Annotated in this window: 218 protein-coding genes, 1 other RNA gene, 1 pseudogene, 2 CRISPR repeat arrays and 2 riboswitches (1 of these 224 cut by a window edge); of the genes and pseudogenes, 116 read left to right on the forward strand and 104 right to left on the reverse strand. The window is 49.3% G+C overall.

Going from position 1 to position 230,686, the window contains the following annotated elements:
- Window positions 1-241 precede the first annotated feature (241 nt).
- From JUF10_RS04700 to JUF10_RS04870, 35 genes are all read left to right on the forward strand, one after another.
- Window positions 242-3,853 (forward strand): hypothetical protein, encoded by a 3,612-nt coding sequence (locus tag JUF10_RS04700; RefSeq protein WP_203641096.1) that lies wholly within the window; start codon window positions 242-244, stop codon window positions 3,851-3,853.
- The gene (locus JUF10_RS04705) at window positions 3,843-5,954 is read left to right on the forward strand and encodes a hypothetical protein (RefSeq protein ID WP_203641097.1); all 2,112 of its coding nucleotides are present in this window, start codon (window positions 3,843-3,845) and stop codon (window positions 5,952-5,954) included. The genes JUF10_RS04700 and JUF10_RS04705 overlap by 11 nt, the downstream gene beginning before the upstream one ends.
- A gap of 315 nt (window positions 5,955-6,269) precedes the next feature.
- Window positions 6,270-7,199, forward strand: coding sequence for a glycine--tRNA ligase subunit alpha (gene glyQ / locus JUF10_RS04710; RefSeq protein ID WP_203641098.1), 930 nt, complete (start codon window positions 6,270-6,272; stop codon window positions 7,197-7,199).
- Window positions 7,199-9,274, forward strand: a complete 2,076-nt coding sequence (gene glyS, locus JUF10_RS04715; RefSeq protein WP_203641099.1) for a glycine--tRNA ligase subunit beta — start codon at window positions 7,199-7,201, stop codon at window positions 9,272-9,274. Before glyQ ends, glyS begins: the two co-directional genes overlap by 1 nt.
- A gap of 632 nt (window positions 9,275-9,906) precedes the next feature.
- Complete coding sequence (locus JUF10_RS04720) at window positions 9,907-10,407, forward strand: hypothetical protein (protein ID WP_203641100.1); 501 nt, start codon at window positions 9,907-9,909, stop codon at window positions 10,405-10,407.
- Window positions 10,408-10,554: 147 nt separating this feature from the next.
- A complete protein-coding gene (gene dnaG / locus JUF10_RS04725) occupies window positions 10,555-12,405 on the forward strand; it encodes a DNA primase (protein WP_203641101.1) in 1,851 nt (616 codons plus the stop codon).
- An 8-nt stretch (window positions 12,406-12,413) separates the two neighbouring features.
- Window positions 12,414-13,547, forward strand: a complete 1,134-nt coding sequence (rpoD, locus tag JUF10_RS04730; protein ID WP_373301290.1) for an RNA polymerase sigma factor RpoD — start codon at window positions 12,414-12,416, stop codon at window positions 13,545-13,547.
- Window positions 13,548-13,804: 257 nt separating this feature from the next.
- Window positions 13,805-14,044 (forward strand): hypothetical protein, encoded by a 240-nt coding sequence (locus JUF10_RS04735; protein WP_203641103.1) that lies wholly within the window; start codon window positions 13,805-13,807, stop codon window positions 14,042-14,044.
- A gap of 5 nt (window positions 14,045-14,049) precedes the next feature.
- On the forward strand, window positions 14,050-15,969 hold the full coding sequence (locus JUF10_RS04740) for a hypothetical protein (protein ID WP_203641104.1): 1,920 nt from the start codon (window positions 14,050-14,052) through the stop codon (window positions 15,967-15,969).
- Window positions 15,953-16,825 carry a hypothetical protein gene (locus tag JUF10_RS04745; protein ID WP_203641105.1) on the forward strand — a complete coding sequence of 291 codons (873 nt, stop codon included), beginning with the start codon at window positions 15,953-15,955 and terminating at the stop codon, window positions 16,823-16,825. Before JUF10_RS04740 ends, JUF10_RS04745 begins: the two co-directional genes overlap by 17 nt.
- Window positions 16,809-17,588 carry a DUF6339 family protein gene (locus JUF10_RS04750; RefSeq protein ID WP_203641106.1) on the forward strand — a complete coding sequence of 260 codons (780 nt, stop codon included), beginning with the start codon at window positions 16,809-16,811 and terminating at the stop codon, window positions 17,586-17,588. Before JUF10_RS04745 ends, JUF10_RS04750 begins: the two co-directional genes overlap by 17 nt.
- A gap of 332 nt (window positions 17,589-17,920) precedes the next feature.
- A complete protein-coding gene (locus tag JUF10_RS04755) occupies window positions 17,921-18,439 on the forward strand; it encodes an RrF2 family transcriptional regulator (protein ID WP_203641107.1) in 519 nt (172 codons plus the stop codon).
- A 48-nt stretch (window positions 18,440-18,487) separates the two neighbouring features.
- On the forward strand, window positions 18,488-21,763 hold the full coding sequence (locus JUF10_RS04760) for an MMPL family transporter (RefSeq protein WP_236008168.1): 3,276 nt from the start codon (window positions 18,488-18,490) through the stop codon (window positions 21,761-21,763).
- A gap of 836 nt (window positions 21,764-22,599) precedes the next feature.
- The gene (locus tag JUF10_RS04765) at window positions 22,600-23,307 is read left to right on the forward strand and encodes a tRNA (adenine(22)-N(1))-methyltransferase (protein ID WP_203641109.1); all 708 of its coding nucleotides are present in this window, start codon (window positions 22,600-22,602) and stop codon (window positions 23,305-23,307) included.
- Window positions 23,294-24,100 carry a Nif3-like dinuclear metal center hexameric protein gene (locus tag JUF10_RS04770; RefSeq protein WP_203641110.1) on the forward strand — a complete coding sequence of 269 codons (807 nt, stop codon included), beginning with the start codon at window positions 23,294-23,296 and terminating at the stop codon, window positions 24,098-24,100. Before JUF10_RS04765 ends, JUF10_RS04770 begins: the two co-directional genes overlap by 14 nt.
- A gap of 56 nt (window positions 24,101-24,156) precedes the next feature.
- On the forward strand, window positions 24,157-25,398 hold the full coding sequence (pepT, locus tag JUF10_RS04775; RefSeq protein ID WP_203641111.1) for a peptidase T: 1,242 nt from the start codon (window positions 24,157-24,159) through the stop codon (window positions 25,396-25,398).
- 262 nt (window positions 25,399-25,660) lie between these two features.
- Window positions 25,661-28,267 carry an ATP-dependent chaperone ClpB gene (gene clpB, locus JUF10_RS04780; RefSeq protein WP_203641112.1) on the forward strand — a complete coding sequence of 869 codons (2,607 nt, stop codon included), beginning with the start codon at window positions 25,661-25,663 and terminating at the stop codon, window positions 28,265-28,267.
- Between the two features lie 594 nt (window positions 28,268-28,861).
- The gene (gene dnaE / locus JUF10_RS04785) at window positions 28,862-32,212 is read left to right on the forward strand and encodes a DNA polymerase III subunit alpha (protein WP_203641113.1); all 3,351 of its coding nucleotides are present in this window, start codon (window positions 28,862-28,864) and stop codon (window positions 32,210-32,212) included.
- A 94-nt stretch (window positions 32,213-32,306) separates the two neighbouring features.
- Window positions 32,307-33,035 carry a transaldolase gene (locus JUF10_RS04790; protein WP_203641114.1) on the forward strand — a complete coding sequence of 243 codons (729 nt, stop codon included), beginning with the start codon at window positions 32,307-32,309 and terminating at the stop codon, window positions 33,033-33,035.
- A gap of 261 nt (window positions 33,036-33,296) precedes the next feature.
- The gene (gene pyk, locus JUF10_RS04795) at window positions 33,297-35,054 is read left to right on the forward strand and encodes a pyruvate kinase (RefSeq protein WP_203641115.1); all 1,758 of its coding nucleotides are present in this window, start codon (window positions 33,297-33,299) and stop codon (window positions 35,052-35,054) included.
- Window positions 35,055-36,093: 1,039 nt separating this feature from the next.
- Entirely contained in the window at window positions 36,094-36,996 is a 903-nt protein-coding gene (locus tag JUF10_RS04800; protein ID WP_203641116.1) for a CvfB family protein, read from the forward strand.
- A gap of 11 nt (window positions 36,997-37,007) precedes the next feature.
- The gene (gene xerD / locus JUF10_RS04805) at window positions 37,008-37,904 is read left to right on the forward strand and encodes a site-specific tyrosine recombinase XerD (protein WP_203641117.1); all 897 of its coding nucleotides are present in this window, start codon (window positions 37,008-37,010) and stop codon (window positions 37,902-37,904) included.
- A 33-nt stretch (window positions 37,905-37,937) separates the two neighbouring features.
- On the forward strand, window positions 37,938-38,312 hold the full coding sequence (locus tag JUF10_RS04810) for an N-acetyltransferase (protein WP_203641118.1): 375 nt from the start codon (window positions 37,938-37,940) through the stop codon (window positions 38,310-38,312).
- Window positions 38,287-39,081, forward strand: a complete 795-nt coding sequence (locus JUF10_RS04815; protein ID WP_203641119.1) for a segregation and condensation protein A — start codon at window positions 38,287-38,289, stop codon at window positions 39,079-39,081. The genes JUF10_RS04810 and JUF10_RS04815 overlap by 26 nt, the downstream gene beginning before the upstream one ends.
- Window positions 39,059-39,661 (forward strand): SMC-Scp complex subunit ScpB, encoded by a 603-nt coding sequence (scpB, locus tag JUF10_RS04820; protein WP_203641120.1) that lies wholly within the window; start codon window positions 39,059-39,061, stop codon window positions 39,659-39,661. The genes JUF10_RS04815 and scpB overlap by 23 nt, the downstream gene beginning before the upstream one ends.
- 1 nt (window position 39,662) lies before the next feature.
- The gene (locus JUF10_RS04825) at window positions 39,663-40,388 is read left to right on the forward strand and encodes a pseudouridine synthase (protein WP_203641121.1); all 726 of its coding nucleotides are present in this window, start codon (window positions 39,663-39,665) and stop codon (window positions 40,386-40,388) included.
- Window positions 40,389-40,441: 53 nt separating this feature from the next.
- Window positions 40,442-40,559: riboswitch (FMN riboswitch) on the forward strand.
- Between the two features lie 121 nt (window positions 40,560-40,680).
- Complete coding sequence (locus tag JUF10_RS04830; RefSeq protein ID WP_203641122.1) at window positions 40,681-41,265, forward strand: ECF transporter S component; 585 nt, start codon at window positions 40,681-40,683, stop codon at window positions 41,263-41,265.
- Between the two features lie 98 nt (window positions 41,266-41,363).
- A complete protein-coding gene (locus tag JUF10_RS04835) occupies window positions 41,364-42,416 on the forward strand; it encodes a helix-turn-helix domain-containing protein (protein ID WP_203641123.1) in 1,053 nt (350 codons plus the stop codon).
- On the forward strand, window positions 42,394-43,818 hold the full coding sequence (locus JUF10_RS04840) for a RecQ family ATP-dependent DNA helicase (RefSeq protein ID WP_203641124.1): 1,425 nt from the start codon (window positions 42,394-42,396) through the stop codon (window positions 43,816-43,818). Before JUF10_RS04835 ends, JUF10_RS04840 begins: the two co-directional genes overlap by 23 nt.
- A 142-nt stretch (window positions 43,819-43,960) precedes the next feature.
- The gene (locus JUF10_RS04845; RefSeq protein ID WP_203641125.1) at window positions 43,961-44,575 is read left to right on the forward strand and encodes a LysM peptidoglycan-binding domain-containing protein; all 615 of its coding nucleotides are present in this window, start codon (window positions 43,961-43,963) and stop codon (window positions 44,573-44,575) included.
- A 26-nt stretch (window positions 44,576-44,601) separates the two neighbouring features.
- Window positions 44,602-45,282: a (d)CMP kinase gene (gene cmk / locus JUF10_RS04850; protein WP_203641126.1), complete on the forward strand. Its 681-nt coding sequence runs from the start codon at window positions 44,602-44,604 to the stop codon at window positions 45,280-45,282.
- Between the two features lie 79 nt (window positions 45,283-45,361).
- Window positions 45,362-46,675, forward strand: coding sequence for a 30S ribosomal protein S1 (rpsA, locus tag JUF10_RS04855; protein ID WP_203641127.1), 1,314 nt, complete (start codon window positions 45,362-45,364; stop codon window positions 46,673-46,675).
- 103 nt (window positions 46,676-46,778) lie between these two features.
- On the forward strand, window positions 46,779-48,086 hold the full coding sequence (gene der, locus JUF10_RS04860) for a ribosome biogenesis GTPase Der (RefSeq protein ID WP_203641128.1): 1,308 nt from the start codon (window positions 46,779-46,781) through the stop codon (window positions 48,084-48,086).
- Window positions 48,087-48,312: 226 nt separating this feature from the next.
- Entirely contained in the window at window positions 48,313-48,600 is a 288-nt protein-coding gene (gene hbs / locus JUF10_RS04865; protein ID WP_225421803.1) for a non-specific DNA-binding protein Hbs, read from the forward strand.
- 725 nt (window positions 48,601-49,325) lie between these two features.
- Entirely contained in the window at window positions 49,326-50,585 is a 1,260-nt protein-coding gene (locus tag JUF10_RS04870; protein ID WP_203641129.1) for a tetratricopeptide repeat protein, read from the forward strand.
- A 120-nt stretch (window positions 50,586-50,705) separates the two neighbouring features.
- On the opposite strand, the gene JUF10_RS04875 is transcribed toward JUF10_RS04870, so the two are convergent.
- A complete protein-coding gene (locus tag JUF10_RS04875) occupies window positions 50,706-51,596 on the reverse strand; it encodes a YitT family protein (protein ID WP_203641130.1) in 891 nt (296 codons plus the stop codon).
- 203 nt (window positions 51,597-51,799) lie between these two features.
- On the opposite strand from JUF10_RS04875, the gene JUF10_RS04880 reads away from it, so the two are divergent.
- Genes JUF10_RS04880 through JUF10_RS04895 form a run of 4 tightly spaced genes read left to right on the forward strand, consistent with a single transcriptional unit; the run spans window position 51,800 to window position 56,388 of the window.
- Window positions 51,800-53,008, forward strand: coding sequence for a CCA tRNA nucleotidyltransferase (locus JUF10_RS04880; RefSeq protein WP_203641131.1), 1,209 nt, complete (start codon window positions 51,800-51,802; stop codon window positions 53,006-53,008).
- A gap of 14 nt (window positions 53,009-53,022) precedes the next feature.
- Window positions 53,023-54,915: an ABC-F family ATP-binding cassette domain-containing protein gene (locus JUF10_RS04885; RefSeq protein ID WP_203641132.1), complete on the forward strand. Its 1,893-nt coding sequence runs from the start codon at window positions 53,023-53,025 to the stop codon at window positions 54,913-54,915.
- A 12-nt stretch (window positions 54,916-54,927) separates the two neighbouring features.
- The gene (locus tag JUF10_RS04890; protein ID WP_203641133.1) at window positions 54,928-55,878 is read left to right on the forward strand and encodes a thymidylate synthase; all 951 of its coding nucleotides are present in this window, start codon (window positions 54,928-54,930) and stop codon (window positions 55,876-55,878) included.
- A 12-nt stretch (window positions 55,879-55,890) separates the two neighbouring features.
- Window positions 55,891-56,388: a dihydrofolate reductase gene (locus JUF10_RS04895; protein WP_203641134.1), complete on the forward strand. Its 498-nt coding sequence runs from the start codon at window positions 55,891-55,893 to the stop codon at window positions 56,386-56,388.
- A gap of 156 nt (window positions 56,389-56,544) precedes the next feature.
- Here JUF10_RS04895 and trhA read toward each other — a convergent pair whose 3' ends face one another.
- Window positions 56,545-57,186, reverse strand: a complete 642-nt coding sequence (trhA, locus tag JUF10_RS04900; protein ID WP_236008162.1) for a PAQR family membrane homeostasis protein TrhA — start codon at window positions 57,184-57,186, stop codon at window positions 56,545-56,547.
- 165 nt (window positions 57,187-57,351) lie between these two features.
- On the opposite strand from trhA, the gene fakB (JUF10_RS04905) reads away from it, so the two are divergent.
- The 4 genes from fakB (JUF10_RS04905) to JUF10_RS04920 all read left to right on the forward strand — a co-directional run bounded on the left by fakB (JUF10_RS04905) (window position 57,352) and on the right by JUF10_RS04920 (window position 60,046).
- Window positions 57,352-58,203 carry a DegV family protein gene (gene fakB, locus JUF10_RS04905; RefSeq protein ID WP_203641136.1) on the forward strand — a complete coding sequence of 284 codons (852 nt, stop codon included), beginning with the start codon at window positions 57,352-57,354 and terminating at the stop codon, window positions 58,201-58,203.
- Window positions 58,204-58,264: 61 nt separating this feature from the next.
- Complete coding sequence (locus JUF10_RS04910) at window positions 58,265-59,188, forward strand: GDSL-type esterase/lipase family protein (RefSeq protein WP_203641137.1); 924 nt, start codon at window positions 58,265-58,267, stop codon at window positions 59,186-59,188.
- A 22-nt stretch (window positions 59,189-59,210) separates the two neighbouring features.
- On the forward strand, window positions 59,211-59,813 hold the full coding sequence (locus tag JUF10_RS04915; protein ID WP_203641138.1) for a YpmS family protein: 603 nt from the start codon (window positions 59,211-59,213) through the stop codon (window positions 59,811-59,813).
- 11 nt (window positions 59,814-59,824) lie between these two features.
- On the forward strand, window positions 59,825-60,046 hold the full coding sequence (locus JUF10_RS04920; protein ID WP_203641139.1) for a YozE family protein: 222 nt from the start codon (window positions 59,825-59,827) through the stop codon (window positions 60,044-60,046).
- Window positions 60,047-60,318: 272 nt separating this feature from the next.
- Here JUF10_RS04920 and JUF10_RS04925 read toward each other — a convergent pair whose 3' ends face one another.
- On the reverse strand, window positions 60,319-60,648 hold the full coding sequence (locus JUF10_RS04925) for a helix-turn-helix domain-containing protein (protein ID WP_236008163.1): 330 nt from the start codon (window positions 60,646-60,648) through the stop codon (window positions 60,319-60,321).
- A 187-nt stretch (window positions 60,649-60,835) separates the two neighbouring features.
- Between JUF10_RS04925 and JUF10_RS04930 the strand changes: the two genes are divergently transcribed.
- The 25 genes from JUF10_RS04930 to JUF10_RS05050 all read left to right on the forward strand — a co-directional run bounded on the left by JUF10_RS04930 (window position 60,836) and on the right by JUF10_RS05050 (window position 81,315).
- Window positions 60,836-61,084, forward strand: a complete 249-nt coding sequence (locus JUF10_RS04930) for a hypothetical protein (RefSeq protein ID WP_203641140.1) — start codon at window positions 60,836-60,838, stop codon at window positions 61,082-61,084.
- A gap of 191 nt (window positions 61,085-61,275) precedes the next feature.
- On the forward strand, window positions 61,276-61,776 hold the full coding sequence (locus JUF10_RS04935) for a hypothetical protein (RefSeq protein WP_203641141.1): 501 nt from the start codon (window positions 61,276-61,278) through the stop codon (window positions 61,774-61,776).
- Between the two features lie 239 nt (window positions 61,777-62,015).
- The gene (locus tag JUF10_RS04940; RefSeq protein ID WP_203641142.1) at window positions 62,016-62,552 is read left to right on the forward strand and encodes a hypothetical protein; all 537 of its coding nucleotides are present in this window, start codon (window positions 62,016-62,018) and stop codon (window positions 62,550-62,552) included.
- A gap of 548 nt (window positions 62,553-63,100) precedes the next feature.
- A complete protein-coding gene (locus JUF10_RS04945; RefSeq protein WP_203641143.1) occupies window positions 63,101-63,325 on the forward strand; it encodes a hypothetical protein in 225 nt (74 codons plus the stop codon).
- A gap of 48 nt (window positions 63,326-63,373) precedes the next feature.
- Window positions 63,374-63,940: a hypothetical protein gene (locus JUF10_RS04950; protein ID WP_203641144.1), complete on the forward strand. Its 567-nt coding sequence runs from the start codon at window positions 63,374-63,376 to the stop codon at window positions 63,938-63,940.
- Between the two features lie 294 nt (window positions 63,941-64,234).
- Entirely contained in the window at window positions 64,235-64,654 is a 420-nt protein-coding gene (locus JUF10_RS04955) for a hypothetical protein (protein WP_203641145.1), read from the forward strand.
- A gap of 111 nt (window positions 64,655-64,765) precedes the next feature.
- Entirely contained in the window at window positions 64,766-64,933 is a 168-nt protein-coding gene (locus tag JUF10_RS04960) for a hypothetical protein (protein ID WP_203641146.1), read from the forward strand.
- A gap of 564 nt (window positions 64,934-65,497) precedes the next feature.
- Window positions 65,498-65,947: an RNA polymerase sigma factor gene (locus JUF10_RS04965; RefSeq protein ID WP_203641147.1), complete on the forward strand. Its 450-nt coding sequence runs from the start codon at window positions 65,498-65,500 to the stop codon at window positions 65,945-65,947.
- Between the two features lie 186 nt (window positions 65,948-66,133).
- The gene (locus JUF10_RS04970) at window positions 66,134-66,448 is read left to right on the forward strand and encodes a hypothetical protein (RefSeq protein ID WP_203641148.1); all 315 of its coding nucleotides are present in this window, start codon (window positions 66,134-66,136) and stop codon (window positions 66,446-66,448) included.
- A complete protein-coding gene (locus tag JUF10_RS04975) occupies window positions 66,448-67,524 on the forward strand; it encodes a cell division protein FtsK (protein WP_203641149.1) in 1,077 nt (358 codons plus the stop codon). Before JUF10_RS04970 ends, JUF10_RS04975 begins: the two co-directional genes overlap by 1 nt.
- On the forward strand, window positions 67,521-68,126 hold the full coding sequence (locus JUF10_RS04980; RefSeq protein WP_203641150.1) for a hypothetical protein: 606 nt from the start codon (window positions 67,521-67,523) through the stop codon (window positions 68,124-68,126). Before JUF10_RS04975 ends, JUF10_RS04980 begins: the two co-directional genes overlap by 4 nt.
- Window positions 68,127-68,263: 137 nt before the next feature.
- Complete coding sequence (locus JUF10_RS04985; RefSeq protein WP_203641151.1) at window positions 68,264-68,881, forward strand: replication protein; 618 nt, start codon at window positions 68,264-68,266, stop codon at window positions 68,879-68,881.
- 69 nt (window positions 68,882-68,950) lie between these two features.
- Window positions 68,951-69,235 (forward strand): hypothetical protein, encoded by a 285-nt coding sequence (locus JUF10_RS04990; RefSeq protein ID WP_203641152.1) that lies wholly within the window; start codon window positions 68,951-68,953, stop codon window positions 69,233-69,235.
- Window positions 69,236-69,345: 110 nt separating this feature from the next.
- Window positions 69,346-69,690, forward strand: coding sequence for a hypothetical protein (locus tag JUF10_RS04995; protein WP_203641153.1), 345 nt, complete (start codon window positions 69,346-69,348; stop codon window positions 69,688-69,690).
- A 10-nt stretch (window positions 69,691-69,700) separates the two neighbouring features.
- Window positions 69,701-69,961: a hypothetical protein gene (locus JUF10_RS05000; RefSeq protein ID WP_203641154.1), complete on the forward strand. Its 261-nt coding sequence runs from the start codon at window positions 69,701-69,703 to the stop codon at window positions 69,959-69,961.
- Entirely contained in the window at window positions 69,958-70,194 is a 237-nt protein-coding gene (locus tag JUF10_RS05005; RefSeq protein ID WP_203641155.1) for a DNA-binding protein, read from the forward strand. Before JUF10_RS05000 ends, JUF10_RS05005 begins: the two co-directional genes overlap by 4 nt.
- An 83-nt stretch (window positions 70,195-70,277) precedes the next feature.
- Window positions 70,278-71,525: a tyrosine-type recombinase/integrase gene (locus JUF10_RS05010; RefSeq protein ID WP_203641156.1), complete on the forward strand. Its 1,248-nt coding sequence runs from the start codon at window positions 70,278-70,280 to the stop codon at window positions 71,523-71,525.
- 108 nt (window positions 71,526-71,633) lie between these two features.
- The gene (gene ylqF / locus JUF10_RS05015) at window positions 71,634-72,494 is read left to right on the forward strand and encodes a ribosome biogenesis GTPase YlqF (protein ID WP_203641157.1); all 861 of its coding nucleotides are present in this window, start codon (window positions 71,634-71,636) and stop codon (window positions 72,492-72,494) included.
- Entirely contained in the window at window positions 72,487-73,275 is a 789-nt protein-coding gene (gene rnhB, locus JUF10_RS05020) for a ribonuclease HII (protein WP_203641158.1), read from the forward strand. Before ylqF ends, rnhB begins: the two co-directional genes overlap by 8 nt.
- Window positions 73,276-73,301: 26 nt before the next feature.
- A complete protein-coding gene (dprA, locus tag JUF10_RS05025; RefSeq protein ID WP_203641159.1) occupies window positions 73,302-74,195 on the forward strand; it encodes a DNA-processing protein DprA in 894 nt (297 codons plus the stop codon).
- 134 nt (window positions 74,196-74,329) lie between these two features.
- Window positions 74,330-76,441: a type I DNA topoisomerase gene (gene topA / locus JUF10_RS05030; RefSeq protein ID WP_203641160.1), complete on the forward strand. Its 2,112-nt coding sequence runs from the start codon at window positions 74,330-74,332 to the stop codon at window positions 76,439-76,441.
- 625 nt (window positions 76,442-77,066) lie between these two features.
- Entirely contained in the window at window positions 77,067-77,978 is a 912-nt protein-coding gene (gene xerC, locus JUF10_RS05035; RefSeq protein WP_236008169.1) for a tyrosine recombinase XerC, read from the forward strand.
- Between the two features lie 16 nt (window positions 77,979-77,994).
- Entirely contained in the window at window positions 77,995-78,537 is a 543-nt protein-coding gene (gene hslV, locus JUF10_RS05040; protein WP_048736015.1) for an HslVU peptidase proteolytic subunit, read from the forward strand.
- 20 nt (window positions 78,538-78,557) lie between these two features.
- Window positions 78,558-79,970 carry an ATP-dependent protease ATPase subunit HslU gene (hslU, locus tag JUF10_RS05045; protein WP_203641162.1) on the forward strand — a complete coding sequence of 471 codons (1,413 nt, stop codon included), beginning with the start codon at window positions 78,558-78,560 and terminating at the stop codon, window positions 79,968-79,970.
- A 469-nt stretch (window positions 79,971-80,439) separates the two neighbouring features.
- Window positions 80,440-81,315, forward strand: a complete 876-nt coding sequence (locus JUF10_RS05050; protein ID WP_203641163.1) for an aldose 1-epimerase family protein — start codon at window positions 80,440-80,442, stop codon at window positions 81,313-81,315.
- 212 nt (window positions 81,316-81,527) lie between these two features.
- Here JUF10_RS05050 and plsY read toward each other — a convergent pair whose 3' ends face one another.
- A complete protein-coding gene (plsY, locus tag JUF10_RS05055) occupies window positions 81,528-82,160 on the reverse strand; it encodes a glycerol-3-phosphate 1-O-acyltransferase PlsY (RefSeq protein WP_203641164.1) in 633 nt (210 codons plus the stop codon).
- A 271-nt stretch (window positions 82,161-82,431) separates the two neighbouring features.
- Between plsY and parE the strand changes: the two genes are divergently transcribed.
- The 9 genes from parE to xerS all read left to right on the forward strand — a co-directional run bounded on the left by parE (window position 82,432) and on the right by xerS (window position 93,555).
- On the forward strand, window positions 82,432-84,402 hold the full coding sequence (gene parE, locus JUF10_RS05060) for a DNA topoisomerase IV subunit B (protein WP_203641165.1): 1,971 nt from the start codon (window positions 82,432-82,434) through the stop codon (window positions 84,400-84,402).
- A gap of 72 nt (window positions 84,403-84,474) precedes the next feature.
- On the forward strand, window positions 84,475-86,877 hold the full coding sequence (gene parC / locus JUF10_RS05065) for a DNA topoisomerase IV subunit A (RefSeq protein ID WP_236008170.1): 2,403 nt from the start codon (window positions 84,475-84,477) through the stop codon (window positions 86,875-86,877).
- Window positions 86,878-87,003: 126 nt separating this feature from the next.
- Window positions 87,004-87,963 (forward strand): LysR family transcriptional regulator, encoded by a 960-nt coding sequence (locus tag JUF10_RS05070; RefSeq protein ID WP_143463541.1) that lies wholly within the window; start codon window positions 87,004-87,006, stop codon window positions 87,961-87,963.
- 33 nt (window positions 87,964-87,996) lie between these two features.
- Window positions 87,997-88,926, forward strand: coding sequence for a manganese-dependent inorganic pyrophosphatase (locus JUF10_RS05075; RefSeq protein WP_203641167.1), 930 nt, complete (start codon window positions 87,997-87,999; stop codon window positions 88,924-88,926).
- Window positions 88,927-89,073: 147 nt separating this feature from the next.
- On the forward strand, window positions 89,074-89,655 hold the full coding sequence (locus tag JUF10_RS05080; protein WP_203641168.1) for a matrixin family metalloprotease: 582 nt from the start codon (window positions 89,074-89,076) through the stop codon (window positions 89,653-89,655).
- 363 nt (window positions 89,656-90,018) lie between these two features.
- Window positions 90,019-90,459: a peptide-methionine (R)-S-oxide reductase MsrB gene (msrB, locus tag JUF10_RS05085; protein WP_203641169.1), complete on the forward strand. Its 441-nt coding sequence runs from the start codon at window positions 90,019-90,021 to the stop codon at window positions 90,457-90,459.
- Window positions 90,460-90,474: 15 nt separating this feature from the next.
- Window positions 90,475-90,996 carry a peptide-methionine (S)-S-oxide reductase MsrA gene (gene msrA / locus JUF10_RS05090; protein ID WP_203641170.1) on the forward strand — a complete coding sequence of 174 codons (522 nt, stop codon included), beginning with the start codon at window positions 90,475-90,477 and terminating at the stop codon, window positions 90,994-90,996.
- Between the two features lie 49 nt (window positions 90,997-91,045).
- Window positions 91,046-91,486 carry an NUDIX hydrolase gene (locus JUF10_RS05095; RefSeq protein ID WP_203641171.1) on the forward strand — a complete coding sequence of 147 codons (441 nt, stop codon included), beginning with the start codon at window positions 91,046-91,048 and terminating at the stop codon, window positions 91,484-91,486.
- 1,004 nt (window positions 91,487-92,490) lie between these two features.
- Window positions 92,491-93,555 carry a tyrosine recombinase XerS gene (xerS, locus tag JUF10_RS05100; protein ID WP_203641172.1) on the forward strand — a complete coding sequence of 355 codons (1,065 nt, stop codon included), beginning with the start codon at window positions 92,491-92,493 and terminating at the stop codon, window positions 93,553-93,555.
- A gap of 317 nt (window positions 93,556-93,872) precedes the next feature.
- Here the strand turns inward: xerS and JUF10_RS05105 are convergent, their stop codons facing one another.
- Window positions 93,873-94,190, reverse strand: a complete 318-nt coding sequence (locus tag JUF10_RS05105; RefSeq protein WP_203641173.1) for a hypothetical protein — start codon at window positions 94,188-94,190, stop codon at window positions 93,873-93,875.
- Between the two features lie 244 nt (window positions 94,191-94,434).
- Between JUF10_RS05105 and JUF10_RS05110 the strand changes: the two genes are divergently transcribed.
- Window positions 94,435-95,037, forward strand: coding sequence for a TetR/AcrR family transcriptional regulator (locus JUF10_RS05110; RefSeq protein WP_203641174.1), 603 nt, complete (start codon window positions 94,435-94,437; stop codon window positions 95,035-95,037).
- 58 nt (window positions 95,038-95,095) lie between these two features.
- Here the strand turns inward: JUF10_RS05110 and JUF10_RS05115 are convergent, their stop codons facing one another.
- Window positions 95,096-96,799, reverse strand: a complete 1,704-nt coding sequence (locus JUF10_RS05115) for an MFS transporter (protein ID WP_203641175.1) — start codon at window positions 96,797-96,799, stop codon at window positions 95,096-95,098.
- A gap of 92 nt (window positions 96,800-96,891) precedes the next feature.
- Between JUF10_RS05115 and JUF10_RS05120 the strand changes: the two genes are divergently transcribed.
- On the forward strand, window positions 96,892-97,425 hold the full coding sequence (locus JUF10_RS05120) for a TetR/AcrR family transcriptional regulator (RefSeq protein ID WP_203641176.1): 534 nt from the start codon (window positions 96,892-96,894) through the stop codon (window positions 97,423-97,425).
- A gap of 220 nt (window positions 97,426-97,645) precedes the next feature.
- On the opposite strand, the gene JUF10_RS05125 is transcribed toward JUF10_RS05120, so the two are convergent.
- From JUF10_RS05125 to JUF10_RS05135, 3 genes are all read right to left on the reverse strand, one after another.
- The gene (locus JUF10_RS05125; RefSeq protein ID WP_203641177.1) at window positions 97,646-98,485 is read right to left on the reverse strand and encodes an alpha/beta hydrolase; all 840 of its coding nucleotides are present in this window, start codon (window positions 98,483-98,485) and stop codon (window positions 97,646-97,648) included.
- A 194-nt stretch (window positions 98,486-98,679) separates the two neighbouring features.
- A complete protein-coding gene (locus tag JUF10_RS05130; RefSeq protein WP_203641178.1) occupies window positions 98,680-98,958 on the reverse strand; it encodes an AbrB/MazE/SpoVT family DNA-binding domain-containing protein in 279 nt (92 codons plus the stop codon).
- A 2-nt stretch (window positions 98,959-98,960) separates the two neighbouring features.
- Entirely contained in the window at window positions 98,961-99,572 is a 612-nt protein-coding gene (locus JUF10_RS05135) for a TetR/AcrR family transcriptional regulator (protein WP_203641179.1), read from the reverse strand.
- 107 nt (window positions 99,573-99,679) lie between these two features.
- On the opposite strand from JUF10_RS05135, the gene JUF10_RS05140 reads away from it, so the two are divergent.
- Window positions 99,680-99,931: a fatty acid kinase subunit FakA-related protein gene (locus JUF10_RS05140; protein WP_203641180.1), complete on the forward strand. Its 252-nt coding sequence runs from the start codon at window positions 99,680-99,682 to the stop codon at window positions 99,929-99,931.
- Window positions 99,932-100,011: 80 nt separating this feature from the next.
- On the opposite strand, the gene JUF10_RS05145 is transcribed toward JUF10_RS05140, so the two are convergent.
- The 9 genes from JUF10_RS05145 to JUF10_RS05185 form a co-directional block, all read right to left on the reverse strand.
- Window positions 100,012-101,304, reverse strand: a complete 1,293-nt coding sequence (locus JUF10_RS05145) for a YhgE/Pip domain-containing protein (protein WP_203641181.1) — start codon at window positions 101,302-101,304, stop codon at window positions 100,012-100,014.
- Window positions 101,305-101,436: 132 nt separating this feature from the next.
- On the reverse strand, window positions 101,437-102,078 hold the full coding sequence (locus tag JUF10_RS05150) for a TetR/AcrR family transcriptional regulator (RefSeq protein ID WP_203641182.1): 642 nt from the start codon (window positions 102,076-102,078) through the stop codon (window positions 101,437-101,439).
- Window positions 102,079-102,422: 344 nt separating this feature from the next.
- Complete coding sequence (locus JUF10_RS05155) at window positions 102,423-103,445, reverse strand: Abi family protein (RefSeq protein WP_203641183.1); 1,023 nt, start codon at window positions 103,443-103,445, stop codon at window positions 102,423-102,425.
- A 242-nt stretch (window positions 103,446-103,687) separates the two neighbouring features.
- Window positions 103,688-105,052 (reverse strand): MFS transporter, encoded by a 1,365-nt coding sequence (locus JUF10_RS05160; RefSeq protein WP_203641184.1) that lies wholly within the window; start codon window positions 105,050-105,052, stop codon window positions 103,688-103,690.
- 138 nt (window positions 105,053-105,190) lie between these two features.
- Window positions 105,191-105,478: an ArsR/SmtB family transcription factor gene (locus JUF10_RS05165; RefSeq protein WP_203641185.1), complete on the reverse strand. Its 288-nt coding sequence runs from the start codon at window positions 105,476-105,478 to the stop codon at window positions 105,191-105,193.
- Between the two features lie 26 nt (window positions 105,479-105,504).
- Window positions 105,505-105,900, reverse strand: coding sequence for a DUF3021 domain-containing protein (locus JUF10_RS05170; RefSeq protein WP_203641186.1), 396 nt, complete (start codon window positions 105,898-105,900; stop codon window positions 105,505-105,507).
- Between the two features lie 12 nt (window positions 105,901-105,912).
- Window positions 105,913-106,368: a response regulator transcription factor gene (locus JUF10_RS05175; protein WP_203641187.1), complete on the reverse strand. Its 456-nt coding sequence runs from the start codon at window positions 106,366-106,368 to the stop codon at window positions 105,913-105,915.
- 22 nt (window positions 106,369-106,390) lie between these two features.
- Window positions 106,391-107,266 carry an ABC transporter permease gene (locus JUF10_RS05180; protein ID WP_203641353.1) on the reverse strand — a complete coding sequence of 292 codons (876 nt, stop codon included), beginning with the start codon at window positions 107,264-107,266 and terminating at the stop codon, window positions 106,391-106,393.
- A 2-nt stretch (window positions 107,267-107,268) separates the two neighbouring features.
- The gene (locus tag JUF10_RS05185) at window positions 107,269-108,129 is read right to left on the reverse strand and encodes an ABC transporter ATP-binding protein (protein ID WP_203641188.1); all 861 of its coding nucleotides are present in this window, start codon (window positions 108,127-108,129) and stop codon (window positions 107,269-107,271) included.
- A 524-nt stretch (window positions 108,130-108,653) separates the two neighbouring features.
- Here JUF10_RS05185 and JUF10_RS05190 point away from each other — a divergent pair.
- Together JUF10_RS05190 and JUF10_RS05195 are read left to right on the forward strand one after the other, a co-directional pair.
- On the forward strand, window positions 108,654-108,872 hold the full coding sequence (locus tag JUF10_RS05190) for an AbrB/MazE/SpoVT family DNA-binding domain-containing protein (protein WP_203641189.1): 219 nt from the start codon (window positions 108,654-108,656) through the stop codon (window positions 108,870-108,872).
- Window positions 108,872-109,198 (forward strand): type II toxin-antitoxin system PemK/MazF family toxin, encoded by a 327-nt coding sequence (locus tag JUF10_RS05195; RefSeq protein ID WP_203641190.1) that lies wholly within the window; start codon window positions 108,872-108,874, stop codon window positions 109,196-109,198. Before JUF10_RS05190 ends, JUF10_RS05195 begins: the two co-directional genes overlap by 1 nt.
- A 155-nt stretch (window positions 109,199-109,353) precedes the next feature.
- Here JUF10_RS05195 and JUF10_RS05200 read toward each other — a convergent pair whose 3' ends face one another.
- Complete coding sequence (locus JUF10_RS05200) at window positions 109,354-110,052, reverse strand: hypothetical protein (protein ID WP_203641191.1); 699 nt, start codon at window positions 110,050-110,052, stop codon at window positions 109,354-109,356.
- A gap of 376 nt (window positions 110,053-110,428) precedes the next feature.
- Between JUF10_RS05200 and JUF10_RS05205 the strand changes: the two genes are divergently transcribed.
- The 4 genes from JUF10_RS05205 (at window position 110,429) to JUF10_RS05220 (ending at window position 112,822) form a co-directional block, all read left to right on the forward strand.
- Entirely contained in the window at window positions 110,429-111,247 is an 819-nt protein-coding gene (locus tag JUF10_RS05205; protein ID WP_203641192.1) for a helix-turn-helix transcriptional regulator, read from the forward strand.
- A 77-nt stretch (window positions 111,248-111,324) separates the two neighbouring features.
- Window positions 111,325-111,744 carry an SRPBCC family protein gene (locus JUF10_RS05210; protein WP_203641193.1) on the forward strand — a complete coding sequence of 140 codons (420 nt, stop codon included), beginning with the start codon at window positions 111,325-111,327 and terminating at the stop codon, window positions 111,742-111,744.
- On the forward strand, window positions 111,744-112,679 hold the full coding sequence (locus JUF10_RS05215; RefSeq protein ID WP_203641194.1) for a zinc-binding dehydrogenase: 936 nt from the start codon (window positions 111,744-111,746) through the stop codon (window positions 112,677-112,679). Before JUF10_RS05210 ends, JUF10_RS05215 begins: the two co-directional genes overlap by 1 nt.
- A 2-nt stretch (window positions 112,680-112,681) precedes the next feature.
- The gene (locus JUF10_RS05220) at window positions 112,682-112,822 is read left to right on the forward strand and encodes a hypothetical protein (protein WP_203641195.1); all 141 of its coding nucleotides are present in this window, start codon (window positions 112,682-112,684) and stop codon (window positions 112,820-112,822) included.
- A 54-nt stretch (window positions 112,823-112,876) separates the two neighbouring features.
- Here JUF10_RS05220 and JUF10_RS05225 read toward each other — a convergent pair whose 3' ends face one another.
- The 8 genes from JUF10_RS05225 to JUF10_RS05260 all read right to left on the reverse strand — a co-directional run bounded on the left by JUF10_RS05225 (window position 112,877) and on the right by JUF10_RS05260 (window position 117,472).
- Window positions 112,877-113,374 carry a cysteine hydrolase family protein gene (locus JUF10_RS05225; RefSeq protein WP_203641196.1) on the reverse strand — a complete coding sequence of 166 codons (498 nt, stop codon included), beginning with the start codon at window positions 113,372-113,374 and terminating at the stop codon, window positions 112,877-112,879.
- 82 nt (window positions 113,375-113,456) lie between these two features.
- The gene (locus JUF10_RS05230) at window positions 113,457-114,107 is read right to left on the reverse strand and encodes an endonuclease III domain-containing protein (protein WP_203641197.1); all 651 of its coding nucleotides are present in this window, start codon (window positions 114,105-114,107) and stop codon (window positions 113,457-113,459) included.
- A gap of 168 nt (window positions 114,108-114,275) precedes the next feature.
- A complete protein-coding gene (locus JUF10_RS05235; RefSeq protein ID WP_203641198.1) occupies window positions 114,276-114,629 on the reverse strand; it encodes a YrdB family protein in 354 nt (117 codons plus the stop codon).
- A gap of 96 nt (window positions 114,630-114,725) precedes the next feature.
- Entirely contained in the window at window positions 114,726-115,088 is a 363-nt protein-coding gene (locus tag JUF10_RS05240) for a hypothetical protein (RefSeq protein WP_203641199.1), read from the reverse strand.
- A gap of 133 nt (window positions 115,089-115,221) precedes the next feature.
- Entirely contained in the window at window positions 115,222-115,410 is a 189-nt protein-coding gene (locus tag JUF10_RS05245; RefSeq protein WP_203641200.1) for a hypothetical protein, read from the reverse strand.
- Entirely contained in the window at window positions 115,403-115,777 is a 375-nt protein-coding gene (locus tag JUF10_RS05250; RefSeq protein WP_203641201.1) for a hypothetical protein, read from the reverse strand. Before JUF10_RS05250 ends, JUF10_RS05245 begins: the two co-directional genes overlap by 8 nt.
- Window positions 115,778-115,791: 14 nt before the next feature.
- On the reverse strand, window positions 115,792-116,556 hold the full coding sequence (locus JUF10_RS05255) for an ABC transporter permease (protein ID WP_203641202.1): 765 nt from the start codon (window positions 116,554-116,556) through the stop codon (window positions 115,792-115,794).
- Window positions 116,540-117,472 (reverse strand): ABC transporter ATP-binding protein, encoded by a 933-nt coding sequence (locus tag JUF10_RS05260; RefSeq protein WP_203641354.1) that lies wholly within the window; start codon window positions 117,470-117,472, stop codon window positions 116,540-116,542. Before JUF10_RS05260 ends, JUF10_RS05255 begins: the two co-directional genes overlap by 17 nt.
- A 151-nt stretch (window positions 117,473-117,623) precedes the next feature.
- Here JUF10_RS05260 and JUF10_RS05265 point away from each other — a divergent pair, with 151 nt between their 5' ends.
- Window positions 117,624-118,298, forward strand: a complete 675-nt coding sequence (locus tag JUF10_RS05265; protein ID WP_203641203.1) for a response regulator transcription factor — start codon at window positions 117,624-117,626, stop codon at window positions 118,296-118,298.
- A gap of 13 nt (window positions 118,299-118,311) precedes the next feature.
- The gene (locus JUF10_RS05270; RefSeq protein WP_203641204.1) at window positions 118,312-119,214 is read left to right on the forward strand and encodes a sensor histidine kinase; all 903 of its coding nucleotides are present in this window, start codon (window positions 118,312-118,314) and stop codon (window positions 119,212-119,214) included.
- Between the two features lie 202 nt (window positions 119,215-119,416).
- On the opposite strand, the gene JUF10_RS05275 is transcribed toward JUF10_RS05270, so the two are convergent.
- From JUF10_RS05275 to JUF10_RS05285, 3 genes are all read right to left on the reverse strand, one after another.
- Window positions 119,417-120,940, reverse strand: coding sequence for an endonuclease MutS2 (locus tag JUF10_RS05275; RefSeq protein WP_203641205.1), 1,524 nt, complete (start codon window positions 120,938-120,940; stop codon window positions 119,417-119,419).
- A 334-nt stretch (window positions 120,941-121,274) separates the two neighbouring features.
- Window positions 121,275-121,607, reverse strand: a complete 333-nt coding sequence (locus JUF10_RS05280; protein WP_203641206.1) for a MazG nucleotide pyrophosphohydrolase domain-containing protein — start codon at window positions 121,605-121,607, stop codon at window positions 121,275-121,277.
- A 125-nt stretch (window positions 121,608-121,732) separates the two neighbouring features.
- Window positions 121,733-122,299, reverse strand: coding sequence for a TetR/AcrR family transcriptional regulator (locus JUF10_RS05285; RefSeq protein WP_203641207.1), 567 nt, complete (start codon window positions 122,297-122,299; stop codon window positions 121,733-121,735).
- Window positions 122,300-122,450: 151 nt separating this feature from the next.
- Here JUF10_RS05285 and JUF10_RS05290 point away from each other — a divergent pair, with 151 nt between their 5' ends.
- Window positions 122,451-124,196 carry an MFS transporter gene (locus JUF10_RS05290; RefSeq protein WP_203641208.1) on the forward strand — a complete coding sequence of 582 codons (1,746 nt, stop codon included), beginning with the start codon at window positions 122,451-122,453 and terminating at the stop codon, window positions 124,194-124,196.
- Window positions 124,197-124,461: 265 nt separating this feature from the next.
- The gene (locus JUF10_RS05295; RefSeq protein ID WP_203641209.1) at window positions 124,462-124,977 is read left to right on the forward strand and encodes a VanZ family protein; all 516 of its coding nucleotides are present in this window, start codon (window positions 124,462-124,464) and stop codon (window positions 124,975-124,977) included.
- A 79-nt stretch (window positions 124,978-125,056) separates the two neighbouring features.
- Here JUF10_RS05295 and JUF10_RS05300 read toward each other — a convergent pair whose 3' ends face one another.
- The 7 genes from JUF10_RS05300 to JUF10_RS05330 all read right to left on the reverse strand — a co-directional run bounded on the left by JUF10_RS05300 (window position 125,057) and on the right by JUF10_RS05330 (window position 131,024).
- Window positions 125,057-125,317, reverse strand: coding sequence for an AbrB/MazE/SpoVT family DNA-binding domain-containing protein (locus JUF10_RS05300; RefSeq protein WP_203641210.1), 261 nt, complete (start codon window positions 125,315-125,317; stop codon window positions 125,057-125,059).
- Between the two features lie 136 nt (window positions 125,318-125,453).
- On the reverse strand, window positions 125,454-125,888 hold the full coding sequence (locus JUF10_RS05305; protein ID WP_203641211.1) for a GtrA family protein: 435 nt from the start codon (window positions 125,886-125,888) through the stop codon (window positions 125,454-125,456).
- 284 nt (window positions 125,889-126,172) lie between these two features.
- Window positions 126,173-126,715, reverse strand: coding sequence for a folate family ECF transporter S component (locus JUF10_RS05310; RefSeq protein WP_082153296.1), 543 nt, complete (start codon window positions 126,713-126,715; stop codon window positions 126,173-126,175).
- A 24-nt stretch (window positions 126,716-126,739) separates the two neighbouring features.
- Window positions 126,740-126,835, reverse strand: a riboswitch (THF riboswitch).
- 51 nt (window positions 126,836-126,886) lie between these two features.
- On the reverse strand, window positions 126,887-127,753 hold the full coding sequence (fakB, locus tag JUF10_RS05315) for a DegV family protein (RefSeq protein WP_203641212.1): 867 nt from the start codon (window positions 127,751-127,753) through the stop codon (window positions 126,887-126,889).
- Window positions 127,754-128,030: 277 nt separating this feature from the next.
- The gene (locus JUF10_RS05320) at window positions 128,031-129,281 is read right to left on the reverse strand and encodes an MFS transporter (protein ID WP_203641213.1); all 1,251 of its coding nucleotides are present in this window, start codon (window positions 129,279-129,281) and stop codon (window positions 128,031-128,033) included.
- On the reverse strand, window positions 129,268-130,578 hold the full coding sequence (locus JUF10_RS05325; protein ID WP_203641355.1) for an alkaline phosphatase family protein: 1,311 nt from the start codon (window positions 130,576-130,578) through the stop codon (window positions 129,268-129,270). The genes JUF10_RS05320 and JUF10_RS05325 overlap by 14 nt, the downstream gene beginning before the upstream one ends.
- A 20-nt stretch (window positions 130,579-130,598) precedes the next feature.
- The gene (locus JUF10_RS05330; protein WP_203641214.1) at window positions 130,599-131,024 is read right to left on the reverse strand and encodes a MarR family winged helix-turn-helix transcriptional regulator; all 426 of its coding nucleotides are present in this window, start codon (window positions 131,022-131,024) and stop codon (window positions 130,599-130,601) included.
- Between the two features lie 259 nt (window positions 131,025-131,283).
- On the opposite strand from JUF10_RS05330, the gene JUF10_RS05335 reads away from it, so the two are divergent.
- Window positions 131,284-132,993, forward strand: a complete 1,710-nt coding sequence (locus JUF10_RS05335) for an NFACT RNA binding domain-containing protein (RefSeq protein ID WP_203641215.1) — start codon at window positions 131,284-131,286, stop codon at window positions 132,991-132,993.
- A 518-nt stretch (window positions 132,994-133,511) separates the two neighbouring features.
- Here the strand turns inward: JUF10_RS05335 and JUF10_RS05340 are convergent.
- The 6 genes from JUF10_RS05340 to JUF10_RS05365 form a co-directional block, all read right to left on the reverse strand.
- On the reverse strand, window positions 133,512-136,085 hold the full coding sequence (locus tag JUF10_RS05340; RefSeq protein WP_203641216.1) for a carbamoyl phosphate synthase preATP-grasp domain-containing protein: 2,574 nt from the start codon (window positions 136,083-136,085) through the stop codon (window positions 133,512-133,514).
- A gap of 2 nt (window positions 136,086-136,087) precedes the next feature.
- A complete protein-coding gene (locus JUF10_RS05345; RefSeq protein WP_203641217.1) occupies window positions 136,088-137,164 on the reverse strand; it encodes a carbamoyl phosphate synthase small subunit in 1,077 nt (358 codons plus the stop codon).
- 24 nt (window positions 137,165-137,188) lie between these two features.
- Entirely contained in the window at window positions 137,189-137,722 is a 534-nt protein-coding gene (gene pyrR / locus JUF10_RS05350) for a bifunctional pyr operon transcriptional regulator/uracil phosphoribosyltransferase PyrR (protein ID WP_125687087.1), read from the reverse strand.
- A 136-nt stretch (window positions 137,723-137,858) separates the two neighbouring features.
- Window positions 137,859-138,782 carry an RluA family pseudouridine synthase gene (locus JUF10_RS05355; RefSeq protein ID WP_373301282.1) on the reverse strand — a complete coding sequence of 308 codons (924 nt, stop codon included), beginning with the start codon at window positions 138,780-138,782 and terminating at the stop codon, window positions 137,859-137,861.
- The gene (gene lspA / locus JUF10_RS05360) at window positions 138,782-139,246 is read right to left on the reverse strand and encodes a signal peptidase II (RefSeq protein ID WP_203641219.1); all 465 of its coding nucleotides are present in this window, start codon (window positions 139,244-139,246) and stop codon (window positions 138,782-138,784) included. The genes JUF10_RS05355 and lspA overlap by 1 nt, the downstream gene beginning before the upstream one ends.
- Window positions 139,247-140,148: 902 nt before the next feature.
- The gene (locus JUF10_RS05365; protein WP_203641220.1) at window positions 140,149-141,723 is read right to left on the reverse strand and encodes an ATP-binding cassette domain-containing protein; all 1,575 of its coding nucleotides are present in this window, start codon (window positions 141,721-141,723) and stop codon (window positions 140,149-140,151) included.
- Between the two features lie 206 nt (window positions 141,724-141,929).
- Between JUF10_RS05365 and JUF10_RS05370 the strand changes: the two genes are divergently transcribed.
- Window positions 141,930-143,129, forward strand: coding sequence for an MFS transporter (locus tag JUF10_RS05370; protein ID WP_203641221.1), 1,200 nt, complete (start codon window positions 141,930-141,932; stop codon window positions 143,127-143,129).
- Window positions 143,130-143,548: 419 nt separating this feature from the next.
- Window positions 143,549-143,842 carry a type II toxin-antitoxin system RelB/DinJ family antitoxin gene (locus tag JUF10_RS05375; protein WP_203641222.1) on the forward strand — a complete coding sequence of 98 codons (294 nt, stop codon included), beginning with the start codon at window positions 143,549-143,551 and terminating at the stop codon, window positions 143,840-143,842.
- 206 nt (window positions 143,843-144,048) lie between these two features.
- Here JUF10_RS05375 and JUF10_RS05380 read toward each other — a convergent pair whose 3' ends face one another.
- Together JUF10_RS05380 and JUF10_RS05385 are read right to left on the reverse strand one after the other, a co-directional pair.
- Complete coding sequence (locus JUF10_RS05380; protein ID WP_203641223.1) at window positions 144,049-145,704, reverse strand: formate--tetrahydrofolate ligase; 1,656 nt, start codon at window positions 145,702-145,704, stop codon at window positions 144,049-144,051.
- 5 nt (window positions 145,705-145,709) lie between these two features.
- The gene (locus JUF10_RS05385) at window positions 145,710-146,096 is read right to left on the reverse strand and encodes an EbsA family protein (protein WP_308440211.1); all 387 of its coding nucleotides are present in this window, start codon (window positions 146,094-146,096) and stop codon (window positions 145,710-145,712) included.
- A gap of 62 nt (window positions 146,097-146,158) precedes the next feature.
- Here JUF10_RS05385 and JUF10_RS05390 point away from each other — a divergent pair, with 62 nt between their 5' ends.
- Complete coding sequence (locus JUF10_RS05390) at window positions 146,159-146,566, forward strand: ribonuclease HI family protein (RefSeq protein ID WP_203641225.1); 408 nt, start codon at window positions 146,159-146,161, stop codon at window positions 146,564-146,566.
- On the opposite strand, the gene JUF10_RS05395 is transcribed toward JUF10_RS05390, so the two are convergent.
- Window positions 146,542-147,666 (reverse strand): NAD(P)/FAD-dependent oxidoreductase, encoded by a 1,125-nt coding sequence (locus JUF10_RS05395; RefSeq protein ID WP_203641226.1) that lies wholly within the window; start codon window positions 147,664-147,666, stop codon window positions 146,542-146,544. The genes JUF10_RS05390 and JUF10_RS05395 overlap by 25 nt on opposite strands.
- A 570-nt stretch (window positions 147,667-148,236) precedes the next feature.
- Between JUF10_RS05395 and JUF10_RS14255 the strand changes: the two genes are divergently transcribed.
- From JUF10_RS14255 to JUF10_RS05410, 3 genes and pseudogenes are all read left to right on the forward strand, one after another.
- Window positions 148,237-148,338 (forward strand): hypothetical protein, encoded by a 102-nt coding sequence (locus tag JUF10_RS14255; protein ID WP_203641227.1) that lies wholly within the window; start codon window positions 148,237-148,239, stop codon window positions 148,336-148,338.
- Between the two features lie 246 nt (window positions 148,339-148,584).
- Window positions 148,585-149,331 (forward strand): HAD hydrolase family protein, encoded by a 747-nt coding sequence (locus tag JUF10_RS05405; RefSeq protein ID WP_203641228.1) that lies wholly within the window; start codon window positions 148,585-148,587, stop codon window positions 149,329-149,331.
- 132 nt (window positions 149,332-149,463) lie between these two features.
- Window positions 149,464-149,637: pseudogene (locus tag JUF10_RS05410) on the forward strand (type II toxin-antitoxin system PemK/MazF family toxin); the annotation flags it as partial.
- A gap of 20 nt (window positions 149,638-149,657) precedes the next feature.
- On the opposite strand, the gene JUF10_RS05415 reads toward JUF10_RS05410, so the two are convergent.
- From JUF10_RS05415 to JUF10_RS05445, 7 genes are all read right to left on the reverse strand, one after another.
- The gene (locus tag JUF10_RS05415; protein WP_203641230.1) at window positions 149,658-150,422 is read right to left on the reverse strand and encodes an ABC transporter permease; all 765 of its coding nucleotides are present in this window, start codon (window positions 150,420-150,422) and stop codon (window positions 149,658-149,660) included.
- On the reverse strand, window positions 150,419-151,324 hold the full coding sequence (locus JUF10_RS05420; RefSeq protein ID WP_203641231.1) for an ABC transporter ATP-binding protein: 906 nt from the start codon (window positions 151,322-151,324) through the stop codon (window positions 150,419-150,421). The genes JUF10_RS05415 and JUF10_RS05420 overlap by 4 nt, the downstream gene beginning before the upstream one ends.
- Complete coding sequence (locus tag JUF10_RS05425; protein ID WP_203641232.1) at window positions 151,325-151,534, reverse strand: PLD nuclease N-terminal domain-containing protein; 210 nt, start codon at window positions 151,532-151,534, stop codon at window positions 151,325-151,327.
- Window positions 151,527-152,657, reverse strand: coding sequence for a helix-turn-helix domain-containing protein (locus JUF10_RS05430; RefSeq protein WP_203641233.1), 1,131 nt, complete (start codon window positions 152,655-152,657; stop codon window positions 151,527-151,529). Before JUF10_RS05430 ends, JUF10_RS05425 begins: the two co-directional genes overlap by 8 nt.
- Before the next feature lie 264 nt (window positions 152,658-152,921).
- Window positions 152,922-153,524: a nitroreductase family protein gene (locus JUF10_RS05435; RefSeq protein WP_203641234.1), complete on the reverse strand. Its 603-nt coding sequence runs from the start codon at window positions 153,522-153,524 to the stop codon at window positions 152,922-152,924.
- Between the two features lie 136 nt (window positions 153,525-153,660).
- Entirely contained in the window at window positions 153,661-153,978 is a 318-nt protein-coding gene (locus JUF10_RS05440) for a hypothetical protein (protein WP_203641235.1), read from the reverse strand.
- 199 nt (window positions 153,979-154,177) lie between these two features.
- Window positions 154,178-154,702 (reverse strand): TetR/AcrR family transcriptional regulator, encoded by a 525-nt coding sequence (locus tag JUF10_RS05445; RefSeq protein WP_203641236.1) that lies wholly within the window; start codon window positions 154,700-154,702, stop codon window positions 154,178-154,180.
- Window positions 154,703-154,940: 238 nt separating this feature from the next.
- Here JUF10_RS05445 and JUF10_RS05450 point away from each other — a divergent pair, with 238 nt between their 5' ends.
- Window positions 154,941-155,606 carry a CPBP family intramembrane glutamic endopeptidase gene (locus JUF10_RS05450; RefSeq protein ID WP_203641237.1) on the forward strand — a complete coding sequence of 222 codons (666 nt, stop codon included), beginning with the start codon at window positions 154,941-154,943 and terminating at the stop codon, window positions 155,604-155,606.
- Between the two features lie 57 nt (window positions 155,607-155,663).
- Here the strand turns inward: JUF10_RS05450 and JUF10_RS05455 are convergent, their stop codons facing one another.
- The 11 genes from JUF10_RS05455 to JUF10_RS05505 all read right to left on the reverse strand — a co-directional run bounded on the left by JUF10_RS05455 (window position 155,664) and on the right by JUF10_RS05505 (window position 164,290).
- On the reverse strand, window positions 155,664-156,008 hold the full coding sequence (locus JUF10_RS05455) for a hypothetical protein (RefSeq protein ID WP_203641238.1): 345 nt from the start codon (window positions 156,006-156,008) through the stop codon (window positions 155,664-155,666).
- A gap of 114 nt (window positions 156,009-156,122) precedes the next feature.
- Window positions 156,123-156,581: an 8-oxo-dGTP diphosphatase gene (locus JUF10_RS05460; protein ID WP_203641239.1), complete on the reverse strand. Its 459-nt coding sequence runs from the start codon at window positions 156,579-156,581 to the stop codon at window positions 156,123-156,125.
- Window positions 156,554-157,681, reverse strand: coding sequence for an acyltransferase (locus JUF10_RS05465; protein WP_203641240.1), 1,128 nt, complete (start codon window positions 157,679-157,681; stop codon window positions 156,554-156,556). Before JUF10_RS05465 ends, JUF10_RS05460 begins: the two co-directional genes overlap by 28 nt.
- 502 nt (window positions 157,682-158,183) lie before the next feature.
- Window positions 158,184-158,375 (reverse strand): hypothetical protein, encoded by a 192-nt coding sequence (locus tag JUF10_RS05470; protein ID WP_203641241.1) that lies wholly within the window; start codon window positions 158,373-158,375, stop codon window positions 158,184-158,186.
- 115 nt (window positions 158,376-158,490) lie between these two features.
- The gene (locus JUF10_RS05475; RefSeq protein ID WP_203641242.1) at window positions 158,491-159,834 is read right to left on the reverse strand and encodes an ammonium transporter; all 1,344 of its coding nucleotides are present in this window, start codon (window positions 159,832-159,834) and stop codon (window positions 158,491-158,493) included.
- Between the two features lie 524 nt (window positions 159,835-160,358).
- A complete protein-coding gene (locus tag JUF10_RS05480; RefSeq protein ID WP_203641243.1) occupies window positions 160,359-160,673 on the reverse strand; it encodes a hypothetical protein in 315 nt (104 codons plus the stop codon).
- Between the two features lie 487 nt (window positions 160,674-161,160).
- On the reverse strand, window positions 161,161-161,535 hold the full coding sequence (locus JUF10_RS05485; protein WP_048736108.1) for an HIT family protein: 375 nt from the start codon (window positions 161,533-161,535) through the stop codon (window positions 161,161-161,163).
- A 5-nt stretch (window positions 161,536-161,540) separates the two neighbouring features.
- Complete coding sequence (locus JUF10_RS05490) at window positions 161,541-162,683, reverse strand: THUMP domain-containing class I SAM-dependent RNA methyltransferase (RefSeq protein ID WP_203641244.1); 1,143 nt, start codon at window positions 162,681-162,683, stop codon at window positions 161,541-161,543.
- Window positions 162,684-162,912: 229 nt separating this feature from the next.
- Window positions 162,913-163,292: RNase P RNA component class B (rnpB, locus tag JUF10_RS05495), an RNA gene on the reverse strand.
- Window positions 163,293-163,311: 19 nt separating this feature from the next.
- A complete protein-coding gene (gene gpsB / locus JUF10_RS05500; RefSeq protein WP_143461982.1) occupies window positions 163,312-163,665 on the reverse strand; it encodes a cell division regulator GpsB in 354 nt (117 codons plus the stop codon).
- A 55-nt stretch (window positions 163,666-163,720) separates the two neighbouring features.
- The gene (locus tag JUF10_RS05505) at window positions 163,721-164,290 is read right to left on the reverse strand and encodes an SLOG family protein (RefSeq protein ID WP_203641245.1); all 570 of its coding nucleotides are present in this window, start codon (window positions 164,288-164,290) and stop codon (window positions 163,721-163,723) included.
- Window positions 164,291-165,397: 1,107 nt separating this feature from the next.
- On the opposite strand from JUF10_RS05505, the gene recU reads away from it, so the two are divergent.
- The gene (gene recU, locus JUF10_RS05510) at window positions 165,398-166,000 is read left to right on the forward strand and encodes a Holliday junction resolvase RecU (protein ID WP_203641246.1); all 603 of its coding nucleotides are present in this window, start codon (window positions 165,398-165,400) and stop codon (window positions 165,998-166,000) included.
- A gap of 46 nt (window positions 166,001-166,046) precedes the next feature.
- Complete coding sequence (locus JUF10_RS05515; RefSeq protein ID WP_203641247.1) at window positions 166,047-168,356, forward strand: transglycosylase domain-containing protein; 2,310 nt, start codon at window positions 166,047-166,049, stop codon at window positions 168,354-168,356.
- 328 nt (window positions 168,357-168,684) lie between these two features.
- Here the strand turns inward: JUF10_RS05515 and JUF10_RS05520 are convergent, their stop codons facing one another.
- The 4 genes from JUF10_RS05520 to JUF10_RS05535 all read right to left on the reverse strand — a co-directional run bounded on the left by JUF10_RS05520 (window position 168,685) and on the right by JUF10_RS05535 (window position 174,628).
- Window positions 168,685-169,389, reverse strand: a complete 705-nt coding sequence (locus tag JUF10_RS05520; RefSeq protein WP_203641248.1) for a DnaD domain-containing protein — start codon at window positions 169,387-169,389, stop codon at window positions 168,685-168,687.
- Between the two features lie 646 nt (window positions 169,390-170,035).
- Window positions 170,036-171,211, reverse strand: a complete 1,176-nt coding sequence (locus JUF10_RS05525; protein ID WP_203641249.1) for a pyridoxal phosphate-dependent aminotransferase — start codon at window positions 171,209-171,211, stop codon at window positions 170,036-170,038.
- Window positions 171,212-171,235: 24 nt separating this feature from the next.
- Window positions 171,236-171,739, reverse strand: a complete 504-nt coding sequence (locus JUF10_RS05530) for a cell wall elongation regulator TseB-like domain-containing protein (RefSeq protein ID WP_048736116.1) — start codon at window positions 171,737-171,739, stop codon at window positions 171,236-171,238.
- Window positions 171,740-171,787: 48 nt separating this feature from the next.
- Entirely contained in the window at window positions 171,788-174,628 is a 2,841-nt protein-coding gene (locus JUF10_RS05535) for a helicase C-terminal domain-containing protein (protein WP_203641250.1), read from the reverse strand.
- Window positions 174,629-176,050: 1,422 nt separating this feature from the next.
- Here JUF10_RS05535 and mvk point away from each other — a divergent pair.
- The 4 genes from mvk to fni are packed head-to-tail and all read left to right on the forward strand — an operon-like array spanning window position 176,051 to window position 180,146.
- The gene (mvk, locus tag JUF10_RS05540) at window positions 176,051-176,998 is read left to right on the forward strand and encodes a mevalonate kinase (protein ID WP_203641251.1); all 948 of its coding nucleotides are present in this window, start codon (window positions 176,051-176,053) and stop codon (window positions 176,996-176,998) included.
- A complete protein-coding gene (mvaD, locus tag JUF10_RS05545) occupies window positions 176,995-177,969 on the forward strand; it encodes a diphosphomevalonate decarboxylase (protein ID WP_203641252.1) in 975 nt (324 codons plus the stop codon). The genes mvk and mvaD overlap by 4 nt, the downstream gene beginning before the upstream one ends.
- A gap of 49 nt (window positions 177,970-178,018) precedes the next feature.
- Window positions 178,019-179,092 carry a phosphomevalonate kinase gene (locus JUF10_RS05550; RefSeq protein ID WP_203641253.1) on the forward strand — a complete coding sequence of 358 codons (1,074 nt, stop codon included), beginning with the start codon at window positions 178,019-178,021 and terminating at the stop codon, window positions 179,090-179,092.
- 16 nt (window positions 179,093-179,108) lie between these two features.
- The gene (fni, locus tag JUF10_RS05555) at window positions 179,109-180,146 is read left to right on the forward strand and encodes a type 2 isopentenyl-diphosphate Delta-isomerase (protein ID WP_203641254.1); all 1,038 of its coding nucleotides are present in this window, start codon (window positions 179,109-179,111) and stop codon (window positions 180,144-180,146) included.
- A gap of 98 nt (window positions 180,147-180,244) precedes the next feature.
- Here the strand turns inward: fni and JUF10_RS05560 are convergent, their stop codons facing one another.
- The gene (locus JUF10_RS05560) at window positions 180,245-181,603 is read right to left on the reverse strand and encodes an RsmF rRNA methyltransferase first C-terminal domain-containing protein (protein ID WP_203641255.1); all 1,359 of its coding nucleotides are present in this window, start codon (window positions 181,601-181,603) and stop codon (window positions 180,245-180,247) included.
- A gap of 217 nt (window positions 181,604-181,820) precedes the next feature.
- Here JUF10_RS05560 and JUF10_RS05565 point away from each other — a divergent pair, with 217 nt between their 5' ends.
- Window positions 181,821-182,633, forward strand: a complete 813-nt coding sequence (locus JUF10_RS05565; protein WP_203641256.1) for a Cof-type HAD-IIB family hydrolase — start codon at window positions 181,821-181,823, stop codon at window positions 182,631-182,633.
- A 56-nt stretch (window positions 182,634-182,689) separates the two neighbouring features.
- Here the strand turns inward: JUF10_RS05565 and JUF10_RS05570 are convergent, their stop codons facing one another.
- Window positions 182,690-183,844: an ArgE/DapE family deacylase gene (locus JUF10_RS05570; RefSeq protein ID WP_203641257.1), complete on the reverse strand. Its 1,155-nt coding sequence runs from the start codon at window positions 183,842-183,844 to the stop codon at window positions 182,690-182,692.
- A 242-nt stretch (window positions 183,845-184,086) separates the two neighbouring features.
- Between JUF10_RS05570 and JUF10_RS05575 the strand changes: the two genes are divergently transcribed.
- On the forward strand, window positions 184,087-184,596 hold the full coding sequence (locus JUF10_RS05575; protein ID WP_203641258.1) for a hypothetical protein: 510 nt from the start codon (window positions 184,087-184,089) through the stop codon (window positions 184,594-184,596).
- Between the two features lie 64 nt (window positions 184,597-184,660).
- Window positions 184,661-185,533, forward strand: coding sequence for a hypothetical protein (locus JUF10_RS05580; protein ID WP_203641259.1), 873 nt, complete (start codon window positions 184,661-184,663; stop codon window positions 185,531-185,533).
- Between the two features lie 187 nt (window positions 185,534-185,720).
- Here JUF10_RS05580 and glpK read toward each other — a convergent pair whose 3' ends face one another.
- From glpK to JUF10_RS05595, 3 genes are all read right to left on the reverse strand, one after another.
- The gene (glpK, locus tag JUF10_RS05585) at window positions 185,721-187,223 is read right to left on the reverse strand and encodes a glycerol kinase GlpK (RefSeq protein ID WP_203641260.1); all 1,503 of its coding nucleotides are present in this window, start codon (window positions 187,221-187,223) and stop codon (window positions 185,721-185,723) included.
- A 173-nt stretch (window positions 187,224-187,396) separates the two neighbouring features.
- Complete coding sequence (gene thmT, locus JUF10_RS05590) at window positions 187,397-187,585, reverse strand: 2-hydroxymuconate tautomerase (protein WP_011667624.1); 189 nt, start codon at window positions 187,583-187,585, stop codon at window positions 187,397-187,399.
- Between the two features lie 72 nt (window positions 187,586-187,657).
- Entirely contained in the window at window positions 187,658-188,545 is an 888-nt protein-coding gene (locus JUF10_RS05595) for a YitT family protein (RefSeq protein WP_203641356.1), read from the reverse strand.
- 279 nt (window positions 188,546-188,824) lie between these two features.
- On the opposite strand from JUF10_RS05595, the gene JUF10_RS05600 reads away from it, so the two are divergent.
- The 4 genes from JUF10_RS05600 to JUF10_RS05615 all read left to right on the forward strand — a co-directional run bounded on the left by JUF10_RS05600 (window position 188,825) and on the right by JUF10_RS05615 (window position 193,264).
- Window positions 188,825-190,240: a C69 family dipeptidase gene (locus JUF10_RS05600; protein ID WP_203641261.1), complete on the forward strand. Its 1,416-nt coding sequence runs from the start codon at window positions 188,825-188,827 to the stop codon at window positions 190,238-190,240.
- Window positions 190,241-190,282: 42 nt separating this feature from the next.
- Window positions 190,283-191,791 (forward strand): glutamate/gamma-aminobutyrate family transporter YjeM, encoded by a 1,509-nt coding sequence (gene yjeM, locus JUF10_RS05605; protein ID WP_203641262.1) that lies wholly within the window; start codon window positions 190,283-190,285, stop codon window positions 191,789-191,791.
- 501 nt (window positions 191,792-192,292) lie between these two features.
- Window positions 192,293-192,475 (forward strand): hypothetical protein, encoded by a 183-nt coding sequence (locus JUF10_RS05610; protein WP_203641263.1) that lies wholly within the window; start codon window positions 192,293-192,295, stop codon window positions 192,473-192,475.
- A 162-nt stretch (window positions 192,476-192,637) separates the two neighbouring features.
- A complete protein-coding gene (locus tag JUF10_RS05615) occupies window positions 192,638-193,264 on the forward strand; it encodes a helix-turn-helix domain-containing protein (RefSeq protein ID WP_203641264.1) in 627 nt (208 codons plus the stop codon).
- An 88-nt stretch (window positions 193,265-193,352) separates the two neighbouring features.
- On the opposite strand, the gene JUF10_RS05620 is transcribed toward JUF10_RS05615, so the two are convergent.
- The 12 genes from JUF10_RS05620 to cas3 all read right to left on the reverse strand — a co-directional run bounded on the left by JUF10_RS05620 (window position 193,353) and on the right by cas3 (window position 207,335).
- Entirely contained in the window at window positions 193,353-195,347 is a 1,995-nt protein-coding gene (locus JUF10_RS05620) for a KUP/HAK/KT family potassium transporter (RefSeq protein ID WP_203641265.1), read from the reverse strand.
- A gap of 243 nt (window positions 195,348-195,590) precedes the next feature.
- Window positions 195,591-195,896, reverse strand: coding sequence for a capsid assembly scaffolding protein Gp46 family protein (locus JUF10_RS05625; protein ID WP_203641266.1), 306 nt, complete (start codon window positions 195,894-195,896; stop codon window positions 195,591-195,593).
- A gap of 51 nt (window positions 195,897-195,947) precedes the next feature.
- Window positions 195,948-196,145, reverse strand: a complete 198-nt coding sequence (locus tag JUF10_RS05630; protein WP_203641267.1) for a hypothetical protein — start codon at window positions 196,143-196,145, stop codon at window positions 195,948-195,950.
- Window positions 196,146-196,267: 122 nt separating this feature from the next.
- The gene (locus tag JUF10_RS05635; protein ID WP_203641268.1) at window positions 196,268-196,471 is read right to left on the reverse strand and encodes a hypothetical protein; all 204 of its coding nucleotides are present in this window, start codon (window positions 196,469-196,471) and stop codon (window positions 196,268-196,270) included.
- A 267-nt stretch (window positions 196,472-196,738) separates the two neighbouring features.
- Window positions 196,739-197,925: direct repeats of the CRISPR family, unit length 28 nt; unit sequence GGATCACCCCCGTATACACGGGGAATAC.
- Between the two features lie 35 nt (window positions 197,926-197,960).
- Entirely contained in the window at window positions 197,961-198,848 is an 888-nt protein-coding gene (gene cas2e / locus JUF10_RS05640) for a type I-E CRISPR-associated endoribonuclease Cas2e (RefSeq protein ID WP_203641269.1), read from the reverse strand.
- Window positions 198,845-199,801 carry a type I-E CRISPR-associated endonuclease Cas1e gene (cas1e, locus tag JUF10_RS05645; protein ID WP_203641270.1) on the reverse strand — a complete coding sequence of 319 codons (957 nt, stop codon included), beginning with the start codon at window positions 199,799-199,801 and terminating at the stop codon, window positions 198,845-198,847. The genes cas2e and cas1e overlap by 4 nt, the downstream gene beginning before the upstream one ends.
- A 2-nt stretch (window positions 199,802-199,803) precedes the next feature.
- Window positions 199,804-200,484 carry a type I-E CRISPR-associated protein Cas6/Cse3/CasE gene (gene cas6e, locus JUF10_RS05650; protein ID WP_203641271.1) on the reverse strand — a complete coding sequence of 227 codons (681 nt, stop codon included), beginning with the start codon at window positions 200,482-200,484 and terminating at the stop codon, window positions 199,804-199,806.
- A 2-nt stretch (window positions 200,485-200,486) separates the two neighbouring features.
- Window positions 200,487-201,197 (reverse strand): type I-E CRISPR-associated protein Cas5/CasD, encoded by a 711-nt coding sequence (gene cas5e / locus JUF10_RS05655; RefSeq protein ID WP_203641272.1) that lies wholly within the window; start codon window positions 201,195-201,197, stop codon window positions 200,487-200,489.
- Window positions 201,178-202,254, reverse strand: coding sequence for a type I-E CRISPR-associated protein Cas7/Cse4/CasC (gene cas7e, locus JUF10_RS05660; RefSeq protein WP_203641273.1), 1,077 nt, complete (start codon window positions 202,252-202,254; stop codon window positions 201,178-201,180). Before cas7e ends, cas5e begins: the two co-directional genes overlap by 20 nt.
- Window positions 202,247-202,858: a type I-E CRISPR-associated protein Cse2/CasB gene (casB, locus tag JUF10_RS05665; RefSeq protein WP_203641274.1), complete on the reverse strand. Its 612-nt coding sequence runs from the start codon at window positions 202,856-202,858 to the stop codon at window positions 202,247-202,249. The genes cas7e and casB overlap by 8 nt, the downstream gene beginning before the upstream one ends.
- 9 nt (window positions 202,859-202,867) lie before the next feature.
- The gene (locus tag JUF10_RS05670) at window positions 202,868-204,580 is read right to left on the reverse strand and encodes a type I-E CRISPR-associated protein Cse1/CasA (protein ID WP_203641275.1); all 1,713 of its coding nucleotides are present in this window, start codon (window positions 204,578-204,580) and stop codon (window positions 202,868-202,870) included.
- Entirely contained in the window at window positions 204,570-207,335 is a 2,766-nt protein-coding gene (gene cas3 / locus JUF10_RS05675; RefSeq protein WP_203641276.1) for a CRISPR-associated helicase Cas3', read from the reverse strand. Before cas3 ends, JUF10_RS05670 begins: the two co-directional genes overlap by 11 nt.
- A gap of 687 nt (window positions 207,336-208,022) precedes the next feature.
- Window positions 208,023-209,210: direct repeats of the CRISPR family, unit length 28 nt; unit sequence GGATCACCCCCGTATACACGGGGAATAC.
- A gap of 620 nt (window positions 209,211-209,830) precedes the next feature.
- Here cas3 and JUF10_RS14260 point away from each other — a divergent pair.
- On the forward strand, window positions 209,831-209,914 hold the full coding sequence (locus JUF10_RS14260) for a putative holin-like toxin (protein WP_373301291.1): 84 nt from the start codon (window positions 209,831-209,833) through the stop codon (window positions 209,912-209,914).
- Window positions 209,915-210,089: 175 nt separating this feature from the next.
- Here the strand turns inward: JUF10_RS14260 and JUF10_RS05680 are convergent, their stop codons facing one another.
- Together JUF10_RS05680 and JUF10_RS05685 are read right to left on the reverse strand one after the other, a co-directional pair.
- Window positions 210,090-210,893 carry an AAC(3) family N-acetyltransferase gene (locus tag JUF10_RS05680; RefSeq protein ID WP_203641277.1) on the reverse strand — a complete coding sequence of 268 codons (804 nt, stop codon included), beginning with the start codon at window positions 210,891-210,893 and terminating at the stop codon, window positions 210,090-210,092.
- Window positions 210,894-211,010: 117 nt separating this feature from the next.
- Entirely contained in the window at window positions 211,011-211,847 is an 837-nt protein-coding gene (locus JUF10_RS05685; protein ID WP_203641278.1) for a hypothetical protein, read from the reverse strand.
- Window positions 211,848-212,119: 272 nt separating this feature from the next.
- Here JUF10_RS05685 and JUF10_RS05690 point away from each other — a divergent pair, with 272 nt between their 5' ends.
- Together JUF10_RS05690 and JUF10_RS05695 are read left to right on the forward strand one after the other, a co-directional pair.
- Window positions 212,120-212,398: a hypothetical protein gene (locus tag JUF10_RS05690; protein ID WP_203641279.1), complete on the forward strand. Its 279-nt coding sequence runs from the start codon at window positions 212,120-212,122 to the stop codon at window positions 212,396-212,398.
- Window positions 212,399-212,542: 144 nt separating this feature from the next.
- Window positions 212,543-213,715: an MFS transporter gene (locus JUF10_RS05695; protein ID WP_203641280.1), complete on the forward strand. Its 1,173-nt coding sequence runs from the start codon at window positions 212,543-212,545 to the stop codon at window positions 213,713-213,715.
- A 71-nt stretch (window positions 213,716-213,786) separates the two neighbouring features.
- On the opposite strand, the gene JUF10_RS05700 is transcribed toward JUF10_RS05695, so the two are convergent.
- Window positions 213,787-214,761, reverse strand: a complete 975-nt coding sequence (locus JUF10_RS05700) for an NAD(P)H-dependent flavin oxidoreductase (protein ID WP_203641281.1) — start codon at window positions 214,759-214,761, stop codon at window positions 213,787-213,789.
- Between the two features lie 158 nt (window positions 214,762-214,919).
- Here JUF10_RS05700 and JUF10_RS05705 point away from each other — a divergent pair, with 158 nt between their 5' ends.
- Complete coding sequence (locus tag JUF10_RS05705; RefSeq protein WP_203641282.1) at window positions 214,920-215,837, forward strand: LysR substrate-binding domain-containing protein; 918 nt, start codon at window positions 214,920-214,922, stop codon at window positions 215,835-215,837.
- A gap of 4 nt (window positions 215,838-215,841) precedes the next feature.
- Here JUF10_RS05705 and JUF10_RS05710 read toward each other — a convergent pair whose 3' ends face one another.
- The 16 genes from JUF10_RS05710 to JUF10_RS05785 all read right to left on the reverse strand — a co-directional run bounded on the left by JUF10_RS05710 (window position 215,842) and on the right by JUF10_RS05785 (window position 230,227).
- Window positions 215,842-216,327, reverse strand: a complete 486-nt coding sequence (locus JUF10_RS05710; protein ID WP_203641283.1) for a hypothetical protein — start codon at window positions 216,325-216,327, stop codon at window positions 215,842-215,844.
- Window positions 216,328-216,487: 160 nt separating this feature from the next.
- Window positions 216,488-216,988 (reverse strand): hypothetical protein, encoded by a 501-nt coding sequence (locus JUF10_RS05715; protein WP_203641284.1) that lies wholly within the window; start codon window positions 216,986-216,988, stop codon window positions 216,488-216,490.
- Between the two features lie 229 nt (window positions 216,989-217,217).
- Complete coding sequence (locus JUF10_RS05720; protein ID WP_203641285.1) at window positions 217,218-217,820, reverse strand: DJ-1/PfpI family protein; 603 nt, start codon at window positions 217,818-217,820, stop codon at window positions 217,218-217,220.
- Between the two features lie 206 nt (window positions 217,821-218,026).
- The gene (rplS, locus tag JUF10_RS05725) at window positions 218,027-218,383 is read right to left on the reverse strand and encodes a 50S ribosomal protein L19 (protein ID WP_048736156.1); all 357 of its coding nucleotides are present in this window, start codon (window positions 218,381-218,383) and stop codon (window positions 218,027-218,029) included.
- A 112-nt stretch (window positions 218,384-218,495) separates the two neighbouring features.
- Window positions 218,496-219,275, reverse strand: coding sequence for a tRNA (guanosine(37)-N1)-methyltransferase TrmD (gene trmD / locus JUF10_RS05730; RefSeq protein ID WP_203641286.1), 780 nt, complete (start codon window positions 219,273-219,275; stop codon window positions 218,496-218,498).
- The gene (gene rimM, locus JUF10_RS05735; protein WP_203641287.1) at window positions 219,275-219,793 is read right to left on the reverse strand and encodes a ribosome maturation factor RimM; all 519 of its coding nucleotides are present in this window, start codon (window positions 219,791-219,793) and stop codon (window positions 219,275-219,277) included. The genes trmD and rimM overlap by 1 nt, the downstream gene beginning before the upstream one ends.
- 499 nt (window positions 219,794-220,292) lie before the next feature.
- Window positions 220,293-220,553, reverse strand: coding sequence for a KH domain-containing protein (locus JUF10_RS05740; RefSeq protein ID WP_125686938.1), 261 nt, complete (start codon window positions 220,551-220,553; stop codon window positions 220,293-220,295).
- Between the two features lie 9 nt (window positions 220,554-220,562).
- Window positions 220,563-220,838, reverse strand: coding sequence for a 30S ribosomal protein S16 (gene rpsP, locus JUF10_RS05745; protein WP_020088982.1), 276 nt, complete (start codon window positions 220,836-220,838; stop codon window positions 220,563-220,565).
- A gap of 87 nt (window positions 220,839-220,925) precedes the next feature.
- Window positions 220,926-221,216, reverse strand: a complete 291-nt coding sequence (locus JUF10_RS05750; RefSeq protein WP_203641288.1) for a hypothetical protein — start codon at window positions 221,214-221,216, stop codon at window positions 220,926-220,928.
- 2 nt (window positions 221,217-221,218) lie between these two features.
- Window positions 221,219-222,529, reverse strand: coding sequence for a vWA domain-containing protein (locus JUF10_RS05755; protein WP_203641289.1), 1,311 nt, complete (start codon window positions 222,527-222,529; stop codon window positions 221,219-221,221).
- A gap of 3 nt (window positions 222,530-222,532) precedes the next feature.
- Window positions 222,533-223,711: an ATP-binding protein gene (locus JUF10_RS05760; protein WP_203641290.1), complete on the reverse strand. Its 1,179-nt coding sequence runs from the start codon at window positions 223,709-223,711 to the stop codon at window positions 222,533-222,535.
- A 405-nt stretch (window positions 223,712-224,116) separates the two neighbouring features.
- The gene (locus JUF10_RS05765) at window positions 224,117-226,765 is read right to left on the reverse strand and encodes a cation-translocating P-type ATPase (RefSeq protein ID WP_203641291.1); all 2,649 of its coding nucleotides are present in this window, start codon (window positions 226,763-226,765) and stop codon (window positions 224,117-224,119) included.
- 601 nt (window positions 226,766-227,366) lie between these two features.
- Window positions 227,367-227,648, reverse strand: coding sequence for a hypothetical protein (locus tag JUF10_RS05770; RefSeq protein WP_203641292.1), 282 nt, complete (start codon window positions 227,646-227,648; stop codon window positions 227,367-227,369).
- A 58-nt stretch (window positions 227,649-227,706) separates the two neighbouring features.
- Window positions 227,707-228,042: a hypothetical protein gene (locus tag JUF10_RS05775; RefSeq protein ID WP_203641293.1), complete on the reverse strand. Its 336-nt coding sequence runs from the start codon at window positions 228,040-228,042 to the stop codon at window positions 227,707-227,709.
- 378 nt (window positions 228,043-228,420) lie between these two features.
- The gene (gene ffh / locus JUF10_RS05780) at window positions 228,421-229,866 is read right to left on the reverse strand and encodes a signal recognition particle protein (protein WP_203641294.1); all 1,446 of its coding nucleotides are present in this window, start codon (window positions 229,864-229,866) and stop codon (window positions 228,421-228,423) included.
- Window positions 229,867-229,885: 19 nt separating this feature from the next.
- Window positions 229,886-230,227 carry a putative DNA-binding protein gene (locus JUF10_RS05785; RefSeq protein ID WP_048736165.1) on the reverse strand — a complete coding sequence of 114 codons (342 nt, stop codon included), beginning with the start codon at window positions 230,225-230,227 and terminating at the stop codon, window positions 229,886-229,888.
- Window positions 230,228-230,534: 307 nt separating this feature from the next.
- Between JUF10_RS05785 and JUF10_RS05790 the strand changes: the two genes are divergently transcribed.
- Window positions 230,535-230,686: the start of a GNAT family N-acetyltransferase gene (locus JUF10_RS05790; RefSeq protein ID WP_203641295.1), read on the forward strand. The gene runs 310 nt beyond the window's last position; the window shows 152 of its 462 coding nt (coding positions 1-152); it begins with the start codon at window positions 230,535-230,537; the stop codon falls past the right edge of the window.

Consider the following 230,686-nt stretch of genomic DNA (forward strand, 5'->3'; position numbering starts at 1 on the left):
CAGAGGTGATATGCCTCTTTTTTTATGCAAAAATGGTGTCGATGGATTTCTCCATCAACACCAAATATCATAGAACCATTATTTTTGAGGCACATTCAACTGCTCAGATTGAGCTGGTGGATGTGCCTTTTAATATGTATGTAAAGTCTTAGAAAGGCTTTTGTATCAGGACTGTAAAGCATATTGACAGGCATTTTACGCACTGCTAACTTTAGAAATATATAAGTGGAGGAGTGAGTAAATGGCCGAATTAAATTTTTCAGCAATCCTTGGTAAAGCCCAGCGGATGATTACGGTAGCCGACCCTGGTTGTTTGGTGACCGTTCCAGCACCAACTGGTAGTGGGAAGACGTACGGAATTATTCACTATATTAGTCAAACGGTTGTCGACACTACTGATAGGCGTTTTTTTTTCGTCACCGTTAAAAAGAACAATTTGAATATTGAAAATTTTCGGGCAGCAATTGCACATGAATTTGAGCATAAAAATGGGGCGTTTAAGACTTCATCGGCTCGTGAAGCCTATCTCAACCGAACTGTCGCTGTATTACGTGCCTTAGGGGAAGCAACGGGCGAAGTTAGTACTAGTCAATTACCACCAGAACTATCAGTAAGTGAAGATGTTAAACAAGCTTTAGGTAACTTGCAAACCTATCATGAACGCTATAATCAGCAGCCAGAGAAACAGTCACTGGCAGGCCGCAATGATTTTCAAAATTTAAAATTGGCCTATGTAGCATTTAAAAGAGAAGTCATCAATGTATTGCGACAAACATTAATGTTCAATGACCCGATGACGAAAGAAGATAAAGTGACGCTTGAGGAGTATGTCAATGCAGACAAGACGGACTTAGCACACTATTTGAATCAATATTTTCCCGAAATCAATTTAAAAAAATATCGGTTGGTGTTGCTCACGTGGGCAAAGTTTGTACGGACCTTTCCGTCGTTCTACAGTCAACAGTCCATCCCGGTCACTGCCACTGGTTGTCTAGGCAATGCCACAGTTATTTTAGATGAAGTTGATGAGATGAAGTCACAACTGGTCGATAAAATTATTGATGACGCAACGAAGGTCCCATTGGACTTTCTGTCGTTGTTTCGGGAAATTCGAAGTGGCGTCAATAATCTACAAAAGAAGCGACCGGATGATGTGATGTCTGTGTTGCGCCAGCAGGGAAAATTTAGCCAATTAAAGAAAAAGGTCAACTATCTATCCGCGCAGTATGAATTAACGGAGGACTATAAAACGATTGATGCAATAACGGCGACTAATTTTATCTTTAATTTGGACAGCCTCACGATTAGCAGCAGTCACGGGTGGTGGAGCCACCGCGATCTTCCGGGGAGGCGGGTTGTTCTGTCGGGACAACATATTGTGACAAATGATTTAAAATTTTATCAAATGATTCAAAGTATGAGCTTTTTTTTCAGTAGCTTTGTTCATCTGCTGGCTGATTGGGCTGGGAAATATTGTCAACAAGTTAACGCACAAAGACTGGCGATTGAGAATCGGTTGGAGTTAGAAGATGCGATTGCCACAATTTGTGATTGTCTGTGGCTATCCGCTGACTCAAAGAAATTAGTACTTGGTATGTATCATCAGACGCCCTTGAAATACCGTAAAACGGTTAAGCCTACAACCGATGGTCAATGCGGCCATTACCTGCAACGAAATGGTCTGCAACTGGTTGCATTAACAGATAGTGATGCCCATTTGAATCGAACAAAAATTAGTGCGGCGTTAGTCCAAGAAACTCCAGAAAAGTTTCTCATTCAGCTGGCTCAACGTGGGATAGTGGTTGGCATGTCCGCAACGGTTAAGGTTGATACGGTGATTAACAATTTCGATTTTAACTTTATTCGTGAGCAGTTAGGCGACCGACTCATAGATGGCTTGGCGGATTTACCTGTAAGTGTCCAGAAGCAATTTGACACTAGTCGACGTTGTCGGGCGAATGGGGCTAAAGTGATTGTCAAGGAAACGGCTGAGACACAGGTTTCTGGTGAGAGTGGCGAATGCATGTTCCAATTGATTCATAAACTGTGCCCTGAGGTTGTCTTGGCCCCTGATCAGCTGGAACAATTAAGAACACTCGATATGCTGGTCAAACAGAAGATGCAAGGGATTCACAGCGCTTATCCGAACAATGCTGAACGGCAACTGGTTTCGTTTGTTCAGCAACGCTATTTGGATTTGTTCATGAGTTTTATCTGTTTTCTGGAATTTCCAGATAAGACGACCTTCCTGGGATTACAAAGCGTGTTGCCTAAGATAAAAGGGGAAAAAAATGAAATTCAGATGTCACTGGATTTTGTGACGCAGGTTTTTAAATTACTGTCACAGTTACTGTGTACCGGTGAACCGCATCAGCCACAATTACGACCAATTGCCAAAAAGTTCGCGACAGATAAGCAATTAGTTGACGACCAAATTACGGCCGCACTCGAGCTGCCAGCCCAAAAGGAGACACGGATGTACTTACTGAGCTCGTATGCCACTTTGGGGGTTGGTCAAAACCTCCAACACAACATCGGAATGCTTGAGACGGGTAAGACAGTTGATATAGCTCCGGTTGATGCCAATTCGAATGATCTACGGCGTCAGATGGTGGATTTATCCGGAATCTATTTGGGACGGGTCACAAATATTTTTACCATGGTTCCACAAGTGGCAACCGAAAAAAGTAAGGTACAGTGGATTCGTGCCTGCTATGAATTGCTGAGCTTGGCCGACAATAGTGAGGTCTCACTCCTGGATATCAGTAAGCATGCTAAGAAGCAAAGCTTAGGCGTTCCGGCCAAACAATTTCGGAACACGATTAGCTATGTTGGTGCTCATACGCAGGTTGTTTTGCAAGCACTCGGTCGGATGGACCGGTCATTTAATAAATTGCCAGAAACACTCGTGATTCTGGGAACAGATGTCCGGAACTACTTTAACGTGTCCATGCTGGCTGACTACCAGTTGGGGCCTGAAGCTCAGGCCATTCGCGACCTGCAACGAGAAGCTGCAGATTCGGTTCAGACAAACGAGAAGATTCAGTTTGAACGGTGGGCTAACCGAACTCTAGAAACACAGCAGGCAATTAATGAAATGGTAGGGCAACTTCAAACGGATACCAAGGTTGCTAAACGGTATCAAGATTTTAGGGAGCACCTATTATGTCATCCTACACCCACATTTGATCAGTATCACCAATGGGAGAAGAAACCAGAGGGCGCCTATTTAGACAACGATGTGATCCAGTATCAGGTTGGCCGATCCGGTGAGAACTTTACGTTTGGTGTGAATGGTCGTGGGGCGGAAGAAATTTCCGCCGATTCGGCGGGACTGCCTATCTTGCTGAAATATCCAGGAATGAAAGCATATTTCAATTCTCATGGATGGGCAACCATCTGGGAGAAGACTGGTTTTATTGTCAATCCAGTTCAGTTTGACAATTACTCGGGGATACTTGGCGAGGTTGCCGGTAAACTTATTCTTGAAGACCACTGGGCGGTTAAGCTCAGGACGCTTCCTGCAGGTAATCATGAGCTCTTTGATTTTCAAACGGCGGATCACGTCTATCTTGATTTTAAGAATTGGCGGCATCCTCACGGCCAATCGGCTATAGCGGAACGCAGGCATGTGCAAGACAAATTGGATCGTATGACTGATGTGCAAAAGCTACACAGTCGGCGGGTCCTCATCGTGAATTTGATTGAAACGGCCGGGACCCAAAAATTTGTGCCGAAAATAACGCGTAATGGACAAATTATGGAGGTACCGCAGTTGTTAGATGCACAGGGAAAGCTTGCTTTGACGTCTGAACAGGAAAAAATGATAGGGGATTTTTTAAATGGTAGATAACGTGCCAATAGCTTTGACAAATCTAGTGGACTATGAATTCAATGAGGTCGGTTTTAATCAGCGGCTACGGTTAATTTTGGTTGAAACGGACCATCCCGGCAAACTACCAAGTTGGTTCGATGCTTGTCCAGTTTTAGCGATTCATAAGTTGGCTAAACAGTACGATACTCAGGCTGGCAAGGCAGTTGGTCCCAGTCGGTATTTAGCGTTGATGGCACTAAAACAGCCAATCCCGCAACAGATGACTGACATTCGTCAAAAGATCTTGACCCTGCAGCAAGCTATCCAGCAGAGAATCACCCCGGATACAATCGTTATGCTCATGCTCAAAGCAGTCAAACAGTGTCAGTTTGATGACCAACTCGTACTCAGAAATCAGCGAGCCACTGATCGTTTGTTATTAGTGCATAGACAAACAGAAAAAACGTTGGTTGCAGTCGAGGTCGACTTAAAAAATCATATTTTACAATTACGCACGCGGACCTTTAAACCAGTGTCGGCACCACAAAAAATGGGATTTTTGGTCAGTGACGGGTGTTTGAGGTGGGCAGCCACGGCGTCCGAAAAGCTGTGGGACCAACATCATGTTCATGGCCGGAAAAACGCGATTGATTTCTTTACGCTGCGGGCACTGGCTGATTTCACACAAACCAAGGTGGGCCTTCAAAATGCCCTCCTGAAAGATCTCAAGCAGGTGTACGGGGATTGTTTCCGCCAGTTGCCGCATTTTCACGCCAGTGAGGTGATGGCTTATTCGCCCAAAGCCAAGGTACCAGCAATCAATCAGGTGATAGCGTTACTACAAGGTCAGAACCTACATTTGATGGGCGATGCTAGCGAACCAGACATTCGCGCGTTAGTCGCACATTTGGCGGATAGAGTCCGGACCAGCCCCCAACTTGTACAGGCAGGGGTGACAGTCTCAGTCGGTGAGCAGGCTGTGACGGGATTGAATCTGCAAGTCGTGATGGACGAGCAGGACCCACGTTATCAAGTTGGCTGTAATGATCAAGTTATTCAACATTTAACCTTTGAGAAATTTGGGGACTTTGATGCGGACAAACAGCAGTACCAGTGGCAGGGTGACCAGCAAGTCGATCTGATGGCGAACAATCAATTCTTGATGACGGTAGTCCAGCTGCTAGTTAAACGGGATATTTCGGTCTGTGAGCTACGGTTGCCTACAGTTGTGAAGGCTGACACCGCTGGACATTTTAAGTATTTGTTTTTCAATAGATTGAGCAAACGGACGGAACCGCTAAACCTTGTTGTGACGCGCTTAACCATTACACCTGATCAACGATTGATTTTTGAAGAGACGCATATTAAAGGCGAAATCAACGATTCTACCGCAACTGAGCTCCAGCAAACAGTTAAAAGAACTTTAGCTGTGACTGGAGAAAATCCCTATCTGTTACAGGGGGCTATTCAAAGCAAATCAGACCTCTTTGCCATCTATGGTACAAATTTGATCACGGTCCCAGATGCAGAAAAGATCGCTGCTCAGTTGCGCTCGGCCAGTGAAGAAAATTTAGTTAGCCGGCAGGATCTGTTGACGGTTGCCCGGGGGTTAGTTATCGACCAGAAACATGCGTCGCAGCAGCAACAACTGATTGCCGAACTCACACAGCTACAGAAGACCGAGTTGTCGATTAGAGAGCTGCGAATGGCTCTTAAGCTGACCTGGAGAAAGAACGCCATGAAAGCGTTCAATGCCGCATTTCATCAGGCTCAGGGTCAATGGTTAAAGTTGCCTATTCGGCAAAAGACGTACGCAGCATACTGGACAGGAACCTGTGGGATGGGCTTGCTTGAATTGGCTGGAAGTACCTATTACTTCATTGGACGCAATAACGCGCTAGAAGCCCAGCAGAAGCGGGCGATTCCCTTGAAAAAAATTGTGGCGATTGGAAGTGAACAGCCAAAGGAAGATGTGCACGAAATTTTCCATGATTTGGAATCACTCATGCAGGTTGGATTTGTCCGGTTGAATCAATACACCGTCATCCCATTTCCCTTTAAATATTTACGAGAATACAGTGATCTTCGGCGGCATCGGACAGACCAAATGAAAGCGGCAGCTGCTGCCAACAAGGATTGACACCGTTTCCCCTAAATCCATTGACAACCCCACCCCAGACGACTATCATAAAACTCAGTTAAATAAGTCGATTATGATGAATGAAAAACGCAGTGGTTGTTCTCAGCGAGTCCGGGGTAGTGTTAGCCGGATAGCAAGTGCTGTGGGTTGGCACATTCGGAGTCGTTTCCAAGTAAGCTGCTAGTCAGTCTGTGACTAGAAGTAGGGTGGAACCGCGAAATTAAAACTTCGTCCCTACGTGAATTTGCCTCGGTGAATTCTCGTGGGGATTTTTTTGCGCTTATTTGTTTGAAATTTAAGGAGGAAACAGCACCCATGACAGAAAAACTGTCCATGCAAGCAATCATTTTAAAGTTACAACAGTACTGGTCCGCACAGGGCTGCATGCTGATGCAAGCTTACGATACTGAAAAAGGGGCCGGGACGATGAGTCCTTACACCTTCTTACGGGCGATCGGACCAGAACCTTGGAACGCCGCTTACGTTGAACCTTCCCGGCGACCAGCCGATGGTCGTTACGGGGAAAACCCCAACCGGTTATACCAACATCACCAGTTCCAAGTGATCATGAAGCCTTCACCCGATAACATTCAGGAACTTTATCTGAACAGTTTGAAGGAACTCGGCATCAACCCGCTCGAACATGATATTCGGTTCGTTGAAGACAACTGGGAAAACCCATCCATGGGTTGTGCCGGTGTTGGTTGGGAAGTTTGGTTAGACGGGATGGAAATCACCCAGTTCACCTACTTCCAAGTCGTTGGGGGGATGGAAGTTGATCCCGTCACTTCCGAAGTGACCTATGGTTTGGAACGGTTGGCTTCCTACGTCCAAGACGTCAACTCCGTTTTTGACCTGGAATGGGCCGACGGTGTTAAGTACGGCGACATCTTCAAGGAACCCGAATACGAACACTCCAAGTACAGCTTCGAAGAAAGCAACCAAGACATGTTGCTCCGGCACTTCGACGAATACGAAGACGAAGCCAAGAAGCAGATTGCTAATGGTCTGGTTCACCCAGCCTACGACTACATCTTGAAGTGTAGCCACACCTTTAACCTGCTCGATGCGCGGGGTGCCGTTTCCGTGACTGAACGGGCCGGTTACCTCTCTCGCATCCGGAACATGGCGCGCGCCGTGGCACGGGCTTTCGTTGCTGAACGGAAGAAGCGTGGGTTCCCATTGATCAAGGATGACACCTTACGTGCAAAACTATTAGCAGACGATGAGGAGGCCAAAAAATAATGGCACACACATTTTTACTTGAAATTGGACTAGAAGAAATGCCGGCCCACGTGGTGACGCCAGCTATCAAGCAACTGGTCAAGCGTACGGCCGACTATTTAAAGGAACAACGCGTCGACTATGACGACATCAAGCCATTTTCAACGCCGCGGCGCTTAGCCATTCAAATCAGTGGCTTAGCCGACAAGCAAGAAGACATCAGCGAATCCGTCAAGGGCCCCGCTAAGAAAATCGCTCAAGACGCCGATGGCAACTGGTCAAAGGCCGCCATTGGGTTTACCCGTGGTCAGGGCTTGACACCAGATGACATTACCTTTAAGGAAATCAAGGGAACCGAATACGTCTACGTCGACAAGTTTATTGCCGGTGAACCCGTTGCCGCTGTCTTGGCTGGCTTGAAGGACGTTATTACGGCGATGACCTTCCCAACCATGATGAAATGGAGCACGCATCACTTCGAATACATCCGGCCAATTCGTTGGATCGTAGCATTGTTAGATGCCGACGTGATTCCATTTAGTATCCTGGACGTCACGACCGGTCGCAACACACGCGGTCATCGTTTCTTAGGTTCCGACATCGATATCGCCACGGCGGCCGACTACGAAGCCGACTTAACCGCTCAATTCGTGATTGCCGATGCCGATAAGCGCAAGTCGTTGATCAAGCAACAGATTGAAAAGATTGCTGCCGACCACAGCTGGACGGTCAACATTGACGCCGGCCTGCTGGAAGAGGTCAACAACCTGGTTGAATGGCCAACTGCCTTTGAAGGTAGCTTCGATGAAAAATACCTGACCATCCCCGAAGAAGTCCTGATCACCTCCATGCGTGACCACCAACGCTTCTTCTACGCACGGGATGCCAGCGGCAAGCTCTTACCTAACTTCATCTCCGTTCGTAATGGGAACGACCACGACCTCCAAAACGTGGTTGCCGGGAACGAAAAGGTCCTGACAGCGCGTTTGGAAGACGCCATGTTCTTCTACACGGAAGACCAAAAGAAGACCATCGCCGATTACGTGGAACGGCTCAAGTCCGTTAGCTTCCACGATAAGATTAGCACGATGGCCGAAAAAATGGATCGCGTTAAGGCTATCGTGAGCGTCTTGGCTAAGCATTTCGACTTAAACGATGCCCAAACCAAGGCCGCTTTACGGGCCAGCGAAATCTACAAGTTTGACCTGGTGACCGGGATGGTCGGTGAATTCGCCGAACTCCAAGGGGTCATGGGTGAAAAGTACGCCTTACTTCAAGGTGAAGACCCAGCCGTTGCCCAAGCCGTTCGCGAACACTACGAACCAATCTCAGCCGATGGTGCCTTACCAGAATCCATCCCTGGTGCTGTCTTGGCCTTAGCCGACAAATTTGATAGCATCTTGACCTTCTTCGCTGCTGGCATGATTCCTAGTGGTTCCAACGACCCTTACGCTTTGCGGCGTCAGGCAACCGGGATCGTGCGGATTGCGCGTGACCAGAAGTGGTCCTTGCCAGTTGCTGAATTGGCTGGTGACTTTATCACCGCTGAAGGGGCTGCTAACGTGGCACCAGACCTTGACCAAGCTAGTCAAATCGACGCGCTGGTGACCTTCATCAAGGACCGGATTCGGAAGATCTTGCGTTCTGCTAAGCAACGGCATGACATCATCGATGCCGTGACCGCCGGCTCCAGCAGTGACGTCTTACAGATCTTCACGGCCGCTGAAATTTTGGCTAACCACGCTGCCGACGACAACTTCAAGGCAGTCATCGAATCCTTGACCCGGGTGATCCGTTTAGCCCAAAAGGCCCCAACTGAATTGGCTGCCGGCACGGTGGATGCTAAGCTGTTTGAAAATGACAGCGAAGGCGAACTGGACAAGGGTGTTGCTACAGTCGCTGCCGCCGCTGGCAAGGGATTGGATGCCCTGTACGCTAGCCTGGCTGACATTCAACCAACGATTGCGGCTTACTTTGAAGCCACGATGGTCATGGACAAGAATGATGCCGTTCGGAACAACCGGTTAACTGAACTGAGCCACTTGGCAACCTTAGCGTTGACCTTGGGCGACTTGGACCAATTGATCGTTAAATAGGTCATCTGTAAGTCATATGATATGAAGGAATCGCTCTGCGGAGTGGTTCCTTTTTTGCTGGTTGGGGAAAATGATGGGGTTGGTTGCCTCATGATGGCTAGGGATGAAAGTATCTAAACACGATTTAAGCTTGGTATAATGCCGATATTGGTAGGTGAATTAGGCAACCTAGGATGACCTTCGCCTTACCGGCCGCCAGATATGGGCTGGAACGGTGCGGACACAACTTGAAGCCTCGAAAATCACGAGTCTTCAAGCGTGGTCTTCTGCTAAGCCGACGGAAAACCACCGTCAACTAAGCAGAACGACGCGCCTGAGCCCATATCTGGCGACCTCTCGGCTTACATAGTTGCTTTCTGTCGATTAGGAAGATGAACGTAAAATTGTCATCGACTCGGCCGAAGATGTCAAGTGCACCAGGCTTTCAGCAGTTGTTGTGAACAGAACACAACCTGGCAACTGGAGTTAGTTTAACGGTATAAATTCATGCTAACACCGGGATAAAGAAGATGATTCAGTCCACGCCATCCACCACGCCGTGTAGCTTAACTTATCAAGTACATTTGATTGCAGAATTGTGTAGGAGTTCTCATTATAGGAAGAAATTGTCAGAAAAAAGCTTGGTGAGTACCATGTTATTACTAAATTTTACGCCGCAAAGGCTCCGATTGCTTCAAGCATTAGGCTGGGTTTTACTCGTGTTAGCATGGGTCGCACAAATTCTGGGACTCTCATGGCGTGCCCTGCAACCGGTACGGTCATTGCGGCTGCTTGTTATTTTTACGGGACTTGCTTTATTCTTGGTCGTCATAACGGTATTATTAAAACAGATAAGTTGGCGGCAACGACAGGCATTTTTGCTGGACCTAAATCTCATGTTTGATCTGCTCACGAGCATCCTGCTGGCCTTTCCTCAGGCATTGGGCGCGACCGCGATGGCTAATCCGGTTGGTCGGGGCGGCTTAATCTGCTTTGCATTGACCTTGCCGGTTGCCTATTGGCCGCCGGACGGAGTGCATGTGCCGCCAGCCTTAAGGGGAAACTATCCGCTCATTCAGCGGGGGTTAGTCGCGGGCGGCAGAATTTTACTGGCTGCCAGTCTCGTGCTCCTGTTGCTAGGCGGAGCTTACTAGCGAGGTTTAAAAGTTGACAGCGGCCGTAATAGGAGTAATATGTATAGTGTATTTTTGCGCACGAATTCCAATTAAAGAGTCGCACTTTTCGGGTTTCCGGGGTGCGACTTTTCAAGGCTACGGGCGCGCAGGTGAGGGAGTGATGGCTTGGCAAAGATACCCGAAGAAGTGATTGAAACTGTTCGGACGGCGACTAACATTGCAGATGTAGTTGGTCAGTACGTGCAACTCAAAAAATCCGGGAAAAACCTATTTGGCCTATGTCCCTTCCACGAGGAAAAGACCCCGTCATTTTCCGTGACGGAGGACAAACAGATTTTCCATTGCTTCAGTTGTGGTCGCGGGGGCAACGTGTTCAAATTCCTCATGGAACTCGAGCACATCAGCTTTCCCGAGGCTGTGGTGAAGGTGGCTGATTTTAGTCACGTCGATTTGGCTAGCGAATACCGGCAGGATGCTTCGGCACCGGCCGTGGATTCCAAGACGGGCCAGTTGATTGCCTTACACGAACAAGCAGCGAAGCTTTATCATCACATTTTGGTCAACACCGAGGTGGGGCAACCCGCCTTGGATTACCTGCATGATCGGGGCCTCACTGATGACACGATTGAGACCTATCAGTTGGGTTTTGCGCCGAGTCAGCGGCTGTTGAAACCATTCTTCGACCAACGACAGAGCGATTACCAGCTATTACGCCAATCGGGATTGTTCATTGAAAATGCGGACGGGGAGTTACGCGATCGGTTTACCGAACGGGTCATGTTTCCCTTACGCAATGCCAGTGGGCACGTGGCGGCGTTCTCGGGACGGCTGTTAAAGAAGGCCGACGACCAACCGAAATACTTGAACAGTCCGGAAACGGCGCTGTTCACCAAGAGTCGGTTGTTGTTTAACTTTGATCTTGCCCGGCCCGCCATTCGGCAAGCCGGTGAGGTCACCCTGTTTGAAGGGTACATGGATGTCATTTCGGCGACCCAAGCTGGGGTGCTGAACGGCATCGCTTCTATGGGGACCAGCCTGACGACCGAGCAAATTTATGCGATCGAACGCACGACGGATAAGCTCAACGTGTGTTACGATGGAGATGAGCCTGGTCAACGGGCCATCGAACGGGCCTTGTCGTTATTGGGACAACACAGTCACCTGCAGCTCAGCGTCATTCAGTTGCCGGAGGGCCAAGATCCCGATGAGTATCGCAAGGCGCACGGCAACGATGCCTTCAAGCAGATGCTGACAACGGCGAAGGAAACCCCGATTCGATTCCACTTGCGGTATTTGCGGCGTAACCGGGCATTGGATACGGACAGTGAGCGGCTGGACTACTTAAACCAGGCCATGCCACTGCTAGCTCAGGTCCAAGAACCCGTGGAACTCGACATGTATCTCAATCAGTTGGCCACGGAGTTTCAGCTCGACAAGGACGCGCTGGTTGCCCAGTTAAAACAGGTACAGCGTGACACGGCGGCCCAACAGGAACGGCAGCGACCGCGGCAACAACAGCAGTCGGCGCCCGTTCCCGCCGCGAGCCCCGCGGTCACCGTGCATCAGCAACAGCGGCCCCTCACTCGCCTAGAACGGGCGGAACAGGGCCTACTGTATCGGCTGTTACACGACCGCAACGTCTGGGCACAAGTCACGGCCATGCCGGACTTTAGTTTTGTTCACGACGATTATCAAGTTATTTATACCTTGGCCCAGGGTTATTTCCAAACGCATCAGGCGTATGTGACGGCTCAGTTCACGGACTTTATTCAAGAAGACCGCCTACAACAGCTCGTTATTACGCTAGAGACCAAGTCTTACGCGGCGGTTACCCCGCGGGAGATCGATGACTATTTAGCAGTCATTATGGATGAAGCCCCAATCGAGGAGCAGCTCCGGTTAAAGAAAAATCAATTGACGGAAGCTTCCCGGTTGGGGGACGCCGAGCAACAACGGCAACTCGTCGTTGAGATCGTTCAACTCGAACGCCAGCGACAAGCGAACAAGCAAGTTTAATAGGGGGTATTTTAATGGCAAAAAAGACCACAGAAGATCAACCAATGTTTGACCAAAAAGCATACAACAAAACGGTGCGTGCCTTAATTAAGGATAACAAAAAGGCCGGCAGCATCACCTATGATGACCTGTCTGATAAGGTTGCGACCCCTTACACGTTGGATGCCAAGCAAATGGATAAGTTACTCGAAACGATCTCCGATGCCGGAATCAGCGTGGTTGATGCGAAGGGTGAGCCAGACCCACGGGCCGTTAAAGCCCAAAAGGCCGTTTCGAAGAAGGAATTAAAGGAAGCTTCGACCACAAGTGGTGTGAAGATCAACGACCCTGTCCGGATGTACTTGAAGGAAATTGGGCGGGTCAACCTGTTAACGGCCGATGAAGAAGTTGCCTTGGCCTTACGAATCGAAAAGGGCGAAGAAGCAGCTAAGCAAGAATTAGCGGAAGCCAACTTACGGTTGGTCGTTTCCATCGCTAAGCGTTACGTGGGTCGGGGGATGCAATTCCTGGACCTGATCCAAGAAGGGAACATGGGTCTGATGAAGGCCGTCGAAAAGTTCGACTACCGGAAAGGGTTTAAGTTCTCCACGTACGCCACTTGGTGGATTCGGCAAGCCATTACACGGGCCATTGCTGACCAAGCACGGACGATTCGGATTCCCGTGCACATGGTTGAAACCATTAACAAATTAATCCGGATTCAACGGCAACTCCTCCAAGACTTAGGGCGGGAACCAACGCCTGAAGAAATTGGGGCCGAAATGGACATGCCAACGGAAAAGGTTCGTGAGATCTTGAAGATCGCGCAAGAACCAGTTTCTTTGGAAACGCCAATTGGTGAAGAAGATGACTCTCACTTGGGTGACTTCATTGAAGACCAAGACGCGACGAGTCCTGCTGACCACGCCGCATACGAATTACTGAAGGAACAGTTGGAAAGTGTCTTGGACACCCTGACTGATCGTGAAGAAAACGTCTTGCGGTTACGGTTTGGCCTGGACGATGGCCGGACACGGACTTTGGAAGAAGTCGGCAAGGTCTTCGGTGTGACCCGTGAACGGATTCGTCAAATCGAAGCCAAGGCGCTGCGCAAGTTACGCCACCCATCACGGAGCAAGCAATTAAAAGACTTCTTGGAATAGAAAAATTAGAGAATCCCACTACGACTGAATGGTTGTGGTGGGATTTTTTTGCCAATAAAATTGTTTGATTAAATTCACTGTCAATTTATATTTTAATTTAAAATAGAATTTAGTCTAAATACGTTTAATGTATCTATCTGTTTTACAAACGTTTTAATAATCTTCTTTATAATATTTATATATTGACTACATTTCGACTATATAGTATGATTGCTGAGAACAAAAAAATAATATATAGTCATTGAAAGGTGAGAATAATGAGTGATGAGACTAAAGAAGATAAGTTCAGAAGGTTAGCAGAACGAAGAACTAATGATGCTATCAGTCGAATCCGGTTACTTGGGAATTTGGCCAACAGAAATAATTATGAGTATTCTGATCAGCAGGTCAATGAGATGTTCACTGCTATTGATAAGGAATTAAAACAAGCTAAAAAGAAGTATGATGATGAGTTGGGGAATGAGAATAAATCATTTAGTTTTTCAAAAGGAAGGTGAAAAGGATGAGCAAAGTTGAATGGGATGTTGTACATACTAGGGGGCTGAAGGTAAAGGGAAGCAATAATGCTGGTCAAGATAGATTTATGGATGATGTAATTTCGTCTTTAACTCGTGAGATTACTCAAAACTCTGTTGATGCGCATAATGATGACGTAAGCAATCGAACAAAAGTCGTATACAAGGTTTTTAACTTAAAGACAGTGATGATTCCAGGGGTGGACCAAATTAAAGCAGATATTTTGCCGAAGGCCATTGAATTTTGGAAGAAGAAACAAGATGACGAGACTGTTAAATTTTTAACTTCCTTTGGTAGTGTGCTTGAGAAGGATGAGATACAAGTATTAGGGGTCAGTGATTTTTATACTAAAGGACTTAACACCAACAACTACGAATCTTTAGTTCTAGGAGAATCCTATTCAGTTAAAGACTCCGACGACTCTGCAGGTAGTAAAGGGATTGGCAAGGCTGCGCCTTTTGCAGCCTCAGACCTGAGAATGGTTTTCTATAACTCACTAGCAGTTGATGGGCAAGAACGTTCTGCAGGTGTTATGAACTTTGTATCGTATTTGTTCAATCCAAGTGAGGCAGTTGATGACTATACGCAGGATAGTATTTCTTTCTATGATCCTGAGAAGCGAGTTATTGATAAGCAGATGACTTTTAGTCAGCCTAAGCGTAATCTAGCAGACAAAGAATTTGGAACGGATGTGTTTGTTCTAGGGTTAAGACCATTTGATAACTTGAAGGAGAAAATATTGTTTGCCACCCTCAATAATTTTATGGTATCGATTTATGGTGGCCATTTGGATGTGGATGTCTGTGGTGAGGAAATTTCTAAGGAGACATTGCCCGGTAAGATTGAAGCATTGCATAATTGGGTGAGAAAAAATGGTAATAGAGAAATAGTCAATGAATTTCAAACAATGCATAATTTTTATAGTGTGTTAGTGGATAAGAATACGGTTAAGGTAAATCTTGATGAACGGTTCTTAAAATATAGCTTTATCAATAAAACCACTGATGCTACATTGATGCTCTTAGAACATGAGCCAGCCAACAGAACTATTTTGCAGACACGAAAAGCCGGAATGAAAATTTATGAAAGAAATCGCATTAACGGAAATATTAACTTTTCTGGGGTTTTCCAAGCAACTGGGAAGGGCTTAAATGCCTATTTAAAGAAGTTAGAAAGTGCGGACCACGATAATTGGAGTGCTACTCGCTTACGTGGTTCTGAAGAGAGGGAGGCTGGCAAGTTCTTAATTGATTTGCTTCATTTTTATAAAGAATGTATAAAAAATACTTTTGATAGTGCAGATGGTGATGAAGTAGATGCATTTGGAATCGAGAATTTGTTACCTTTAAACAACGATGGTGAAAATGAAAAACCTGATAAGGGAATTCGAAATATCTTCACTGGCCAAATTATTAGGCACGATTTACCAAAGACAGTACCAGTTTCTGATAACGATTGGGAAGATAAAAAAATAGAAGCAATTTTAAAAGAGTCTGGTGATGAAGAAAAAGACAGTCATAACTCAAATAAAAACAGCAATTCTCGCCCTGTTTCTCGTAGTGGAAGGAAAAAAACAAGCAAAAGGAAAAAACGAACTAGTGTTAGTGACAAAGTGAGAATGAAAGTTATCGAATTGAATTATGTTGAGGGAAAATACAAACTGGTTTTAAAAGCTGATAAAAACATCAAATTGGCAGAGCTTGAGTTGAGATATATTGGAGCAGATGGGAAAAGCTATTCTGTTATGACTAAAGATGCCAAATCAGAGACAAATGAAGTGAATATTGATGACGGAAAAATTATATTGCAAAAGATGAAGAAGGGGCAGATAGTCAAAATTGATTGTCAGGTGGGAAGTAAATTAAGAATGAAGATGGAAGGTGTTGTTAATGAAATTACAGGCTGACTTGTTTCCATATCCAGTTCTGAGCTCGGTTACGGATGATTATATTGGAAGTAGTTTTTCTACTAAATGGCGAGAAAAGAAGGTATCTTCTGACCAGTTGAACTTAGAAGTCGCATTTACCTTGGATGATAGTGGACTGAGAAATCTGATTAAGAATAAGCGAGCTGTCTATGCAGTTCATGTAGAAGGCATAAGTTCAAGCTATCGAAAACTATTTCCGGTAGAAGGTAACAAAGACAAAATAATTATTTCAATCGACCCCAGTGAAGTTGGAGGAGATATTGAAATGAATATGGTGATTATGGCCTGTAAGGAAATCGGTAGCTATCAAAACAAGAATTTTAATCCTGAATTTTACGATTCTGATTATAAAGTGGCCTCATTAGATAAAGGTGATATTTTAGCATTTTGTCCATACGAAAAGCTTACCCTCGGCGTAAGCAATAAGGATAAGCCTAGTGTTGAGTCAATGATGAGAGTATCTGCTACTAAGGGAAAATTTATGGTCGTTGATACAGATGGTGATGTAATTTACATTCGTCTTCCTGAACAAACGCATAAATTATATAAGTTACTTTCAAAGAGTAGTAAAGGCCAAGAGCAATTGCTTATGGTGACTATTGTTCTACCAGCTCTAAGTCACGTGATTAGTGAGGTTCAACGTGGCGAGGACTTTGAGGATAAGGAATGGTATTCTGCGTTACAAGACAAGTTAAAGAAACTGAACTATGGCGAGGAAAGTTTCATGCAGGAGGATGCTATGAAGATAGCACAAGTCTTGCTGGGTTGCCCATTAGATAACGCGTTTGAGATGTTTTACAATGAAAGAGGTGAATTTGATGAAGGAAAGAATTAAATATGTATCAGATACATTTTTGGATCAGTTCAAAGTAGACTTTGAAGAAGAGTATTTAGAGCTTTATAAGCTTGGGAATAAAAAGGAAATCGAACGAATCTTTTCCAATCCACAAAATGTTATTGAAACTGACACATTTTTTGACTTTAAACCATTGATTTCAAACAATACAGCTGATAGTACAGTTACTATTGAAAATATCAAAAGCATTTGGTCGTCTTTAAGCTTCTTAGCACCCGTAGAGGCGGAAAGTGAAAAGCTATGGGTCGCAATGGAGAGCACATATTATTTGGATTATCATTTGAAGCAGCTTGCAGAACTAGGTCCTCAAAGAAAAGATACAAGTATTATGAGTAGGACAATTTTTAATAATGGGCAAAAGCGTTCATTATTCATTAACAACATTTCAATTCTGTGGTGGATTGCATATTATTTAATTGATGATGACAACTCGAATGATAAATTTCATTTGGTGGAATACTTTGTCAATAATTCTTACCGTGGAAATGCAGTGGCGTTTTTCTCAAGTAATTTCGTTGCCAATAAAAAATTAGCATTAGGCGTGGTTGAGGCCATTAAGGAACTGACAGAAGAACATAAAATGATTGAAAATAGATATTCGTACTCAAATGCCAATAAAATTTTAAATCAGGTGGGTGGAGTAAGGATGCTGGACCTACTGACACGTGATGAAGCAAAAGCAATCATTAAAAATAATTTACTTGATACAGAGCATATCCGAGTTTTAAAAAAGGCAATTTAACAGAGCACTACATGACTATGTAGTGGTTAAGACAGAATTGGAAGATTTCAAGTGTGATAGCTTGGGCTCTTCTATTTTTTTGAAGAAATGGAGTAATCTAACAATCAGAAGATTCTGGCACGGGTTAGTTGACACCAATTAAATAACGCAAAGTAATGGGTTATCCCAACGGTTACCGATTCTATATACGGCGTAACCGTTTACATAAGAAAATAGTCGAAGCAGCTTTGATTTATTGGGTTAAAAACCTTGAAATGCTAGGTAAAGGGGATATAATGTATCACGTTTAATAATTAAGCTTTTCAATGCTTTTGGCTTAAAGGAGATGTCGCATGAAAACAAAACCTAGCCTAGAACAGGCGCTGTGTATCGTTGCTTTACTTGGGATTCAAGATCGAAATGTTCCTCTCCATGGCCGCTTAGTTGCGGAACATTTAGGGATCTCCACGAGTTACCTGAAGAAAATCGTCCAGAAATTGGCCGGTGCTGAGATTGTTAAGACTGTTTCCGGTCGTGATGGGGGGATTGTCTTAACGAAGGACCCCAATCAAATTACGTTACTCGATGTCTTCGACGCCATCGAAGGGACCGTGCCGTTCGTCAAGAATACAGGGCTCGTCAAAAAGATCTTCGGCTTTGATCAAAAGCCAAAATTTATGAAGATGTATGATCTTCCTGACTTAAAGGACCAACAACCGATTGCCAACGCGCTGGCCGTCTTCGGCGATGCGGAACAACGCTATCGTCAGGAGTTAGCCACCCTCTCAATCGGTCAGATATCACCACTTTCAGCGGGCCAACCCCTCCAACTGGATTGGACCGCGTGGATCAAGCAACATTCAGCAGAATAGAAAATTAAGTAAACAAATGAACCAAAGGAGGACTTCACCGTGCGTTGGATGAATAAACATTATATTTGGAACGTTTTAGGATGGTTAGTGATTGTCATGCTAGCCGTCCTAACGATTCCTAACATGAGTAAATTGGTGGCTGATAAGGGGCAGATCACCGTGCCTAGCAGTTATCAAAGTACGCGAGCAACCAACATGCAAAAACAGTGGGGTCGTTCGCAACGGGGAACTACCGCGGTCGTCGTCGTTTTTAACAACGGCGATTCAGCGTTGACCGCGAGTCAAAATACACAAATCGATAAAACCATTAATCGAATCAAAAGTCATGAGGACCAATATGAGATTCGATCAATGACGGCGGCCAGCGATAGTTCAACGGCCGCTTCTCAGCTGGTTTCTAAGGACAAGAGCACCCAGCTGTTACAGTTGAACGTGCATAAGAGTTCTAGCCATTCCGTCTCGTCAATTCGCTCGCAAATTACGAAGCTAGCGAAGACCAGTGGCGTGAAGACCTACGTGACCGGGGCCGATGTCTTGAACCAAGACTTCTCGGACGCCACGCAGGCCGGGGTCCAGAAGACCGAAATCATTGCGGCCATCTTTATCTTCCTGGTTCTCTGGTTGGTCTTCCGGTCACCAGTGACGCCGTTATTCTCACTGTTGACCGTCGGGGTTTCTGTCATCACGTCGATTTCTGTGGTGGCCAACCTGGTTGATCGCTTCAACTTCCCATTCTCCAACTTTACCGAAGTCTTCATCGTCATTGTGTTATTTGGGATTGGGACCGACTACAACATTTTGCTCTATAACGAGTTCCGCGAGCGCCTTGCCAGGGGGAAAGACAGGTACACAGCGACTAAGGAAGCCATTAAAATTGGGGGTCGGACGGTCCTTTACTCCGGCTTATCCGTTTTAATCGGGATGAGTGTCCTGGGTTTTGCCAACTTCTCCTTGTACCGTTCCGCCGTTGGTATCGCCGTGGGGGTCGTGGTCTTGCTGGCCGTGCTCCTGACGTTGAACCCATTTTTCATGGCCATCTGTGGACCACACATGTTCTGGCCCATCAAGAAGTTCCAGGGTGAAGGTGACAGTCGCCTCTGGCACGGCATGGCCAAGCACGCCATGATTCGGCCAATCATCACGCTGATTGTGACCGGTATCGTGTTCATTCCGCTGGCGCTTTCGTCACATGGGACCTTGGACTACGATAACTTAGTTGAAATTGGCGATAGTGTGCCGGCTAAGCAAGGGTTCAAGATCGTTCAGAGTCACTTCTCCAAGGGGACTGCTGAACCAACGACCATTTACATTCAAAGCAATCATAAGTTAGACAACGAAAAATCACTGTTGCTGATTGACCGGCTGACCAAGCAGTTACAAGGGTCAACGGGCGTCAAGACGGTGGCGTCTGCGACCCAGCCTGGGGGCAAGGCCATTAAGGCGCTCTACGTCCGCAATCAAATGAGCACGGTAACGAGTGGTTTAGTGAAGGCCCAAAAGGGTGTCGACAAGGTCAATAAGGGCCTGAAGTCGGCCAATAGCCAATTGAGTAAGCAAAACGTTGCTAGTTCCGTGAAGTCCGCAAAGACGCTGGCTTCCGGGGCCCAACAAGTTAGCACGGGGACGAGTCAATTACAATCTGCGATTGCCCAGGTGTCGACCGGGGTCAACTCGTTAAACAGCCAGGTCTCTTCGGCTTCTGGTGGCAAACAGGCCGCTCAATTGGCCGAACTGGAATCCGCGTTGCCACAACTGAACGCCGCTATTCAACAGTTGAACCAGCAAGTTTCCTCTAGCTCCACGAGTACCAGTGGTGTCACAAGTTCATTGACGACCATTGGAACCCAGACCAAGGACATTGCCACGCAGCTACAGACCATCAAGAGCAGCGTTGGTAATTTGCCAAGTGTCAGTGCTAGCACCGTGGCGGCGGCCTTTAGTGCCAAAGGAGTACCGTTGTCTGCTGCGCAAAAGCAGGTTTTAGCGGGCGTGCTGGAACAACAGACAGCTGCCCAGAACCAGCTGAAAGCGTCATTGACCGGTTCACTGACTAAGATCGGTAGCGATGCCAGTGCCATTGGTGCCGCCGATCAAAGTGTGGCCAGTCAATTGCAATCGTTACAAAGTTCAACGGCAACGCTACAAGGTGCCGTTGCGACATTGGCACAGAAGTCAAACGTGGTCTTGCCGGGGGCTACAACGGCGCTACAATCGGCTAGTTCGCAGAGCAGCCAATTGGCCAGCGCCACGAGCCAGTTGTCGAGTGCCATGTTTACCATTAACGGCAAGATGCCAAGTCTGGTCTCTGGCGCGAGTCAAGTCGCTGCCGGTAACCAGACCATGGCTGAAAAATTAGCCGCGATGAGCAAACAACTCACGGCATTACGGAAGGGCCTGACGTCGGCATCGAGTGGCTTAACACAAGTCTCCAGTGGGGTCGGCACCGCCAACTCTTATCTGAAGGGCCTGCAAAAGTCTGCGGCCGTCGAGACCTTCTACATCCCTAGCAAGCAATTGCACGGGAGTACGTTTAAGGAATCCCTCAACACGTACATGTCACCAAGTCGTAAGATCACCAAGCTGACAGTTGTCTTGGATGACGATCCAAGTTCGGCCGCCGCGATGGCCCGGTTACCTAAACTGGAGAAGGTCGTCACGGGCTCACTGAAGGGCACGAGTCTCAGCGGGGCCAAGGTCGCCTTTGGTGGGAACACCTCGCAGACCAATGACATCAACGACATGGCTTCCAGTGACTTTACGCGGACCGTCATTATCATGTTGGCTGGACTCTTTGTCGCCTTAATGGTAGTGACCCGTTCGTTGGTTCAACCGATCGTGATCGAAGGGATCCTGATCGTCGCTTACTCAGGAGCGTTGACCATCGTCCATTGGTTGGTCAAGCCGGTCTTGGGAACGGGCATGCTGACGTGGAACACACCGTTCTTTACGTTTGTCATGCTGATTTCCCTAGGGGTCGACTACTCGATCTTCCTGATGCGCAAGTATCGTGAGTACTTACACGAACCGGGCGCGACGAGTGATAAGATGCTCCGTGCCGCGACCGTGATTGGGACCGTCGTCATCTCTGCCGGGATCATTTTGAGTGGGACATTTGCCGCACTGATTCCGTCCGGGGTCATGACGCTGATCCAGATTGCGTTGGCCGTCATTATCGGGATCATCCTGCTGGTCATCTTGTTACCAATCGTGATGCCAGCCGTCATGAAGATCACGTATCCGTACCCATATTCTAAAATGGGGGATGCACCGGTCAATGACGAGGATGCCGACCGACCACAAACACGACGGAACCAGAAAGACTAACTAGAAGAGATGGGGCTGACCGCACTGCGGCTGCCAGAGATTCCGCCTGCTGTGGGGACGCTTCAGACTGGAAGAACACCAGTCTTCTCGCTCGCTTTTAAGCCACGAAAACCACGTGTCTTAAAAGTCGCCCGTGGTGTAAGCTGTCAAAAAACGCCAGCTAACACCACCTCCACGGCCGGCTACATCTCTGGCCTCCTCCGGCTCTGATTGTTCTTCGTGTAAACGTTGTTTTTCAGAAGCTGGCGGGTGTTATTTAATCAAATTGTCAGTCAATCATCAAAAGTAGGTGTCAGGAACGTTCACATTGGAGTGGACGGATCTGGCACCTATTTGTTTAGAGAAAATTTGTTGCTATCCAATTCCGCTGTGGTAGCTTATACTTGAAGTTGGTGAATGCCGTCAGTACAGAAATTAGCTAAACCAGTCGTTGGGGTCACATAATAGCTTGCCAGATGAACGTCTGGTCTAGCTAGAGGGTAATGGCACAATGTACTAAGTTCAGCTTAAACAGATGCAATCGGTAAAACTGAAAAGACTTGCTGAAACTTCGATGAATTTACTGTTCTAACGTTTGTAATTGAAAATATCAATCGAAGCCGGAGGAGGCCAGGGATGTAGCCAGCCGTGGAAATAGTGGTCGCTGACAGCGACCACTATGGGCGACTTTTGAGACGCGTGATCTTCGCGGCTTAAAAGCGAGCGAGAGGACCGCTTCACAATCCGAAGCGTCCCCACAGCAGGCGGAATCCCTGGCAGCCGCAGTGCGACCAGCTCAAGTAAGCATAATCATTAAACAAAACCTAAAAACCAGTTTCAGAAAGGAAGATTTATTCATGGATGCAGACCATCTTTCACAACGTCTGGCCATTGTTGCCAGTTACGTTCCGCAGGGGGCCCGGTTGGCCGATATTGGGACCGATCACGCCTATTTACCCGTGAATTTAGCGAAGAATGGCGTCATCGTTGGCGGTGTTGCCGGCGAAGTCGTTCCCGGTCCCTTTAAGAATGCCGAACACGAGATCAATCGCGAGGGGTTGAGCGACCAGATTACCGCGCGCTTAGCCAACGGCCTTCAAGCTATCGAGCCCGGTGACCACATTGATACGGTTGCCATTGCCGGGATGGGGGGCGCCCTCATCACCCAGATTTTGACGCAGGACTTTGACCGTTTAGACGGTGTGTCCCGGTTAGTTCTGCAACCCAATGTGGGTGAAATGACCGTGCGGCGGTTTCTCATGACGCACGGCTTTCAGCTGGTGGCGGAACAGATTGTGGCTGAGGATGGGCACACCTACGAAATCCTCGTGGCTGACCGCAAAGCCGACCCCGAGCAGTATGACGAAGAAACGCTGCGTTTTGGCCCGTACCTATTAGCCGAGCACAACGACATCTTCATTGCCAAATGGCAGCGGGAATTGACGCGGACGGGAGAAGTTCTCCAGCAGGTCGAATCGGCCCATGAGGTTCCGGCGGCCAAAGTCACCGAGTTACAGACAAAGATTCAGCAGATCAAGGAGGTCTTGCAACGTGTTGGTGCGTGAGTTAGTTGATCGATTTGAACAGTTTGCCCCGAAAACCTGGGCAGAACCCGGCGATCCAGTCGGGTTGCAGTTGGGTAGTCTGGATGCCGAGGCCCACAAGGTCTTGGTCACGCTAGACGTTCGCCCGGAGGTGGTCGCCGAAGCCATTGAGGTGGGGGCAGACTTTATCTTCGCCCATCACCCGATGATGTTTCACCCGGCGAAGAACCTCGACTTGGCGGTGCCGCAGAATCAAATGTACGCGACCCTTCTGAAGCATGACATCACTGTTTACGGGGCACATACGAATCTGGACAGTGCCCCCGGTGGCATGAATGATTGGTTAGCCGCCGCATTGGGCCTGCATGATGTGACCGGCCTTGTTCCTAGCAACGGCACGACGGCGACCTCGGAGATCACGATGGGTCGCATCGGGACGCTGGCTCAGCCAACGACCGTCAAGGCCTTTGCTGAACAGTGTAAGACTATCTTCAACGTTAAGGGCCTACGCTTGATCAGCCACACCCCAGATGCACCAGTTAGCCGAGTTGCCGTCTTGGGCGGCTCCGGTGGGCCATTTTATCAAACAGCCTTGGCGAAGGGTGCCGACGTTTACGTGACGGGCGACATTTCCTATCATCCCGGCCACGACATGATTGCGGCCGGCCTCAACGTGATCGACCCCGGCCACCACATCGAAAGTATCTGCAAGCCGCACTTAACACAACTCTTTCAGCAATGGGCGCAGGAAAATGATTGGCCGATTACCGTAGTCCCGTCCGCGCTAAACACTGACCCGTTTACTTTTCTTTAATCGCGAAAACGCGTACACTAAATTTGTAAGTTAATTTAATTGAGGAGTGATTCATTTTGGCAAAGTATGAAAATTTGATTCCCCGGTTTTTAAAATACGTAAAGGTCAACACCCGTTCCACCCCGAATTCAACGACCGTTCCCTCTAACGAACGGTTGACGAAGTTCGCTGAGGGCTTGGTCGAGGACTTGAAGGCGATTGGTCTGGACAACGTCCACATCAACGCGCAATCCAGCTACGTTTACGCGACCCTGCCCGCAAACACCACGAAGCAGGTCAAGAAGATCGGGTTTATTTCCCACTTTGACACGGCTGATTTTAACAGCGAAAACATTACCCCTAAGTTCGTCGAAAACTACGACGGCCGTTCCGTCATCAAGCTCGATGAAGCTGGGAAGTACACGTTGGACCCAGCCGTTTTCCCTAATTTGAAAAACTACAAGGGTGACACCTTGATCACCACGGACGGCCGCACGCTATTAGGTGCCGACGACAAGTCCGGGGTCGCTGAAATCATGGCGGCTGCCGAATACCTGTTGGCGCATCCAGAAATCAAGCACGGTGAAATCGAAATTGGCCTGGGCCCCGATGAAGAAATTGGGACTGGTGCCGACCACTTTGACGTCAAAGATTTCGGTGCCGACATTGCCTACACGGTCGATGGCGGTCCACTGGGACAATTGGAATACGAAACCTTTAACGCCGCTGACGCGCAGGTCGAAGTCACTGGGACCAACGTTCACCCGGCCGAAGCTAAAGGGGTCATGGTCAACGCTTCGCAAGTTGCGATGGACTTTCATGCCGCATTGCCGGAACATGATCGGCCAGAAAACACCGAAGGACGGGAAGGCTTCTTCCACCTGTACAGCATGACTGGCACGGTCGACTCGGCCCACCTGAGCTACATCATCCGTGACCACGATCGTCAGGTCTTCGAAGACCGCAAGAAGTTGTTCCAAGGGGTTGCTGACCAACTAAACAAGCAATACGGGTCAGAACGGGTCCAGGTCACCATCAAGGACCAGTATTACAACATGCGTGAAGTCATCGAGAAGGACATGACGGTCGTTGACTTGGCTAAGCAGGCCTTGGAAGAACTCGACATCAAGCCACTGATCTTCCCTGTTCGTGGGGGGACTGATGGGTCCAAGATCTCCTTTATGGGCTTACCAACGCCAAACTTATTTGCCGGTGGGGAAAACATGCACGGTCGCTTCGAGTACGTTTCCGAACAGACCATGGAAAAGGCAACCGATGTTGTGATCAAGATTGCCCAACTCGCCGAACAACAGGCATAAATTAATTGGTCAAAATAGGTCAAATTATTTTGACTTTGGTCTAAAATCAGTTAGAATATGAGTGAAAAATGGAGGTTGACCTAAGGGTTGCCTCTTTTTTTGAAGCGTGTGAGTAAAGGCGGTTATTAGGTTCAAACGAAACCTGCTGCCTGTGGTCATCCGTTATCATCAGCTAAGTGCGAAGACAACTTGCGGCAAAAAGACGCTAAGTTACTCGCTAACAATGAGACCTAACAACCAATTAATTTAAGGGGGACACAACATGAATCCAGAAAAAATGACGCAGGCGCTGACCGACGCCCTGACTGAAGCGCAACACATTGCGATGACCAGAAAGCACCAGGCCGTCACGGTCGCCCATCTCTTCAAGTTCTTAATTCAACCCGGCGAACTGGGCAGAGAGATTTTGGCCGATGCCGGGGCGAATATCGCCAACCTCGACAGCGAACTCGACCGGGAATTGGATGCCATCAGCACCGTTTCCGGTAGTGGCATTCAGTATGGTCAGGAATTTTCTCGTAACCTGACGGAATTGCTGCAAAAAGCGGATGCCGTCAAGGATGGCTATCACGACGAATTTATGGCCGTCGACACGGTCCTGATCGCCGTCATGCAGCTTACCGGGGAAAACCTGACCGATTACTTGAAGAGTCAGGGGATGACGGAACAACTGGTTCGTAATGCCGTTGATAAGGTGCGGGGCGGCGAACGGGTCACCTCGAAGAACCAAGAGGACCAATACAAGGCCTTGGAAAAATACGGGATCGACCTCGTCAAGGCCATGCGCAGTGGGAAGATCGACCCCATCATTGGTCGAGACGATGAAATTCTGTCGGTGATTCGAATCCTGTCGCGAAAGACCAAGAACAATCCGGTCTTGATCGGGGAAGCCGGTGTCGGGAAGACCGCCATCGTCGAAGGACTGGCCCAACGAATCGTGCGCGGGGATGTGCCGGATAACCTGAAAGATAAGACCATTTTCTCACTGGACATGGGGTCCCTGATCGCCGGTGCCAAGTACCGGGGGGAATTTGAGGAACGGTTGAAGGCTGTTCTGAAGGAAGTTACCAAGAGCGATGGGCAGATCATCATGTTTATCGATGAAATTCACAACATTGTCGGGGCGGGTAAGGCGGAAGGCAGTATGGATGCCGGTAACCTGCTCAAACCAATGTTAGCCCGAGGCGAGCTCCACTTGATCGGAGCCACCACGCTGGACGAATACCGGGAGTACCTGGAAAAGGACAAGGCCTTGGCCCGGCGGTTCCAACGGGTACTGGTCAACGAACCCAGCATCGACGATACCGTCACCATCTTGCGGGGCTTGCGCGAACGCTTTGAAATTCATCATGGCGTCAAGATCCACGATAACGCGTTGATTGCGGCGGCCAAACTGTCCGATCGGTATTTGACCGACCGTTTCTTACCCGACAAGGCCATTGACCTCGTCGACGAAGCCTCGGCGTCCATCCGAGTTGAGATGAACTCGGCACCGACCGAATTGGATCAGGCCCGGCGGCAAATGATGCGGATGCAGGTCGAACAAACGGCCCTCAAACAAGAGACCGATGAAGCCTCGCAGAAACGGCTAACGGAATTGAATAAGGAGCTCGCCGACATCAAGGAAAAGGTCGACAAGTTGAGCGCCCAGTGGAATCAAGAAAAGACGGCCATCAAGAGTGTTGGGGACAAGAAGACCGAACTCGACAAGGCGAAGCGCGATTTGGAAAATGCCGAATCCGCCTATGACCTGAACAAGGCGGCCGAACTCCAACACGGGACGATCCCACGTTTACAACAAGAATTAGCCGAATTAGAAAAGCAGGACCAGAACCAAAACTGGCTGGTCTCCGAGTCCGTCACTGAAAACGAAATTGCGGCGGTCGTCAGTCGGATGACCGGCATCCCCGTGACCAAGTTGGTTCAGGGCGAACGTGAGAAACTGTTGAAGCTCGCTGACCGGTTACATGACCGCGTCGTGGGCCAAGACCAAGCCGTTTCAGCCGTGGCCGATGCCGTGTTGCGGTCGCGGGCAGGCCTTCAGGACCCGACTAAACCCTTAGGCTCATTTCTCTTCTTAGGACCAACTGGGGTCGGGAAGACGGAATTGGCGAAGGCATTGGCCGAGAACCTCTTTGATAGCGAAGATCACATGGTGCGAATCGACATGTCCGAGTACATGGAAAAGGAATCCGTGTCCCGGTTAGTCGGGGCGGCACCGGGGTACGTCGGCTACGAGGAAGGGGGCCAATTGACCGAGGCCGTGCGGCGCAATCCGTACACCATCGTTTTATTTGATGAAGTTGAAAAGGCCCATCCAGATGTCTTTAACCTGTTGCTACAGGTCTTGGATGACGGGCGGTTAACGGATAGTCAAGGGCGGACGGTTGACTTCAAGAACACCATTTTGATCATGACGTCAAACTTGGGGTCGGACCTCCTGTTACAGGGAACGGACGACCAGGGACATATCAGTCCGGACGCGCAGAAACAAGTGGCGCAGTTGTTGCAGACCCATTTCCGGCCAGAATTCTTGAACCGGATCGACGAAACAATCATGTTCACGCCGCTTTCCTTGGCGGACGTTCAACAGATTGTGGTCAAACTGGTGGCCCATTTGGCGGTCCGGCTGCACGAACAGCAGTTAGACTTGACGATTACGCCAGCGGCTCAGGCCTGGATCGCAAAGTCGGGCTACTTACCAGCCTATGGCGCGCGGCCACTGCAACGGTTCATCACGACTCACGTGGAAACGCCGCTGGCTAAGCAATTGATTGCGGGTAAGATCCCGGCTAACAGTCTGATTACGATCGACGTGGTCGATGACCAATTGCAATTTACGTCTACCCCAATGGCAGTAAAAAACTAAAGTAAGTGACATAAGGAGGCTTCCGGTTGTGATGACTGGGGGCTTTCTTTTTGGGTTGGAATTGAAGTTCGTGCATGCTGGGTTGTGTTTACTTTAATAGCGACCCTAAGTTTGAGAGAACCAAAAATCTTTTCCATTTGAAGTGGGATGCTTGGCTGACTGTTTGGGGACTAAGTGGTCTGAATATATTAGTTGCGTAGCCGAATGCAGACTCTAAATAGTATGCTGAAAAAATGTTATAAGCATAATTTGAAAGTTAGACCTAATTCACAGCGAAACAAGTGTTATGAGAGAAAACAATCTAAGCCGGAGGAGGTCAGGGATGCAGCCAGCCGTGGAAATAGTGGTCGCTCACAGCAATCACTATGGGCGACTTTGAAGACGCGTGTTCTCCGTGGCTTCAAAGCGAGCGAGAAGCCGCGGTTCTTGGCTGAAGCGTCCCCACAGCAGGTGGAATCCCTGGCAGCCGCAGTGCGGAAATTAATATCAAACTGAGCATTTCAGTATCCTAGAACATTTGTTCGTATCCCGAGTTTTAAGGCCGGTTTTCTGGTATAATAATGTCAAACTAACTGAGAGAAAGGAGCGCTGACCATGTTTGTCCCGTTACAGGTCACGAGTACGTACAGCTTGCTACAGAGTAATAGTCGTATCGATGACCTCGTGCAAACGGCCAAGGACCGGGGCTACCAAGCTCTCGCCCTCACGGATAAGAATGTGATGTATGGGATCGTGGCGTTTTACAATGCCTGCCAAAAGGCTGGTATCAAGCCGCTGTTAGGCCTGACACTATCCACGCAAGGCCTGATCGATGCGACCCAGGAGCAAGACTGGCTCTTCATCGCCAGTGATTTCACGGGCTATCAGCAGCTCATGCAGCTGTCGACGGCCTACCAGGTGGCCGCAGCGCCCGTCGATTTGCAGGAACAGGCCCAGCATCTGAGTCACTTGAAGGTGATCGCCCCGTTAAATAGTGAGGTGCACCAAGCACTCGCCGCTGGGGATGTTACGACAGCTGACCGGGTGTTGACCCAAGTACGGGAATTGCTCGCTACTGACAGTCTGTTTATGGGGACCAGTCCAGAGCTCACCGGCGAAGCCCAACAGCAGATTCAGGCCGTGGCGGATCAGGCCCAGGCAACGGTGGTGGCTTTGGCGCCGGTCGACTATCTCAACCGCGAGGATCATTTTGCGGTGACGGTCTTACGCGCAATTGGCGCTGGTGCCACCCTAACGGATACGGACGCCGCCCAACAAACGCTGGGGACCCACTGGCTACGTCCCGCGGCCGAGCAAGCAGAGCTGTTCAACGCGGCGGGCTTATCGGCAGCGGTAACGGCTGGGGAACAACTTGCGGCTGATACGGCGGTTACCCTGAAATTTCAGCAACCCCAATTGCCTCAATTTCCAACGCCTGACCAGCAGGACTCACAGAGTTACTTGAAGGAGCTGTGTCAACGTGGGCTACAAGCACGTTTACGACAGAATCAGGTGACGGACAGTACCCCTTATCAGCAACGCCTAGAACGTGAATTAGGGGTCATTCACCGGATGGGATTTGACGACTACTTCCTGATCGTTTGGGACGTCATGAACTATGCCCACCGTGCCCACGTTCAGACGGGCCCTGGTCGGGGGTCAGTCGCGGGGTCGCTGGTCGCCTATGTGTTGGCGATTACGGAAGTGGACCCGCTAGCTTATAATCTATTATTTGAACGGTTCTTAAATGAAGAACGGGCCCAGATGCCCGATATCGACTTGGACATTCCGGATGATAAACGCGAGCAGGTCTTACAGTACGTGCACGATAAGTACGGGCATTCCCGGGTTGCCCAGATCATTACGTTTGGGACGCTGGCAGCCAAGGCGGCCTTGCGTGATGTCGGTCGAGTACTGGGGATGGCCCCTTATGAAATGAGCGAGTGGAGTGCGGCAATTCCAAGCCAGCTACACATCACCCTGCAAGCGGCCTATGACCAATCGCAGAAATTGAGAAATCTGGTAGCCGATAGTGACCAAAATAAATTATTATTTGATACAGCGAAACGTTTGGAAGGCCTGCCACGGAACTACTCCACCCATGCGGCTGGTATTGTGTTGAGTCAGGGTTCTTTGCTCGATCTGGTGCCCTTGCAACCGGGCGGCACGGACCTCCTGATGACCCAGTACCCCAAGGATACCGTCGAGGCGGTCGGCCTGTTGAAGATGGACTTTCTGGGACTGCGGAACCTGAGTATCCTGGCTAATGCCTTGACGCTGGTGAAAAAGCAGACGGGGCAAGCGCTCGACCTGAATCAAATTGACCTCAACGATGCGGCAACCCTGAAGCTATTTGCCCAGGGCGAGACGAACGGGGTCTTTCAGTTCGAATCTTCCGGGATCAAACGGGTCTTGCGACAGCTAAAACCAGACAGCTTCGAGTTAGTCGCTGCCGTCAACGCGCTGTATCGGCCAGGTCCCATGGAAAATATCGATACGTTCATTCGGCGCAAGGATGGTCAGGAGCAGGTCGACTACGCGGCACCAGCCTTAAAACCAATTTTGGGGCCGACGTATGGCGTGTTGGTCTACCAGGAGCAGGTCATGCAAGTGGCCTCCGTCATGGGGGGCTTCACGCTGGGACAAGCCGACCTGCTACGGCGGGCCATGAGTAAGAAAAAGAAGCAGACCATGGATGCCATGCAAAAGCAGTTCGTGAGTGGGGCTCAGAAGCTCGGGTACGCGCCAACGGTGGCCGAGCAGGTCTTTGCCTACATGGACCGGTTCGCTAACTACGGCTTCAACCGCTCACATGCGGTCGCCTATAGTAAGCTGGCGTTCCAACTAGCTTATTTGAAGGCCCATTACCCTGGTCCGTTTTACGCGGCGTTGCTCAACTCGGTGATCAACGTGCCGGTCAAGACCAAGATGTATTTGACGGAGGCTAAACGCCACGGGGTGAACATCTTACCCCCAGACATTAATCAGTCGAGCGCCTACTTCAATCTACGCGACAACGCGGTCATCTTTGGCCTGAGTTCCATCAAAGGGGTCCGGCGAGACTTTCTCAGAGAGCTTCTGGCCGATCGCCATGCCAACGGGCCGTTTCGTGACCTGCATCAGTTTTTGCAGCGAATCGATGCCAAGTACCGCAAGGCCGACCTCTTAAATGCGCTGGTCTATGCCGGGGCGTTTGACCACTTTGGCTATAACCGGGCAGAATTGATCGCGGCACTGCCGGAATTTTTGAGCACGGTTGAATTGTCCGGGGACAACGTCGAGCTCTTCGCGGCGTTAGCCCCCAAGGTCACGCCCAAGCCGGATCTGGACTTGATGACGAAATTGACTCAAGAAGAAGCCGTGTTGGGCGCCTATCTGTCGGGCCATCCGGTCGAACAGTATCGGCCGCTTGCCAAGAAGATCCACGCGCAACCGGTGAGCGACCTCACCGTTGACGCGCGGGTCAGTGTCATCGTCTACGTGACCAAGATTCGCACGATTCGCACGAAACGCGGCGAACCGATGGCGTTTGTGACCGGGAGCGATGAAACGGCGGAAATCAGTCTCACGATTTTTCCCAATCTGTATCGCCAAGCCAGTACGTGGCTGGTGACGGATCAGGTCATCGTGGTCCAGGGCAAGGTCGAACAACAGCGAGGCTTGCAGATCGTGGTCGACCGCGTGACGCCGGCAACCCAGCTACAGCCCAGCGCACCACAAGCCTTGCCCGATGGTGCCCGCTGGTTCGTGCGGGTCGATTCGACGCACGATGAGCGCACGATTGCCGCCAAATTAGGCCAATTTCTGATGGCTCACAGTGGTCCGGTACCGGTCATCGTGTATCAACCCCAGACTGATCAGAAGCGGGTCCTACCGAAGTCCCAATGGCTACGGGGGGATGCCCAGCTACAACCGGAGTTGGAAGCACTGATGGGTAGTGGCAATATTGTTTTTCGAAATGGATAGACCAATTTGTCTAAAAATACTTCTAGACTATTTATACTGGCGTTGGTATGATTATACCAATGATTCAATATAACGACTTTGGAGGTATTTTTTAATGCAATTAACTGTGAAGATTTATTCCGATGGGGCGGAACTGTCCGCCATGAAAGATGTTGCTGCTAAGGGTTTGGTCGAAGGGTTCACCACCAACCCGAGTTTGATGAAGGCGGCCGGAATCACCGACTACTTGGCCTTTGCTAAGGAAGCCGTGGCCACGTTCCCGGACCGGTCAATCAGTTTTGAGGTCTTTGGCAATACGCCTGCCCGGATGTTGGCCGAAGCCAAGGTGTTAGCGGCCTTAGGGCCTAACGTAGCCGTTAAGGTGCCCGTGATTCGGGCTAATGGCGAAGACAATGCCGAGGTGATTCACCAACTGTCAACGGCGGGGGTCAAGGTCAACGTCACGGCCATCACGACGTTGACGCAAGTCAAGCTTGCCGTGGATGCTTTGAATCCCGAGGTGGGCGGCATCGTGTCCGTCTTTGCCGGTCGCATTGCAGATACCGGGGTCAACCCGTTACCCGTGATGACGCAGGCGGCGACCCTGTGTCACACCAAACCTAACGTGGAACTGCTCTGGGCAAGTACCCGGGAGGTCTTCAACATCGTTCAGGCCGACCAGACCGGTTGTGATATTATTACCGTGCCTCCCAAGATTTTAGGCAAATTGAGCAAATTCGACACACCCGCTCTTCAAGTTTCGGTGGACACGGTCAAGACGTTTGATCATGATATTGCCGAACTCGGATTTACAATTCCGGTCGATTCGGTTGTGACCAAGTAGAATATTTTTATCTGAAACATAACCTGCTAGTTATTGAACCAGCAGGTTTTAACTTTCCTGGGGCCCCGGCAGGCCTTGGAAAACGCTTACTTTGACAATTTATCCACAAAGTAGCGAAAAAGAGGGAAACATAGCAGACATAAATTTTTAAAAGTGATAGAATAATTTTGGAATCAAATTTGCGCCGAAACTTTTCGCTTGTCGATTTTTAGTTAAATTGATGAACAGTTTCGTGCCAATTCTAAAGGAGAGATTTTTCTAATGAAGAAAACCAAGATCGTAAGTACCCTTGGTCCTGCAAGTACTGACGTTGATACGATTGTTAAATTGATCGAATCTGGCGCCAACATCTTCCGGTTCAACTTTTCACATGGTGACCATGAAGAACACTTAGGCCGGTTGGAGAATGTCCACAAGGCTGAAAAGATTACTGGTAAGACCGTTGGTATCATGTTAGATACTAAGGGTGCCGAAATTCGGACCACTGTTGAACAGGGCGGTAAGCTCAACTTCAAGACTGGTGACGTTTTCCGGATTTCCATGGACGACTCACTCGAAGGAACCAAGGAAAAGATTGCTGTTACTTACCCTGGCTTGTTTGATGACGTTCACGAAGGCGGCCACGTCTTATTCGATGATGGTTTGTTAGATACTGTCGTTGAAAAGAAGGATGACGCAACTAAGGAATTAGTTGTTACTGTTCAAAACGACGGTGTATTGGGTTCTCGTAAGGGTGTTAACGCACCTGGTGTTTCCATCAACTTACCTGGGATCACTGAAAAAGACTCCGATGACATTCGCTTTGGTTTGGACCACGAAATCAACTTCATCGCTGCTTCATTCGTTCGGAAGCCACAAGATGTCATGGACATCCGTGAACTCCTCGAAGAAAAGCACATGGAACATGTCCAAATCTTCCCTAAGATCGAATCCCAAGAAGGTATCAACAACTTTGATGACATCATCAAGGTTTCCGATGGTTTAATGGTTGCTCGTGGTGACATGGGTGTCGAAATTCCAACGGAAAACGTACCTTTGGTACAAAAGGCTTTGATCAAGAAGTGTAACTTCTTAGGCAAGCCAGTTATCACGGCTACCCAAATGTTAGACTCCATGCAAGAAAACCCACGTCCTACCCGTGCCGAAGCATCTGACGTTGCTAACGCTGTCTTTGACGGTACTGACGCAACCATGCTTTCTGGTGAAAGTGCTAACGGTGAATACCCAGTAGAATCCGTTGCTACTATGAACCGGATCGACATCAAGGCTGAAAATGCTTTGAAGGACTTTGGTCGTGACAACTTGAACTTCGATAACGGTGACGTTACTGAATCTATCGGTGCTTCCGTTGCTCGTGTTGCTAACGAATTGGGCGTTAAGACCATCGTTGCCGCAACTGAAAGTGGCTACACCGCTAAGATGATTTCTAAGTACCGGCCAAATGCTGATATCTTAGCCGTTACCTTTGACGACCGGACCCGTCGTGGTTTGATGGTCAACTGGGGTGTTTACCCAATCGTTACCGAAAAGCCTTCAAACACTGATGAAATGTTTGATTTAGCAGCTGCTAAGGCTGTTGAAACTGGTTTAGCCAAGGAAGGCGATCTGATCTTGATCACCGCTGGTGTGCCAGTTGGCGAACGTGGGACGACTAACTTGATGAAGATCCAGTTAATCGGTTCAAAGTTAGTTCAAGGCCAAGGCGTCGGTGACGACACCGTTATCGGTAAGGCAATCATTGCCAACACCGCTGCCGAAGCTAACGCTAAAGTCGTTGAAGGTGGTATCTTGATTGCCAAGAACACCGACAAAGACTACTTGCCAGCTATCGAAAAGTCTAGCGCCGTTATCGTTGAAAACGGTGGGTTGACTTCTCATGCTGCTGTTGTTGGGATTTCCATGGGGATTCCTGTTATCGTTGGTGCCGTTGGCGCTAGCGACAAGATCTCCGATGGCGAATTGATCACTGTTGACTCACGTCGCGGTATCGTTTACCACGGTGCTTCCAACGCGCTTTAATAAGAGATAAACCTGTTATGAAAAACGGACCCTCTGTCGGGGGTCCGTTTTTTGCTGTGCATAAATAAGTGATGAATTCGGATGAACCTGTCCGCACTGCGGCTGCCAGGGATTCCGCCTGCTGTGGGGACGCTTCAGCCAAAGGGCGGGCTTCTCGCTCGCTTTTAAGCCACGCATAAATCACGCGTCTTAAAAGTCGCCCGTGCTGTAAGCTAGCTGAAAGGGCGCCAGCTAACAGCACCACCACGGCTGGCTCCACCCCTGGCCTCCTTCGGCTATGGTTGATTTTTTCCGCGGCAGAGTTTGGCCCGTCAAAATAGTTTGATTTTCTAATGTATTTTTTGAGCATACTAAATGGTGTGTCAGGTAAGCGCTCAGATTATAGAATGGTCATGGTAAATTTGAATTGCAATCACGATATAGTCCTATGTTGTATTAATGGCCGGTTAACCTAAAAGGTACTGGACTGATTAACACGAGTTATTCTAAACGGGTTCTTAATTAGAGATGATGAGTGGCCAAAAAATAGTATTTTATAATCTACCCGACGGAGAAATTATAATTTTTCTGCGGTTAGCAATCAGAGTAAGTCGTAAACTGGCATGCAACAGCGTATGCTATGAGCGGACAAACATACTGAATTACCGCTAAGGCTATTACGGATACACACCTTGAAGTTCAGAACAATTTGGAGATTAACATTTACTGTTGTAGAGTACAATGTGAGCTGGAGGAGGCCAGGGGTGTAGCCAGCCGTGGAAATCGTGATAGCTGTAGGCTACCACGATGGGCGACTTTTAAGACGGGTGATCTTCGCGGCTTAAAAGCGAGCGAGAAGCCTGATGGTCTTTCAGGCTGAAGCGTCCCCACAGCAGGCGGAACCCCTGGCAGCCGGAGCGCGGACAATTCCCACCACCTGAATTTTATGACTTGAACAATTTTGTCGGATTTAAGCTCGCTAGTTGGACCGTTTCCGTGTAAAATATAAACTAGACACTTTTGGACGGTAAACTGGGAAACCAGTAGAATCGAGGAGATTATGGAAGAACTATTAGGCCGCATCATCGCGGGAAAAGTTACCGATGAAAATGAACAAGATTACTTCGTACAAGTTGACGGGACGACCTTCCGTCTCGACAAGGCTGAAATCGAAAAACCATTGAAATTGGGCTCTGTATTTAAAGGATTTGCTTACGAAAATGAGGGCCACGACTTACAGATCACCCGGAACGCGCCCCAGGTACAGGTCGACCACTATGGTTTCGGGACCGTTGTTCGTACGCAACGGACGCTGGGAGTCTTTGTCAACATTGGCCTCCCCAACAAGGACGTCGTCGTGTCATTGGACGACCTGCCAGATATGATGGAGCTTTGGCCCCAACAAGGCGACCGGCTGTTGATCGCTCTGCGTGAAGATGCCAAGCAACGGCTGTGGGGAGTCTTGGCCGATGGTGAAGTCTACCAGGCAATCGCCCAACCGGCCAAGAAGCACATGCAAAATGCCAACGTCATTGCGACGGCTTACCAATTGAAATTAGTTGGGACGCGGGTCATGACCGACCACTACGAATTGGGCTTCATTCACCCGTCCGAACGGGAAACGGAACCTCGTTTAGGCGAAGAACTCCATGCCCGGGTCATCGGTGTTCGTGAAGACGGCACGCTGAATCTGTCCTTGCGTCCCCGGACCTACGAGGCCATCGACGATGATGCCGCCATGCTCTATGCGGCGTTACAACATTCCGAAGACGGTCACTTAGACTTTAGTGACAAGTCCGACCCCGCCGACATTAAGGCCTACTTTGGCATCAGCAAGGGCCAATTCAAACGAGCTATCGGTCATTTGCTAAAGGACCGTCAGATTACGCAACATGACGGCCAAATCTGGCTAGTCAGTGCCGAAGCTCAACCCGAGGCCGACACCACGCCGACCGAAGACTAGGAGGCCTGACCATGACCGTTTTAGAGAATCAGACTGCGGACTTTGCCCACTACCTGACCGTGGAGCAGGGATTAGCCGTTAATTCGGTCACGAGTTATACCCAAGAACTACACAATTTCAGCCAGTACCTGACGGCTAAAGGGGTCGCGGACTTCAAACAGGTGGACCGGCTGCAACTCATGGCTTACCTGAGTGCGCTGACCGCGGCGGGAAAGTCACGCAATTCGGTGATCCATGCCGTTTCCGCACTACGGAAATTTTATCGTTATCTGGTGCAGACTCATCAGCTAACGGTCAATCCCATGGCAAATATTGCCGCGCCCAAGCATGCGGAACATCTGCCGGCCGTGTTGACGGTAGCAGAAGTGGACCGTTTGCTGGCGACACCGGATACGACCAATAAGTATGGTCTCAGGGACCGTGCCATTCTAGAAGTGATGTATGCCACTGGCTTACGGGTCAGCGAGCTGGTCCACCTCAAGCTGGCGGACCTGCACTTAGAGATGGGGCTGATCCAGACACTGGGTAAGGGCGACAAGGAACGGATCATTCCCATTGGGGACGTTGCCACCGACTGGATCAACCAGTATCTCCAGACGAGTCGCCCGGTCTTACTGAAGCAACGGACCAGCCCGTACCTGTTTTTGAACGGCCACGGCGGTGGGCTGAGCCGCCAAGCAATTTGGCAAAAGATCAAGAAGTACGTGGCGTTGACCGGGATTCAAAAGGACGTGACGCCCCACACCCTGCGGCATTCGTTTGCGACTCACATTTTAGAAAATGGGGCCGACTTGCGGGTGGTCCAGGAGTTGCTGGGTCACGCGGACATTACCACGACGCAGATCTACACCCACATTTCAAAGAAACGCTTAAAAAATGTTTATGATCAATACCATCCTCGGGCCTAAATGGGTCAGGAGACGGTAAACGGAGGCAGACGCATGTTATTAAAATACCGATCAGATTATCAAAAAATCGCGATGGGCTTGTTGAGCCTACTTCCGAGCTTTAAAGACTGGGACCGACTCCAACGTGAATTAGCCTGGTATCAGGGCGGGGAAGATCGGACCCTGTACCTGTGGAAGGACGAGCACGATGATTTTGCTGGCGCTGTGGGGACTGAAACGCAGGGCGATTACCTGATTGTTCGGTTGATCACCCTGATGCCGGATAAGCAATCACCACTGAATAATCGGCGGATGCTGGATCAACTCGCCACGGCGGCTTCTAAAAAACGACTGATGGGCACCTTAAATACAGCGAAAACGATTGCGGACTGGGAGTATCATCATGGACAAGAACAAAACAACGACTGATGGGCAGCCACTGATTCAGGTCAGCGATTTTGAGGGGCCTTTGGACCTACTGCTCCACCTGATCAAGACAAATGAAATGGACATCTATGATATTCGGATCACGACGATCACCAGCCAGTATCTGACGTATCTGCACCAGATGCAGACATTACGGTTGGACATTGCCGGGGAATACTTCGTGATGGCGGCGACCCTGATGGCCATTAAGGCTAAGCTGTTGTTGCCCAAGCCACAGACGGTCGAACCACAAGACGATGCGGAAATGGGTGACCCTCGTGAGGAGCTGGTCAATCAGCTTTTGGAATATCAGCGCTATAAGCAAGCTGCTCAGACCTTAAAGGAATTGGCAGTGGCCCGGCAGCATCACTTTACCCGACCGGCCATGGCGGTTCCAGAAGATGCAACGATCAGTGTGGCCCCAGGGCTGCAGACCAGTGATCTTCAGGCGGCATTGGTCCGGTTAATGCAACAAACGACCCGGGCTAAACCAGTGACACAGAGCATTCAAGAAGAACACTTTACGATCAAAGATCAGATGGCAACGGTGTTGACCCGGTTGGAACATGCCCACGGGCCGATCGCTTTCGATCATTTACTGGGCCATGTTCCGGCTATGGAAGAGGTCGTAACGACCTTTCTCGCCGTCCTAGAGCTCGCCCGGCAACGGCAGGTCGCTTTGACCCAAGTGAGTCGCTTACTGCCGTTACAGGTCAATTTTTTAAAGTTGAAAGGAAGGTATGCCACCGATGTCACCTCTGGCACAGATTGAAAGCTTATTGTTCGTCAGCGGTGATGAGGGTATCACCGTGGCGGACCTCGCTGCCGCAACCGGACTTTTACGGCCAGCTATCCTAGCAACGTTGGAACGGTTGGCCCAGAAGTATGCGGCCGATACCGACTCAGCGCTTGAATTGATGGTCAACGATACGACTTACCGGTTAGTCACGAAGGCAGCCGCTGGGGACGTGATCAAGCATTACTTTGAGAACCCCCTGAGTACCAGCTTGTCGCCAGCGTCCTTAGAGGTGTTGGCGATCATTGCTTACCGGCAACCGATCACCCGGATCGAAGTGGATGAGATTCGCGGCGTGCAGAGTTCATCGACCGTCCAAAAACTTGTTTTACGGCGGTTGATCGAAGCCACCGGCCGCCTAGACGAGCCCGGCCGCCCGAAAGTTTATCGGACCAGCGATTACTTTTTAGATTACTTTGGCTTAAAGCAGCTCAGTGATTTGCCCCCCTTACCCGCTGCTGCAACGACTAGTGAGTCGACCGGCGATGGGGGCGACCTGTTCTTACAGGCCTTTAACCAGCAACTTAACCAATCAGAATCAGGAGATGAATCGTAGAATGGAACGTTTACAAAAAGTTTTAGCCCATGACGGGGTCGCTTCACGGCGACAGTCAGAAAAATTGATCATGAGCGGTCGCGTGAAGGTCAATGGGACCGTTGTCACCGAATTAGGGACCAAGGTGGGCGTCCACGACCAGATCATGGTCGATGGCGTTCAGGTGACCAGTGAAGCCCCAACTTACGTCTTATTGTACAAGCCTCGTGGGGTCATTTCGACGGCTAACGATGAGAAGGGCCGCAAGACGGTGGTCGACCTAGTTGCCGACGTGAGTCAACGAATTTACCCGGTCGGTCGTTTGGACTACGACACGTCGGGCCTGCTCCTGCTGACTAATGATGGGGAACTCGCTAACCGGCTGACCCATCCCAAGTACGAGGTGGAAAAGACTTACGTGGCCCGGGTCAAAGGGATTCCCAACAACGACGCCATGCGAAAGTTACGGCAAGGAATCACCGTTGATGGTGAGACCTATGCGCCAGCCAAGTCGAAGGTGTTGAGCCATGACGACAAGCGCAAGTCCGCCATCATCGAAGTTATCATTCACGAAGGCAAGAATCATCAGGTCAAGAAGATGCTGGAGGCCGTGGGTTACCCGGTTGAAAAGCTGAAGCGCGAGCAGTATGGCTTCTTAACGTTGAAGGGGTTGAACGCCGGTGAAGCGCGGAACTTAAAGCCCGAAGAAGTTAAGGAACTCAAACGCCTGACGGGGCTACTAAGCTAAGCGGTTGACACTGTTCGGGAATGTTAGTATATTAAACATGTAATAAAATTTAGGTCCATCTTCAAGGCAGGGTGTAATTCCCGACCGGCGGTAAAGTCCGCAACCCGTGAGAGCGGTTGATTCGGTGCAACTCCGAAACCGACAGTATAGTCTGGTATGCAGAAGATGAGATGTTGCTTTTTGCGTAGGCGTCATTTTAAAGTACGTAAATTCCAAGGTCTTGCCCTTCTGTGGCGAGACCTTTTTTCATGGGGTCGCGCTACGTGAGATGGCCGCAAGGAGGAACAGTGTGATGGAAAATAGTCGACACGGGTTAAGTGTGCGGGCAATGGTCGAGATGGCATTATTTGCGGGGGTGGCTTACGTCTTAATGTTTGTCTCGCTCCCAATCATCCCAATCGTGCCCTATATGAAACTCGACCTGAGTGATTTGGTGGTCTTGTTGGGGATGAGTTTGTTTGGTCCGGCGGGGGCGGTCTTGATCGCCGCGGTGAAGGAGTTGCTCTACTTCGTCACGACCGGATTAGATATCGTCAACTTCATTGGGGTCTTAACGGCGTTTATCGCCGATCTAGCGCTGGTCTTACCGATCAGTGCCGTCCTCAAGCATCACCACCAGCCCACACTGAAGCGGCAAATCGTCGCCGTTATCGTGGGAACGTTGACGCTGACGGTGGTCTTGTCCCTAGCAAACTGGTGGGTCATTACGCCCCTGTACTTAAAGGTGTGGGGGATGTCACTGGGCTTACCCGTTAACAAGTTGATCCTATTAGGGGTCATTCCCTTTAATCTGATCAAGGGGATCGTGCTTGGAATCTTGTTTATCCTGCTGAGTCGGCGAATGGCACCATGGTTGGCGAAGCATACGCTGTCATAAGACCGGAAATTTTTAAATGTTAAAAGGTGGGGCTGACGAGTCGTTGGCCCCTTTTGTGTATGGTAAACTAGGAACAGACTTGATGAGGAGGGGTGCAGATGGAAGCGGTGGATCTTTTACAGGTGTTAGACCAGAAGCAGCCCCGGCGATTACGGGTCATTGAGAATCTCTTGCGGGGACGGCGAACCGTGTCGACCTTGTATTGGGGCCAGCGCTATCACTTGTTGCCCCTACTGGATGCGGATAAACACTTAGACCGCAGGGCGTTGACAGCGCCGGCACAGCAATTGGTCGCTAATGGTCTCGTGACCCTGGATAGTGAGGAAGATCAGCTGCTGCTGACGTCATCCGGTCAACAGCGACAGTCCGCGGCTTATTATCAACCCCAGACGAGTGACGACTGGCTTAATCTTGACCTGGGGGCGGCACGGCAACGAATCCTACTGGCGGTCCAGGTCACGTCGCAATATGCGCATTCGACTAATCGGTATTACCCCCTGGCAACGGACCTGGCCACACGACGCGTCATTCGGCCGTGGTTTCACCGGATGAAGGGACCACAGCTAGCAGAGATGTTGGCCGCGGCCATGATCCATAGCTTGCAGCAGTTGCCGGTCCAGACGGCGGAAGTTATGACGGATCTCTTGACGGGGTATGAGCACCCTGGATTGACGATCGACCAAGTGGCGAGCGAACAACAGCAGACGGCTTGGGAGATCCAGTTGCGGCAACGCGACGGGATGACGCAAATTGCACGGGATGCGCGACAGAGTGATCATCCATTGCATTCCCTGTTACAACCACTGTGGCGGTCACCGGTCACGCGTAGTGCACAGGCCACGTTGTATGCGGTCGAGCGGGGCGGTAGCTTGGAACATGTCGCGGTACAACGGCACGTGAAGGCCAATACGGTGAAGGAGCATCTCCTGGAGGCGGCAATTTTGTCACCAATGGCGGTTTTCCCCTATGACCAGATACTGCCAGAACACGTGCGGGCGGACTTTGCGTCGGCACTGAACGGCGACATTGATTCGTGGCAGTTTGCGCAGCTCCCGGAAGCCTTACGGACGCGCTATGATTTCTTTTATTTTCGACTATACGCGATTTGGCGGGGACGGGGGATGACAAATGATGGAGTCACTGACAACTAGCCTGCAACGCGTCTTTGGGTTCGATACATTTCGGACTGGGCAAGAGGCGGCGTTGACGGCACTGGAGCAGGGGCAAGACACGCTTGCTATTTTACCAACGGGTGCCGGGAAGACGCTGATCTATCAGCTGTATGGGTATCGGCATCCAGGGTGTGTGCTCGTGATCTCCCCCCTGTTGTCTCTGATGAATGATCAGGTCGACCGGATGCGCGTCACTGGTTTTCGCCGGTCGGCAGCCATTAACTCACTGACGAGTTATGTGGAACGCCAAGAGATTTTGCGCCATCTAGGGGATTATCAATTCCTGTTTCTGTCGCCGGAAATGCTGGCGCAACCGCAGATGCTGGCTCAGGTGCAACAATTGCAACTCAGCCTGCTGGTGATTGATGAGGCCCACTGCATTGTCCAGTGGGGACCGGACTTTCGACCGGAATATCTGCTGTTAGGGGCGATTCGGTCAAAGTTACAACAGCCATTGACATTAATGCTAACGGCGACTGCCGGGAAGACGACCCGCCATGAGATTACCAAGCAACTACGGACGACGCCGGCAATCGTTGCCGAATCGGTAAACCGGCCCAATATCTTCTTAGATGTGGAAAATGTGGCCGATGAGCCGGGAAAACAGGTGCGGCTGAAAAGCCTGGTCAGCCAATTACAGCAACCAGGGGTCGTGTACTTTTCCAGTAAGCAGCAAGCCACGGATACGGCGTTGTGGTTGCATCAGGAGACGGGGCTGAAAGCAGCGGCTTATCATGCCGGCCTGGATAGTGAGGACCGGTTTAAGATCCAGCAGCAGTTTATGGCGGGACAATTGGATGTCATCTGTGCAACGAGTGCGTTTGGCATGGGCATCGATAAGAACAACGTGCGTTATGTGATTCATTATCATTTGCCCGCCGACCTGGAGAGCTATGCCCAAGAGATCGGTCGGGCCGGTCGGGATGGCAAGCCTAGCGTGGCGATACTACTCTATGCGCCGGGGGATGAACAATTGCCGTTGGCGTTGGGACAGTCTAATCGCCCGGATGAGGAGACGATTCAGCGGTACTACGCGCACCCTCAGCAATTCTCTGGGGATGATCCGGTGATCCAATTGTTGGCTTTTTACCGCCAGCATGGCATCAGTCAAGCGGCGGTGACACAAATGTTTACGGGGCGTGAGCGGGAACGCAACCGGGCCTTGGCGCAGATGATGGCGTATGCGCGTGAGACCCACTGCCTGCGTGAACGCTGGTTGGCGGCGTTTGATGAACAGAGTCCCGAGCACACGGTGGCGTGTTGTTCGCCGGGGAATACCCCCTTGAATCTGAATGCCGTGGGGTTAACGCGCCAGCAGCCAATGGTAACCGCGACGACTGAACGTGAGGACTGGGTCGCCCGGTTACAACGATTATTTTAAACGGGGACTAGTTTGCCCGTTAACTTAGTTGACCGGCAATACAAAAAAGCCTTTCATAGCGATATCTTAAAGAAATATGGGTATCGCAAAATCTGTAATAATGATACAATTACAGTCGAAGATTTTTCAGGGAGGTTAGATGATGAGTCAAAAGCGTGACGATCAAACGTCGAAGGAGCAAGAATCCCATCCTTGGGATCAATCGTTTGCCGATGATCGAGACGATCAGGGAAACCTGTCACGAACGAAAATGCGGCGACAAAATCATAGCAATACTATGGTGACGGTTATTCTCGTTGCCATTATCGTTGTGATTGCGGCGGCCTCGTTGGTCTACGGTCTGGCACGCCAGAGCGCGGTTAACCGGCCCCAGAACACGGAAAATGTGGCTGCTGGTTCGTCGAGTTCTTCACACAAGGACAAGGTAACCAAGAGCTCTAAGAGCAGCAAGGCGGCTAAGAAGACTAAAGCCAGTAGCAAAAAGAAATCAACAACATCAACCACAACTGCTAGTTCGGCTTCGAGCGCTAGCAGTTCTTCTGCTACCACCGATGAGTCATCAACGTCTGCGTCAAGCAGCTCAAACAAGAGTAGTAGCAGTTCCGTTGCAGGTGCCAAGTACGCCACGGTTGAGTCTGGCCAGGGTGTTTACCGGGTTGCAACCAATGCGGGTATCTCCGTGCAGAAATTATTGGAATTAAACGGACTCTCTTCCGGGGCATCATTACAACCAGGACAGAGATTACGGGTTCGTTAAACTTTATTTGATAGGAGTTTGGCTTTATGGAGAAACAAGGGTTACAAGTCGCAATTGACGGTCCTGCTTCGGCCGGTAAGAGTACGGTTGCTAAGATCGTTGCGCAACGTTTCCACTACATCTACTGTGACACGGGTGCGATGTACCGAGCAATTACCTGGAAAGTCTTACAGGCCGGTGTGGCTTTGGATGACGAACCAGCCGTTAAGCAGTTGTTGGATCAGATCACGATTCGCTTTGAACCGGGGACACCCGTGCAAAAAGTGTTCGTGGATGATACCGAAGTGACATTAGCGATTCGCCAACCGGATGTGACGAATTCAGTCTCAGCCGTTTCGGCCTTACCAGCGATTCGCGCAGAACTGACGGAACGGCAACGACAAATTGCTGAGGCTGGTGGCATCGTGATGGACGGTCGGGATATCGGCTCGACCGTGTTACCACATGCTCAGGTCAAGATTTTCTTGGTTGCCAGTGTTGACGAACGGGCGCAACGTCGATTGAAGGACAATGCCGCTAAGGGAATCAATACACCTTTGGCAACGTTAAAGCACGAAATCGAAGAACGGGACCGAAAAGATTCGACCCGGAAGGTTTCTCCATTGACCCAAGCAGCCGACGCGATTCGCTTAGATACAACGTCTATGAGCATCGAACAGGTGGCTGATAAAATCGCTGAAACCATCAAAGAAAAAGAATCCCTATAGAAATGGGCTTTTTACTAGCTTTTACGGACACAATCGGCTAGAATAGTATATAGAGTTGTCGCAAGGAGGAAAAATTCGCATGAGTGAAAATGGCACGAGTCAAAACAATGAAAATAACGATCTGTTAGATGCTTTAAACAGCATCGACACCGTTAAAGTTGGTGACGTTGTTAAGGGTGAAGTCTTAGCAATCGATGATGACCAACAAGCAATCGTTGGTATTGCTGATACTGGCGTTGAAGGGGTTGTTCCTAAGAAGGAACTTTCCACGAAACCAGTAGATGATATTAATTCCGTAATTAAAGTCGGGGACGTTATGGACCTCGTCGTAATTTCTCGCATTGGTACCGATAAGGAAGGCGGCAGTTACTTACTGTCACAACGTCGTTTGGAAGCCCGTAAGGTTTGGGACGACATCCAAAAGGAATTCGAAGCAGGTCATACGTTGACTGCACCCGTTACCCAAGTGGTTAAGGGTGGGTTAGTCGTTGATGCTGGTGTGCGTGGATTCGTTCCTGCATCCATGGTATCCGACCATTTCGTTGAAGATCTTTCTCAATTCAAGGGTCAAACTCTTGAATTCAAGATCGTCGAAATCGAACCTAGCGAAAACCGTCTGATCTTGTCTCACCGGGCTCTCGTTGAAAAAGAACGGGCCGCACAAAAGGCTGAGATCATGGCTAAGTTGACTGCTGGCGATGTTGTCGAAGGTAAAGTTGCTCGTTTGACCAACTTTGGTGCCTTCGTTGACCTTGGTGGCGTTGATGGTTTGGTCCACGTTTCAGAAATCGCCTTCGAACGGGTTGAAAAGCCTAGCGATGTCTTGAAGGTGGGTCAAGATGTTAAGGTTAAGGTCTTATCTGTAGACCCAGACCGCGACCGGATCTCTCTTTCCATCAAGCAAACCTTACCAGAACCTTGGGACGGTATTGAAGACAAAGCCCCTCAAGGCAGCGTCTTAGATGGTACAGTTAAGCGTCTGACTAGCTTCGGTGCCTTTGTGGAAGTCTTCCCTGGCGTTGAAGGTTTAGTTCACATTTCCCAAATTTCTCACCAACACATCGCAACGCCTGCTGACGTTTTGAAGGTTGGCCAAGAAATCAAGGTTAAGGTCTTGGATGTTCGTCCTGACGACCACCGCTTGGCATTGTCCATCAAGGCCTTGGAAGAAAAGCCACAATCTGGTGACGAAGCTTCCGAAAGCCACAGCAGCAACAGTAACAACAACCGGAGCCGGAGCAACAATGGCGGTAACAACAACCGTCGTCGTAACAACCGGAACTCTGCTGAAACTTCAACGGCTAACGCCCCAGAAGAAAGCACCGGTTTCTCTTTAGGTGACCTCATTGGGGACAGCTTGAAGAAAGATATGGAAGATAACGAAAACAACTAATACGTTTGGTTGAAGAGGGTTTAGAGCGGAACTTTGTTGGTTTCGTTCTGAACCCTTTTCATGTCAACAGACGTTTGCTTAAAAGTTAAAGGAGGGATTTGTAGTGGCATTTCCAGTAGTTGCCATTGTCGGCCGACCTAACGTTGGGAAATCGACCCTGTTCAACCGGATCGCCGGCGAACGGATCTCCATCGTGGAAGATACACCGGGAGTTACCCGGGACCGAATTTATACCCGTGCCGAATGGTTGGGAACTGAATTTCGGATGATCGATACCGGGGGGATTGACCTCGGTGATGAACCATTTTTGACCCAAATTACGCAACAAGCCGAAATTGCGATTGAAGAAGCCGATGTCATCGTCTTCATTGTGAGCGCTCCTGAGGGTGTGACCGATGCTGACGAAAAGGTTGCTAAGATCTTGTACCGTGCCGATAAGCCAGTCTTGCTGGCCGTGAATAAAGCCGACAACCCAGACGTCAGAGAATCTATTTATGACTTCTATTCACTCGGCTTTGGTGATCCATACCCCGTTTCTGGGGTCCATGGGTTAGGCTTAGGGGACCTATTAGATGCCGTCGTTAAGGAATTTCCTGACGATGACGGTGCTCCTAAGGACGATACGATTCGCTTTAGTCTGATCGGTCGGCCTAACGTTGGGAAGTCCTCGTTGGTTAACGCCATTCTTGGTGAAGACCGCGTGATTGTTTCCAACATTGCTGGGACCACCCGGGACGCCGTCGACACCAAGTTTACCGCGGACGACACCAAGTTTACGATGGTCGATACGGCCGGGATTCGTAAACGAGGCAAGGTCTACGAAAATACGGAGCGTTACAGTGTGATGCGGGCGATGCGGGCCATTGACGACTCGGACGTTGTGCTGGTCGTCTTGAACGCCGAAGAAGGCATTCGGGAACAGGATAAGCGGGTCGCTGGCTATGCCCATGAGGCTGGTCGAGGCATTATTATCTTAGTCAACAAGTGGGATACCTTGAAGAAGGATAACCACACGTTGACGGACTTCCAGAACCTGATTCGGATAGAGTTCCAATACCTGAGTTATGCCCCCATCATCTTCGTGTCAGCGAAGACGGGACAACGGTTGGAACAATTGCCTGAAATGATCAAACGTGTGTCTGAGAACCACAACAAGCGGGTTCAATCCGCAACGTTAAACGATGTGATCATGGACGCTATCGCACTGAACCCAACACCTTCCGACAACGGGAAGCGGTTGCGGGTTTACTATGCGACACAAGTGGCTGTGGCCCCACCAACCTTCGTGGTCTTTGTCAACGACCCGAAGATGATGCACTTCTCGTACGAACGATTCTTGGAGAATCAGATTCGGGAACACTTCGATTTCGAGGGAACCCCAATCCATCTGATCGAACGGGCGCGGAAGTAATTTAGGTGCGTGAGACCAGCTTTGGGACCGTTTTTAGGTGATTTTTCGCCAAAATTGACGATTCTTTTAGGATAATTGCTAAAAAACACCGTTATCCCTTGTCATATAAGGCTTCCTGTGCTATCTTTGATAAAGAAATGATGCGGTTGACCGTATTTGTTTCATCATTTTTGGACCACTCAAAAATGATCACTAGATGGCATTCATCTAATCTTCTGTTCAGGAGGTGAATTCAAACATGGCAAACAAAGCACAATTGGTTAGCGACGTTGCAACTGCAACTGGTTTAACTAAAAAGGACGCAACGGCTGCAGTTGATGCAGTCTTCGATTCTGTTCAAGCAACGTTAGCTAAAGGCGAAAAGGTTCAACTGATCGGCTTTGGTAACTTTGAAGTACGTGAACGTGCAGCTCGTAAGGGCCGTAACCCACAAACTGGACAAGAAATCCAAATCCCTGCAAGCAAAGTACCTGCATTCAAGCCAGGTAAAGCTTTAAAGGATGCTGTTAAATAAGCAATTATTTAACGCGTAAAAAAGCCAGTACGGTGTATGCCGGACTGGCTTTTTGTTACGCTCTAAACGATGTTACGCGATAGTGCGAACTAGTTGCACTACGGCTGCCAGGGATTCTGCCTGCTGTGGGGGAATGTCTTCGGTCTGAGAAGCGGGCTTCAGACTCGCTTAAAAGCCGCGAAGATCATGCGTCTCTTAGATCATCCTACGATGTAAGACGGAAAAGACGCCGACTAACATCGTTGACACGGTCGGCTAAGTTTATGATTTACTGTGACTATTTCCGAGAGCCTCGTGTGTTTGATATTTTACTGACAACCTAAACTTCTGTAGCAAGTTTTATAAGTATAGTATTGGTTGCTGTAGGACTACTACGTAAGCCGAGAGGTCGGCAGATATGGGCTCAGGCGCGTCGTTCTGCTTAGTTGGCGGTGGTTTTCCGCCGGCTTAGCAGAAAACCAATCTTGTAGACTCGTGATTTTCGAGGCTTCAAGTTGCGTTCGCACCGTTCCAGCCCATATCTGCCGGCCGGTAAGGCGTTGCATCGACTATGTTGCCAAGTTGGACAATTCATGATGAGTGGTTAAAAATAAGTCAAAATAGCAGTATTTCGGGCAAAAATCTTGTAAACTAGAATAGTTGCGCAATAAGTCGTAACCAGCAATTAATCGTGAGCACCATTTAGTGGTTAATTGTAATAGGAAAATGATAATTGGAGGCGGGTTATGAGTTACGCAGAAACGGCATTGGACCTATTAGAAAAGGGTCAACTTGAAGAATTTAAGAAACAGTACGCCTTGTCCCTGCGGCATGACGATGATGACACGCTGTTTAGTCTAGCCGAGGAGCTGTACTCGTTAGGTTTTTTGAATCAATCCCGACGAATTTACGAAAATTTATTGAAAAAGTATCCAACTGAAGACGAATTACGAACCAACTTGGCCGACATTGCCATTGATGAAGATAAAAATGATGAAGCCTTGGAATATCTGAACGAGGTCAGTCCTGAGTCATCGGCCTACGTCCAGGCCTTGATGGTGGCGGCGGATCTTTACCAGACCCAAGAGCTCTTTGAGGTCAGCGAACAGAAATTGTTGACGGCCAAAAAATTGGCCCCTGACGAGCCAGTCATCACGTTTGCCCTGGCTGAGCTCTACTTCACCATGCGGGAGTTTAGAAAGGCCATTCCGCTGTATCTAGAGTTGATTACGGCCGGGACCACGGAACTCTCACGGGTCAACTTGGTCGAACGGCTAGGAGTTGCCTACGCCAATGCCGGGCGTTTCGAACAAGCCATCGGTTATTTGAAGCAGATCCATACCGGTGACATGACCCCGGATGTGAAATTTGAAACGGCGTTCACCTACCTCCAACTGAAGGACCGAACGGCCGCCATTCGTTTATTTGGCGAGTTGAAGGACAGCGATTCGCACTATACGTCACTGTATCCTTATTTGGGACAGGCGTTGGAAGAAGAGAATCGATTAGCCGAGGCCTTGACGACCTTACAAGAAGGGCTGGGTGTCGACCAGTACAACGAGAAGCTCTGGCTACAGGCGGCTCACGTGGCCACTAAGCTCGACGATGAGGCGTTGGCTGAGAAATACCTGAAGAAGGGCCATGAGCTCGACAGCGATGATCTAGGCGCCGTTATTCAGCTCAGCAACCTGTACGTCAAGCAGGAGCGTTGGGACGAAAACGAGGACTTAGCTAAGCCATACGTGAAGGCCGAAGATGCGGATCCACAGTTATATTGGAACTTGGCGGTCACAGCTGAGCACAAGGAAGAGTATGACCTGGCACGCAAGTACTACGACGCGGCCCAGCCGTTCTTTATGGATCAGGCAGACTTCTTGAAGCCCGCCATCTACTTCTACCGTGAAGAAGGGGCCAGCGAGACGGTCGTTAAGTTATTGCAGGCCTATTTAAAGGTCGTCCCAGACGATGCCGAAATGGCGTTGATGTTGGAAGGCTACCAAGATTAGGGAAGGTAAAAGGGCGACTCATTGGAGTGGCTCTTTTTATATAGTTAGAACACAAAAACTACTTTAACTTATAGATAATAAAAAAAGCAACCGCCAAACCCGCGGTTGCCAACCCAGTCACTAACGCTTCAATTTCCCCAACCAGCCCTTTTTAGGGACGGCAAACGTAAAGCCTTCACCGAGTGCTTCATTAACATTGATCACCGAGACGAATGCGCGCGGATCGTTACGCTGAATAATCTGGCGTAACCGATGCAGTTCACTTGGTGCCACGACCACGTAGATCATTTTTCGTGACTGGTGCGAGTAACCACCTTCACCATCGATCAGGCTCACGCCGCGACCTAACTCGTCCATAATATTATCCGTAATCTCTTGATGGTGGTCCGATACGACAATGATTCCCCGCGCAGCGTAGGCGCCTTCCTGCGTGAAATTGACGATGCGCGCGAAGATGTAGGAATAAATCAGCGTGTAGGCCATGTGTTGAATGTCAATATAAACCAATGAGACCAGGAGCACGATCACGTCCAAGTAGAGGAGGGTCCGACCCATTGGCACGCCGCGGAATCGCTCAAAAATGCGGGCGATGATATCTGTCCCACCAGTTGTCCCACCATAGCGGTAGAGCAGACCGGAACCGAATCCACCGATGACCCCAGCGCCCAGTGCGGAGAGCAAAAGGTCGCCGTGCAATTGAATGACGATGGGTACCCGTTGCCAGATCCACAAGAATACCGACAGCATAATCGTTCCGTAAATTGTATAGATCAATGATTGCCGGCCCAGAAAACGCCACCCAATTAAAATGAGGGGAATGTTGATCAAAATCGTCGAATAGGCGGGGTCAATGCCGAACAAGGCCCGTAAGATCAACGTGACCCCAGAGATACCGCCATCCGCTAAGTGATTGGCAATGTTAAAAAATACCAATCCAAAAGCAAACATGGCGCACCCAACCCCAATCATAATTAAATCTAGCACATGAATTGACTCGTCCTTTTGTGTCATCTGCATCTCTCCCAACAAAAAATCCTCATTTTATGATAGCACAGCCAATGTAGAAACTGCTGAGAAACTGATTAGCGAATCGTGGTTTGAATTCAATTCTTGCGGGGAATCTGTTAGACTGGCATATAGAACCTTGTGGCTACTCCCTAGTTGAGTGGAACACAAGCACTGACAGAATTTAGCTGGCAGAAGGGTGAAAGATAATGAAGTTAGAACACTTACCAAATGAATTTGAAGCCGCGCGACCAGTCCTTCAGACCATCGAAGCAGCTGGCTACGAAGCCTACTTCGTGGGTGGCAGCGTCCGCGATACGATCCTAGGGAAGGCGATTCACGACGTTGATATTGCGACCAGTGCCTATCCCAATGAAATTAAGGGCCTGTTCAAGCGAACGGTCGACACGGGGATCGATCACGGCACCGTCATGATTTTAGACCACGGGACTGGCTATGAGACCACGACCTTCCGTTCCGAATCGACCTATACCGATTTTCGGCGCCCCGACCAAGTTACCTTTGTCCGGTCCTTACAGGAAGATCTAAAACGCCGTGATTTCACCATTAATGCGCTGGCCATGCGAGAAGACGGTGAGGTCATTGATTTGTTCGATGGCTTGACCGACCTAGAAAACCACCATATCCGGGCCGTGGGCGACCCCCAAGAACGGTTCCACGAAGACGCTTTGCGGATGATGCGGGCCGTGCGCTTTGCCAGTCAGCTCGATTTCGACATTATCCCTGAGACCGAGGCCGCCATTACTGACCACGCCCAGCTTCTGGCTAAGATTGCCGTAGAACGGACCCAAGTAGAATTACAAAAAATGTTCACGGGAAAGGCCCCGCAAAACGGTCTAGCCGTCTTCATGCGAACTGGTCTGTGGCAACATTGCCCGGACTTTGCGGCTCACGAGAACGACCTACAGACACTGAGCACGCAACTGAAACGAGGCACCTCCAGTGACACGGCGACCTGGACGTTATTAGCCACGAAATTTGGCCTAGACTATACCACAATTACGTCATTTCTCAAGCATTGGAAGGCCGCCAATCAGATGATTACGGCCGTTCAGACCGCCAGCCGACTGGCACAAACGTTATTGACTAAAGAACCCAACGCTTGGCAATTGTACCAGTGCGGCGCTGACCTGACACCCGTGGCCAATGAAATCGCCGTCATCTTAGGTGCACCCGACCGCGGCAATGATCTGACTCAGCGGTTGCAGGCGTTACCCATCCAGCACAAAAAAGAACTCGCCGCTACCGGTAAAGATCTGATGCAGGCGGGCGTTCAACCAGGACCACAACTCGGCGCTTTGCTGGGTGACCTGGAGTACCAAGTCGTTACGGGACAACTGCCAAATGAATCAGCGGCATTGGTTGCCTACGCGATGGCCCAATCGAATTTGAAATAAGAGAGTGAGACATTATGCAAACCTTACGCGCAGAAAACTTACACCGCACTTACGGTGAAAAAACACTTTTCGATAACCTGAACTTTATTATCAATGAACACGACCGGATCGGGTTGATCGGGGTCAATGGGAGTGGGAAGACCTCGCTACTTAACACCTTAGATGGTATTAGCACCGAACAATCCGGGGAGATCAACACCCCCAAGGACTACACCATCGGCTACCTGACACAAAAGCCCGATTTGGATGAAAATATGACCGTCATGGACGCCGTCTTTTCTGGTGATCAAAAGGTTTTCGTGACGATTCGCCGCTACGAAGCAGCTCTGGCAACCTACGGGGAACATCCAGAGGATCCCAAGGCCCAGCAACGTTACCTGGACGCCGAAGCCCAGATGAACGAAGAGGACGCTTGGACCGCCGAGAGCGATGTTAAAACGATTCTGACGCAATTGAAGATCACTGATCTGTCACAGTCCATCAAGACCATGTCCGGGGGTCAAATCAAGCGGGTCGGCCTGGCACAGGTCCTGATTCAATCGCCAGATCTACTCCTGCTAGACGAACCAACGAACCACTTGGACTTCGATTCCATTGCTTGGCTGCAACAGTACCTCAGCTCGTATAAAGGGGCTTTACTGGTCGTGACTCATGACCGGTACTTCCTGGACCAGATTGCCAATCAGATTTGGGAACTGGACTTCGGGAAGCTTTATCAGTACCCCGGTAATTATCAAGCCTATGTTCAAGAAAAGGCCGAACGGGTCACCCAAGAGGCTGAAGCCGACCAAAAGCAACAACAGCTCTACAAGAAGGAATTAGCCTGGATGAAGGCTGGGGCTAAAGCCCGGTCGACGAAACAACAGGCCCGCATCAACCGGTTTAACGACATTGCCAGTAACGTTGGTACTCGACAAGTTCAGAACAACGTGTCGATTTCCCTTGGCCAACAACGGCTAGGAAAAAAGGTTATTGAGCTCAAGGACGCCAGCCTCAAGCTCGGCGACCACGTCATTTTGGACCATTTCAGCGACCTGATTCAAGGTAACGAGCGTATTGGAATCAGTGGGGAGAACGGGGCCGGTAAATCGAGTCTGCTTAACGTGATTGCCCAACGTTTGCCGCTGGATTCCGGAATCGTCACGATTGGGGAAACGGTTAAGATGGCGTACTATACGCAACAGATCGAACCCATTCCAGAAGACAAACGGATGATCAGTTACCTGTCCGAGGTCGGTCAAAACGTGACTAACAACCAGGGCGATTCCGTCAGCGTTGCCGAACTGCTAGAACAATTTCTGTTCCCCCGGTTCATGCATGGTACCTTGATTCGCAAGCTCTCTGGTGGTGAAAAGCGGCGGCTGTACCTATTGAAGTTACTGATGGAACAGCCTAACGTCTTACTCCTCGATGAACCAACGAACGACTTGGATATCGGCACACTGACCGTTTTGGAAGACTACATTAGCCAATTTGCCGGGACCGTCATCACGGTCTCCCATGACCGCTACTTCCTGGATAAAGTGGCCGATCGGCTCCTCATCTTCACGGGGGACGGCAACATTGAACGCTACTCCGGGCAATTTAGCACGTACCTCGACATGGCGCAACAACAGAGCCACGCGGCGAAGGCCAAGCCGAAGACCGCAGAGAAGCCAACCCAGCCGGCCGACGATACACCGAAAAAGAAGGTCAAGCTGACCTATGCCGAGCAAAAGGAATGGGAGGGCATCGAAGGCGTCATCGACGACCTCGAAAGCCAAAAATCCCAAGTCCAAACGGATATGAACGCTAACGGGGATAACTATGATAAGTTAGCTGACTTACAAGCCAAACTAGATGACCTCGACCATCAGTTAGATGATAAGATGGTCCGGTGGGAATACCTGAGTGAATACGCCGAATAGGAGATGACGGGTGTGTTAGAAGATGCTTATCTTGATTTAGCCAAGACCGTTTTAACGACGGGACACCAAAAGACCGACCGAACGGGGACTGGAACCATTAGTTTGTTTGGTTACCAGATGCGATTCAACCTGCAAGAAGGCTTTCCGTTGCTAACGACAAAAAAAGTGCCATTTGGATTGATTAAATCCGAACTGTTGTGGTTCTTACGGGGCGATACGAATATTCGGTTTCTGCTCCAGCACCACAATCATATCTGGGACGAATGGGCTTTTCAGCGCTATATCGACAGTCCTGACTATCATGGACCAGACATGACCGATTTTGGTCGTCGTTCCTTAGTCGATGCCGAGTTTAACACGGCTTATCAGGCCGAAAAAAAGGCGTTCTGCGACCGTATCGTGACCGATCAAGCCTTTGGGGACCGTTATGGTGACCTGGGACTGGTTTATGGTAGTCAGTGGCGCGCTTGGCAGGGCCACAATGGCGAGACCATCGATCAGCTCCAAAACGTGATCGACACGTTGCGGACCCATCCGGATTCTCGGCGAATGATCGTTTCTGCTTGGAACCCAGCCGATGTGCCGTCAATGGCCTTGCCACCTTGCCACACGCTCTTTCAGTTCTACGTCAACGATGGCAAATTAAGTTGCCAGCTCTATCAGCGGAGCGCCGACATTTTCCTCGGAGTACCGTTTAACATCGCCAGTTATGCGTTGTTAACGTCACTCATTGCCAAGGAAGTTGGCTTAGAGGTCGGCGATTTCGTCCATACGCTAGGCGACGCCCACATTTACCTGAATCACGTTGACCAAATTAAGACGCAACTGGCACGGACGCCGCACGAGGCACCACAGCTCTGGCTCAATCCAGACAAGTCCAGCATTTTTGACTACGACATGCACGACATCAAGGTCACGGGTTACGACCCGGAGCCCGCAATCAAGGCCCCTGTGGCCGTTTAGGAGGGAACGTCGATGTTGATTTTTCTATGGGCCGAGAGTCAGGGCCACGTGATTGGCTTTAAGGGCCAACTCCCTTGGCATCTGCCGGCCGACATGCACTTCTTCAAGACCGTCACGACTGGAAATACCATCATTGCTGGGTCCAAAACATTTGCTTCGTTTCCACACGCGTTGCCGAACCGAACGAACGTGGTCTTGACCCACCAACCCGCGGAAAATTTTCCGGCGAGTGTGACGGTGCTCAATTCACTTGACGCCGTTCGCGAATATGCGGCCCAACGACCAGCTGAAAAGCTCTTCATCGTGGGTGGTGCCAAGCTCTTCGATGAGTTACGAGACGATGTCGACTTCCTTTACCGGACAACAATCGATGCCGGATTCGACGGTGATACCTGGATGCCTGCGCTCGATTACAGCAAATTTCAGCGCATTAACCGCCAACCCGGCGTGCGCAATGAAAAGAATCCATATGACTATGTATTTGAACAGTTTCAGCGGGTAACAGACTAGTTAGATTGGATTGTCGCACTGCGGTTACTAATTGTAAATCTAACATTTAACGATTACCCTAACTTATCAAATTTTAAAATCCACGTTAATTGTTCGAAAAAAAGGCTTTGACATTGTCTGAAAATCAGATAACGTCAAAGCCTTTCATGATAGAGGTTAAGCATAAAATAAAATCGAGAAGTACATCAGCCCTGTTCCCAACATCACAAACAGGTGCCAGATAACATGACCGAACGGGATTCCTTTGAAACTATAAATAACTGCGCCCAAGGTGAAGGCGAGCCCACCGCAGAACAACAGGGCAAAACCAACCGGTCCCAGTCCAACGTACAACGGCTTGATACCCATCAGGCACATCCAGCCCATGACCACGTAGATCACGGTCGACAATTTCTGATACTTACCTAGCCAAATGGCCTTGTACACGATGCCTAGAACGGCCATCGCCCAGATGATACCGAACATCACCCAGCCCAAGGCACCGCCAACCACCAATAAACTAAAGGGCGTATAGGTTCCGGCAATCAATAAGTAAATGGCACAATGGTCGAATATTTGAAATACGTGGCGACCACGGGTAAAGTACAAACTATGAAAAAGTGTGGATGCCAGGTAAAACAGGACTAAGATGGCGCCATAGATGGCAAACGTGGTCATTCTTAAGGACCCGCCTTTACCGTGGGCCTGCAACAGCAAGACAACCAGGCCCGCGATGCTTAGGGCGGCACCGATTCCGTGTGTTGCGGCGTTTAAGACCTCATTGACGACTTGATAGGTGTGGCTACGTTCTTTTTCCAAACAAATTCCTCCTTTATTGCTGTAACTATTTTTTTGCGAAAACCAATGGGGGAGTTCCGAACAACTACTGAAAAAAATTGGCAACTCTGCTATACTATTACCGTATGTTTCATTACGCATATTGTAGCATAAACCAAAATCTCTGGTCAGAAAGAGTGGAATAGCATGGCTAAAATAAAAATTGTTACGGACTCATCTGCCGGCATCTCCGAGCAGGACATCCAAGACTACAACATTACCATTATTCCGTTGACGGTCATGATCGACGATACGATTTACGTTGAACGGGAATCCATTACGAATAAAGAGTTCATTGAAAAAATGAAAACGGCAAAGACGTTGCCTAAGACCAGTCAGCCACCGTTAGGGTCATTTGTTGAGACCTTTGATAAGTTAGGTGCCGATGGTAGCAGCGTAATCTGCTTCAACATGCTGGCGGCTATCAGTGGGACGGTCCACACCGCCGAACAGGCTGCAAACTTATCCAAGACGGACGTGACGGTCGTGGACAGTCAAACGACCGACCAGGCCTTAGGCTTCCAGGTCGTCGAAGCTGCTAAATTAGCCGCTACCGGCGCTACCAAGGACGAAATCATTGAGCGGGCCGCCGCTGTCCGTGATCACACCAAGCTGTTCATGGGTATCGTGACCCTTGAAAATATTTTAAAGGGTGGTCGTCTCAGTCGTGCCGCTGGTATGCTGACGTCACTTTTAAACATCAAAATCGTTTTGCAAGTTACTGGTGGCGAACTGAAGATCCGGGCTAAGGGCCGGGGTATGAAGACCATCGACCGGTATTTCGACAAAGTTTACGAACAAATCAAGCAAACACCCGACATCGTCGCCATTGGGATTTCTCACGTTGAGGCTTTTGAATCTGTTGATAAGATTCAAAGCCATCTGCACGAGATCTTACCAGACAAAGAAGTCTTAGTTCGAGAAACGGTTCCCATCATCGCTACCCACGGGGGACCCGGGGCTTTTGCTTTGATGTATTACACGGACCCAACTAAATAATCAACTGAGAAAAAGGGGTGGCCACGTCACCGCTTTTTCTTTATCCCGAGGGGGGATTGAGATGAAATTTAAAAATATCAGTAAGATCATTGGGGTGACCTTGCTACTCGTCGTGGTCGTGGTGGCCGCGTTGACGTATTGGCATCCCGGTGCGCGGACGACCCAAGATACATCGTCCACGACCAATAATCATCGTAAGACCGTTCGCGTCGTGGCGTTGGGGGACTCCCTGACGCAAGGCGTGGGCGATCAGCAAAATGACGGCGGCTACACCGGCCGGTTAAAAACCATGATTCACCGTAAAGATCACGTGAAAGTGGTCATGCATAACTACGGGAAGTCAGGTGACCGGAGTGACCAAATCGAAAAACGGCTGCTGGACAGCAAAGACATGCAAGACCAGGTCAGCAAGGCCCAGGCCATCGTGATGACGGTCGGCGGGAATGACCTGCTACAGACCTTGGAGAAGAACGTGACGATCAACAAGCAGTCGCGGCTAGATGCGCAACTCGACACGGCGGAAGCCACCTATCAAACGAAGTTGCACCGCTTGTTGACGACCGTGCGGAGTTACAATGACCGCGCGCCAATCTACCTGTTCTCCATTTACAATCCTATCTACGTCTACTTTGCCAATATCGATCAGGTCACCCATGCCGTTGACGATTGGAACGCTACGACGAAGACAACCGCCGCCAAGACGGATAATCTCTACATGATCGACATTAACCGGGCCTTGTCCGTGGGGCAGTTCAAGTCAGTGACCCAACAAGCTCGGCTGAAACGGCAATCGCAAAAATCAAATAACGGGAAGTTATCGACACAGAGCTTCCAAGAGATGGCCTTAGCCAGTGATAGCGCCAAGGAACTTAACCAGTACCTGTCGCCGGTCGACCATTTCCACCCGAACGCCAAGGGATACCGCCTCATGACCCGCTATGCTTTCCAGCAGATGCAGGCCCATCAACAATGGTTATTAAAGTAAGTCAGAAGGAGGAACCGCAGTCATGCAACGACAAACAGAAAAACCGGCACGGACACAAAACTGGTGGAAATGGGGCTTCATTGCCCTGGTCGCCGTCCTACTGATCACGACCGTCACCATCGGCGTCAAGGCCTTTTCACCGGTCAAAGTCGACTCGACGGCCAAGGTCACGCAGAATACGACGAACCTTGACGTGACCCTGAATAAGAAGCAAGTCAACGCGCTGGCCGACTACTACGTGAATAAATCACTCAAGAATTCGGCACTTAAATACAGTTTCCAGGTCACCAACCATGCGATGCTGACCGGATCGACCCAAGTTCTGGGGGCCAACGTCAACTTTGTTTTACTCTTCAAGCCGACCGTGTTATCCTCAGGAGACGTCCAATTAAAGGCCCAGAAGCTGTCGATTGGCTCCTTACCGGTTCCCGTAAGCTTCGTCATGAGCTACATTGCCAAGAACTATCCGTTGCCTAAATGGGTCGCAATGGATACTAAGGCGGAAACGATGACGTTACACCTCACGGCCATCGGTAATGGGACTAAGCCATCGTACGCCGCTAAGGAGATCGACCTCTCCGGCGCCGGTAAATTTGTCTTTCAGGCCCGGATTCCGAACAACTAAGGAGACCACTAATGCCCAAAACGTTCTATCAATTTTTAATGACACAGCGTAATACCGAAAGCTATGATCCCATCGCCACATTTGCGAATAATGCCTTTCTGGATAGCGCCTTCCCGAAACAAGACACCGAGTTCGACTCACTCTCCAAGTACCTGGAGGAGAACGCGCCTTACTTACCATCCATGACGATTTTTGACGATGCCTGGCAACTATACCTGGCAGCACTCGCGTAAGAGAAAAGGAGACAATTTATGAGTACCATTCAATGGTTGAATGGTACTCCGGCTCTGAGAAGAAACTAGAATCGATGATAAAATAGGAATTAATTGACCAAAAAAGCCCGGTTTAACGGGCTTTTTTAATACAATAAATTAAATGAATAGTGCGAACTAATTCCTATAAGAATGTACTTGTTTGAGCAATGCTAAGCAATAATTAGCAAATTTGGGCACCTTTTTGGGCACACAGATTTACTGAATGGACATATGAAAACAAGACAATTTTCTTATTTTCTTGGGACAGCCAATAGGTCAACCAGTTTCTCTATAGTTGCCAACGTCTCTTGGTCTGTGATCAAATCTAATTTACTATCGATTCGTGTCTTAACGTGATTGCTATCAGGAAATGAAAAGATGGACGCGTAATCGACTCCAAGAGCCGTAACAATCTTTTCAAGTGTATCTAACCGAATATTTGAGCGTGAGCCACGTTCGATCCTTGATATCACTGATGCATCGATATCAGCACGTTCAGCCAACTGCTCTTGTGTCATTTTCTTTGCCAATCGTAATTGGAGAATCCGTTCGGCTACTTTACTTCCCACACTAGTATCCAATGAGCTCCCTCCCTATCTAATATCAAGCGTAGTAAAACGGCAGAAGAGGAAACAGGGACGATAAGCCTATTTTTTAGTTTAAAATTGACTAACTGACAATATTGGTGTTAAAATTTAATTGAAACATTAGTTTTACTCGATTATAATGTAGGGGAATTATTATATTCAGAATAAGGAGAGTGAGTTAATGAATAATATTGATGATAAAAAATTCGAGTGGTCAATCGAAGGAGATATATTAGCTGTATACCTACATAAATATCAAACTGGCGGTCTTAATTACAATACAAGGACAAAGTATGCTCAACTTCTTGGAACTACTAATAGTGGACTAAAGGCACGTGTAAGACAAGTAACTGGAGTAGATGCTAACGATCCTAGCAAGGGATTAAGCCAATCCGACAATCAATACTGTTACTGCGTCAAAGCTTCTTAATGAGGTGGACAATCAAGAAGCGTGGGCAAACTTTATTAATACACTGTGGCCTTAACTAATAGGATCAAGCTTCAAATTTAGCCACCACAGCATCGGTAGCCCCGGTTACAGCTCAATCAACCTCACTAGCCCCAGCTATTCCTAACATGGCCTCAGCGTCCTCTGAGACCGCTAAGCCCGTGGCTAATTTCTTGAATCAACTAGATGCCGATACGAAGACCAGTCAAACGGCGACAGTTTATGAAGGGACTTTTCAACAGACGATGACCGGCGGTGAATTAGTCGGCCATACCCCCGAAATGACGGGTAACCGGCGCATTGCGGTGTCTGAAAATTATGTCCGACAAAACAATCTAATCCACAGCGATGAGATTCGCTTTGAATTACCACACCCCAAGGACCCGGTCATTATTAGTAAAGCACGGCCGGAGCATTCCCAAGCCAGTCGGTATCGCGATATTGAAGTCACGGTTAAACAACGCAATTATGAACTGTATGCTGACACTACAGTGACTGGCGAACCATTAGTCAAAGTCTCACCATTTAAGAAATATTTAATTCCTAAAGCCTATGCGACTGCTACGGGGGTGACGTTAGGCGATGTTGTGACCTTACGGTATAACACGACCGCTGAATATCCTAGTTTTCGCGTGGTGTGGCTCGACTTTAGTCATCGCCGCATGAGTCATTAATCGTTGTCTCATCAAAAGGGCGTCCCGGATTACTCCGGGACTCATTGGGGGTAAACCCCCAATACCCCTTCCTTACCAAATGGCCCGGTGCTGCGCACCGCTGCCGTCCATGGGGCCAAACCCGCCCCATGCCCCCACTAATTCATGTAAGAAGAAACGTGGACCCGGTTGGGAAAGTAGGGAAGAGAGAATTCAGGGGAAACGTCAAAAAATTGAAAATTAAAAAGGGAGTTTTTAAAATGAAGAAGTTAAATCAAGTCGTTGTTGCCTTAATGGCTGTTGGCATGCTGGGTGGCACGGTTATGCCCGCTGTAACCGCGTCGGCCGCTAGTACTGGATATAGTCGAAATCGGAAAATTAGTACTCGACACGCAACATATCGGGTGAAAAATACTAAAGGTAAGACCTATACCATTACCGGTCCGGCTAAAAATGTGAAATTAAAGACCAATCATTATTTGAAGAACTATAAGAAGAACAAGTGGACCCGGACGAAGATTACCCAAATCAAACATAATGGTAATTGGCTAGTCTATTACTACATGAAGCCTGTTACCAAGAAGAAGCATACCGGTGGCTGGGTAAAATTAACGGATATGAAGCCAGTGAAAACTTTTAAAGCTGGCCCTCATAATTATGCAGATTTTGACACTTGGTATCGAACATTAAATACCAATGGCCGAAATTATTATTCAGGTAGAACTGATGGTGGTGCATTGGACGGAAATGGCGACCCATTTCAATTCCCCGAAGTTCATGGAGATTACTTTAAATAATTGAAAATATAGTGTCAAACTAAAGTCAATTGACTTTAGTTTGGTGCCGCGATTCGCCTACGCGAATCGCTATTATTGAGGCTATCGCCTCACACTCCATAGGGGAGGAATGTCAGATTAAGCCCCCAATAGTGTGCGGGTATTGCGAAAGCCCAAGCCATTGTGACTAAAATTCTCACTGCTGGCATTCTAACTGACAATCAACCAGCTAGTCATCAAACATCTAATGCATTTCACAAGTAATCCGGTGTCAATTTTAATATTGTCAAACTTGGGAGGGCTGCTTTGAGCCCGCGATTCGCCTACGCGAATCGCTAAAATTGGGGCATTCGCCCCATACCCCCATCTAACTCATGTTTAATCAATTAACATTAATCAAGAGACCAGTTCACTTCAAATAACCAACTTTACAGCAAGTTATTTGGCGAGTTGAAAAAGGATTTTGAATGCACTGATACTTGAAGCATTAATATCAAATATATGATTTCATTTTAAGAGACCTATTCGTAGGTCTTTTTTTATATGCCTAAAATCAGGGGGTTTTGACATTGAACAAAAACTATCAATATCATGTGGTTAATGTTATTTATGATACCAAAATGAAAACTTATATTACCGGTAACTTCAGTAAAACTTTTAATCACCATGGTCAGTATCAGTCGTTAGACGACTGGCTGAATGCCTGTATCCCATCAAATGCAACTTTAATTAGTGTGACTGAATCGTTTAATAACATTGATGTCGTTGAATATCTGGTGACTTATGCCAGTTAATTTTAGTACCTTAATCTTTGTCTTATCAATTTATAGGAGGATAGCTTGATGGCAAAATTCTTAGTAGTCGACCCCATTTGCATCATGAGCAACCATGATTGGAACCAAGTTAATGAACGCGGTGACCAACTGTGTGATGAACAAGTTGAAGCCCAAATGACTGACAGTGAACAAATTGAATATGAAACGACTTGTGAAGACCAAGTTTTTAAAGACTTCTTCCAGACATTATCACCCAACGTTACAGTCGGGTCTATTTTCAGTAATTACTTAGCCTATATTGCGGCCATTAAAAGCAACTCATCACATGTTAAAATTGAGGGTGCCGCTTTTTATTTACGCAACAATTATTTAATTGCTGAATTAACGCCAAAATTACTAAACTATATTGAACAAGTTGGCCCCAAAACCCCGACATTAAGAAAAATGAACCTTTCGACTAACCCATCAACCAGTTTAGTCGATGCCTTAGTTCAAAATCATCACGCCCAATTATTGACCGTGCCTGAGAATCAATCAGCTTTTAATTTAACGATTCCGGCCGATGGCGAAACACGAACTTGGGATAATAAACAGCTTGTTGCTGACAAGCTTATCACGATTCAATGCGCTTAATCGACCATCTTGTGCTTTCTCATTATCTCCACTACAATAGCTGATGATGGGGGTCTACCAAAACGTACCTCTACTGGGAGGAGCCGCTTTGAGCCCCGCGATTCGCCTACGCGAATCGCTAAAATTGGGGCATTCGCCCCACACCCCCATCTAATCCATGTAAAAATTTTCGTTGGCCTTTCTTTTCACGCGTCAACTTAAATTTTTATGTTCCATTTCCAGTCGGACCGGAATCAGACCGGCACCGGACTAATCTGTCACTAGTAGACTACCTATAGAATGGACCGATGCAAAATGGCAAAATTAACGCTTTGGGACAATGGCATAACCGGTCTCACTTTCACTGGTGAGATTGCCTTAAGTGCCTTTGACCCCCGCACGCAAGATTTCACGCTTCAAATCAAGCGCCATGGCTTGCACTTGCCGATGAATTTTAAACCAACTGACTTGCCGGAATTTTCAATTGCCCGTTTAGATTTAAATGGACAAACGATTATCCCTACGTGGCGACCTAATCGTTATGGTCAACCCGCCGATGATAATGCTTTTCAAATGGTGACTATCACGCATGATTTGATTATCATTCAAGTCGATGCCAAGGGAACGCCAGAAGAGGTTTTTGACCGCTACAATCCGTATGAGGTTGTCGGGCAACCCGGCCAGAAACAAATCCTTAATTATCAGCGAGACCTTAGACAAATTGTCTTGATCTAACAGAACTACGTCTCATAATTAACCGATCTCCATCATCTCAGGAGACCGTCTTTTTTTTTGCTAATTATTACTGTAAGATGAAGCCACAAATAGAAAAGGGAGCTGAGTATAATGAAATTTACTGCCCATGTCACATTTATTGATTCACCGAAGACCCAACAAAAACAAGCTAAAAGTTTGCAAAATCAGACGCCGCTAAATGAGAAGACAGATTCTTTTCAGAAGTCTGTAAATACGACACCAACAGATAGTACAGGTAATAAGGTGAAAAATAGTTAACACATGTATTTTATCAACTAGTTCCGGTATAATTCTGGGTTTTCAAGTGTGTACAAAATAAGTTATAAAAAAACACGATTGACTGTCAAAAAAGTCATCGTGTTTTTTTATAACTATGTAATTATGATTAGCATAACTTTTTAATGAAAATTAGTAGCCTCGCGTACGCGAGGCTACTCTTGGGGCACAAAACGCCCCACACCCCGAATAATTCATGTAAACACTTCTATTAATTTGGTTCCTTGCAGTCACTAGCATAAAGCTAAAGACAGTACTTGTCAAGTTCTCTTACTATTATTGAATAAGATATAACTGTCCCTGAATAGTGTAGTAATGACCATCGATTTTTTAGAAAGCCTGAAAGGAGAGACAAAAGCTTCTAAAAAAAGCAGAGAGGTGTTTGCATAGAAATTAAAGTTCTAATTCAAAGCGGACAGATTATAAGCGCATAGCTAGGCTAAAAAAGCCTTGCTATGCGCTTTTTTGTTTATCTAATTTTGCACTTAGTATGGGTAAAACTCTTTTCTGTCCATTTTGAGTTGCAAGCAGAAGGGGTGCGCTAACATGGGGAGACTAGAACAAGACAATATTAACCGGCTGGTTAGTGGATTAGATAATAAAGAATATTGGCAAAGAATCTTGAATGAACTTGATCGTCCACGTTTAAATGCAGAACGTCAGGACCGAAGACACAATACTATTCGAGGTGAAGAATATTTCAACGATGGCTATGAAGTGACGGTTTTTGACACAATCTATGTGGAACACCAAGATCCTGAAAGCATAATAATTCAGTGTGAAGAATCTCGTCAACTCTCTAATGCCTTAAGTAAATTAAGTGAGAAGGATGCTTTTGTTGTGACGGAATTGTTTTTACATTTTAAAACGTTAACAACAGTTAGCCGTGAAATGGGCATAACGGTTCCAGCGGTCAGAAAAAGAAAAATTAGAATATTAACGATATTACGAACTTTGCTGATAGAACAGGGATTCTGTCAGCTTTTAGAATGGTGAAAAAAGTTTTTTAAACTTTTTTTCAAAAAATGGTTTAAAAAGTGCCAAAAAATGTCCTGAGTAGTAGAGAGTAAAATAATTTGCTCAAAGAAAGGTGGCGATAATTCATGATGACTCATGTTCGTAGTCCGGCATACATTTTTAGTCGACCGTCAAAAAACTCACAAAATTAAAGGGGAAAAAGTTATGAAAACACGTTTTAGAAAATCCGGATACTCAGATGCAACTGCTAGTAAGTACATTGCCCTTGAAAATCCGATTTATTCGCTAAGTACGGAGTCTGAAAAGCAATTCAAGTATGTGGACGGCAAACGTACCGATGAGGTGACGGGGTATCGTTCTTGGTACACGCAAGAAGGCTTACCACCTTTTATGGTTAAGTTTGAAAAAGATGTGAAGCTGCCTAAGTATCTATCACTGGTTAAGTTCGAAAATTTACAAGGTATCGAAATCCGATACGATGTTTATTTTAAAGCTGACGATGTCACCGAGGTTAAGTAATGCAAGCTGTAGAGCTAGCGCAGTACTTACTGCAAGCTTTAAATATGGCTTTAGGTCAACTGATGCAAGGCGAAACGAGTTACACAAATAGCTTTGACATAAAAGTTATTAATGGCGGAATAATTTTTATTCCGCGACTTCCAGCCGGATACATTATCGATAATGATCTTTATCAAAAGATATTTTTGATTGCTAATGCAGCGCTATATCCACGGTACACGCTACTAAAGCAAAATTCGGCATACTTTGTGCCACTGAAAACTGATGATATTCATGTGCAACGTGGTCTTTTCTTTCCAATGAAAGTTGGTATATCGGAGCGATTGATCATTCCTAATTTGAGTCAATTCGTTAACACGCTATCGGGAGACATCGTCCCAATTATGAAAAACTTGACCGTTAAGTACGATAAGGTGACATCCATGGCTATTTGTGGAAATTCAGGCTCTGGAAAATCGTACGCGCTCACTTACTTTTTAAGTGTGCTAAAACCGATATCAGAATTAATTATTGTTGATCCGAAGTTTGATACACCTAGCCGATGGGCACGGGTGAATGGGGTTCCGGTGATCCATCCCCAGAAAAACCGATCGAAGTCAGACTTTCTTTCAGAAGTTAATGCAGCGCTTAGTAAGTGCCTAAAGCGGATCCAAGATCGACAGGAAATTCTATATGATGACCCTACCAAAAGCTTTAAGCATATAACCATCGTGATTGATGAGGTTTTAGCGCTATCTGAGGGAGTCAACAAAGTCATTAAAGATTCTTTCTTCTCGCTGTTGTCGCAGGTGGCCTTACTTGGCCGCGCAACTAGTGTTCACTTACTGCTGGTCTCTCAACGATTTGATCACACCAGTATTCCTGTAAGTGTACGCGAACAGCTTAATTTGCTGCTTCAAGTTGGAAATATTAATCGTAAATCGACCCAATTTTTATTTCCTGACCTTGATCCGGAAGGAATTGTCATTCCGATTGGTAAGGGGACTGGACTAATTCAAGTTATCGATGCTGAGCATCCTTATCAGGTTTTACCGCTACTTTGTCCAACCTATTACACTCAGAAAGGGATCTTATGATGAAAAAAACACTGTTTATGAAGCTTTATCGTCCGATATATATAGGCATTTGGCTGGATATTGCCTTGCTGGCCGCATGGATTATCCTAGAAATATTTGCGCGCATGCTAGTGAGGTCTTCCTTGGCCGGGACGGCAAGTTTGGCTTTCTGGGTTTCAGTGACTATTGTTGCGATTGAAACTGTCGGCCTTGGCCTAATGTTTCTTCTGATTTTTACAGTTTGCATGGTGTATGTAGGCCGTCTCCCTGACACAAGTATCTCGTGTACGACTCAATCGACGAAGCAAACATTTAGTCTGCATCGCTTTCTACATCGTCAAGATGTAACTATTACTCAATTAATGGCTGGCATACCAGCCAACGCTAAAAATAGTCGAGTAACGAGCGCATTCAATCGTGCAGTTAAAAAGAGTGTCGTGGATATTCAGGGCGACAAAGTAATAGTTTTGGTTCAGTTACCCTACACTCAGCAGTCACAAGAAATTTTCAAGACTATTGACTCACAGCTAAAAGAGTACCTTTCTAGCCAAATGCCTGACTACTATTTCTCTGGGGCTACCCGTGATAGAAACGTACTTTGGTTTGAAGGTCGGAAACGATAGATGCCAATTGAGTGCGCCGCGGCTTACGAAGTAAGAGCCGCGGCAGCACTCTTTTTTAATTAACTCTTATTTGATCCTATGGGGGCTACTACGACCCCCCATAGGATCAATAATCAATAATCATGGGGGAATAACATATGGTTAAAGACAAGCGTTCAAATAAATGGGCATTCTTGATGTATCAAGAAAGTGCACCTGAAAATTATCTGGAAGTACTAAACGGTATGCAAGTACCGTACATTCTTAGTCCATGGCACGACAAAGACGTGAATTTTAAGACTGGCGAGCTGAAAAAGGCGCATAAACATGGTGCGCTTTTCTTTGAAAGTTTGAAGAGCTACACGCAAGTTTCAGACCTAATTAGCGAAAAACTTAATGGTCCGACTCATGTCGAAGTTGTTATGTCTCCCAAAGGTATGTATAACTATTTCACACACGCCGAGAATTCAGGCAAAACACCTTACAAAGTCGAAGACATCGAAAGCGGTGGCGGCTTTGAGTTGGACAAGTTTTTAGTAGAACAAAACTCCGACACATTTATGAATGATGTGGTCGATGTGATTGAAGACAAAGATATCACAGAGTTTGAAGACTTGGTTTATTACGCACGTGATAACGATTATGCTTTGCTGTCACTGATTGTGGATCATACTTTCTTTTTTTCAAAGTATTTAGATTCACGGCGCAATAATCCCAACCGTAGAACACGACCAAAAGTAGATGATACAACAGAAGATCCAGCACATGATGACTAACGCTACATCTGAAATATGACACTTTACTGATGATATGTACCAAGCATTTAAAGAATGGAGATTATTATGATGAAAAAAATGATTAATGATGACGAACGTGTAGCCGTTGCAGCCTTGGTAGTTAACCTAGAGCAACAATTGCAGCGGCATATTCAATTTGCCGCACAGAACAATAAAATTATTGCACATGCCATTACAAACGATGACGGGACTACCATGCCTGAACATGCTGAACTTTTGAAAAATTGTGAGTTACTGGAAGCATTTATGGAAGCTTTTCACGATCAGGTACAAAATGACGTTCAATTTACGCTCCCATACTCTGAATGCACAACTCATCATGTTGAACCCTGAGTGATTTTAGGTAATAGAAAATAAACGTATCAATAATTACTCTGCTACCGATGTTTAGAACAAATATGTATGTATACCAAAACATAAACGAAAGAATGGAGAACTTAAACATGAATAAAAAAATGAACGAAAACAATAACTCGAATGCTGACATTTTTGGAATCTCAATTCCTACAATTGAAGGCTCTAAGACTAAACTTGACAGTCATAGAACTGTTGCCATTGCTATGTCCGAATTGGAACAGCAACTCGATCACTTGGCTAAGACAATGACGCGAAGCAACAAGATTATGAAACATTTAGTTACAAAGAACGGCAAGGCTATTAGTCCAGACTATGCTGACCTTCTGATGGACTATAACGACTTTGCAAAGGCCTTGAACATGTACCGACAATTGATCCACGATAATTGTTTGGTTGCTAACTCTTTATTGCTGCTTGAAAACAGAGCCTGAGGAGGAAATTATGCCGAAAGAAACTTTTGAAAATATAAAATTACTAGAAGAAACGGCCACTGAGCTGCTTCAGCTGGTTACTATAATTATTGATGTTAGAGAAGAATTATCTAGCACCCTACCAAATGGCAAGTTAATGAAGATTCCAACGTTGTTGGTTTCTTTAGAAAAACAGCTTATGTCGATAGCGAATCATCTTGATGACTATGCTGATTCACTAATTGCTGAATCATTACCAACAAGAAATAATACAAAGGAGCAGAAACAATGAAGATAACTTATGTTCCAGTTTCCAATTCACATGCTGAATGGGGAGATAAAAAAGCAATTATAAAGCGATATGAAGGGCTGAACATCTATACCCTGAATCGTTGGTTAACCGAAATGCGGAATAATCGACGATTTAGAAACGGTGTTATTAACCCAACACACAAATTGGTCTGGATTAATTTCCAGACTTTTGAAGAATTTCTTTACTGGAAGCAGCACCACTATCTAAAGTAGCTCATAAAATGGTAAAATTGGAGGCGAGTCAATAAATCCTATTTTATCTTTTCTTTTACAGTGAGCTGAGAAAGGATAAAATTATGCATTTTGAAAAAAGAACACGAAAGAGCGGCACAGTTAATGTTGCCATTGAAAGCTTCACTGATCCATTAACAGGCAAACGGCGGCGAGCGACTGTTGTTTTTGAATCAGGAACACCACGTGCAAAAGCTCAAGCACGTCGAGAACTTGATGATAAAATTTCGAGTATCATTGATGACCTAAACAAAAACCAAGATGAAAAGATTCAAAACTATACTTTTGGTGAGTTGCAGGAAGCATGGTTCAAGCAGTGGACTACCACTGTCAAACCACAGACCGTTCAACGGGAACTGTTAGTCATCAATCGATTATCGAAGCTAATTGCTGATGATATCTTGGTTAAGAAGATTACGCCATTGATGGTAAAACAGTGTCTTGACGATTATCAACAGAAATACCACTCGACTTTTTCAACGATGCAGCATATCAAGTCAACTTTTAACAAGATTTTTGATTATGCCGTCTTATATAACATCTTACCGTTTTCACCTTCACAGGTGATCAAGCTACGTGCATCAGTTGATGAGAAGATGGCTAAGAAGGAGCGGTTAAACGATAAATTTTTGAATGCAGCTGAAATTAAAGAATTAATTTCAGAACTCAAAAAGAAACGTAATCCCTCATATCTTGACTTAGCGTTATTCTTGTTGGGAACGGGTTGTAGAATCGGTGAGGCAGCCGCACTTACAGTTGATAGCATCGATTTTCAAAAGAAAACGGTGACTATTGATCGTTCTTTGCAGTCACACGACCTGACCGTTGATAATTACTACATGGATACCACAAAGACGCCTGCTGGTGAACGAGTTGAAGAATTACCCGACTTTGTTATAGAGGCTCTAAAACGGAGCATAGAGCGCAATAAGATGGTCGACCAGTTGCACAGTGAGTGTCCTAGTGACGCCTTTCATTTCTCTAAAGTCATTTTCAGAACTGAATATGGGTCACCAATCACGTCACATAGCTTTCGAGAACTATTGAGTAGAATCAGCAGTTACTTGCGAAAGAATTGTGAAACTGTTTACGGATTCAAGTGGACAAAGAATGTTGTCCCTCACAGTTTCCGGCATATTCATGTTTCCATTCTTAGAAGTGACTCGTCAATTTCTCTGAAAGAAGTTCAAGAACGTGTAGGCCATGTGGAAGAAGAAACTACTGACGGCTATACACATCGTTTTTCACATTCACAAGCCAAGTCAGTGAAGGCAGTCGATGCTTTTGCTGATAAGATAGGTATCACCAACTAACTTTAGGTGCCCGGAACCACCGGGACAGATGACCACTTTTGGGCACCTTTTTGAAAATTACGATTGTTAACGTGCTAGAAACGTTGATATATCAAAGGAGAGAACACTATGAGTACTATTCAATGGTACCCCGGCCATATGGCCAAGGCGATTCGCCAAATGGAAGAAAATATCCACCTCGTTGACATCGTATTCGAATTAGTCGACGCGCGCATCCCCGCAGCCTCTCGCAACCCTGAGATTGCCCGCATTGCGCAACACAAGCCCCATTTGATTATTTTGACTAAGAAAGACCTTGCCGATCCACAACAAACGGCCGCCTGGATGACCTATTACCGGTCCCAGGGCCTGGCTGCAATCGCCATTGACTCCCGGGCTAACGTGACCCCCAAGCAGATCACAAAGATCGCCAGCAGCGTTTTAGCCGACAAATTGGCTAACGAACGCGAAAAGGGGCTGAAGGAACGGCCAATGCGTGCCATGACCGTCGGCGTCCCCAACGTCGGGAAATCGACCTTACTCAATCATCTGGTCAACCGCAAGGCCACCGTTACCGGCGATACCCCCGGGGTTACCAAGGGTCAGCAGTGGTTACGTTCCAGTAAGCATTTGGAATTACTCGATACTCCGGGGATTCTCTGGCCTAAATTCAAGGACCAGACGACCGCCCAAGAGTTGGCGCTGACCGGTGCCATCAAGGAAAAGCTCTACGCCAAGGACGATGTTGCCCTGTACGGTCTGAACTTCTTCCGGCAGTACTATGCGCCAGCCTTGACTGAACGTTATCACTTAGCACCAGCCGATTTAGAGTTGAGCGACGTTGACCTGCTCCTGAAAATCACCGAAAAGGTCGGCATGCGTGACGATTACGAACGGGCCAGCGAACGCTTCATCTTAGACGCCCGTCACCGTAAGCTCGGTGGCTTCACCCTCGACCGCGCCCCTAAAGGCGATGAGTCCGATGAGTAGTGACCGTCCCAGCTTAAGTACCTTAAAACAGACGTTAAACGACGTTACTGACCCCGCTGACCCGCGACTGGACTCGTTAGCCGTGGACTCCCGTAAAGGGGCTCAGCAGCTCCTAGGACAGATTAAACGACGACTAGCCAAAGCAGCAGCGGCCGAAGCAGCATTTCAACACCGACTGCACTACGAACGGCCATTCTGGGAACGGGGACAGTTAGTCGCTGGTATCGATGAAGTCGGGCGGGGACCACTCGCCGGACCGGTCGTCACCAGTGCGGTGATTCTGCCGCCAGACTTCGACATCCCCTTAGTCAACGACTCAAAACAGTTGACACCTAAGGAACGGGAACGCCTTTACCCATTAATTCTGGCCCAAGCACAGGCCGTCAGTATCGGTATCGGCAGCCCCCAACTCATTGACCAGATCAACATCTATCAGGCTACCCGAGTGGCCATGCAACGGGCCGTCCTCGGTTTGGGCCTGGCGCCACAGCATCTCATCGTGGACGCCATGCAGATTCCGGTGGACTTGCCGCAGACGCGACTGATCAAGGGGGACGCCAAGAGTGCCAGTGTGGCCGCGGCCAGTATCGTGGCCAAGGTCTACCGGGACCATTTAATGGCAACCTATGACCAGCTCTATCCCGGCTATGGATTTGCCCAGAATGCCGGCTATGGCACGGCTGAACACCTGGCCGGATTGGCCGATCGAGGCGTCACCCCGATTCATCGCAAAACTTTTTCACCCGTACAAAAAATAATCGCGAACAAATCACGGAGTTAACCCTAAAAGGGAAAAGGAGGTTGCTTATGCAACTGACACTTCGTGATTTTTTCATGCGCTTACCACTCATCCCCGGTATTGGCCACGGGACCACTACGGTCTGCTGGCACTGGACGCTAGACCACCCGCAGGTGACGCGGATCAACGCGCGGACTTTGATGACCATGCTGACTGAACTCAACTTGCCCGAGAAACGTACGACAGCAATTACTCGCCATCTCTTCTCGGCGGCCCTCGATGCTACCATCGCGACCAATCTCGCCCACAGTGGATGCCTGACCATTGCCGATTCCGCGTATCCAGAACAGTTGAAGGAGACCTACGCGCCACCAGTGGCCTTATTCTTTCTGGGGGATCTCCGGTTATTACGGGCACCACAACTGGCCGTGGTGGGAACGCGCCATCCCACTCCGTATGCCATCAAGGCAATGCGGCTCTTGTTGCCGATCGTTGTTGAACGGGGCGTCTGTCTGGTATCTGGGTTAGCCCAGGGCGTCGATACGCTGACCCATCAGGTGGCGCTCGCCCATTGTGGCAAGACCATCGCCGTCATCGGTACGGGACTGGATCACTGTTACCCAGCGGCAAATCGTGAGCTGATGACCACCCTGGCGCATCAGCAGCTTATTTTTTCGGAATATCCGTGGGGCACGCAGGGCGCTCGGCATCATTTTCCGGAACGAAATCGGATCATTGCCGGTCTTTCACAAAGTGTCTTAGTGATTGAGGCCGCCCATCACTCGGGAAGCCTGATCACCGCTAATATCGCGCTACAAGAAAATCGAAATGTGCTGGCCGTTCCGGGGACCATCGACGGTAAAAATTCCGTTGGCACCAACGAATTAATTCTAGCTGGGGCGAAACCAATCTTGAATTCGGAACATATAATGGAAGAAGTTTTAGTTGACAAGTGGCCCTGACTTGAAATATCATGTGTGGGATTATAGTGAATAAATTAGCGAACTCTAAGTTCGTCGTAAAAACAAATCAAATAGAGGTGACGGTCCGCACCAAACGGGCCTTTATCGTCTATCATTCGAGGGAGTAATGTGATTTGCCGACTAAGTCTAAACCAACAGCAAGTACCAAGAAACGGCGAAAAACGCAAAAAAAATTAGTTATCGTTGAATCACCAGCAAAAGCGAAAACAATTGAAAAATATTTAGGGCGGACCTACAAGGTGATGCCTAGTCTGGGACACGTGCGTGATCTACCGAAAAGTTCGATGGGGGTCGACACCGAAAACAACTATGATCCACACTACATTTCCATCCGTGGTAAGGGTGACGTCATCAAGGGACTGCGGTCGGAAGCCAAAAAGGCCAAAGCCGTCTACCTCGCATCTGACCCTGACCGTGAAGGGGAATCCATTGCGTGGCATTTAGCGCATGTCTTAAACCTAGACGTCACCGACAAGAACCGGGTCACCTTTAACGAAATCACGAAGGACGCCGTCAAGGAAGCCTTCAAGACGCCCCGGACCATCGACATGGACCTGGTCAACGCCCAACAGGCGCGCCGGATCCTTGACCGATTAGTGGGATATTCAATTTCACCACTGCTCTGGAAAAAGGTGAAGAAGGGCCTCAGTGCCGGGCGGGTACAATCTATTGCTCTGTCACTGATCATTGAACGCGAAAAGGAAATCAAAGCCTTCGTGCCGGAAGAATACTGGACGATCGACGGTGAGTTCAAGAAGTCTCGACACGCATTTGACGCGAGCTTCTATGGCCTCAACGGTAAAAAGGCCAGCCTAAAGGACAACACGGCCGTTCAAGAAGTGTTAGCCAAGCTCGACAAAAAGGGCAAGTTTGACATCGTAAACGTTGTGCGTAAGGAACGTAAGCGGTCACCTCAACCACCATTTACGACCAGTTCCATGCAACAAGACGCTAACCGGAAGCTTAATTTCCGGACGCGGAAGACCATGATGGCCGCGCAACAGCTCTACGAAGGGATCAACCTGGGTAAGGAAGGCACACAGGGGCTCATTACCTATATGCGGACCGACTCCACGCGGATCTCAAGCATTGCTAAGCACGAGGCCTCGACCTTCCTGCATGAAAAGTACGGTGCTGAATACGCCGCTACTAAGCCTATCAAGGGCAAGTTGCCTGAAGGTGCTCAAGATGCCCATGAAGCGATTCGGCCAACCTCTGTCTTCCGAACACCCGCTAGCCTAAAGGACCGCCTCAACAAGGACCAATTCCGACTTTACCAATTGATCTGGAACCGTTTTGTGGCCAGTCAAATGACGAATGCCGTGATGGATACCATGGCCGTGACGCTGGAACAAAACGGCGTGACGTTCCGGGCCAATGGCTCCAAGATGAAGTTCGAAGGGTTCTTGAAGATCTACAAGGACAACAAGGAAAAGGATAACCTGTTACCCGACCTTGAGATCGGTGACCAAGTCAACTTGGCCAAGACCGATCCGGCCCAACACTTTACTCAGCCGCCTGCACGTTATTCCGAAGCCAATCTGATCAAGGCGCTGGAAGAAAACGGTGTCGGTCGACCATCAACGTATGCGCCAACGCTGGACACGATTCAACGCCGCTACTATGTCAAATTAGTCGGTCGGCGCTTTGAACCGACTGAACTGGGTGAAATCGTCGATGGCATCATCAACGAATACTTCCCAGACGTCGTCAACGTTGGCTTTACGGCCAATTTGGAACACGAATTGGATGGCATCGAAGAGGGCCAACAGGACTGGGTCAAGGTCATTGACACCTTCTACAAGCCATTCTCTACAGAAGTTGCTCATGCCGAGGACGCCATCGAAAAGATTCAGATTCGTGACGAACCCGCCGGCTTTGATTGTGACATCTGTGGGGCCCCAATGGTCATCAAGATGGGCCGTTACGGGAAGTTCTACGCTTGTTCCCGCTTCCCCGATTGCCGCAATACCAAGCCAATCGTGAAGGAAATCGGCGTCGTTTGTCCCGTTTGTCATAAGGGCCAAGTCATCGAACGCAAGTCTAAGAAGAACCGGATCTTCTACGGCTGTTCCCGCTACCCCGACTGTGACTTTGTCTCATGGGACAAGCCAGTCGGTCGTGATTGCCCGAAGGATGGTCACTACTTAGTTGCCAAGAAGATTCGTGGCGGCGTGCAAATCGTCTGCCCGAACGGCGACTACGAAGAAGCACCACAAAAGTAAGCAAGACTAAAGTTGAAATAGGCATTGGGAGTCTCTCCATGGGGGAAACTGCCAATGCCTATTTGTGTGGAGCTATGAATATCTGTTTTCGTTGGACGCACTGCAGTTGCCAGATACAGGGATTGCCTCCAGTCGTTGGCTCGAGATTCCGGATAGCCTGAATCACACATATCTTAGGGCGGTCCTATATCGTAAACCGGGGAGAATTACAACCGGTTCTAATTGATTTTTTCGCAGCAAACACCGGATAATACATGTGTTACAGGTCTCTCCTTGGAATAATAACAAGCTTATAAACTTCACCATAAGTTGCCATAACGCTACCACGTAAGCCGAGAGGCCGGCAGATATGGGCTCAGGCGCGTCGTTCTGCTTAGTTGGCGGTGAGCTTCCGCCGGCTTAGCAGAAGACCAACCTTGAAGACTCGCGGTTTTCGAGGCTTCAAGTTGCGTCCGCACCGTTCCAGCCCATATCTGCCGGCCGGTAAGGCGAAAGAACCACCACGTAGCCAGTCCAAGCACAATATTGAAGCCAGTTTGATGAGTTAGTTGTGTTTTTCAAGGCTGTTTGCTAGCATTAACACGTACAGGAGGTGTTTTTCGTGGATGAAACGGTCTCACAGTTCATGACGTATCTTAGCGGTGAACGGCAATACTCACCGGAAACGGTCAAGGCCTACCGCGAGGACATCGACGAGTTTACGCAGTTTTTAACCGACAATGGGGGTGTCAAGCCCTGGACGGCAATCGATCAGTTAGACGTTGAGGTCTACCTGAGTGATCTGTACGACCATCATTACGCCCGCACAACTATTGCCCGGAAGTTATCGACGCTACGGTCACTCTACAGCTTTTTGATGAGTAACGACTTGGCCAAGGACGATCCGTTCGCCTATGTTCAGTTGAAACACCATCAGAATCATTTGCCCCGGTTCTTCTACGAACGGGAAATGACCGCGCTGTTTACGGCTGCGGCTGCTAATCCGAATACCCAACTCGCCACGCGTGATTCGGCGGTGCTTGAGGTGTTGTACGGCACCGGCATTCGGGTCAGCGAATGTGTTAACCTCACGTTACCCGACATTGACTTCGACAATCGAATTATGTTGATTCACGGGAAGGGCAACAAGGAACGCTACGTGCCATTTGGCAATTACGCCAGTGACGCTTTGGAACGTTACTTCACCGCTGCCCGCACACCGCTAATGGCGAAATTCGACCGTCATCACCCATACGTTTTTATCAACGCACGGGGCGAGCAGTTGACGCCAGCCGGGGTGACCTACCTGTTGAATCAGGTCATCAAGCGGAGCAGTCTCACCACGGATATTCATCCCCACATGCTGCGGCACACGTTTGCCACGCATCTGCTTAACCGGGGTGCAGATCTACGGTCGGTCCAAGAGTTGCTGGGACACAGTAGCCTATCGACCACGCAGATCTACACCCACGTGACCCGGGAACATCTACAGCGCGATTACCGCCAGTTCTTCCCCCGAGCCACTGAAGAAAAGTCTGATCACACAAAACAATCGTAAGGAGATTGATGAAACTATGCCAGTAAAATTTGAAGCAACCACCATCTGTGCAGTTCGGCATAACGGCCATAACGCCATGGCCGGTGATGGACAAGTCACCATGGGTGAAAAGGTCATCATGAAGGGGACCGCGCACAAGATTCGCCGGATTTATAACAACCAAGTCGTTGTTGGGTTTGCCGGAAGTGTTGCTGACGCGTTCAACCTTGAAGAAAAATTTGAAAGCCAACTCAACGAATACAGCGGTAACCTCCAACGAGCAGCCGTTGAACTCGCCAAGCAGTGGCGTTCCGACCAGGCTTTACAAAAGTTGGAAGCCTTGCTGATCGTCATGGACAAGGACGAAATGTTGCTGGTTTCTGGGTCCGGTGAAGTCATTGCTCCCGATGACGATATCTTAGCCATCGGTTCTGGTGGTAACTTTGCCTTAGCCGCCGCCACTGCCTTACACCACCATGCGACCGACATGAGCGCCAAGGAAATTGCAGAGAGCGCCATTCACATCGCCGGTGGGATCGATATCTTTACCAACGAAAACGTTATTTCTGAAGAACTTTAATCGAAACGGAGGAATCCATTGTGGACGCCATTAATAAAACACCTAAAGAAGTCGTCGCCTTACTCGACCAATACGTCATTGGCCAGGACGAGGCTAAAAAGGCGATTGCGATTGCCTTACGTAACCGTTACCGCCGCATGCAACTAGATGCAGCCATGCAAGAAGAAATTTCACCGAAGAACATGTTGATGATCGGACCGACCGGGGTTGGGAAAACTGAAATTGCCCGCCGGTTAGCCAAGATCGTTCACGCGCCATTTACCAAGGTCGAAGCCAGCAAGTTTACCGAAGTTGGCTACGTTGGTCGTGATGTGGAATCCATGGTCCGTGACTTGGTCGAGGTTTCCGTTGCGATGGAAAAACAAGACCAATTTAAGAACGTTCGTGCCGATGCCATCCAAGCCGCTAACAAGCGTCTGGTCAAGCTGCTGGCACCCGCTAAGAAGAAAGAAAACAAGAACAACAACGACTTCGCCAACATGATGAACATGTTCTCCCAGATGCAAAATGGTCAAACACCAACCGCACCGGGTGAAGAGGAAGAAGTTACCGACGATATCCGTAACGAACGCCTGTCCTTATCCGAACAACTCGATAAGGGCCTGCTCGAAAACCATATGGTCGAAATCGAAATGGACGATCCCCAACAAGCCAACGCCGGCGACAACAACATGCTGGGCCAAATGGGTGTGGACCTCAACGATACGTTGGGTGCTATCATGCCAAAGAAACGCATCAAGCGGACGGTCACGGTCACTGAAGCCCGGGAAATCCTGGTCGCTGAGGAATCCGAGAAGTTGGTCAACAACGCCGACATCAATCATGATGCCATCAAGCGGGCCGAAAATACCGGGATCATCTTCCTCGACGAAATTGATAAGATCGCCAAGGGCAGTAGCCAAAACAGCGGCGACGTTTCCCGTGAAGGGGTCCAACGCGATATCTTACCAATCGTCGAAGGAACGCAGGTCAAGACCAAGTATGGGACCATCGACACCGACCACATTCTGTTCATCGCCGCTGGGGCCTTTGCTGAATCGAAGCCTAGCGATTTGATTGCCGAATTACAGGGGCGTTTCCCAATCCGGGTCGAATTAAACGACCTGAGCAAGGACGACTTCGTTAAGATCTTGACGGAACCCAACAATGCCTTGATCAAGCAATACATCGCCTTGATCGGTACCGACAACGTTAAGGTGACCTTCACCATGGAAGCCATCGAGCGGATCGCCGACTTGGCCTTTGAACTGAACCACGAGAACCAAAATATTGGGGCCCGTCGTTTACAGACTGTGCTGGAAAAGCTGTTGGAAGACCTGTTATTTGAGGGCCCCGACATGGGTACTGGCGACGTCACGATTACCGAGAGTTACGTCAACGATAAGATTGGTGACATTGTGCAGAACAAGGACCTGTCGCGTTACATCCTGTAAATAATTTGTGGGGCCGAGACGGTTGTCTTGGTCCTTTTTTTCGTCAATCGGGTATGATGGGGATAGTGAAAAACGTTGTGTAAACCGGCCGTACTACGGATGTCAGGGATTCCGCCTGCTGTGGGGACGCTGAAGCGCTAGGCTGAGCGCGCGACTTTAAGCCGGGAGAAACGCCCATCTTAAAGTTCGCCCGTGGTGTAGACCGGGGAAACCCCGGTCAACACCACCTCCACGGCTGGCTCCATCCCTGACATCCTCCGGCTAAGACTACTTTCTACCCACAACAAATGCTAGATTCCATGACCTGACTTATTCGCATAACAGGTTTGACTAGGGAGCATCATACTAGATTGATGGGTCCAACCACGTTTAATCCCATTTCATGGCCGATAACTGGGCAACAATTACTTGTCATCTGGGTCTGAATCTCTAATTTAAAAATAATCAAAAACAAACGGGAGGAATTTACATGCTAACGTTAAAGAACACGTATTTAACGGTTAAAATTAATCCCTTGGGCGCCGAGTTAACCAGCGTTCAGGACAACGACAGTCACTTGGAATACATGTGGCAGGCGGATAAGGCCTATTGGGGCCGCCACGCACCGTTTTTATTCCCCATCGTGGGCCGGCTACAAGACAATCAGTATCGTTTGGCAGGGAAGACCTATCAGATGACGCAACATGGGTTTGCCCGTGACCGTGAGTTTCAGGTGGTCGCTCAGACGGATACAGAATTAAGCTTACAACTGACAGCTGACGAGCAGAGTCGCCAGCTCTTTCCTAGCGACTTTACACTGACGATCACCTATACGCTGGTCGATCATCGGCTAAAGGTCGCCGCAGAGGTTACCAATCCGGCCGATACACCACTGGTCTTTTCATTCGGTGCCCATCCCGGCTTCAACGTGCCATTGGGCGAGGCAATCGCTGATTTTACCGACTATCAAGTCACCGTTTCTCCTAAACAAACGTATCAGCGGGTCCCACTTGTCGGGCCATACAGCGATACCTGCCATCCGGTCCCACTCGACTTGACCAAGCCGCTACAGTTGGACCATCAATTATTTGCGCACGATGCGCAGGTCCTCGCGCTGGACAATCAAGAGACCACGCTCATGCTGAGCAGTACCGTCAATGATCACGGTATCGCCTTGACGCTTGCGGCGCCGTACGTGGGCGTCTGGTCCCCATATCCGAAGCAGGCCCCCTTTGTCTGCATCGAACCTTGGTGGGGCTTAGCGGACGATGTTCAGGCCACAGGGGACCTCGAAACGAAGGTCGCCATCAATCACCTGGCTGCTCACAAGAGTTTCCAGGCGGGGTATGAAATCACTTATTTCTAAGGTTAAAAATTCGTGTTAGTTCGCAGCGCTATATTATGTTGTCGAAACGTGTGCCCAAAGGCAGTCGGTTCCGCTTAAACCTGATAAGCAAACAATCCAAGTTCGGGATTATTCGCTTATCAGCCTTAATGCTCGCCGACTAACCACCTTTAGGCGTACTCTGTCAATAAAAAAGGAGGCCAGGACAACAATGTCCGGGTCTCCTTACGTCTCTAACGCGATTTAGATTTTTGCCGCTTGTGATAGCCCCGACCAAAGGGAACCATCGATTCCGTACCTTCGCGGATTCGCTGAATATTGGCGCGGTGACGATAAAAAACAAAGATGGTCAAGACCAACGCAATTCCTGTCAGGTACCAATCCTGAAATGCCAGGGAGATCAGCGTAATCAGGCTAAAAGCAATCATGCTGGCGAGACTGACCATGCTGGTCCAGTAGATCAGGCTGACCCACAACCCGGCCGCAATCACAAACATGATGGGATTGTAAGCCAACAGCATCCCCGCAGACGTGGCAACGGCCTTACCACCCTTGAAGTGATCGAAGATCGACACCGTGTGGCCCAGGATAGCGAATAGACCAAATAGCAGTGGGGTCGCCGTTCCTAAAAATGTCGTCACATGCCCGAGGGTCGGTAGCAAGGTGGCCACACTTCCCTTAGCGATGTCGAGCACCATGACGGCCGTTCCGGCGTAGGGGCCTAAGACCCGGTACGTATTGGTCGTTCCAATATTGCCAGATCCTGATTGCCGAATATCCGTTCCAAAGAAGGCTTTACCAACCCAGACCCCGTTAGGAATGGCGCCTAGTAGGTAAGCAAAAATAAGTAATCCAATTAATTTCACGACTCAATTCCTCCGCTCTTTCTCCCAATGTGGTCCTCATGACCGCACTGCAAATAAGCTGTTCTATATTTTAGCATGTTTTCCGCGTCACGCCAATTATCTCAAGAGAACTAGCCAGTTTTTAACTTCCTGTGGTATGATAATGTGGTTATTGTTGACCACAGTGTGGGCGTTTGTCCATTTCATTTGAACATATGTTCGCATTACGGTAAACTAGGTAAGTATTGCAACACATCATTTAAAACGAATAAAATGTAAAGGGGATTTACGCATGGCGAAAGCAAAACCAAAGTACGACGATTCCTCCATTCAGGTCTTGGAGGGATTGGAAGCTGTTCGTAAACGTCCTGGGATGTATATCGGCTCAACCGACGGCCGTGGACTACACCACTTGGTCTACGAAATCGTGGATAACGCCGTTGATGAAGCCTTAGCGGGCTACGGTAAAGAAATTAACGTAACCATTCACCAGGATAATAGTATCACGGTGGTCGACCACGGACGGGGTATGCCAGTCGGTATGCACGCCTCAGGGATTCCGACACCCGAGGTCATCTTAACGGTCCTCCATGCCGGGGGTAAATTTGGCCAAGGAGGCTACAAGACCTCTGGTGGACTCCATGGGGTCGGGGCTTCCGTTGTGAACGCGCTGTCCAGCAAGCTGACCGTGACCATTGTGCGTGACGGTGTGCGCTACCAAGAAAAATTTGCGGACGGTGGGAAACCACAAGGGACACTGAAAAAATTAGGCAATACCCGCGCTCATAACGGGACCACACTTGACTTCAAACCAGACAGTAGTATTTTCACTACTACTGTCTATAACTTCGGCACCTTGTCCGAACGGTTACGTGAGTCGGCGTTCCTGCTGAAGGGCGTTAAGATCACGCTGACCGACGAACGCGAGGGCCAAGAAAAAGCCGAAGAATATCATTTTGAAGACGGTATCAAAGAGTTTGTTGGTTATCTGAACGAAGACAAGGATACGTTAGGCAACGTCATGTACTTTGACGGCAAGAAAGACGGCATCGAGGTCGAAGTTGCCGCTCAGTACAACGACGGCTATACCGAAAACCTCCTGTCCTTTGTCAACAACGTCCGGACCAAAGACGGCGGAACCCATGAAGTCGGGATGCGCAGTGGCTGGACCAAGGCATTCAACGAATACGCACGCAAGGTCGGCCTGTTAAAGGACCGCGATAAGAACTTAGAAGGTTCCGACGTTCGTGAAGGACTCTCTGCGGTTATTTCACTGCGGGTCCCCGAAAATCTCCTGCAATTCGAAGGCCAAACCAAGGAAAAGTTGGGGACGCCCGAGGCACGGACCATCGTGGATAGTGTCATCAGTGAACAACTTGGCTACTACCTGATGGAAAACGGAGACTTCGGTAAGATGTTGATCAAGAAGTCTACGCAAGCCCGTCAGGCACGAGAAGCCGCCCGTAAAGCGCGTGACGAAAGCCGAAATGGCAAGCGGCATAAGAAACATGAACGCTTGTTGTCCGGTAAGCTCACCCCGGCACAGTCCAAAAATGCGTCCAAGAACGAACTATTCTTAGTCGAAGGGGACTCCGCCGGCGGTTCAGCTAAACAGGGCCGTAACCGGAAGTTCCAAGCCATCCTGCCTTTACGGGGGAAAGTGCTGAACACGGAACGGGCCAAGCTCCCAGACATTATGAAAAATGAAGAAATCAGCACCATGATCTATACCATTGGGGCCGGTGTCGGAACTGAATTTAACATTGAGGACGCTAACTACGACAAGATCATTATCATGACCGATGCCGATGATGACGGTGCCCATATTCAGATTCTGCTACTGACCTTCTTCTACAAGTACATGCGGCCAATGATCGACGCTGGGCGGGTCTACATTGCCCTGCCACCGCTGTATCGGATCAAGCGGACCGGGAAGAGCCAGGATATCGAATACGCTTGGACCAATGACGAATTGACCGAAAAGACCCAGAAAATTCCCAACCACGGTTATAACCTCCAACGCTTTAAGGGGTTAGGGGAAATGGATGCCGAACAACTGTGGGAAACGACCATGGATCCCGACAACCGGACACTGATTCGCGTTCAGATCGACGATGCTGCCCTGGCCGAACGCCGGGTCACCACCTTGATGGGCGATAAGGTCGAACCGCGTCGGAAATGGATCGAAAACAACGTTCAATTTACGCTGGAAGACGACAACACCAGCTTATTAGAAAATGATGCCACGTCGACCAGTGATTAATCGACCGGTGAAAGGAGCAAACATGTCGTGAGTGAAGGACAAAAAATTCAAGAACTAACTCTGGAAGAAGTCATGGGGGATCGTTTTGGTCGTTATTCCAAATCCATCATCCAAGAGCGGGCCTTACCCGACGTCAGAGACGGGTTAAAACCCGTTCAACGGCGGATCTTGTTTGCCATGAACAAGGATGGCAACACCTACGATAAAGGCTTCCGGAAGTCCGCGAAGTCTGTCGGAAACGTCATGGGGAACTTTCACCCCCATGGCGATAGCTCCATCTACGAAGCGTTGACCCGGATGAGTCAAGATTGGAAGGTTCGCGAACCCCTGATCGAGATGCACGGGAACAACGGGTCCATGGATGGTGACCCGGCCGCTGCCATGCGGTATACCGAAGCCCGTTTAAGTAAATTAGCCGGTGAAATGTTACGGGACATCGACAAAGATACGGTTGAAATGGTCCTCAACTTCGATGATACCGAGTACGAACCAACCGTCTTACCAGCCCGTTTTCCTAACCTGCTGGTCAATGGGGCAACCGGGATCTCTGCTGGTTACGCCACGGACATTCCGCCGCACAACTTAGGCGAAGTCGTTGACGCCTGCATTTACCTGTTGAGTCATCCCAAGGCTAGCCTGGAAGAACTCATGGGCTTTGTTCAAGGACCAGACTTCCCAACCGGCGGGATCATCCAAGGAAAAGACGGCATCGTTAAGGCCTATGAAACCGGTCGTGGTCGCGTGGTCGTTCGTTCTAAGACGGCGATTGAAGCCTTACGGGGTAATAAGAGCCAGATTACGGTCACGGAAATTCCGTATGAAGTCAACAAAGCTCAGTTGGTCAAAAAGATCGATGAGATTCGTTTGAACAAGAAGGTCGAAGGCTTGGCCGAAGTTCGGGACGAAACCGACCGGGATGGACTACGGATCGCCATTGAACTGAAACGAGATGCCGATGCTCAGGGTGTGCTCAACTACCTGTTTAAGAACACCGAATTGCAGATTACCTACAACTTCAACATGGTCGCCATCAACCACAAGCGGCCCGAACACGTTGGGCTAAAGACCATTTTGACGGCTTATCTGGAGCATCAACGTCAGGTCATCACGAAACGCACGGAATACGACCTGCAAAAGGCCTTAGACCGGCAGCACATCGTCACTGGCCTGATCAAGGCCCTGTCTATTCTGGACCAAGTGATCAAGACCATTCGTGCCAGCAAGAACCGCCGGGATGCCCGCGACAATCTGGTCAACACCTATGACTTCTCCGAAAAGCAGGCGGACGCCATTGTCGCCTTACAACTTTACCGGTTGACCAATACCGACGTGACCCAGTTAGAGGCTGAATCCGAAAAACTATCCGCGGCCATTGCGGAAGACCACAAGATCTTAGCTGACCCTAAGACCTTGAATGCCGTCTTGCGCAAGGAACTTAAGGCAGTGGGCAAAGAATACCGGAACCCTCGACGGACCGAGATTCAGGCTGAAATTGAAGACCTGAAGATCAATACCGAGGTCACGGTTGCCGACGAAGAAGTCGTGGTTCTCGTGAGTCACGATGGTTACCTGAAGCGCTCCGGCGTTCGGTCATACACGGCATCCGATCCTGACGACAACGGGCTAAAGGATGAGGATTACCCAATCTTCATGCAAAAGCTCAGTACGCTAGACCACTTAATGATGTTCACCAACAAGGGGAATCTCATTTATCGGCCTGTCCACGAGATCAGTGACGTCAAATGGAAGGAAACCGGTGAACACATTTCGCAGACCACTGGCTTAGCCGCCGACGAAGAAATCGTTGCCACGTTTGCCTTCAAGACGCTCAAGGAACCCGGTCGTTTCTTAATCGCAACCAGCGATGGCTACATCAAGCAAACGGCCTTTAGCGACCTGACGCCTGGCCGGACGTACAAGAGTCGTGCCGCTGTATATGAAAAGCTTAAGCATCCTGAAGCTAAAGTTGTGCAGGTTAAGTATCTGACCGAACCGATCGACCAGGGAATCCTGCTCGTCTCCAAGAACGGGTACGCCTTGCGTTACAGTATCGACGAAGTCTCCGTCAACGGTGCCCGGACGACCGGCGTACGGTCGATGGACCTGCGTGACGATGACGAGGTCGTTAACTTGGCGCTCGTCACCGATAGCGATACCATTGCCATGATTACACAACGGGGGGCATTCAAGCGACTAGCCATGAAGGAACTTTCCGTCACCAGTCGTGCCCGTCGCGGCGTCATCGTCTTGCGTGAGTTGAAGCGTGATCCGCACCGAATTGTTGATTTCATGGCAATTCCTGCGGGTAATCCGGCACTGGAAATTCTGACCAGTCGCGAACGGACGCATGATGTCTTACCAACGGAACACCCATTAAGTGGTCGTTACTCCAACGGTTCTTTTGTGGTCGACACGGATGTCGAGGGGATTCCAACCCAATTACGCGTTAAACCGACAACACTCGTTTTAGACTAGTTAGTTGCTAGCAATGATTTTATAAGCAGAAATCGTTGCGCTTTTAGGCCAAACAGCCTATCATAGTGATTAATAGTAACCATTAGGTTGGCCTGGTATCAGACTAATCACAAGGAGTAAAAGCGGATGAAGACGAAACAGGAAAGTATCTTTTCTTCAAAGACCTTGACGTATTTCCTACAGCTTGCGGAAACCATGAATTACACCCAAGCTGCTCAGATTTTAGGAATTACGCAACCGGCATTGACGCAGCAGATCAAGAAACTCGAACGGACTGTGGGGGCACCGCTCTTCTATTCGGTCGGGAAGAAACTGCGGTTATCTGACGCTGGTTACACGATGTTGGACGCCACGCACAAGATTTATGGAATCCTGAACCAAGCCACTGATGAGATTCAACAGTCGACTAGCGCAACTCAGGGAGAAATCAACATTGGGCTACTGGCCTCCATGGAAGACGCCGTTTTTGAGGACTTCGCCATCTTGTCCTACCAAAATAATCCCGACTTGAAGATTTCTTTTCACATGTTAACGCGGAAGGAAATTTGGGAACGACTGGAAAATAATAAGATTGATCTGGCCATCATGTACCTGCCGGACGATTCGATTAAGAACTGGAAGCCCTACGAATCCAAGAAGATCATTTCGGATGACCTCTTGTTCATCCATCACGACGAACAACTGTCTAAGAAACGACGGATCAAGTTCAAGGACACGACAGCCGATGTTTGGGCCATGTATCCGGAGGGCTACTACCTGAATCAGACGTTGCATGAAGCCTACAAGAACCAACTGGCTGATTTTCCAAAGAGTGTCGCCAACTTCACGACACCAACTCAGCTGTTGCACTTCTCCATGCAGACACAAGCGTCCACAGCATTGCCGAATTCGTTTATGATTGGTCAGGATGCCTTGCCGCAGACTTGGACGGCTCATTTCGATCCCAACATCCGCTTCGACCTAGCCTTTGTATTTCGCAAGGGTAAAGCCGAAATTCCGCGAATCAGCCACTTCTTGGCCCAATTCGATCGTTATCTTCACACCGACGATTACATTTCGCGGCTCAAACAATTGCGTAACAAGTAACACTAAAACTATTCTGTTAAAGGAGTTCTACTCATGAGTAAGTCATTAGTTTTCGGTCACCAGAATCCAGATACGGACGCCATCGTTGCAGCCAAGGCGTTTGCCTACTTCCAAACCCAAAAGGGCTACGACGTTGAAGCCGTTGCCTTGGGCGAACCTAACATGGAAACCACTTACGTTTTAAACCACTTCGACGAACCAGCACCACGGGTCGTTAAGACGGTTGCCAATGAAGTTGATAACGTCATGTTAGTCGACCATAACGAAGCTCAACAAAGTGTTAGTGACCTCGACAAGGTGCAGGTCAGCTTCGTCGTTGACCATCACCGGATTGCCAACTTCGAGACGACTTCACCGCTGTACTACCGGGCAGAACCCGTTGGTTGCACGAGCACGATCTTGACCGAAATGTTTAACGAAGAGAAGATGGAAATTCCTGCCAAATTGGCTGGTTTGATGTTATCCGCCATCATCTCCGACACGTTGTTACTCCAATCCCCAACCACGACCGATACCGACCGTGAAGCCGTTCGTATGTTAGCTGAAATTGCTGACATCGACGTTCAAAGCTACGGCATCGCCATGTTGAAGGCGGGGACGAACTTGGCTGCTAAGAGCGACAAGGAACTCATCGATGGCGATGCTAAGTCATTCGACATGGCTGGCAAGAGCGTGCGCATCGGCCAAATCAACACGGTCGACTTAGCCGACGTTCTAGATCGTCAAGCTGGTTTGGAAAAGGAAATGCAAGCTGAAATGGCCGCTGATGGCTACGACTTGTTCATTACCTTGGCAACCAACGTCTTGAACAGTGACTCCGAATTAATCGTTGCTGGTGAACCTAAGTCAGTTGTCGAAAAAGCCTTCAACACCAAGCTTGACAACAACCGTGCTAGTTTACCTGGCGTTGTTTCCCGGAAGAAGCAAGTTGTGCCACCGTTGACGGCTGCTTTCGAGGCTTAATTCGCTCAATTTACAATCTGAATAGACGCTCCATGGTGATTTAGCGATTGCCATGGAGCGTTTTAATTCGCTTTAACGGCGGCGACTGCTATAATGACGCCGATGGTAGCCGTTAGGCATCTTCCTTCGCGAAGAGAGGGATTATGCATGACAAGAAGCTTTTGGTCCCGGGGGATTACCCTTGCGGTTGTTACTGTTGGTCTTTTTGTCACCCCAGTGGGCGGGAGTGCTGTTGCCGCAGCTGCAGCCGGCACAACACCTTTTGGTCCGGAGCGGTTTGCCCACAATCACGCGACCTACGTAATCACCACCAAATCGGCTTACTATCGGCAAGTTTGGCAATCCGCCATTAACGCTTGGAACAGAACCGGTGCGTTTCATTTCAAATTAGGTACCACTAAAAATGCACAGATCACTCTCAAAACGGCCTCCAAAACACAGGCCATAGCTCTGGGAGAAGATGTCGGCTTAACTGATTATTGGTCTAAAAACGACCTGCTACTCGACGTCACGGCCACGCTCAATCCAACACTGCTGAAATCATACGGCTATTCACGTGCCGATGATGTTCATGTGGCGGAACACGAATTGGGTCACGCCATGGGATTAGCACACAATCCAGCGGAAGACAGCGTGATGTACTATCGCAATCGTTCCGTTGGAATCAAGCAAGTTGACGTCAACGGCGTTAAACTGCGTTACCAAACTCCGGCTGGTCAATCCAGCTAACCCTGAACCACCAGTTGACGGGCAATCCGCCGACTGGTGGTTTTTGAGTTAGAGACAACCGGCAATTCTTCACCTTACCGGCCGCCAGATATGGCTTGGAACGGTGCGGACAGCGCGCCTGAGCCTATATCTGGCAACCTCATTACGTGCAATCCCAGATGTAGTGGCAATCGAACTATAACGTCGTAACTACAGTTTGCGTATAATTTTTAACATGACTTATTTAGCTCTGATAATCCTTCCAGTCTCAAAAACACAATCCGATTGGACGGACACCAAACAAATTAGTTGCGTTTTAACCTAAGAGCCTTAAACTAGAGCTTATAGGGAACTAGTTGTGCACAATTGATTGGAGGAGTTATTATGGCTAAACAAGAATCACAGGATGACTTAAAGCAACGTCTCACTGCTGAGGAATATGCCGTTACTCAGGAAGCGGCCACAGAGGCAGCGTTCACCGGAAAGTATGATCACTTCTACGAACCCGGTATCTACGTGGACGTGGTCAGCGGCCAACCGTTGTTCAGCTCGACCGACAAGTATGATGCGGGCTGCGGCTGGCCATCTTTCACCAAGCCAATCGATGCGACTAACGTCAAGGAAAACACTGACCACTCATTTGGCATGGTACGGCAGGAAGTTCGTAGCACAGACGCCGGCTCACACCTGGGTCACGTCTTTAACGACGGTCCAACAGACCAGGGGGGCTTGCGCTACTGTATCAACTCAGCGGCTCTAAAGTTCATTCCAGCCGATAAATTAGAAGCAAACGGCTACCATGACTTTGGCCAATTGTTCAAGTAAAAAGGGGGTCTTCGTATGGGTCAAACTGAAACGGCGATTTTTGCTGGCGGCTGCTTCTGGTGTATGGTGAAACCTTTCGATACCCAGCCTGGAATTCAGTCCGTTATTTCTGGGTATACCGGTGGACACACGGTTAATCCCACTTACGCCGAAGTTGCCAGTCACACGACCGGTCATACCGAAGCCGTCAAGATTACCTTTGATCCAACAGTCATCAGCTATGCGGAGCTCGTCGAAATTTATTGGCGGCAAACGGACCCGACTGATGCCAGTGGTCAATTTCAAGACAGAGGCGACAGCTACCGACCAGTGATTTACGTAGCCAATGACGACCAGCGGCGGATCGCAGAAAAATCCAAGGCCGACTTAGCGGCTAGCGAACAATTTGACGCCCCAATCGTGACCCAGATTAAAGCTGCCCAACCATTTTATCCCGCTGAGGACGAACACCAAGATTTCTACCGGAAGAATCCACTTCGTTATCAAATTGAGGAAATGGGCGGGCGTGAAGCCTTCATTCACCAGAATTGGTCATAGCAAGTCCCTAATTGCATGGTACAATTAGGTAAAGGACGGGGATTTGCATATGGGTTATGTACTAGATTTACGACAAAAAATCGGTCAGCAACCGTTAATCGTTGTCGGTTCGGCGGCCATCGTGCGGCAACAACAGCAATTATTACTAGTTGAACGCCGCGATAATCATCTTTGGGGGCTACCAGCTGGATCAAAGGAATTAAACGAAGATACAGCTGCGACGGCCGAACGTGAGTTACAAGAAGAAACCGGCTTACAAGGAACCGTTCAGCAATTGTTGACGGTCGTCAGTGGTCAGGACATGCAATATACTTATCCGAATGGCGACCAGATTGATTCGGTAACCGTAGTCTATGATGTGACGGCAACTGGCAGTCTGACAAATGCAACGGATGAAACCAGCGCGGCAAGTTTTTTTGACCTAAACGAATTGCCAGAGCAACTGACACCGTTGACGAAAAAGATTTTGACGACGCTCAAGTTAATTTAAATTGTACTGATAGAAGCTAACTCGTAGATGCAAAACGAGTTAACTTTTTTATTTAGATTTACTGGCAACCAGCTTAGTTTTTTAGCTTTAGACTCTACTTTCGATAATATATATTATGTAAAGTAGAATATCTTTTAAATATCAGCCGTGAGATTGACCGACCCCTGTTTGAACTTTGACTATGTATTTTGTTTGCTGCTGGTTTTCGTCCGCGTCCGCTATAACTAAATTATTTATTAGCTTCGTCGTCAGTGATTAAACTACAGTAGCCGGATCTCTTACTGAGCAATTCAGCAAACTTACTGCACGACATAACCGTCTTCAAATTATTTCTATATCATAATGAGCTCATCACCATACGATAACCGACTCCGTCTAAGCCTGACTAAAAAAATATATTATCGGATTTTTTAGGCGTATTCTACGCCATTCTCGTGATGAAGTCTCCGTCTAAAGTCTGAACGTGTGCTTAGAATCAACGTGTATTTTGAGCAATTTTTTGCTGCTGGCTGAGTGACCGCTGCCGACTAACTTATTTCCGAATTAGCAGTAGCGCTCATCGGCTGGATTGAGCTGAACTCATAGCGCCGGTGCAGCTACTAGCCATGCTACACAGCTTGCTGACGATTAGTCCTCACCAAGCACAGTCAATAAAGGCCCAAGCAATCAGCCGCAATACGCTTAAAAACGCTGTTATATCAGCATTCAGACACCAATTGCTGTTTATGATTATAGAAAGACCGACTGCTAACAACAGCAGATTAATTTTACTTCTAAACACATACAATCGTCTAAAACCTTGCTATGACTACATTTACAGCTAGAAAATAAGAGCCATTCAAGCAAACTATTCTAGTAGCAGTGACCACCATCGTCGACTACTTTCATTAAAACAAATATTTTAAAGATAGTAGTCAGTAAAAAAAGGACCAGGGGGCTTGCTTATTTGAAGTTTCACCAGTATCATAGAGACTAACGAGAACATACGTTTGGAGGCCGCTTCTATGGAAAAACAACATTACTTAAAATTGATCAACGAAGAACTGGCCAGCGCGCCCTGGTATGTCCAGGAATACTACCAGGCTAAAGCGACGATTCCCCTGTCCCCAGCCACACTATATCAGTACCTCACAGAATTCCGTCGTTTCTTCAACTGGTTGATCAGCGAAGGGCTCACCCCCGCCACTCACCCCGCAGATATTGATATTCAGGTCTTGGCCAAATTAAAAAAAGAAACGGTTGAGCTATACAAGTCCGCCCTGCTTAATCAAACCAAGCTAACGGGTGCTCCTGGCAGCCGAACACATCCGACAATTAATCGTTCGTTAAACGCCCTCTCATCGCTATTTAAGTACCTCACCGAGGACACCGAAGATGAGAACGGTGAAGCCTACTTTGACCGCAACGTGATGCACAAGATTGCGCTGGTCAGAACTAGCGAGACTTATGCGACTCGAGCCGCTAACCTAAAGACTAAATTGATGTTGGGGAATACGGATCACGATTACCTCGACTTCATCGACAATAAATATGAGGCTAAACTTTCCCCCGCTCAGAAACGATACTTTCACCGTGATAAACAGCGAGACCTCGCCATTAACGCCCTGTTGCTTGGGAGCGGCCTGCGGGTGTCCGAAGCGGCTAACGCAGACCTTCGCCATCTCAATCTAAAGACTGGCACGATTGGCGTTGTTCGTAAGGGCGGCCAGCGCGATACTGTCCCGATTGCCCCCTGGACGCTACCTTACATTCAAGACTACATCGACCAACGAACCGAAATTTACCATGCCACCAGCAGTGACCGGGCGTTATTTCTCAGTAGCTATCGGGGGCAAGCCTCACGGATGCAAGCCAACTCGATGGAAAAAATGGTTGCCAAGTATTCCAGCGCGTTTAAGGTCCGCATCACACCGCATAAGCTCCGCCACACGTTAGCTTCAAAGCTCTACCTAGCCACTAAAAATGAGCAGCTAGTGGCCACACAATTGGGACAGAACTCAACTAGTGCGACCGGGCTTTATACCCATATCATTGATGAGGAACAGCGGCATGGCCTGGAGAAAATGTAAAATAATTGAGTTCTAACAACAAAAATGACTAACCCTGAGTGTTTTCTCGGAGTTAATCATTTTTTGTTACTCAGTATTTTTAGAAATATCGTTAACGTATTCTCGATGAAGTTTTCTGCTGCAGCCCATGCGTTTGAAATTCGGCATTGACGCGTCCATTGGATACTTCCGGCTAGCCAAACATCAAATGCAACCCCGGTACTGAACACGTTGTTTAAGTGTAGCAATCCCATCTTGCATGCAAATTAATCGTTGTTTGCCTGTCAGTAAAACATCTGCCATACTCATTCCTTTACCAGACGTTTACCTAACGTCGTCTATAAGTCTATTGCGGATTTCAATTCGACTTCTTCAACGTTTAAAATCGCCGTCATCTCAAAACCAGCCATATCGGCTTTAAAGTCATCGCTTTGCATATATTTTGCATTTAATATCTCCATGTCATCATCATTTTCAGTATGCACCCATGCAAATACCCGACAAGGCTTATCGGCATTATTAACTTGTTCCAATTGCACATTGTCAACTTGAATATGATATTTTGGCAAACTAATCAAGTGCCGTTGCCAATGCACATTAAAGTAAAGATCTGCCATCGCTTGATTCTTCAGTGTATAAATTCTCAATGCATTCATATTTAATTTTCCTGCTTTCTATCAATTTTAATTCCCGGTGTCTGCTGGGTTACCACAGTTTACCTGTTCACCACCATCTTATTTTTAACATGTGCTCCCAAATTTTAATACCAGCAGGTCAATACCAAAAGTTGCTTATCCAACTTTGATGGCCTGTCAGTTGGATAAGCAACTTTTTAACACGTTTTAATGTCAGCTTCACTTAAAGTTTCGGTATAATTAATGACAAAAAGGAGCAACAAACATGACAACAGATTTACGTGTCGTCAAGACTAAAGAAACCATTAAACGTGGTTTTCTAGCTTGTATCGACAAACAGTACTTTTCAAAATTAACCATTGCAGAACTCACCAATGAAATGAAGATTAACAAATCGACATTTTATAATTACTACGAGGACAAGTATGACTTGCGATTAAAATTGATTGAGTCAGCTTTAGAATCATTTTCAAATTCTATTGATGTTTCTTACTTAAAATTGACACCCTCCCAAATTCAAAACTACGAACAAAAGTTACCAACTGCCTTACTTCCCTTGTTCAAACAACGCGCAACCTTCCTGACATTGTGGTCACCTAAGCTCGAGAGCAATGTTTTTGAACAAATGGAAAATATTTTTGTGAAAAAATTTTTTGAAACTTTACCTGCAGCCACCCCTGGTGAAAACAGTACGCAATATCAGGAACTACATGCGCGACTATTTGCCGCTTCAGCGATGCAAGTCATCAAGTGGTGGTTTGAAGTTAGTCCGACCACGACCGTTGCTGAAGTTTCAAAAATCATCGCCGCTTGTTTAGCCTCGGGAACCTACGTGGCCTTTAATTCTCCGACTCGCCAGACTGACTAATCGTACTTTGCTTATCAAGTTATTACCGTATGAAAACCACCGTGACGGCCACCAAAAATTAATTCCGATTCAGATAATCCTGACGTTTCCTAAACAGAAATACCGTCAATAGCATGCCAAATGTAAATGGCAGCGACATTCGATATGGCTGCAAGAAGGCCTGGGTTAATTGTTGCTTAGTTTCGCGTCTGATTGTCGCAACTACCGGTGTCAACGCCCGATTATCTTGAGCAACCTGGGTCGTCACGGCCTGGCTAACCTGTTGGTGGATACGCCTTTTAACGGTAGTTGGTGCTTGGGTCAGCTTATTTTTCTGCAAGGCTTGCTGATAGTTTAAGCGGATAAGCCGTTGTGTTTTCGTCTTACCGATGAACGTCGTCTGTTGATGCTTAGGCGTTTTCTCCGTAGCTAACTGCGTCTTTACCTGCACCAGCGTGTCGCGCTTTACCTTATCCGTTACCGCTAAGGCCTCGACGCCGTCCTGCGCAAAGGTCCAGATATTGGTCTTCGCCGTTACCAAATTGGCAGACAGCGCCGACACAAAGATAGCCACAGCTAGGGATGTCCCAATCTGCCGAAAAACACCAATGACGCTCTGCGAGGCCGTTAGCAGGTTGCCGGTGAAATCGCCCGCCGCCAATACCGTAATCGGTCCAATCACGATGCCATAGCCTGCGCCCACTAGGATTGCCGCCACACAAATCTGCCAATACACATTGGGATTCATTTGACTAAGGACCACATAACCCCCAATCATAGACAGACTCCCCATCAAAATGACGGCTCGCGGCCCCACCTTGGATAACAGCCAACCGCTGATGGGTGACCAGATGAAGATCATAAGCGAGGCTGGAGTAATCATCAGTGCTGCCAGGAGCTCACCCTTATTTTGCACCTTCGTAAAGAAGCTCGGCATCAGGACTAATAGCGCAACCAGAAAGATACCGGACATCACGGTCACAACTGCTGACCCAACAAACTGTTTGTCCTTAAATAAAGCCAGCGGCACCATGGGTTGTTGACTATGTGCTTCGACCACAATAAAAACAGCCAGCGCAACAAAGCTCAGTAGACCAAGTCCCAGAACTCTCCCGCTCGTCCACCCCCAGTCACTGCCCTTGACCAGCAGCAGGGTTAGGCTGAATAACATCATCATTGAAAGCAGCGAACCAGCAACATCTAGACGTTCCTTGGCTTGCTTACTTTCATGTAGATCGAACAACCGCCAGCAAAGCACGAGTGAGAGCAAGGTAAACGGCACGTTGATCAAGAATATTCCGCGCCAACCAAAGAATTGCGTCATGATTCCGCCAATCGTTGGTCCCATGGCCGCCGCTAATCCCTGCGTGACGCCCAGTGTGGCAATCGCACTGGTTCGTTTTTCCATAGGAACGCTCTGAATGCCAATTGTCATACTGGCTGGGAAGACGATTGCTGCCCCCAGACTCTGAATTCCCCGGCCCACAATTAGCCACGCCACATTAGCCGCTAATCCAGAAAATAGTGAACCGATTAAGAATAACGCTAGGCCTAAAATGTAAAAACGGCTGCGGCCATGGATATCTGCTAGTCGGCCCAAGGGAATCGTCAAACTGGCAAACAAAATCGTATACAAATTGAGCGCCCATGAGAGCTGCTCCAGACTGGTCGATAATCCGGTCTGAATCGCCGGCAACGCAATGTTCATCACCGTTGTGTCCAACATACAAAGAAAAATACCAATGGCCATTACCCCAACTAACTTCACTGATTTTTTCATCATCTTGACCCCCTCCTCAAGTGTTATTGCTAGTTTATCGGCTGCCACCACGATAAACTAGCTTTAGGTTACAGAAAGGGAGATGTTGTTACCTAATGAATCCGCATGACCGAAAGCAGCAAAACTTAGCGGCCATTTATCAGGCTTTACTGGAGCTGATGATGCAAAAGCCACTGACCGATATTTCTATTACCGAGCTTTGTCAGCGAGCCCAAGTCTCACGGACTTACTTCTATCGCCACTATCAAAATTTTGATCAAATTATTCGGACATACCAAACACAGAACATGCTGCGCTATCTGCGCCGATTGCCACGGACATCGCAAGTTGAATTGGCGCGCTTAATGACCCACTACTTTGAGAATACAAAGTCTGAGGCTGAAACTTACCAACTTCTAATTAAAAATGACAAATTGGATATTCTGCTGGAAACATTTCAGACCGTTTTTCAACTACTCATCAAGCAGGATCGCATTGAAAAACACACGTCGCAGTTAACGACCCCTTACTATCTAGAGTTCTTTTCTGGTGCCGTCATCAACGTTACGGTCAACTGGGTCAAACATGGTTTTGTTGAATCCCCGGAGTATCTAGGGCAAATGGTGGCTCAGTTTACACTAGGTCAATAGAAACGGCCCCACCACAATGTCTGCCGTGATGGGGCCGTTCGATTTTAAAATATAGGTTAAATAAGTCTATATCAATTCAAGGTGATCTGACGAAAAAGGTCAATTATTCAAAGGATTCTACGCGGATTTTGACTGAAACCGGTTACTGACCAAATCTCGGGTAGACTAATAGCTATTAGAAAAGCCAGAGTCCGTTTTAAAGGAGTCTGGCCTTTTACTTCTAGCGTAAAAATCGAATCAACAGTCGATCGACTTGAATGTTGTTATGCAACTTACTATGTTGTGCGTTGGGGCCAACAATCTTTCGTTCCTGATAAGACTTCGCTCGACCGGAAACCAGATATCGCAACGATTGGGACGACGCATTGCTGACTGAACCGTCAGAATGTGAGCCATCATTTTTGTCACCATAAATATTCAACACCGCAATTTGATGCTTAGGATAAGTCTTACGCAACTGTAACAACGTTTTATAATCAGTCTGCATCTTCTCAGGCTTGCCCTTGTGATCAAGTTTCATTCGATTAGGTTCATCGTTCATTCCCAAAATCCCATTGAAATGACCCGCAATATCAACTTGTTTCTGGATTTTAGGTAACTTCGACGTGTTATCCAACAAGTAGTACATAATTGCCATATTCCCCATCGAATGACCAACCACGTTGAATTTTTTAAAATGATACTTCTGCTGAAGCTTCACGACGGTCGCCCTGGCCCACTGTCCCCACTGATGCGGATTCGAATTGTGGCTATCCTTGAAATCCACCTCTACGATTGGATGGTAATCGCCCTCCCGAAACTGGCCCGCCATGGAAACCTTTCCCTGCTTTGAAACCGTTGCCCGCATAATCGTCTTCGTTAAGCCGGCATTCACCAGCGAATGGGCCATCTGCTCTTCAGCACGATAACTACTGCCCCACCCGTGGAAAAACAGCGTTGGCTCATATTTACTGGCGTTTGGTAGACTCGTTGTAGTTGACTGACGACTAGTTGTCCCACAAGCTGCGAGTCCTGAAACAAGTAATCCAATCCCCAGAAATAGTAACAATCTTCTTTTCATATCACATTTTCTCCCCGTTTGTAGCGACGAATTTTCGGCCACTTAGTTTATCGGCTAAGTATAAGCCTTGATGTGGACTCTAAGGCAAGTCTTATTTTCAATGACTACTTAAAAGAATCAGGTTCTGATTCAAGGTAAGCTGAATCAAAACCTGATTCTTTTAGCGAACAACCGCGTGCCTTCCCAATGAACCGTTACTCTTCGTGCATCCACTCATCAAAATTTGGCGATTTTACAGGGTCATAGTGACCATCCTGCTCAACCGTCACTTGTTCAACTGGAATGTCAGCGATGAGCCTTTTCCAATCAGAACTGGACGGCAGTTTCTCAAGAATCAATCGCCCATCATTGCTCAACGTCATTCCTAGCTGGTCGCCGCTTGAAAGATGCATTCTTTTTCTAAAGTCCAACGGAATAACCACGCGTCCCTTGCTGGAAACTTTGAGTGGCTTGTTGCCTCTTATCATAGTCATAATCATCCTTCACTATTATTAAAAATAGTCCTTCCCCGTTCGGTTAGATAGGGATAAATCGCACTGATACTCAGAGCCGCCGTATCACTTGTTGGGTTAAACTCACGCTTAGGCGAATACCTTAGTTCCCACGCATAATCCACTGTCAGCAACGCTAATATCAAGCAATCATACTGTTGGGATGAAATATCTTTACGAAAAACCCCAAACTTGACCATCTTAGCAAAACATTGTTGATAGGCCTGATATAACCGTTTGCGAAAAGCCTGTACTGATTTTCTAAGCGTTGGATTATCGCTGATAATGGCATCAAAATCCGCAAAAAAGAATCTATTGTGCGCCTTTAACTCTGCTGATTTATTAAAAATCATAATTAGCTCATTCAGGGCCGCCTCACCGGTCTCAGAAGAATCATCCGCAAAATTAATAAAGTCTAACTCGATTTTTTTCTGGATGGCAATCAGTAAGTCTTCTTTATGATGAAAATGGTAGGTTAGGTTGCCAATCGTCGTTCCGGCTGCATCGGCAATATCGCGCAGAGAAATTACCGCATAGCCTTCCTTATTAAAAAGTGTGATTGCCGTCTCAACGATTCGTTCCTTGGTTTTACTCATTCATCGTTCACCCCATTTGTCCCAAGTATAGCATATTCGAAGATACTTGACGCCGTTTCCAGTACGGTGTACTGTAAAAGACGTAACAACCATAGGAGATGCAAAATATGACCGAATATAAGTACGATACGCAATGTTTAATCGAGGGTCAAAATTTAGATGAAGATAAAATCAACGCCTATTTTCAACAGAATTTCGACGGGGATTCTCTCATTGCTGTTGGGGATGAAACGTTGATTAAGATTCATTTTCACACGAATAAGCCCTGGGAAGTACTTGAATACTGTGCTTCCTTAGGTGAGATGTTTGACGTTGTTGTAGAAGACATGGACCGGCAATCGCGTGGCCTGAAGGGCTAGGCGGAATATTTACATGATAATAAAAAGGCTAGAATCTTCGAGATTCTGGTCTTTTTAAGTCAAATCCTTTAAGTTTAAGCTTACATCACCGCCGGGTCTGCTCGGTGCCAGTAAAAGTATGCCAACGTCCCCAAACTAAAGACCACTGCGATTCCAGCCAAAATCCAGCTAATCCCCGCAATCGAACCGCCAAGTGAAATTGTATGCCGCAAACCAGCCATTGCAACGGTCATCGGCAAGTACGGATGAACGGCCCGGTAGAACGGATTGGTCAGTTCAATCGGATACGTCCCTCCAGAGGCCCCAATCTGAAATAGCATGAACAGCAGCATCAACCACGCCCCCGTTAGGCCAAACCACAACCGGAAACAGGTCACCAGACTGAAGAATGCCAACACAACAAGCAAGCTTAACAGGTACGTTTCGCCCGGTTCCAGTGGCCGTAAGCCAATGATGTAACGCACGCCCAGCCACATGAAGGACGCCGCTAACACCACAAATCCCCAGAGAAATCCCATTTTATCCAGCCAAGCCAGCGCAAAGTTGCGGTATTCCCCGTGACGCTTGCGAGCGTCATAAATAATGTTAAGTGTAATGCAACCCACGAATAGCGAAATCGCCATAAAGTATGGGGCCATGCCCGTTCCGTTGTTGGCAACGGCCACCACGTCATGCTGCGTCAACTTTACGGGCATCGCCAACTGCTTCAACTGATCTGCCCGCCGAACCTCGCTGAGTTGTTCACCACCCTTGGTCAAACCGGCCACAATTTTCTGCGTTGCCGCGGCAACCTGGGCTGCTGGTAAACCGACTGTGCTGGCGTGTTGCAGCTGACCTAACTGCTTGGCCGTCAACGTTAACTGTTTTCCCACCGTAAGCGCCGCGTTCTGGCTAGCCTGTAATTCGGCTTGAACCGCTGCTTGGTTAAGCGTTGTCTGCAGTTTTTGCATCACGGTCGCTCCCATTTTTGAAGCCACCGTGCTCTGACCCGCATTGGTGTCATAGGTCACCTTTAGTTGCTTCGGTGTCGTTGCCAAATGACTCAGGGTTTGCGATGCGTTGGCTGGAATCTTCAAGACCAGAAATAGCCGACCGTCCTTCAACTCCCGCCGAGCCTTCGCCGCGCTCATCCGATGAAACTGGAGCGACTTGTCGTTGACCAACTTCCGCGACACCGTCCGCCCCCAGGCCAATGTGCGCGTAGGTCTATCTTGATCGACCACCGCCATTGGCAGGTGATGGAGCTCACCGTACGGATTCCAAACGGACGCCAAAAACAAGCTCGCATAAAACAGCGGAATCACTAAAATGCCTAGTAAGATTCGCCAAACTGCTGGATGATGCTTGAGATAGGACCATTCATGAGATTTCATATTCTCTCCCCCTTGCTTTACCGAACGAACGAATCATTCATTCGATTGCCACCCAGTCTAAACACTCCCGCCCAAAACACAATTTTTGGCAGCCATTTCATGGGTCTTCGACCGGTCAGCTAATTAAGGGGCTCACTGATAGCTACGCCGCAACATCTCTCGGACAACGGTCAACATTTGCTCATCATCATTGCGGGCCATCTCCGTTTCAAAGCTGTCGTAGCGCTTGTGAGCGCACCACCAGAACACGAGATCGACCACGACTACCCCGTTGCGTTGCGGATCGTTCAAGTCCGGTTGATGTTCCTGCAGAAAATTGCCCACGTGTTGATAGATTGCCTGGCGCTGCTGGCGATACAGTGCGGTCAGCGCCGGATTCACCGTTGGATTATGCTCGAGGATCAAGAAGTAACGCCCATACCGTTTAAACGCTGTAAACAAGGCCGTTAATAGCTGGTCAAAACTAGTCGTCTGCTGTCCAGCTAGTTGATGATTCCAATCACTATATGCGGCTTCCGTCCGCCGTACCAGCTCTCGTGGATCAACCGGTTGTAAAGGATAGGTCGACCACGATGTACTCTCGGTTGTCGGCAAGGTCGTCAAAAACACGTAGTCCAAGAGGGCCTCCTTGCCACTAAACAGTCGGTACAATGTCCCCACCGCAACGTGCGCCCGCTGCGCAATCATTTGCATCTGTGTTTCATGATACCCTGGTTGAATGAACAATTCACTCGCCGCCGCGTAAATCCGCTGCAATTTTTCTTCATCGGTCATGGATGACCAACTCCTCTCCACCTCCATTAAACCTTAAATAGTGGCGAAGTGCCGAGTTGACCATGTGACTGGGTCAATCACCTTACTAACGATTGGTTGTAGATAACAAAAAGGACAGTCAGAGCAAAATAGGCCTCTTTGCTTTGACTGTCCTTTGAAACTAAAAATAGGTGTCCAAAAAGTAAGGACCGCAGTTTGATTGCAATCAGATCTTATCTAAAACCAAATTTTTTGTATAAAAAAATGGGCGAAAGCAAACGCAATCTCCCATTTCAAGTGTGGTCCGAAAACACACACCTCAATTAGTAATTAAAGTATAGATGATTATCCATCTCTTGTAAAGACTATTGATTTGAAATAAATCGACTCATGCCCTCAATTTTATTAAAAACATCGGTGCCAATTGTTGAATCGAAAATGCTTTGTCCAACTTGACTTTTAAACTGACGAACTACTTCATTAAACCTTCGAACCAAGGCATTTGTATCAGTCTTTGAAATTCCAAGACTTACTTGATAGTAAACAATTAGGATCAGATAATCCACAACTGTATCAAACTTAATATTATCAATTGTCAGCTTATTTTCCAACTGCTGAGCAACTACCCTTTTTACGCCTGTCTCCTTGAAACGACAATCAAAGACAATATGGTTATGAGCAATTGCATTCCTCAAGTCTTTCAAAATAAAAACATGTCTTGCAATCATTACACCCGATGTGTCTATAGCAATATCTTTAATTCCAAGAGCTTCTTCTAACTTTAAGCGTGATTCTGTATTCAAGCAATTCAAAAACATACCGAATTCACCGAACGATATCAGTTCAAATATAGCCCATAATGGTAGCGGTTGTCCATATTTCAAGTAATGCTGAACAATATTATTTTGATATTTTCTAGCAATTGCTTCGTCAAAAGATTTCTTCAAGTCGAACCGTTGCTTTATGCTCTTTTGTACTTTACTATTCGCATTGTTACTTACATTACCATTTGGACTATTCTTACGGTTAAGCTCCTGAATGTCTTTATACTGCGTTAGTTGCGTCTTATAAACCGACTCAAAATCTGTATCACTCTCAGCAACAATGATTGCAATTGTATAATTTTTCAGAGTTGTTTCCAATTGCATCATTGGTCCATAGAATACCGACTTTAATTCATTATCAAATTGGTAAATGTGCTTTATTTCCTGAAAATCGTTTAACACAAATTCATGCTGAACGTCCTTATTGAATTTATATGCTTTATAGCCATGAAAATAACCCATTCGTAAAAGGTTCTTCTTATCATTTGCACCATAAATTTCTATATGATGGTTATCACGAATATGTCTCATCAAGCTATTCGTGCTCTTCCCTTTTTTTGGCATTTAATTCTCCGATGTATTTAATTTACTCTAATTATACGCTTAAACAGCTCAGCTTGAGTAATGAATATCGACACCATATCTTTTAAAAAAATGATAATACGAAAAACTGTTATGACCAATTAGCCATAACAGTCGTTTCTAACAACTTACTTTGAGTTTCCTAATTACTTACCTTCTGCTCAGTAGCTTTCCTTATTAAGTAAATACAACCTATTTGGCAAATAATCTCAAATCAGAATGGCTTACCGTTTTACATTCGGTACCTTGTCAGTACGTAAATGTCCTGACCATACCAATCCCAGCAACGATAGCACCGCACTCCCCATCATCGCTGCCTGAAAACCACTGATAAACCCGTTGCCATGAAACTGATAAAAGATCATAACAGCAATGGTTGTCCCCAGCGCCCCACCGAGCAATCGAAAGACATTATAGATACCGGACGCCTTGCCAATCATCACCCTTGGAACCGCGCCGAGCACCGCTTTTTGTAGAGCTGGCCCAGCCATTGATAATCCAATTCCAGACAGCATTAGCGGTAAAACCAACCACGCATAGCTCTGGTGAACGAACCACGCGATCAATAAGTAACCCACACCTTGCAACAACAATCCCAACGTGGCGACCCATCGTTCCCCAAATCGATCGACCGCTCGACCCGCAAATGGGGCCACGACAACCAACGTTCCCGTCCAGGGTAAGAGCTCCAGGCCCGCCGTTAATGCCGTAGCGTGCTGACTAGCCTGGAAATACTGTGGTAGGAAGAACACGACCCCATACATGGACCCATAGAGACAAGCCGTGGCGAGGTTGCCACCAGTAAAAGCTCTTGCTCGAAAGAAACTGAGATCAATCATCGGCAACTCCGCATGTGCCTGGCGAACAATGAACCAACCGGCGCTCCCAATGCTCAGCAAGCCAATTGGCAACGCCCAGCCTAACTGGCCGCCATCGGTCGTTGCCGATAGTGCCCAGACGGTTCCCGCCATGGCAACGATAATTAACAGGCTATCCCCGAGGTTGATGGGGTCACTTTGACCATGGCTTTCTGGCAAATAACGCCGCGATAACAGAACGGCCAAAATGCCAACCGGCACGTTGATCCAGAAAATCCATTGCCAAGTCAACCGAGCCACAATGAAGCCGCCCAACGAGGGGCCGACAATTAAAGCCAGTCCGCCGATACCACTCCAAATTCCCAGAGCACGGCCTCGTTGCCTAGCCGGTAAAGCATTGGTGAGGATGGCCATTGACATGGGGGTCATGACTGACGCCCCGATGCCTTCAATGATTCGGGCTAAGATCAACCAATTGATATTCGGCGCCAGTGCACAGAATACTGAGCCCATTGTAAAAATTAAGATTCCCCAATTGTAGATTCGCCGACGCCCCCAACGTTCCCCTAACGAGACACCGACCAATAGAACCGCAGCAATCGTGATATTGTAAGCGTTCAGCGCCCACTGTAACGTGCCAACCGAAATCTGAAATTCGGTGCGAATCGCGGTGGCCGCCGTGGTGACGATCATCGCATCCATCATGGCCATAAAAAATCCCAACGATGTCAGTACCAGTACCCACCCCGATTTGATCTTTTCCCCTGTCATGTTCTCCGTCTCCCTAATGTCAAAATATAGTTCAAATGTTTTTGAACTATGTAAACATACCATGGCTACCAATCGCTGACAAGCGGCAAAACAAAAAAGAGAAGATCCTGATGATCTCCTCCCCATTGGTCTAATGACCTATAAGTTTTGCCAGAAATGGGTTAGGTACTGGTCAACCGTCGACCGGTCTAAACTCACATACTTTTCACGGGCCACCTTGTGCGTGGTGATCAGTCCCGCCTCCTGCAAAATTTTAAAATGATACGACCCGGACGTCTTGCTAATGTGCATAACCTGACCAATTTCACCACAGGAGACTTCATGGTCCAATTGATTCAGATACCGGATGATCTCCAGTCGAATTGGATCAGCCAGAGCCTTGAAAACCTTAATTTCAGCTTCAGTTGTCTGTGTTTGCTGTGTCATATCCCTTATCCTATCAGAATTATTTTTCACGACTTATGTTTCGCACGTTGCTTCAACGCCTGATTGATCTGGCTGACACGGAGGTGCTGGTCTAGCATGACGACGACCCACACAATGACGTAGATCAAGACAAACTCAATCCAAAAGGCGAGGCCAATCGACCAGTTATTATACACCATCAGGAGTAAGATCAACGCCGCCGTTCCGACCAAATGAATGGCAAACGCCAATGGCCAGGCCACCTCTTCATGATCACTATCGAAGATGAGGCTGAGAACGCCAATTGCCCCACTCGCTAGAAATAGACTGACAACGACTTTAGACGATACGGTGTCGGGCGCCACATGAAATGCAATCAGCAGGAGGTAGGCAACGGCACCATAACTCACACCTCTGATAGCGTACCTGAGTATTTTAGTCATAGCTTCCCCTCCTTATAAGCCCAATTGGCTCATTAACCCTTTGACATACTTACGACTCACCGCCGTCTTGAGGTTTGTCGTTAAGACGGCGGTCATGTTCCCAGAAAAACTGTCTTCCAGCGACTGCAGGTGGTCCAAATTCAACACACCATGCTTGGAGACCTGAATGAAATTGGGGTCGCCCAACCGTTGGACGAGATGTCGCAACGTTTCGTGGGTGGTGATTGTTCCCGTCGTGGTATACAGCAGGAGGGTCTCGTGTTGGACATCGGCAAGAATAATCGTGGCTGTCTTCACCATCACCAGCCGTTCCGGCGTTTTGACGGGAATAATACCGGTACGACTAGTTTGATAGCTGTCCAGATAAGCCGAAATCGCCGTTGTTTCCGGACTCTCCGCAGCCGCCTGGACGACCACCAATGGATCAGCCGGATCAATATCCGGATTCTGCTCAAATTTATGCCGCACGCCAATCCCCCCCCCATTTTGCTTACTGCTCGCGGACTACCCGGCGCCGACGTTGGAGTCGTAGCCACTCTACGCCAAATACCAGGATAACGGCGCCGCTAAAGATTAATCCCATTATGAGGTAAGTTTCCTGTTGGGTCAACAAGGTCGACCAGTTTAACCGGACACCCATCAATCGATCAAAGGTGTTTCTAGCCGCTAAATTTCCAGAAAAGGCTGTCTTCAATTTGTCATCCATCAAGAATTGCCGATAGAGCGCGGCCACGTAGCTTCCGGGGATGAATTTAACCATACCCTGCGCGAAACTAGGCAAGGTCCCAATGGGGATGTACGTCCCCACTAGGAAGCCCGCCGCGGTCCCTACAATGGTCCCCAGTTTGCCTAAACTATCTACCGTGTGGATGCCTTGGACGATTGCCGCATTCACCACGACTGCTAGAAGCGAACTGGTGACCATGAGTCCCAGCGTGTTCAGGACTGCTGTGGTGGACAGCGTCAGGCCATCCGTCAGGTAAAAACCACCCCACATGATGACGAACATCGCCAACTGCGTCAGTGCACCGATCACCGCGGCGCTGAGCAAGTAGCTGGTAAATAGGCGCATTGGGCCGGCATCGGTTAACTCCAGGTCGGCCACAATGTGCTTTTCCTTATCTGTAACCATCAACGCCAGACTACTGAGAGTCGTGGTGATGCTGGTAATGGCCAGTGTGCCCCCAATCAGCCAGGTGTCGAGTAACGGCTTTGCGTCGGGCATCTGGTGCCAACTCGTTAACATGTTTTTCTTCAAGAAGACCAGGTACAGGACAAACGAGATGAGCGCGCCTAGGAGCGAAAAGAAGACGCCGCTGTGATCCCGAAAGTACAGCAATAAGTTACGTTTGATCATGGCTAGCATCATTACCGCATCTCCTTTCCCGTTAAAGCCAAGAAGGCATCATCCATGGTGCCCGGCCGAAATTCAAAGTTACTGATCAGTGATCGGTTTGCTGTCAAAATGTCGAGCGCGGCCTGCATCGTTGGCAAGCTAAAGACAAGCTGGTCGGTCGTCCGCCGCAGCGGTTTCTGCGTCACCTGCGCTGCTAATTGCGCGACATCCGGTGAAATCAGTGTCAACTGATCCGCCGCATAGCGTTTTTTAATTTCGGTCGCCGTTCCCCGAGCTAAGACCCGGCCATGGTCGATGATGATGACGTTGTCCGCCGCATCGGCCTCATCCAAGTAGTGTGTGGTGAGAATGACGGTCAGCTGATGGTCACGCTGCAGGCGTTGAATCAGCGTCCAGATGGCTAATCGCGTCTGAATATCCAGGCCGGTCGTGGGTTCATCCAAGAATAAAATATCTGGCTCATTGATCAGGGCCCGGGCGATGTCGACTCGCCGTCGTTGCCCACCAGATAAGGTACCGTAGCGTTGCGACATAAACGTGGTGAGTCCCAGCTGCTGACTCAAAACGGCTACGCGGTCAGTGGGGACGTGGCGGTACTGTCCCGCGCGAATCTGTAAATTTTCCCGGACCGTTAAGATATCGTCCAGCACGCTGCCCTGAAAGACAACGCCCAGCTTGGGGTCATGGTCATAGGTCACCTGACCGGCCGTCGGTTGCAGCAGGCCAATCAGCATGTTCATGGTCGTCGACTTGCCCGCCCCATTTGGTCCCAGTAGTGCGGTAAAACTCCCCTTTTCAATCTGCAGGTCCACCGCGTTGACGGCGACGTGGTCCCCAAAGGTCTTGGTTAAGTGTTGCGCTTCTAATAACATCTGCCTCATCTCCTATGTCAGGAGAATACACCCCGAGTGCCCATGCCGTCTCGGTGATTGGATTAAGTGGCGATTTTTGCTAGGTAAGTGGTAAGCTGGGGCGGGTGAAAGAGTGGGGTTAGAAGAAGCTATAGTCAACCTATTTATTAACTAAGCAAAAAGCCTGCGATTTTAATCGCGGGTTGAAAAATTTTCGCAAATTGCAAAAGAACTGACCAAACCAGTCCCAGCAGTGATAGTACAGCGCGCCCCGCCCAGCAAGCGAAAAACATTATCGATGTCGGATTCTTACCGATCATTACCCACGGAACCGCGCCGAACACCGCCTTCTGTAGAGCTGGTCCAGCCATTGGTAATCCAATACCAGCCAGCATTAGCGGTAAAAGCAACCACACATAATTCTGGTGAATGAACCACACCATCAATAAGTAACCTATTTTGAAAGATTTACATGCCCTTTCCTTGTCTCTGATGTTAAATCAAGTTATACTGGTTACAACTTAATATATTAAGGAGTGATGACCATGGAAACAACGATTCGTAAAATTGGCAACTCAGTAGGCGCAATTATTCCTAGTGAACTTAATGCCGAAGCCGGCGATAAGTACAAAATTATTAGAATTGGTGACACATTCGTCATGACCCCTTTACGTGATAATCTCTTTAGCAATGAAAATGACTGGGTTGGTTTTCGCGATAGCATCTCTAAGGAAGACCGGGAATGGGACGAGGCAGATGACTAATGTACATTCCCGAACAAGGAAATCTAGTTTACATCAATTTTGATCCGTCAATTGGTCATGAAATTAAAAAGAGACGTCCTGGACTAATTGTCAGCAAGACGATATTCAATAAACTCACTGGTTTTTGCCTAATCTGTCCGATTACTAGTACCAAACGTGCTTTTGGAACTTATATTACAATCGAACAACCCCATAGAATTAAGGGCGAAGTTGTTACGCATCAACTGAGATCAATGGATTTTGAAAAAAGACAGCTAGAGTTTATCGAAACATGTGATCCTGTAACCTGGGCGCATGTCATTTCGACGATTGATCAATTCATTTAAGCTCAATACACAAGCGGCAGAAAATCTGAGTTAAACTTCGGATCTTCTGCCGCTTTGTTTTCAAAAATAAAAAAGCACCGCCACCTCTCGGATGACCGATGCTTTACTTCCCTTACTTCAGTGACCATTCTTAACGCGTAAAACTAATTCCCCAATTAGTCAGCGTTCTTGAATTGACCACTAGTTAAGGCGCTCTTCAATACCCAGCCTTGACCCTTAACGTAACTAAACGTTTGCGTCTTCTTGGCTGAATTCTTTAATTTCAATTGCTTGGTTACTTTGTAAGTGGTGCTGGACTTTAACTGGCCCTTAGCCGTCAAGGTAGCAGTTGGCCGGTCAGCAGCGATGAATGCCTTGTAAACGACTGGCTTAGCGTCCTTGGTGTGGAACGTCTTAGCTGTCTTGAAGAAGCTAGATGAAACGATCGTGTAGTTCACGGCCTTGGCCTTGATACCGTCAGCGGCCTTAAACTTACCGGCCGTTAACTGGCTGGCAACGACCCAGCCTTGCCCCTTAACGTAACTGTACTTTTGATTCTTCTTCGCGTTAAGCTTCAAGGTAGCTTGCTTGGTGACCTTGTAAGTCGTACCAGACTTTAGTTTTCCCTTAGCTGTCAACGTCATGGTTGGCCGGTCAGCAGCGATGCTTGCCTTGTAAACAACTGGCTTAGCATCCTTGGTGTGGAACGTCTTGGCTTGCTTGAAAAAGCTGGACCCAACGATTGTGTAAGTCTTACTCTGCTTAGCCTTCGCCGTTGTTGCGACAGCCGTCGTAGTCTTAGCAGAAGCCGGTACGGCCAATGCCATTGGTGCGACTAACCCCAAAACAGTCATTAATACTAAAGATTTTTTCATAATAATCCCACTCCCTCTTCCAAAGATTACAGTTATTATAGGCAGGTTACAGAAATGTGTCAATGGAATTTCGACTGTAATATATTAAGATGTTCTAAAGGCACAATCTTTTAGGGGAGCGACTACTTGCTCACTAAGGCATTGGCCCATCAAACGTTACGGAACCGTTAAGTTTAGGGCATTATGAGCGCAAATTCTAGACAAGTTGGTTTGCTTGGATTACCCACCCCATTGTAATTGGATAAATTTTAGAAAGCATATCTTATGTAGACGGATCAAGCGACATATCTGCTCATTATTTTCAATTCTTCTCACTAGCATTCTCCTCCAAAACCAGGTAGATTAGACCTAATCACTCATCAAAGGAGGAACCGCCATGTCACTCGGCACAACGCTTAAACAGGTTCGTCGGCAGCAGCACCGATCGCAAAAAGATGTCGCGGCCGGTATCTGCGCACAATCCATGCTATCCGCCCTTGAAAATGACCGGTACACGCCGAACGCCAAGCTCTTACTGGCACTCTGTCATCGCTTGAACATTTCACTCGACGAGATCAGTTTAGCGACCGACTTTGCCATTAGCGGGGATGATAGCCTGAACGCGCACATGCAACGGCTCTGTAATCAGCATTGTTATCAGGAGTTGGCCGATTTTTTAGCGGCCCCGAACACCCAGGATGCCGTAAGCACCGCGCAGCAAACACAGGCGTATTACTACTATCTGGGTGTGGCGCAACTTCATGTCGACCCGACGCTTACCGCCGCCGAACAAAACCTCAAGTTCGCCACGACCATGGCTGAAGAACGAACGCCAACGACATTGACCCGGCTGGCCATGGCCTCGCTCGCCACCGTCCGGGCCAAACAGCAGCGACCGGCCAGTGCGACTCAATTGGTCAACCAGGCACTCGACAATATCGACCAAAGTCCCTATGAGGAAAATTGCAATATCATCTTCTACCTCGCCGCCCTGACCGCCTATTTTCTACAAGATTCCACATTAGCCACTCAACGGCTCATGACCGGCATCACCTATATCACCGACCACGACTCCCACTATATGTTGGCCAACAGCTACCGGTTACTGGCAGAGATTGCCGCGCAGGCTGGCCGTGAAAATGACGCTTCGACTGCCCGACGGAAACAACATTTTCTATCGGACCTCTTTCACGAAAAGGTTCCCGAAAGATTTTGAGCTATCAGTATTCTGATTTTTAAAACATATGTGAATCGATTAAAGTAAGGCCATCCAATTAAGGGAGGCCTTTTTAAATGTCAGAAAGTTTATTTCAAAACGTTATCGTCACTCGTGCTCAGCAGGACCGGTTACGCGTAATTCTAGCTCACCCGGAGAACCTACCATTGTGGGACGACGAAATTATTCAAGTTATCCCGACCACGAATGGTGAGGTCCAACTCACCCGGCGGCCACCGGCACTTAATGAACACGAATGGGTAACCGTCACTACGACAACCGACCAGATCAGTTATCGCAGTCATGGCGGCCGTTTAGCCTATGAGTTAGTCTTCACCTTGACCGGAGCCACACTTACCGAAGACCTCCGGATAACGCGCACCTCCGCGATTCCCATTCCACTACGGTTATTAGCCCCCATCGCTAAGCAGGCCTTCGCTCAGAAACTCCAAGCCTTGATTGCCCTCGCAGAGTCTATCAGGGAGGTGATTGCCTAATGCAAGCCATCGTGCAGACGTCCTATCACGGCATTGACGCCTTAGAAGTCGATTCCCGACCGTTACCCAAATTGCACAATCCGCTCGCAGTCAGAGTTGAGACCCGCTACACCCCGGTCATGCCTTACGATGTGCTTACAGAGACTGGTCAGCTCAAACAGCTACGCCCGGTCAAATTCCCCATCGTTGTCGGCTATGGCTTCGGCGGCATTGTTCGTGAGGTTGGTCGCTTGCGTAGCCGTCAGCTCCTCAATCAACCCGTAATCGGCGTTCAGTTAGCCGGTAGCCATCAAGAACAGATACTCTCAACGTTGCCACCACTTCTATTTCCCGTACCACAAGGCGTTTCCCTAGCGGCGGCCACGACCATCATCGGTGGCGCAGATGCCGCTTACTTGGCCTTAAAGAAAAGTCATCTTAAAGCGGGTAAAACCGTGCTGATCACTGGGGCAACTGGAAGTGTCGGCACCTATTTGGTTCAGTTGGCACGGCTAGCCGGTTGCCACGTCATTGCAGTCGGGCATTCTAGTCGGCACGCCCTGCTCTCTAGTTTGGGAGCGAATCAGGTGCTGGACTACGACCGATCACTAGCTGACCAACTGAAATCTGCACCTATTGTCGATCAAATCATTGATTTAGCTGGTCAGGCAGCCTTACTGGACCAGCTAACAATGCTACTAGGACCGGTCAACATTCTTTCGTTAGCGCTCCCTCATTATCGGCCCCAACACCCGCAGCAGGCTTTCACCTTTGTTAGCGGGGCCATTACCCCGGACGACTACCGGTATCTGTTGAAACAGCTCGCCAAAAGAAAATTGACAGCCGTCATTCAAGAAGAATTGCCCTTTACTGCCGTTCGAACCGCCCATCACCATTTGGTAGACGGACACGCTGCCGGTCGAATTCTTTTAACCTATAATCAGGAGGATGCCTAAATATGCTGACTAGCTTAACGATTGATTGGTCTCAATTATTGCCACAACTACTTACCCTGTGGCTGATTGGTTGGGGGCTACGCGCCTTATTAGTTAGTTTCATTGTCGCTGGATTATTCTGGCTATTCAGACGAACACGGTAACAAAAAAGACGTTCTGGCTGACATTTCAGCTCAGAGCGTCTTTACAGTTGCCGACTAAGGTTCTAGCATCGTCACAAAGCGATGATCCCAGATGCCCTCGAAAAAGGCAATCGTCTGTTCAGCGGTCATAAATTTGTTGTCTACCGTGGTCGCTAACCCGCGGGTCATCTGTAAATCGTAGCCGATACCGTGGGCCACTTTGACGGTCGTGTCGACACAGTATTCGACCTGCGCGCCACAGATTTCTAGTGACTCGGTGGCAAAACCGGTCAACACCCGCCGTAAATTGGTGTGATAAAAAGCGTTCGCATGGGTCTTGGACACAATGGGGTCTGTGTCTCGGTAGTCCAATTCGGGAATCAATTCCCAATCGTGAGTTCCTTTGACCAAGTTCTCATCCGTATGTTGGACGAAAACGATTGGTTTCTTTGCTTTGCGGTACGCTGCAATGCGCGCGTTAACACCCGCAATGACTTGTGGCATGTTCGCCGCGGTCTGTTCACCGTAACAAACGCCATTTTGAAGATCAATGACTAGTAAGACATCTGCCATGTCGATGGCCTCCTTCAGGGATCTTTTGCTCACCCTCTATCATAGCGTATTGGGGGCCGCAAGTCTCTAAAAACTTATGAAATTATACTTCAGCCTCGTTCTCCTCATTCAGCTTGTCGCAGTCAATAATCAACTGGCAGACCTCTTTTTCAGGCGTCAGCTTCATCGAATATTTCCGGCCGTATTCAATCATGGTGTGGTGAGCCTGATGGAGCTCTTCCGGTTGGAGAACACTGACGATTTTATTTTCGACCTGCAAGGGGGATGCCGACTGGCCGACAAAATGCAGCCGCTTGGAGATTGCCGAAACGTGGGTGTCCACCGCAAAAGTCGGCTGGCCAAAGACATCGCTCAGGACCACGTTAGCCGTTTTCCGCCCCGCGCCTGGTAGTGCCATAATGCCCTTTCGGTCGGTCGGAACCACATCGTTGAGCTCTTCATGGACAATTCTAGCCGTCTTGATGATATTACGTGCCTTGTTGTGAAATAGGCCAACACTCTTGATGATCAGTTCAACGTCGGTCACATTGGCAGCCATCAGGTCTTTTGGTTCGGGATATTTGTCAAATAGAATCGGCGTGACTTTATTCACCGACACATCCGTTGCCTGCGCACTGAGAATCACCGAAACTAGAAATTGGAAGGGTATTCTGGCGTCCAGCGATGGCCCCACCGGACCAATGTCTTCTTCCATTTGGTGAATGGCCCACACAATCTGCTCGTCTTTTAACATACGGCTCCCTCGTTTTCTTTAACGTATTTTTCTTACTCCCTTAAGTTTACCGCAAAAGGCTAGGAATTAGACTAAATTAGGTCAAGACGTCCGGAACAACTATATTTTTACTGACAACCTGATCGCAAATTTTTTTCACCCTTGTATTTTTGATAAACATTTTCCATTTTATAAACTACTGCCATATATTCCATCTCCAATGTGTGCCATTATTGCATTCAGAGCAACTATAACTCCATATACAGTCCCTACACGAAGTGATATTTTAGTTATTATCATATAACTACAGAGGCCAAAAATGATAATCTCAATCGTTACTCTCAAAAGTAGGCCCACTCTGTTTGGTGATAAAGGAGCCATACAAATAGACCAAATCACATAAATTACAATTGGTACTAAAATCCCCATCAGTAAATTAAGTGGTAACTTATATTTTGTAAAACCTACAAAAGCTAATGCTATTAGAGTTATCATTTCTATTAAAAATCTTAACAGCGCATTAATTTGAAAAAGAATATGCATTTAGCTCAACTCCTTTAAAAAATTCAAGATTTGTTTTCTACGATTCTCGAATCCGTTTGATTCATGCATTTTTTTAGACGCAACCTGATTCAATTCTTAATCACGAATTTCGACCTGCAAGTAAGTGATGTGATTGCTTTGGTCAAATTGATACGTATCAACCCCATGAAAGGCAAATAGTTTTCCGCCACTCTTGCGGCCAGCCACGGCCCATTCGGCCTTGTAGGCACCATTAGCCACAGTAACCTGACAAAGATGGCGTAGCTTCTGATTGTCTTGGAAAAATTGCATAAAGAAACTCGTAATTTTTGCTGGTGTATCGGCGACAAACCCATTGGCTCCCTTAACGACGGCAGTGTCTGAGAAGAGCGCAATTATTTCATTCACAGCGCGTTCATCAGCCGATGCTAAATCTGAAAGCTCAAAATACTTGCGGATGATCTCGGCCTTCTTGTCCATAGAAATTCCCTCCTTCAATCACTTGCTTAGTCTAAACGACACTGTTGAGAAGTAAAAAAATCTAGGTCCCGGAAACCACAAATGGTTCAGTCAATGACCTATACCATTGACTGAACCACTTTTTCGACCTTATTTATTTTTTAATATCTGCTAAAAAACAATCGGCAAAATCACCTTCCACCCCAAAACACCAACTAGCAGAACTACTAGCAGAATAATCCAAAACAAATGAAAAAGTAATCTGAACATCAGTAATCCCATTCGCAACAAAAACAAAGGTAACTCTAACAAAAATAGCATTTTCTCTGCCCCCATCAATCAATTCTGATCAATCGAATGTCCTGTTGCCCCCGATGACCCTTTTCCGGAACCAGTTTATAATCAATCGTATCCATTTTCATGGCGTACCGGCCCTTAAGACTGCCACTCCTAATGCTTAACACCTGATTATAATCGTCAACTGAGTAGCGATAGCGATGACTAGAATGGGCGTCGGTGATTTCCATCATTGACTTAGAAAATTTAGCAATTCCGACAGAACCCTGCTTCGTGTTTACATGCCAACTGAATCGTTGCAAAATTTGCTGAGTCGTTAAATGATGTGGCATTCGGACTATCTTGACGGTTTCAACGCCTAAGAACACAACAATTAGGATGGCGATTAACCCTTTCACCTGACGCTTACTCATCTGCAATATCTCCCCTATAATTCTTTACGCTGCAACATCATCGCTGAAACCCCACCCGCAGCGATAATGATGACCAGACACACGACCAAGTACGGAACCAGACCGGTGATCTTCAACGTGCCCAAAGCTATCTTCTGAACAACATCGGTAAAATCAATGTACGTCAGCCACCGCCAACCCAACACGTCCGAACAGGTCGCAATTAGGACCGGCCACAGCGTAATAAATAGCGCGGCGGTCACAATTGAATCGGTCAAAATCAAGACGATGACGCCCATGCTGAGAATTGCATCGATAAAGAATAAAATTATCAGTAACATCATGCCCAGTGTCTGTACCAAAGTGAGCAGTGGTGCTCCCGCCGACCAACCGGTTAATCCGCCAACTAGAATAACAACCCCATAGTAACTAAGTGTCAGGACAAGGACATCGACCAGCAGAGTAATCAGCTTGCTGATCATAAAAGCCAGTCGTGAAATCCCCGAGACTAATGTATTTTTATAAACCTGCTTAGAAAATTCCTGACCGATCACCAGCACAAACAAGGCAATCGCTAGGTACAGCAAAATCGTTGCCGATAACGTGGCACTCCGCAGACCAGTCAACGCCGACCAATTGGCTGCCCCCAGACGACGCATGGTGGTCGAGCTGACCATGATGCCGTAGAAACTCCCATCAAACGTGATCACCCCACCTAAGAGGATAGCGGCAGCGAGCGTGAAATAGATCCCGCGACTATGAATTTGACGATAAGCATCCGCCTTAATCTGATTCAACATCCGCTGGGGCCTCCTCCACAATCAATCTGGTATAGTACTGTTCCAACGAGCTTTCACGCTGAACGATTTTCGAAACGGCAACCCCATGTTCGACCAGTACTCGGTTAATCGTTGCGGCCGGCAGCACAGTCTGGTGAACGATGAGGTGATGATCATCGAGAATCGCAAATTTGTCGATACCCGCATGGTCTAAGACCTGCCCTGCGAGTGTCACCTGATCGACCGTAATCTCCAGACCAGACTGATTGATCACGTCCAACTCCGCCTTGGTCAGCTCCTTGATCAATCGGCCGTGATGAATGATCCCAAATCGGTTAGCGACCTGATATAATTCCGACAAAATATGACTCGCCATCAGGATGGTTGTGTGACGCTCTTCATTCAACCGCTTGATTAATTGACGGAATTCAACAATCCCGCTTGGATCAAGACCATTGATGGGCTCGTCCAGAATCAAGAAATCCGGTTGGGGTAAGATGGCTAGGGCAAGTCCCAGTCGTTGTCGTTGCCCCAGTGATAACTGACTGGCCTTGGTCGCCTGTTTAGCCGTAAGATCCACGAAATCCAGTGCTTCCGGAATCAATTGCGGTTCGGCGAGACCATGTTGAATCGCACACAGCTTTAAATTTTGGTCAACGGTTAAATTGGGAAAAGCCACTGGATTCTCAATGATGGCCCCCGTTCGCCGCAGGGCATGGCGATAGTGGCCAACCGATTCGCCCAATAGGGTGATTTTCCCCGCGGTTAAATGAGATAACCCAGTGATCAGCCGCATCAACGTGGTCTTTCCCGCCCCATTTTCACCGATTAACCCGTAAATATCCCCTGCCTTGACGGTCAAGCTAATGTCAGTTAGCGCCTGGAACTCCCCGAATTGCTTACTGACATGTTTGACGACTAAAACATTCTCGCTAATGATGAACTCCCCCCTCAGCGTTCTCAACACTGATTAATGTACGGCGGCTTTCTAAAGCCCCAGTATAAATAAACCTTAATTTAACCTAAATTGTGACGATGAACCGATTCGACTATAATTGAAACGTACCTTAAGGAGATTTTTAAAAACGATGCAAAAAATTCTAATCGTGGAAGACCATACCGATATTCAGGACCTCCTGCACGATGTCCTCAGTCCCACCTACCAAACTTTAACTGCCTTAGATGGCATCAGTGCCTTACAAATTTTTAATGATCAGCAACCCGACTTAATCATTCTAGACCTGATGTTGCCGAACATTACTGGTGAAAGCGTCCTCAAGACGATTCGTAAAACCTCTAGTGTCCCTATTCTGGTTCTGACCGCCATTCAGTCAAAGACCAAAACGGTGGCCTTACTTCAAGCAGGAGCCAACGATTACCTGACTAAACCGTTCGATATCGATGAACTGTTGGCCCGTATTCAAGTTCAGCTACGCACGTTGCCTTCGGCGATTCGGCCAACGCATGACGTGCTAAAGTTTAACGAAATTTGTTTAGATAGCAATACCCATCATATCACGGTTGCCGACCAGCCCTTAGTCTTGCCTAAAAAGGAATTCAAACTGCTGAAGCTGCTCCTCAAGGAACCCCACCAGGTCTTTGAAAAGGCTCAGCTGTACGAAGCGGTCTGGGGTGAACCCTATCAAAATGCCGAAAACACCCTCAACGTTCATCTTAGTAATCTACGGATCAAACTAAATGAATTGGCCGACCAGCCACGCTATATCGTTTCCGTCTGGGGTATCGGTGTCCGACTGGTTTGACAAGGAGGGGCTCATGTTAACTTTTATCATTGGCGTCTTAGTCTTGGTGGTCCTGGCTCTTGTGATTATTCTGAGTGGACTGCTCAGCGCACTACATCGCATCACAACGGATCTCACCTACATTAATACCCATACCACCAACGCTGGCGTCACAAGTAATTTTCATTTCGGCGCCATTCAACGACTGGCCTTGGCCCTAAATCAAATGCTCAGCCAGACCCGAAACCTCCAGCAAACGGAGTATCAACGCGAACATCACCTGGAGCAAATGCTCCTTAACCTCACGCACGACATCAAAACGCCGTTGACCGTGGCCACGGGCTACGTCCAATTGATTCAGCAAAAACCAACGGCCGCCACGCCGACTAACCTACAACGTGTGTTGGACAACTTGGCGTCCGTCAACTACTACCTACGCTACTTGATGGATTTCAATTTGGTGCGCACCAAAGCGACTCATCTAAACCTGGAATCGGTGAACGTGTCCCACTTTTTGGAGCAGGAATTGTTTGGCTTCTTTGATGATTTGAATGCTAAACAAATTACCGTTACGCCGACTATCACGCCCAATATCACGCTAACGACCGACCAGTTACTACTCCAACGAATCATTCAAAATCTGGTCGGCAACTGGTTGAAATACGCGCAAAACTCGGCGACCGTTAGCCTAACCCCTCTGGACGAGCAACATATCTGTCTCGAATTTCAAAACGAAACCGCGGTAACTTCAGCGGGGAGTTCCGTGACGACTGAGCAGTTCTATACCACCGATAACCACTCCACGGAGAGTCTCGGCTTGGGACTAAACATTGTGCAATCTCTAGTGACCACCTTGGGCGGAAAACTAGCAATCAAAACCGGCAATCGGCAGTTTACGGTGCGCTTAACTTTCAGGACAACGCCCCCACTAGACTAGCTTTTCACAGCAAAGGGGTCTGGGACTTTTGTCCCAGACCCCTTTGTGCGCTCCGCACGTATATTGCGGAAACGTGCGACAAAAGGCAGTCAACTCCGCTTAACCCCGATAGACAAACAATCCAAAACCGGGATTATTCGTCTATCGACGTTAATGCTCATTGACTAAACGCCTTTTGTCCCACTCTCCTTTTTGCGTGATTTTACTTAGCTTCCTTGGCCGCGAGTCGCCGCCTGGTGTCAGCCAAGATGGCTGGGGCTAATCCCAACCGTTCGGCCAACCACACGGCCTCACTGGCCCCGACCTGGTTGAGCAAGATGTGATACGTCGGCTCCAGCGTTTTCGGATCAAAGGCCATGGTTGCCGTCATAAACGTTGGGCAGTCCACCGCGTATTCCTTGATGGCACTGAAGTGGGTCGTCGCAATAATCGTTGCCTTTTTCTGACGAAGATACTCGATGATGGCGATACTCAAAGCAGAGCCTTCTTCTGGATCAGTTCCGCTCCCGATTTCATCGAGCAGCACCAGCGCGTTGTCCTGAATATGATCGGTCATCTCTACCAGCGTCGTCATTTCGGCGGCAAAGGTACTGAGTTGCGCCGTGATGCTTTGGTTATCACCAATGTCGATCCAGAACTGGCTAAAGACGGGCATTTGGGTCCCAGCGCCAACCGGCAACTCCAAGCCAAATTGAATCATCAAGGCAAACAGCGCAATCGTCTTCAAGACCACCGTTTTTCCCCCGGAGTTGGCACCGGTAATCATCAGTCCCTGTTGTGGCATCAATTCAATATTGAGCGGCACCGCGTCTTTTAACAAGGGATGGCGGCCTGCCACAATTTTAATGTGTTGGTCCATATTGAGCGTGGGCAACTGGCTTTCTGTTTCCAAGCCGTACTGGCCCCGCGCCATAATTTGATCAAACCGACTGAGTAGCGCTTGGTTCTCAGTCAGAGCGTCCCAATTATCTAAGACGTCCCCGGTTAAAGTCACCAGTAATTGATAAACTTCGGCGCTCTCATCGGCAATCACCCCAGCGAGGACGGCGCCCTTCTTCGCCACCGTTGCCGGTTCAAAGAAGACCGTTGACCCGGTCGCCGACTGATCGATGATTTGGCCCTTAAATTTATTCTTCTCGCCGGCTTTCAGTTGGACACACACCCGATCATTACGGGTGATCAGGCGTTTACTTTGTACGGAATGTGGGTGCTTCTGAACGAACTGGGTCAGCGCTGTTTTGACCTGTTGTCGTTGCTTAACGATTTTTTGACGAATCTCGGCCAGCTCAGGTGTGGCGTCATCCGCCACTTGACCGTGCACGATTATGTGTTCCAGTCGTTGTTGCAGGCCGGTAAGCTGAGTCGTTGACGCCAGTAGCGCGGTTAATTGCGATGCTCGTTGTTGGTTAGACTCCAGGGTTGCTTTTAAACGCCGGAGGTTAATCAAGAATTGATTGATGAGCTCCAACTGCTGGGCGTTTAACATGAGCCCTTGATCGAGCTTCGCCTGTAACGCGTCCATTTGGTCTAAGTCAAAGTAGGTAAAGACAATATTATTGGCCAACAGGCGGTGGGCCTCCGCCGTCAGGGTTAATTCTTTCCGAACACTGGCACTATCGGTCTGATTGGTCGCCGTTTGAATCGCTGTGGCCGCCCGGGTGCTGTGCGTGAAGGATGCCACCTTCACTAAAATCTGATCTAATTGCGTAATCTCTTTTAAATTCACGTTTCTCTCCTTGTCGCAAATCGCCTAGCCAACCGCTTAAGGCTTGAGATGGTTGGGTTTTCGCCTTATTTCCACTGTCTTTAACCGTAACACACGCTAGACTTGGGAGCAAACAAACGGAAAAGGCGTGCGCCAAGAAGCGCGCATTAACGTCGATAGCCGACTAATCCTGGTCGCGGATTGTTTGTCTATCAAGGTTAAGCCGGAGTTGACTGCCTTTTGGCGTTTCAACCATATACGTTCGGAACGCAAAACGAGTCTGGGATTTTGTCCTAGACTCGTTTGCTCATTTGATTAACCAAGAATTATATAACAACTAAATAGTTTTAATTCCTTAACGACGTGGCCTATCATCTTTAAACCGTTGCTTCAACTTCTGCTCACTCGCTTGTAAGAGGTCCTGCGCATCAATATCATACAGACTGCTAATGACCAATACTTGATCCAACGCGTCCGCCAATTCTTCCTTCAAGTTTGCCCGTAACTCTTCGGGAGTCGCTTTCTTCTCGCCGGGATGGTCCCGACCGATTTCAATTGCCCGAATCGCCCGGGAAACCTCGCCCGTCTCCTCGGTCAGAAAATTCAGGTGAACAAAGGGTGAGTATTGATACCAATTTCGTTGCTGGTAGAAATCGACCAACCAGTCTTGATGTTCTGTAATCGTCACGTGCGCTTCCTCCTCTTATTTCGATGGGACTCCTTCAACCTTACCAGACTCGGTCCATGACGCAACTAACTCTGCTTACAAATTAATTCATACGAAAATTTCCTGTCGACGACAATATCGACTTACTAATCTTCCGTCTCTCCCAACCGTTTCAAGCCAACCATTAACAATGCGGCCATCTCAGTTGGCGATTCGGGGTGTTCCTTGACTAGCCACCGATTTAAAACGTTCCAAAATCCGCCGGTCGCAAAGCTCATAATGTAATCCGTCTCGGTCGGGGACCCCTCAATGTGCCATGGGGCCGGGAAGACCCGGTAAATTTCACTGGCCATTGGGGTGATCTTAGCTAGCATTCGCCCAAACAAGCCCTGTTCAATCAGCAAACGAAGCTGCTTGCGTTCCTGCCACCAAAATTCGAAGAAGTAGGTCAACACGTCCTTGAATACCATTTTCTGTGGTGCAATCTGCTGTAATGCCGCCAAGTAGCGCTGGCCCACCTCACGATCATAATAGTCCAATAAGTCATCCTTATCCCGAAACGCACGGTAAAAAGTTCGGCGCGACAACTGTGCTTTTTCCGCAATTTGTTTAACGGTAATCGTCTCGTATGGTTGTTCCGCTAATAAATCAAAGAGCGCGGCAATCAACCACTCCCTAGACTGCTGTGCCAGCCTTTCCTGTCCATTCATCATAATCCAACCTCCTGTCACAAATCCCCAACTTGTGTAGCACTTGTTGCCATCAGCGACCCACATCTTGTTTCCCTCAGTATACGCTGTTAAAGTCAAGGTGTCACAAATGAGACACACCGACTCGGATGTGTCATCAAAGGGGGAGAATTTTATGAACAAGCTAAAAGGTGTTTTACCCGTTTTACTCCTAGGAAACCTGCTCTGCATGATGGACGTCTCCATTATGACAATCGTCCTACCCGAGATTCAGTCTGCTTTTGGGGAAAGCCTCACTGAACTTTCTTGGGCACTGAACGTCTACACCATCATTTTCGCCACGTTAATTATTCCATTTGGTCGGTTGGCGGAACGCTTCGGTCAAAATAAATTTGTCTTCGCTGGACTGGTCGTCTTTGGGACCGGCTCACTGCTGACCGGCATGGCGCCCAACCTCGCCTGGATGCTAATTGCCCGAGCGATTCAAAGCATCGGCGCTGCAGCCATCATTCCAACGAGCATGGTCATTGGCTTAGACCTCAGCTCCATGGCAAACCGTAACCGCGTTGTTGCCGCACTTGCCGGCGTTCAGGGCTTGGCCGTTGCTCTAGGACCGACCATCGGTGGCATTGTTGCCCAGTACTTTGGCTGGCGGTGGGTCTTCTTTATCAACGTGCCCTTGGTCATTCTGGACTTACTGGTCTTCGGCTTTGTCTTACCCCTCCGACACGAGAAGACGACTCACGTCAAAATTGATTGGCTCGGCGCGGTCCTCAGCATGATCATGCTCTTTAGCCTCTCATTAGGCTTGATCAAAGGCAACGACTGGGGCTGGCAATCACCCGTCATCCTTGGCCTATTTGGGAGTTCACTTGTCGGTTTCCTACTCTTTTTGTTCTGGGAACGGCACACCACGGTCCCCATGGTCGACCTACAACTCTTCCGGAGTCGAAATTTTAACGGCTCCAGCCTGGCACTCGTTCTCTGCAACTTCTTCTTGGGCGGCATGGCCGTTCTCTTGCCGACATTTCTGACTCGGGTCCACGGGACAAGTGAACTCAAGGCCGCGCTACTAATGACGCCGTACTCGGTAACGGTGATGATCACGGTCATCTTGACCTCGCTCGTGATCAAGCGCATCAACAACAAAATTATTGTCGCCGCTGGTTTCCTCTTGATGGGCGTGAGCTACCTGCTGCTCAGCACCGTCCCACTGGGGTCAAATTACCACCAACTGATTCTCGCGGACGTTCTGTTAGGCCTAGGCTACGGTTTGGTCGCTGCAACGGCCAACATTCTGGCGGTAGCCGACTTCCACGGCTCCCGGTTGACCAGCTCTCAAAGTGTTGCTAACGTTCTCCGTCAGGTGGGGATGGTCCTCGCCATCGCGGTATTCACGACCCTGTTGACCAGCAACGTCACTCAAGCCAAGCGCAATACTTTAGCCGATGTCCAGACCCGGGTCAATCAATTAGCTAACATCAATCATACGCAGAAGCAAACACTGACGCGAGAGCTACGCCGGAAGCTCGATCCAAACAGCACCACCGTAACCTCGACGTCAGCAACTTTTTCATCGCCCAAGGTCACCATTTCAACGGCGACTCGGCAACAGAAGACGACGGCCGCTTACCACCAAGCCATCCAGCAACTCGCCACGGCCAAGCAGGTTTCACCAACTATGATTCCGCAGGCCCTGAAGCAGAAGGTTCACCACACGATTTCATTAGCGGTCAACCGGAAGATTACCCAGAAGGTCAACCAGCTTGACCAAGAATTGGTTAATCTGGTCCACACGATTCATCAGACATTGAAGCACCATTTGAACCACGCCTTTCTAAATGTCTTTGGTACCTTAAGCTGGCTACCATTTGCGGCCCTGTTGATTGTCCCCGTATTCAAGTTTCGCCATGAAGCTTAACTAAAAGGCCCCATCTTCTCTTAAAATGATTGAGAAGATGGGGCCTTCCGTATATCCATATAAAGGGTCAGTTCGCCATTTTCCTAAACCACGCTAAACCCGCGAAGAAGTATGACCTTTCTTTGACAGCCACCTTACGTTTTTCCTAAGGCGGCAAAGAAAACCTAAAATCCAAGCAAAAAGCGCCCACTCCCACGAAAAATGCGGTAGGATAGCAACATGTTAACCGTTAGAAAAGTTTGGAGCATCATTCGGAGGTGATTCGATGCGCTGGGAACCTTTAATTATTATCTTACTCATGGCCAGTCTGTGTGGCCTGCTCATCGTCACTACCGTTCGGCGGACGCGAACACGTTGGTTTGCACTGCTCGTTTTGGGTTACTTTACCAGTCTTGGTGCCATCTTGTTCACACCACTGGCCTTCACGGGCACGGCCGTTTACATCATGCCAGCCGGTCTTGGTCGGGTCAACCTGACGCACCTCGACATGTTTAATTTAGGCTTCTTTGAAAATATCCTGATGACGATTCCTTTGGGCATGCTGATCAAATGGGTGCTCCCCAAGATTTCCATGTGGGGCGTCACCATCCTAGGCATTTTCGCCGGATCTAGCTTCGAAACCATTCAGTATATCTTATCCCATCACTGGTTAATCAACCGTAGTAGTGACATCAACGACGTCATCTCAAATACCTTGGGCGTGGTTGTTGGCGGCATCGCCATTGCCGTTTACTACCGCATCGCGGCCAAACATCGGCAAAGGCCCCAAGCCATTGCCTGACGGTCGCTAATAATTATGACTAAATAATCAGGACCGCTACAATCTGATCTTTCAGAGCGTAGTGGTCCTGATTTTTAGCCTATTTTTCACTACGCAACCAGTGGTCAAAATGCGGCGCGCGTTCCACATCATAGTGTCCTGCTTCATCCAAGACGACCTGTTCCACGGGAATCTGAGCTACGATCTCTCGCCAAACAGCGGCGACTGGCAGCTTCTCCATCACCACGCGGCCATTGACCACGGTGACATTTAGCCGGTCACCCGCGGTCAGGTCCAGTGACTGTCGAATTGCAGCGGGAATGACCACCTGGCCCTTGCCCGAAATCTTTACTACTGTCATGAATCGCGTCACCTCATTTCAAATAATTGTTCCACAGAACTAACGATACACGTGATGTGTGATTAGGCCAAACAAAAAGGACCGTTAAACGGCAACGGCCCATTACAAAATTAATATCTGCGATTAAAAAACAATTCTAGTCATCCATCGAAGACGCCTTGGTCTTGCGAAACACAAACCACTTGCTAAAGAAGTAGTTTGCTACCACCACGACAACCTGATCGACCAGCTTCGTCAGCATCTCATTTTGCTGCAAGAGGGAGACCCCCACCCACATGATTGCCATGTCCATCAACAGCGTCACGCCCCGCGCCAGGAAGAACGACACGGCTTCACTCAGTAACCCCTTCACCGAGATAAAGTGGGAATGAAAGACCCAGACCCGATTGGTCACGTAGGCAAACAGGACGGATAAGAACCAGGCCCAGATATTGCCGACCTGATAGTTCCAGCCCCACACCGTCACCGTCACGTAAAAGACGACCAGATTGACCAACGTCGTCAGCCCACCAAAAATCAGGTAGGCTAAAACATCTTTATATTTCGCGTATAACTGTATTATCCGGTTCATTTGAAAGTCTCCCCTTGGTCTTCATCTTCAGTCTCCGTTATAACGAAGAACGAGCCCTCACGCAAGGGCCGACCCTCATTTGATATAAAAAATTAAATTGTTGCGCCGGTCACTGGCTAAACCTTGGTGACGGGTTGTGCTGTATTGCAAGTTAGTCAGTGTAGAATGAGTGGTGGTCAGGTTAGTTATTATAAGTTAAAGTAATTATTTTAATCTATACTAGTATTCCGTCGCAACCCATTGAAAAACACCATCCCGACCGCGTCGAAATGGTGTCAATAAATTTAACGATTTAATCTTTCTTGAATCATTTGAATCACGTGGCTCTTAAGAACCAGGTAAACCAGCACGATTTGAATTGGCGTGGTAATCAACTGTTTGACCGCCCGAATCGGGAATAAACTCCAAAACGGCGTCTGGTACATGATCGTCACCCACAAGGTGTTCAGCAACGCGTTGACCAGCACCGAAATGAGCACTGAGGCAATGATGATGCGCCCCCAGCTCACCGGCTTCTGGTACAAGAATATCGCGTAGATCAACGATCCGAGAATCGCTGACACGGTGAAGCCCACGAAGTACGGTCCACCGGAAATCAGGGTCCCGACCACGTCGACCACGGCCGCCGTCATCATGCCCCACCACGGACCAAACCATTTGGCCAATAACGCGACCACCAAGAACGTAAAGCTAAACTTGATAAACGTATTCCCAATTGAGAACCGACTAATCACCAGTTGTAGCGCCATCAACAGTCCCATTGTAACCACACTCAAAGTGTCCAGCTTGGGCAGCTGGGTTTTTGCCATCGTCTTCAATTCAGACATCTCCTAAGGGAGTTGCCACATCGCTGCGGCCAATGCGGAAATAAGATCGCGGGGAATCCCCTTCGTCCGGTGTTCACATTGCGTTCCACCGGCACTTGACGCCTTATTTCCTACTCCGTAAATTTTTAATACAGGCAATAGCATACCATATCCAATTCAAACTTGCACGACTTACGCGCGATCAAAATCCTTGATCCAGGCTAAGGCCAAGGCCTTTTCTCCCAAATGCGCGCCAATGACCGGGCCGAAGTACGACTGTTCCACCGGGATCTCCGGGTACTGAGTCGCAATCTTCGCCGCCCAATTCTGGCCACCCTCGGGATCGTTGGCGTTAATAACTAACGCCCGTAACGGGTAGTCGACCTGTGCCTGGGCCTCAACGAAGAGGTCCTCCACCCGGGCCAAGGCCTTTTTACGTGACCGGACCTTCTCAAAGGCCACGATTTCGTGGGTCTCGTCATCAAACGTCAGTAGCGGCTTGATCCGCAGAACACTCCCAATAAAACCAGAAGCGTTAGACAAGCGTCCACCCCGCACCAAGTTTTGCAAGTCATCAACGACGAAGTACTCGCCAATCGTCGACCGCAAGTCGTCTAAGCGCGCAAGGATCTCTTCGGGCTCTGCACCCTTATCAGCCATTCGCGACGCCTCAATCGCCAAGTAACCCATCAATTTTACCGTGATCTGCGAGTCATACGGAATGACCCGAATATTTTCAATCGTGGGTGCAATATTTTTCAATTGGTTCACAAAGCCCGAAATTGTGCTGGCCAAGTGAATACTGATGACGGCATCGTACCCCTCATCCGCTAATTGATTGTATAAATTGATCATTTCCCCCAATGGTGGTTGGGACGTACTGGGGAATGACTTGGAATTACGGAGGCGGTCGTAGAATTCACTCGTGGTAATATCCACGTCCTCATCATAGGAGCGACCATCAATGATCACCGGAATCGGCACAACGTGAATGTGATACCGCTCGACCTCTTCTGCGGACAAATAGCTGGTACTATCGGTGACCACAGCAATCTTCATTCTTACACCTACTTTTTCTTTCGTTTCGTCTACCTAGAATACCATTTTTCATGGTCTATGAAAACCAATACTTATTACAAATCCTTTTATAACGGCATTTTAAAACTTAAGTTTAACATTAAACACCGAAAAACACACCTTTTACCGGTACAAAGGCCCGGCAACGGGTGACCAAGGACACCCCATTTCACCTGTCGGCACCCGCTCTTTAAAGTTAAATACCGCTCAGGAGAATCGAACTCCTGACCACACCAGCAGCGGTACACCGCAATCAACGCTATTCGGCGTGATCCGCGGTCATTCTGGGAATCAGGGAGAAAATAATCAAACCGATCACAAATAAAATCGACAGTGACGCCGCCCCAATCCGCGACTGCCCCGTCATCTGGGTCACGATGCCCACAAGGACGGGGCCTAATACGGCCGAAAACTTCCCTAAAATATTGTAGAAGCCAAAGAACTCACTCGACCGCTCCTTGGGAACTAGGCGACCAAAGTAGGAACGCGACAGGGCTTGAATTCCGCCTTGACTGGTCCCCACGAGGACAGCTAATATCCAAAAATCCGTCGTCGAACGCAAAAAGAGTGCGTCCGCACAAATCAATAGGTAAACAATAATTGCAATTAAAATCCCGGTCCGGGTACTGGTCTTATTTGCCAACCACCCATAGAATATCGAGAATGGAAATGCCACTAATTGAACGACCAGTAAGACCAGAATCAGGGTCGTACTGTCAATGCCGATATCCAGACCGATCGACGTGGCCATAGTGAAGATGGTGTCGACCCCGTCGATGTAGCAGAAGTAAGCGACTAAGAACCACGCCAGTTGCTTGTGTTGTTGCAAGTGGCGGACCGTCTCCCACACTCGTTGCCAGCTTTGCCGTAACGGTGCTCTGGTCACACTCAGGGAATGGCGTTGATGGACATTTTTCAGGATCGGAATAAAGAAGATGACCCACCAAATCGCGGCCAACGCAAAGCCCCACCGGGCAACCGCCAAGCTCGACAACTGGCCAAACCCGTGCGTGAATTGGAGCACCATAAATAATAGAAAGGCAATCACGCCCCCGAGATAACCGAAGCCATATCCCGTACTGGAGATGCGGTCCATTTGCTGGTCGTCACTCACGTCGGTCAAGAAACTGTCGTAAAAGAGGTTCCCGCCGGAGTATCCCAGGACGGACAGAATATAAATGGCGAGGAGCCACTGCCAATGCGCTGACGGCACTAAGGCAAGGCCCAATGTCATCACCATCCCCACGGTCGCAAATCCCGTGAGTAGGCGTTTCTTAAACCCCTGATAGTCCGCTAACGCACCCAAAAATGGCGCCAAAATTGCTACCAACAACGTTCCCAGACTATTCGCATAACCCCAGTAGGCCGTTGCATTGGCTGCGGTCACCCCACTGCCTTCCGCCACGGTCTTGAAGTAAATCGGTAAGACGGCCGTAGTCACGATAATGCCATAACCGGAGTTCGCCCAATCATAGAAGACCCAACTCCACTGTTCTTTATTCAGCTTCATCAGTGGCCGCCCCCTTTAGCGCCTCAGTTAGGGCTTGACCGGGAAGCGTTTCTGGGAAGCGCACACCTAATAATTTGGCAAAGGTCGGCGCCTCATCGATTAGGCTGGCCCGTTCGATCAGGTGATTTTCCTTCACGGCCGGTCCATTCAAGACCAACGTGGTAAAGTAGTCCGGCTTATCCGGATCATAGCCATGTACCCCATGATAACGGTCCGGTTGTCCCAAGCTATCTGGGTCAACGGCTTCCACCACGGCCGGTCGGTTCGTTTCATCCGTAAAGTAGTAGCCGGCCTGCGCTTCGACCATGAATTGACAATGCGGGTCAGCCCCACGTTTAGCTGCAGCCGCCCCATCGATCACGGTCGCAACACCCGGCGTCTCCTTGATCAGCCGCAAGAGGTTCTGGGTATCCGCAAACTTGCGGGTATAGATATATGTACACCCATCACAGGACTTCGCCCACACGTGCCAATCATTCTTCACGGTGCCTTCGGCTGTCGGTGTTAGCCAGCCTTTCTGGGCGAACAACTGGTTCAAATGGATCATGTGATCGACGTTGATCTGATAGTGATCGCCTAAAATGGCAAAGTTGGTCTCCGCAAACGTCCCGGCCGCAATCGTGGCATCAATCAATTTACCGACCCGCGCGTCCAACCGCTTCAGTGCGGCCATGGCTTCATCCGAGCGGACCCCATAGCGGTGCCGCATACTGTCCATGTCGACCAGATGGATCAGAGTGAGCCACGGCTTCTTCGTCGTCAACGTATCGACCGCGCACGCCGTAATAAAGTCATCGAGCTCGGGCTGTTGAATGCCGCGGCGCAAGTGACCGTACTTCTGATTCATCCGCAACAGGAAGGCGGGGCTGCTGGCCTTTAACGAGACCAACACCTGATTGGTCCAGATGCGATTCGGAAAGATCTCCGCCAGGTTATAGGTGATACGACTGCCGGCGGTCACGGGCCACAGGAAGGCTGCAGTCTTGTGGTGCTGCTGGCGAACCAAGTCATACAACGTGGGCTCTTGAACGTCTCGTTGATACCAGTACCAGTCTGGAGACTGGCGCTGGGGTTGTAACTTGGTGTTGTTAATGATGCCGTGTTTGACCGGGTACTGTCCGGTGATGATCGTGGTGTGTGACGGATACGTTAATGTCGGATAGATTCCCCTGACCTGCCTGACCCGCGTCCCGGTGACCACTAATCGTTTTAAATTCGGTAGTTCTGCTAAATGTTCGTCCAGATCACGACTACCCATCGCATCCAATGAAATCACAACTAGTCTTTGCTGAATAATCCTTCACTCCTTACCTAAGGTTACTTAACTGTCCGTTGCCGGTCTAAACTCTTATCTAAGCGGTTCAACAAAATCTGCAGCAGGTTCCGCTCATCGGTGGACCAGTGCTCGAACACGTCGTCGGAAAGCTTCTCAAATGCCGTATTGATGGCGGTCACCGTCTCGGTCCCCGCCACGGTGATTGTATAGACCAACTGCCGCTTATCACGACCGACGGCTTCCTTGGTCACCATTTCCTTTTTCACTAAGCCCTTTAACTGCCGGCTCAGCGTTGACGTATCCAACTTAGTCCGTTCTGCCAAGATCTCCTGGGTGTTCTCACCACTCCCAATGTGGTCCAGCAACTGCCATTCAGAAACAGTGAGCTGATACTGCTTGGTCATCCGTTGCAACAAGGTCTGTTGCACCTTATTAATTGCCATCAATGCTGCAAGACTGGATTTCATTTGGCCCTCACTCCTTTGTTTACCGTGATCCTATTTGTTCCACACAAAATGGGGTCTACGGCGTTACTTGTATTGTACAACGGTCAGGTTGCTCATCACAAGTCAAAAACCATGACGATTTCATGACAGTTTCACCGAATTCTGTCAGAATACGGGGGAACTTCTTTGCACTTCACTGCTTGGGCCGTTATACTTGAACTTGTGTCGTTTTTCCGGTCAACAAAAAATAAAGTCTACTTATGAAAGGTGTTGTTATCCCATGTCATTTGACGGATCCTTTACCCACGCAATGGTTCAGGAATTGAGCCAAACGTTGACGACCGGCCGTGTTAGCAAGATCAACCAGCCCTACGCCAACGAAATCGTCCTGACCGTTCGTGCGAACAGCCATAATTATCCCATCTTACTCTCGGCCAACCCAACCTACGCGCGTATCCAGGTGACGCAGATCCCGTACGTCAACCCGCCGGTTCCCACTAACTTTACTATGATTCTGCGGAAGTACCTGCAGGGCGCCATCCTTAAGGGAATTACGCAGGTCGCCAATGACCGGGTCGTTCACCTGCACTTCACATCGCGTAACGAACTCGGTGACCAACAGGAACTACTCCTGATTATTGAGATCATGGCCCGCCACAGTAACGTCATCCTGGTCGACAGCGCGTCCATGAAGATCTTAGATGCTATCAAGCACGTTGGTTCCGACCAAAACCGTTACCGGCTCCTGTTACCGGGTGCCCAATACATCATGCCACCCAAGCAAGACCTCGTTGATCCCTTCACGGGGGCCCGCGACGACCTCGCTGCCACCGTACGGGACTTCCCTAACCAAGAAGTGCTTGCCCACACCCTGCAGCAGCAGTACCAGGGCCTTGGCAAGGACACCGCGGCGGCCTTGGCAGAAAAGCTGCACGAACCCGGCGACCCGGTGGCTAATTTCACGACCTTCTTCAAGGGGTTCGATGCCCCACAGCCAACGTTAGACATCACGCCTAAGGGCAAGACTAGCTTCATTGCCTTTCCATACCCCACTACAGGGACGCAGGAACATGCTGAGACCCTCAGTGAGCTCTTGGACACCTACTACCAGGACAAGGCCGAACGTGACCGGGTACAGCAACAAGGGAGCGTCCTCATCCGGGTGGTCCGTAACGAGCTGAAGAAAAACCGCAACAAGCTGAAGAAGTTGAAGAAGACACTCGCCGAAACGGAAAACGCCGACGAGTACCGAATCAAGGGGGAAGTCTTGACGACCTATCTCGGTCAGGTCCAACGCGGCCAGACCGAAGTTGAATTGGCAAACTTTTACGACAACAATCAGCCAATCAAGATTGCCCTTTCCAATCAACTTTCACCGAACCAAAACGCCCAGAAGTATTTCAAACGGTACCAAAAGGCCAAGAACGCCGTCAGCTACGTCAACGAGCAGTTAGCCATTACGCAGGCCGACGTCGATTACTTTAGCAACATCATGGCCCAGATCGAACTCGCCGCGCCTAAAGACCTGGTCGACATCCGCCTGGAATTGCAACAGGGTGGCTATCTCCGTGACCATGACCACCAAAAGAAGGGCAAGAAGCAACGTCGGCAGAAGATCAGTAAGCCAGACCGGTTCACCGCTAGCGATGGCACCAAGATCTCCGTTGGGAAGAACAACCTGCAAAACGACCAACTGAGCCTCCATACCGCCAAGCGCACCGACATCTGGTTGCACGTGAAGGATATACCAGGCTCCCACGTCATCATCCACGCGGACAATCCGAGTGATGAGACCATCATGGAAGCCGCCAACCTCGCCGCCTACTTCTCCAAGGGCCGCGAGTCTAGCAACGTCCCCGTCGACTACCTGCCCGTCAAGCGCCTCCACAAGCCAAACGGAGCCAAGCCAGGCTACGTTATCTTCACTGGCCAACGCACGGTCTACGTGACCCCAGAAAGTGATTTGGTCGAGCGGTTAGCTGACAACTAGCTACTGGAAGCGTGAACGACCATTATTTGGTAGTTACAACTAAATTAGAATACAAAAGCGGTCTATCAGTTAAATGCTGATAGACCGCTTTTTTGTTAGGTACAACTATTTATTTAGTATATAAGTTAACCAGTTACTCGGTATTTCGTCGAGAAACGCGCTGATTATCTGACCATCCGCTCTCAATGCAGATATCCACCCAGGCCCTGACCACACGATCAAAGCCGCATCAGTAATCAAGTTCAGCTAGAACAGTCAGACTTCAACCGGACAACTCAAACCAACTAGTACGGTCGTCATCAATCAGAGCCGGAGGCGGCCAGGGATGCAGCCAGCCGTGTCGACGATGTTAGTCGAGGTTCTTTCTCGGCTTACATCGTGGGACGACTTTGGAGACGTGTGTTTTTCACGGCTTCAAAGCGAGCCGGAAGCCCGCCCTTCGGCTGAAGGCGTTCCCCATGGCAGGCGAAATCCCTGGCGGCCGGAGTGCGGCCATTTCACAGCAATCTCACAACCACCTAGCCAATCGTCCGGTTGATGATCTGGTCGAGTTCGGCGGTGTCGCTGAGATTGCTGAGGGTCAGCGCTTCGCTCGACCCAAAGGCAATCGTCGCCCCCACCTCTTGGTCGGTCGTCCCCGGCCGGTTCAAGACGTGTAGTTGACGGAATGGGAAGGCCGCATTCATCAGCGCCACGCGACTGCTGTTCAGGTCGATCTTGATCTTCGCCAGTTCGGCATCGTCCAACGTCTCGATGTGTTGCCGCGTCAGCATGCGGACCCAGTTGATCCCCGTGACCTTACTTAAGAAGGCCATCTCGGTCAGCCGGGTTGGCCGCACCCCAACGACCGCCAACTGCTTGGACTCACCCTTGGGCGCAAAGAGCACCTGAATCATCCCCGTCACCTGGCGTTCACTCACGGCCTGTTTGGCTAATTCTACCAAACCAAGCCGCTTAGCCTTAGGCAGTTCCGCCGGCATCCGGAAGGCCGTGACCTGTGCCACCGACTTATTCATCCCCGGTGCCAACATGTCCATCACGCCCACCGCAATCTTCTGCTGGCCGTGAACAAACAGGCTCACGCCAATCGTAGCGATCTTCGGGGGTTCTTCGCCGGTCTCTTGATCCGGTGGCAAGACGTGGAGATTCACGTCCAACTTGCCCAGTTCGCGCGTCAAATAGTGCCGGTTCCCCGGAACGATGACGATGTCCGGATGCTCGATCTGAATCACATTGAGCACATCCCCTAGTTGGACCGGATCCACGTACTGCTTATCCGAGAACTCGGGAGCAATCGCGATTGCATTGGGATTGGTGTTCATCAAGACCGTATGGTACCCGGCACGCTTCAACTGCTTCAGCATTTCTGTCGTAAAGTATTCCGCGGCCGAATTTGGTCCCAGTTGATTCCCCCCCCGGCCGAGTACCAGCGCCGTCCGGTCACCTAGTGGCTGGCTTTCATTTTCATATTCAAACGTACTGTAGTACCCGCTGGCGTCTTCCGCAAATTCACCGGCGGTCGGTTCGATCATCTTGTAGGTCGGCGTGATGTGCGCCTCGGCCGACAGATGGCGAATCGTTGCCGTATCCGTTTGCCAAATACGGGCAATCATCCCGTCACCGAACCCGTAGTAGCGGGCCCGTTTCAAAGTATCGACGTTTAACGGATTATCTTGAATCTCTTGTTCGATCGTTAGGAGATGTTGCAGCTTCACGAAGTAGAAATTATCGATCTTCGTCAGTTCACTCAGTTCATCGGGCGCATACCCCCGGCGTAAAGCTTCGATCAGGACCAGGATGCGGTTCGCCAGTGGATGAATCAGCTGACTGATCATTTCCCCGTCCGTCAGATTGCTAACGCTGGGCAGGACGTCTCGTGGTGAGAATTGGGAACTGCGGACGGCCTTCAACATGGCCTCTTCCACCGAACGCCCAACCCCAACGGTCGAGCCGACCGCCTTCATAGCCGTATCCAAGTGTTGATCCGCGTCTGGGACCTCCTGAAACGGCCATAGTGGGATGCGGACGCTCACGTGGTCAATGGTCGGTTCCATGATGGCCGTCTGCTTCACATAGCGGCTAGGGAGCTTAATATCGACCAATCGCTGGCCTAGCAACAAGGCCCCCGTGACTAACGCAATCGGATAGCCCGTGGTTCTGGCCGCCAGAGCGACCCCACGAGAAAAGTATGGGGCGATCTTAGTCACGTAGAAATGTTGGTTCGCGGGATTCAGCGCAAAGTGCAGGTGTAAGACCCCCACGATGCCTAGCTCCGTGGCGATGCGGAAGGTGGCATCCCGTAAGTTCTGATACTCACGGTCCGTTAAGGTCTGTGGTGGCGTCACGACGATGGAGTCCCCGGAGTGAATCCCGATGGTGTCCACGTTTTCTAGCCCGCACAACAGGACCTTGGTGTCGGCCACATCGCGAATCGCGACCATTTCGACTTCCTTATAGCCAACGACGCTGCGTTCCAACGTGCATTGGTCAAACCGTGACTGTTGAAATCCCTGGCTGAGGGCGTTTAACATCTCATCGACGTTTTCACAAACAGTCCGGTTGGTGTCTAACCGGGGTGAGACCGGCTTAACGATCAGCGGAAACCCAATCGATTCGACTAAGCCCATGGCCTCGTCGGTCGTATCCACGATCTGCGCCTCGATCACGGGCTCGTGAATGGCCTTTAACGTGGCGTTCAAGGCCGCCGGGTTGTTGATCTGCCGCAGAGTGCTAGCCGTCATCCCCAAAATGGTCACACCAAAACGACCAAGGTCGCCATTTTCGATGAGCTCTTGGACGATTTGAATGGCTAGCAGTCCACCTAATGACGGTAAAATGGCATCCGGTCGATCCTTTTCGATGATGTGCCGAACGTTAGCGGTCGTGACCGCCTGGACGTACATATTCGTTGGTTGAATTTCTTCGAGAGCGACCGAAAAGGGATTGTTGTCAATAATCGACGTGCGCACCCCATGTTTTTTAAAGCCGGTGATGATCTGCACGGTGGCACTGTCGAGCTCGGTCTCGTGACCGATTTCGGTCGGCCCGCCGCCAATGATCAACACTTTCTGTAAATCATCTAAGTTTTGCAAGCCTATCCCTCCCGTGCTGTCATAGCTTCCATGAATTCATCGAACAGGTCACGACTCTCGTGCGGGCCCGGTGCCCCGTCCGCAAAGAACTGAACGGAGAAGGCTGGGTAATCACGATGACGTAATCCCTGCACGGTCCCGTTGATCAGGTCCACGTAGGTCGTAATCAGCCGGTCGCGGTCGATAGACTTGGCAATGACCGCGTAGCCCTGGCCCTGCGTGGCATACATAATGTCATTGGTGATGATCCGGCGAATCGGGTGACTGCTCCCGTGGTATTCAACGGGCAAGGCCTCGAGCTCCGCCCCGTTGGCCAGCGCAAAGAGTTCGTGTCCCAGGCCGATGGCAAAGAGTGGAATCTCCGCTTGGACCTCACGAATCATTTCTAAGACGCCGGCGCCCAAGTCGAGCGGTGAGCCCGGTCCCGTGGACAGTAAGACCCCGTCCGGATCCAGGTTCAACACGTCCTGGGCACTCGCCGTCCACGGCAAGACCGTGACGTTGCAACGGCGCTCCGACAATTGCCGCAAGATACCGTGTTTCAACCCAAAGTCGATGACGACCACGTTCTTACCGGTATCCGGGTTGGGATACGGCTTGGGCGTGGCGACCTGATCGACCTGACGATTGGTCAGCACCGTCGCGTTTAACTGGTCAAACGCATGCGCGTCGGCCACATCGACGATACTGCCCTTCCTTGGCCCGGCCTGCTGGCGTAATTTACGAATCAGATGACGCGTATCAATGCCGCTGATGCCGGGAATATTGTGTTGCTGTAAAAATTCGTCCAGTGACAGCCGCGAGAGGCGGTTGGTCGAAATGTTGGTCACATCCCGCACGACCATCCCCTTAGCCGTGGGCAAAATCGATTCGTAACTGTCGTGGTTGATGCCGACGTTACCAATCGCTGGCTGGGCGAAAATAATAATCTGGTTATGATAAATTTGATCGGTAATCGTTTCTTGATAGCCTAAAAGGTTTAAGTTAGAGATTACTTCGCCGCTCGTGGTGGCGCCGGCACCAAATCCTTCACCGGCGTAGGCCGAGCCGTCTTCTAAAATCAAATAGCGTTTTGCCATGCAAAATCGGCCCCTTTACCAGTGTTATGCTTGTTGGATCTCTACGGCGTCCCGGTCGTCGATCTCACTGACGGAGACCTTGATCCGTTCGCGTTGTGAGCTCGGAATGTTCTTCCCCACAAAGTCAGCTCTGATCGGTAATTCGCGGTGACCCCGGTCCACTAACACGGCCAAATTGATGCTCTTGGGGCGACCGAGATCCATCACGGCACTCATGGCCGCTCTGATTGTCCGCCCAGTATACAAGACATCGTCGACCAAGATGACCTTCTTGCCGGCAACGGAGAAGTCGATGTTGGTTGCGGTGACCTTTGGCTCGTTTTGAGCATCGTGTTCGATGTCATCCCTGTACGGCGTGATGTCGAGGTCGCCCACTGGCACCGTCACATTTTCCAGCTGTTGTAAGCGACTGGCAATCCGTCGGGCTAGGTACACCCCACGCGTTTTGATACCTAAAATGACGAGGTCATCGACCCCTTTATTGCGTTCGATGATTTCGTAAGTAATCCGGGTCAGGGCCCGTTGCATTGCCATTGCGTCCACAACTACCTTTGCCATCTTTATTTCCTCCTTCAAGTTTCACGGCGTTAACGTAAATGCAGGAAACGGGCGCGTTTCTTCGGCAAAATGGTGAAGAAACCCGCCCGCCTGATTCGGCAAACCCGCTTATCTTAGTACGTTCAGCATAAAAAAACTAGATTACTTTGTCAACCGGTAAGCCGGCTTGTTGGCGCAGGTGACGGACCATCCGCGCGAAGTTGTCCGGAACTGGCGCGGTGAAGTCGAGTTGCTCACCCGTCGTGGGTTGTTTGAACCCGAGCTCACGGGCGTGTAGGAACTGACCGTCACCCTTCAGTGTCTTCTTGGGACCATACAATGGATCGCCCGCGACCGGATGGTTGATGTACGCCATGTGGACCCGAATTTGATGGGTCCGACCGGTCTCTAGGCGACAAGCAATCAACGTGTAGTTGCCGTAACGCTCCAGCACGCGGAAATGGGTCACAGCGGGGCGACCGTCAGCGACAATCGCCTGCTTCTTGCGGTCCTTGGGTGAACGACCTAGTGGGGCGCGAATAACCCCTTCTTCTTCCTTAAAGTTACCGTGCACGATGGCCACGTACTCGCGCAGGTTGGTCTTGGCCTGGAGTTGCGCCGACAAACTCTGGTGCGCATGGTCATTTTTAGCCACCATCAGAAGGCCCGACGTGTCCTTGTCGATGCGGTGCACGATGCCTGGCCGCAGCGTCCCGTTAATACTGGACAAGGGGCTGTGATACAGCAAGGCATTGACCAGCGTGTGGTTGGGATGCCCAGGGGCGGGATGGACGACCATACCTTGAGGCTTATTGACGACCAATACGTCATCGTCCTCGTAGACCACGTCTAAGGGAATATTTTCTGGTTCGAGATCCAGTGGTTCCGGATCCGGTAGCTCGATGTGGACCGTGTCGCCGGTCTTCGGTTTGTCCTTGGGCTTAGCCACCGCACCATTGACCGTGATCTGACCGGCCTCAATGGCGGACTTGGCCTGGGAACGCGAGATGGTATCGACTTGATCGGCCACCAACTTGTCTAACCGTTCCGTGGTCGTTACCGTAAATTCTTCTGTTTGCATCATTTAGCCTCCCGCCGATCGGTGATGTAGACCCCGATGGCAATTAGAATCACGCCGACCGTTAAGCAACTGTCGGCAAAGTTAAAGATGGGGAAATTGACGAAGTCGAGCTGAAACATGTCGACCACGTACCCCTGAGTTAAGCGGTCAATGAAATTTCCAATGGTGCCCGCCATCATGAGCGCCAAGCCGAGTTCTTCGACCCACTGGTCCCCCTTATTGCGGTACTGCCAAAAGAAGTAGCCCATGATACCTAAAGCGACGATGGCAATCACCGCAAAGAACCACATCTGGCCCTGTAAAATGCTCCAAGCCGCCCCGTCATTACGCAGGTGGGTCAAGGAGAGTATTCCCGGGATAACCGGGTGCTCGCCGCCAAGGGCGATGTTGACCACTACCGCGTGCTTGATCCACTGATCGGCAGCGACCAGGAGCACGATTAAGAGTGTATCTGCAATCAGCATAACTTCCGGAACACCTTTCCTATAAGTCGTTACCGAAAAGTATACCAGAAATTTCGGCGTTCTGACGATTCGGTCACGAGAAATTTTGCTTTGTTTCCTGCTAGCTTAAAAAGCCGTTACGTCTATGGACTGGCGTAACGACCTTTTGATTATATATTGCTGTGAAATGGCCGCGCTCCGGCTGCCAGGGATTCCGCCTGCTGTGGGGACGCTCCGGACTGAGAAGCGGTCCTCCGACTCGCTTTTAAGCCGTGAAAACCACACGTCTTAAAAGTCGCCCATAGTGGTCGCTGACAGCGACCACTATTTCCACGGCTGGCTGCATCCCTGGCCTCCTACGGCTCTGACTGATTTTTTCCAGCTTAATCGCTTAGCCCTAAGGTACGCAGACCGTTAAGATTGGCCGTTGCCATACAGCTATTCCCATAACAAATAAGTTGGCAAATACATATGTGGTCAATCTGTCCTATGCTTTCCGACTAATCTCTGCTAACTTATCTACCGTTTGGCTTTGATTAAGGTAACGCGACTAACATTCTATCTGTTTCTAGCCCAACTGTTACTACCAGTCTCTGCTACGATTCCCAAGTTAACGTGATTTACCGCCAAACGACACTAAGTTATTATCAGTTAATACGCCGAATAAATGGATCCAAAATTCATCAATAGTTATTGTGGAAAAACACAATCAAAGCCGGAGGAGGACAGAGATGTAGACGGCCGTGAAAGTGGTGTTAGCTGGCGATTTTTCAGCCAGCTTGCACCACGGGCGACTTTGAAGACGCGTGATCTTCGCGGCTTCAAATCGAGCGAGAAGACTGGTGTTTTTTCCAGTCTGAAGCGTCCCCACAGCAGGCGGAATCTCTGTCAGCCGCAGTGCGACCAGTTAATGCTAATACAAGTCACTTAACCAACGTCAGTTCACCCGCCGCCAACGTATAGACGTGGTCAAACAGCGGCAACACGCTCGCCGGGATATGGTGGTCGACCTCGATGACGGTCTTATTCAGCCGCAGAATCGTTTGATGAATGGCAATCGAGGTCTGCTCATCTAATGAGGCCGTGCCTTCATCGATGAAGATCAGGTCGCGGTCAAATAGAATGGCCCGAGCAATTTCTAACCGTTTGATCTGCCCACCGGAGAGGTTCTGGCCGCCCTCGCCGATCTGGTAGTCCATGCCGTCCTTTTCAATGAGCTCAGTCAAGCCGGCCCGTCGACAGGCCTGTAAGACCGCTTCATCCGTAAACGCCATGCCGAGAGTCACATTAAACCGTAGCGAGTCGTTGAACACGATTGGCGTTTGGTTGACCGTGCTCATCCCCGCGTAATCGGCCACCGCTTGGTCATTGATTTTCACCTGACCACTCGCCGGCTGTAGGGCACCGTCAATCAGCCGTAGCAGCGTCGTCTTTCCACTGCCGGATTCACCCTGAATCAAGATGTTTTCGCTCCGATTGACTTTCAGCGTAACGTCTTTGAGGATCGGCGTGCTATCCCGGTTAAAGGCCACCTGGTCTAAGGTTAACGTGCTAAAAGCCATCGTCGTCGCTGCAGGCGCCGTGGTTGGCTGCAGCGTCTGGTGAATGTGGTCGCGAATCTTCGTCGTACTATTTAAGGTGTTAAAGCTGCTGATCACACCCCGGGCACTGTTGATGATCATGTTAGACGAGTACTGGATCGCCACGAATTGGGCCAAACTGATGCGCCCAATGACCGCCGCATAGATCCCAATGCCAATGGGAATGTACGTGCAGAAGTAAAACAAGCCCTCCGCCACAGCGTTAGACAGGGCAATCGTATTCTTGGCCCCTGCGTTCGCCTGCTCGACACCTTGAATGGCCGGACCAGTCTTCCCTTCGACCCCACTAATCGCGCGGTACTGGCGAATCGAGAGCGCCCCGGTCAAAACGTCCTTTAGCATCCCCGACCAATGATTGTTGCGCGTCGACCAGATCCCCGTTTTGGCCCCAATCTGCTTGCCAAAGCGACCGGGAACCGCCGCCGGAATCACCATAAACGCCAAGAAGACCAGTGTGAGGACCACGTTATTTTTTAGCGAATAAATCAGCGTCACGACCGATGCGACCGCCAAACTGATCAATGTGAACAGCTGACGAATATAATTGTCCTCCAACAATTTCAGGTCATTCATGAAAAAAGACAGGTTAGTCGCCACGAAGTCCTTAGTGTCGACCGTCCGTTCCTGGAGCAGTCCCCGCAAAAGAGCCGCCTTTAACCGCTGATTGATGGCGACCACGTTCCGGTTGACCACCTTGGTGTTCCAGTACGTGAGCAGCGTAAAAATCAAATACCCACTGATAACGATGGCCACGAATGGCACCAGCCAGGCGAGGTGTTTGCCCCCGATGATGGTAAAAATAAAGGCGTACGTGGCGGCATTGAACGGCGTTTCCAACCCCAATAGAACGGCCATCAGGATTGCCAGCCCCATCAAGCGTTTATTGACAAATTTCATGAAGACTCCCCCAGTCTTTGCTAACGTTGTTGCTAACCATACACGTTGTCAGTCTCAACCTACAAGTTACCCCCCCATTTTATTTGGCAACTGAACTAAGTTAACGACTTCGTTAGGTGACTACGCCAACTCATCGCATCACGCCAACCCCTTAGCTATTTCGTGCTATGGTCGACCCTAACTTAAACATTAAGGAAGTGAGCGGCATGGTGGTCAACAAAAATATTATTCTGGTGAGTCAGTTTATCAACGACTTCGGGTCGGGGTTTTCGCGGGTGGCCCTGATTATTTTGATCACCACCTGGTTTCACGCCGCCATCTACGTGGGTATCTACTCCTTTTGCCTCTTCGTCCCCGGCATCGTCTTGGCCGCACCCATTGGCCACTTTGTCGATCAGCAGACCCAGTTGAAGCCTTTTTTGCTCAAAACGAGTCTGGCCGCAGCCGTGGCCGTCCTGTTGATCTTAGGGTTAGTTGCCTGGCAAGTAAAAAATTTTCCATTGCTCATCACCAGTGCCATTCTCTACGACACCTGTGCCTCCTTTTACGGCCCCATCATCACGAAGCTGACGGTCCGCCTGTTCACTGCCGACGTCTACAGCCGCCTCAACGCCGCCATCAGTACGGCTATGATGAGTGCCAGCCTGCTCTCGGGGGTTATCGTAACTGCCCTGATGACCGTCCTGCCGCTAGCCACGCTGTTTGTGGCGGACTTCTTATCCTATCTGATTGTTTTTGGCCTCTTGATCGGCCTTCACGAGAAATCAGTCACGGAGACGCCAGCCCCAACGACATTTTCCGGGTCGGCCTGGAATGGCTTTAGCTACGTGCGTCAGCTTTTTCAACAATTCCCGGCATTGGTCCCCGTGCTCGCGACCGCCTTGCTCTTCAACATCCTGTTGGCCCCCAACGACGTTTACTTCACTCAACTCGCCACCATGGTCTTTCACAATACCAAGGCGATCGGCCTCATGACGTCGGCATTCTCCATTGGCTTTCTGCTGGGATCCGTCCTATACCGCTGGCTGGCGAAGTCGGTTAGACTGCACACCTTCATTCAGATTTCGTTGGTGGAGATTCCCATTGCGTTCTTCCTGTTTGGCGAGTCGAAATGGTTACTGGGATCCCTGCTTGGCGTTGTTCTGTTGGGAAGCGCCCTGCCATTTTTCAATATCTCTAACAAAACCATCCTGCAAAAACAGGTCCCGGAAGCCGAGCTCGCCACCGTATCCAACAGCTACTACGCCCTCATCAACCTCAGTCAACCCATTGGCCTGCTGGGCATCCCCTTAGTCATCGACGCGCTGGGGATGCGGTCATTTACGTTGCTTGCTAGCGTGTCCTACCTCGCCATCGCCGGCGGGATCATTGCGACGAAGAAAATTTCACCGGCGTTGGACCGGTAGTGTACGTTGGGCGCACTGCGGCTGCCAGGGATTCCGCCTGCTGTGGGGACGCTTCAGACTGGAAAGACACCAGTCTTCTCGCTCGCTTTGAAGCCTCGAAGGAACACGAGTCTCCAAAGTCGCCCGTGCTGTAAGCTGGCTCAAAAGTCGCCCGTGCTGTAAGCTGGCTCAAAAATCGCCAGCTAACACCACCTCCACGGCTGGCTACATCCCTGTCCTCCTCCGGCTCTGAACGTTCTACTATGACAGTCACCAAAAGTCTTGCGTCCTCTAAAATTTGCCTCAAATAACCAATATCCACCAGAACGTGAGGGTTATTGTTGACTAAAGCTAATCACACCGAATTCAATTTTCTATGCCTTTGTGCCCATCAACGATAAAATCGTCACCATAGGACGCAGACAGGAGACGATAAAAATATGATTGATCCCCAAAAGCCTCAAAAAATACGACTCACAATTCGCATGGACCTGGTCCGCAAGCAAAAAGCCGAACAGGTAGCCAATAGCTTAGGCATCGACCTTACAGGGGCCGTCAATATGTTCATTTCCCAAATAATCAAAGAAAATGGCATGCCGTTTAAGCCGACTAATAATACTCTGACGATTGAAATAGACCAAGCACTAGAAGAAGTTGAAAACGGCGATACTAAAACCGCTTCAGTCGATGATTTTGTAAAGATTCTCGATAATCCTGAAGACTACGATGATTAGAAAAGTCAGATATACCAAACTATTTGAAGCGTTGCCTGAATGAAATCTACATTTGGGTAGCGTTTTCTTTTCACCCTTTATCTAACGAGCACCAGGTTGCCTAATTTGTTTGCTAATATCATTTGGTACGGTCGATTTAAAAAAGGCCGCCACGAGAGTTCCTCGCAACGACCTTCATTACTATTATTCAACTAAAACTTTAAGCTTTAGAACAAGCCCGTGATCTTCCCGTCAGCGTCAATGTCCATATCTAACGCTGCTGGGTGCTTAGGCAAACCCGGCATGGTCAAAACGTTCCCGGTCATGGCCACGACGAAGCCGGCACCCAAACGTGGGGCGAACTCGCGGACGTGAATCGTGAAGTCGCTGGGTGCGCCCAGCGCATGCGCATCGTCCGTTAAGGAGTACTGGGTCTTCGCCATGCAGACGGGGAGCTTGTCCCAACCATACTTGGCGAAGGTCTTCAGTTGCCGTTGTGCCTTGGTCGACAGGTCAACCTTGGCCCCACCGTAGATTTTTTGGGTGATGGCCGTCATCTGGGTGACCAGGTCGGTATGTTCCGGCGTTAACCGCGTGAAATGACTCGGTTGCTTCGTTGCCGCAACCACCTTTTCGGCCAGATCAGCCGCACCGGCCCCGCCATCGGCCCAAACGGTCGTGGTGGCCACGGGCACATCTAAGGCGGCCACATCAGCCGTCAAGGCCGCAATTTCAGCATCGGTATCACTGGTGAAGCGGTTGATCGCCACGACGACCGGCACACCGTACTGCTGCATGCTGGCAATGTGGCGCTTCAGGTTGGCACTGCCTTGTTGTAAGGCAGCCACGTTTTCCTGTTCGAGGTCGGCTCGCTTGACACCACCATTGTACTTGAGGGCCCGAATTGTGGCCACAATGACCACGGCGTCCGGCGTCTTGCCCAGTACTGGTGTCTTGATGTCCATGAACTTCTCGCCACCCAGGTCGGCACCGAAACCAGCTTCGGTCACGGTGTAGTCCCCCAGTTGCAGGGCCGTCTGCGTCGCCAAGACCGAGTTACAGCCGTGAGCGATGTTGGCAAATGGTCCCCCATGGATGATCGCCGGGTTGTGTTCCAGCGTTTGGACCAGGTTAGGCTTGATGGCGTCCTTTAGCAGCAGGGTGATCGCCCCGCCGACCTTCAAGTCACCGACCGTCACGGGTTCGCGGTCGTAGTTGTAGCCAATCAGGATGCGGTTGACCCGGCGCTTCAAGTCGGTCAGGTCCTCACTCAGGCACAATACCGCCATGAGTTCACTGGCCACGGTAATGTCAAAGCCATCCTGACGCGGCACGCCGGAAGTCCGACCACCCAAACCAATCACCGTTTGCCGTAAAGCCCGGTCGTTGATATCTAGGACCCGTTTCCATACGATCTGGCGTGGGTCTAGGTTCAAGGCGTTTCCCTGTTGGATATGGTTGTCGATCAAGGCCGCCAAGGTATCGTGGGCCTCGGTCAAAGCGTGCATGTCACCCGTAAAATGCAGGTTGATGTCTTCCATGGGAACGACCTGAGCGTAACCCCCACCGGTCGCACCACCCTTTAGTCCCATGACGGGGCCGAGGGAAGGTTCCCGCAGAGCCAACACCGTCTGATGGCCTAAGCGGTTCATGGCATCCCCTAACCCAACGACCACGGTCGACTTGCCCTCACCGGCTGGGGTGGGGTTGATCGACGTGACCAGCACTAATTTTCCTTGAGGCCGTGGATTGGCCAAAGGCAGGTCGATTTTGGCCTTGGTGTGGCCGTATGGTTCGATCTGGTCGGGGGTCAACCCCAGCTTAGCCGCAATCTTTTCAATCGGTTCTAACTTGGTTGCTTGTGAAATTTCAATATCGTTCAATAAACTTACTCCTCCTTAGCGTTTGCCGTCATGGCATCCTGAATCAAACCGGCGAGTTCAATGGCAGAGTTCCGTGGTAACAGGAACTGATAAATTTTTCCTTGCGCCACGATGCCGAGCCGGTAACGGGCCAAATTCACACTGCTGACATGGTCCAAAGGAATCACTAAATGGCGGTGATTCAAGACCGTACTGACGGTCAACACGCCGTTTGCCATGGTAATATTTCTGTAGTGGATCTCTAGCCAGCACAGAAAGGCAAAGGCCACGAAGAGCCCCAGCGTGTACCAATTGAAGTGGGTGACCTCTAGCCAGAAGATGGCCCCGAGCATCAGGACCATTAACGTCCAGCTCCAGTTGATCACACTGCTAATTGGGTTTGGTTGATACAAAAAACGCCGTTCCTGGGTTATCATTACTTACAACACCTCACGAATGAATTGGAGTGATTCTTGTGTATTCTTTGTATACGGACGCCGCGACACAGCCTCAGAGTGGGTTGAGTGCCGGGGGCATCTTGATTATTCACGACCACCAGCAGACCCAGTTAAAAGCCGTCTTGCACGCCACCACCAACCACACCGCCGAATTTGAGATTGCCCGCCTGGGGTTTGAGAAATTGGCGGCGTTAGTCGGTGACCAGGCGCAACAGGCCACGGTCCTATTTTATACCGATAGCCAAATCGTTAGCGACAGTTTGGCCAAACATTATGCGAAACATTACCAAAAATTAGTCGACGAGTTGTTAGCTGCGCAGGCACCCTTTCAATTGGTCCTGACGCAATGGGTCCCCGAAAAACAGAATCAGGGCGCCCACACGCTAGCCAATCAGGCCCTTCACTTCGCGGAAGACGCCAAGTAGGTCGTCAATGGCAATTCGTATTCGCTCCAGTCGGGAGTTCCACCATAGAGCGCTGAACCGGCCAATAACCGACCAATTTGCGGTCCCGTTGTCAGACCAGAAGATCCCAGGCCGGAAGCCACCAAGAACGTCTCGTGTTCCGGTAGCGGCCCGAAGAATGGCGCAAAGTCACTGGTGTAGGCCCTAGTTCCGACGCGTACGCCCGTCAAACTATCGGCGGTCAGACCCGGCATCAACCGTTGGGCACTGCCCAAGAGGTCGGCCGTCACCGCTGGATCGACGGTCAAATTGAACTTGCCGTCGTCTTCGTGAGTGGCTCCCACGATCAATTTTCCGTGACCAAACGGCACAAAGTCCCGTTCGCCCTCGGGCATGACCACGGGCATATTTTCCTGTAGTGGATAGTCCTTGACGGCTAACTCGATCAGTTGGCCCTTCTGTGCCCGCACATCGGCAACGACGCCTAATGGGGCCAGGAGGTCCTTCAACCAAGCTCCCGCCGCAACGATGACCCGGTCAAACTGCCGGTTGCCTAAAGAGGTCACGACTTGGCCGTTGGGGGTCAAGGAGACGCGTTCATGGCGAACCGTTAAGTTCTTGGCGCTGGCCCGGTCAAGCAGATTGTTGACCAATGCGGCACCGTCAACGCGGGCACCACCACTGATGAAGACGCCAGGTTGAGCATTTCCTAACAGGGGCACCTTGGCTTGTACCTCGGCAGCCGTGAGCGTTGAGACCGCCCCCATGGTCGCCGCGTCTTGCCGCCGTTCCTGAGCTAACTGGTACAGCACTTCTAAGTCGGTTGGGACTTCGCGGGTCACGATGGTCCCCGTTTGTTGGTAAACTTCGGTTCCTAATTGAGCGTCGTGAATCAATTCGGGATATAAATCGGCCCCCGCCTTGGCTAAATGGTACCAGCGTTGATTCCGCCGTTTGGATAACCAGGGTGAAATGATGCCGGCCGCGGCCTTACTGGCTTGACCGACCCCCTCGTCAAATAACGTGACCTTAACCTGTTGGGCGCCAGGCAACGTACTCAAGTAATAAGCAGCGGTCGCCCCGACGATCCCACCACCGATGATGGCAATTCTCTTTTGCATATTTTACCTCCTGATATAGAAAGTACTGAAGCGGGCGTTGGCGACCAAATGACTGGCTGGTGTCAGCGCCCGTGGCTACCTTTCATTTTAGCATAAGTTCTCCCGCTACAACCAACCCAAGTCCGACTGACTAAAACGGTCGCCTCCAGCTGCTATATTGATATAGATTGCCGCACTACGGCTGCCAGGGATTCCGCCTGCTGTGGGGACGCTTCAGCCTGAGGTTCGGGCTTCTCGCTCGCTTTTAAGCCGCGAAGTTCATGCGTCTTAAAAGTCGCCCATAGTGATCGCTACAAGCGACCACTATTTCCACGGCTGGCTGCATCCCTGGCCTCCTCCGGCTCTGATTGTTCTCTCTGATAACGAACGTTAGAGAACCAAACTTGCTGTGAATTCGTCGAGAAAATTGATAAGTTTCTTGTGGTTATTACCTTGTATTTCCCAAAACAGCCACCCAATTAGTCAAAACCCTCCAAACTGTTTTTAAACTACTCATCAAACAAGACCGCATCGGCGGACACGGTCCCAACATAACGAATCCAATACTACCTCTTATTCTTTTCGGGCGGCGTGATTAATATTGCTGCCAATTGGGTCAGCAATGGCTGTGTCGAATCCCCCCAACATCTGGGACAGATGATCGCTCGCTTCGCATTAAGTCCTTCAAACTAGTAGGTAAGACAGATGAAGGCGGCCATTCTGTATGGGTCGCCTTCATTTTTTAATTTATAATATTCGTATGTAGCCGCACCACCCTTGATATGACGAGCGATGTACGCTTCCTCAATCCGTGTGCTTTCAGTGCAGACCATGATATACTATCTCCAACCTGTTTTCACCGCTTACAAAGAATAAAGTAACTTATAAAGCGAACGCGTTCATTTTAATTAATTACGTAGTGAGGAGTCGGAATCTAATATGAATTATGTCTTTGATGTTGACGGTACGCTAAGTTTTAACGGCACAAGCATCTCGGCCGAAATTACAGAAGGTCTAAAAGGCTTAGAAAAACACGGTCATCACTTAATCTTCGCTTCTGCTCGTCCGATAAGAGATTTACTCCCCATTGTTCCCGAATTTCGGCACAACCTGCTAATTGGCGGGAATGGCGCTATCGTCTCGCAAGCTGATACGATTAAGGTTATGACCCCAATTGCTACACCAGACAGGGATTACCTGAAAGCCTTAATCACCCACTATAATTTGGATTATGTGGTTGATGGCGATTGGGATTACGCCGCGCACGTTTCACCAGATAATTTGCTCACAAAACAGCTCGATCCAGACCATCTCGCACATAACGTTCCCGTGGAACAGATCACAACAACCATTAAAGTAATCCTCTTAGGGATGGTTGATCAACAATTGGAAAAAATTGTACGGTTGGTTACTGACCATACGAACCTAGAAATTGTGCAGCACGTCGGTGAAGGTAACCTAGATCTGACTGCACAGAACATTAATAAGGCTAATACGTTAGCCTTATTAGGAATTCATGATTATATCGCCTTTGGTAATGATATGAATGACGTCAAGATGCTTTCGCAGGCCGCCACTAGTTTTTGGGTGAACAGCAAGTCGGCGTTACTCGAACAAGCTGAATCTTTTGCTCATACAATCGTGGGTCCTGATCAAGTTGCGGCGGTAATCCATCAATTAGGCTAGTCACCGCAAGGGCACCTTGGCTCCTGTCACACTTAATGGACATTATCCGGTGTGATGGTATAAAAATGACTGGATTGGTTTTCGCGATAGTATTTCTAAAGCTGATTGTGAATGGCACGAGGCAGATAACTAATGTACAATCCTGCACAGACAGGCCTAGTTTACATCAATTTTGGTCATGAAATTCAAAAGCACCGTCCTGGATTGGTAGTCAGCAAAACAGTTTTTAATCAGCTAACCGGATTCTGTCTGATTTGTCCTATTACCAGTACACGGCGGATATTTGGCACGTACATCACGATAAAGACCACCCTAGTTTAAGATTCTTACAGTCGTTTTCGATTAAACGCCCAAATCGTCACACCTAAAAGCACCAGTGCCCCCACCACCGCGACGCCGCATGCCGGTAAAATGTGCGTGATTTTCTCCGTGCCGCGGACCAGGTCGAGGTTATCCGTCACCAAGGCAATCGGGTTCCACCGTTTGACGGCCTTCACGTAATTTAGCAACGCTAGGCCCGCAAAGACCAGGGCCGCCGTCAAGAAGCCCGCGTAATTGCTATTGATCAGTGTGGACCCCAGCAAGACCACCGCCACGAAGAACAGGCCGAAGAGTAAGACTGGCCAAATCGCCAGCCAGACGTGTGGGCTCTTGTCGTCCGGGAAATAATACGCCGTGTAGCCCCACGTGATGAGAAACGACCCACCAATGGCGACCACCCACTGTACAACGGCCACCAGATACTTGGCGATGATGACCGCGTACCGTGGCAGGCCCTTGGTCACCAAATTGACCAGGGTCCCCCCGCTGACCTCCTGACTGACCGCGCCACTGAAGACCAGGGCCAATAAGAAGATACCGATTTGCGACGTGTTCTTGTAAAATTGTTGCCACGAGTCGCTACTGGTCGGCTGCGGCAATTTAATCGACAATTGATCACCCAGCGCCAACTTCATCAGGTCAGGCATGAGTTTCGCCATCAGTGGGGCCTCGATACCGAAGATGACAAAGACCACCGCCAAAATTAAGACGTGGTAGTTCCGCCAGGCCGCTAGCCATTCCTTATGCCAAAAGGTCAGTGTCGCGCTCATGCTGTCACCTCCCGGAAGATATCTTCCAAACTAGTCTCCTGGCGATCCACGACTAATGGGACCACGTGAGCTGCCAGGAGCGCCTTTAAAATGGCTTCAACCATGGTCGCGTAGTCACCCCGAAAGGGCACCGCCACGTGCGTCGCCACCTGAGTTGCCGGTCTCCCTATGACCGCTACCGCTTGCTGGGCAATTTCTGGCGACGCAAATTCCAATTGGACCTTGGGCCGTGCGTACTGGCGCTTCAACGCGTTCAAGTCGCCTTGGACCTGTAAGACGCCATCGTGCAGAATCCCCACCTGATCACTGATGCGCTCCACGTCGGGTAAAATGTGCGTGGAAAACAAGATCGTCATTTCACCACGCAAGCTTGCCAGCAGATCTAAAAAGTCACTGCGGCCGTTCGGGTCCAACGCCGAGGTCGGTTCGTCACAGATCAACAGTTGCGGGCGATTCAGCAAGGCCTGTGCGATACCTAAACGCTGCTTCATCCCCCGCGAAAAGCCGTGGATGCGGTGCTTATTTTGCGGCAGGTCGACCGTCTTTAACATGGCCGTGATGCGGTTGGCCAGGTCCGGTTGCCGTATCCCCGTTAGCCGGCCACACAAGGTCAGATATTCCGTGGGCGTCATGTAGCCGTAGTACGCCGGCACGTCCGGCAAATAACCGACCACCTGATTGGCCACGGTCCGGCCATAACGGACGGGCTGGCCCGCCACGGTGATTTGGCCCGCATCTAGTGTGTCCAATCCCAAGATCAATTTCATGGTCGTCGTCTTACCGGCCCCGTTTTCCCCGACAAAACCGAAGATCGACCCGGTGGGCACCGTCAAGTCGAGTCCCTTTAACACCTGCTTGTCGCCGAAACGCTTGGTGACGCGCTGAAGATCCAAGATGGCCACTCAGTCCACCTCCCGACCGAAAATGAAGTACGCGATGGCCCCGAACGGCTGGACGAGTACGATGGCTAACGTCCAGATGAGTCGGTTGCCGTGGCGCACCGTTTGGCGACGATACAGGCTGACCAGCGCCGCAATCAGTAGCCCCAGTTCTAGCACAATCAGCGGCACGAACAGCGGTAAATTATTAAAAAACAAGTCGGAATTATGCATGGTTTAAGCGCTCCTTTATCTGCGTTAGTCGTTGAACGATCGGTTGAAACTCGACGATCTCTAGGTAAGGTTTAAAAACTGGATTGTCGAGGACCACCGTCACAAAATCCGTTTGCAAGTGATGCTCATCGCGGGGCAAGGCGTGGCCCAGGTCAGTCTGATCCAGCCACTCGTCGATGGCATCGAAGTAGGCATCCCCGTGTAAACGCAACGGAAATTTCACGGCCGCTAAACAGTTAACGTAGGCCGTTAAACACGTGTGGACCGCCGCCGAATCGTGCTGTTGCGCGTAACCCATGGCCGCCGAGACGTCGAAATTAATGACGGAGGCCGGATTCAATTTGGCCAGATCAAAGGTGGCAATGAATACCTGCCCACGCGTATAGGTCGCCCGAAACTTTTCCGGTTGCCCGACCACCAGCTGGAGGTAATTGGTCAATTGGCTAGCCATGACCGTCACGTACTGGTAGAGCGCGCTCTGGGTGGTCGCCATCGCCCGGTGATCATCGCCCTTCAAGTGATAGGCCCAGGCAATCAGGCTCTCACTAGGAAAGTACGCGGGGACGAACTGGCCTAGCGCCGTCAACACATCATCGGGTCGCTGGAGCAGCAAGGAGCAGTACGCCGAAAAGTCACGGGCTTTCTCTAAAAGGACCGGGTCCGTACTGAGCTCGGTGACGCGGGCAAAGAGTTCCTGCGCACGGGTCAGGTACTGGTTTAATTTATCGACCGCCGTTTCCCCTGGCAACAGGTCCCCGTGATTCAACAGGAGCTGCCCCATCTCCAGCAGCAACGGCGCACACGAGTAGTAGCGGTGAATGGTGTCTTCGATGGCTGCCAAAACATCCGTGGCTGGTCGCGTGGCGAACTGGGCGACCAGTGACGCGTACAACTGCCGAATCTGTTTGGTGGTCAGCTGACTACTGTAGGCCATCAGGGTGTCGATCGAAACGTTGAAGAACGCCGCTAGTAATGGCAACAGCGTAATATCTGGATACGACTGACCGGTCTCCCATTTCGACACGGAGGCCTTAGAAACGCCCACAAAATCCGCCAACTGCTGCTGAGTGACGCCCTTGGCCTTGCGCTTCTGTAGAATGACTGGTCCTAGGTTTAGGCTCATGATGTACTCCTCCCTTATTGGTTATATCCATTATATCTGGTTGACAAAGTTTCTTGTAGCGATAGATTGTTAACTTCTGGCCGAGAATGTTAACCCTGAGGCAACTTAGTTTTTCTTTGCCTTAATGGCTGCCGGATATCGGCTGGAACGGGGCACGCCCCTCCTAATTACTGCCTTAAACTCTGAAGATCCGATAGCAAAAAGAACCGGCCACCACATTTTTCATGTGGGACCGGTTCTTTTTAAAATATTGGAAATCTTAGTTTACTTGAAGACCAAGAAGCGGTCGTTGTCAGCCAGGTAGTCCTTGGCATCAGCTGGGCTTTCGATGGAACCAAAGTCCATTTCACCACGGAGCTTCCAGCTACCAGGAATGTTAAAGGCAGCGCGGACTTCGTCGTCAATTAGTGGGTTGTAATGTTGCAGGTTAGCCCCGATACCGTTTTCGGCCAGTGCAGTCCAAACAGCTTGTTGGGCCCCACCTTGGGATTGTTCGGACCAGTCTTGGAAGTTGGCGGCATACAGGGGGAAGTTCTCTTCGAACTCCTTGACCGTCTTGGTTTCCGTGTAGAACAAGATCGTTCCAAAGGCGGCCTTGAAGGCGTTGACCTTCGCCGTTGTCTTGGCAAAAGCGGCTTCGTCCGGAACCTCTTGCTTCAAGCGGTCGATCACGATGTCCCACAGTTTTTCGTGGGACTTGCCAAATAGAATCACGGCACGTTGCGTCTGGTTGTTGAAGGACGTTGGCGTCTGCTTGATGCTTTCTTGGATCAGCGTTGTCAAGTCGTCCGTTGATAACTTGACGTTGCGGCCTAAGTTGTAAATCGTCCGCCGTTGTTTAGACAGTTCAATAAATTTCGTTTCCATAGTTGATATAACCTCACTTTAATTTTCCAATTCATTAATGGATAGTTTCATTAAAACCGTAGCTCTAGTTTATCACTTACTTTTTGAAAGTAAAGAGTTTCGTTAGCTACTTGATAAGTGTGTTCACATGTTGCCGTCATCCAGTCCAACAGTGCTGCGGGTCAAGCGGCTCGCCCGTACCCTGTTGGACTAACTGGACTGGCGTTAACGTGGCGCCCAGCCGATGACTATTTTGAATCCGCCAGTCGGTGATCTGTTGATAGTCCCCACTAGCTAAAATTGCTGTGAACGGCAATTTCTGCCTCATAGTGTGGTAAAACTGCGCCGCGTAGAGTTGGCCCAACAGATAGGTTGCATTCAGTCTAGCACGTCCTTCGGTGAAACACCCGTGACTCTTTGTGACATATGGTGTAGTAGTACTTTCGATTCGGTCGATAGCGACTGTTACAGTCATTATCTCAGTCGTCTAAGAATACTGTGTAAGCCGAGAGGTCGGCAGATATGGGCTCAGGCGTGTCGTTCTGCTTAGTCGGCGTTTCTTGCCGGGTTAGCAGAAAACCAATCTTGGAGACTCACGACTTTCGAGGCTTCAAGTTGTGTTCGCACCGTTTCAGCCCATATCTGGCGGCCGGTAAGGCGACCATCAGATCACATCACGCCCGCAATAACCGCATCAGCTGCATCGTGAGGTCTTCCGCCGTTACCGGATACGTTGGCAATTGCAATAACGTTCCCAGTAAGAACGTCCAGATGGCTGGGGCTGCCTGGTCGACCGGCAACGTTCCCGGCTGTTGGGCAGCCAGCAACGTGACGACCGTTTGTAAGCTTTGCGGCGCTGGAAATGGTGCCTGTAAAAGAAAAACGATCGCCTGGGGATGGTCCTGCGCGTAGGTCAGCAGATTTGCGACCATCCGTTGGAGCATCGCCGTGGCGTTGGGCGAATCCAGAACACCTTCCCGTAACGCAGCGGCCAATTCTTCTTGAAATTCCACTCGCAGGGCAGCCAGCAAGCTTGCCTTGTCCGGAAAATGACGATAAACGGCCGCTGGAGTCACGGCCAAGAATCGGGCAATTTGCCGTAAAGATAATTGGTCGACCCCCGCTTCTTCTAATTGCTGCCGGGCCTGCTGCTGAATGGCGGCGGCCAAATTTTTACGATGATACGGTTGTTTCACCATGACCAACGACCTCCTCTTAAATCCTATGTTAGCACTGCTCATGCTCTTATGTTAGCACTGCTCATGCTCTTATGTTATCACTGTTCACTTTAAAAGTAAACAATGATAACATATAGATGTAATTGATGATAACATCTATCGTTTTTACCACTTCCTTACGCAGTTTTTACACCCCCTTTTCACCTAAAAGTTTTACAATAAGAGTATCGTTACTTTTTCGAGAAGAGAGGGAATTTCTGTGTCTAATAGCGTTTCAGCTCGCCGGCTCACCTGGCAGTTCATTGGGTCTTGGGTCGTCTGGTTAATTGTTCAAGTGACTTTAAACGTCCCCATTAACCATCATTTCCATGGCTGGCCCCAGGAGATTCTCCTGGACGCCGTCAAGTTAACGGTTTGGATTGGTGCCGGGTGGTTGTTCACCCATCAGGCTCGCCAGGGAACCTTGACCCTGACCAACCGTGAACAGTGGCGGCCCAACTGGCATTTTACCGCCGGTTACGTTGTTTGGGTCGCGATTGTCTTGTATCTCGGGCTACAATTCTGGTTACTGCATCATGGTCTCCGGGTCAACCGGACCTTCATCCCTCAATACTGGGGACAGTACTTCCTAGTCGTAGGGGTCGCCGAGGAATTCGTTACGCGTGGCTATTTCCTAAATGCCCTCCTGAAGAAAACGTCATTTGCGAAAGCTAACGTGATTCAGGCCTTGGGATTTGCGAGCATGCACATCCCCCGCTACCTAACGACCGTTCCGGCCATGAGTGTCGGTACCTGGTTAAGTAATTTAGTCTCCGTCTTCGTCCTGGGATTACTGTTCGGCTGGCTGTACAAAAATAGCCGCTCACTGTGGCCCGGTATCGCCGTCCACATGACCTGGGATATTCTGGTCACCCTCTTCGGCTAAGACAAACAAAAAATGGTGTCACCTCCGCAGATGGGAGTGACACCATTTTTTAGTTGCTTAAGCTAAGGTTCGGCGTTTCAGGTAACCCAGGAGAACACTTAAAAAGGCAAACGGCAGGAAGAAACTAAATAGTGTCGTGACCAATTCCGGTGCAATTGTGACGGCCAAGATGAGGTCGATCACGCCAACCAGCAGACTGACGACCAGCAGGACCCGCCAAATGACTCGGCTGAGATGCTGCTGATAAGTTAACCCGTAGACCAACAGCGTTAAGGCCGTGGTCAATAATAGGGCCCGGTCAATGACCGGTAATGTCAATAGTCCGGTTAATCCTAGGGCGACGATACTGAGCCCGATAAAGAAGTAACCGTACCAGCGTTGCGTTTGCACAGTGGATTTCACGATTATCGCTTCCTTTACCTATTCTTCACACCTTTAGTTTAACTGATTATGTAACCGCTTACAACAGTTTGGTCTGTCTGCCCGCTATTTTTTCGAGTAGCAGCCAGAAATTTCCTAATGATCGACGTGCAAGTCACCATTCCACTCGTCACTCGTGACGGCGGCGACCTCATGATTAAAGACCCGTAGCAAGGTCGGCATCGACGCCGCACTCTTCTCCGCCGTCATTTCGCTCAGCGGTAGCCAACAGATCTGACCCTCATCACTGGCCTGCAACTCACCAGTAAATTCCGAACCGCGGTAGAGCAAGCCGAGCTTTCGTTGCTGGCGGGACTCGTCAAACCATTCACACGTGCCGCAAAAGCTCACGGACTTTAAATGAAGGCCGGTTTCTTCATAGACTTCCCGAATCGCCGCCGACGCACAGGTCTCCCCAACTTCGACATGGCCACCAGGAAAACTGTGTCCGGCTTTCCACGGCACATTAACTTTATCTTCCACTAGGACCCGGTGAGTCTGCGGGTCGGTCACCATGATCATCGTGACTAACTCGACTGGTTGCGTTCGTGACATTTTCTGTTCCTCCAATTTAGGATAATTGTTTTTAGTTTCTGCCAAGTGAGATGTAACAAATAAGTCGCCGTAAACGACCAAACCCACGTCAAAACATAACACAGTAACAGTCCCCAGCCCACGTGACGGCTAGCCAATTGCCGGCCAAACGCCGACCAGATCAGTGTCAGCCAAAAAACGTTCGCCAAGTACGCCCGGTAAGCATAGGTCGCCAGCCAATGAATCACAGGTAGCCACCGTGACTGCCGCCGAAGCTGCCAAATGGCCAAGCTGACGATCAGGCCAATGGCACTCAGCGCATACAAGACGTTGGCCGGTAAGTAGTAACTACTGCGAACTAGCGACAACGGCTGTACCTGTAATAATTGGTGGACTTGCCAGCCAACCGCCACGCCACCGAAGACGAGACATGGCACCGCTAACCAGCGCCATTGCCGAACACGCGGCCATACCAAGTACAGCACGATTCCTAAGACGGCATACGGGACAAAGCCTAAGAAAATGCGGTCCGTCAGATACCAGCGACCATAGCGCGCCGTATCGTAGATCCAATATGTATAGGCCCACATCCCCAGTGCATAGGTAATCGTCGTGCTCTCCAGCAGAAATTTTCGCCGGCCAATTGTCGTGGCCCACTGCCGCAACACCCACCAGACGGGCATCAATAAAATGATCTGGAGCATCATCGTATTGTACCAGAGGTGTGGCGCCGCATTCCCATTCACCATTTGCCAGAGAAATTGCTCAACGGTACGAGCCGGCTGGTGTTGCTGAACGCTAGGTAAAATCAAGAGGTAGGCCAGCGTCCACCATAGGGTCGGGACGCCGAGCGCATGCCACTGTTGCCGGTAATATTGCGTCAGCGATGGTCGCGGAATCGTCGTCCGCATCGTGGAAAAGAGGATACCACAGATAAACGCCGGTGCCGTGAATTTAATAGCGGCATAAAGCCAGGCAATCGGCACGCGCTGTGCTTGCCCGGCCGCGGTCGTCAGGCCCAGACTCAATACGGTCTGGCCCATGACCGCCGTGCAAGCGAACGCCTTGAGATAGTCGCCAACGTCCGCCAGTTGTTCCCTTTGTACTTTCGTCTCCCTCATCGCCTTTACCCTTTTCATTTTAGCAAGCGGCTTAGGTTGCTGTAAAGAGCAATTCTTATGTTGGTGAAAAATGGTCGCGCTACGGCTGCCAGGGATTCCGCCTGCTGTGGGGACGCTTCAGCCTGGAAGAACACCAGGCTTCTCGCTCGCTTTTAAGCCGCAAAAAATGCGTCTCAAAAGTCGCCCATCTTGGTAGCTGTGAGCTATCAAGATTTCCACGGCTGGCTACACCCCTGTCCTCCTCCGGCTCAGATTGATCACGACCACAAGAAGCATTTAAAGAAAGCCGCCATTCCTGCCAACGGAAATACCCACCATTCTCATACGCATAACGATTTTTCTACTATATAAGATATAAGCTGTAGCAGCTTTCACTTATCGACCGATAGGCAACACGTATATCAATTTTTCTCAAAATCATCAGACAGGCTCAACAAAGCAAATCCTAAATTCATCGCAAACAAAAAGACGGCTCACTGGCCGCCTTTATTTTGCCTATTACTTAAGCTTCACGCTCATTCTTTTTAGATGATTTTTCTAACCAGTTTTCAATGCTGTAGCAGGCTAACCCAAGGAACGCGAATACCAGTGGAAAAGCAATCCACAGCACCGACTTCATTAGCATGAGTACCAAGCTCAATAACCCCACTGCCAGAACAACCAAGACGATCAAAGCAATCTTGTCTTTCGTCATTTTAATCTCCCCCAAACTAAAGTTGTCACTTCATGGCCCCTAACCACAACCGTAGCTTACCAGAAAAAATGATTAACGACAATCATCTTGACCAAACTTAAGAAAGTTACTACCTTTACTTGCCATTATCATGAGTGGGCTGAACTGTTGGGCGCTGCAGTCGTTGGAGTTGGCCCTTAAATTCTGGCGCGTAGAGTTCCTGGTCGGGATGAAAATCCGCCAACCGCTCGCTCAAGCCCACCGTGTAGTCGACTTGTTCACCGTGCTCGCCCTGATCCAATCCCAGGCGTTCCTCGGTCGCATCGACTCGCATTGGCGTCAGCCGCCGTAAAATTAAAATCAAGACGCTTCCCATCACGGCAACCAAGGCAATCGTGAAGCCGGTCGCCAATAGTTGAATGCCTAGCAGGTGCCAACCGCCACCGTAGGCCAGCCCATTTTGCGTAATCGTGGGGTTCACGGCCTTGGTCGCAAAGACTCCGGTCAAAATACTGCCGACGATGCCGCTCACCCCATGACAACCGAAGGCATCCAGCGCATCGTCCACGCCCAATCGTGGCTTCAACAGCTGAATAAACCCATAACTAGCCAACGTGGCCAGCGCGCCAATTGCCACGGACCCCATGATGGTCACGTAACCGGCAGCTGGCGTAATGGCGACCAGCCCACAGAGTGTCCCGGTGCAGACCCCGACCAGAGTTGGCTTGCCCGTCGTCCAAATGTCTAAGAACATCCAGACGACCATGGCCGTCGCCGTTGCCACCGTACTGGTGAGGGCTGCTTGCATGGCGACCCCGTTAACGGCTAAGGCACTGCCCGCGTTGAAGCCGTACCAGCCGATCCATAAGATGGCCGTTCCCAACAGTACCCACGGTAAATTGTAGTGTTGCGTTGGGATATCCTTTGCCAACCGCGGTCCCAGCCAAGCTGACAAGACCAGCGCTGTGACCCCGGCGTTGATGTGAACGACCGTCCCGCCGGCGAAGTCCAGCACACCCAATTTGGCCAGCCAACCAGCCGGGCTCCAGACCAAATGGACCATCGGGTAATAGATCAATATGGACCACAAAACCAGAAAAGTCAGGAGAAACTTGAAGCGAATCCGGCCGACCACCGCCCCGACGAACAGTGCCGGGGTAATGATGGCAAACATCATTTGAAATAGGGAGTAGACTCCCACTGGAATATGGGTGGCCGTTAAGCTCGTCAATTTGATACCGGCCATAAACGCGTGGTTCAAATTCCCTATAATCCCACCAATATTGCCGGAAAAGGCTAGTGTGTAGCCCAGAAATACCCAGAGTAAGATTGCGACCCCAGTCATAATGAAGACCGACAACATCGTGTTGACCACGTTTTTCTCGGACACCAGACCACCATAGAAGAAAGCCAGCCCCGGAGTCATGAATAAAACTAAAATGCTCGCGATAATGACAAATGCCGTATTTGCAAGATTCATTAGCGACGCCCTCTCTTTGCCTTTGATGTTAGAAATTATAACACCGGTTTTCAGAAAAAACAGGGAAATCTCTTCAAAACGACCTCGTTTGCCGGGTAATTTAACGAACAAAAGGACGTGCTAGCCTTTAGCTAACGCGATTCGCGTGCATTCCCCGTTTTAATGTTAGATTTTGTGACGTTAACCATCATTTACCAGCTAAGGTCCCGCTAAGTACCCACCCTGCTTTGTGGCCCACTTTCTAGCGCAATCATTTGTTGCTTAACAGTGCAATGCTGATCTGTGTCTAAAAAAGACAGCCGAACGGTTAGCTTGTGAGCTTTAGTGTGATCAGAAATTAAGCGCAACAAGTTGCCTACTTATCCCATGTCTCGGCACCATAATAGTCAAAAATAAGAATGGTTCTTACAGAACTTTTGAAATTCTGTAAGAACCATTTTGGGGTTATACCCCAATTTCTTTCAAATCCAAGCTCATTCATCAACACGAGTTGACGCAGAATGCCACCAATTGCATCTATAACTTCAATGTTTCTTTTGCGATTGTTTCTTGATCCGTTCTTTTTCCGAATTATATCCACGAATAAATCCGCTGATCTCAGAAGCTTTGTTATCCGTAATTTTATTCACAACATCAATTGTCAACTCTGGATACGCTGCAAATGTCCCGCTCTTTTGATAATCGCTTTGGGCTTTTTGGACGCCCATTTCAAAATCGGTCAGATTAGATTGTTGAGTCTTCTCGGTTTTCCAAGAAGTATAGGCAGTTTTGGCATCATCATAGTTTCCCGCTTCATAATTCTCTTTCACATAATTATGGATATCTTTCAGCATACTCATCGTACCCGCCCACTTTCTGAGTTTCTAAACACATCTACCACACTCACGCTAGGTGCTTCTCAACTAATTTATCGCTAACCAGCTTGTAATGGATCTTCAATTACCGTAATCAAAAAGTTTTCACTATCTATTTGCATGACTATAATCAAAAATTCCGCAAAATTCAAAAGATAAGCGTGAACGACTATAGTTAGGGTGGATTACCATCTAAACATCATCCAAATAGTTGCAAATTAAAGTGGCAGTCTAACTCTCTAAAAAATAGCAATCAGGCCGCATCTGACGGTCGACAAGGCGACTCAACCGCTATGTTGCCTAGTTTTAGGAACACAATTGTTGTTAGAACTGACATGAGCCGTACTTTGGAACTTTCTTTAGTCAAATAGATCGATTACCAACAACAGCTATTTTAGAACCCAAAAAGCCAGTCTTAAGACTTCGACAACGTCAAAATCTTAAAACTGGCTTTCACCATTTCTTAAATTATTTACCACTTACGCACAGCCCGCGGAATCATCTTGCGAATGCCGCCGCGTGGATCCTTCACGTCGCCTTCATAGCGTGGAATCAGGTGAATGTGCGCGTGCTGAACCGTCTGTCCAGCCGCCGCATTCACGTTGATACCGATGTTATAGCCGGCCGGATGAAATTTATCATCCAGGAAGTCCTTGGCAACAAACGTTAAGGCGTCCATCGCCTGTCGCGTTTCCGCTGGCACGTCAAAGTACGTGGCGTAGTGTTGCTTGGGCACGATCAGCAGATGGCCCTTGCGCACGGGATGCAAGTCCCAGAACGCCTTGGCCAGCTCATTTTCTAAAACCAGCTCGTCTTTTTGACAAAAAATACAATCTGCTTTAATCATGCGACCTACTCCTTATGACGTGGCTTGCGCTTTCCCCAGAACTGGAAGTAATCGGTCCGTAACGCCCCGTTGTACAGTTTCCGTGTCTTCGTGGCCTTTTGACCGTAGAAGTGTTCAAATTCCAAGTCGGCCGTCAAAATGTACTTCGACCAGTCCGTCAGTGGCTTGAAGACCTGACCCATTTGCTTGTAGAGTTCCCGCACACTGGCTTGGTCGCTCAACCGTTCCCCATATGGTGGGTTAGCGACGATGACCCCGTCTTCGAGGTCCGTCTTGAAGTCTTGCACAGCTAGTTGGCTAAATGAAATATCTTGTGACAAGCCGGCCTCTTGAGCGTTTCGCTTAGCAATTTCGACCATGTTCTCATCGATATCGGAACCGAAGATCTGGAGTGGCGTGTCGTAATCGGCCTTGGCATCGGCTTCATCACGCACCTTGTCACTCAGCTCTTGGGGCACCCAATCCCAGCTCTCACAGGTGAAGTCTCGGTTGAACCCAGGGGCCAAGTTGCGGCCGATCATGGCTGCTTCGATGGGAATCGTTCCGGACCCACAAACGGGATCCCAGAATGGCATATTCTTGTGCCAACTCGTCAGCGCAATCAACGCAGCGGCCATGTTTTCCTTCAGTGGCGCGCTCCCTTTACCGACCCGGTAGCCACGCTTAAAGAGACTTGACCCAGTCGTATCCAGCGTCAACATCACGTGATCCTTGTCGATCATAACTTCCAACGGATAGATTGCCCCGGTTTCAGGCATCCGTGTCCGCCGGTGATAAACAGCCGCCAGCTTCGTCGCAACAGCCTTCTTCACGATGGCCTGCGCGTCCGGCACACTATGTAACTGTGACTTCTTTGAACGACCCTCGACAGGGAATGCGGCGTCCATGGGCAGCAGTTCATCCCAGGCCACGGCTTTCGTGGCTTCGAACAGTTCATCAAAGGTCACGGCATCAAATTCGGCCACGATGATCCGTACCCGGTCGGCCGTCCGTAGCCAGAGGTTGGCCCGTAAAATATCTTCAATGGTCCCATCGAACCGCACCCGGCCATTTTCGACCTGCGTCTCGTATCCTAGGTCACGTAATTCGCGGCCCGCAATGGCTTCGATCCCACTAGCGGTTGCTGCGTATAAATGAAATTTCTTCATAAAGTCCTCCTTGGTTAAACAAGTTTGTTTACTAATCTGCAATCAATTCCGTCACGCTGCAAATGCCTTTCTCAGCAGGTTTACAACATGCGGTGCAACTGAATCCTTGAATGGCTGCTACGGTGAAAACTCAGCTTTAACTTCACCTTATCAGCCGGGGGCAATTAACCCAATTATAGCTACAAAAAAAGGTGGGAGCAAGCTCCCACCCACCTGACATGGTGTAAATCCCTGTAAGCCATGTTTTGTACCGCTCAATCGTTTCAGGCAAACGACCAAGTGGCAGTAATCATCTATCTCGAGAGTTTCCTCTCCCCCCACATTTCGTTCATTTCCATATGTGAAGCGCCCCTACCAAAAGTTTGGGTTGCCCGCTCGAGGGGTTTACCGCGTTCCACCGCCTAAGTTTCCTTAGACGTATCGTCACTGTGGCACTTTTCAGGGATACTAGGACATAGCCGAAGCCTTAGTCGTTTTTTCCCGCCGTAACGCTATTGCTAACGTCCCCCGGCTTATTTTTTCACCGAGCACGAACACTACAGACATCTCAGTCTGTGCGAGCATGGACTTTCCTCAGCCGACATAAGCCGACCGCGATTACTCAGGATTTACACCAGTCTTTATAATTCTACAAACGATGTGACTCGTTTGGATCATTATCTAATTGTGAACCGAAAACGTGCCGTTCCAAATTGGATAGCCGCTTCAAAATGTCCATGTTGGTGACATTTGAAGTTGCTGAGCTAGTCGTTGATGCTGCCGGCTGACTGCCGCCCACTTGCACTTGCTTCGTGAGTTCGTCAACCTTTGCCAATAACCGTTCGTTTTCTTCTTGAAGCCGTTGATTCTCCTTCACAAAGGTGTCGTAATCCTTAATGACGTTGTCTAAGAAGCTGTCAACGTCATCGGGATCGTAACCACGCATTTTCTGACGAAATTGCTTTTGCAAAATTTCCTTGGGAGTAAAATTAACGTTTTCCATTGATCATTACACCTCGTTATCGTAATCAAACCGGCGATATCTATAATACCAGTTTTTACTCGAATTGGGAACCATTATTTAAATTTTCTTGATATTCGTTGGCACTTTCTTCTAACCAGTCCATGTCAACCAACGTCAAAGGGTACGCGTGGCGCTCTTGATAGCGCTTTACGGCCTCGTAATCATATTTCGGTTTTCCTTCGACTTCTAAATCATAAACCATGACAGCCTCATCCGTATGGGTCAACATAAATTCTTGATAGTTTCTTAACTGTTGGGGCCCATGATAAGGTTGCTCACTAACCGACTGGTGAAAATCAACGTGACTGGTCACCGCGGCGTATTGCGCTTGGTTGGCCTCGTTCCAGTTGTTGCCAAACTCAGCAAACGGCGTCATCACGGCCACCTTCAGCTCTGGATAGTCCGCTTTTAGTTCAATGCCGACCTCAGCAGCCCACTGTTCAACGCCTAGCTGACCACCCGTGATCAACCAGTCCGTGCCGTTTTCCACCTTACCGATCAGTAATTTTTTCAATGTATCCTTGATGACCAGTAGCTTTGGGTCCTGATTGCCAAAGGTGCCCAATTCGTAACTACGGTAACCTGTTAACCATAACCGACTCAATCGGCCACCTCCCTTTTTCCCCTGGAACATCTGACTATCTTAAAATTTCCGCACTGCGGCTGCCAGGGATTCCGCCTGCCATGGGGAACGACTCCAGCCTGAGAATCGGGCTTCCGTCTCGCCTCAAAGCCACGAAAAACGCGTGTCTCCGAGGTCGTCCCACGATGTAAGCCAGGAAAATACCCTGACTAACATCGTCGACACGGCTGGCTACATCCCTGGCCGCCTCCGGCTCTGATTGTGCTCCTCCATAATCAAATTCTGGACTCGCAACACATCATCTATATATCAAGGCTACCATAGTGGACTGAGCAGTCAGTAACTATGTACTCAAACACTTTATTTCACTCAATCAACAGGTAACATAGAAGAAGCTATCACCACATAAGTTAAACAGGTGGTCTCCATCAGAGATATACCTACTAGAGTCGCTACAGTAGTCATACACCCGATTTCTAAACAAATTTGAAAAAAACTTGCCAGACACGATGACCAACTAGGGACTAATTAGCTTAAGTCGTAGTCTTCTTCTAGTTTAGCGAAAAATAGGCCTTTGAGCAAATAAATTACAGGATAACCGGTACATTAGTAGAAAAAAAGTGTAAATATCCAGAGAAAATGGCAGTTAAACTACCAAACACCCCATATCCTATGAAAGATAACTGGTAAATGTATGAGCTCTCTCTATCACGGCTTCTACTAAGAAAACACTGTGTAAGCCGAGAGGTCGGCAGATATGGGCTCAGGCGCGTCGTTCTACTTAGTCAGTAAGCGAACTTCTTACTGGCTTAGTAGAAAACCAAGCTTGAAGACTCGGCTCTTCCGAGGCTTCAAGTTGCGTTCGCACCGTTCCAGCCCATATCTGCCGGCCGGTAAGGCGAAGGGCCCACCATGTTGCCTAGTTTTAGTCCCATTGTTATTGCTAGAACAGGATTGTTTGGTACTTTGAAATTTTCAGCCTTTAATTAAATTCCGTTTAAATTCAAGCAAAATCACCGTCTCAACCGGTTTTAGGAGTTTTTATTTCTGGGTCAGCTTGGTATAATGTCAATAACTGGGCCACAAACTGAAAGCTGCGGTTTTCAAGCGAAGGAGTGTGAGGAGTCGATGACTATTCGGTATCCCAATGGGAATGCCTATCAAGCACCAACAGCAAAGACGGGGCCCAAGTTCCCTAGCACCTACACAAACTATGGTAAACGTGGAATGACGCTGGAAGAGGAACTCAACGAAAGTAATACTTACTATGAAACCAATGGGCTGGCCGTCGTGCACAAGAAACCGACCCCCATTCGGATCGTTAAGGTCGATTACCCCAAACGGAGTGCAGCCGTCATCAAGGAAGCCTACTTCAGTACCGCTTCCACGACCGACTACAATGGTGTTTATCAGGGCCATTACCTGGACTTTGACGCTAAAGAGACCCGCAACAAGGGCTCATTTCCGCTCAAGAACTTCCATCAACACCAGATCGACCACATGCGGGCTTGCACGGCTCAAGGCGGTATCTGTTTTGCCATTATTAAATTCGTCGAGCGCCAAGAGGTCTTCCTCTACCGAGCGAGCGACCTCTTTACCTTCTGGGACGAACAAGCCACCGGTGGTCGCAAATCCATCCCCTATTCGGAAATTGCGGCGCACGGCATCAACATCCCCGTTGGCCTACAGCCCCCGATTCCATATCTCAAAGCCGTGGATCAGCTTCTCTGAGTTTACATAGTAGAAGCGAACACGTTTAAACGCAAAGGAGATTACCATGTCTAGTAACAATTCAACCCGTGAGACCCGGATGAGCCGCAACGCCGACCATCAATCGGGCCCCCAACGTCCGCATCACGGCTGGCGTCTATTTCGCCGCATCTTATTTATCATCGTCGCCATTGGTGTTTTTGCCATCGTGGCTGGCGCCGGCCTCTTCTTTTTCTACGCACAAAGCGCCCCAAAGATCACGCAAAGCGCGCTATCGTCCGACGCCTCTACGCGGGTCTACGATGCCAATAACAACGTTATCTCGCGACTGGGCGCCCAAAACCGGACTTATGTGAAGTCCAAGAACATCCCCGACACGTTAAAGGCCGCCGTCGTTTCCACCGAAGACCGGCGTTTCTACCAAAACAACGGGGTCGACCCCATCCGAATCTTAGGGGCCGCCTTCGCCAACGTCTCTGGCTCTTCGCTGGGGATGCAAGGTGGGAGTACCTTGACGCAACAACTGGTCAAGCTGTCCGTCTTCTCAACGGCCGCTTCCGACCGAACGCTGAAACGTAAGGCCCAAGAAGCCTGGTTAGCCCTCCAAGTTGATCACAAATACTCCAAGGATCAAATCCTGGAATACTACGTCAACAAAGTTTACATGGGCAATGGTGTCTACGGGATGCAAACTGCCGCACAATACTATTACGGCACGTCGCTAAAGAACCTCTCACTGCCACAATTGGCCTTGTTGGCTGGGATGCCTCAATCCCCAACCAACTACGACCCCACGACTTACCCCGCTACCGCTAAGAAGCGGCGGGACCTGGTCCTAAACGCCATGGCCAAGAACAAGGTCATCACGTCCGCACAGGCCCAAGAGGCCGAAGCCGTCAGCATCAAGAACGGGTTATCATCTATTCACCAAACGACCGCTTCCACAAGTGCCAAGACGACCAAGGTCATCGACGCCTACCTCAAGCAAGTCTATTCCGAACTGAAAGCCAAGGGGTATAACACGACGACCGGTGGCTTAAAGGTCTACACGAACTTGAACATGGATGCCCAACAAAAGCTCTACAACATCGCGAATACCAGCGCCTACATTGCCTACCCGTCCGACAAGTTCCAAGTTGGCTCGACCATCGTTAACCCAAATAACGGGAAGGTCGTTGCCATGATTGGTGGCCGGAAGACCGGCAACGTCACGTTTGGACTGAACCGCGCCGTACAAACGGGTCGGTCGAGTGCCTCAACGGCTAAGCCATTAATGGATTACGGCCCCGCCATTGAATATCTCAACTACCCCACCTACGAACCGGTCAAGGATACCGCATTTACTTACCCCGGCACCGATAAGAAGCTTTACGACTGGGATAAGCAATACCAAGGCACCATCACCATGCGCAAGGCCCTCTACGAATCACGGAACATTCCCGCTATTCGGACCTTGCAAAACGTCGGCATCAGTAAGGCCACGACCTTCTTGAAGGGTCTGGGGATGACGTTTGACAAGACGCTGACCCTGCAAAACGGGATTGGGTTGTACATCTCGACCGAACAGGAAGCCGCTGCCTACGCCGCCTTCGCTAACGGTGGGACTTACTACAAGCCGTACCTGGTCTCCAAAGTGGTCACGCAAGATGGCAAGGCGCACAACTACTCGGCAACGGGTAAACGGGCCATGTCAGCCGCAACAGCGTTCATGCTGACCGACATGATGAAGGACGTCATGACCAATGAAAATGGGTCTGGTCGTTCTGCCGCCATTTCTGGCCTGTATCAAGCCGGTAAGACTGGGACGGACTCCTACCCCGACGATTACGCGGATAAGGTCCCCGATGGCGCAACGATGGACTCCTGGTTCACCGGTTACACCAAGAGCTACGCCGTCTCCGTTTGGACCGGTTACGATAAGCAATTCCAGACAGGTCATTACGTGAGTGAAGCAGAAACGAAGATCGCACAGGAAATTTACAAGTACGAAATGAGTTACCTTGCTCAAAACGCACCGAACACCGACTGGACCAAGCCAAGTACGGTCACCGAAACGACGCAGAATAACAACAAGGAATACTACGTCACCGGTCATCCCGGTACGGTTGCGGACACCACGTCCACCAGCCAATACGGCTCGACCAACACGACCAGCTCTTCTGCTTACAGCAGTAATAGCCAGGTCACAACGAGTTCCAGTTCGTCTCGTGTCAGTTCATCGACGACCGAATCCAGCTCCAGCAAGGAATCTTCCAGCACGGAACAAACCCCTGGTGGTGACGGCAACGACGACAACACGAACAGCAGCTCCACGACCACTTCGTCTGCCAGCTCCACCACGCAGACGACCGATAACAACAAGGATAATAATAGCTAAAGCTTAAGACGTGAAAAGGTCGCCAGTAGATAGTCAATTTTGACTGTTTACAGGCGACCTTTTAATTTTAATTGGGATAGATACTTGTGTAAGTTGGCCGCACTGCGGCTGCCAGGGATTCCGCCTGCTGTGGAACGGGCTTCTCGCTCGCTTTTAAGCCACGAAAACCACGTGTCTTAAAAGTCGCCCATAGTGGTCGCTGTGAGCGACCACTATTTCCACGGCTGGTTGCATCCCTGGCCTCCTCCGGCTTTGATTGTGTTTTATGACAACCGCAAAAAGCTCGTATTCCCATCAGCCCACAATTGATGACCAAATCCACTTCAGCCTAATTATCTGTCAGCTTAAAAATTGGGACATCTGGAATCTGTGAGTTTGCTTGACTGGCATTGCCATTTGCCGCTGAACGGCGCGGTTCCTGACGTTCTTTTTCCTGTTGAACCTGAGCGGCCGTCTTTAAGTTCTTCTTTTCCCAGCTTAAGAGAATCCGGTCCATATACTTTAGACTGTACGCCTGACTCAACACGGCTTCCTTTAAGGCCAATTGAATGAGTTCTGGGCGGTAATGGTCCTCGTCCAACCACTGGCTGATGCTTTCCATCTCCAATGGTGACAGTGGCCGCCCAAATTCCGTTTCGATTTGGTTAAAAACCGTTGACCGATCGTTGGTGGCTTCCTGTTTAACTTCTTTTTGTACCGTCTGCACGTCTAATTGGCTTAATTTTTCCGTTAACAGCCGAAAATCATACGCATCTGCTTTTTGCCCCTGCGCGTTCGTCACGCTGGTAATCGTCATCAACTTCGATGTGATCATCTCGTGCAGCAGTTGATAAACCCGCTGCTTATCCCAGCCCAAGTACTCAGCAATGCTCTCTGCCTCGGGCAGTTGCTCACCACGGTCCATTTGACGGCGTAACTGGAGGTAGACCAGGAGTTGATCCGTGGTCATCCCCACCTCACGAAAATGGTCGAGTAAGTAATTGGCAATACTGGTTTGGCCAGCTTGAATATAGCGCATCATAAAATCTGCCATGCGTTGGCCTCCTTATCTTTTAAGTCTTAATTAGTTTATAAACTGGGCAACCTAGTATGCCCTTCGCCTTACCGGCCGCCAGATATGGGCTGGAACGGTGCGGACACAACTTGAAGCCTCGAAAACCGCGAGTCTTCAAGGTTGGTCTTCTGCTAAGTCGACGGAAATCCACCGTCAACTTAGCAGAACGACGCGCCTGAGCCCATATCTGGCGACCTCTCGGCTTATACTGTAGCCCTCCGTCAGCTCAGAAAGATGAGCCTAAACTCGTTATCGATTGGACCAACAATGTCGAGTCCACAAAGCCTTCGACCGCTGTCGTTATAGAACACAATCTGAGCCGGAGGAGGCCAGGGATGTAGCCAGCCGTGGAGGTGATGTTAGCTGGCGATTCTTTAGCCAGCTTACATCACGGGCGACTTTGGAGACACGTGTTCTTCGTGGCTTCAAAGCGAGCGAGAAGACTGGTGTTTTCCCAGTCTGAAGCGTCCCTCACAGCAGGCGGAATCCCTGGCAGCCGCAGTGCGTCAAATTCACACTACTCGCTTTTTTAGTCTAACACGTTCTCTGAGTCCTGACGAAACGAAACGAAACGACCGGCACCCACTTGCGGTCCGGTCGTTAAGTCATTGTTGTTTTAATTGATTTAGTCCATGAATTTCTTTAGCCGTTGCATGGCGACCTTTAACGTCTCCAGGTCCGTCGCATAGCTCATTCGGATGTGACCCGGAAGCCCAAAGGCCTCACCCGTCACGACCGCGATGTGCGCCTCATTTAACAACGCCGTCACGAATTCAGCGGTCGTCGTGTAGCCCTTCATCGCCATTGCTTCCGTCACGTCCGGGAACAGGTAGAACGCGCCCTGTGGCTTGGCATTGAGCTTGAATCCCGGGATTGCTGCCAGTAACGGGTAAACCACGTCTAAGCGCTGTTTAAACCCGTCCTTCATCTCAGTCACCGGCGTCTGGTCACCGGTCAGCGCCGCAACAGCTGCCGCTTGGCTCACCGCCGCTGCATTACCAGTCATATGTGACAGGACGTTTTTCAACGCCGTCATCACATCGACAGGGCCCACGGCATAGCCGATCCGCCAGCCAGTCATCGCGTACGTTTTCGACACGCCATTGACCAGAATCGTATGCGCCGCAATCGAATCGCCCAGCGTCAACATGGACGATACGGGCACCGGACCAGCGTAGACCAGTTCGCCATAAATTTCATCGGCGATAATAATCAAGTCGTGCGCCACGGCCCATTCTCCAATTGCCCGCAGCTCAGCGGCCGTATAGACCAGGCCACTGGGGTTCTGCGGTGAATTCAGGACGATGGCCTTGGTTGCTGGGGTCACCGCATCCGCTAACTGCTCCGGTGTGACCTTCAACGATGCCGTTGGCGCGACCTCGATGGGCCGGCCCCCGGCTAATTTGACCTGTTCGGCGTAACTGACCCAGTACGGTGCTGGTAACAAGACCTCATCACCAGGATCAAGTAGAATCTGAAATAACGCGTACAGCGCCATCTTAGCCCCGGTCGTGACCACCACTTGATCCGTGGTGACCGTCACACCTTGCGTGGCTCTGAGCCGTTGGACGATGGCCTGACGAAGTTCAAGTGTCCCGGCCGTCGCCGTATAGCTGTTGACCTGGTTGGCGCGAATCGCCGTGACCGCCGCCTCACGAATCGCTGTTGGCGTCGGATAGTCTGGTTGACCAACGCTCAGGTTGATCACGTCCACTCCTTGAGCGCGTAACTGTGCGGCCTGTTGACCCGTCTTTAACGTAGCTGAGGGGCGCACTGCACGCGCGCGTTGTGATAATTGCATGGTGAGTCCTCCTCTCGGTTGCGATTAGATGTTGGAAATTTGCTGTAAGATCTTCCCGTTGCTGTATTGGAAAGTCAGGTAGCAGAGTTTGCCGGATTGGTTCAGGTAACTGACCTGCCAAGCTGGCTTGCCGTTAAAGATGCTCAATGCTGCGGCGAGGACCTTTTTCGGATTCCGTTTCCAGACCTGTTCAAGGACCGTGTTGCGGGATAAGCCCTCGCTTTGCTTCAGCACCGTTACGTCGTTGCCCGTCTTGGGGACAATCGCGTAAACGGCCTGTTGCGCCTTGTTTTTGCCGGCAACCGTGTAGTAGGTCGTGTTTAAGTTCGTCCAGTAAAAGTCGCTGGTACTTGTCAAATGACCGGACTTCTTGGCAACCGTTTCGGCGTGGGTCTGCATCTGGCTCAGCGGCTTGCTGGCCTTACTGATCACGTAGCCGCCACTCAGCAGCAGGACCAGGATCACGACTAAGATACTCAGTAGGACCCAGTGACGTGGCCGGCGACGCTGCTGATATTGTTGTCTCATCAATTTACATCGTACTCCCTTGTCAAATTTCAATCTTCGTCAATTATATCAAACTTCGGGAGGGGTCACCGAGTTGTCCGTGCTTTTTTCAAAAAATTTAACTAAACCTTGGGCAATGACGCCCACATCCCCAGTGGTCTTCGGCAGATCATCTGGTAAGGCGCGCAGGATGCTTTGTCCGTACTGGCGTTCCAACACGCGTTGATCCAGGAGGACAATAGCCCCGCGGTCGTTCGGTGTCCGAATCAACCGACCGATTCCCTGCCGTAATTTTAAAGTCGCCGATGGCAAGGCCGCATTGTAAAACGGATTCTTCCCGGCCGCCTCTAAACGCGCGTAGTTGGCCTTTACAAATACCCGGTCCGGTGAATCGAACGGTAGCCGCGTCACAATCAGCAGCTCCAACTGTTCAGCGGGCAGATCGATGCCCTCCCAGAAACTAGCTGCGCCTAACAAGATGGCGCCATGACTGGTGGCAAATCGTTTAGCAATCCGTTCACGACTGCCACTAATGCCCTGAGCAAAGATCTCACGCTGGGCAAATTCCGGTTGCTGGGTCAGCTGCTGGTAGACCTGTTCGATCACGCTGAGCGAGTTGAACAGGACCAGCGTCTGCTTGTTCACGGCACCGGCCATCTGCGTAATCGCCGCCGTCAGGTAAGTGACATAGTCCTCAGGTGAGACGCGCGACAGATTCGGTCCGGTATCACTGATAAATAGCTCGGCCTGCTTGCCATAGTCAAAGCTCGACCGCATCCGGTGAGTCACCGTGTCATCACGGTCCAGATCAAATTGGTCCAGAACGTACTGTGACCGCCCTGACGAGAATAAAGTGGCCCCTGTCAGCAGAACCGGTTGGAACCCGGCGTACAGGTGATGGCGCAAGAAGCCCTCCGTTGCCAGCAATCCACTCGCCAATTGGAGGCTATTGCGGTCCCCAACGTGGTTGATTGTCAGCCAGAAGAGACTGGCCGGCGCTTGGTCGCTGACCTGCTTTAAGATCATCAACAGCCGGCTCATTTGGTCGTCAAACAGGTGGATCCGCGTGTCGACCTGTTCGAACAAGTAACGTTCTGACGCCGCAAATCGGTCCTGTTGTTGGTCGTAGCGTTGCCGTAAGTCGCCCAGTGCCGCCAACAACTCGTTGGTCGCCTGCGTGGCCGTGTCGACCGCCGTCCCCTGTTGCAGTTCGGCAGCGAGGTCCGCCGCGGGGATCAGCTCCTCGATGATTTGATTGTGGTTGTTGACCCGCTTATTCGCTAAGAAGCGTAGGAACAGTTGCTTGATCAGCTGATTCAACTGCGTTTCCAATGTGTCACTAGCGACCAGGATGCGCTCTAAGGTCGTTGTTGCCGCGGCATCCCCATTAAACAAGCTCATCAGACTCGGCCCAATTTCACGGCTGATATCGCGTTCCACGTGATGGAGCTCGTTGATCAACTGGGAAAACTTGACCTGCGTCCGCCGTTGCTTCAGCGTGCTGTCCGGTAAATGTTGGGCCTCATCGACCACCAAATAAGGCTGGTGGAGGCGTTCACCTAGTGCCAGCGCGTGTTCACTGAGATAGGCGTGGTTCACGATGATAAATTGGGCCTGTTCCATGCGCTGGTCCCGGCGCCGCAAGAAGTCATCCTCATAGAACGGACTGTCCGCGGTGACCGTGCCCTCGTGAATGATCTCCTGGAAGTAAGGTGCCCGATACGTTGCGAGATGCAACTCGTCGAGGTCCCCGGTCGTGGTCATCGTTAGCCAGACTAGCAACCGGAGTTTAAGGAGCTGCGTCTGCTTAGACGTCTCGGCCACCTTAAGGGTCGTTGCGAAGCGTTGGAGGTCCAGGTAATGTTGGCTCCCCTTGACTAATACCGCGTTGACGGTAAAGGGCACAATTTGTTTGAGCAACGGAATCGTTTGGTCTAATAATTGTTCCTGTAAGAGTGTGGTTGCCGTGCTGATGACGACGGACTTCCCCGTCTGACTCAGATAAGCCATTGGCAACACGTAGCCGAGACTCTTGCCAATCCCGGTCGGTGCCTCAACAATCATCTGTTTGACCGGATGTTGGTCGGCCGCGGCGTAGTTGTTGTAGATGTAATTCATCATTTTACCCTGTTCGGGCCGCCACTCCAGATTATCTGGCATCAACTTCTGCTTTTGTTTCTTAGTCTTCGGATACTTGCTGGGCGTGGCTAAGGTACTGGCTGGTAAAGCCGCCGCCTGGCGTAAGGCTAAGCCATTTTTGATGTACAAATAGTCCGGTAACTTCCGCGGATTGGCCGCGTTGAGTCGCTGGGCTTCATTGAATAAACCGGCCGTCTGTAACGGTAAATCCGGATGGAGGTCGATCATCTGTTGTAAGGTCACCACGGGTAAGGCCCGCAGCCGCCGGAACAGAAAAATAAACAATTCGGCAGTCGCACTGGCATCGCTGTCGGCGGAATGCGGATTGTCGTGTTCGATATTGAAGTACCCGCTGAGGTCCCGTAGCCGGAAACTGGGAGCAGTCGGCAATAAAATTTGACTCAAAGAAACCGTATCTACCGCCGCAATCGTTAGCTCGGGATAGCCCACCCGGGAAAATTCGGCGTTAATAAACGGCAAGTCAAAATTGACGTTGTGGGCCACAAAGACCGTATTGGTCAATAAGCTGTAGAGTGTGCCCGCCACGTCGTCAAATAAGGGCGCATGCCGCACCCGTTTGTTCGTGATACCCGTCAACCGAGAAATCGCCGCCGGAATCTCCCGCAACGGATTGACGTCCGTTTCAAAGTGATTAATGATCTGGTTATGTTGGACGAAGACGCACCCGACTTGGATAATGCGGTCGCCATCTGTCACACTGGTTCCGGTAGTCTCGATATCGACCACCGCGTAAACCGTGTCTTTATCCATAGTATGCTCACCAATTTCTGCACAATTTGCGATAATAACTGGCACTATGATACACCACTTAGGCGGCCAACGCTACGCTAGAGTTCCTCCCACTAGATGATTCGGGTTGAGTCGCGCCTTTTCTGACGGTGTTCTTTGGCTTGAGAGTAAAATTAAGACCGCTAAACGTGCTAAGGATGGCCGCGCTCCGGCTGCCAGGGATTCCGCCTGCTGTGGGGACGCTTCAGCCTGAGAGGCAGGCTTCTCGCTCGCTTTTAAGCCGCGTGGACCATGCGTCTTAAAAGTCGCCCATCCTGATAGCTAGCCAGCGGCCAGCTGTCAGGATTACCACGGCTGGCTGCATCCCTGTCCGCCTCCGGCTCTGACTGTACCTTGCCATGACAATCGTTGGGAGATTGAAGCAGGTTGTAATAACTTCTAAAATGAGCACGCGACAATTCTACAGGTATTCATGGTGTTCCCATCCTATTTGAAACCTCAATTGATAGCGTCAGCAAGTAGTGACCCAGCATTCATGCTGCCTGTCGACACTCATTCTCACCAACCAACTATGACATCGTGCAGTGACTTATTTTTAATTTAGTCGGTCGTCAATTCTAAGCTACCGATAATCGAAGCTCATTCCGCTTTTTGCAGTCATTATAATCCCTGGCCCACCACATAATTTTACACAACCACTGTTCAAACTTCTTTGAAACGTGTAATATAACAAGGCTAACTAATCTAAGTTACTTTGATTTGATTGCTGTACTAATAATCAATCGTTTCTAAGCTCAACGAATCCCGTTATGGCAACGTTTATTGTTAAACTATGATTAAGCCGCTGAATCTTTTCAGATATGGCTGCTGGCGAGTTAATTTTGAAACACTTAGGCACTAGTTTCTAAAATTACTAAAAATTTCGACTTGGAGTTGGCAGATCTGTTTAGTGACCATTTTGCTTAGAACACCAGTCACTCCGCTGTAAAATTGACGATGTTATCCCAGCCAATAACCGTCCAACTGGAAAATCCAGCGAAATTTGTTTTTCAACGTCTATACCGGTAGTGATCAATCTGAGCCGGAGGCAGCCAGGGATGTAGCCAGCCGTGTCGACGATGTTAGGCGAGGTCCTTTCTCGGCTTACATCGTAGGACGACCTCGGAGACACGCGGTTTTCATGGCTTTGAGGCGAGCTGGAAGTCCGGTTCCCAGGCTGGAGGCGTTCCCCATGGCAGGCGGAATCCCTGGCGGCCGCAGTGCGACCATCTTAAATCCATTTAATTCTTTAATCATTACCAACACTTTTCGGTGTACTTTCTATAGAAAGACTTAATTTTTCGCTGATTTTGGGATTTTGATGAGCAAAACTAGCGTAAGAGCAATCAGTAGAGTATGATATTCTGGTAAAATAAAATCGATACAGAAAGTGAGCGAGATATCTTGGGTAGAACCACAATTGGGAAAAGCAATGCGAAAATCATTCTCATTGGGGAGCACAGCGTGGTGTTCGGTCAACCCGCCATTGCCCTACCCCTGCCCTCGGTCACCACAACGGTCGTTATGAGTCAGACGACTCACGGCCAAACTCTGTTTAGTCGCTACTACGATGGACCGATTGCGCAGATGGGCCAAAACTTAGCCGGCGTGGCTGCGCTGATTCAGGCACTGCTCACTCGCTTTGAGGCCCAGGACACGGCCTTTCACATGGCCATTACCAGCGACCTCCCCGCAGAACGCGGCATGGGGTCCTCTGCAGCCGTGGCTGTCGCCATTACCCGTGCGATGTACAGTTACTTTCAACGGCCATTGACACGCGACTTGTTGCTGGCAACGGTCGACATCGCCGAACAGATCACCCACGGAAATCCCAGCGGTTTAGACGCCGCCACGGCGAGTTCCGACGTGCCCATCTGGTTCGTTCCCCATCAGGAGACCCTCCAGATTCCATTTACCCTGCAAGGCTACTTGGTTATCGCGGATAGCGGCATCAAGGGCCAAACGGGTAAAGCGGTCGCCGCCGTTGCTCGCCGTAAAACGACCTTCCCCCAAGAAACGGACGCTCAGATCAGCAAGTTGGGACAACTCAGCACGGCAGCACGGCAAGCCCTGGCAACTCCTGATCTCCCCCAATTGGGCCACATCTTAAACGATGCCCAGCAACAACTAGCCGGCCTAGGGGTCAGTTCGACGGAACTCAACCAGCTGATTCACGTTGCCCTCACGGCCGGGGCCCTCGGTGCAAAACTGACGGGCGGCGGCATGGGCGGTTGCCTGATTGCTCTGTGCCCCGACCTTGCCACGACCGAACGCGTTAAAACTAGTCTACTCGCGGCCGGTGCCACCGATACGTGGACGGAAGCCTTTAATCTCGAGGAGGAACACCAATGAACCCAGCGGTCACCGCACGTGCACACACCAACATCGCCCTTGTGAAATACTGGGGCAAGGCCAACACCGACCTTATCATTCCCCAAACGAGTAGCCTGTCGCTCACCTTGGATCAGTTCTATACGGATACCACGGTCCAATTCGACGATCACCTGACTGCGGATGAAATTACGGTCAACCACGATTTACTCTCCCCAGCAGCTGGTCAAAAAGTACATAAGTTTCTTAACCTGGTGCGCGAACAGACCCAGCGCACCTCTTTTGCGCGTGTCACGTCGGTTAACCACGTGCCAACCGCGGCCGGGCTGGCGTCTTCGGCGTCGGCCTTTGCCGCGTTGGCGGGCGCTGCCAGTCGTGCGGCCGGGCTCGACCTTGACCGCACGGCGCTATCTCGTTTAGCGCGACGGGGATCTGGTTCCGCCACGCGTTCTATCTTCGGTGGCTTTGTTGAATGGCAAGCCGGTCACGACGATGCGAGCTCATTTGCCATCCCCCTTGAAGAAAACGTGGATTGGCCGATTGCCATGGTGGCGCTGGTCCTAGACGCCCGGCGTAAAAAGGTCAGTTCGCGGCAGGGCATGCAAAATAGCGTGGCCACTTCGCCCTACTATCCGGCTTGGAAGGATGTCGTCGCCCAGGACTTGGCGGCCATCAAGCCGGCCATTCAGGCGCATGACTTCACCACGACCGGTGAGATCTTAGAGGCCAACGCCATGCGGATGCACGCGCTCACGTTGAGTGCGCAACCCCCGTACAGTTATTTCAACGGCGATACCTTGGCCGCCATGCAGGCCGTCCAACAACTTCGTGACGACGGCATCGCCTGCTACTACACCCTCGACGCCGGACCCAACGTGAAGGTCTTCTGCCAAGTTGCGGACTTGCCGGCCATCACGCAACACTTCGCCCAGCAGTTCGGTGCGCAAAACGTGATCGTGGCGCACCCCGGACCGGGCATTCAATTTAGCTAAACATCCTAAAAAAATACTTATTTAGTCGTTACAGAAGGGACCTGATTTTTTGATTTCCGCGAAAGCACCCGGAAAACTCTATATTGCTGGCGAATACGCCGTGGTCGAACCGGGATATCCGGCGATCATCGTCGCACTGAACCAATTTGTGACCGTTTCAATTACCCCCAGTCAAGACTACGGTCGCATCGCCTCCAAACAATACCAAGAGAACTCCCTCTACTGGCAACGCCAGGGATCAGAGCTCGTCTTTGACAACCGGGACAATCCCTTCCACTACATTTTGTCCGCCATTCGTTTGACGGAACAGTACGCGCAGTCATTGGGTAAGCCCCTCACCATTTATCATTTAAACGTCAACAGTGACCTGGACAGTGCCGACGGGAAGAAATACGGATTAGGCTCCTCAGCCGCCGTGACCGTTGCCACCGTGAAGGCCCTCTGCCAGTTCTACGACATCCCCATGAGTAAGGACCGGCTGTTCAAATTGTCCGCAATCGCCCACCTGGACGTTCAAGGCAACGGCTCGTTAGGCGACATCGCCGCTTCCGTTTATGGCGGTTGGATCGCCTATCAGGCCTTTGACCGGGATTGGTTGGCCTCCGCACGACGGGAACTGAGCCTCACCCAACTCTTACAAACGGAGTGGCCCGGCCTGCAGATCGAACTGTTAACGCCCCCGGAACCCCTTCGTTTGATGATCGGTTGGACCGGGACGCCCGCATCGACTTCACATTTAGTGGACAAGATTGCGCTCTTCAAGGCCACCCGGCGCCAAGACTACCACGCCTTTCTGCGTGAGAGTCGCGAATGCCTGCAACGGATGATTCAAGGCTTTCATGATCAAGACCTAAACGCCATTCAAAAAGAGATCGAAGTCAACCGTCAATTGCTGAACAGCTTGGCCCGCATGAGTCACGTCACGATCGAAACGGAACTGCTTAAGACCATGTGTGACATTGCCGTTCACGTTGGTGGCGCCGCTAAGTCTTCCGGTGCCGGTGGTGGTGACTGTGGTATCGTGATCATCAACGCCGCCAAGGACCTCGCCCACTTGCTCCACGAATGGGAAGCTCGCGGCATCGAACCACTTAAATTAAACGTCCATCACGTCATCGAATAATTAAGGAGCCGCTACCATGGACCTATCACGTCACGCCCATCGCAAGGACGAACACCTGTCCCTCGCCGAAAAATTTTATACACCCGACGCTACTAGTCAATTCGACCAGCTCCGTTTCGTTCACCAAAGTTTACCGGAAATGAGCGTTGCCGACGTGGATCTTCACACTCACCTGGGACCGATCACGTTGCCCGTCCCCCTGCTGATTGAAGCCATGACTGGCGGCAGTCCGCGGACGGGTAAGGTCAATGCCGCCCTGGGCCGAATTGCAGCGGCGACCGGAATGCCCGTGGCAACCGGCTCACAGAGCATTGCCCTGCAAGATGACACCGCGATTGCGACCTTCACCCCGTTACGGGAGAATAATCCCGATGGCATCGTCTTTGCCAATATGGGGGCCGGGCACACCGTAGCCCAGGCCCAACGCGTGATCGACATGCTGGCCGCCAACGCCCTAGAGCTTCACGTCAACGTGGCTCAGGAGCTAGTCATGCCTGAGGGCGACCGCGACTTCCACTGGCTCGACAGCATCGGCGAGGTCGTTGCGGGGGTCAGCGTGCCGGTGATTGTAAAGGAAGTCGGTTTTGGCATGGGCCGTGAAACGCTGCAGAAGCTTGCCCAAGTCGGTGTCCAGTACGTCGATTTGAGTGGTCGCGGTGGCACAAACTTTGTGCAGATTGAAAACTTTCGTCGCCCCGAAAAGGAACTCAGCTACTTAGATGGTTGGGGCCAATCGACGGTGGAATCCCTGCTAGAGGCCCACGCCGTTCCCCAACTCCAAGTGATCGCCACGGGCGGCATTCGTCAACAATTAGATGCGGCTAAGGCCCTGGCCCTCGGCGCCAATCTGGTCGGGAGCGCCGGTCAAATTCTCCATAGTCTGATCAAGACCGATGAAGAAACCACAACAGCTATGTTGCTGGAGTGGCAAGACGGTCTGCGCCGCATCATGACGTTACTTGGGTGCTACAATTTGGCGGAGTTACGGCAACAACGACTGTTGCTCTCACCCGAGTTAGAGAGCTACTGCCGCCAACGCCAGCTCACTTATTAGATTAAAATTTAAAAAGAGCCACCGGAAAACGAAAATTCCGGTGGCTCTTTTAAGTTTTTCAATCCTATTTTAGCAGCATCTTGCTAATGCCAAATGGTTTAATCGTCATAAACCGTGAACCGCAGCCCCTTAGGGAAGAAATTCTTTACGGTCTGGCCAACAACCTTTCCAAAGCCAACTGGCTGTTGATCACAGGTCAACAAGTACCAGCCCTTAGTTGGGGCCGTGTCCAGCGTAAACGTTTCGCCGTGGACCCATGCCCGCCACTGCTCATCGGTAATGGCCAGTGTCTGGGTCGCCGGCTCATCTGCACTCGCCAGGGCCAAGGCGTAGGCTGGTTCGAACCGGTTCTTCTTAAATGTCCCTAAATGTAATCCGGGCCGGAAGATATGAGCCTTCTTCAAATCGGGTAAGTCGTCGGGCACAGCAAAGAGTTGGTCCTTGACGGTAATCAATTGGCCAGCCACGGCATGTCCCAACACGGTCTGAGCAAAGTCCTGCCACAATTTTCGTTGGTCACTAGTCAACGCGGTCCCCAATTTCGCCTGACCCCGCGGTGTCCGGGCGTCGCCAGCATCCCGTTCCAACTTCGCAACGAAGTGGCCTTCCCCCCGCATCAAGTGTGGGAACAACCGGGCCGCCTTGGCGAGTTCTGGATTACCATCCGCCCATTCCGGCCGGGCATCCACAACGCCCCCGGTCTTAGTGACGGGCGCTAAATGAAAGTCGGGGTACGTTTTCAGGACCCACGCCATCATCTGTTCGTCTTCTTCGGGGGCAAACGTACAGGTGGAGTAGATCAGTTGACCACCTGGCTTCACCATCTTAACGGCTTCCGTCAGAATTTCCCGTTGACGGGTTGCGCAGTCTTCGACGTAATCCAAGGACCAGTAAGACATGGCGTCTGGATCCTTACGAAACATGCCTTCACCGGAACAAGGTGCATCAACTAGCACCTTGTCAAAATAGTCCGGAAAGACGGGACTGAGTCGGTCGGGTGAATCATTTAGAATCACGGCCGCCTTGACGCCGAATCGTTCTACATTTTCGGCTAAGATCTTCACGCGCTTGCGGTTGATCTCATTGGTGACCAGTAGACCGGTTCCCTGTAGATAACTGGCCAGATGGGTCGTCTTCCCCCCAGGGGCCGCACAAAGGTCCAAGACCCGTTCGCCGGCTTGCGGTGCGGCCGTGGCCCCAACAAACATGGCACTCGGTTCCTGACTGTAAACAGCCCCGCTTTGGTGCATCAGGCTGCGGCCACTGACCGTCCCGTAATGACCAAATTTGGCGTAGGGCACTGCCGGTGTCTCCGTGACCGTCGTTGGTAAGTCGTGATGGGCAGGATTGACCCGATAGCCAGCGGTACTGGGCGTGTCAAAACTGGCCAAAAAGTCATCCGCTTCTGCCCCCAATAAGCGTCGATACTTGATTATAAACTCGTCAGGTAAATTCACCGTTATTCCTCCATCTTGTTAGTTACAATTAATTATTTGTATATTACATTTATGACGGGTAGACCCCGTTTTGCCTCGTTTATTATACGCGTTTTTATAACGAGTCTCTACCCGGTAAAGGGGAATAGTCGCATTTTCACCGTAACTATGTTAAATTTAACAGGCTAGCTTCTTTTCAGAAAACTTAATCCATAAAATAAATTGTGAGGTGTTCTCTATGGAACGAAAATTAATTGCAATCGACCTGGATGGCACGACCCTAAACGCGGCCGCCCAACTCTCTCCTAAAACTAAACTAGTTTTGGCCAAAGCCCGACAAGCTGGTCACATCGTCAGCATTGTGACGGGACGGCCCAACCGAATCTCCGAAGGTATCTACGACGAGTTAAAGCTGGATGGCCCGATGATTAATTTCAACGGTAGCCTGGGGCACATCCCCCACCACCATTGGCAGGACGAATATCAATACACCATCAATAAGGAAGTCGCTTACGACCTCTTGCAACACCGTGAAGAACTCGGAATCGACATGATTGCCGCAGAGGGTAAGAACATGTTTCTTGCCGTGCGCGACCACCCCGTCGAAGTCGGCTTCTTCCCCCCTGTTCTAAAAAGTAATCAGATTCTCAACCAAAAGACGCTGAAGGAAAACCCGACTAGTTTGACGGTCGCCGTTGAACGTAGCCACCAGGAACACCTGTTGAGCTACCTCAAACACAACTTCGGCGATGTTGTTGACGCTGCCCCTTGGGGCGGTCCAAACTCCGTTGTCGAATTGGGCGTCAAGGGCGTGCAGAAGGCCACCGGCGTTGAGGTCCTCGCTCACCATTTCCATGTTGAACGCAAGAACATCGTGGCCTTTGGGGACGAACACAACGACTCGGCCATGATCGACTACGCCGGTTGGGGTGTCGCCATGCAAAACGCCACGCCGACCATCAAAGGATTGGCCAACGACATTACGCCGCTAGACAACGACCACGATGGCTTGGCCAACTACTTGCAAGACTATTTAAAATTAGCTGAATAGATGACGAATGCCGCCAGTCCTCGAATAACAATTTGAGAATCGGCGGCATTTCTATATCAATTTGCTTGATTGAGGTAAGCTACAAATAGCTTCTGGTACAGCGTCGTAAAGTCCAAGAACATCTGCCGGTCAACGTACTCATCGATTTGATGAGCAGACTCGTTGCCGGGACCAAAGACGACGAATGGGAACTCATGGCCCTTTTGCTTCAACAGGTTCGAGGCATCGGTCACGGCGGGCAGCGCTAGCTTAGGAATCGCTTCGCCAGCAAATGGTTCGCCCACACTTGCGGCCAGATTACTCAGCGGCGTATCCTGAGGTTCTTCCACCGGCCACTGGGACATGAAGACATCCATGGTGACCTGCGCCCCCTGATCATTCTGCTGGTCAACAAGATTCTGGAGGGTCGCGATGACGGCAGCATTGTCAAATTCGGGAATCGTTCGCACGTTCATTTCGGCCGTGGCGGTCACGGGAATCGAATTGACCTGCTCACCACCATGTAAGACGGTCGTGTTAAACGTCAACTGACCCAACAAGTCGTTGGCCCGGTCACTGTCACGAAAGGCTGCATTGGCTTGGTTTAAAATCGCCAATAGTGGGTCGATTGCGTTGGCGCCTAGTTCGGGCATCGAACTGTGCGCCGCCTTCCCCTGCGATGATAGCCGAATATCCATGGACCCCTTGTGCGCGTAGAAGATGTGATAGCCGGTGGGCTCACCGATCAGTAAGGCATCGACATCAGCCATGGCACCCTGATCAAAGAATGCGGCGGACCCTAGCTCACCAACTTCTTCACCCACAGTCGCCATGAGTCGGATCCGGCCGTGCTGGGGTTGGCCCGCGGCGTGCAGTTCAATCAACGCCACCACTAGAGCAACTAAGCCAGACTTCATATCGTTGGCGCCCCGACCATACAACCGGCCATCGCGTTCAGTCAGCTTAAAGGGATCACTGTGCCACTGTGTCGTGTCGCCAGGGTCCACGACATCCATATGACCAGAAACGCCTAAAACGGGACTTCCTTGACCAATTTCAGCGATCAAATTTGTCCGACCCTCACTGAGCGGCATTAATTTCGCCTGAATATCGTGTTGCCCCAACAACTTTTGCAAGTAATGGGCCACCTCGACCTCGTTGCCATTGACCGAGTGAATTGCCACCAAATCACTTAATACATCAATTTTCTGCTGATCCGTAAAGACTGCCATCACCGATTCCTCCTTTTAGGACATAGTATACCGCAGTTTGTAAGGGCCTTCACGTATTCTCCCTGTATGGACTAACCGTCTGAAATAGCTACACTATAGTTGCCAGTAGTCTCCCTTTCAAACTGTCATTCTATAGACTACAATTTAATTAGAAAGTCGTCAGCCGATAGTTAGTGTCTGCTTTATCCTGAATTCAAATTTTCTTAACTAATAAGTTTTAACCCCACAAAGGAGATCTTCCCATGTCCCTAATCAAAATGTACTACAACCCGCAGCTGCCCACCTTACTCATGTCGCTCCACCCACAACCGACAGCGGATATCCTGTCCGGTAACAAAATCGTCGAGTACCGCCGGCGATTCTTCCAACATCCATTTCAAGCCTTCGTCTACACGACCGGTCCCGCTGGCGGCTTACAGCTTTTCCTAACCTTCAACCAGCCAATTGTCCGGCCAACTGCTGACTTAATTCAGATTGGCACGCGACTTCAAGCGGATTCACCCGCCAACTTAACGACCTATCTGGGAGACCAAGGCGTGGCGCTCCCCATCAAATCTGTGGCGACCTTACCCCAACTATCTCGTGAACAGCTTCGTCAAATCGACCCCAGCTTCGCAGCTCCCCGTGCCTACTCTTTCCTGAATAAGCCTAACAAACAGGCCCTACTAACCAGCCTGCTTCAACAACCCTGCCTCGGCTACCACGACATTGACTGGGCGCCAAAGCACGCCGCAATCCAGGAATTTCTGTAAGTAACCACGCGTGAATTAAAGCGTCTTCAATTCATGGTATACTGAAATACGAGGAGTGACTGTTATGAAATTAAGAAGTGGACTAGGACTTGTTTGGGGGGTAACACTTGGCATTGCATTATGTCTTATATCTTCCCAATCAGCTCAAGCTGCAACAAAGTATACGGTCGTTTCAGAAAAATGGCCTATCGAACAACCATCTTATCGGGCAAAATACCCCAATAAAAAGGTTGCTCTTTGGAATAAGAAGCACACTAAACGATACGGTTATTTGACCGACCGTCCCAACACGACGTTCTCACGTACTTCAACCGCGGTTCTTAAACACGGAAATACAAAAACCGTCTATTATTATGTAAATGCTGGCGGCACCAAAAAGCATCCTAAATCAACGCAAGGCTATGTTTGGCGTGGATACTTGACCAAAGGATTAGCAATGGATCTGCTCAAGAGTCGTTATGTTCCAATGAATCTGTTTTCTAACAACGCAGACTATGCAACTTACATTAAATACTCTAAATCACAAGAAATGACTAGGGCTTTAGTCAAAGCATTGCCCAATATGAAGTTAAACTTAGATTTAACTAATATCGCTGCTTATAAATTCGCAGAAACTATGTCCGATGAAAATCCATCTCTTCCCGATGTTAAGTCTAGCTCTCTAAAGACAAAAAACTACACACATATGACGTATTTCCCTAAGGTGACCGCCTATTTAAGGAAGAGTAATAATGTCGCAACTGCTACCCGAGTCAAGAAAGTTAAGCGTATTCTAGCAAAAGACTACGGATTAACAACTGCTAAACTAAATCATCTAAAGAACTATCAAATCGGGTTAAATATTGCCGAGAACACATCTGGCAATAAAGTGAAAGATAATGCTCCCCTAACCATTAAGTTCTATGCATTTGCTATTGCTCAAAGAGTAAGTCAATAGCTAGAAAATAATAATTAAGGCCGCCAAAAAGAGCCTGAGACATAACTCGGTTTCTATAGATAATCAGGAAGGAAATTCTCAATAACCCGAGAATTTTCTTCCTGATTTTAATGACTAAAAAAAGCTCTGTAAAACCCGAATCGGCTTTACAGAGCTAATCTTAGTATGTTTTGTCGTTTACAACTAATTATTCTTGATGGAATGCCTGCGTTGCGTTGATGGCTGCTTGCCAGCCGGCGTAGCAGTGTTGACGCTTCGTTTCATCCATCTGTGGAATGAACTCGTCACCCGACTCATGCATCTTTCGAATCGTGGCCATGTCGGGCCAGAAACCAACGGCGAGGCCGGCCAGGTAAGCGGCACCCAGGGCCGTCGTTTCGTTGATGGCTGCCCGCTTGATCGGTGTGTTTAAGATGTCGGCTTGGAATTGCATTAAGAAGTTGTTGTTCGCAGCTCCCCCGTCAACGCTCAACGACTGCAGGTCCAGCCCGGTTTCCTTGGTCATGGTGTCGACCACGTCACGCGTCTGGTAAGCGATGGCTTCGACCGTGGCTCTGACGAACTGTTCACGCGTGGTGCCTCGGGTCAGCCCGAAGACAGCGCCCCGCGTCTCTTGATTCCAGTATGGCGCACCCAACCCGGTAAAGGCAGGCACAACGTAGACGTCACCGGTCGTTTGCGCATCGACAGCCATCTTTTCGGATTCGCCGGCGTGCTCGAAGAAGCGCATTCCGTCCCGTAACCATTGCACGGCGGACCCGGCCACGAAGATCGACCCTTCCAGCGCATAGGTCACCTTATTGTTGAGCCCATACGCAATCGTGGTCAACAACCCGTTATGGGATAACGTGGGTTCCTCACCGGTGTTCATCACGATGAAGGCCCCGGTCCCGTAGGTGTTCTTGATCATCCCTTTGTCAAAGGCGGTCTGGCCAAACAAAGCGGCCTGTTGGTCACCGGCAATCCCGGCAATCGGCACTTGGACCCCGGAGAACGTGTACCCCGCGGTGTAGCCGTAAATTTCGGACGAAGAGTGGACTTCTGGCAACAAGGCTGCCGGAATGTTCAGCCAGTCCAAGATTTCGTGATCCCATTTCAAATCATGGATATTGTACAGCATGGTCCGGCTAGCGTTGGTGTAGTCGGTCGCGTGGACCCGGCCACCGGTCAGTTTCCAGAGAATCCAGGTATCGATGGTCCCAAAGAGCAGTTCACCCTGTTCTGCCCGTTCCTGGGCACCGGGCACGTGATCTAGGATCCAGCGAATCTTGGTCGCAGAGAAGTAGGAGTCAATGACCAACCCGGTCTTCTCGTGGATGGCGTCAGCGTAACCATCGGCCTTTAATTGATCGGCAATTTCACTGGTCTGCTTGGATTGCCAGACCACCGCGTGATAAATGGGCTCACCGGTCTTCTTGTCCCAGATGATCGTGGTTTCCCGTTGATTGGTGATCCCGATTCCCCGAACCTTGTACGGTTGAATGTCCGAATCAATCAGGGCATCGGAAATGACGGATTGCACCGCGTTCCAAATTTCGTTGGCGTCATGTTCGACCCAACCTGGTTGCGGGAAGTACTGGTGAAACTCCCGCTGTGCCTGTCCCGCAATTTGGCCGTGCCGGTCGAATAAAATAGCCCGGGTACTCGTCGTCCCTTCGTCAATTGCCATCATGTATTGTTGATCATTCATCGTTCGACTCTCCATTCATTCGTTCGTTAGCAACGGCCACTTTCTGCCGTGATGTCGCACTTGTTACTAGTATACCTAAAAGTGACGGCTACGCCAATTCTTTTTATAAATGAAACCGCCACCAATGGCTAAATAGTCGGGTTGGTGGCGGTTTATAAGTTTTTCTGTAAAATTTACTTTTCGTCGCTCTTCAAAACGCCGGCCACACCGTAACGGTTAGGTTGCATTTCGCGTAAGATGACGTGGACGTGTTCAGCTGGGGCACCGGTGTTCTTGGTCACAGCAGTGGTCACGTCTTGAACTAAGGCTTTGAGTTGGTCTTGTGAACGGCCAGCGATTAAATCAATGTTGACAATTGGCATTTAAATTCGATCCCTTCTCTATGTGAATAGTATCATTATACCGGTTCGGGCCTGTTGGGGCAATTCTCTTACCTATTTTTGTTCGGTGGTCTGCTTCAACTTCAGCTGTTCCCGTTCATTATAGAAGTTGCCTTCAATGTCGACGGTGCTGACCAGGTTGACAAAGGCATGGGGGTCGATGCTCTTGACCGCGTGCTCCAATGCATAAAGTTCATACCGCGAAATAACGGTCATTAGGACGACGCTGTCCTGGCGGGTGTACGCGCCAAACGAGGGCATGACCGTAATTCCCCGAATCAACGTCTTGTTCAACTCACTAATGACGGCATCCTGCTGCGTGGTGACGATGAAGGCTGTCAGCTTCTGGTGCCCGGTATGAATGCTGTCGACCACCCGCGACATTGCATAAATTGAGATAATCGTGTATAAAGCACTCGGCCAACCAAATAGAAAGCCGGCTAAGATGACGATGCTAAAGTTGATCATCATCATGAGCGTCCCAATCGTTCTCCCAGTCGTCTGTTCAAGAACCACGGCGACGATGTCCATCCCCCCGGTCGAGAACCCATTTTTCAACGGGTAGGCCACACCGACCCCCGTCAAGATTCCCCCAAACAGTGCCGCCAGCAACGGGTTATTCGAGATGTTGTTGACCGGGATCACGATGGCCAGGACCGATGTCAGGACCGCCACGAAGATTGAGTAGATCGTGAACCCCCGGCCAACCTTGAACCAGCCTAAAATCCCAATGGGCACGTTGAACAGCAGGATGAACCACCCAGTGCTCAGATGAATGCCGCCCATCTGCAGGAGCGTTGCGATGATCTGTGAGATCCCGTTGATCCCGGCACTGAAAATCTTGCCCGGAACCAGGAACTCATTCAGGGCGAGCGCCGTAATAGCCGCCGACCCCAGCATAATTAGGAGGTGTTTTCCCACCTCACGCTTATTTTCTAACATAATTCTCATTTTTCGCCTCTTTCTCGAATAATCCGCTTTCATCATTTAACCACATCAACCGGCCGATGACTAGCGGAAGCACGCGCTTGGCGTTTATTTTATCTTTGACCTTGTTAGCTAAGGATACACTATTTTCCGCATAATGATGTATAAATATTTACTTTTATGAGAATAATAAACAAAATAATTAAAGTTGCCCTGAAATCACCTCGACAATCCAGCAAACATGCTAGAATGGAGGTTGTAATTTTATTCAAAAAATGAGAAAGGAGTGCTCCCATGAACTATTCCGCTTGTACTAGCATTTTAATTGGGGCTAAGGCCACCATGGATGGGTCGGTCATCATTGGCCGCAACGAAGACGCCAAAGCCGCTTGGCCTAAGCATTTCGTCGTTCACCCTGCCAAAACAGCCACCACCCCCCAACAATTTGTCAGCACGGACAACGGCTTCACCATGCCCTTGCCCACCCACGCTGCGAAATACACGGCAACCCCCGAATGGACCGATAAATATGGTCTCTTTGAGGAAGACGGTATCAACGAATATGGCGTGGCCATGAGCGCGACTGAAAGTACCTATTCTAATGAACGGGTTTTGGGTGCCGACCCCTTAGTCAAGGACGGTATCGGCGAGGAAGCGATGGTCACCGTTGTTTTGCCTTACGTCAAGACCGCGCGTGAAGGCGTCGCTCGGCTCGGCCAACTCATCGAACTGTATGGCACCAGCGAGTCTAACGGGATTCTGTTTGCCGACCAACAGGAAGCCTGGTACCTGGAAACGGGCGCGGGCCACTACTGGGTCGCCCAACGGATTCCGGACAACGGGTACGCCGTGATTGCCAATCAAATGGCCATTCAAGCCATCGACTTCAATGATCCGACCAACTTCATGTTCGCTCGTCATCTACAGGATTTCGTCGCTGAAAATCACCTGAATCCACACAGCGACCGCTTCATTTGGCGTGAGATCTTCGGGACGCAGGATCAATCCGACCTGTACTACAACACCCCCCGGGTCTGGTACGGGCAACAAGTTTTGACGCCCGCCGTTCAGCAGGAACCGCAATCCTTCACGCTGCCCTTCATCCAATACGCCGATCATTTATTGGCTGTGGATGACGCGCAGGCTTTCTTGAGCAGTCACTACGAGGAAACGCCCTATGATCCCGTGGGTGCGGGAACGGATGAACAAAAGCACCGATTCCGGCCAATCAGTCTGGCCAAGACACAGGAATCACACGTCTTACAGCTACGACCGAACATGGAACCAGCTTTAGCCGGGATTCAGTGGCTGGCAATGGGTGTGGCCGCACAAAGCGTCTACGTGCCCTTCTACACCGGTATCGATGAGACACCTGCCGCCTATCACCTGGGCGCAGCGACTTACGATGCCGAATCGGCCTACTGGGTCTACAAGCTCGTCAGCGTGCTGTTAGACGCCCACTACCATGAGGCTTGGCCAACGGTAAGTGCCGTGCAAAAGGACTTGCGGATTGCCTTTAAACAGTCCGTCCAGCACACGGATGCGGTCGCTTCACAGCTGACCGGTCCAGAACTTAGCCATTATTTAACGCAACAAGCAACCGCGAACGCCGCATTGGGAATTCGGCGCTACCGGGAGTTAGCGGCGACCTTGATTACTCAGGCCACCGATTTAGGGCCTTTGAACTATCAACAAGACCTCAATTTATAATCAACGGTGAACCCGCTTCACCAATAAATGGGAGATAAAACAATGGAAAACCAGAAAAAGATTAAATTATCCAATTTAATCTTGATGATCTTTACGGCCATTTACGGCTTCGCTAACACGACAGTCGCCTATGACCAAATGGGTTACGCAAGTATCATTTGGTACGTTCTCGCCGCCTTACTATTTTTCTTGCCTAGCGCGATGATGCTAGCGGAATACGGGTCGGCATTTAAGGAGGCTAAGGGGGGCATTTACTCCTGGTTAGCCGGTTCCATCGGTGAAAAATGGGCCTTCATTGGGACCTTCATCTGGCTGTCATCCTGGATCATTTGGATGCTATCGACCTCGACGAAGGTTTGGATCCCACTTTCCACGTTAATTTCCGGGAGTGACCAGACGCAGACATGGTCGATCTTAGGCCTGAGCTCAACGCAAACGGTCGGCCTCCTCGGAATCGTTTGGATCTTGACCGTGACGTTCTTCGCAACGCGTGGGGTGAACTCCATCGCTAAGATTTCCTCATTGGGTGGGATCTTCGTGATGTTCCTGACCGCCCTGTTCTTCGTGGCCAGCATCGTCATCGTCATTTTAAATCACGGCCAATTGGCAGAACCTATCAACGGGATTCACAGCTTCATCTCCTCACCAAACCCGCAATTCTCCTCGCCAATGGCGCTCATGTCCTTCGTGACGTACGCGGTCTTCGCTTACGCCGGCATGGAATCCATGGGTGGGATTACGGATAGCATGGACAAACCAGAAAAGACTTTCCCTAAGGGCTTGATCATTTCGACGATTGCCATCACTATCATGTACTCCCTGTCGATCTTCCTCTGGGGGATCAGCACCAACTGGAGTAGCGTCTTGGGTAAGAGCCAAGTTAACTTGGGGAACATTACCTACGTCCTGATGAACAACTTGGGACTTGTCTTGGGGAAGGCCATGGGCTTAAGCGCCGTCACCTCCGCCACGATCGGTCACTGGTTGGCACGGCTGACTGGGTTGAGCATGTTCATGGCTTACCTGGGGTCCTTCTTCGTTCTGGTCTACTCACCACTGAAGTCCTTCATCATGGGCTCTTCACCAAAATTGTGGCCCAAGAAGATGACCAAACTGAACAAGGTCGGTATGCCAGCATACTCCATGTGGATTCAAGCCATCGTGGTCGCCGTCTTCATTTTCCTGGTCGCCTTCGGAGGCTCCGCAGCCAACGAATTCTACCTGATTTTGACTGATATGGGGAACGTTTCGACGTCCTTCCCTTACCTGTTCTTGATTGGGGCCTTCCCATTCTTCAAACGTCGCCAAGACCTGGAACGGCCATTCGTCGTTTATAAGAACCGGGCCTTCACCAATACCGTTGTGACGGTCGTCTTAGTCATCTTGGTCGGCGGGATCGGCTTCACCTGTCTCCAACCAATCATGGATCACGACTACATGACCGCTTTCTGGACGATCATCGGCCCAATCTTCTTCGGTGCCGTAGCCTGGATCTTCTACCACAACGCGCAAAAGCGTTCCGCTGAAGAAGCCGCTTCTAACGAAGATTAAGTTTAACAATTGAATTAGCCGGTTAAAGATTAAGAGGAAACCTGAAGCTTGGGTTTCCTCTTTTGGCGTCTTAATGGTTAATGCAACTATCAGCAGTTCTGCTTGGTATGGGAAGTTCATGTTCTCCCCCGGACCCGATTAACTTGGGGTCCTGACAATAGATGCTTGTTACAATCTTTGCTTTATTTCAAAGCATCGCCCCCAATAAGAGTTGTCCTAATTCCGTTTGAAAAGCACCTGATTTTTCGTCCCAGCGGTCTAAAAATCAAGTTGCCAAAAGGCTGATATATCAACGTATTCTTCATGTCTTCAAAGTGAAGCTTTAAGATTTTGCCTAAATGTTGTATAGCTAAAGAAGGAGGTATTTACGCAACGGTTTAGAGTTGCTTGACGGTTATTTGTTGCGGGAGAAATGCTTTACAATTTTTCCGTAGACTATTCAGATAACACTTAGAACTTAATGCCGTAGATTTTGATGCTTTTTTTAGGAGGAGAATTATCATGGATGAAGGTTCAGCACCAAGGCTTGTTATTCTGGGATTCTTAATTACCATGGGGATTTTTGCGATTTTTGATTCACCACTGTTTAGTCTTAATCAAGTGATGGGCGTCATTGGCGTGATTCTACTCACGGGCGTGTTCATTTACAATTTAAAGATAGCGAAACAGGCTTCAAATAAGTAAGGACTGGATGTCGCTCAATTTTGAAAAATACCAGCGGCTCTATAACGGTTGGAATATTCTCACCGAATTTGCGAGAGTATCCCAACTTTTTCATCTGTAGATGGTTTTTAAATGCCGATTTGTAGGGTACACTTATAAAAGAAACGGGGGTGAGTTAACGACATGGATTTATCAGAAAAGCTAAAATTTTGTCGCACTAACGCCAAACTCACTCAAAAACAAGTGGCCGACCAGTTGAATGTGTCGCGCAAGACGATCTCCGGCTGGGAAAACGGCCACAGTTATCCTGATACCGCCAGCATTGTTAAGCTTAGCGATATTTACGACATCTCACTCGATGACCTCTTACGTGACGATAGATTGCTAGAATACTACCGTGAACAGGATCATGCTCAGACGGCTAATCATAAAATTCTGATTGGGAGTTACTATCTAAACCTGATGCTATGGCTACTCAGTTACATCGAGTTTTTTCGACCGGCCGGCTTCCATTCGCCCCTTATCCCACTCTTATTGTTAATCAACGTCATCGTTTATTTGACTCATTTTTCGGATTGGAAGCGTTTCCGAAAAATGACATACACCATCAAAGCTGTTGTGGTTTTTATCTTCATTTTAATAGGACATATCGCCCTCAATGCAATGGATTCAAGCTTTTTGAACTACTTGAGTCAAGCTGAATTACATTTTCTAGTTGGATTTGTTATGGGCCGTCTGTTACTAATCATTTTAATCTCACTTAGCCTTGAAATCTTGCTATTCTTCCGGCCTGTTGCTAGAAATGGCTAGCACCAAGCGTATAGTTTGTATCCAACAGACAAACCCCGCTCTAACACAATTACGTTAGAGCGGGGCTATTTTGTGATCATCAAATTTTTCAGCGCTGCCGGCGTAACGTCCGGTCCGGTTGCTGACCGATAAACAACGGCACCTTTTCCTCGACCACATCACTAAATTCCAGGCCATACCAGCGTTGCGGCGACAACGTAATCCGCTGTAACAAGAGTCGCCCGCCAATCAACAGACGGTCCAACGGGGGCAAGTCGCCCTGCACACCGAGGTCTTGGAACTGTTGATTGAGCATGACAAATTTAAAGTTACCAACCCGCCGGAAAGGGATGCTGGAGTAGCGCGGCGTCTGGTCGCCCAGCACACCCTCATTTAGCAGGTCGTTAACGATTTGCCGCAAATAAACGTTTAGCCGCTGGGGTTTCTTGAAGCCCAGGTATAGCTGCACGTCCATCACGTTGCTGGTTCCCAGCGAGTTCACCGTGTAGGCGCACTCGTTGGGCGTGTCCGTCTCATTGACCGTGACGAACCAGTAGACCCGCGCGCGCTTCGGTTGCTGATCCAAAATGGAATAGATGACCGCCCGCTTGATGCGATAGCTACTAGAAACTGGCGTGATGTAGACCAGATTCGTCGCAAACGTCGGCACCTGATCATCGTCACTCAGTCGTTCCAACTGTGGCACAAAGTCCAGCAGTGACACGTCCTCCGTTGCCTCCAAATGCGCGTCTCGCCGGCGATTTCCTGCGTACCAGAAGACCATGATGGTCAAGATGACCAGCGTGATCAATAGTGTGACGTACCCGCCATGAACAAATTTTGCCAGGCTGGCCAGTAAGAACAAACCCTCCAACAAGCCAAAACTGATGACGTACAGCCAGGCCAAGCGCTGATGATGGCGCTGAACCAGAAAGGCATGTAACAACAGCGTCGTCATCAGCATGGTCACGGTAATCGCCAAGCCGTAAGCCGCCTCCATGTTGCTCGACGTCCGAAAATACCAGACGATGCTCAGCGTTACCACGCACAACAGCCAATTCACGGTCGTGATATAGAGTTGACTCTTAACGTTACCGGGAAATTTAATGCGTAACCGCGGCAACAATTTTAACCCTATCGCTTCATGAACCAGCGTATACGACCCGGTAATCAAGGCCTGCGACGCGATGATGGCGGCAATCGTGGCAATCAAGATGGCAAACCACTGCCAGCTCGCCGGCACCATCGCATAGAATGGATTCACCGGATGCGTGGCCGCCAGCTGGGTGCTGTGCCGGACCACCCAGGCACCTTGGCCGAGATAGCTGAGCATGAGCATGGCATAAACGAACGGCCACGTGCCATAAATGTTGGGCCGCCCAACCTGCCCCATGTCCGAGTACAAGGCCTCGGCCCCGGTCGTTGCCAGAAAGATACTGCCCAAGATAAAGATGCCTTGATGATTGATCGGACTAAAGAGAAATTGCACCGCGTAGACCGGCGACAATGCTCGTAACATGCCGGGCACCCGGACCAAATTAATGAGGCCCACGAGTCCGATGAAACCAAACCATAACAACATTAGCGGCCCAAAAGACCGACCAACGCGTTCCGTCCCAAACCGTTGAATTAAAAAGAGGCCAAGGAGAATACCAGTAACGACCAGCAGGACCCACCCCTGGGCACTGCTAAAGTGAACGGGGCCTAAAGTTTGGCCCTTTAACCCCTCAATCGCCGAAGTCACCGTCACGGCTGGGGTCAGTGTCCCATCGGCAAGCAGCGCCGCCCCACCGATCAGTGCGGGGACAATCAGCCAGTTGGCGTGGGGGCGAACCAGCGCGTACAGGGCAAAGATGCCGCCCTCGTTACGGTTATCGGCACGCATGGCCAACAGAATATATTTCACAGTCGTAATCAGCATCAGCGTCCAAAAAATCAGCGAGATGCTGCCCAACATAATCGGTGTTGCCGCCACCGCCTGCCGCCCCGTTTGATCAATAATGGCGTTCATCACGTACAGCGGTGACGTCCCAATGTCCCCGTACACGATTCCCAGTGTGATCAACATCCCCACACCAGACAATGCCCGCGTCGTGGTTCTCATGAGTCTGACCTCCCATCCCTTACTACTGGAGACCATCATAGGCATTTCCCACCAAAACCCCAACCAACCACCCGTGATTGAGTAAGTCACCAACCGAATTAGCGGGTAAAACGAAAAAAGTAGTGTCCGCCGGAGTTTTGGCGTACACTACTTAGACTTGGGAATTGGGGCAAATGAAATGGACTTATCAACCCCACACCTGTGGGGGAACACATCATGGCTTGCGGAACTTAATTATTCACGTTAGGACCACCCTTGTATATACGGGAAACACTCAATATTCTTCTGAATTGAGGTGATGAACTTAAGCAGTTTGCTGGCATTGTCGATTGTTTGGTTATGGTCATTAGTAACCAGCACCTCAACGATGTCTTTAGGGATATTAACGCCACTCGCATTGACACCATTGAGCGTTTCCTCAATAGTGTCACGCCGAACGAGCTTAGCTTCGAGTTCAGTAGCCTTCTTTTGCTCGGGCGTCTGTTCGACCGGCTTCTTGTTAGGCTTACCTTTGCGAAGTTTATCTAATTCGACTTGTGACTTGTTCAACTATTTCTGGAGTGCGTTTTTTCTATCCCTGTTCCTTGCCGATTCGACCCTTTAGTTTTTCAATAATGCATCATTTTTACCATCACCATCTGGCTGTTCAGAATCATCCTCTCCTTCAGGTTCGGTATTGTCACGGTCGGACTGTTTCTCCGTATTCTCTGGCAGGGTAGGATTATCATCTGAGTCAGGATTGGGATCCGTAAAGTACTGCAAATTCATTGGTAAAATTGTCTTTTCAAATCGTTTCATGTCACTTACTCTTTTCGCCGTGGGAGGCCATACTCGGTTGTTTTTAAGACCGCAAACAGGAAAAGAACCATTAAAAAAGCAATTTGCGATTAAAAAAACACTCGCTGAGGAGTGCAATCAATTTATCGTTTAATTTTTCCTGATTTTATATCGGACTGGATTTCAGCAAGAGCCTGTTCATAAGGAATACCCAAAATGTCAGCTATCTCTCGGGCACCCTCCTCAGGTGTAACCCGTTCTGTCACTTTAACAAACGGAGTTTCATCTCGTACACCAATAGGAAGTGGACACTCTTTCTGTATCTTTTGTATTTCTGAGCAGTTCATTGCTAAAACCTCTTAACTTTAAAACCATATTCTTTTCCAAATCTAGTATATGGCATATCTATGGTGTCACCAATGGAATAGCCCACGTTTTGCTCTGCTTTAATAAGTTTGTTAATTAGATTACTACTCGGTATTTTAGACGAGCACCCCGTATACGAATAGATACTACCGTTATTTCCAATAGTTAGTGTCTGTGTTACACCCTTACATCTTCCTGAAGAAAGTGTCTTAATGTCTCCAATGCTTGGTGACGTCCCATCCGGGTGAGAATCACCCCCGTATACACGGGGAACACACTTTCAAGCCGGAAACAAAATTTGACTACGTAGGATTACCCCCGTATACACGGGGAATACGGCAGCCGTCACTGTTCGTCAATCTAACTAACAGGATCACCCCCGTATACACGGGGAATACCCACACGGTGACATCTACGCAAAAATCGCTGAGGGATCACCCCCGTATACACGGGGAATACAACCACCGGTTTGTGCGGTTGAATCAAAGATCAGGATCACCCCCGTATACACGGGGAATACCAGCTTAGCCATCCGTGCATCCAACTCAGCCTGGGATCACCCCCGTATACACGGGGAATACATCTGTGTACGCGTGTGGACGCCGACAACCTTGGGATCACCCCCGTATACACGGGGAATACCCTGATCCGCCAGCCGTCCATCCCGTCAGATCGGGACCACCCCCGTATACACGGGGAATACTCTTTCTTATCATTCTTTACATTCTTATTATTGGGATCACCCCCGTATACACGGGGAATACTATTGGAAGAGCTTGCCCATTATGACACCACCGGGATCACCCCCGTATACACGGGGAATACATTCGACCTTCAAGAGTTCTGATAAAACACATAGGATCACCCCCGTATACACGGGGAATACCTGTCGATGTTGGCACGCTCGTTGACTCGTACAGGATCACCCCCGTATACACGGGGAATACTTTTTTCGCAAAACTTGTGTGACCGTGTCGTTGGGATCACCCCCGTATACACGGGGAATACCTAAGCGACTCAAGTCAGAAGTTCAGGGGGTTAGGATCACCCCCGTATACACGGGGAATACAACAGTTGTTGGGACCCGTTGGCACCATTGATAGGATCACCCCCGTATACACGGGGAATACAAAAGACGTATCTTTGGTTGGGGTAGCCGTATAGGATCACCCCCGTATACACGGGGAATACTAATTCCAAGCGCGAGTGAACATCTGCCCTGTAGGATCACCCCCGTATACACGGGGAATACCTTTTAATTCTATCAAGAACAAATTTTCAACAAGGATCACCCCCGTATACACGGGGAATACAACGCACTAGAAAACGGTGTCGCTAACGAACAAGGATCACCCCCGTATACACGGGGAATACGCAACAGACAACTGTAAATTATCAACTTTACGGGGATCACCCCCGTATACACGGGGAATACACTAAAGAAACGCCGTCACACCGGGATCCTATTTTTCAAAAAAACCCTTTTTCCTTTAACTTGCTCGCCAACTCGAAAGTTGCTTGAGCATCAGATAATGCATGATGCGGATGTAAGTTCTCAATCTCATAATCCGCTAAAACTGTTTCCAACCTGTAATTGTCCAAAAACTTATTCGACTTCTTTACCAATGGCATCAAATCAATTAGCCGATTCGACAATCTAGACTGCCCAATTTTTCTAAAAGCGGCTAGTAAGAAACCTTCGTCAAAGTGTAAATTGTAACCAACAACGGGCGCGTCCGCGACAAATTCTTGTAAAGCTTGTAGCCCATCAGCTAAACTAACGCCTTGCTTGTCCAACATTTCAGCGGTAATACCAGTAAGCTCCGTTATTTTCGCAGGAACATTCTGTACCCCTTGAATCAGTTGATCAAACTGTACAATCTTGTCCTCTTGGTCCCGTTTAACCGCGCCAATCGAGAGGATCGTATCTTTGACTGGATCTAACCCGGTAGTCTCTAAATCAAGACTAACCACCATGAGCTGCTTAGGCGACAACGACGTCTTTCTGATAGAGTTACGGGTCATCACCCTTGCCCGATGGAATTTAGCAGCATCACTAAACCCATGCTTCACACCACCGGTGGCTTCCTTCAAGTGCATCATCAGCGGAATACCGTCGAAATCCACAACTTGCCGGTCCTTGCGCGTCGTTCTAAACTGGTAGCCCAGCTCATTTTGTGCATTATAGACCATGGTAGCTTCACCCCGGCCGATGTTTTCTAGGATCCGATCCCACAGTGCATCGCGTACCCGCGCGCTCACGTTACCTACATAAACGCCCGTCTGGATTTCTTGATACCACTTGGTCAAGTCACCCTTCAACGACTTAGGGACCTTCGTCAACGTAATCACGATCATCGGCTGTCTTCTTCCTGCAGCTCATGATACTGTACGCCAAACTTTTGTAGTCCCAGTCGGTCGTCCCAGAGACTAACCATGTCGACCTCACTATCGTCTTCCGGAATTTCTAGGAGTGCTTTTAGATCTTTCACCATCCGCACCAATAACTTGTTTTCAACGAAGACATCGCGCATTGCTAGGCGCACCCTTGACCCAATATCCGAGTCATCCCCATATTTTTCGGTCACACTGAAGGCCACTGGAATGGAGAACTCCGCTTTATATAAGTCCGCAAAATCATAAACGAACGACAAATCATGCCCTGTGTGGACAAAACCTAGACCAGGCGAAGCTCCTAAAGCCGAAATGACACTATAGCTTAATCCGTAAAGTGCCTGATGGGCCGCAGTTAGGGCCTTATTGATCGGTGTTCCGGACTCAAAATTATCTGGATTATATTCGCGCCGTGACCAAGCAACGCCCGTTCTTAAAGACTGATCAAGGTATACTTGACGAACCCGCGCGCCTTCTTTTCCGCGTAACTGCTGCATCGTTAGCTGAGAGACATCGTCTTCTGGAAAACGCATCTGATACATCTCCCGAGCAACTTTTACCCGCGACCGCTGATTAGACACTAGCTTAGCTTGGGCGACAAGCAATGCCGAAGAATGGTTGAGCGGTCGACCGTAGGCATACTGCCGCACCCCTTGCTCGCCAACCCAGACCACACCCAGTCCTGCCTCACCAATCAGCTCCATTGCCCGATGAGTCACATCCACACCGGGTCCTAACATGAGCACGCTCAGCATCGCCGCTGGGACATACACAATTCCCCGATCATCTAAGACCTGAATAGCGCTGTCCTGCCGATTGAGCTTAGCATGTTCCAAATATAGGAAAGTAATTCGGTCACGCACACGGCCCAGCTCATAACGTTCGGGTTTCTTAGCACCAGCTTGCTTTTTTACCATGACTACGCCTCCGGAATCACCGTCATTAAGCCCATACCAAACGCTTTTTCGCGGCCGATCCCTTTGATCAAAGTTTCCTTAAAGGCCGCGACATCACTGATTCTCAGCAGTCCCTCAAAGGTCACCCGACTTAATCGACCCCCATTGCCACTTTGATCAGCTCGCCGATGAAGAACTGGCCACTCACGCCCTACAATATCAAAGGACCACGTCGGTTGCCCGTCCGGATTCTCAGCTGATATATTCTGAATCAGCTCGAAACCAGACTTTTCAGCTCGAGCAATCAACCATTGCCGCTGTTGCTCAATCGTGATGTGCGGCACTACTCGTCCCTGCCGTTCACCAGGCTTCGTAATCGTGTGGGTCGGATTGGCCGTCAATCGAAATTGAAGTACCTGACCATCATGAAGCGTCTCTAGCAGGTGGTCATACGACTTGGTCATCACCGTTCCCTGTACACCATACGTTACCAATTTCTCAGCATCTGGTTTCTCTTCGCTCAAAACCAGTAAGTAACGTCTGCCGCTTAACTGATCGATCCGCCATAGATGCCGTGGTCGTTCTCCTGCCGCAACTTCCGCGGGAAAACTTTGCTCGACCCAGTTATGGTATGCGCCAAGATGCGTCAAGTCTCTTGTCTTTGCGCGATTATTACTGTCAATTTCTACTCTTGATAAGTACATATTTACTCCTCTCCGAGAGCGCTAAATGGGTCGTGTTGGGTGTCTAGGTCACTGCTCTGCGTTTTTAGTTGACTCAATTGGACGGTGTCTCTGGCGACGGCGCGAAACCCATGCTGCCGATTTCGTTGGTCAAAGGAAACGACCTGGTCTTTGACTAATGCGCTCGACTTGTCAGCCAATAGATTAGCATCAGCGACAATTTCGAGCGTTTTTACGTGTTGCCGTCGTTGATACCAAGCCGCAGCCTGCCATTTTAATTCTTTTAGTTCCGCAACCGGTGTCTGATCCGTAAACTCTTTAATTTCCAACACGCCTGCAGGAACATTTGCCCGGCGACCCAGAAATAGCTGGAACCGGGGATGCTTGAGCGCAAACTTTATTTCATCCATTAAGTCTACATTTTCACTACCTATTGCTACGACAAAGACGGCATCTTGAATATAGTCGCGATAGGTAATTTTACGTGTGCCAGCTTTCCATTCTACCGTTTGAAAGTCCGTCAAGTGACGACCAACCTGATCAATGCGGACGGCAAAGCTCAAGTCATTGAGTCCCCGGATACGGTCATCAGTACGGCGGTAACCTAATGCCGCCGCTATCATTCCAATCACTACACTTTTCGTTGGATAGTCATTGGTCGTCCGCCGGGCAAAGCTCGCCTCGTTACCATACGACTGCAACGGCGCAGTTAACTTAATCGTTAGTGTTTTCATCCTGAACCACCTCTGATAACTGCGCTGTAACCTGTTCCAGAAGATCCGATAACTTCGCCACATTAATCCCAATCTTGGAATCTGGCTTGCCTAATACAAAGTTAGCCACTGGCTCGTCCACATAGGCTTGGGTGCGCTGGTATTCTGCTTCAAGCTTGGTAATTGAAGGAGCAACGTAACCACTATTAGAGGTCACCGGATTCTCAAATGCTGAAACCAAATTGACCGGCGTGTCCTGGCGAATCGTCACCATCACGTAGCTTGGCAGTGTTTTATTAGCAAACGTATTTTGCTTCCCGGTTGGCATTGAGAGTAAGAAGTCTTTAATGAAATCAGCAGCCCCCTTGATGGCATCCGCCGCATTCAGGTTGTGGACCAATTCATTCATATTGACATTGGCATAGCGATAAAGCGTCGCCGAATTAAAGTCGATGGTTCCTAGCATGGCTGCCCCAGTGGTATCATCCGGCTGTTCATCATCCAGCGCCGTAAAGTAATCATACTCGGGAACCACTTCATGCGTCGAAACGGCGTGGGCCACTTGGGCCGATGCATCCACATTTAATTCAGGATTATCTGCCACCATTCGACCAAACAAAGCAAGGTCTAAGGATTGGTCGCCCTTCAGCACCTTTTTAATTTCTTTCTTATCTAATTCTTCATTATCAAGCGCATATTGTGCTAATTTAGCAATTTGGCCGCGACTGACTAAGAGCAGTGCCCCGGTTTCATTGTTCTTTTTGGCATCTATCTTGATGCCAGCCAGCTTAAAGATTTCAGTAGCTTTAGCCAGCGCGGCATCGTCATCTAAGGACGCATCCAATTTTTTTAGTTCGGCTACCAGCAGACTAGCGGCTTGTTTCGTCCGCGTCCCTGCGGAAACATTATCATGTTTAAATTCGTCGCGGACAGCCTTTTTCCAACTCTGAGAAGAGACCCGTGCCCGCGTAACACCACCGTATAGAGCGGTCTTGGGTGCCCCCGTGTCGTCACGGTTGATGTTTGATGATGGAACGGTTTGTAAGACGCTTAAGTCAACATATAGGTTTTTAGTCATTAGTGTTCTCTCCTTCTGATTTAGCTTGCTTCACTGAATAATATTGTTGTCCCCAACGTAACCGCACTCGGCTAGCCTGCTCGTAACTTATCTGTAGCCCATACAGATCTTGTGCCAACAGCGCATAGTCAATCTTTTGCGCAAGACTATGGGATTTTAAGATGCTTACTAAATGTGACAAGCTATTAATGACACCTGAGACATTCGTTGTTGCTAGCAAGGGTTGTACTCTACGATCCATAGCAACTCGTAGATCTTCGTTTCCCCGTAGGTTGCCTAAAGCCCCAAAGAAAGTTTCGCCTTGCGCATTCTCACCGTAAGCTGATGCATAGACAAACGCGTCATTATTTCCCTGCTGGTGAATTGCATAAAAACGGATAGCTGTATAGACGGCCACTTCTTCAGGTGTCGGTGCTCCATTCTGTGCATGACTTAACTGGTTTTCATCTAAGTTAGCCATGATGACCGGCCAAACCATTTCGGCACGGTGGCTGGTAATTGTCGGTGCATTTCTGAGACTTGCTAATACTGCCTTATCCGGATTACCATTGCGATAGAGAGTACGAATAATCTGGCCGGTGGCTTTTTTAACTTCACTTGGCATAATTTCTCATCACTCCTTTTTTAGGTCAAGATCACGGCGGACGTTATACATCAGGTGGTTCTTCGCAGTAAAGATATTAAGCGGTCGTCCATGATCGTCACTAATTCCTCTGACATCTCGCGGTGAGCTAGCTTGCATCTCATCGTCAACAGCCATTACCACAATCTTTTCTAGTTCGGCCTTCCATATGTTAATTTTAGCTTCGCGGTCATCTTGTCCCCTTAGACCGCTCAACCATGCCTTGAAAGGTTCATTCAACCGTTCATAAAATTTTGCACTCAATCCACTAGCAAAGGTTCGTGTATCTAAATTACGAATCTTGCCAATATCCGTGGCAAAGTGATAATAATCAGTGCCAATTGTCTGTGTTGTTTCAATAACTTCTTCGATTCGTAACGGCCACCGTTCAGCAAGCTCATCGTCAAACAAAACGTCCGCTTGTAATTCCATATCATCGACCACTTCGGCCGCTGGTGACTGTGAGGTCGCGTTGCCATCACTAATCAGGGTTACCGAATTCAAGAACAACGGGGCATCGTGATCAATCAACTGTCTTTGCTTGAGCGCTCTGAGCCAGATAACAATTCCCGGTTCGTGCATATCATCTTGCAGTCTGACTTTTACGTACTGACCGAAATTCCGCCACATCGCAATTCCTAGCGAACGGAGGCTCTTTCCCGCTGGTCGATAGGCGTTGGTCTTCTTATCAAGTTTCCAAGTCGTCATTGGCTCAATCAATGCATCCTCATACGCAAACGTCGGAATTCCGGCACTAAGAATCATTGGCTGGCCATCCTGCCACTCAATATGCAAGAGCCGAGACCAAGTCGTATACAATTCTGCGAGATTGTCTGGAAGTATCAGGGCCTTGCGTTGGGCAACGTAGTCCCGAACCGATTTGGCTTCCCAAACTGGTTTTTGCAGTGCATATTCTGTGCCGTCTTGACGCGTATCAACTAATACTAAATTCAGCATCAACGTGTCAAATAGTGTCTTCCCCTTTGCAAATACCGGATTGAGTCGGTAGATCCAGCCCCCAGAGTTGGAGAACTTTTCTTCGGTCACAACCTTTGTCTTATCCGTGACCCCCGTAAAGTTTTGGTAGGCAATCACCCAACGTACCAATTCATCCAATGACACCTCATTCTTTGCGTCACCCGATTTAGGTGTGAAAATATCCGGTGTATGCGCACTTTCCGAAATGCGCCGATTCATTTGCTTCACCAGAACCTGGCCCTTTCCGGCGGCAACTTTTCTGTTCTCTGGCACGAGCGCATCGTAGTCTTCAGTTGACGCTTGATAGAAGGGGCGGTCCCCAAAGAACTCAAAATCTGCCATATGAGCCTTTAGGTAATCAATAACTGCCGCTGAGAAATGTCCCGTCTGGTAAAGCTGACCCCAAGTCGCAAATAATGTCTCTTCTCCCTCGTCATCATCGAACGCGTCTAAGTCGATCTCTAAGCTCTCAGGTGACTTAATATCGCCTTCTAACCACGAGTATTGTTCACCATCAGCGTCGACCCGCGAATAAACTGTCGTTAAGATTGCCAAGAGTAATCGCAGTAAAGCCAGATCTTGACTATGCATATCGCCAGCCAGCTGCCGGTAGCTTGAAGCATTTTCAAATAAATCAATCAAAGAAACTGTCTTTTCTTGATTAGATTCAGCCGTCACTACTTTGATCCAAGGATCAGTCGTCAAATTAAATCTTTTATTGTCCACCAGTATCACCTTCCTTTACATATTTTAAGCCAAGCTTCGAGGAATACGTTAGCTGCCAACCCGCAAACGTCACCGCCAAATTTTCATCCAACGGTAAGGCGAGCGCTCCTTTAAGCCAGACATCGCTTTGCCACCCTAAGAAATAATCACTGGTCAAGTCTTCCAGTTTCTCAATTGCCTTATCAATTCGCGGCGTTACCGCAACCGGGAGCCGAATCACTTGCTGAGCGATATCCTGTGAGGAAACGTCACTTAAGCGTCGACCGTCTAGTAAGAAGTTCCCCTCACTCGTATGCTGAACCAGAATAACTTCCAGCGATTCTCTAATGTCTCGAACTGCCGCACTGGCCTTCTGCTCATCCTGATCAACGTTGCCTAAATTACGACCCAGCCAATCATGAATCGTAGCTCCGGGCTTCGTTTTGGGATTGGCAATCTGAAAGACGCGGGCCTTTCTTTTTTCAGCTTTTAAGACATTATCAAATTCAACCCTAGCAGCATCGATATCAGGCACTTCACGGTCCGTTGAAGAATCATAAACCTGCTGTACCAGTGGTGAGATATCATCAGGTAAGTTAATTGTGTCCTTTAAAAAGTGATCCGTCTTCATCAGCAAGTATTGTTTGTAAACGTTTGCACTACCAGATTCATAAGTGTTAGGGCCTTCAATCCCCATGACAAAAACCTTTGGTGTCTTTAAGGCCTTGGGTCGGTCAATCTGATGACGATGCAATCGCCCTGCTCGTTGCAGAATCAAATCCATTGGTGCAATGTCCGTGTACATGACATCAAAGTCAATGTCCAAAGACTGCTCCAAAACCTGGGTCCCAATGACAATCAGTTTATCCGGTCGCTGGCCATGCTTACCAATTGAGGCTTGTAGCTCATCTTCCTGTGCAACTCGATCAGTTGCTAGGAATGCTGAATGCAAGACCATTAATTTAATACTAGCCGGCATTTTCTCCGCCAATATCTGTGCGCGCCTAACCGTATTGACGATGATTCCGGCAACGCCACCACCGCTAATTTGATCAACGACATGGGCAACAAGGTCTTCATCAGACACGTTTAAACGTTGGACCTGTAATTTAGTTGGTTGCTGATCACTCTGCCCGGGGAAGGATGTCACCTGCTTAAGTTGGTGACCATCCAGCAAGCTTAGTAGTGGATAGGCTTGCGTATTCTCCCAATCTTTAGGCGCGTCAAGCTCATATTTCAAACCATATTTCCCCTTTAAGTACGCCTCCAGTAGAAGGTTTCGTTTGTTCTTGGGGAGTGTGGCGGACAAAATTATAATTGGAACGCGGTAGGCCCCCAACCAGCGAAGCGCCTTGTACAAATACTGATTCATATAAGCGTCATAGGCGTGGACCTCATCAATTACAACTACCTTGCCACTGAATCCTAAATGGCGGAGGAAGAGATGCTTTTGCTTCAAACCCAGTAACAAGAGATTATCAATCGTTCCTACCGTAAATTTCGTCAAAATCGATTTCTTCCCAGAGAACCAACTATTAACGACTACCTTGCCCATTCCATCGTCAGTATCATAAATATTTTTTGCGTTAGGCAGTGCCTGATACTTATGGTTAAACTGAGATTTTCCGTGCATCAATCTAATCTGTAAGTTCTCGGTCTGTTGCTTAGCTAGAAAGCCTAGCCAGTCGTCTACCCGATCAAACATAGCGTTAGTTGTCGCCTGTGTCGGAAGCCCCATGAATAGGCCGTCGCGACCGGTGATATCGGCTAGTTGTTCCGCTGCCAATAAGGCAATCTCGGTCTTTCCAATCCCCATGGGTGCCTCAATAATCACCATTCCCGGGTCTAGTGTTTCGCCGATTGCTTGTGTCATTGCCCTTTGAACGGGACGCGGTTCAAATCCCCAGCGAATCTGATATGGATTTTGCTTAGGGTCCATCAAATCTACAGGTTGGGGATTCCATTCACCACCGACATCCCAGGCTGTCATCGCTTTTTGGTACCGCTCTTTGATACTATCTTTTGGCCAAGATTGGTCCAATGGAATTAAGGGAAAAAGCGGCGTTTGCTTATCATTATCTAAGTATTCACTGGATGCCAACCAATCAGCCATAATTAGTAAGCCTTCTAAAATAACGGCTTGCGGCTGTGTTATGTCGGGGATCTCCTCAACTGATTGATACCCTGATGAGGTCAACCCGTATTCAAAGAGTTCCTTCTGTACGTCGATCCAAGGTGCTTGAATCTCAGGCTGGTTGTCGCTCTGATAATAGTTGGCCGTATAATTGCCAATTTGTTCATCTGGAGGACAGCTGGCCGGCTTGCCATGGTGACCCCCAATGATGGCTCCAATCGATTTGGGAACATCAAGGCCTTCCAAAATGGCTTCACCAGCTAAAGCATGCGGGGATTCTTTTGGCGATGCCAGATTTAGATGCTCAAAGTCTACAAAGCCAATTCGGGTCAGTTTTGACTTTAAATAGTCGTCCAATGAGTCGTCACGATTATAGGATTCTTTTCCTTGAAAGGCCGCCGTTGCCTTACCAATATCATGTGAAAACCCTACGAATTTAACCAAATTATGTACCGCCGTTGCTGACAATGTTCCCTGTAACAGCTGTCGCTGGCCTGAGCTCAGCCACTGATTGAAAAGGTAATTTATCACATTCTGTGTATCTAGTAGATGCACGATGAGTGGTAGCCATGTCTGTTGACCATCTTCTGATTGCTTTTTGGCCCACAACGCTGCTGCTCGCCTCGATATTTCCACTGCCATTCTTACCGTCTGCTTTCCTTGATTTAACGCTATATGGCTCCGTTCTCACTAAGCTGTTTGTAAAGCTACATATCTTGTCATTATTCTTAAGATACAATTTGAAGCGTTTTACGTCAACACAATAAACACATAAAACCATTTGTGGTAGCTTACAAGTAAAGCTGAGATAAAGTCTCAATTGTAAGCGTGTTCATTTTATATTTAAAATGAATCTTTCAAAATTCGGTTTTCTCCACAAATAAGAGCCCTACTTTGGACCAAACGTTTCTTCCCCCTCTCATAAATAATGGTTTTAAACCATCTTTGGGACGAATTGTTACATATAAAGTCACTATTTGCTCTGGATAATAAAATAAAGTTCACTATCACTGTTATATTTTATTTCTACAAGCCTATAATACCACTATTGCTTGTGATATGTAGGCATATTTTGTTTTTACTCTAAATATCTCTGCAACGTTGCTAGAAAGGCCTCAATTTCTGAAATGAAAAGGTCCGTACTACCAAGTTAAAAAAATCACCCCCACATCCGTAGGGAATATTTTCACTCTATAAAATAAAGTTCACCCTCACTGGGATCACCCCCACACTTGTGGGGAACATACACGATTATATCACAAGTATGGTGTCCAACCCCGTATACACAGGGAAGAAACGAGTCTGATCATGGATTGCGGGACTTAATTAGGATCACCCACGTATACACGGGGAATACCGTGACAAGCCGCAGCAACTGCCATCGGGAGAGGGGATCACCCCCGTATACACGGGGAATACCTCATCTTCTGTGGCTTCGTGTTAAGAGCCTGAGGATCACCTCCGTATACACGGGGAATACTCACTATCAGCCAACGTCTGTGAGATAAGCTCGGGATCACCCCCGTATACACGGGGAATACTAAATGCAACGAAGGCAAGCCGGAGATTGTCTAGGATCACCCCCGTATACACGGGGAATACCCGACCATCTGGAAGCTGACGTTGGGATTGTTGGGATCACCCCCGTATACACGGGGAATACATACGGCGGTATCCCACGGCATCCGGCCGAAATGGATCACCCCCGTATACACGGGGAATACCAAGCACACTTGACGTAAGCACACTGTCTAGCAGGATCACCCCCGTATACACGGGGAATACTTGCTGTAAAGATTGCCAACAATAGTGGATATAGGATCACCCCCGTATACACGGGGAATACATGAGATTGTGTAATTGCTGCCCTTCTTGCTAAGGATCACCCCCGTATACACGGGGAATACACGATGATTGAGACACTGGATTACGACAAAATGGGATCACCCCCGTATACACGGGGAATACAATGGTGTCGATATCGTTACCAACGGCCGGTCGGGATCACCCCCGTATACACGGGGAATACGCTGTAAACCACGTGGACCAGCGGGTCTTGTTAGGATCACCCCCGTATACACGGGGAATACATGGTGGCGTGGCTATCCTTGTCATAAAAAGTGGGATCACCCCCGTATACACGGGGAATACCCTTCTGGTTCGGCCTTGCCTTGCGCGGTATCGGGATCACCCCCGTATACACGGGGAATACGCCAAGGAAATCAATTTCTTAGCCAGTTCTAAGGGATCACCCCCGTATACACGGGGAATACCTGACTTCCAGGTAGATGAGAATCGCTTAGTCGGGATCACCCCCGTATACACGGGGAATACTCCAACCGCTTGACCTCCACCTTGCCCAACCAGGGATCACCCCCGTATACACGGGGAATACTTAACCGCTGCCAGGCCACAGATGCCAGAACTAGGATCACCCCCGTATACACGGGGAATACTATCCGGCGACAGTTGCTGAAGCCAGTCATTTAGGATCACCCCCGTATACACGGGGAATACACTAAACAAACGCCGTCACATCAGCATTCTATTTTTCCAAAAGTGCCTTTTTCCTTTAACTTGCTTCTCTAGCATACCTCAGCAATGTATGATTAACAATTACCCTATCACCAAAACAATAGCGAAGATTTCCGTAACAATGGACTCAAAACATTTCAGTTTATCAGCCATCCTCATTACGACTAATATCAGTTAAATCAGCATTATTACTCAGAACCCAAAAAAGGCATAAAAAATGGCCCCCCGTTCCTCTGAACGGGCGGACCATTTTAAAATCTAAGAAACTCCGGCTTGCTAACCAATCTCTCTGAATCACGTTATTAGCATCTCTTAAACTCTGATAAGTAACTATACACGATATTTATGCGTTTGTCAAAGGTTATTTTACTTTTTCAAATCAACGCCCAAACTTCTAGTTAATTTCCATATAGTTCAACAAGGCTTAGTAGTCACCAATCCCTTGATATAACAATATTTGTAAGACGTCTTGCCTAGAGATACCGCCTAAAACTGCTACACTGGTTTAAGCAAGAAGTTTTGTGAGTGGGGGCTGCCTTTTCCCTTTTCGAGGTGAGGTCCATGGGAACATGGAAAGAATCTAGCGAAAGGTTTCGTGACCCGTGAGTACTTTTCAAGCGCTATCGTTGATGCTGGCTTTTGCCACATTAATGATTATTATCGATCGCCATAACGATCGGAAATAAAAAAAGCCGCCCTCTAATAACTTTGAACAGTTAGGGCGACCTGTCGTCGTTTCTGTCTCCGCTCTTGAAGCGGCTTGCTAGGCCGGTGTTCGCGCGCCGGCTTTTGCTATGTCCTCACTATACCACATTTACTGGCCAAAGTAAGGATTACGACTCTCACATTTACCTGCCCTGCCTAGCTCGTATACGTATACGTTTTGAACTTCTTTTCGGCGAAATCGACACATTGCCGCATATCAATCACCCGGAGCTTTCCCTTGGGTAAGTCTGCCGTGACCATGCCGGTGCCTTGGGCCTCAAACTCACGCTCCAGCTTTGAGAAATCATAGGTCTCCAGCTCAACGTTTTTAAAGCTGATCATTTTCTTTTGCGGGTGCAGAAAATCTCCCGTCTCAACGGGTGCCGTCTCCTCGATGACCTTAATGTTCCGATTAATTCTGGTTTCCGCCAAATGGAGCGCCGTATTCGTCTCAAAATTCGTTCCGATCAAGACTAGTTTGGCATGCAGGTCATACAGTCTCCCTAGCACGCCATCATCCCCAAATGGAAAATCGTACGTCGTATCTGTGGTCAGCCATTTTGCTCGGCTCCCCCACGCCGCAAACGACTCTAGTGGATTCGCCGACCGCTCAACGTCTGGATAATTCCGGAAAAGTTCCACCACATCACTCTGACCAATTGCGGGGGTCAACCGTTTGCTATAGCCCATGGTCCGGTCGCGAATTGGCTGCCAGTTTTCCTCTGGTTCTGGGCCCTCCGTCCACAGTGACGGATCCGATAGTTCCGGCGTCTGGCTCGGCATCACCACGTTTCCCATTGGCCCCACCGCCTGGCAGAGTGCTGTGATGACAGCTCGGCTATCCCCCGTGATCCAGTCGAACGCTTTTAGTGAGGTGTGGACCATGACGCTATCGCCCGCCACGACGCCTAAACTTTGAAGTTGCTTTAGAAAATCCTGTCTGCCGTATGGTTTGCTCATTGGTTACGCTTCTCTCTAAATATTAAAATCAAATTATAGTTCTTATTATAAACTCATTTTAATTGTGTGTAAATAAAAAGAAAGAACCTTCACGAACGGGTTCTCCCTTTATTCACACTAAGACTTGGTCAACATCACGACCCCTTCGCCAGGATTGGTCCCCTCGTCGTCATCATCCGAGCCAAAAAGTTGACCACCAATATGCCAGCCTGCAAATTGTGACCGCGTCTTCGCATCATAACCCGCCGCTGTCAACGCCGCCGCGACCGAATCAGCACTCTCTGGGTCTTTAGCCGTAAAACTGATGACTTTAAACGATTTAAATGGTATTTTGTAGCCCGTCAAAACGTCTTCTTCCGCGCTCAAAGTTTCAGGACTATTTGGCTTCGACAGTGAAAAATCACCTTTGGAAACGCCTCGTAATAGCTGCTCACTAGCATTCATCGTCGCATTACAGTAAATGGTCTCCGGAAATAATTTCATCATCTGAACTTCAGCCTGAGTAACCCCCGCATTCTCCATTGCCAGTGACCAATCCATATCATCCACAGTTAGACTACGGGCCGCAGTGATCGACGGGGCCTTGATTGCTTGTAGATTTTTACGCCAAATCCAGCCACTGTACTGGCCATCCGCGCTCTTCACATGATAGTAAATGACATATTTCTTAATGTCTTTCTTGTAAAACTCTTCGTGAGCGTCCGTGTAAAAGACGACCGTGTCCGTCTGCACACTCCAACCATAACGGGTGCCAATGTGTTTCGAATACCGACCACCACTCACCGCTGTATAGGAATAGCTTCCCATCGGCTTACGCCAAATCAATCGAAATAAACTTGACCGTTGGGCTGAATACCCTGGTCTTGACGCCGAAGCAGTCGCGACCACACCACCAAGTCCCAAACTCCCTAAAATAATGCCACTAATCAGCAACCCACGCAATCTTAAATTCATCAGCTGCGCCTCCCTATGGCATTTATTTTAAGCGCAGTGTAAAAATAGGAGCAGACTATGCGACTAAACGTTACGTGAACTTCCTATCTTATAATCCCTCTGCGACATCCCTCTCACTAATTATATTCCCCCTTGAAAAGTTCCCCCCAACAGTATAATCTTAATTGTAGATGTCAATTCTCATTTAAATTTAACGTTAGCTGACGACATCGCAGCCGCCTCGGGGTAGATTGGCTGGTCAGTTAGCAGTTCAGGGAAAGAAGCGGGGAAAAATGAACAGAGTTTTACGGCCAAGTATGAAGGGCTTATTTCGAATCGGCATGGCGGATTTTTACGCCTTTTTAATCGTAGGGGTGGCTCTCATTGTGGAAGCACCAGCAAAGGTCATGTATCCCATGGGGACGGCCTTAGCTATTATTTTTGCGTTATCCACCTGCATTACCATCAGCGGCATGGCGCTCAATCACCTGTACCGCGAACCAGAGAGCTATAGCATCTTAATTTTACAGACTGCTTTTACGATTATGATTATCTTGGCATTGTTGAGTTAATACCTACCGGGACTATGCGAACCTTGCCTAGTCCCTTTTTGATGCCAGCAAACAAAGATAGCGAACTTACCAAGTCATCCATCGGCGGCACTATCCCGTAGTGACCTATACTCGACCGCAATTGAAGCCCAAGGAGTCCTGCCCATGAAGCGTATCTTCTACGTCCTGCTAGCCGGTGAAACGGTATCCGACCTCGGGGACAACCTATTTGGCATCGCCATTGATTGGTACCTCTATAGTTTAACTAAGAGTTCATTTTTAGTCGGGGTCATTTCGGGGGTGTTTAGCCTACTAGTCCTGATGAGCCTGGTGACCGGCTTCGTCGCCGACAAACACGTCAAGACTCAGGTCATGCGACTGGTCGACCTTTTTCAAATCATTATTCTGGTCACTGCCGGCATTATTTATGACCACCGCACCATCACTCTGATGCCATTCATCCTGATTCTATTTCTCACCCGAATCGTCGGTACCTTCTTCGGTCCGGCCGAAAACACCTTGATTCCCCAACTTGTGCCTAAGGACGCTCTCGCCAAAGCTAATGGTCTGAACCAGGGCTTCGGCATGATCTCCGAAATGATTGGCCTGCTGGTTGGGAGCACCCTCATCGTTTGGCTCTCCCTCGCAGACTTTATGTGGGTCAACGCCCTCACCTTCGGCATCTCACTGATTTGCGTTTCAATCGTTCACCGGAACCATCACGAGGTCCTCACACCCCCGACCAATGATAACTCAGACCGTTGGTACACGGGCATTCAGTACATCAAACAAACCCCGATGTTACGCGCCATTATCTCACTGGCTTTAGTCATTAATCTAGCCTTGGGACCGATCATGAGCTTAAACGTCGTCTGGGTTCGCCAAAATCTCCACAGCACCAGTATGGTCTACGGTATCATGCAGATTGCCCTCATGATCGGCGTGATTCTGGGGAATATTGCGGCGGCCGCGCTGAAGATACCTTTGAAACGGAAAATGATTTTGTCATTAAGCGTTGTCAGTTTGGCCGTTATCGGGATGGTTCTACTGCCAAATGTGCTCATGACCCTTGCCATGCGACTGCTCATTGGCCTGGGTGCCGGCACCATCAACGTTGCGGTCTTCACCTTGCTTCAATCCACGACTCCTGCCGGTATTTTAGGACGAGTCAATGGCGCCATGATGGCCGGAACAAACCTCGCGCTACCCCTGGGGATGATGCTGGGCGGTATCTTTTCGGTTCGACTCGGCGTCGGCGGTGTCTACCTGGTTGGCGCGGCCTGCGCTCTGATGACGCTAGCACTGTTCTCACACGTCAAGGTTAGCGAACCTGACTGAGTCTCTTCTATAATTAGATGAAAAAAACGACCCTCGACACGCCGTCAAGGATCGCTTTTGATTCGTTTTGTTTAATCTGGGATTACCGCACAGATACGGTCAACAATTTTCTGAACCGGTTCGATAGCATGGATATTGGAGATTCCCAAACCAAATGACGCATAACCCTTACTAAGATCACCGACCAGCATCCCCTCGCGCAGGCCTTCGTAACCATTAGCTGCCGCGAAAATTTCCTGGTTAGAAGCACTCGTCTGGCTCATTTCCATCAAATGGTTAGGCAATTCTCCCGGAAGCGACCGGTAGAATGCTGGCAATGCCCGGTACGTCAGCATATCATCCGCATTCGTCGTCACGGCCTGCTGCTTGATATTTTCGGCCATCCGGGATTCTTCACTGGCTAAAAAGGCCGTCCCGCAGTAGAACCCTTCGGCACCCAAGTCCAATACGGCCTTGGCCGTCCGGGCATCGGTAATGCCACCCGCCGCCATGATCGGCGTATGGTCAACGGCATCAACCAGCAGCGGCACAATGGAAAGTGTCCCCACTGGTCGTTCAGGAACCGTCCCGCCTTCGTCAAAACCGGTGGCTACAATCACATCGGCACCGCTATCTTCCGCCAATTTTGCATTCTCTCGTGATGGTGTAATGTAACGATACACAATTTTAACCCCGTGCGCATGTAACTCCTTAAATAGTTCTGGAATCACTGGCCCCACGTAGGCCACGACCGGAATCTGTTCTTCGTAAATGAGGTCAAGCGTTGGTCGCGTGAAGACATCATTCGCTGGGTCGCCAGTTGGCCCAAAGTTTAGACCAAACGGCTTATCGGTCAATGCTCTCGTCTTATGGATCTCATCACGCATTCGTTGAATCGTCTCGACAATGGACTTCGTCACGGTTGTTTGACCAGCGTTAAAGCCCAAAACGCCTAAGCCACCAGCATTGCTAACGGCAGCGACCAGCTTGGCATCCGTGAGCCACAATAAGGGGCCTTGGATAATCGGTTTTTCTATTCCTAAAATTTCACAAATTCTATTGGTCATGATTCATTACCTCCGGGGTTAATATCTTTAAATTAGTTGTATTGTAAAATCGCTTACAGGTGTTATTATATGGGTACTAATTAACTTATGCCAATACGAACTTTATTTAAAAATATAACCAAAGTGTAATACATCAATTTTTAAAGGAGCCTTTTATCATGAGTAGACAGCGAACTTTGTTAAGCATTCTGCAATCCGTTGCGTTCTCAACGACCATTTCAGAAATTGCCGACCGCCTCTATCTGAGCCAGCCGTACGTGAGTCGCATTTTAAAGGATGAGGAGTCGAAGTTTGGCGTTACCCTGATCAACCGCCGCGATAAGCCGATTGAACTCACCAAATTTGGTAACTCCGTTCTCTGCAACCTCAAAAAAATTGCTAGTGCCGAGGATAGCCTCAACGCTAGCATTGCTAATCTTAAGGCGCAAGAATCGCGGCCCATTCGCATCAGTAACGGGAATCCCTTTCTTACCGCTGACCTTACTCAGGCTATCGTGGCTTACGTAGACCAACACCCGGATGCCAACGTTGAGCTCAACCGCCCTTTGGTCCGCAACGTCGAGAATGATCTGGCTGAAGGCGCCGTCGACATCGTGATTGCTCAGCGCTGGAATGCCGCCGATATTCAGATCACCGACCTGCCTTCACCCGTCTACTACCTGCCCATCATGAACACCTGCGTGCCGTTCGACCCGAACGTTTTATTTCAGCCATTTGAAAAGGACACGTTGACGCGAATGACCGACTACCGCTATGTTGGTCTTTCCGGCCATTCGGAGTTTCAGGCGTTCGTGGACAATCTATTCAAACGCGTTGGCATTCATCCCCAGCACAAGCTATTTTTACCGACACCTACCAGTGCTCTCCAGGTCGTCGCGCAAATGGGCGATGCCACGACCATCACTACCCGGCGTATCGCCCAGCTCGCCTTAACCGCCGGCCAGTATAATCTGATTCCCCTGCCAACAAATTTCATTCGCACGGATACTTCAATCATGTGCTTGACGAATGCGACACCTGAGATTCAAAAACTCACGGCCTTCTTGCATAAGACTTTAGTCAAAACGATTCACTGATCTGCTAACGACTCGGCCGCAACAAAGATACCAGTTTCATCACTCCTGCCAATACGGCTAGTAACGGTCCAAACAGGATCAGCAAAAACGTCGCCCATAGGTGTTCGGCAAATATGAGGACCGGGTTGAGAATCTCATCCGTACTCTGCGTGGTTCCGGTCGTATACTCCCACGGATTGGCAGCCACCCCATTCGGTGTCCACCGACGATTCACATGACTATTGCCTATATCCTGACGGTGCATGGTCAACGCCCGGTGCTTGTAGGTCTCAAACCGCTCGCCATTTTTGCTATAGAGGCTTTGATACTTGTTCCGCAGCGCCGGATAGCAGACCAGCCAGCTTAGAAATATCCAAGTGGTGAAATAAGTAACTGGAATCGTCCAGCCGGCCTTGGTGCGTTTCAGGTCCCAGGTCAACAAAACCAGCATGATTGCTACGCCTTTGAGGAGTGTTAGTAGATAGTGCCAAACTTTTTGCCGCTTTGTCATGGGGGCGCTTCCCTTCTCTGCTTGATTAACTGCTTATCATGTAATTATATCATCGTTTTATCATTATATCATCGTATTTTAATCATTTGTAAACCAGTCTAAAAAAGACCTAACCGTTGTGTTTTCCGGTTAGGCCTTTTGTTAGATTGTATCTGACTGATTAACTATGATAATAATGGTAGCTTTCAAGATGCTTCGATTGCTGTTTCGTTCGGTAAGAGAAGATAGCAAATGAATCATCTTTGCCATACGTCTTTAGCGCTTTGATTTTCTTTCCATGGTAGGTCTTATTTACAACTTTGTAATGATAGCTATTTCCATAGAAATCACTTAACTTAGGATTCTTTTTTTCGGGCCAGAAACTATAGCGGAGATCATTATTAGACGCCTTATAAGCGTAAATCCAAGAATCTTTTCCCGTCTTTGCCTTTATCGTATGTAGATAAAGTGTTATGTTTCCATCAGTATCTTTCCACTTTTTAGCAGAAATGATGAGCCTAGAATTGTATTCCTTGGTATACCAAGTTCCGCGGTAGGCCTTGGGAAAGCTCTTTATCGCCGTATATTTAGCTGCCGCAGCCGGTTCAGTAGGCACCGTCACCGCAATCCCACCAACAGTTGCTACTACTAGTGCCGACAGAATCATATCTTTGATTTTCATTTCATCATTAACCCCTAACTCTAATTTAAATTCTATCCGGGAGATTACTTTCCCCCGGTCATCATTATACAAAGTCAGGGCGACATAATTTGTCATTAGAACCATCAACTAGCAAAAAAATTCTAATTATTTTCTACAACAACTCCATTACTCTCAAAATCCCTCGCAACCCCAAAATGACCTACCAGCATCTTCATATCTGGTAAGCCCAACATCAGTTGATACTTTTTTACCCCTCAAAGTGGTAAGTTAACTCTTCTGCCGTATACGGTCGATCCGTACGCGCTGGTTCCAAGAATCTATCCCCAACCTTAATATCGCAGGCACGGGCCGCGACAATCGCAAACTCACGGAAAAATTGGAAACTTGACGAAATGATGCCGTTATCCGAAACGACTGGCTGGCGAACCAGATTCTGTTTGGGAATGAACGGATTTTTCTCATACGTTTCCTCAAAGAGACCACCCGTAAACTTCGTATCGGCTAAAAGGCCTGCCTTCGCTAGTAGGATTGGCGAACTCGACATGGATGCAATGATTGGTCGTTTGCCTGTGGTCTTCAACCGCGCCAGGAAGGCCACGTTACGTTCATCGCTTAATGGCACGTGATAATCGTCAATCCCCGGGAGAATCAACAACTCATAGTCCAGCGGATCAACCTGTGAAAAATCCTTCTGGGCCAAGACTACCATGCCGTCTTCCCCCGTATATGCCTTGTGTTCCGCGGCAACCGTCGTCATTTCCCAATCGTCCTGAAAAGCCAAGATTTCAGTTAGTGCGGCTATTTCAAAGTTACAAAAACCGGGATACAGCATGACTAAAAAGCGTCTCATTACCGGCACCTCTTTTCTTAGATTATTTTCATAATATCATCAAGTCCTAATCCAAACAACTACCAAGATTTGGATAATCTAGTTTCATTTTCTAACGATTGTATGTTCTGGCGAAGATAAACAAATTCATTTGACTACCAACAACAGATATTTTAGAGCCAATAAAAAAAGCCGACCACTGAAGTGATCGACTTTTTTGACTATTACTAGTTACGACGGCGTTCTGGGATCCGCGCTGCCTTACCGTTAAGTTCACGGAGGTAGTAGAGCTTAGCACGACGTACACGACCTTGACGAATAACGTCAATCTTAGCAACACGTGGGGAGTGTAATGGGAAGATCCGTTCCACACCGACACCGTTACTGATCTTACGTACCGTGTAAGTTGCTTGGATGCCAGCACCCTTACGCTTGATTACGACACCTTCGAACAATTGGATACGTTCGCGGGTACCTTCGACGATCCGGGCGTGAACCCGAACAGTGTCTCCGGCACGGAAGTCTGGAACATCGTCCCGTAATTGTTCTTGGTTGATCTTAGCAATTAAATTGTTTTGGCGCATAATATATTCTATCCTTTCGCCAACATTCATTCTCAGATTCGACAGCGGAATATTGTTTTTATGGCTAAACAGCCAAAAGTAAGTGTATCATATCTCGAAATACCTGTAAAGGTTATTTTCTTGACTCCCGTTCAGCAGCCTGTCGTTCTTCCTCTTCGATGCGAACATCGGCCAAGAGGTGTTTCTGCTGCTGGGTCAACTTTTTGTGGTTGATCAGATCAGGCCGGCGTTGATACGTCCGCCGCAAGGCTTCTTTTTCGCGCCATTCATCGATTTTACCATGATTGCCGCTAATCAAAACGTCTGGGACCTTCATCCCCCGGAACTCAGATGGCCGCGTGTATTGCGGGTATTCCAATAGGCCAGATGAGAATGAGTCCCCCGGTGCCGACTCCGAATTGCCGAGGACTCCCGGTAACAGCCGCACCGTCGCATCGATCATGACCATTGAGGCCAATTCGCCGCCCGTCAGGACAAAGTCGCCCAAGGACACCTCATCAGTCACCAACGTCCGAATTCGCTCGTCATAGCCCTCGTAATGGCCACACAGGAAGGTTAAATGTTCCTCGTGAGCGAACTCTTCGGCCACGTGCTGGTCAAAGGTCACACCGGCGGGATCGAGTAAGATGACCCGGCCCTTAGGTAAGCCTTCAGCCGCCGCCTGTTCCTCGGTCGCCTTTAACGCGTCAAAGATGGGCTGGGGCTGTAAGAGCATCCCGGCGCCACCACCAAAGGGATAGTCGTCGACGTTACCGTGCTTATTAGTTGAATAATCCCGAAAGTTCGTCACGGGCATGGTCAAATGACCATTTTCAATCGCCTTACCCACGATGGAATCGTGCATCGGACCGGAAAACATATCGGGAAATAAACTTAACACATCGATACGCATTACTCGAGTCCCTCCATTAATTCTACCGTGACTTGGCCGGCGTCTAGGTCGACCTTTTTTACCACGTCATCGATCTTTGGCAACAGCAAGTCGTCCTTGCCTGGCCAGTCAACGACCCAAACATCATTGGCACCGGGAGACAAGATCTCTTTGATCTCACCCAGTTCTTCGCCGTCTTCCGTGACGACCTTCAAGCCAACGATTTGGTGATAGTAATACTCGCCGGGTTGTAAGTCGCCGGTCTCTAACTCGTTGTCGGTCACCTTTAACGTGCTCTGCTTGTAAAGCTCCACGTCATTGATCGACGGCTTGCCCTCAAAACCTAACAGATAAAAGTTCTTATGTTTCCGCATTGTAGCGACGGTCAACGTCACCGGCTTCGTCTGGTCCTTCGCAAAAGCGTAGAGCGTTGACCCCACCGCAAAACGACTCTCTGGAAAGTCCGTGGTCGCGATGACCCGAACCTCACCCTTGATACCGTGCGTGTTCACGATAGTTCCTACCGTATAATATGCCATGTCACATGCCTCCTCGTTTAATCATTTTATTTATAGTTTAATTATAGATTGAAATTGGGTAATATAGTCGTGGTTCTCGCCTTACCGGCCGCCAGATATAGGCTGGCGCGGTGTGGACGACGCGCCTGAGCCCATATCTGACGACCCCACGGCTTACGTTTGCTTTCTATGGCAACAACTACTGAATACAAAAAATAGTGTCAGTTGAGGCACAAAAAACGAATTCTGACGTTCATTCATGGTCAAAGACTATCGGAACCGGAGGCAGTCAGGGATGGAGCCAGCCGTGTCGACACTGTTAGGCGGGAGTTCCCGACTTACAGCGTGGGACGACCTCAAAGACACCACATATTCTTCGTGGCTTTGAGTCGAACCGGAAGTCCTTTTTCCGCGCTGGAGGTGTTCCCCCTGGCAGGCGGAATTCCTGACCACCGCAGTGCGGATCACCATCTATATTTTTATTTTTAGGAACAAAAAAACTCGAGGAAACGTTGCCGCCTCACTCGAGAGTCTTTGTTGGGCGGTCATCGATGATGAGACGCACCCGCTTATTGCCTTGAACGCGAACGCTGTAGACAATCGTTCGGATTGCCTGCGCCACGCGGCCTTGTTTGCCGATGACCCGGCCGACATCGTCCGGGTGAACGGCTAACCGATATTCGTAAAAGCGTTCCGTTTCGACTGGTGTTACCACTAGGGATTCGGGATGTTCGACGAGTGGGCTAACAATTGCTAGAATTAATGCCTTAAAATCGGTCATGGCTAATCACTACTTTTTAGTGTATTTAGCTTCATGGTATTGCTTCATGATACCAGCGTTGGAGAGTAAAGTCTTAACCGTATCTGAAGGTTGAGCACCGTTGTTCAACCAGTTCATGATAGATTCTTCCTTCAACGTGATTGAAGCTGGTTGGGTAACTGGATTGTACGTTCCAACTTGTTCGATGAAACGACCATCACGAGGACTCCGTGAGTCGGCAACCACAATCCGGTAGAATGGGCGCTTCTTAGAACCCATCCGCTTTAAACGAATCTTAACTGACATGTAGACACCTCCTGTATTTCTTTCAACGTGTAATAATATACCAGTTTCTGGATATGATGTAAAGGGTTTTTTCTTTACACCCTCAAATTAATCAAAATCTTTGCGTAACCAGGCCAAATCATCGGCCGTTAACGACTCCCGATTCGCCACGATCCATCGTTGGACCGTAGCGTAATCGGTAAAATCTGGTCCCTGTTGAACGCCGGCCGCCTGCAGATCGCGGGCAAATTTTAAATCGGCAATCGTCATTGGGGCCTGAAATAATGGGTTTTCTTCGGCCCGGGCTGCCCACTCACCATTTAAAATGGCGCGGGCATTGCGGTACGCCGCTGTTTGCTGCAATAAATCACGTAATTCACTTGCCATTAAATCGCTCATGACTACCTCCTTAGTGCCTGCCATTGCGGGTCGGTCGTCAAACTAACCACGGTGCCGGGCGCGTGTTTGACCGAAAATTGGTCGATTGGACTGGTTAAGAGCCACAAGACCGTTACCGGCAGTGTTGGCCGAACTTGTTCTTCCCCATAACCATCCGTCAAGATAACCACTAGTTGATTGGCGCTCCCGGCAAGTAATCGCGGTAAACTATCGAATACGGCCTGAAACCGGGTTCCGCCCCCACCGATCCGCTGGAGTGTCTGTGGTCGCCGCTCCAGGAGAAAGCTCCGTGCCGGGTCAACGACCGTATCAAATGGATAAACGGTCACCTGCGCCGGATAAACGGCCAATAACGTTGCCATTTGCCCTAGGAGGTAGCTGATTTCTTGGTTGCCCATCGAACCCGACTCATCGACAAAGACGGCAATCTTGCGCCAGGTCTGCACGATTTCTCCCGGAAGGTCCATTCGGGCAGGTTGGCGACGATTGAACCGGCCGTATGCTGGCTGCCGTCCCGCCGGCACCTGACCCAGACCGCGTTTGAGCAAGACGCGCCAATCCAATGGCCGCTCAGCCACTAGTGGCGTGAGGGCCGCCTGAATGCTACCAGGTAAGGTACCCCGCTGCTTGGCGGAAATTGCCTGGTTGGCCGTCGTAAAAAGCTGGGAACGCCATTGTTCGCGTGTGTCGGCTGCTTCATCGTTGGCGCCCTGCCAGCCGCTGTGACCATCGTGTTGCGCCGTTTCCGGTAATATCTCGGGCCCCCCTGCCGCTAACTGCCGGTCAGTGGTCCTTTTTTGCGTTTGCCAGTGGCGAAGTTGTTTCAAGTAGACCGCCGAATCCTGTTGCGGTCGAACTGGTTCTTCTAATAGCTGGCCTAATTTTTGACTAGTGATCGCATCAGTCGGCAGATCGGTCAGATAGTCGTTGACCGCCGCGTCGGTGGCCCATCGTACCAGCCCCGCCTGTGACGGCGTCTGCACGGCCGTTGCGTAACGTTGCGGGTGACGCCAAAGCAAATGCAACACCGTGTGGCGCAACATCGCCAACCACTGCGCACCGGTCCAGGTCGTCTGTTGTAAGGCACTCGGACTCAGCTGCAGTTGCCACTCCTGGGCCGTTGGTTGCAGACTCATTGGCGGCCTCGCCGTATCCCGAAACGTAACGGCCAGTTGACTCAGCACGTGCCCGTAAAATGGATCTTGCTGTAGCAAATACAGCACGGCATCGCGATACGCGGTCTGTGCTGCCTGCTCACGGTCGACCCCTGTGGCCTGACGTAAGCGTTGTAAGTCTTGCGTTAAGCTCACCATGGCCTACACCTCGATTTCACTGCTCCGCAACCCAATCGTCGTCAGCAAGCGGTAAAGCTGCCGAACGCCGGGTTGCTGGTCCTTGACCGCCGCTAAATTTTCCAAGAGCTGGTCCTGTCCAGCCATCTTCTGGGCGATTGCAAACTGTCCGTCCGGCGCACAACTCGTGAGCAACTCGCTGAAGCGCCGGGCGTGACCACCAACCGTTAACGGCCACGTCTGTCCTGCGTCTAGGCAGTTTACGAGGATCCGTTGTTGCTGAGCGGGTGCCAACTGTTGAAAGACCGACACGGCATCTGCGGCGTTGAACGCCTGGTCCACCGTCAGTCCAGGCCGCTGAGCCATTAAAAACCCAGCAAAGGCCGTCCCAACCGTCATCCCCAAATTGCCTTGCATGATGGCCGTGACGACCGCCGTTTGGCTAAACAGGTGTTGGGTGTCGAGTTCCCGAATGGCGCGTGAGACCCGCTCCCAGGCCCGCGGTGTGGACTGGAGGTCGTCGTCCGTAGCGTTGGCCGTACCGACCACGTGAAGGTCGGCGGGATTGTCCGTCAGGTATTTCGTCACCAACGGGTCAATCCGGGGGCCATCGTTAACTGGCGTTGTGGCCCATTTCAGCCAGGTCGCCGGGTCGGCCCGCAAAATCAATCGCGTCGTTCGGTCGGCAATGGCCGCATCCCCCGGCGTCACGCCGTAATGGCTCTGCTCAAAACCAGCCATGGTGGCGTCCGGGTTCTCCGCTAAAATTAAATGAACCTGCTCGGGTAACGTCAGTGTATTGATCTGCCGCTGTAAAACCAGGTTCATCAGTTCACTCTGAACGGCCTGCGTCCCCCGATTAAACTCATCTAAGAACCAGATGATTTCTTGTTCGGGATGGGCCTCGGCGTAACGAATCATGGCAACCAGGGTGTGTGAGTACCCAAACTGGACGTCGGCCAAGGACCCATAACGTTCAGTTTGAATAAAGGAGTCGCTGGTCAGTGGGGGCACTGGAATCACCAGGTCACCCTTTTCCACCAGGCTCACCACGGTCGTAAAGAGCTTCGCGTGCCGCTGTTGCGCCAAATCCGCCACCAAGGCCGACTTGCCGATGCCGGCTTCGCCCACGATGGTTGGCACGGCGCCACTCGCCAGGACCACCTGTGTCGCCTGTAAACACGCCTGATACGTTAATGCCACGCCTGTCACGTCCCTTCCGAAATTTATCTAGAATTATTTTAACATACATTAGGTTGGCCAAGCCCCAGGATGGTGGGAAATATCCGCCTGCGGCTGTCAGGGATTCCACCTGCTGTGGGGACGCTCCGGACTGTGGGGCGGTCCTCCGACTCGGCTGGCTACATCCCTGACCTCCTCCGGCTCTGATTGTGCTCTCTTTTAGCAAACGTTAAATACATGGTGTGCTATTAATTTCAGTCTAAACCCGTAAATAGTCTATACTTGTCACTTCACATTACCGTAAACCACTAGGTATAGCCACTATAAAAGCCCACCCAGCAACCGTCAAAAACTGACAGTCACAAAGTGGACCCCTAATCATTTGTTCAGCGTATATTAACTAACCAAACGATTATCTATTTAATATTACTTCATCAGCCGTCGCTGGAAGAACTTCACGATTTCTACGATCACGATCATCATGAATGAAGCGGCTAACACGATTCCCCACTGGAAGGCGTCCAGGTGGGCAACGTGGAACATGCTGTTCAAGCCGGGCACCAGAATCGTCATCGCCAATAAGACAAAGGCAATCAGGATCGCCCAGTTGAAGAACTTGTTCTTAAACAAGCCGACCGTAAAGATCGAGCCGTGAATTGACTTGGAGTTGAAGGCGTGGAACAACTGAATCAACCCTAAGGTGGCAAACGCCATGGTCAAGGCATCGGCGTGAACTAAGCTGGCCGATGCGTGAACCGGGTACGTCAGCGCCAACCAGTACACGAGCAGGGTAATTCCCCCCTCTAGCAGGCCCTGGTAGATAATCCCACCGAAGACCCCACCGGAAAAGAAGTTCGACTTACGCCCACGTGGCGGCTGCTTCATGATATTGCGTTCCATCGGTTCGACCCCTAAGGCAATCGCTGGCAACGTATCCGTCACCAGGTTGATCCACAGGATGTGCACCGGTGCTAAAATCTGCCAGCCTAACATGGTCATCATGAACAGGGTCAGGACTTCCCCTAAGTTAGCGGACAGCAGGTATTGAATGGCCTTTTGAATGTTGGCGAAAACCTTCCGTCCCTCTTCAACGGCCACCACAATGGTCGAGAAGTTGTCGTCGGCTAGGACCATATCACTGGCCCCTTTGGAAACTTCGGTCCCGGTGATGCCCATGCCGATACCAATATCGGCGGCCTTTAAGGCGGGGGCATCGTTGACCCCATCTCCAGTCATGGCAACGACCTTACCGCGCTTCTGCCAAGCATTCACGATTCGCACCTTATGTTCCGGGGCGACCCGCGCGTAGACCGAGTAGTTCCCGACCTGCTTGGCAAATGTGGCGTCGTCCATCTCATCCAGCTCGGCACCGGTAATCACCGCGGCCGTCTCGCCCTTTTCGATGATTCCTAGCCGTGCGGCGATTGCAGCGGCCGTGTCCCGGTGGTCACCGGTGATCATCATCGGTCGAATCCCGGCAGACTTGGCGTCGGCCACGGCCTGTTCAACTTCTGGCCGCTCGGGGTCGATCATCCCGACCATACCGGCCAGAATCAGATCATTTTCAACGTTTTCACTGGTCATGTCAGTCGGCACTTGGTCGACGATGCGGTAAGCAAACGCCAAGACCCGTAAGGCCTGCGTGGCCAATTCGTGGTTCGTCGTCAAAATGGCTTGGCGGTCGCTGTCGGTCAATGGTGCGACGGCATCGTTCTTAGCCAATCGCGTCACCCGTTTGAGCAATTCGTCCGGCGCCCCCTTAACGGCAATCAAGAAACGACCGTCAGCCAATGGATGGACCGTGGACATTAATTTCCGTTCGGAATCAAAGGGAATCTCGGCCACTCGGGGCATGTCCTTTAAAACTTGGTCGACTGGGTAATTGCGGTCCAACTGATACTGGACCAACGCCGTTTCCGTGGGGTCACCGGCCAAACCATCGGTCGTGATTTTCGTATCGTTGCTCAAAATCATAACCTGTGCCAATCGGTTGTCGCGGTCAAAATTAACGGTATGTGAATCGGCTAATTCCAGATTTTCGTAAACCTTTTCGACCGTCATCCTGTTTTGCGTCAGTGTCCCGGTCTTATCCGAGGCGATGATGTCGGTACTCCCCAACGTTTCCACGGCGGGCAGCTTCCGTACAATGGCGTGGCGCTTGGCCATCCGCTGGGTTCCCAACGCCAAGGTAATCGTGACGATGGCGGGCAGCCCCTCTGGAATCGCGGCAACGGCTAATGAGATGGCCGTCAGCAGCATGTCGATCAGGCTCTCGGCCTGGCGCCACATCCCCATGGCAAAGACGATGGCGGCAATCACCAAAATCAAGATGGTCAGTGACTTCCCAAGCTGGGTCAGGTTTTCCTGAAGTGGTGTCGTCGTCTCATCGGCATCCTCAATCATGCCGGCGATGCGCCCCACTTCCGTCTGCATTCCCGTCGCCACAACGACCCCGGTCGCGCGGCCGTACGTGACGTTACTGTTCATAAACGCCATGTTGTGCCGGTCGCCGATGGCTAAATCATTTTCGGTCAAAACGGCGTCTGCTTTTTCCACCGGCACGGATTCCCCGGTCAGGGCTGACTCCTCAACCTTCAGGGAAGCCACGTCGAGCAAACGGAGGTCGGCGGGAATGATGTCACCGGCCTCCAGGAGAACGATGTCCCCAACGACCAACTCGTCACTCTTCACGCTCATGACCTGGCCGTCACGCCGAATCGTGGCGTTAGGCGCCGACATTTCCTTTAAGGCGTTGATGGCTTCTTCGGCCTTGGCCTCCTGGAAGACCCCGAAGATGGCGTTTAGGACGACCACCAGTAAGATGATGACCGCGTCGACCACCTCACCGGTCAACCCGGCAATCAGGGCCGCCACCAGCAAGACAATGATCATAAAATCCTTAAACTGTGCTAAAAATTTCTGTAGGAGCGACGTCGTCTTCTGCTGATTCAATGCGTTATGTCCGTTTTCCTCGAGCCGTTGCTGGGCAACTTGTGAGCTTAACCCTTGGTCACTGGTCTGTAAATTCTGATACAGCTGTTCGACCGTTTCTTGATAAAATGGTACTTTGGCCATTTGCCATTCCTCCTGAGGTGTACTCGTAAGCTCATCTTCCTTTAACCGGGGCTAAAAGAAAATGAGACCTACGCATGCACACAAAAAATTTTGTGGACACACATAAGTCTCACTATTTAAGGCAATACCGGATTGGCTTCTTGCTGACGATATTACCGCAGATTAATCTGCTAGTTACTCCCTTATGGTTGGTTCTTTAATTCGTAGTATACCGGAGATTCCCGCTTGCGTCTACCCAAAAGGCACAAAAATATTCATAGTGTTATCAAACATCGTTCAAAGAAGAATTGTGTAGACTGCCCGCCTGCGGCTGCCAGGGATTCCGCCTGCTGTGGGGACGCTTCAGCCTGGAAAATCACCAGGCTTCTCGCTCGCTTTTAAGCTACGCAGATCACGTGTCTTAAAAGTCGCCCATCTTGGTAGCTGTGAGCTACCAAGATTTCCACGGCTGGCTGCATCCCTGGCCTCCTCCGGCTCTAACTGTATTTTTCCAATATCACAGGTTAAACCTTAAAATACCAAATCAGTTTCAAGTACGAACACCACTCATAGTCTCCTGCAAATGCCATTAAGAATGCCAATCATTACGTCTTAACACTATTCAATCCTCATCATCAGTAACCATAATGCTCTGTGGTTCACCCATAATTCGATCAAATGTTTCTTTCTGTTGCGGCGTCATATCAGCTATGGACTTAATGTCTCTGGTGGTCATTGCCCACCACAAGGTTGTCGTAATCTCACAATTACCACAAGTTCGCGGTGAAATCATACCAAAGCTATACATCTTAGGCGGGTAGTCCCAACCAGCCTTAAAGGCCTCCTCAGGATCATCGTAGAAAGCAACTTTACCACAATTTTCGCAGATATATTTTAACCTCATTTGGGCTTGTCCTTTCGGGGATCTCACAGGCTAAAGTTAATAGTTAACTTAATTAGACTTAATCTCGCTTAAGTAACGATTGTGAATAGGTTTCTTCAGGAATATTGCTTAGGAAATTCTCAAGTTCGCTCATCCCACAAGAAGACTCGTAAGGCCGCTTTTTAGGTGCATGCTCTACAAACGCTTGTAGGCTACGAACGTACTTCTCCGATGGAGTCCGATTTGTTATTTTTTGCAATTCCTCACGCCCCAAGTTAATCACATTCTCGCTTGCTGTATCCTTCCATCCTTGGGCTTCAGCAACATCCTTCATCCACTCAAAGTTCAGCCAGCGTGCTTGCGGACTTCGTAATAAATCTACAACATCATTAATTTGACGATTACCCTTGCTCATACTCTCTTATGCCTCCAATTTTTAAATGCACCTAATTTCCAAGACTAACAACACTACTATGTGCGAAATCTATCTCCCACATAGTTTCCCTTTAGCTATTGTCATCCTTGTCTCCAGCATTCCCCAAAACGTCTTACAGAGACGCCCCCCTTATTCACGTCATAGGGGAATTATACCGAACTCGCCACTCACTTCCTAAAAGAACGTCTTACAAATATATTTATGCATCAATAGTCTTATATGCCAACCATATTCAATTAGCTAACTGCCCACTCGCTTCAACATCCCCAGCCATTTTTCTATTAATATCCGGTCAAAACAAAAACAGATTCAGAAACGGCATCAACTCTGCCATTTCCAAACCTGTTCTCTAAAAGCCTACTTCCGCTTCTTACGCTTCAGCCGCTTCTTCTTATTTTTCTTCATTTGCCGCGACATCCGGTTCATGGCCATCTTTTGCATCCGGCCACCGATGCCACCGCCCATGCCCGTGTTGCCCATGAGTTGTTCCATCCCGGACATGTTACCCTTCGAGACTTGGTTCATCATTTTCTTCATTTGGTTGAACTGCTTGATCATGCGGTTCACTTCATGAATTGGTCGCCCTGAACCCGTTGCGATTCGCCGCCGACGGGAAGGGTTCAACAGGTCTGGATTCGTCCGTTCTTGCGGCGTCATGGAGTACACGACGGCCTTTAAATGACCCATGTCCTTTGGGTCGACCTGAACGTTCTTCATGGCTGGGTTGTTTGCCATCCCAGGGATCATCTTCATCAACTCATCCATTGGCCCCATCTTTTGAATCTGTTCGATCTGGTCTAAGAAGTCATTGAAGTCAAAGGAGTTTTCCTGAATCTTTTCGGTTAACTCCTGGGCTTGCTTTTCGTCGTATTCCTTCTGGGTCTTTTCGATCAGGGACAACATGTCCCCCATCCCCAAGATCCGTGATGCCATCCGGTCGGGGTGGAAGACGTCCAAATCGGTCATCTTTTCGCCTTGACCGATGAACTTGATTGGCTTACCAGTCACTGCTCGAATCGAGAGTGCGGCCCCACCACGGGTATCCCCATCTAACTTGGTCAAAACGACACCGGTCACGTCGAGCTTGCCGTTGAATCCTTCGGCAGTCGCTACAGCGTTTTGCCCAGTCATCGCATCAACCGTTAAGAGGATTTCATCTGGATGGGCCAAATCCTTAATGTTCGCCAATTCATCCATCAGCTGTTCGTCGATTTGCAGACGACCGGCCGTATCGATGATGATGTAATCATTATGGTTTTCTGCAGCTTGCGCTAACCCTTGACGAACGATCTCCACGGGGTCCACGTCAGTTCCCAATTGAAAGACGGGAACGTCAATGCCGGCGGCCACTTGAACCAATTGTTCAATGGCGGCTGGCCGGTAAACGTCGGCCGCAATCATTAATGGGCGGGCGTTTTCTTCGTTCTTTAATTTCAGAGCTAACTTCCCGGCAGTGGTCGTTTTCCCGGCCCCTTGAAGCCCAACCATCATGATGATTGTTGGAATCTTGTCGGATTTGTTCAGGGGAACCGCTTCATCCCCCATGGTCTTGGTCAGCTCTTCATCAACGATCTTAACGATCTGTTGCGCGGGATTCAGTCCTTCTAAGACATCGGCCCCCATTGCCCGGTCACGGACCTGCTTCACAAAGTCCTTGACCACGGTAAAGTTAACGTCGGCTTCTAGTAATGCCAGCCGAATCTCCCGCATGGTTTCGCGCAGGTCACTTTCGGAGACTTTCCCTTTGCCCCGCAGTTTGCGCATTGCGTTTTGTAATCGTTCGGTTAATCCTTCAAACGCCATTCGTTTTGCCACCTAACTTTCATTGTTCTTCTAGATTTTCAAGACCCGCAACCAACCGGTTCAGCTTGGCGTCCTTGGGATAATTATCCGCCACGTACGCTTGAATCTCGTCGGCCTGTTGATTGCGCGCGGTAAATTCTTGGTAGAGATGTAATTTTGCTTCATAGTCTTCGAGAATTTTCTCGGTCCGCCGTAAATTATCGTAGACCGCCTGACGACTAACATTATACTCCTCGGCAATTTCACCCAAAGAATAGTCATCACCATAATATAATTGCATATAGTTATTCTGCTTCGCGGTCAGTAGTGGCTGGTAGAACGCAAATAAGGAATTAATGCGGTAGTTTTTTTCAATCTCCATGCTTGGTCCTCCAGTTCGTGTCACACTCTACTAGAGTACCGATTTTTAGCGGTTTCGTCAATTTTTTTCGCCGATTTTGGGTAAAGTGGGTAGTGGGACAGCTTAATCGCATTTAGCGTGAGGCAATCGTGATTAAATCGTAAATTCATCGCTAACCACTAATTCAATAATATCTTCTGCATTGACAGCTAACAATTAGAAACATTCTCACTAACATTTCATAAACGGATGGAATTTCATGCCCTTTACCATTATACTTATTAACCATTAGAACAATTAGTTTTCTACCTACCAGGAGGATGTTACCATGTCAGTCATTATCACGCGTGAAAACAACGCCAGTATCAAAGCCGACATCGTTCAAGAAGTTCTCGTCGATCTTCCCGATTGGTTCGGATTGCCCGATTCCACAACAGAATACGTTGATGCTGCCCGTGACCTACCGCTGTGGGTCGCGCG

It is taken from the genome of Levilactobacillus andaensis (genome assembly GCF_016861695.1).
GTDB lineage: Bacteria > Bacillota > Bacilli > Lactobacillales > Lactobacillaceae > Levilactobacillus > Levilactobacillus andaensis.

Excerpts from the sequence above, each read along its gene's own strand:
- JUF10_RS04700 (WP_203641096.1), top strand. The coding sequence starts at position 242 with ATGGCCGAATTAAATTTTTCAGCAATCCTTGGTAAAGCCCAGCGGATG.
- JUF10_RS04705 (WP_203641097.1), top strand. The coding sequence starts at position 3,843 with ATGGTAGATAACGTGCCAATAGCTTTGACAAATCTAGTGGACTATGAA.
- glyQ (WP_203641098.1), top strand. The coding sequence starts at position 6,270 with ATGACAGAAAAACTGTCCATGCAAGCAATCATTTTAAAGTTACAACAG.
- glyS (WP_203641099.1), top strand. The coding sequence starts at position 7,199 with ATGGCACACACATTTTTACTTGAAATTGGACTAGAAGAAATGCCGGCC.
- JUF10_RS04720 (WP_203641100.1), top strand. The coding sequence starts at position 9,907 with ATGTTATTACTAAATTTTACGCCGCAAAGGCTCCGATTGCTTCAAGCA.
- JUF10_RS04735 (WP_203641103.1), top strand. The coding sequence starts at position 13,805 with ATGAGTGATGAGACTAAAGAAGATAAGTTCAGAAGGTTAGCAGAACGA.
- JUF10_RS04740 (WP_203641104.1), top strand. The coding sequence starts at position 14,050 with ATGAGCAAAGTTGAATGGGATGTTGTACATACTAGGGGGCTGAAGGTA.
- JUF10_RS04745 (WP_203641105.1), top strand. The coding sequence starts at position 15,953 with ATGAAATTACAGGCTGACTTGTTTCCATATCCAGTTCTGAGCTCGGTT.
- JUF10_RS04750 (WP_203641106.1), top strand. The coding sequence starts at position 16,809 with ATGAAGGAAAGAATTAAATATGTATCAGATACATTTTTGGATCAGTTC.
- JUF10_RS04755 (WP_203641107.1), top strand. The coding sequence starts at position 17,921 with ATGAAAACAAAACCTAGCCTAGAACAGGCGCTGTGTATCGTTGCTTTA.
- JUF10_RS04760 (WP_236008168.1), top strand. The coding sequence starts at position 18,488 with ATGAATAAACATTATATTTGGAACGTTTTAGGATGGTTAGTGATTGTC.
- JUF10_RS04765 (WP_203641109.1), top strand. The coding sequence starts at position 22,600 with ATGGATGCAGACCATCTTTCACAACGTCTGGCCATTGTTGCCAGTTAC.
- clpB (WP_203641112.1), top strand. The coding sequence starts at position 25,661 with ATGAATCCAGAAAAAATGACGCAGGCGCTGACCGACGCCCTGACTGAA.
- dnaE (WP_203641113.1), top strand. The coding sequence starts at position 28,862 with ATGTTTGTCCCGTTACAGGTCACGAGTACGTACAGCTTGCTACAGAGT.
- JUF10_RS04790 (WP_203641114.1), top strand. The coding sequence starts at position 32,307 with ATGCAATTAACTGTGAAGATTTATTCCGATGGGGCGGAACTGTCCGCC.
- pyk (WP_203641115.1), top strand. The coding sequence starts at position 33,297 with ATGAAGAAAACCAAGATCGTAAGTACCCTTGGTCCTGCAAGTACTGAC.
- JUF10_RS04800 (WP_203641116.1), top strand. The coding sequence starts at position 36,094 with ATGGAAGAACTATTAGGCCGCATCATCGCGGGAAAAGTTACCGATGAA.
- xerD (WP_203641117.1), top strand. The coding sequence starts at position 37,008 with ATGACCGTTTTAGAGAATCAGACTGCGGACTTTGCCCACTACCTGACC.
- JUF10_RS04810 (WP_203641118.1), top strand. The coding sequence starts at position 37,938 with ATGTTATTAAAATACCGATCAGATTATCAAAAAATCGCGATGGGCTTG.
- JUF10_RS04815 (WP_203641119.1), top strand. The coding sequence starts at position 38,287 with ATGGACAAGAACAAAACAACGACTGATGGGCAGCCACTGATTCAGGTC.
- scpB (WP_203641120.1), top strand. The coding sequence starts at position 39,059 with ATGTCACCTCTGGCACAGATTGAAAGCTTATTGTTCGTCAGCGGTGAT.
- JUF10_RS04825 (WP_203641121.1), top strand. The coding sequence starts at position 39,663 with ATGGAACGTTTACAAAAAGTTTTAGCCCATGACGGGGTCGCTTCACGG.
- JUF10_RS04830 (WP_203641122.1), top strand. The coding sequence starts at position 40,681 with ATGGAAAATAGTCGACACGGGTTAAGTGTGCGGGCAATGGTCGAGATG.
- JUF10_RS04835 (WP_203641123.1), top strand. The coding sequence starts at position 41,364 with ATGGAAGCGGTGGATCTTTTACAGGTGTTAGACCAGAAGCAGCCCCGG.
- JUF10_RS04840 (WP_203641124.1), top strand. The coding sequence starts at position 42,394 with ATGATGGAGTCACTGACAACTAGCCTGCAACGCGTCTTTGGGTTCGAT.
- JUF10_RS04845 (WP_203641125.1), top strand. The coding sequence starts at position 43,961 with ATGAGTCAAAAGCGTGACGATCAAACGTCGAAGGAGCAAGAATCCCAT.
- cmk (WP_203641126.1), top strand. The coding sequence starts at position 44,602 with ATGGAGAAACAAGGGTTACAAGTCGCAATTGACGGTCCTGCTTCGGCC.
- rpsA (WP_203641127.1), top strand. The coding sequence starts at position 45,362 with ATGAGTGAAAATGGCACGAGTCAAAACAATGAAAATAACGATCTGTTA.
- JUF10_RS04870 (WP_203641129.1), top strand. The coding sequence starts at position 49,326 with ATGAGTTACGCAGAAACGGCATTGGACCTATTAGAAAAGGGTCAACTT.
- JUF10_RS04875 (WP_203641130.1), bottom strand. The coding sequence starts at position 51,596 with ATGACACAAAAGGACGAGTCAATTCATGTGCTAGATTTAATTATGATT.
- JUF10_RS04880 (WP_203641131.1), top strand. The coding sequence starts at position 51,800 with ATGAAGTTAGAACACTTACCAAATGAATTTGAAGCCGCGCGACCAGTC.
- JUF10_RS04885 (WP_203641132.1), top strand. The coding sequence starts at position 53,023 with ATGCAAACCTTACGCGCAGAAAACTTACACCGCACTTACGGTGAAAAA.
- JUF10_RS04895 (WP_203641134.1), top strand. The coding sequence starts at position 55,891 with ATGTTGATTTTTCTATGGGCCGAGAGTCAGGGCCACGTGATTGGCTTT.
- fakB (WP_203641136.1), top strand. The coding sequence starts at position 57,352 with ATGGCTAAAATAAAAATTGTTACGGACTCATCTGCCGGCATCTCCGAG.
- JUF10_RS04910 (WP_203641137.1), top strand. The coding sequence starts at position 58,265 with ATGAAATTTAAAAATATCAGTAAGATCATTGGGGTGACCTTGCTACTC.
- JUF10_RS04915 (WP_203641138.1), top strand. The coding sequence starts at position 59,211 with ATGCAACGACAAACAGAAAAACCGGCACGGACACAAAACTGGTGGAAA.
- JUF10_RS04920 (WP_203641139.1), top strand. The coding sequence starts at position 59,825 with ATGCCCAAAACGTTCTATCAATTTTTAATGACACAGCGTAATACCGAA.
- JUF10_RS04930 (WP_203641140.1), top strand. The coding sequence starts at position 60,836 with ATGAATAATATTGATGATAAAAAATTCGAGTGGTCAATCGAAGGAGAT.
- JUF10_RS04940 (WP_203641142.1), top strand. The coding sequence starts at position 62,016 with ATGAAGAAGTTAAATCAAGTCGTTGTTGCCTTAATGGCTGTTGGCATG.
- JUF10_RS04950 (WP_203641144.1), top strand. The coding sequence starts at position 63,374 with ATGGCAAAATTCTTAGTAGTCGACCCCATTTGCATCATGAGCAACCAT.
- JUF10_RS04955 (WP_203641145.1), top strand. The coding sequence starts at position 64,235 with ATGGCAAAATTAACGCTTTGGGACAATGGCATAACCGGTCTCACTTTC.
- JUF10_RS04960 (WP_203641146.1), top strand. The coding sequence starts at position 64,766 with ATGAAATTTACTGCCCATGTCACATTTATTGATTCACCGAAGACCCAA.
- JUF10_RS04965 (WP_203641147.1), top strand. The coding sequence starts at position 65,498 with ATGGGGAGACTAGAACAAGACAATATTAACCGGCTGGTTAGTGGATTA.
- JUF10_RS04970 (WP_203641148.1), top strand. The coding sequence starts at position 66,134 with ATGAAAACACGTTTTAGAAAATCCGGATACTCAGATGCAACTGCTAGT.
- JUF10_RS04975 (WP_203641149.1), top strand. The coding sequence starts at position 66,448 with ATGCAAGCTGTAGAGCTAGCGCAGTACTTACTGCAAGCTTTAAATATG.
- JUF10_RS04980 (WP_203641150.1), top strand. The coding sequence starts at position 67,521 with ATGATGAAAAAAACACTGTTTATGAAGCTTTATCGTCCGATATATATA.
- JUF10_RS04985 (WP_203641151.1), top strand. The coding sequence starts at position 68,264 with ATGGTTAAAGACAAGCGTTCAAATAAATGGGCATTCTTGATGTATCAA.
- JUF10_RS04990 (WP_203641152.1), top strand. The coding sequence starts at position 68,951 with ATGAAAAAAATGATTAATGATGACGAACGTGTAGCCGTTGCAGCCTTG.
- JUF10_RS04995 (WP_203641153.1), top strand. The coding sequence starts at position 69,346 with ATGAATAAAAAAATGAACGAAAACAATAACTCGAATGCTGACATTTTT.
- JUF10_RS05000 (WP_203641154.1), top strand. The coding sequence starts at position 69,701 with ATGCCGAAAGAAACTTTTGAAAATATAAAATTACTAGAAGAAACGGCC.
- JUF10_RS05005 (WP_203641155.1), top strand. The coding sequence starts at position 69,958 with ATGAAGATAACTTATGTTCCAGTTTCCAATTCACATGCTGAATGGGGA.
- JUF10_RS05010 (WP_203641156.1), top strand. The coding sequence starts at position 70,278 with ATGCATTTTGAAAAAAGAACACGAAAGAGCGGCACAGTTAATGTTGCC.
- ylqF (WP_203641157.1), top strand. The coding sequence starts at position 71,634 with ATGAGTACTATTCAATGGTACCCCGGCCATATGGCCAAGGCGATTCGC.
- rnhB (WP_203641158.1), top strand. The coding sequence starts at position 72,487 with ATGAGTAGTGACCGTCCCAGCTTAAGTACCTTAAAACAGACGTTAAAC.
- dprA (WP_203641159.1), top strand. The coding sequence starts at position 73,302 with ATGCAACTGACACTTCGTGATTTTTTCATGCGCTTACCACTCATCCCC.
- xerC (WP_236008169.1), top strand. The coding sequence starts at position 77,067 with ATGACGTATCTTAGCGGTGAACGGCAATACTCACCGGAAACGGTCAAG.
- hslV (WP_048736015.1), top strand. The coding sequence starts at position 77,995 with ATGCCAGTAAAATTTGAAGCAACCACCATCTGTGCAGTTCGGCATAAC.
- JUF10_RS05050 (WP_203641163.1), top strand. The coding sequence starts at position 80,440 with ATGCTAACGTTAAAGAACACGTATTTAACGGTTAAAATTAATCCCTTG.
- parE (WP_203641165.1), top strand. The coding sequence starts at position 82,432 with ATGGCGAAAGCAAAACCAAAGTACGACGATTCCTCCATTCAGGTCTTG.
- parC (WP_236008170.1), top strand. The coding sequence starts at position 84,475 with ATGGGGGATCGTTTTGGTCGTTATTCCAAATCCATCATCCAAGAGCGG.
- JUF10_RS05070 (WP_143463541.1), top strand. The coding sequence starts at position 87,004 with ATGAAGACGAAACAGGAAAGTATCTTTTCTTCAAAGACCTTGACGTAT.
- JUF10_RS05075 (WP_203641167.1), top strand. The coding sequence starts at position 87,997 with ATGAGTAAGTCATTAGTTTTCGGTCACCAGAATCCAGATACGGACGCC.
- JUF10_RS05080 (WP_203641168.1), top strand. The coding sequence starts at position 89,074 with ATGACAAGAAGCTTTTGGTCCCGGGGGATTACCCTTGCGGTTGTTACT.
- msrB (WP_203641169.1), top strand. The coding sequence starts at position 90,019 with ATGGCTAAACAAGAATCACAGGATGACTTAAAGCAACGTCTCACTGCT.
- msrA (WP_203641170.1), top strand. The coding sequence starts at position 90,475 with ATGGGTCAAACTGAAACGGCGATTTTTGCTGGCGGCTGCTTCTGGTGT.
- JUF10_RS05095 (WP_203641171.1), top strand. The coding sequence starts at position 91,046 with ATGGGTTATGTACTAGATTTACGACAAAAAATCGGTCAGCAACCGTTA.
- xerS (WP_203641172.1), top strand. The coding sequence starts at position 92,491 with ATGGAAAAACAACATTACTTAAAATTGATCAACGAAGAACTGGCCAGC.
- JUF10_RS05105 (WP_203641173.1), bottom strand. The coding sequence starts at position 94,190 with ATGAATGCATTGAGAATTTATACACTGAAGAATCAAGCGATGGCAGAT.
- JUF10_RS05110 (WP_203641174.1), top strand. The coding sequence starts at position 94,435 with ATGACAACAGATTTACGTGTCGTCAAGACTAAAGAAACCATTAAACGT.
- JUF10_RS05115 (WP_203641175.1), bottom strand. The coding sequence starts at position 96,799 with ATGATGAAAAAATCAGTGAAGTTAGTTGGGGTAATGGCCATTGGTATT.
- JUF10_RS05120 (WP_203641176.1), top strand. The coding sequence starts at position 96,892 with ATGAATCCGCATGACCGAAAGCAGCAAAACTTAGCGGCCATTTATCAG.
- JUF10_RS05125 (WP_203641177.1), bottom strand. The coding sequence starts at position 98,485 with ATGAAAAGAAGATTGTTACTATTTCTGGGGATTGGATTACTTGTTTCA.
- JUF10_RS05130 (WP_203641178.1), bottom strand. The coding sequence starts at position 98,958 with ATGACTATGATAAGAGGCAACAAGCCACTCAAAGTTTCCAGCAAGGGA.
- JUF10_RS05135 (WP_203641179.1), bottom strand. The coding sequence starts at position 99,572 with ATGAGTAAAACCAAGGAACGAATCGTTGAGACGGCAATCACACTTTTT.
- JUF10_RS05140 (WP_203641180.1), top strand. The coding sequence starts at position 99,680 with ATGACCGAATATAAGTACGATACGCAATGTTTAATCGAGGGTCAAAAT.
- JUF10_RS05145 (WP_203641181.1), bottom strand. The coding sequence starts at position 101,304 with ATGAAATCTCATGAATGGTCCTATCTCAAGCATCATCCAGCAGTTTGG.
- JUF10_RS05150 (WP_203641182.1), bottom strand. The coding sequence starts at position 102,078 with ATGACCGATGAAGAAAAATTGCAGCGGATTTACGCGGCGGCGAGTGAA.
- JUF10_RS05155 (WP_203641183.1), bottom strand. The coding sequence starts at position 103,445 with ATGCCAAAAAAAGGGAAGAGCACGAATAGCTTGATGAGACATATTCGT.
- JUF10_RS05160 (WP_203641184.1), bottom strand. The coding sequence starts at position 105,052 with ATGACAGGGGAAAAGATCAAATCGGGGTGGGTACTGGTACTGACATCG.
- JUF10_RS05165 (WP_203641185.1), bottom strand. The coding sequence starts at position 105,478 with ATGACACAGCAAACACAGACAACTGAAGCTGAAATTAAGGTTTTCAAG.
- JUF10_RS05170 (WP_203641186.1), bottom strand. The coding sequence starts at position 105,900 with ATGACTAAAATACTCAGGTACGCTATCAGAGGTGTGAGTTATGGTGCC.
- JUF10_RS05180 (WP_203641353.1), bottom strand. The coding sequence starts at position 107,266 with ATGCTAGCCATGATCAAACGTAACTTATTGCTGTACTTTCGGGATCAC.
- JUF10_RS05185 (WP_203641188.1), bottom strand. The coding sequence starts at position 108,129 with ATGTTATTAGAAGCGCAACACTTAACCAAGACCTTTGGGGACCACGTC.
- JUF10_RS05190 (WP_203641189.1), top strand. The coding sequence starts at position 108,654 with ATGGAAACAACGATTCGTAAAATTGGCAACTCAGTAGGCGCAATTATT.
- JUF10_RS05195 (WP_203641190.1), top strand. The coding sequence starts at position 108,872 with ATGTACATTCCCGAACAAGGAAATCTAGTTTACATCAATTTTGATCCG.
- JUF10_RS05200 (WP_203641191.1), bottom strand. The coding sequence starts at position 110,052 with ATGAAAAAATCTTTAGTATTAATGACTGTTTTGGGGTTAGTCGCACCA.
- JUF10_RS05205 (WP_203641192.1), top strand. The coding sequence starts at position 110,429 with ATGTCACTCGGCACAACGCTTAAACAGGTTCGTCGGCAGCAGCACCGA.
- JUF10_RS05210 (WP_203641193.1), top strand. The coding sequence starts at position 111,325 with ATGTCAGAAAGTTTATTTCAAAACGTTATCGTCACTCGTGCTCAGCAG.
- JUF10_RS05215 (WP_203641194.1), top strand. The coding sequence starts at position 111,744 with ATGCAAGCCATCGTGCAGACGTCCTATCACGGCATTGACGCCTTAGAA.
- JUF10_RS05220 (WP_203641195.1), top strand. The coding sequence starts at position 112,682 with ATGCTGACTAGCTTAACGATTGATTGGTCTCAATTATTGCCACAACTA.
- JUF10_RS05225 (WP_203641196.1), bottom strand. The coding sequence starts at position 113,374 with ATGGCAGATGTCTTACTAGTCATTGATCTTCAAAATGGCGTTTGTTAC.
- JUF10_RS05230 (WP_203641197.1), bottom strand. The coding sequence starts at position 114,107 with ATGTTAAAAGACGAGCAGATTGTGTGGGCCATTCACCAAATGGAAGAA.
- JUF10_RS05235 (WP_203641198.1), bottom strand. The coding sequence starts at position 114,629 with ATGCATATTCTTTTTCAAATTAATGCGCTGTTAAGATTTTTAATAGAA.
- JUF10_RS05240 (WP_203641199.1), bottom strand. The coding sequence starts at position 115,088 with ATGGACAAGAAGGCCGAGATCATCCGCAAGTATTTTGAGCTTTCAGAT.
- JUF10_RS05250 (WP_203641201.1), bottom strand. The coding sequence starts at position 115,777 with ATGAGTAAGCGTCAGGTGAAAGGGTTAATCGCCATCCTAATTGTTGTG.
- JUF10_RS05255 (WP_203641202.1), bottom strand. The coding sequence starts at position 116,556 with ATGTTGAATCAGATTAAGGCGGATGCTTATCGTCAAATTCATAGTCGC.
- JUF10_RS05265 (WP_203641203.1), top strand. The coding sequence starts at position 117,624 with ATGCAAAAAATTCTAATCGTGGAAGACCATACCGATATTCAGGACCTC.
- JUF10_RS05270 (WP_203641204.1), top strand. The coding sequence starts at position 118,312 with ATGTTAACTTTTATCATTGGCGTCTTAGTCTTGGTGGTCCTGGCTCTT.
- JUF10_RS05285 (WP_203641207.1), bottom strand. The coding sequence starts at position 122,299 with ATGATGAATGGACAGGAAAGGCTGGCACAGCAGTCTAGGGAGTGGTTG.
- JUF10_RS05290 (WP_203641208.1), top strand. The coding sequence starts at position 122,451 with ATGAACAAGCTAAAAGGTGTTTTACCCGTTTTACTCCTAGGAAACCTG.
- JUF10_RS05295 (WP_203641209.1), top strand. The coding sequence starts at position 124,462 with ATGCGCTGGGAACCTTTAATTATTATCTTACTCATGGCCAGTCTGTGT.
- JUF10_RS05300 (WP_203641210.1), bottom strand. The coding sequence starts at position 125,317 with ATGACAGTAGTAAAGATTTCGGGCAAGGGCCAGGTGGTCATTCCCGCT.
- JUF10_RS05305 (WP_203641211.1), bottom strand. The coding sequence starts at position 125,888 with ATGAACCGGATAATACAGTTATACGCGAAATATAAAGATGTTTTAGCC.
- JUF10_RS05310 (WP_082153296.1), bottom strand. The coding sequence starts at position 126,715 with ATGTCTGAATTGAAGACGATGGCAAAAACCCAGCTGCCCAAGCTGGAC.
- fakB (WP_203641212.1), bottom strand. The coding sequence starts at position 127,753 with ATGAAGATTGCTGTGGTCACCGATAGTACCAGCTATTTGTCCGCAGAA.
- JUF10_RS05320 (WP_203641213.1), bottom strand. The coding sequence starts at position 129,281 with ATGAAGCTGAATAAAGAACAGTGGAGTTGGGTCTTCTATGATTGGGCG.
- JUF10_RS05330 (WP_203641214.1), bottom strand. The coding sequence starts at position 131,024 with ATGAAATCCAGTCTTGCAGCATTGATGGCAATTAATAAGGTGCAACAG.
- JUF10_RS05335 (WP_203641215.1), top strand. The coding sequence starts at position 131,284 with ATGTCATTTGACGGATCCTTTACCCACGCAATGGTTCAGGAATTGAGC.
- JUF10_RS05345 (WP_203641217.1), bottom strand. The coding sequence starts at position 137,164 with ATGGCAAAACGCTATTTGATTTTAGAAGACGGCTCGGCCTACGCCGGT.
- pyrR (WP_125687087.1), bottom strand. The coding sequence starts at position 137,722 with ATGGCAAAGGTAGTTGTGGACGCAATGGCAATGCAACGGGCCCTGACC.
- JUF10_RS05355 (WP_373301282.1), bottom strand. The coding sequence starts at position 138,782 with ATGCAAACAGAAGAATTTACGGTAACGACCACGGAACGGTTAGACAAG.
- lspA (WP_203641219.1), bottom strand. The coding sequence starts at position 139,246 with ATGCTGATTGCAGATACACTCTTAATCGTGCTCCTGGTCGCTGCCGAT.
- JUF10_RS05365 (WP_203641220.1), bottom strand. The coding sequence starts at position 141,723 with ATGAAATTTGTCAATAAACGCTTGATGGGGCTGGCAATCCTGATGGCC.
- JUF10_RS05370 (WP_203641221.1), top strand. The coding sequence starts at position 141,930 with ATGGTGGTCAACAAAAATATTATTCTGGTGAGTCAGTTTATCAACGAC.
- JUF10_RS05375 (WP_203641222.1), top strand. The coding sequence starts at position 143,549 with ATGATTGATCCCCAAAAGCCTCAAAAAATACGACTCACAATTCGCATG.
- JUF10_RS05395 (WP_203641226.1), bottom strand. The coding sequence starts at position 147,666 with ATGCAAAAGAGAATTGCCATCATCGGTGGTGGGATCGTCGGGGCGACC.
- JUF10_RS05405 (WP_203641228.1), top strand. The coding sequence starts at position 148,585 with ATGAATTATGTCTTTGATGTTGACGGTACGCTAAGTTTTAACGGCACA.
- JUF10_RS05415 (WP_203641230.1), bottom strand. The coding sequence starts at position 150,422 with ATGAGCGCGACACTGACCTTTTGGCATAAGGAATGGCTAGCGGCCTGG.
- JUF10_RS05425 (WP_203641232.1), bottom strand. The coding sequence starts at position 151,534 with ATGCATAATTCCGACTTGTTTTTTAATAATTTACCGCTGTTCGTGCCG.
- JUF10_RS05430 (WP_203641233.1), bottom strand. The coding sequence starts at position 152,657 with ATGAGCCTAAACCTAGGACCAGTCATTCTACAGAAGCGCAAGGCCAAG.
- JUF10_RS05435 (WP_203641234.1), bottom strand. The coding sequence starts at position 153,524 with ATGGAAACGAAATTTATTGAACTGTCTAAACAACGGCGGACGATTTAC.
- JUF10_RS05440 (WP_203641235.1), bottom strand. The coding sequence starts at position 153,978 with ATGACTGTAACAGTCGCTATCGACCGAATCGAAAGTACTACTACACCA.
- JUF10_RS05445 (WP_203641236.1), bottom strand. The coding sequence starts at position 154,702 with ATGGTGAAACAACCGTATCATCGTAAAAATTTGGCCGCCGCCATTCAG.
- JUF10_RS05460 (WP_203641239.1), bottom strand. The coding sequence starts at position 156,581 with ATGTCACGAACGCAACCAGTCGAGTTAGTCACGATGATCATGGTGACC.
- JUF10_RS05465 (WP_203641240.1), bottom strand. The coding sequence starts at position 157,681 with ATGAGGGAGACGAAAGTACAAAGGGAACAACTGGCGGACGTTGGCGAC.
- JUF10_RS05470 (WP_203641241.1), bottom strand. The coding sequence starts at position 158,375 with ATGACGAAAGACAAGATTGCTTTGATCGTCTTGGTTGTTCTGGCAGTG.
- JUF10_RS05475 (WP_203641242.1), bottom strand. The coding sequence starts at position 159,834 with ATGAATCTTGCAAATACGGCATTTGTCATTATCGCGAGCATTTTAGTT.
- JUF10_RS05480 (WP_203641243.1), bottom strand. The coding sequence starts at position 160,673 with ATGAGTATGCTGAAAGATATCCATAATTATGTGAAAGAGAATTATGAA.
- JUF10_RS05485 (WP_048736108.1), bottom strand. The coding sequence starts at position 161,535 with ATGATTAAAGCAGATTGTATTTTTTGTCAAAAAGACGAGCTGGTTTTA.
- JUF10_RS05490 (WP_203641244.1), bottom strand. The coding sequence starts at position 162,683 with ATGAAGAAATTTCATTTATACGCAGCAACCGCTAGTGGGATCGAAGCC.
- gpsB (WP_143461982.1), bottom strand. The coding sequence starts at position 163,665 with ATGGAAAACGTTAATTTTACTCCCAAGGAAATTTTGCAAAAGCAATTT.
- recU (WP_203641246.1), top strand. The coding sequence starts at position 165,398 with ATGACTATTCGGTATCCCAATGGGAATGCCTATCAAGCACCAACAGCA.
- JUF10_RS05515 (WP_203641247.1), top strand. The coding sequence starts at position 166,047 with ATGTCTAGTAACAATTCAACCCGTGAGACCCGGATGAGCCGCAACGCC.
- JUF10_RS05520 (WP_203641248.1), bottom strand. The coding sequence starts at position 169,389 with ATGGCAGATTTTATGATGCGCTATATTCAAGCTGGCCAAACCAGTATT.
- JUF10_RS05525 (WP_203641249.1), bottom strand. The coding sequence starts at position 171,211 with ATGCAATTATCACAACGCGCGCGTGCAGTGCGCCCCTCAGCTACGTTA.
- JUF10_RS05530 (WP_048736116.1), bottom strand. The coding sequence starts at position 171,739 with ATGAGACAACAATATCAGCAGCGTCGCCGGCCACGTCACTGGGTCCTA.
- JUF10_RS05535 (WP_203641250.1), bottom strand. The coding sequence starts at position 174,628 with ATGGATAAAGACACGGTTTACGCGGTGGTCGATATCGAGACTACCGGA.
- mvaD (WP_203641252.1), top strand. The coding sequence starts at position 176,995 with ATGAACCCAGCGGTCACCGCACGTGCACACACCAACATCGCCCTTGTG.
- fni (WP_203641254.1), top strand. The coding sequence starts at position 179,109 with ATGGACCTATCACGTCACGCCCATCGCAAGGACGAACACCTGTCCCTC.
- JUF10_RS05565 (WP_203641256.1), top strand. The coding sequence starts at position 181,821 with ATGGAACGAAAATTAATTGCAATCGACCTGGATGGCACGACCCTAAAC.
- JUF10_RS05570 (WP_203641257.1), bottom strand. The coding sequence starts at position 183,844 with ATGGCAGTCTTTACGGATCAGCAGAAAATTGATGTATTAAGTGATTTG.
- JUF10_RS05575 (WP_203641258.1), top strand. The coding sequence starts at position 184,087 with ATGTCCCTAATCAAAATGTACTACAACCCGCAGCTGCCCACCTTACTC.
- JUF10_RS05580 (WP_203641259.1), top strand. The coding sequence starts at position 184,661 with ATGAAATTAAGAAGTGGACTAGGACTTGTTTGGGGGGTAACACTTGGC.
- glpK (WP_203641260.1), bottom strand. The coding sequence starts at position 187,223 with ATGAATGATCAACAATACATGATGGCAATTGACGAAGGGACGACGAGT.
- thmT (WP_011667624.1), bottom strand. The coding sequence starts at position 187,585 with ATGCCAATTGTCAACATTGATTTAATCGCTGGCCGTTCACAAGACCAA.
- JUF10_RS05595 (WP_203641356.1), bottom strand. The coding sequence starts at position 188,545 with ATGTTAGAAAATAAGCGTGAGGTGGGAAAACACCTCCTAATTATGCTG.
- JUF10_RS05600 (WP_203641261.1), top strand. The coding sequence starts at position 188,825 with ATGAACTATTCCGCTTGTACTAGCATTTTAATTGGGGCTAAGGCCACC.
- yjeM (WP_203641262.1), top strand. The coding sequence starts at position 190,283 with ATGGAAAACCAGAAAAAGATTAAATTATCCAATTTAATCTTGATGATC.
- JUF10_RS05610 (WP_203641263.1), top strand. The coding sequence starts at position 192,293 with ATGGATGAAGGTTCAGCACCAAGGCTTGTTATTCTGGGATTCTTAATT.
- JUF10_RS05615 (WP_203641264.1), top strand. The coding sequence starts at position 192,638 with ATGGATTTATCAGAAAAGCTAAAATTTTGTCGCACTAACGCCAAACTC.
- JUF10_RS05620 (WP_203641265.1), bottom strand. The coding sequence starts at position 195,347 with ATGAGAACCACGACGCGGGCATTGTCTGGTGTGGGGATGTTGATCACA.
- JUF10_RS05630 (WP_203641267.1), bottom strand. The coding sequence starts at position 196,145 with ATGAAACGATTTGAAAAGACAATTTTACCAATGAATTTGCAGTACTTT.
- JUF10_RS05635 (WP_203641268.1), bottom strand. The coding sequence starts at position 196,471 with ATGAACTGCTCAGAAATACAAAAGATACAGAAAGAGTGTCCACTTCCT.
- cas2e (WP_203641269.1), bottom strand. The coding sequence starts at position 198,848 with ATGATCGTGATTACGTTGACGAAGGTCCCTAAGTCGTTGAAGGGTGAC.
- cas1e (WP_203641270.1), bottom strand. The coding sequence starts at position 199,801 with ATGGTAAAAAAGCAAGCTGGTGCTAAGAAACCCGAACGTTATGAGCTG.
- cas6e (WP_203641271.1), bottom strand. The coding sequence starts at position 200,484 with ATGTACTTATCAAGAGTAGAAATTGACAGTAATAATCGCGCAAAGACA.
- cas5e (WP_203641272.1), bottom strand. The coding sequence starts at position 201,197 with ATGAAAACACTAACGATTAAGTTAACTGCGCCGTTGCAGTCGTATGGT.
- cas7e (WP_203641273.1), bottom strand. The coding sequence starts at position 202,254 with ATGACTAAAAACCTATATGTTGACTTAAGCGTCTTACAAACCGTTCCA.
- casB (WP_203641274.1), bottom strand. The coding sequence starts at position 202,858 with ATGCCAAGTGAAGTTAAAAAAGCCACCGGCCAGATTATTCGTACTCTC.
- cas3 (WP_203641276.1), bottom strand. The coding sequence starts at position 207,335 with ATGGCAGTGGAAATATCGAGGCGAGCAGCAGCGTTGTGGGCCAAAAAG.
- JUF10_RS05680 (WP_203641277.1), bottom strand. The coding sequence starts at position 210,893 with ATGAGCAAACCATACGGCAGACAGGATTTTCTAAAGCAACTTCAAAGT.
- JUF10_RS05685 (WP_203641278.1), bottom strand. The coding sequence starts at position 211,847 with ATGAATTTAAGATTGCGTGGGTTGCTGATTAGTGGCATTATTTTAGGG.
- JUF10_RS05690 (WP_203641279.1), top strand. The coding sequence starts at position 212,120 with ATGAACAGAGTTTTACGGCCAAGTATGAAGGGCTTATTTCGAATCGGC.
- JUF10_RS05695 (WP_203641280.1), top strand. The coding sequence starts at position 212,543 with ATGAAGCGTATCTTCTACGTCCTGCTAGCCGGTGAAACGGTATCCGAC.
- JUF10_RS05700 (WP_203641281.1), bottom strand. The coding sequence starts at position 214,761 with ATGACCAATAGAATTTGTGAAATTTTAGGAATAGAAAAACCGATTATC.
- JUF10_RS05705 (WP_203641282.1), top strand. The coding sequence starts at position 214,920 with ATGAGTAGACAGCGAACTTTGTTAAGCATTCTGCAATCCGTTGCGTTC.
- JUF10_RS05710 (WP_203641283.1), bottom strand. The coding sequence starts at position 216,327 with ATGACAAAGCGGCAAAAAGTTTGGCACTATCTACTAACACTCCTCAAA.
- JUF10_RS05715 (WP_203641284.1), bottom strand. The coding sequence starts at position 216,988 with ATGAAAATCAAAGATATGATTCTGTCGGCACTAGTAGTAGCAACTGTT.
- JUF10_RS05720 (WP_203641285.1), bottom strand. The coding sequence starts at position 217,820 with ATGAGACGCTTTTTAGTCATGCTGTATCCCGGTTTTTGTAACTTTGAA.
- rplS (WP_048736156.1), bottom strand. The coding sequence starts at position 218,383 with ATGCGCCAAAACAATTTAATTGCTAAGATCAACCAAGAACAATTACGG.
- trmD (WP_203641286.1), bottom strand. The coding sequence starts at position 219,275 with ATGCGTATCGATGTGTTAAGTTTATTTCCCGATATGTTTTCCGGTCCG.
- rimM (WP_203641287.1), bottom strand. The coding sequence starts at position 219,793 with ATGGCATATTATACGGTAGGAACTATCGTGAACACGCACGGTATCAAG.
- JUF10_RS05740 (WP_125686938.1), bottom strand. The coding sequence starts at position 220,553 with ATGACCGATTTTAAGGCATTAATTCTAGCAATTGTTAGCCCACTCGTC.
- rpsP (WP_020088982.1), bottom strand. The coding sequence starts at position 220,838 with ATGTCAGTTAAGATTCGTTTAAAGCGGATGGGTTCTAAGAAGCGCCCA.
- JUF10_RS05750 (WP_203641288.1), bottom strand. The coding sequence starts at position 221,216 with ATGAGCGATTTAATGGCAAGTGAATTACGTGATTTATTGCAGCAAACA.
- JUF10_RS05755 (WP_203641289.1), bottom strand. The coding sequence starts at position 222,529 with ATGGTGAGCTTAACGCAAGACTTACAACGCTTACGTCAGGCCACAGGG.
- JUF10_RS05765 (WP_203641291.1), bottom strand. The coding sequence starts at position 226,765 with ATGGCCAAAGTACCATTTTATCAAGAAACGGTCGAACAGCTGTATCAG.
- JUF10_RS05770 (WP_203641292.1), bottom strand. The coding sequence starts at position 227,648 with ATGAGGTTAAAATATATCTGCGAAAATTGTGGTAAAGTTGCTTTCTAC.
- JUF10_RS05775 (WP_203641293.1), bottom strand. The coding sequence starts at position 228,042 with ATGAGCAAGGGTAATCGTCAAATTAATGATGTTGTAGATTTATTACGA.
- ffh (WP_203641294.1), bottom strand. The coding sequence starts at position 229,866 with ATGGCGTTTGAAGGATTAACCGAACGATTACAAAACGCAATGCGCAAA.
- JUF10_RS05785 (WP_048736165.1), bottom strand. The coding sequence starts at position 230,227 with ATGGAGATTGAAAAAAACTACCGCATTAATTCCTTATTTGCGTTCTAC.